The sequence below is a fragment of the uncultured Roseobacter sp. genome, assembly GCF_947495275.1.
Classification (GTDB): domain Bacteria; phylum Pseudomonadota; class Alphaproteobacteria; order Rhodobacterales; family Rhodobacteraceae; genus Roseobacter.
This window is the reverse complement of sequence record NZ_CANLYL010000003.1, coordinates 1-226,693: the sequence shown is the minus strand read 5'-3', so window position 1 is coordinate 226,693 and position 226,693 is coordinate 1. Positions and strand designations below refer to the sequence as shown.

The 226,693-nt window shown below is 57.7% G+C and carries 221 protein-coding genes, 1 tRNA gene and 1 pseudogene (1 of these 223 cut by a window edge); 114 read left to right on the top strand and 109 right to left on the bottom strand.

Going from position 1 to position 226,693, the window contains the following annotated elements; all coding sequences use genetic code 11:
* The 14 genes from Q0802_RS07615 to Q0802_RS07550 all read right to left on the bottom strand — a co-directional run.
* On the bottom strand, positions 1-1,375 hold the 5' portion of the coding sequence (locus Q0802_RS07615; protein ID WP_298915924.1) for a dihydroxyacetone kinase subunit DhaK. The gene continues 257 nt to the left of window position 1, outside the view; only the first 1,375 of its 1,632 coding nucleotides appear in the window; the start codon lies at positions 1,373-1,375; the stop codon falls past the left edge of the window.
* Positions 1,376-1,388: 13 nt separating this feature from the next.
* Positions 1,389-2,384, bottom strand: a complete 996-nt coding sequence (locus Q0802_RS07610) for an ABC transporter ATP-binding protein (RefSeq protein ID WP_298915921.1) — start codon at positions 2,382-2,384, stop codon at positions 1,389-1,391.
* The gene (locus Q0802_RS07605) at positions 2,377-3,474 is read right to left on the bottom strand and encodes an ABC transporter ATP-binding protein (protein WP_298915914.1); all 1,098 of its coding nucleotides are present in this window, start codon (positions 3,472-3,474) and stop codon (positions 2,377-2,379) included. The genes Q0802_RS07610 and Q0802_RS07605 overlap by 8 nt, the downstream gene beginning before the upstream one ends.
* A 4-nt stretch (positions 3,475-3,478) precedes the next feature.
* Positions 3,479-3,667, bottom strand: a complete 189-nt coding sequence (locus Q0802_RS07600) for a hypothetical protein (RefSeq protein WP_298915912.1) — start codon at positions 3,665-3,667, stop codon at positions 3,479-3,481.
* 94 nt (positions 3,668-3,761) lie between these two features.
* Positions 3,762-4,703 carry a carbohydrate ABC transporter permease gene (locus tag Q0802_RS07595; protein WP_298915910.1) on the bottom strand — a complete coding sequence of 314 codons (942 nt, stop codon included), beginning with the start codon at positions 4,701-4,703 and terminating at the stop codon, positions 3,762-3,764.
* 148 nt (positions 4,704-4,851) lie between these two features.
* Positions 4,852-5,799: a sugar ABC transporter permease gene (locus Q0802_RS07590; RefSeq protein ID WP_298915907.1), complete on the bottom strand. Its 948-nt coding sequence runs from the start codon at positions 5,797-5,799 to the stop codon at positions 4,852-4,854.
* Positions 5,800-5,894: 95 nt separating this feature from the next.
* Positions 5,895-7,214 carry an extracellular solute-binding protein gene (locus tag Q0802_RS07585; RefSeq protein ID WP_298915904.1) on the bottom strand — a complete coding sequence of 440 codons (1,320 nt, stop codon included), beginning with the start codon at positions 7,212-7,214 and terminating at the stop codon, positions 5,895-5,897.
* Between the two features lie 202 nt (positions 7,215-7,416).
* Positions 7,417-8,310, bottom strand: coding sequence for a DMT family transporter (locus tag Q0802_RS07580; protein WP_298915901.1), 894 nt, complete (start codon positions 8,308-8,310; stop codon positions 7,417-7,419).
* 82 nt (positions 8,311-8,392) lie between these two features.
* Complete coding sequence (arfB, locus tag Q0802_RS07575; protein WP_298915898.1) at positions 8,393-8,815, bottom strand: alternative ribosome rescue aminoacyl-tRNA hydrolase ArfB; 423 nt, start codon at positions 8,813-8,815, stop codon at positions 8,393-8,395.
* Between the two features lie 9 nt (positions 8,816-8,824).
* Entirely contained in the window at positions 8,825-9,184 is a 360-nt protein-coding gene (locus tag Q0802_RS07570) for a VOC family protein (protein WP_298915895.1), read from the bottom strand.
* 268 nt (positions 9,185-9,452) lie between these two features.
* Complete coding sequence (locus Q0802_RS07565; protein WP_298915892.1) at positions 9,453-10,073, bottom strand: queuosine precursor transporter; 621 nt, start codon at positions 10,071-10,073, stop codon at positions 9,453-9,455.
* Between the two features lie 87 nt (positions 10,074-10,160).
* Complete coding sequence (locus Q0802_RS07560) at positions 10,161-11,078, bottom strand: esterase-like activity of phytase family protein (protein WP_298915888.1); 918 nt, start codon at positions 11,076-11,078, stop codon at positions 10,161-10,163.
* Positions 11,057-11,986 carry a penicillin-insensitive murein endopeptidase gene (gene mepA, locus Q0802_RS07555; RefSeq protein ID WP_298915885.1) on the bottom strand — a complete coding sequence of 310 codons (930 nt, stop codon included), beginning with the start codon at positions 11,984-11,986 and terminating at the stop codon, positions 11,057-11,059. The genes Q0802_RS07560 and mepA overlap by 22 nt, the downstream gene beginning before the upstream one ends.
* Positions 11,983-13,350, bottom strand: coding sequence for an MFS transporter (locus Q0802_RS07550; RefSeq protein WP_298915882.1), 1,368 nt, complete (start codon positions 13,348-13,350; stop codon positions 11,983-11,985). The genes mepA and Q0802_RS07550 overlap by 4 nt, the downstream gene beginning before the upstream one ends.
* 156 nt (positions 13,351-13,506) lie before the next feature.
* Between Q0802_RS07550 and Q0802_RS07545 the strand changes: the two genes are divergently transcribed.
* From Q0802_RS07545 to yaaA, 3 genes are all read left to right on the top strand, one after another.
* On the top strand, positions 13,507-13,794 hold the full coding sequence (locus tag Q0802_RS07545; RefSeq protein WP_298915879.1) for a YggT family protein: 288 nt from the start codon (positions 13,507-13,509) through the stop codon (positions 13,792-13,794).
* A 113-nt stretch (positions 13,795-13,907) separates the two neighbouring features.
* Entirely contained in the window at positions 13,908-15,953 is a 2,046-nt protein-coding gene (gene recQ, locus Q0802_RS07540) for a DNA helicase RecQ (protein ID WP_298915876.1), read from the top strand.
* A 54-nt stretch (positions 15,954-16,007) separates the two neighbouring features.
* Positions 16,008-16,787: a peroxide stress protein YaaA gene (gene yaaA, locus Q0802_RS07535; protein ID WP_298915873.1), complete on the top strand. Its 780-nt coding sequence runs from the start codon at positions 16,008-16,010 to the stop codon at positions 16,785-16,787.
* Here the strand turns inward: yaaA and Q0802_RS07530 are convergent.
* The 5 genes from Q0802_RS07530 to Q0802_RS07510 all read right to left on the bottom strand — a co-directional run bounded on the left by Q0802_RS07530 (position 16,772) and on the right by Q0802_RS07510 (position 25,933).
* Positions 16,772-19,084 carry a response regulator gene (locus Q0802_RS07530; RefSeq protein WP_298915870.1) on the bottom strand — a complete coding sequence of 771 codons (2,313 nt, stop codon included), beginning with the start codon at positions 19,082-19,084 and terminating at the stop codon, positions 16,772-16,774. The genes yaaA and Q0802_RS07530 overlap by 16 nt on opposite strands.
* Positions 19,085-19,210: 126 nt before the next feature.
* On the bottom strand, positions 19,211-21,253 hold the full coding sequence (locus Q0802_RS07525) for a hypothetical protein (protein WP_298915867.1): 2,043 nt from the start codon (positions 21,251-21,253) through the stop codon (positions 19,211-19,213).
* A complete protein-coding gene (locus tag Q0802_RS07520; protein ID WP_298915864.1) occupies positions 21,250-24,027 on the bottom strand; it encodes a DUF4159 domain-containing protein in 2,778 nt (925 codons plus the stop codon). The genes Q0802_RS07525 and Q0802_RS07520 overlap by 4 nt, the downstream gene beginning before the upstream one ends.
* On the bottom strand, positions 24,024-24,902 hold the full coding sequence (locus tag Q0802_RS07515; protein WP_298916818.1) for a DUF58 domain-containing protein: 879 nt from the start codon (positions 24,900-24,902) through the stop codon (positions 24,024-24,026). Before Q0802_RS07515 ends, Q0802_RS07520 begins: the two co-directional genes overlap by 4 nt.
* Before the next feature lie 23 nt (positions 24,903-24,925).
* Positions 24,926-25,933, bottom strand: coding sequence for a MoxR family ATPase (locus Q0802_RS07510; protein ID WP_298915861.1), 1,008 nt, complete (start codon positions 25,931-25,933; stop codon positions 24,926-24,928).
* A 70-nt stretch (positions 25,934-26,003) separates the two neighbouring features.
* Between Q0802_RS07510 and Q0802_RS07505 the strand changes: the two genes are divergently transcribed.
* The 3 genes from Q0802_RS07505 to Q0802_RS07495 all read left to right on the top strand — a co-directional run bounded on the left by Q0802_RS07505 (position 26,004) and on the right by Q0802_RS07495 (position 27,801).
* A complete protein-coding gene (locus tag Q0802_RS07505; RefSeq protein ID WP_298915858.1) occupies positions 26,004-26,579 on the top strand; it encodes a DUF1285 domain-containing protein in 576 nt (191 codons plus the stop codon).
* 135 nt (positions 26,580-26,714) lie between these two features.
* Positions 26,715-27,479: a TIM barrel protein gene (locus Q0802_RS07500; RefSeq protein ID WP_298915855.1), complete on the top strand. Its 765-nt coding sequence runs from the start codon at positions 26,715-26,717 to the stop codon at positions 27,477-27,479.
* 91 nt (positions 27,480-27,570) lie between these two features.
* Positions 27,571-27,801 (top strand): DUF2798 domain-containing protein, encoded by a 231-nt coding sequence (locus Q0802_RS07495; protein ID WP_298915853.1) that lies wholly within the window; start codon positions 27,571-27,573, stop codon positions 27,799-27,801.
* A 30-nt stretch (positions 27,802-27,831) separates the two neighbouring features.
* On the opposite strand, the gene polA is transcribed toward Q0802_RS07495, so the two are convergent.
* A complete protein-coding gene (gene polA / locus Q0802_RS07490; RefSeq protein ID WP_298915850.1) occupies positions 27,832-30,633 on the bottom strand; it encodes a DNA polymerase I in 2,802 nt (933 codons plus the stop codon).
* Positions 30,634-30,672: 39 nt separating this feature from the next.
* Between polA and Q0802_RS07485 the strand changes: the two genes are divergently transcribed.
* Positions 30,673-31,149 (top strand): hypothetical protein, encoded by a 477-nt coding sequence (locus tag Q0802_RS07485; protein ID WP_298915847.1) that lies wholly within the window; start codon positions 30,673-30,675, stop codon positions 31,147-31,149.
* A 51-nt stretch (positions 31,150-31,200) separates the two neighbouring features.
* Here Q0802_RS07485 and Q0802_RS07480 read toward each other — a convergent pair whose 3' ends face one another.
* From Q0802_RS07480 to Q0802_RS07470, 3 genes are all read right to left on the bottom strand, one after another.
* Positions 31,201-31,674 (bottom strand): hypothetical protein, encoded by a 474-nt coding sequence (locus Q0802_RS07480; RefSeq protein WP_298915844.1) that lies wholly within the window; start codon positions 31,672-31,674, stop codon positions 31,201-31,203.
* 55 nt (positions 31,675-31,729) lie between these two features.
* Positions 31,730-31,906 (bottom strand): zinc-finger domain-containing protein, encoded by a 177-nt coding sequence (locus Q0802_RS07475; protein ID WP_298915842.1) that lies wholly within the window; start codon positions 31,904-31,906, stop codon positions 31,730-31,732.
* An 80-nt stretch (positions 31,907-31,986) separates the two neighbouring features.
* The gene (locus tag Q0802_RS07470) at positions 31,987-32,451 is read right to left on the bottom strand and encodes a DUF1203 domain-containing protein (RefSeq protein WP_298915839.1); all 465 of its coding nucleotides are present in this window, start codon (positions 32,449-32,451) and stop codon (positions 31,987-31,989) included.
* A 246-nt stretch (positions 32,452-32,697) separates the two neighbouring features.
* Here Q0802_RS07470 and gpmI point away from each other — a divergent pair, with 246 nt between their 5' ends.
* From gpmI to Q0802_RS07440, 6 genes are all read left to right on the top strand, one after another.
* Positions 32,698-34,215, top strand: a complete 1,518-nt coding sequence (gene gpmI / locus Q0802_RS07465) for a 2,3-bisphosphoglycerate-independent phosphoglycerate mutase (RefSeq protein WP_298915837.1) — start codon at positions 32,698-32,700, stop codon at positions 34,213-34,215.
* A complete protein-coding gene (locus Q0802_RS07460; protein ID WP_298915835.1) occupies positions 34,212-35,342 on the top strand; it encodes a peptidoglycan DD-metalloendopeptidase family protein in 1,131 nt (376 codons plus the stop codon). Before gpmI ends, Q0802_RS07460 begins: the two co-directional genes overlap by 4 nt.
* Positions 35,343-35,348: 6 nt before the next feature.
* Entirely contained in the window at positions 35,349-36,686 is a 1,338-nt protein-coding gene (locus Q0802_RS07455; protein ID WP_298915833.1) for a S41 family peptidase, read from the top strand.
* 311 nt (positions 36,687-36,997) lie between these two features.
* Positions 36,998-37,762, top strand: coding sequence for a prephenate dehydrogenase (locus tag Q0802_RS07450; protein WP_298915831.1), 765 nt, complete (start codon positions 36,998-37,000; stop codon positions 37,760-37,762).
* 101 nt (positions 37,763-37,863) lie between these two features.
* On the top strand, positions 37,864-38,640 hold the full coding sequence (locus tag Q0802_RS07445) for an HpcH/HpaI aldolase/citrate lyase family protein (RefSeq protein WP_298915828.1): 777 nt from the start codon (positions 37,864-37,866) through the stop codon (positions 38,638-38,640).
* A 69-nt stretch (positions 38,641-38,709) separates the two neighbouring features.
* On the top strand, positions 38,710-39,732 hold the full coding sequence (locus Q0802_RS07440) for an aspartate-semialdehyde dehydrogenase (RefSeq protein ID WP_298915825.1): 1,023 nt from the start codon (positions 38,710-38,712) through the stop codon (positions 39,730-39,732).
* 27 nt (positions 39,733-39,759) lie between these two features.
* On the opposite strand, the gene Q0802_RS07435 is transcribed toward Q0802_RS07440, so the two are convergent.
* The 5 genes from Q0802_RS07435 to Q0802_RS07415 form a co-directional block, all read right to left on the bottom strand.
* The gene (locus tag Q0802_RS07435) at positions 39,760-40,884 is read right to left on the bottom strand and encodes a hypothetical protein (protein ID WP_298915822.1); all 1,125 of its coding nucleotides are present in this window, start codon (positions 40,882-40,884) and stop codon (positions 39,760-39,762) included.
* Positions 40,885-41,232: 348 nt separating this feature from the next.
* Positions 41,233-41,643, bottom strand: coding sequence for a hypothetical protein (locus tag Q0802_RS07430; RefSeq protein ID WP_298915819.1), 411 nt, complete (start codon positions 41,641-41,643; stop codon positions 41,233-41,235).
* 36 nt (positions 41,644-41,679) lie between these two features.
* Positions 41,680-41,991: a transcriptional regulator gene (locus tag Q0802_RS07425; protein WP_298915816.1), complete on the bottom strand. Its 312-nt coding sequence runs from the start codon at positions 41,989-41,991 to the stop codon at positions 41,680-41,682.
* Positions 41,992-41,995: 4 nt separating this feature from the next.
* Positions 41,996-42,973 (bottom strand): sodium-dependent bicarbonate transport family permease, encoded by a 978-nt coding sequence (locus Q0802_RS07420; protein ID WP_298915814.1) that lies wholly within the window; start codon positions 42,971-42,973, stop codon positions 41,996-41,998.
* A 56-nt stretch (positions 42,974-43,029) separates the two neighbouring features.
* A complete protein-coding gene (locus Q0802_RS07415; RefSeq protein ID WP_298915812.1) occupies positions 43,030-43,680 on the bottom strand; it encodes a carbonic anhydrase in 651 nt (216 codons plus the stop codon).
* A 146-nt stretch (positions 43,681-43,826) separates the two neighbouring features.
* On the opposite strand from Q0802_RS07415, the gene Q0802_RS07410 reads away from it, so the two are divergent.
* A complete protein-coding gene (locus tag Q0802_RS07410) occupies positions 43,827-44,207 on the top strand; it encodes a hypothetical protein (RefSeq protein WP_298916815.1) in 381 nt (126 codons plus the stop codon).
* Positions 44,208-44,357: 150 nt separating this feature from the next.
* A complete protein-coding gene (locus Q0802_RS07405) occupies positions 44,358-45,143 on the top strand; it encodes an NlpC/P60 family protein (protein ID WP_298915809.1) in 786 nt (261 codons plus the stop codon).
* Between the two features lie 39 nt (positions 45,144-45,182).
* Here Q0802_RS07405 and Q0802_RS07400 read toward each other — a convergent pair whose 3' ends face one another.
* Positions 45,183-45,530 (bottom strand): DUF2794 domain-containing protein, encoded by a 348-nt coding sequence (locus Q0802_RS07400; RefSeq protein ID WP_298915806.1) that lies wholly within the window; start codon positions 45,528-45,530, stop codon positions 45,183-45,185.
* Between the two features lie 111 nt (positions 45,531-45,641).
* Between Q0802_RS07400 and paaI the strand changes: the two genes are divergently transcribed.
* The gene (paaI, locus tag Q0802_RS07395; RefSeq protein WP_298915803.1) at positions 45,642-46,094 is read left to right on the top strand and encodes a hydroxyphenylacetyl-CoA thioesterase PaaI; all 453 of its coding nucleotides are present in this window, start codon (positions 45,642-45,644) and stop codon (positions 46,092-46,094) included.
* Entirely contained in the window at positions 46,091-47,401 is a 1,311-nt protein-coding gene (paaK, locus tag Q0802_RS07390; protein WP_298915801.1) for a phenylacetate--CoA ligase PaaK, read from the top strand. Before paaI ends, paaK begins: the two co-directional genes overlap by 4 nt.
* A 356-nt stretch (positions 47,402-47,757) precedes the next feature.
* Here paaK and Q0802_RS07385 read toward each other — a convergent pair whose 3' ends face one another.
* Complete coding sequence (locus tag Q0802_RS07385) at positions 47,758-48,378, bottom strand: TetR/AcrR family transcriptional regulator (protein WP_298915797.1); 621 nt, start codon at positions 48,376-48,378, stop codon at positions 47,758-47,760.
* Positions 48,379-48,514: 136 nt separating this feature from the next.
* On the opposite strand from Q0802_RS07385, the gene mbfA reads away from it, so the two are divergent.
* The 7 genes from mbfA (at position 48,515) to Q0802_RS07350 (ending at position 54,272) form a co-directional block, all read left to right on the top strand.
* Positions 48,515-49,489, top strand: a complete 975-nt coding sequence (gene mbfA / locus Q0802_RS07380; protein ID WP_298915794.1) for an iron exporter MbfA — start codon at positions 48,515-48,517, stop codon at positions 49,487-49,489.
* Between the two features lie 36 nt (positions 49,490-49,525).
* On the top strand, positions 49,526-50,455 hold the full coding sequence (locus Q0802_RS07375; protein WP_298915791.1) for an AEC family transporter: 930 nt from the start codon (positions 49,526-49,528) through the stop codon (positions 50,453-50,455).
* Positions 50,456-50,522: 67 nt separating this feature from the next.
* Positions 50,523-51,353 carry an S-formylglutathione hydrolase gene (gene fghA, locus Q0802_RS07370; protein WP_298915789.1) on the top strand — a complete coding sequence of 277 codons (831 nt, stop codon included), beginning with the start codon at positions 50,523-50,525 and terminating at the stop codon, positions 51,351-51,353.
* Complete coding sequence (locus Q0802_RS07365) at positions 51,350-51,805, top strand: YaiI/YqxD family protein (protein WP_298915786.1); 456 nt, start codon at positions 51,350-51,352, stop codon at positions 51,803-51,805. Before fghA ends, Q0802_RS07365 begins: the two co-directional genes overlap by 4 nt.
* A 13-nt stretch (positions 51,806-51,818) precedes the next feature.
* Positions 51,819-52,439 carry an HAD-IA family hydrolase gene (locus Q0802_RS07360; RefSeq protein ID WP_298915783.1) on the top strand — a complete coding sequence of 207 codons (621 nt, stop codon included), beginning with the start codon at positions 51,819-51,821 and terminating at the stop codon, positions 52,437-52,439.
* Entirely contained in the window at positions 52,436-53,347 is a 912-nt protein-coding gene (locus Q0802_RS07355; protein WP_298915781.1) for an ornithine cyclodeaminase, read from the top strand. Before Q0802_RS07360 ends, Q0802_RS07355 begins: the two co-directional genes overlap by 4 nt.
* A 1-nt stretch (position 53,348) precedes the next feature.
* On the top strand, positions 53,349-54,272 hold the full coding sequence (locus Q0802_RS07350; protein ID WP_298915778.1) for an alpha/beta hydrolase: 924 nt from the start codon (positions 53,349-53,351) through the stop codon (positions 54,270-54,272).
* Here Q0802_RS07350 and Q0802_RS07345 read toward each other — a convergent pair.
* A complete protein-coding gene (locus Q0802_RS07345) occupies positions 54,269-55,510 on the bottom strand; it encodes an MFS transporter (RefSeq protein WP_298915775.1) in 1,242 nt (413 codons plus the stop codon). The genes Q0802_RS07350 and Q0802_RS07345 overlap by 4 nt on opposite strands.
* Positions 55,511-55,643: 133 nt before the next feature.
* On the opposite strand from Q0802_RS07345, the gene zapE reads away from it, so the two are divergent.
* Entirely contained in the window at positions 55,644-56,702 is a 1,059-nt protein-coding gene (gene zapE, locus Q0802_RS07340) for a cell division protein ZapE (protein ID WP_298915773.1), read from the top strand.
* On the opposite strand, the gene Q0802_RS07335 is transcribed toward zapE, so the two are convergent.
* The 5 genes from Q0802_RS07335 to Q0802_RS07315 form a co-directional block, all read right to left on the bottom strand.
* A complete protein-coding gene (locus tag Q0802_RS07335; protein WP_298915771.1) occupies positions 56,699-57,283 on the bottom strand; it encodes a hypothetical protein in 585 nt (194 codons plus the stop codon). The two genes, zapE and Q0802_RS07335, sit on opposite strands and share 4 nt — an antisense overlap.
* A 146-nt stretch (positions 57,284-57,429) precedes the next feature.
* Positions 57,430-58,704, bottom strand: coding sequence for a folylpolyglutamate synthase/dihydrofolate synthase family protein (locus tag Q0802_RS07330; RefSeq protein WP_298915768.1), 1,275 nt, complete (start codon positions 58,702-58,704; stop codon positions 57,430-57,432).
* Complete coding sequence (gene accD / locus Q0802_RS07325; RefSeq protein WP_298915763.1) at positions 58,701-59,654, bottom strand: acetyl-CoA carboxylase, carboxyltransferase subunit beta; 954 nt, start codon at positions 59,652-59,654, stop codon at positions 58,701-58,703. Before accD ends, Q0802_RS07330 begins: the two co-directional genes overlap by 4 nt.
* A 57-nt stretch (positions 59,655-59,711) precedes the next feature.
* Positions 59,712-60,611, bottom strand: coding sequence for a CPBP family intramembrane glutamic endopeptidase (locus Q0802_RS07320; RefSeq protein ID WP_366523307.1), 900 nt, complete (start codon positions 60,609-60,611; stop codon positions 59,712-59,714).
* 12 nt (positions 60,612-60,623) lie between these two features.
* Entirely contained in the window at positions 60,624-63,713 is a 3,090-nt protein-coding gene (locus tag Q0802_RS07315; RefSeq protein WP_298915756.1) for an ABC transporter transmembrane domain-containing protein, read from the bottom strand.
* Between the two features lie 205 nt (positions 63,714-63,918).
* On the opposite strand from Q0802_RS07315, the gene ilvD reads away from it, so the two are divergent.
* The 3 genes from ilvD to Q0802_RS07300 all read left to right on the top strand — a co-directional run bounded on the left by ilvD (position 63,919) and on the right by Q0802_RS07300 (position 66,954).
* Positions 63,919-65,652, top strand: coding sequence for a dihydroxy-acid dehydratase (gene ilvD, locus Q0802_RS07310; RefSeq protein ID WP_298915753.1), 1,734 nt, complete (start codon positions 63,919-63,921; stop codon positions 65,650-65,652).
* Positions 65,653-65,797: 145 nt separating this feature from the next.
* Positions 65,798-66,571: a DUF6478 family protein gene (locus Q0802_RS07305; RefSeq protein ID WP_298915750.1), complete on the top strand. Its 774-nt coding sequence runs from the start codon at positions 65,798-65,800 to the stop codon at positions 66,569-66,571.
* 11 nt (positions 66,572-66,582) lie between these two features.
* A complete protein-coding gene (locus Q0802_RS07300) occupies positions 66,583-66,954 on the top strand; it encodes a hypothetical protein (RefSeq protein WP_298915748.1) in 372 nt (123 codons plus the stop codon).
* A 64-nt stretch (positions 66,955-67,018) separates the two neighbouring features.
* On the opposite strand, the gene Q0802_RS07295 is transcribed toward Q0802_RS07300, so the two are convergent.
* Positions 67,019-67,768 (bottom strand): GntR family transcriptional regulator, encoded by a 750-nt coding sequence (locus Q0802_RS07295; RefSeq protein ID WP_298916812.1) that lies wholly within the window; start codon positions 67,766-67,768, stop codon positions 67,019-67,021.
* 203 nt (positions 67,769-67,971) lie between these two features.
* Here Q0802_RS07295 and Q0802_RS07290 point away from each other — a divergent pair, with 203 nt between their 5' ends.
* The 6 genes from Q0802_RS07290 (at position 67,972) to Q0802_RS07265 (ending at position 73,282) form a co-directional block, all read left to right on the top strand.
* Positions 67,972-69,150: an ABC transporter substrate-binding protein gene (locus Q0802_RS07290; RefSeq protein WP_298915745.1), complete on the top strand. Its 1,179-nt coding sequence runs from the start codon at positions 67,972-67,974 to the stop codon at positions 69,148-69,150.
* 82 nt (positions 69,151-69,232) lie between these two features.
* A complete protein-coding gene (locus Q0802_RS07285) occupies positions 69,233-70,102 on the top strand; it encodes a branched-chain amino acid ABC transporter permease (RefSeq protein WP_298915743.1) in 870 nt (289 codons plus the stop codon).
* A 4-nt stretch (positions 70,103-70,106) separates the two neighbouring features.
* Positions 70,107-71,087: a branched-chain amino acid ABC transporter permease gene (locus Q0802_RS07280; protein ID WP_298915741.1), complete on the top strand. Its 981-nt coding sequence runs from the start codon at positions 70,107-70,109 to the stop codon at positions 71,085-71,087.
* Positions 71,084-71,866 (top strand): ABC transporter ATP-binding protein, encoded by a 783-nt coding sequence (locus Q0802_RS07275; RefSeq protein WP_298915738.1) that lies wholly within the window; start codon positions 71,084-71,086, stop codon positions 71,864-71,866. The genes Q0802_RS07280 and Q0802_RS07275 overlap by 4 nt, the downstream gene beginning before the upstream one ends.
* A gap of 3 nt (positions 71,867-71,869) precedes the next feature.
* Positions 71,870-72,592, top strand: a complete 723-nt coding sequence (locus tag Q0802_RS07270) for an ABC transporter ATP-binding protein (RefSeq protein ID WP_298915735.1) — start codon at positions 71,870-71,872, stop codon at positions 72,590-72,592.
* Positions 72,593-72,598: 6 nt separating this feature from the next.
* Positions 72,599-73,282: an aspartate/glutamate racemase family protein gene (locus tag Q0802_RS07265; protein WP_298915732.1), complete on the top strand. Its 684-nt coding sequence runs from the start codon at positions 72,599-72,601 to the stop codon at positions 73,280-73,282.
* Positions 73,283-73,383: 101 nt separating this feature from the next.
* Here Q0802_RS07265 and Q0802_RS07260 read toward each other — a convergent pair whose 3' ends face one another.
* Together Q0802_RS07260 and Q0802_RS07255 are read right to left on the bottom strand one after the other, a co-directional pair.
* Complete coding sequence (locus Q0802_RS07260) at positions 73,384-74,088, bottom strand: hypothetical protein (RefSeq protein WP_298915729.1); 705 nt, start codon at positions 74,086-74,088, stop codon at positions 73,384-73,386.
* A complete protein-coding gene (locus tag Q0802_RS07255) occupies positions 74,060-74,338 on the bottom strand; it encodes a hypothetical protein (protein WP_298916809.1) in 279 nt (92 codons plus the stop codon). Before Q0802_RS07255 ends, Q0802_RS07260 begins: the two co-directional genes overlap by 29 nt.
* 185 nt (positions 74,339-74,523) lie before the next feature.
* On the opposite strand from Q0802_RS07255, the gene Q0802_RS07250 reads away from it, so the two are divergent.
* The 3 genes from Q0802_RS07250 (at position 74,524) to Q0802_RS07240 (ending at position 76,986) form a co-directional block, all read left to right on the top strand.
* Positions 74,524-75,003, top strand: a complete 480-nt coding sequence (locus Q0802_RS07250; protein WP_298915726.1) for a hypothetical protein — start codon at positions 74,524-74,526, stop codon at positions 75,001-75,003.
* Between the two features lie 169 nt (positions 75,004-75,172).
* The gene (locus Q0802_RS07245) at positions 75,173-75,802 is read left to right on the top strand and encodes a ribonuclease HII (protein WP_298915723.1); all 630 of its coding nucleotides are present in this window, start codon (positions 75,173-75,175) and stop codon (positions 75,800-75,802) included.
* A gap of 86 nt (positions 75,803-75,888) precedes the next feature.
* Positions 75,889-76,986, top strand: a complete 1,098-nt coding sequence (locus Q0802_RS07240) for a site-specific DNA-methyltransferase (RefSeq protein ID WP_298915720.1) — start codon at positions 75,889-75,891, stop codon at positions 76,984-76,986.
* A gap of 137 nt (positions 76,987-77,123) precedes the next feature.
* Here the strand turns inward: Q0802_RS07240 and Q0802_RS07235 are convergent, their stop codons facing one another.
* The 3 genes from Q0802_RS07235 to mutY all read right to left on the bottom strand — a co-directional run bounded on the left by Q0802_RS07235 (position 77,124) and on the right by mutY (position 79,919).
* On the bottom strand, positions 77,124-77,549 hold the full coding sequence (locus tag Q0802_RS07235) for a response regulator (protein WP_298915717.1): 426 nt from the start codon (positions 77,547-77,549) through the stop codon (positions 77,124-77,126).
* A gap of 64 nt (positions 77,550-77,613) precedes the next feature.
* Positions 77,614-78,771: an alkane 1-monooxygenase gene (locus Q0802_RS07230; RefSeq protein ID WP_298915713.1), complete on the bottom strand. Its 1,158-nt coding sequence runs from the start codon at positions 78,769-78,771 to the stop codon at positions 77,614-77,616.
* Positions 78,772-78,842: 71 nt separating this feature from the next.
* Positions 78,843-79,919, bottom strand: a complete 1,077-nt coding sequence (gene mutY, locus Q0802_RS07225; RefSeq protein ID WP_298915711.1) for an A/G-specific adenine glycosylase — start codon at positions 79,917-79,919, stop codon at positions 78,843-78,845.
* Between the two features lie 85 nt (positions 79,920-80,004).
* On the opposite strand from mutY, the gene Q0802_RS07220 reads away from it, so the two are divergent.
* Genes Q0802_RS07220 through Q0802_RS07210 form a run of 3 tightly spaced genes read left to right on the top strand, consistent with a single transcriptional unit; the run spans position 80,005 to position 82,320 of the window.
* Complete coding sequence (locus Q0802_RS07220; protein WP_298915708.1) at positions 80,005-80,514, top strand: DciA family protein; 510 nt, start codon at positions 80,005-80,007, stop codon at positions 80,512-80,514.
* A 13-nt stretch (positions 80,515-80,527) separates the two neighbouring features.
* Complete coding sequence (locus Q0802_RS07215) at positions 80,528-81,199, top strand: DsbA family protein (RefSeq protein ID WP_298915705.1); 672 nt, start codon at positions 80,528-80,530, stop codon at positions 81,197-81,199.
* Positions 81,199-82,320, top strand: a complete 1,122-nt coding sequence (locus Q0802_RS07210) for a CaiB/BaiF CoA-transferase family protein (RefSeq protein WP_298915702.1) — start codon at positions 81,199-81,201, stop codon at positions 82,318-82,320. The genes Q0802_RS07215 and Q0802_RS07210 overlap by 1 nt, the downstream gene beginning before the upstream one ends.
* A gap of 11 nt (positions 82,321-82,331) precedes the next feature.
* On the opposite strand, the gene lpxK is transcribed toward Q0802_RS07210, so the two are convergent.
* From lpxK to Q0802_RS07180, 6 genes are all read right to left on the bottom strand, one after another.
* Positions 82,332-83,327 (bottom strand): tetraacyldisaccharide 4'-kinase, encoded by a 996-nt coding sequence (lpxK, locus tag Q0802_RS07205; RefSeq protein ID WP_298915699.1) that lies wholly within the window; start codon positions 83,325-83,327, stop codon positions 82,332-82,334.
* Positions 83,314-84,561, bottom strand: a complete 1,248-nt coding sequence (locus Q0802_RS07200; RefSeq protein ID WP_298915696.1) for a glycosyltransferase N-terminal domain-containing protein — start codon at positions 84,559-84,561, stop codon at positions 83,314-83,316. Before Q0802_RS07200 ends, lpxK begins: the two co-directional genes overlap by 14 nt.
* Positions 84,562-84,567: 6 nt before the next feature.
* A complete protein-coding gene (locus Q0802_RS07195; protein WP_298915693.1) occupies positions 84,568-84,810 on the bottom strand; it encodes a DUF4170 domain-containing protein in 243 nt (80 codons plus the stop codon).
* A 57-nt stretch (positions 84,811-84,867) separates the two neighbouring features.
* Positions 84,868-85,662 (bottom strand): 3'(2'),5'-bisphosphate nucleotidase CysQ, encoded by a 795-nt coding sequence (locus Q0802_RS07190; RefSeq protein WP_298915689.1) that lies wholly within the window; start codon positions 85,660-85,662, stop codon positions 84,868-84,870.
* A complete protein-coding gene (locus tag Q0802_RS07185) occupies positions 85,649-86,995 on the bottom strand; it encodes a TldD/PmbA family protein (protein ID WP_298915686.1) in 1,347 nt (448 codons plus the stop codon). Before Q0802_RS07185 ends, Q0802_RS07190 begins: the two co-directional genes overlap by 14 nt.
* A gap of 122 nt (positions 86,996-87,117) precedes the next feature.
* Entirely contained in the window at positions 87,118-88,641 is a 1,524-nt protein-coding gene (locus Q0802_RS07180; protein WP_298915684.1) for a DUF2125 domain-containing protein, read from the bottom strand.
* Positions 88,642-88,770: 129 nt separating this feature from the next.
* Between Q0802_RS07180 and Q0802_RS07175 the strand changes: the two genes are divergently transcribed.
* The gene (locus tag Q0802_RS07175; RefSeq protein ID WP_298915681.1) at positions 88,771-89,520 is read left to right on the top strand and encodes an SDR family oxidoreductase; all 750 of its coding nucleotides are present in this window, start codon (positions 88,771-88,773) and stop codon (positions 89,518-89,520) included.
* Positions 89,517-90,125, top strand: a complete 609-nt coding sequence (locus Q0802_RS07170) for an enoyl-CoA hydratase/isomerase family protein (protein ID WP_298915678.1) — start codon at positions 89,517-89,519, stop codon at positions 90,123-90,125. Before Q0802_RS07175 ends, Q0802_RS07170 begins: the two co-directional genes overlap by 4 nt.
* Here the strand turns inward: Q0802_RS07170 and Q0802_RS07165 are convergent.
* On the bottom strand, positions 90,122-90,424 hold the full coding sequence (locus Q0802_RS07165; protein ID WP_298915675.1) for an HNH endonuclease: 303 nt from the start codon (positions 90,422-90,424) through the stop codon (positions 90,122-90,124). The two genes, Q0802_RS07170 and Q0802_RS07165, sit on opposite strands and share 4 nt — an antisense overlap.
* A gap of 73 nt (positions 90,425-90,497) precedes the next feature.
* On the opposite strand from Q0802_RS07165, the gene Q0802_RS07160 reads away from it, so the two are divergent.
* Complete coding sequence (locus Q0802_RS07160; RefSeq protein ID WP_298915671.1) at positions 90,498-91,832, top strand: mechanosensitive ion channel domain-containing protein; 1,335 nt, start codon at positions 90,498-90,500, stop codon at positions 91,830-91,832.
* The gene (locus Q0802_RS07155; protein ID WP_298915668.1) at positions 91,829-93,013 is read left to right on the top strand and encodes a TIGR03862 family flavoprotein; all 1,185 of its coding nucleotides are present in this window, start codon (positions 91,829-91,831) and stop codon (positions 93,011-93,013) included. Before Q0802_RS07160 ends, Q0802_RS07155 begins: the two co-directional genes overlap by 4 nt.
* On the opposite strand, the gene Q0802_RS07150 is transcribed toward Q0802_RS07155, so the two are convergent.
* Positions 92,992-93,576 carry a glutathione S-transferase family protein gene (locus Q0802_RS07150; protein ID WP_298915665.1) on the bottom strand — a complete coding sequence of 195 codons (585 nt, stop codon included), beginning with the start codon at positions 93,574-93,576 and terminating at the stop codon, positions 92,992-92,994. The genes Q0802_RS07155 and Q0802_RS07150 overlap by 22 nt on opposite strands.
* 128 nt (positions 93,577-93,704) lie before the next feature.
* On the opposite strand from Q0802_RS07150, the gene Q0802_RS07145 reads away from it, so the two are divergent.
* Positions 93,705-94,133 carry a GFA family protein gene (locus Q0802_RS07145; RefSeq protein WP_298915661.1) on the top strand — a complete coding sequence of 143 codons (429 nt, stop codon included), beginning with the start codon at positions 93,705-93,707 and terminating at the stop codon, positions 94,131-94,133.
* Here the strand turns inward: Q0802_RS07145 and holA are convergent.
* From holA to Q0802_RS07125, 4 genes are all read right to left on the bottom strand, one after another.
* On the bottom strand, positions 94,130-95,131 hold the full coding sequence (gene holA, locus Q0802_RS07140; protein WP_298915658.1) for a DNA polymerase III subunit delta: 1,002 nt from the start codon (positions 95,129-95,131) through the stop codon (positions 94,130-94,132). The two genes, Q0802_RS07145 and holA, sit on opposite strands and share 4 nt — an antisense overlap.
* The gene (lptE, locus tag Q0802_RS07135) at positions 95,128-95,607 is read right to left on the bottom strand and encodes an LPS assembly lipoprotein LptE (protein WP_298915655.1); all 480 of its coding nucleotides are present in this window, start codon (positions 95,605-95,607) and stop codon (positions 95,128-95,130) included. Before lptE ends, holA begins: the two co-directional genes overlap by 4 nt.
* The gene (gene leuS, locus Q0802_RS07130; protein ID WP_298915650.1) at positions 95,594-98,131 is read right to left on the bottom strand and encodes a leucine--tRNA ligase; all 2,538 of its coding nucleotides are present in this window, start codon (positions 98,129-98,131) and stop codon (positions 95,594-95,596) included. The genes lptE and leuS overlap by 14 nt, the downstream gene beginning before the upstream one ends.
* An 87-nt stretch (positions 98,132-98,218) precedes the next feature.
* On the bottom strand, positions 98,219-98,725 hold the full coding sequence (locus tag Q0802_RS07125) for a DUF3576 domain-containing protein (protein ID WP_298915647.1): 507 nt from the start codon (positions 98,723-98,725) through the stop codon (positions 98,219-98,221).
* Between the two features lie 285 nt (positions 98,726-99,010).
* Between Q0802_RS07125 and Q0802_RS07120 the strand changes: the two genes are divergently transcribed.
* Positions 99,011-99,958, top strand: coding sequence for a porin (locus tag Q0802_RS07120; protein WP_298915644.1), 948 nt, complete (start codon positions 99,011-99,013; stop codon positions 99,956-99,958).
* Positions 99,959-100,059: 101 nt separating this feature from the next.
* Positions 100,060-100,716, top strand: coding sequence for a YggS family pyridoxal phosphate-dependent enzyme (locus tag Q0802_RS07115; protein WP_298916806.1), 657 nt, complete (start codon positions 100,060-100,062; stop codon positions 100,714-100,716).
* An 11-nt stretch (positions 100,717-100,727) separates the two neighbouring features.
* Here the strand turns inward: Q0802_RS07115 and Q0802_RS07110 are convergent, their stop codons facing one another.
* A complete protein-coding gene (locus Q0802_RS07110) occupies positions 100,728-101,222 on the bottom strand; it encodes a L,D-transpeptidase family protein (RefSeq protein WP_298915641.1) in 495 nt (164 codons plus the stop codon).
* Entirely contained in the window at positions 101,219-102,307 is a 1,089-nt protein-coding gene (gene ribA / locus Q0802_RS07105; protein ID WP_298915638.1) for a GTP cyclohydrolase II, read from the bottom strand. Before ribA ends, Q0802_RS07110 begins: the two co-directional genes overlap by 4 nt.
* Before the next feature lie 161 nt (positions 102,308-102,468).
* On the opposite strand from ribA, the gene Q0802_RS07100 reads away from it, so the two are divergent.
* The 5 genes from Q0802_RS07100 (at position 102,469) to Q0802_RS07080 (ending at position 106,021) form a co-directional block, all read left to right on the top strand.
* Complete coding sequence (locus tag Q0802_RS07100; protein WP_298915635.1) at positions 102,469-103,155, top strand: response regulator transcription factor; 687 nt, start codon at positions 102,469-102,471, stop codon at positions 103,153-103,155.
* Between the two features lie 253 nt (positions 103,156-103,408).
* Positions 103,409-104,197: an exodeoxyribonuclease III gene (locus Q0802_RS07095; protein WP_298916803.1), complete on the top strand. Its 789-nt coding sequence runs from the start codon at positions 103,409-103,411 to the stop codon at positions 104,195-104,197.
* A 52-nt stretch (positions 104,198-104,249) separates the two neighbouring features.
* Positions 104,250-105,167 (top strand): thioredoxin, encoded by a 918-nt coding sequence (gene trxA / locus Q0802_RS07090; protein WP_298915632.1) that lies wholly within the window; start codon positions 104,250-104,252, stop codon positions 105,165-105,167.
* Positions 105,168-105,194: 27 nt separating this feature from the next.
* The gene (locus tag Q0802_RS07085) at positions 105,195-105,839 is read left to right on the top strand and encodes an LON peptidase substrate-binding domain-containing protein (RefSeq protein WP_298915629.1); all 645 of its coding nucleotides are present in this window, start codon (positions 105,195-105,197) and stop codon (positions 105,837-105,839) included.
* Positions 105,836-106,021, top strand: coding sequence for a Trm112 family protein (locus Q0802_RS07080; RefSeq protein ID WP_298915626.1), 186 nt, complete (start codon positions 105,836-105,838; stop codon positions 106,019-106,021). Before Q0802_RS07085 ends, Q0802_RS07080 begins: the two co-directional genes overlap by 4 nt.
* On the opposite strand, the gene Q0802_RS07075 is transcribed toward Q0802_RS07080, so the two are convergent.
* Positions 106,018-107,244, bottom strand: a complete 1,227-nt coding sequence (locus Q0802_RS07075) for an FAD-dependent monooxygenase (RefSeq protein WP_298915623.1) — start codon at positions 107,242-107,244, stop codon at positions 106,018-106,020. The genes Q0802_RS07080 and Q0802_RS07075 overlap by 4 nt on opposite strands.
* Before the next feature lie 85 nt (positions 107,245-107,329).
* Between Q0802_RS07075 and Q0802_RS07070 the strand changes: the two genes are divergently transcribed.
* From Q0802_RS07070 to Q0802_RS07055, 4 genes are all read left to right on the top strand, one after another.
* Positions 107,330-108,658 (top strand): amidase family protein, encoded by a 1,329-nt coding sequence (locus Q0802_RS07070; protein ID WP_298915620.1) that lies wholly within the window; start codon positions 107,330-107,332, stop codon positions 108,656-108,658.
* A gap of 109 nt (positions 108,659-108,767) precedes the next feature.
* The gene (locus Q0802_RS07065; protein ID WP_298916800.1) at positions 108,768-109,949 is read left to right on the top strand and encodes an aminotransferase class I/II-fold pyridoxal phosphate-dependent enzyme; all 1,182 of its coding nucleotides are present in this window, start codon (positions 108,768-108,770) and stop codon (positions 109,947-109,949) included.
* A 17-nt stretch (positions 109,950-109,966) separates the two neighbouring features.
* Complete coding sequence (locus Q0802_RS07060) at positions 109,967-112,786, top strand: DNA translocase FtsK (RefSeq protein ID WP_298915617.1); 2,820 nt, start codon at positions 109,967-109,969, stop codon at positions 112,784-112,786.
* A gap of 121 nt (positions 112,787-112,907) precedes the next feature.
* Positions 112,908-113,501: an outer membrane lipoprotein carrier protein LolA gene (locus tag Q0802_RS07055; RefSeq protein ID WP_298915614.1), complete on the top strand. Its 594-nt coding sequence runs from the start codon at positions 112,908-112,910 to the stop codon at positions 113,499-113,501.
* Positions 113,502-113,507: 6 nt separating this feature from the next.
* Here Q0802_RS07055 and Q0802_RS07050 read toward each other — a convergent pair whose 3' ends face one another.
* Positions 113,508-114,095: a lytic transglycosylase gene (locus Q0802_RS07050; RefSeq protein ID WP_298915609.1), complete on the bottom strand. Its 588-nt coding sequence runs from the start codon at positions 114,093-114,095 to the stop codon at positions 113,508-113,510.
* A gap of 247 nt (positions 114,096-114,342) precedes the next feature.
* On the opposite strand from Q0802_RS07050, the gene hspQ reads away from it, so the two are divergent.
* On the top strand, positions 114,343-114,669 hold the full coding sequence (gene hspQ / locus Q0802_RS07045) for a heat shock protein HspQ (protein ID WP_298915606.1): 327 nt from the start codon (positions 114,343-114,345) through the stop codon (positions 114,667-114,669).
* A gap of 37 nt (positions 114,670-114,706) precedes the next feature.
* On the opposite strand, the gene Q0802_RS07040 is transcribed toward hspQ, so the two are convergent.
* From Q0802_RS07040 to Q0802_RS07030, 3 genes are all read right to left on the bottom strand, one after another.
* The gene (locus Q0802_RS07040) at positions 114,707-116,284 is read right to left on the bottom strand and encodes a gamma-glutamyltransferase family protein (protein ID WP_298915604.1); all 1,578 of its coding nucleotides are present in this window, start codon (positions 116,282-116,284) and stop codon (positions 114,707-114,709) included.
* Between the two features lie 275 nt (positions 116,285-116,559).
* Positions 116,560-117,009, bottom strand: a complete 450-nt coding sequence (locus Q0802_RS07035) for an ATP-binding protein (protein WP_298915601.1) — start codon at positions 117,007-117,009, stop codon at positions 116,560-116,562.
* Positions 117,010-117,035: 26 nt separating this feature from the next.
* Entirely contained in the window at positions 117,036-117,374 is a 339-nt protein-coding gene (locus tag Q0802_RS07030) for an STAS domain-containing protein (RefSeq protein WP_298915595.1), read from the bottom strand.
* Positions 117,375-117,455: 81 nt separating this feature from the next.
* Between Q0802_RS07030 and Q0802_RS07025 the strand changes: the two genes are divergently transcribed.
* From Q0802_RS07025 to Q0802_RS06975, 11 genes are all read left to right on the top strand, one after another.
* Entirely contained in the window at positions 117,456-118,628 is a 1,173-nt protein-coding gene (locus Q0802_RS07025; RefSeq protein ID WP_298915592.1) for an acetyl-CoA C-acyltransferase, read from the top strand.
* A gap of 4 nt (positions 118,629-118,632) precedes the next feature.
* Entirely contained in the window at positions 118,633-119,091 is a 459-nt protein-coding gene (locus tag Q0802_RS07020; protein ID WP_298915589.1) for a GAF domain-containing protein, read from the top strand.
* 110 nt (positions 119,092-119,201) lie between these two features.
* Positions 119,202-119,774, top strand: a complete 573-nt coding sequence (locus Q0802_RS07015) for an XRE family transcriptional regulator (protein WP_298915586.1) — start codon at positions 119,202-119,204, stop codon at positions 119,772-119,774.
* Position 119,775: 1 nt separating this feature from the next.
* Positions 119,776-120,399 (top strand): LysE family translocator, encoded by a 624-nt coding sequence (locus Q0802_RS07010; protein WP_298915583.1) that lies wholly within the window; start codon positions 119,776-119,778, stop codon positions 120,397-120,399.
* Positions 120,396-120,770 carry a GFA family protein gene (locus Q0802_RS07005; protein WP_298915580.1) on the top strand — a complete coding sequence of 125 codons (375 nt, stop codon included), beginning with the start codon at positions 120,396-120,398 and terminating at the stop codon, positions 120,768-120,770. Before Q0802_RS07010 ends, Q0802_RS07005 begins: the two co-directional genes overlap by 4 nt.
* Positions 120,771-120,773: 3 nt before the next feature.
* Entirely contained in the window at positions 120,774-123,227 is a 2,454-nt protein-coding gene (locus tag Q0802_RS07000) for an FAD-dependent oxidoreductase (RefSeq protein WP_298915577.1), read from the top strand.
* On the top strand, positions 123,224-124,114 hold the full coding sequence (locus Q0802_RS06995; protein ID WP_298915574.1) for a homocysteine S-methyltransferase family protein: 891 nt from the start codon (positions 123,224-123,226) through the stop codon (positions 124,112-124,114). Before Q0802_RS07000 ends, Q0802_RS06995 begins: the two co-directional genes overlap by 4 nt.
* An 11-nt stretch (positions 124,115-124,125) precedes the next feature.
* The gene (locus Q0802_RS06990) at positions 124,126-126,570 is read left to right on the top strand and encodes an FAD-dependent oxidoreductase (RefSeq protein WP_298915571.1); all 2,445 of its coding nucleotides are present in this window, start codon (positions 124,126-124,128) and stop codon (positions 126,568-126,570) included.
* 92 nt (positions 126,571-126,662) lie between these two features.
* A complete protein-coding gene (locus Q0802_RS06985; RefSeq protein ID WP_298915568.1) occupies positions 126,663-127,310 on the top strand; it encodes an RluA family pseudouridine synthase in 648 nt (215 codons plus the stop codon).
* 95 nt (positions 127,311-127,405) lie between these two features.
* On the top strand, positions 127,406-127,723 hold the full coding sequence (locus Q0802_RS06980) for a metalloregulator ArsR/SmtB family transcription factor (protein WP_298915566.1): 318 nt from the start codon (positions 127,406-127,408) through the stop codon (positions 127,721-127,723).
* Positions 127,720-128,145, top strand: a complete 426-nt coding sequence (locus Q0802_RS06975; RefSeq protein ID WP_298915563.1) for an SRPBCC domain-containing protein — start codon at positions 127,720-127,722, stop codon at positions 128,143-128,145. The genes Q0802_RS06980 and Q0802_RS06975 overlap by 4 nt, the downstream gene beginning before the upstream one ends.
* Positions 128,146-128,412: 267 nt before the next feature.
* Here the strand turns inward: Q0802_RS06975 and Q0802_RS06970 are convergent, their stop codons facing one another.
* Complete coding sequence (locus Q0802_RS06970; protein WP_298915561.1) at positions 128,413-129,840, bottom strand: aldehyde dehydrogenase family protein; 1,428 nt, start codon at positions 129,838-129,840, stop codon at positions 128,413-128,415.
* 164 nt (positions 129,841-130,004) lie between these two features.
* Here Q0802_RS06970 and Q0802_RS06965 point away from each other — a divergent pair, with 164 nt between their 5' ends.
* Positions 130,005-130,658 (top strand): peroxiredoxin, encoded by a 654-nt coding sequence (locus tag Q0802_RS06965; RefSeq protein WP_298915559.1) that lies wholly within the window; start codon positions 130,005-130,007, stop codon positions 130,656-130,658.
* 32 nt (positions 130,659-130,690) lie between these two features.
* Here the strand turns inward: Q0802_RS06965 and Q0802_RS06960 are convergent, their stop codons facing one another.
* From Q0802_RS06960 to rbfA, 12 genes are all read right to left on the bottom strand, one after another.
* On the bottom strand, positions 130,691-131,149 hold the full coding sequence (locus Q0802_RS06960) for an Lrp/AsnC family transcriptional regulator (RefSeq protein WP_298915557.1): 459 nt from the start codon (positions 131,147-131,149) through the stop codon (positions 130,691-130,693).
* Between the two features lie 101 nt (positions 131,150-131,250).
* Positions 131,251-132,270 (bottom strand): SGNH/GDSL hydrolase family protein, encoded by a 1,020-nt coding sequence (locus Q0802_RS06955; RefSeq protein WP_298915554.1) that lies wholly within the window; start codon positions 132,268-132,270, stop codon positions 131,251-131,253.
* 148 nt (positions 132,271-132,418) lie between these two features.
* Complete coding sequence (gene pnp, locus Q0802_RS06950) at positions 132,419-134,557, bottom strand: polyribonucleotide nucleotidyltransferase (RefSeq protein ID WP_298915551.1); 2,139 nt, start codon at positions 134,555-134,557, stop codon at positions 132,419-132,421.
* Positions 134,558-134,855: 298 nt separating this feature from the next.
* Positions 134,856-135,284 (bottom strand): potassium channel family protein, encoded by a 429-nt coding sequence (locus Q0802_RS06945; RefSeq protein ID WP_298915549.1) that lies wholly within the window; start codon positions 135,282-135,284, stop codon positions 134,856-134,858.
* Between the two features lie 71 nt (positions 135,285-135,355).
* Positions 135,356-135,946, bottom strand: coding sequence for a LysE family transporter (locus tag Q0802_RS06940; protein WP_298915546.1), 591 nt, complete (start codon positions 135,944-135,946; stop codon positions 135,356-135,358).
* A 151-nt stretch (positions 135,947-136,097) separates the two neighbouring features.
* Entirely contained in the window at positions 136,098-136,367 is a 270-nt protein-coding gene (gene rpsO, locus Q0802_RS06935; RefSeq protein WP_298916797.1) for a 30S ribosomal protein S15, read from the bottom strand.
* 188 nt (positions 136,368-136,555) lie between these two features.
* Positions 136,556-137,320: a hypothetical protein gene (locus Q0802_RS06930; RefSeq protein WP_298915544.1), complete on the bottom strand. Its 765-nt coding sequence runs from the start codon at positions 137,318-137,320 to the stop codon at positions 136,556-136,558.
* 65 nt (positions 137,321-137,385) lie between these two features.
* The gene (locus Q0802_RS06925) at positions 137,386-137,907 is read right to left on the bottom strand and encodes a DUF1643 domain-containing protein (RefSeq protein ID WP_298915542.1); all 522 of its coding nucleotides are present in this window, start codon (positions 137,905-137,907) and stop codon (positions 137,386-137,388) included.
* A gap of 80 nt (positions 137,908-137,987) precedes the next feature.
* Positions 137,988-138,476 (bottom strand): hypothetical protein, encoded by a 489-nt coding sequence (locus Q0802_RS06920; protein ID WP_298915539.1) that lies wholly within the window; start codon positions 138,474-138,476, stop codon positions 137,988-137,990.
* A 187-nt stretch (positions 138,477-138,663) separates the two neighbouring features.
* Positions 138,664-139,575, bottom strand: a complete 912-nt coding sequence (gene truB, locus Q0802_RS06915) for a tRNA pseudouridine(55) synthase TruB (RefSeq protein ID WP_298915536.1) — start codon at positions 139,573-139,575, stop codon at positions 138,664-138,666.
* Positions 139,576-139,665: 90 nt separating this feature from the next.
* Positions 139,666-140,406, bottom strand: a complete 741-nt coding sequence (locus tag Q0802_RS06910) for a phosphodiester glycosidase family protein (protein ID WP_298915533.1) — start codon at positions 140,404-140,406, stop codon at positions 139,666-139,668.
* Positions 140,403-140,816, bottom strand: a complete 414-nt coding sequence (rbfA, locus tag Q0802_RS06905) for a 30S ribosome-binding factor RbfA (protein WP_298915530.1) — start codon at positions 140,814-140,816, stop codon at positions 140,403-140,405. The genes Q0802_RS06910 and rbfA overlap by 4 nt, the downstream gene beginning before the upstream one ends.
* A gap of 89 nt (positions 140,817-140,905) precedes the next feature.
* Here rbfA and dapB point away from each other — a divergent pair, with 89 nt between their 5' ends.
* Entirely contained in the window at positions 140,906-141,724 is an 819-nt protein-coding gene (gene dapB, locus Q0802_RS06900; RefSeq protein ID WP_298915527.1) for a 4-hydroxy-tetrahydrodipicolinate reductase, read from the top strand.
* An 83-nt stretch (positions 141,725-141,807) separates the two neighbouring features.
* Complete coding sequence (locus Q0802_RS06895; RefSeq protein ID WP_298915525.1) at positions 141,808-142,155, top strand: dihydrodipicolinate reductase; 348 nt, start codon at positions 141,808-141,810, stop codon at positions 142,153-142,155.
* A gap of 53 nt (positions 142,156-142,208) precedes the next feature.
* Here Q0802_RS06895 and Q0802_RS06890 read toward each other — a convergent pair whose 3' ends face one another.
* Positions 142,209-142,403 (bottom strand): DUF1674 domain-containing protein, encoded by a 195-nt coding sequence (locus Q0802_RS06890; RefSeq protein ID WP_298915522.1) that lies wholly within the window; start codon positions 142,401-142,403, stop codon positions 142,209-142,211.
* An 85-nt stretch (positions 142,404-142,488) separates the two neighbouring features.
* Between Q0802_RS06890 and Q0802_RS06885 the strand changes: the two genes are divergently transcribed.
* The 7 genes from Q0802_RS06885 to Q0802_RS06855 all read left to right on the top strand — a co-directional run bounded on the left by Q0802_RS06885 (position 142,489) and on the right by Q0802_RS06855 (position 151,044).
* Positions 142,489-143,760: a transcription antitermination factor NusB gene (locus tag Q0802_RS06885; protein WP_298915518.1), complete on the top strand. Its 1,272-nt coding sequence runs from the start codon at positions 142,489-142,491 to the stop codon at positions 143,758-143,760.
* 118 nt (positions 143,761-143,878) lie between these two features.
* Positions 143,879-145,624, top strand: a complete 1,746-nt coding sequence (locus Q0802_RS06880) for a heparinase II/III family protein (protein WP_298915515.1) — start codon at positions 143,879-143,881, stop codon at positions 145,622-145,624.
* A gap of 20 nt (positions 145,625-145,644) precedes the next feature.
* On the top strand, positions 145,645-147,231 hold the full coding sequence (gene purH / locus Q0802_RS06875) for a bifunctional phosphoribosylaminoimidazolecarboxamide formyltransferase/IMP cyclohydrolase (protein WP_298915512.1): 1,587 nt from the start codon (positions 145,645-145,647) through the stop codon (positions 147,229-147,231).
* A gap of 14 nt (positions 147,232-147,245) precedes the next feature.
* A complete protein-coding gene (lspA, locus tag Q0802_RS06870) occupies positions 147,246-147,731 on the top strand; it encodes a signal peptidase II (protein WP_298915510.1) in 486 nt (161 codons plus the stop codon).
* 51 nt (positions 147,732-147,782) lie between these two features.
* Positions 147,783-148,283, top strand: a complete 501-nt coding sequence (locus Q0802_RS06865) for a DUF3035 domain-containing protein (RefSeq protein ID WP_298915508.1) — start codon at positions 147,783-147,785, stop codon at positions 148,281-148,283.
* A 110-nt stretch (positions 148,284-148,393) separates the two neighbouring features.
* Positions 148,394-149,728, top strand: coding sequence for a pitrilysin family protein (locus Q0802_RS06860; protein WP_298915505.1), 1,335 nt, complete (start codon positions 148,394-148,396; stop codon positions 149,726-149,728).
* Positions 149,725-151,044 (top strand): pitrilysin family protein, encoded by a 1,320-nt coding sequence (locus Q0802_RS06855; RefSeq protein ID WP_298915502.1) that lies wholly within the window; start codon positions 149,725-149,727, stop codon positions 151,042-151,044. Before Q0802_RS06860 ends, Q0802_RS06855 begins: the two co-directional genes overlap by 4 nt.
* A gap of 82 nt (positions 151,045-151,126) precedes the next feature.
* Here the strand turns inward: Q0802_RS06855 and Q0802_RS06850 are convergent, their stop codons facing one another.
* Together Q0802_RS06850 and deoC are read right to left on the bottom strand one after the other, a co-directional pair.
* Positions 151,127-153,469, bottom strand: a complete 2,343-nt coding sequence (locus Q0802_RS06850; RefSeq protein WP_298915499.1) for an aldehyde dehydrogenase family protein — start codon at positions 153,467-153,469, stop codon at positions 151,127-151,129.
* A gap of 24 nt (positions 153,470-153,493) precedes the next feature.
* On the bottom strand, positions 153,494-154,498 hold the full coding sequence (deoC, locus tag Q0802_RS06845; RefSeq protein ID WP_298915494.1) for a deoxyribose-phosphate aldolase: 1,005 nt from the start codon (positions 154,496-154,498) through the stop codon (positions 153,494-153,496).
* Between the two features lie 249 nt (positions 154,499-154,747).
* Between deoC and Q0802_RS06840 the strand changes: the two genes are divergently transcribed.
* From Q0802_RS06840 to rmuC, 3 genes are all read left to right on the top strand, one after another.
* Complete coding sequence (locus tag Q0802_RS06840) at positions 154,748-156,175, top strand: nucleobase:cation symporter-2 family protein (protein WP_298915492.1); 1,428 nt, start codon at positions 154,748-154,750, stop codon at positions 156,173-156,175.
* Positions 156,176-156,275: 100 nt separating this feature from the next.
* A complete protein-coding gene (gene mutL, locus Q0802_RS06835; RefSeq protein WP_298915489.1) occupies positions 156,276-158,096 on the top strand; it encodes a DNA mismatch repair endonuclease MutL in 1,821 nt (606 codons plus the stop codon).
* Positions 158,093-159,331: a DNA recombination protein RmuC gene (rmuC, locus tag Q0802_RS06830; RefSeq protein ID WP_298915485.1), complete on the top strand. Its 1,239-nt coding sequence runs from the start codon at positions 158,093-158,095 to the stop codon at positions 159,329-159,331. The genes mutL and rmuC overlap by 4 nt, the downstream gene beginning before the upstream one ends.
* Here the strand turns inward: rmuC and uxuA are convergent.
* Genes uxuA through Q0802_RS06810 form a run of 4 tightly spaced genes read right to left on the bottom strand, consistent with a single transcriptional unit; the run spans position 159,328 to position 163,602 of the window.
* Positions 159,328-160,512 (bottom strand): mannonate dehydratase, encoded by a 1,185-nt coding sequence (gene uxuA / locus Q0802_RS06825; RefSeq protein ID WP_298915482.1) that lies wholly within the window; start codon positions 160,510-160,512, stop codon positions 159,328-159,330. The two genes, rmuC and uxuA, sit on opposite strands and share 4 nt — an antisense overlap.
* The gene (locus Q0802_RS06820) at positions 160,509-161,561 is read right to left on the bottom strand and encodes a Gfo/Idh/MocA family oxidoreductase (protein WP_298915479.1); all 1,053 of its coding nucleotides are present in this window, start codon (positions 161,559-161,561) and stop codon (positions 160,509-160,511) included. The genes uxuA and Q0802_RS06820 overlap by 4 nt, the downstream gene beginning before the upstream one ends.
* Positions 161,558-162,565, bottom strand: a complete 1,008-nt coding sequence (locus Q0802_RS06815) for a Gfo/Idh/MocA family oxidoreductase (RefSeq protein ID WP_298915476.1) — start codon at positions 162,563-162,565, stop codon at positions 161,558-161,560. The genes Q0802_RS06820 and Q0802_RS06815 overlap by 4 nt, the downstream gene beginning before the upstream one ends.
* Entirely contained in the window at positions 162,562-163,602 is a 1,041-nt protein-coding gene (locus tag Q0802_RS06810) for a Gfo/Idh/MocA family oxidoreductase (RefSeq protein ID WP_298915474.1), read from the bottom strand. Before Q0802_RS06810 ends, Q0802_RS06815 begins: the two co-directional genes overlap by 4 nt.
* A gap of 117 nt (positions 163,603-163,719) precedes the next feature.
* On the opposite strand from Q0802_RS06810, the gene uxaC reads away from it, so the two are divergent.
* Together uxaC and Q0802_RS06800 are read left to right on the top strand one after the other, a co-directional pair.
* Entirely contained in the window at positions 163,720-165,081 is a 1,362-nt protein-coding gene (gene uxaC / locus Q0802_RS06805) for a glucuronate isomerase (RefSeq protein WP_298915472.1), read from the top strand.
* On the top strand, positions 165,081-166,298 hold the full coding sequence (locus tag Q0802_RS06800; protein ID WP_298915469.1) for a mannitol dehydrogenase family protein: 1,218 nt from the start codon (positions 165,081-165,083) through the stop codon (positions 166,296-166,298). Before uxaC ends, Q0802_RS06800 begins: the two co-directional genes overlap by 1 nt.
* Here the strand turns inward: Q0802_RS06800 and Q0802_RS06795 are convergent.
* The 11 genes and pseudogenes from Q0802_RS06795 to Q0802_RS06745 all read right to left on the bottom strand — a co-directional run bounded on the left by Q0802_RS06795 (position 166,285) and on the right by Q0802_RS06745 (position 177,284).
* On the bottom strand, positions 166,285-167,157 hold the full coding sequence (locus Q0802_RS06795; protein WP_298915466.1) for a sugar kinase: 873 nt from the start codon (positions 167,155-167,157) through the stop codon (positions 166,285-166,287). The genes Q0802_RS06800 and Q0802_RS06795 overlap by 14 nt on opposite strands.
* Positions 167,154-168,035 carry a DMT family transporter gene (locus Q0802_RS06790; protein WP_298915463.1) on the bottom strand — a complete coding sequence of 294 codons (882 nt, stop codon included), beginning with the start codon at positions 168,033-168,035 and terminating at the stop codon, positions 167,154-167,156. The genes Q0802_RS06795 and Q0802_RS06790 overlap by 4 nt, the downstream gene beginning before the upstream one ends.
* A 1-nt stretch (position 168,036) precedes the next feature.
* Positions 168,037-168,924, bottom strand: coding sequence for an NAD(P)-dependent oxidoreductase (locus Q0802_RS06785; RefSeq protein WP_298915458.1), 888 nt, complete (start codon positions 168,922-168,924; stop codon positions 168,037-168,039).
* A gap of 26 nt (positions 168,925-168,950) precedes the next feature.
* Complete coding sequence (locus Q0802_RS06780; protein ID WP_298915455.1) at positions 168,951-169,838, bottom strand: phytanoyl-CoA dioxygenase family protein; 888 nt, start codon at positions 169,836-169,838, stop codon at positions 168,951-168,953.
* The gene (locus tag Q0802_RS06775) at positions 169,816-170,841 is read right to left on the bottom strand and encodes a Gfo/Idh/MocA family oxidoreductase (protein ID WP_298915453.1); all 1,026 of its coding nucleotides are present in this window, start codon (positions 170,839-170,841) and stop codon (positions 169,816-169,818) included. The genes Q0802_RS06780 and Q0802_RS06775 overlap by 23 nt, the downstream gene beginning before the upstream one ends.
* Complete coding sequence (locus Q0802_RS06770) at positions 170,838-171,215, bottom strand: hypothetical protein (protein WP_298915450.1); 378 nt, start codon at positions 171,213-171,215, stop codon at positions 170,838-170,840. The genes Q0802_RS06775 and Q0802_RS06770 overlap by 4 nt, the downstream gene beginning before the upstream one ends.
* A pseudogene (locus Q0802_RS06765) lies at positions 171,212-172,739 on the bottom strand (altronate dehydratase family protein). Before Q0802_RS06765 ends, Q0802_RS06770 begins: the two are co-directional and overlap by 4 nt.
* The gene (locus Q0802_RS06760) at positions 172,730-173,677 is read right to left on the bottom strand and encodes a phytanoyl-CoA dioxygenase family protein (protein WP_298915447.1); all 948 of its coding nucleotides are present in this window, start codon (positions 173,675-173,677) and stop codon (positions 172,730-172,732) included. Before Q0802_RS06760 ends, Q0802_RS06765 begins: the two are co-directional and overlap by 10 nt.
* A 16-nt stretch (positions 173,678-173,693) precedes the next feature.
* A complete protein-coding gene (locus Q0802_RS06755) occupies positions 173,694-175,319 on the bottom strand; it encodes a TRAP transporter large permease subunit (protein ID WP_298915444.1) in 1,626 nt (541 codons plus the stop codon).
* Positions 175,319-176,164 carry a TRAP transporter small permease gene (locus Q0802_RS06750; RefSeq protein ID WP_298915442.1) on the bottom strand — a complete coding sequence of 282 codons (846 nt, stop codon included), beginning with the start codon at positions 176,162-176,164 and terminating at the stop codon, positions 175,319-175,321. Before Q0802_RS06750 ends, Q0802_RS06755 begins: the two co-directional genes overlap by 1 nt.
* 94 nt (positions 176,165-176,258) lie before the next feature.
* On the bottom strand, positions 176,259-177,284 hold the full coding sequence (locus tag Q0802_RS06745; protein ID WP_298915438.1) for a TRAP transporter substrate-binding protein: 1,026 nt from the start codon (positions 177,282-177,284) through the stop codon (positions 176,259-176,261).
* Positions 177,285-177,475: 191 nt separating this feature from the next.
* Here Q0802_RS06745 and Q0802_RS06740 point away from each other — a divergent pair, with 191 nt between their 5' ends.
* Entirely contained in the window at positions 177,476-178,165 is a 690-nt protein-coding gene (locus Q0802_RS06740; protein WP_298915435.1) for a GntR family transcriptional regulator, read from the top strand.
* On the opposite strand, the gene denD is transcribed toward Q0802_RS06740, so the two are convergent.
* Entirely contained in the window at positions 178,129-179,112 is a 984-nt protein-coding gene (denD, locus tag Q0802_RS06735; protein ID WP_298915432.1) for a D-erythronate dehydrogenase, read from the bottom strand. The two genes, Q0802_RS06740 and denD, sit on opposite strands and share 37 nt — an antisense overlap.
* Positions 179,109-179,996: an NAD(P)-dependent oxidoreductase gene (locus tag Q0802_RS06730; protein WP_298915429.1), complete on the bottom strand. Its 888-nt coding sequence runs from the start codon at positions 179,994-179,996 to the stop codon at positions 179,109-179,111. Before Q0802_RS06730 ends, denD begins: the two co-directional genes overlap by 4 nt.
* A gap of 195 nt (positions 179,997-180,191) precedes the next feature.
* Between Q0802_RS06730 and Q0802_RS06725 the strand changes: the two genes are divergently transcribed.
* From Q0802_RS06725 to Q0802_RS06710, 4 genes are read left to right on the top strand one after another with little or no spacing between them, the layout of a single operon-like run.
* Positions 180,192-180,953 (top strand): SDR family oxidoreductase, encoded by a 762-nt coding sequence (locus Q0802_RS06725; protein WP_298915426.1) that lies wholly within the window; start codon positions 180,192-180,194, stop codon positions 180,951-180,953.
* The gene (locus Q0802_RS06720) at positions 180,950-182,746 is read left to right on the top strand and encodes an IlvD/Edd family dehydratase (protein WP_298915423.1); all 1,797 of its coding nucleotides are present in this window, start codon (positions 180,950-180,952) and stop codon (positions 182,744-182,746) included. Before Q0802_RS06725 ends, Q0802_RS06720 begins: the two co-directional genes overlap by 4 nt.
* 10 nt (positions 182,747-182,756) lie before the next feature.
* Positions 182,757-183,605, top strand: a complete 849-nt coding sequence (locus tag Q0802_RS06715; protein WP_298915420.1) for a fumarylacetoacetate hydrolase family protein — start codon at positions 182,757-182,759, stop codon at positions 183,603-183,605.
* A gap of 2 nt (positions 183,606-183,607) precedes the next feature.
* Positions 183,608-184,558: a 2-hydroxyacid dehydrogenase gene (locus Q0802_RS06710; protein WP_298915417.1), complete on the top strand. Its 951-nt coding sequence runs from the start codon at positions 183,608-183,610 to the stop codon at positions 184,556-184,558.
* Between the two features lie 54 nt (positions 184,559-184,612).
* Here Q0802_RS06710 and Q0802_RS06705 read toward each other — a convergent pair whose 3' ends face one another.
* Positions 184,613-185,272, bottom strand: a complete 660-nt coding sequence (locus tag Q0802_RS06705) for a ChrR family anti-sigma-E factor (RefSeq protein ID WP_298915414.1) — start codon at positions 185,270-185,272, stop codon at positions 184,613-184,615.
* 5 nt (positions 185,273-185,277) lie between these two features.
* Positions 185,278-185,829 carry a sigma-70 family RNA polymerase sigma factor gene (locus Q0802_RS06700; RefSeq protein WP_366523305.1) on the bottom strand — a complete coding sequence of 184 codons (552 nt, stop codon included), beginning with the start codon at positions 185,827-185,829 and terminating at the stop codon, positions 185,278-185,280.
* A 215-nt stretch (positions 185,830-186,044) separates the two neighbouring features.
* Between Q0802_RS06700 and Q0802_RS06695 the strand changes: the two genes are divergently transcribed.
* From Q0802_RS06695 to Q0802_RS06675, 5 genes are read left to right on the top strand one after another with little or no spacing between them, the layout of a single operon-like run.
* On the top strand, positions 186,045-187,373 hold the full coding sequence (locus Q0802_RS06695) for an FAD-dependent oxidoreductase (protein WP_298915407.1): 1,329 nt from the start codon (positions 186,045-186,047) through the stop codon (positions 187,371-187,373).
* A complete protein-coding gene (locus tag Q0802_RS06690; protein ID WP_298915404.1) occupies positions 187,370-188,128 on the top strand; it encodes a DUF1365 domain-containing protein in 759 nt (252 codons plus the stop codon). Before Q0802_RS06695 ends, Q0802_RS06690 begins: the two co-directional genes overlap by 4 nt.
* Positions 188,125-189,360 (top strand): MFS transporter, encoded by a 1,236-nt coding sequence (locus Q0802_RS06685; protein ID WP_298915401.1) that lies wholly within the window; start codon positions 188,125-188,127, stop codon positions 189,358-189,360. Before Q0802_RS06690 ends, Q0802_RS06685 begins: the two co-directional genes overlap by 4 nt.
* A gap of 3 nt (positions 189,361-189,363) precedes the next feature.
* Entirely contained in the window at positions 189,364-189,927 is a 564-nt protein-coding gene (locus tag Q0802_RS06680; RefSeq protein WP_298915398.1) for a DUF3833 domain-containing protein, read from the top strand.
* The gene (locus tag Q0802_RS06675) at positions 189,924-190,655 is read left to right on the top strand and encodes an SDR family NAD(P)-dependent oxidoreductase (protein WP_298915395.1); all 732 of its coding nucleotides are present in this window, start codon (positions 189,924-189,926) and stop codon (positions 190,653-190,655) included. Before Q0802_RS06680 ends, Q0802_RS06675 begins: the two co-directional genes overlap by 4 nt.
* Here Q0802_RS06675 and Q0802_RS06670 read toward each other — a convergent pair.
* The 3 genes from Q0802_RS06670 to Q0802_RS06660 are packed head-to-tail and all read right to left on the bottom strand — an operon-like array spanning position 190,652 to position 192,990.
* Positions 190,652-191,707 carry a saccharopine dehydrogenase gene (locus Q0802_RS06670; RefSeq protein ID WP_298915392.1) on the bottom strand — a complete coding sequence of 352 codons (1,056 nt, stop codon included), beginning with the start codon at positions 191,705-191,707 and terminating at the stop codon, positions 190,652-190,654. The genes Q0802_RS06675 and Q0802_RS06670 overlap by 4 nt on opposite strands.
* Complete coding sequence (locus Q0802_RS06665) at positions 191,708-192,325, bottom strand: glutathione S-transferase family protein (RefSeq protein ID WP_298915389.1); 618 nt, start codon at positions 192,323-192,325, stop codon at positions 191,708-191,710.
* Positions 192,326-192,336: 11 nt separating this feature from the next.
* Entirely contained in the window at positions 192,337-192,990 is a 654-nt protein-coding gene (locus Q0802_RS06660; RefSeq protein ID WP_298915386.1) for a histidine phosphatase family protein, read from the bottom strand.
* 226 nt (positions 192,991-193,216) lie between these two features.
* Here Q0802_RS06660 and fdhF point away from each other — a divergent pair, with 226 nt between their 5' ends.
* The 3 genes from fdhF to Q0802_RS06645 all read left to right on the top strand — a co-directional run bounded on the left by fdhF (position 193,217) and on the right by Q0802_RS06645 (position 197,852).
* A complete protein-coding gene (fdhF, locus tag Q0802_RS06655) occupies positions 193,217-195,982 on the top strand; it encodes a formate dehydrogenase subunit alpha (protein ID WP_298915383.1) in 2,766 nt (921 codons plus the stop codon).
* Positions 195,983-196,057: 75 nt separating this feature from the next.
* Positions 196,058-196,600, top strand: a complete 543-nt coding sequence (locus Q0802_RS06650; RefSeq protein ID WP_298915380.1) for a hypothetical protein — start codon at positions 196,058-196,060, stop codon at positions 196,598-196,600.
* A 61-nt stretch (positions 196,601-196,661) separates the two neighbouring features.
* Positions 196,662-197,852, top strand: coding sequence for a hydantoinase/carbamoylase family amidase (locus Q0802_RS06645; RefSeq protein WP_298915377.1), 1,191 nt, complete (start codon positions 196,662-196,664; stop codon positions 197,850-197,852).
* A 22-nt stretch (positions 197,853-197,874) separates the two neighbouring features.
* On the opposite strand, the gene Q0802_RS06640 is transcribed toward Q0802_RS06645, so the two are convergent.
* Positions 197,875-198,576: a response regulator transcription factor gene (locus Q0802_RS06640; protein WP_298915374.1), complete on the bottom strand. Its 702-nt coding sequence runs from the start codon at positions 198,574-198,576 to the stop codon at positions 197,875-197,877.
* The gene (locus Q0802_RS06635) at positions 198,573-200,486 is read right to left on the bottom strand and encodes a PAS-domain containing protein (protein ID WP_298915369.1); all 1,914 of its coding nucleotides are present in this window, start codon (positions 200,484-200,486) and stop codon (positions 198,573-198,575) included. The genes Q0802_RS06640 and Q0802_RS06635 overlap by 4 nt, the downstream gene beginning before the upstream one ends.
* Positions 200,487-200,728: 242 nt before the next feature.
* Between Q0802_RS06635 and Q0802_RS06630 the strand changes: the two genes are divergently transcribed.
* The gene (locus Q0802_RS06630) at positions 200,729-202,684 is read left to right on the top strand and encodes an AMP-binding protein (protein ID WP_298916769.1); all 1,956 of its coding nucleotides are present in this window, start codon (positions 200,729-200,731) and stop codon (positions 202,682-202,684) included.
* Positions 202,685-202,740: 56 nt separating this feature from the next.
* Here Q0802_RS06630 and Q0802_RS06625 read toward each other — a convergent pair whose 3' ends face one another.
* Complete coding sequence (locus Q0802_RS06625; RefSeq protein WP_298915366.1) at positions 202,741-202,920, bottom strand: hypothetical protein; 180 nt, start codon at positions 202,918-202,920, stop codon at positions 202,741-202,743.
* An 88-nt stretch (positions 202,921-203,008) separates the two neighbouring features.
* On the opposite strand from Q0802_RS06625, the gene Q0802_RS06620 reads away from it, so the two are divergent.
* The 4 genes from Q0802_RS06620 (at position 203,009) to Q0802_RS06605 (ending at position 206,371) form a co-directional block, all read left to right on the top strand.
* The gene (locus Q0802_RS06620; RefSeq protein ID WP_298915363.1) at positions 203,009-203,827 is read left to right on the top strand and encodes an ABC transporter ATP-binding protein; all 819 of its coding nucleotides are present in this window, start codon (positions 203,009-203,011) and stop codon (positions 203,825-203,827) included.
* Entirely contained in the window at positions 203,820-204,509 is a 690-nt protein-coding gene (locus Q0802_RS06615) for a hypothetical protein (protein ID WP_298915361.1), read from the top strand. Before Q0802_RS06620 ends, Q0802_RS06615 begins: the two co-directional genes overlap by 8 nt.
* 270 nt (positions 204,510-204,779) lie before the next feature.
* Entirely contained in the window at positions 204,780-205,382 is a 603-nt protein-coding gene (locus Q0802_RS06610; RefSeq protein WP_298915359.1) for a hypothetical protein, read from the top strand.
* On the top strand, positions 205,382-206,371 hold the full coding sequence (locus tag Q0802_RS06605) for a branched-chain amino acid ABC transporter permease (protein WP_298915355.1): 990 nt from the start codon (positions 205,382-205,384) through the stop codon (positions 206,369-206,371). The genes Q0802_RS06610 and Q0802_RS06605 overlap by 1 nt, the downstream gene beginning before the upstream one ends.
* Before the next feature lie 21 nt (positions 206,372-206,392).
* On the opposite strand, the gene Q0802_RS06600 is transcribed toward Q0802_RS06605, so the two are convergent.
* Complete coding sequence (locus Q0802_RS06600) at positions 206,393-206,731, bottom strand: SHOCT domain-containing protein (protein ID WP_298915352.1); 339 nt, start codon at positions 206,729-206,731, stop codon at positions 206,393-206,395.
* Between the two features lie 135 nt (positions 206,732-206,866).
* Between Q0802_RS06600 and Q0802_RS06595 the strand changes: the two genes are divergently transcribed.
* The 7 genes from Q0802_RS06595 to Q0802_RS06565 all read left to right on the top strand — a co-directional run bounded on the left by Q0802_RS06595 (position 206,867) and on the right by Q0802_RS06565 (position 213,946).
* Positions 206,867-207,250, top strand: coding sequence for a GFA family protein (locus Q0802_RS06595; protein ID WP_298915350.1), 384 nt, complete (start codon positions 206,867-206,869; stop codon positions 207,248-207,250).
* Positions 207,250-208,326 carry a branched-chain amino acid ABC transporter permease gene (locus Q0802_RS06590; protein ID WP_298915348.1) on the top strand — a complete coding sequence of 359 codons (1,077 nt, stop codon included), beginning with the start codon at positions 207,250-207,252 and terminating at the stop codon, positions 208,324-208,326. The genes Q0802_RS06595 and Q0802_RS06590 overlap by 1 nt, the downstream gene beginning before the upstream one ends.
* Before the next feature lie 88 nt (positions 208,327-208,414).
* Positions 208,415-209,698, top strand: a complete 1,284-nt coding sequence (locus Q0802_RS06585; RefSeq protein ID WP_298915346.1) for an ABC transporter substrate-binding protein — start codon at positions 208,415-208,417, stop codon at positions 209,696-209,698.
* A gap of 60 nt (positions 209,699-209,758) precedes the next feature.
* Positions 209,759-210,595 (top strand): ABC transporter ATP-binding protein, encoded by an 837-nt coding sequence (locus Q0802_RS06580; protein WP_298915344.1) that lies wholly within the window; start codon positions 209,759-209,761, stop codon positions 210,593-210,595.
* 21 nt (positions 210,596-210,616) lie between these two features.
* Positions 210,617-211,000, top strand: a complete 384-nt coding sequence (locus tag Q0802_RS06575) for a cupin domain-containing protein (protein ID WP_298915341.1) — start codon at positions 210,617-210,619, stop codon at positions 210,998-211,000.
* Positions 210,997-212,208: a phenylacetate--CoA ligase family protein gene (locus Q0802_RS06570; protein ID WP_298915338.1), complete on the top strand. Its 1,212-nt coding sequence runs from the start codon at positions 210,997-210,999 to the stop codon at positions 212,206-212,208. Before Q0802_RS06575 ends, Q0802_RS06570 begins: the two co-directional genes overlap by 4 nt.
* A 58-nt stretch (positions 212,209-212,266) precedes the next feature.
* Positions 212,267-213,946, top strand: a complete 1,680-nt coding sequence (locus Q0802_RS06565; RefSeq protein ID WP_298915335.1) for an iron ABC transporter permease — start codon at positions 212,267-212,269, stop codon at positions 213,944-213,946.
* 47 nt (positions 213,947-213,993) lie between these two features.
* Here Q0802_RS06565 and yghU read toward each other — a convergent pair whose 3' ends face one another.
* Positions 213,994-214,869: a glutathione-dependent disulfide-bond oxidoreductase gene (yghU, locus tag Q0802_RS06560; protein WP_298915333.1), complete on the bottom strand. Its 876-nt coding sequence runs from the start codon at positions 214,867-214,869 to the stop codon at positions 213,994-213,996.
* Between the two features lie 64 nt (positions 214,870-214,933).
* A complete protein-coding gene (locus Q0802_RS06555; protein WP_298915330.1) occupies positions 214,934-215,245 on the bottom strand; it encodes a hypothetical protein in 312 nt (103 codons plus the stop codon).
* Between Q0802_RS06555 and Q0802_RS06550 the strand changes: the two genes are divergently transcribed.
* Complete coding sequence (locus tag Q0802_RS06550; protein ID WP_298915327.1) at positions 215,235-216,917, top strand: Na/Pi cotransporter family protein; 1,683 nt, start codon at positions 215,235-215,237, stop codon at positions 216,915-216,917. The two genes, Q0802_RS06555 and Q0802_RS06550, sit on opposite strands and share 11 nt — an antisense overlap.
* A 90-nt stretch (positions 216,918-217,007) precedes the next feature.
* Here the strand turns inward: Q0802_RS06550 and ykgO are convergent, their stop codons facing one another.
* Together ykgO and Q0802_RS06540 are read right to left on the bottom strand one after the other, a co-directional pair.
* Positions 217,008-217,133: a type B 50S ribosomal protein L36 gene (ykgO, locus tag Q0802_RS06545; RefSeq protein ID WP_005850168.1), complete on the bottom strand. Its 126-nt coding sequence runs from the start codon at positions 217,131-217,133 to the stop codon at positions 217,008-217,010.
* A 77-nt stretch (positions 217,134-217,210) separates the two neighbouring features.
* Positions 217,211-217,285 (bottom strand) — tRNA-Val (locus Q0802_RS06540).
* A 148-nt stretch (positions 217,286-217,433) separates the two neighbouring features.
* Between Q0802_RS06540 and Q0802_RS06535 the strand changes: the two genes are divergently transcribed.
* Complete coding sequence (locus Q0802_RS06535) at positions 217,434-218,294, top strand: N-formylglutamate amidohydrolase (protein WP_298915324.1); 861 nt, start codon at positions 217,434-217,436, stop codon at positions 218,292-218,294.
* A 1-nt stretch (position 218,295) separates the two neighbouring features.
* On the opposite strand, the gene Q0802_RS06530 is transcribed toward Q0802_RS06535, so the two are convergent.
* Positions 218,296-219,549 carry a DNA polymerase IV gene (locus tag Q0802_RS06530; protein ID WP_298915319.1) on the bottom strand — a complete coding sequence of 418 codons (1,254 nt, stop codon included), beginning with the start codon at positions 219,547-219,549 and terminating at the stop codon, positions 218,296-218,298.
* Positions 219,550-220,041: 492 nt separating this feature from the next.
* On the bottom strand, positions 220,042-220,758 hold the full coding sequence (gene pyrF / locus Q0802_RS06525; protein WP_298915316.1) for an orotidine-5'-phosphate decarboxylase: 717 nt from the start codon (positions 220,756-220,758) through the stop codon (positions 220,042-220,044).
* A gap of 578 nt (positions 220,759-221,336) precedes the next feature.
* Between pyrF and clpB the strand changes: the two genes are divergently transcribed.
* From clpB to msrQ, 4 genes are all read left to right on the top strand, one after another.
* A complete protein-coding gene (gene clpB, locus Q0802_RS06520) occupies positions 221,337-223,955 on the top strand; it encodes an ATP-dependent chaperone ClpB (RefSeq protein ID WP_298915313.1) in 2,619 nt (872 codons plus the stop codon).
* Positions 223,956-224,008: 53 nt separating this feature from the next.
* The gene (locus Q0802_RS06515; RefSeq protein ID WP_298915310.1) at positions 224,009-224,659 is read left to right on the top strand and encodes an HAD family phosphatase; all 651 of its coding nucleotides are present in this window, start codon (positions 224,009-224,011) and stop codon (positions 224,657-224,659) included.
* Positions 224,660-224,770: 111 nt separating this feature from the next.
* Complete coding sequence (gene msrP / locus Q0802_RS06510) at positions 224,771-225,676, top strand: protein-methionine-sulfoxide reductase catalytic subunit MsrP (protein ID WP_298915307.1); 906 nt, start codon at positions 224,771-224,773, stop codon at positions 225,674-225,676.
* Between the two features lie 24 nt (positions 225,677-225,700).
* Positions 225,701-226,306: a protein-methionine-sulfoxide reductase heme-binding subunit MsrQ gene (gene msrQ / locus Q0802_RS06505; protein ID WP_298915304.1), complete on the top strand. Its 606-nt coding sequence runs from the start codon at positions 225,701-225,703 to the stop codon at positions 226,304-226,306.
* The last annotated feature ends 387 nt before the right edge of the window (positions 226,307-226,693 follow it).

Below are 226,693 nucleotides of genomic sequence, written 5' to 3'. Positions count from 1 at the left end.
TGATGCGTTGCAACCCGGCCAGCAGAGCCTCTGGTGTGGGCGTTCCATTGGCGCAGGCATCGCCGGTTGCGCTAAAAAAGATCGCGAGGATCACACCCGAAGATCCCCCCATGGTCTGACCGAGTTCATTCCCGATCGCGCGGAAAAGCTGCGTCAGATCAGCCAGTGGCATACGGTCCATCGACCCTTTCAACGCACGCGCAGCGGTGGCCAGCGTGCTGCCAGTGTCACCGTCACCGGATTTTGCATCCAACACATTGAGGTCACTTTCCGCCGCAATCAGCAGATCGCAACAGGTGTCGATCAGCGCGCGGGTTTTGGGATTTTCCGACGGGATCGGCTTGATTGGGCTCAACCCATCCGGCAAGGGCTTGACCGAAACCGGCGACAACAGCGTCATGCCCGGCCAGTCCGGCAAGGGAATGTCCCGCGCCAATGCGGCTTCTCTGCCCTCTGTCAAGGGCAGCAGGGACACCGAGAATCCATGCATATCCAGTGATGTCATCAGCGGTGCCGGTCCGATGATCGCTTTGATCCCTTTGGCTTTTTCCGAAGTTGCCAGAGCCTGTGCCAGCACCGCCATTTCAAGCGGTGTGGTGGAGCCCAGATTGTTCAGCAAGGCCACGCAGTCTTGACCTGTGACATGAGGCACCAACTTGTCGAGCACCATGTCCATGGCCGATACCGCCCCTTCGAGCGCTACTTGTTGCACGCCCGCTTCGCCGTGAATCCCAAGCCCCAATTCCGCCATGCCAGCCGCGATCCGGTCTTCTTTTGTCGAGCCGGGAACGGTGCAGGTGTCCAGCGACATCCCGATAGAGGCCATATCCCGCACCGCGGTTTCGGCGGCGTTGGATACGGTATCCAGATCGGCCCCGTCTTCGGCCAGAGCGCCCGCGATCTTGTGCACGAAGAGTGTCCCCGCGACACCACGCGCCTGCGGCAGATCGGGCAGGGCAATGTCATCGTCTACCACGACCATGGCGACCTTGAGCCCGAAGGCGCGCGCGCGTTCCGCAGCCAGACCAAAATTCAGCCGGTCGCCAGTGTAGTTTTTCACGATCAGCAGACAGCCCGCTTCGCCGGTGACGGCAAGGATACCCGCGAGCACTGCGTCCACCGATGGCGACGCGAAAACTTCGCCGCAGACGGCCGCCGTCAACATGCCCTCGCCCACGAAACCCGCATGGGCCGGTTCATGGCCGGACCCGCCGCCCGAGATCAGTGCGACACGTGACTTGCCCCAATCGCTGCGGCACACGACCTTGATGTGGGGGTAGCCATCAAGGCGGTAGAGCCTGCCTCCGGAGCAGGCCAGCAGCCCGTCGATTGCATCTGTGACCAGCGTGTCCTTGCCATTGATGAATTGCGCCATGTCTCTCCCCTTTTCAGTAAATTCTGTCGCCGGAGGCGTCAAAACACAGCGGATCACGCGGTGCTATGTCGACCTCATGTCCCGGCTGATAGTCCGCGTGCGGGTCTGCCAGCGTGATGATTTCGTGCCCGTCAAGTCGCAGGTGCAGTCGCGTATGATCGCCCAAATGCTCAACGCGGCCCACCTGCGCGGCACGCCCTTCGCCCTGCGTGACATGTTCCGGTCTGAGCCCGATCTGATGTGCGCCCTTGGGGGCTGTGCCAAAGAGATCACCCGGCAAGATATTGATGCGCGGCTGGCCAAGGCGCGAAGCGACATAGACGGAATTGGGGTTCTCGTAGATGTCACGCGGGGTGCCGAACTGCACCAGCTTGCCCTGATCCAACACGCCCACATGGGTGGCCATGGTCATCGCCTCGATCTGATCGTGCGTCACATAGAGGATGGTCGCGCCAAGGCTGGCCTGAATGCGTTTGAGTTCAATACGCAGATCGGTGCGAAGCTTGGCGTCCAGAGAACTCAGCGGTTCGTCCATCAGATAGACCTGCGGTTCCCGCACCAAGGCCCGCCCGATGGAAACGCGCTGCATTTCGCCCCCCGATAATTCGGTGGCCTTGTTGTCCAGTTTGTGGGTGATCTGAAGCACGCGCGCCACCTCTGCCACCTTGCGGGTGATCTCTTCGGCGGGTGTGTTGAGGATCGGGGATTTCAGCGGAAAGGCCAGATTTTCGCGCACTGACAGATGCGGATAAAGCGAATATTGCTGGAAGACCATGGCCACGTCACGCTGCGCCGGGGTTTCATCATTGACTCTGCGCCCGCCGATGAAAACCTCCCCCCGGTCGAGCTTTTCCAACCCGGAAATCAGACGCAGGGTTGTTGTCTTTCCGGCACCCGTTGGGCCCAACAGCACGACAAATGCGCCATCGGGGATGGTCATGTCGATGCCTGCGACACCAACCGTGCTGCCGAAGGATTTGGACACATCCTTGAGGACAACTTCAGCCATGGGCGAGCACCCCTTCGTTCAACTCGGACCGCAACGCGCGGCCGGAGGTTTCGTCAAAAAGCGTGATGGTGTCGGGCCGGAAATCCAGACCGATTTTCTCTCCCACAGTGGCCATCTGCCCGGCAGGGACGCGGGCCTTCAGATCGCCGTCGGGTGTCTCCAGCGTGATGATCTGGGTGGTGCCCAGATACTCGGTGGCCAGCACTTCCCCCCGGTATGCGCCCGCATCGCTCAGACGCACATGTTCTGGCCGCACGCCAAAAACCAGCTTGCCGGACGCCCCGTCGATCTGGCGCGGTACGGTCATGGGTTGGCCATTCAAATCAACGGTTTGCGCCCCTTTCGCAACGGATCCGTCAAAGCGCAGAAAGTTCATCGACGGCGAGCCGATGAAGTCGGCGACAAACATCGAGGCGGGCTTGTCATAGATCTCCTGCGGGGTGCCGAACTGTTCGACCACGGCATTGTTCATCACCACGATCTTGTCGCCCATCTGCATGGCTTCCAACTGGTCATGGGTCACGTAGACGGTGGTGGCGCCCATGCGGTCGTGCAGGGCGCGCAGCTCTTCGGACATGTGCTCGCGGAACTCTGCATCCAGCGCACCTAAGGGTTCGTCCATCATGAAGGCCTTGGGGTCACGCACGATGGCCCGGCCCAGAGCGACCCGCTGACGGTCGCCACCCGACAGACCGCCCACGGGTTTGTTCAGAATATCGGTGATCCCGAGGATGCCCGCGACCTCCTCGACCTTGGCCTTGACGGCGGCACGCGCCATGCCTTGAGAGACCAGCGGGTAGCTGAGGTTCTTGCGCACGTTCATATGCGGATAGAGCGCGAACATCTGGAAAACGAAGGCGATGTCGCGCTGGCTGGGCGGGCGCTGGCTGATCTCTTCACCGTCGAGGTAGATCTCGCCTGAGGTGGGCAGCTCAAGCCCCGCGATCATCCGCAGGGTGGTGGTCTTGCCGCAGCCAGACGGACCCAGCAACATGAAAAATTCGCCGTCCTCGATGGTGAAACTCGACTCCCTCACAGCCGTGAAATCGCCGAATTCCTTGCGCAGATTTTTGATGATGATCTGAGCCACTGGGCTACTCCGGAAAGTGACTGACGATGATGAACATCACCGTGCCGACAAGTGTGGTGATGAAGGAATAGGTGAAGGCCCACATCACGAAAGGCTGCATCAGCATGAAGACCCCAAGCGCGATGAGAATGGTGGCGACCATCTCCCAGGGGCCGCGTCTGAGGCGTAACAGACCGGAGAAGAAATTGCTCATCTCGGACCCTCCAAAGGCCGGTATGATCCGCGTGCACAACCTGTGCACCGTCTGTGCACCGCTTTGGTGCATATGGGAAAATCGCGAGGCAGGATCATTTGCGCACCGCTCCGAAGGTAATGCCGCGCAACAGGTGTTTGCGCAGGGCGACGGTGAAGATCATCACCGGCAGCAGGAAGATCGTGGCCCCTGCCGCGACGGCGGGCCAGTCGAGGCCGCCGACGCCGATGATGGTCGGGATGAAGGGCGGGGCGGTTTGCGCCGTGCCGGAGGTCAGCAGCACCGCAAAGGCATATTCGTTCCAGGCAAAGATCAGACAGAAGATCGCGGTCGACGCGATGCCGGTGGCGGCCTGGGGCAGCACGACCTTGTAGAAGGCCTGAAACCTTGTGTAGCCGTCGATCAGCGCGGCCTCTTCATACTCGCGGGGGATTTCGTCGATGAAGCCTTTGAGCAGCCAGACGGCCAGCGAAATATTGACCGCCGTATAGAGCAGGATCATGCCCAGATGTGTGTCCGAGAGGCCCAGCTGCCGGTACATCAGGAAGATCGGGATGGCCACAGCGATGGGGGGCATCATCCTTGTGCTGAGGATGAAGAACAGCAGGTCATCGGCCAGCGGGATTTTGAAGCGTGAAAACGCATAGGCCGCGAGGGTGCCGAGCACGATGCTGAGGAAGGTGGAGCCAAAGCCGATGATCACCGAATTCAGGAACCGCTCGCCGAATTTCGAGGGGCCGGCGATGACCATGTCGCGTTCGCGCACGATCTCTTCGTACCAGGTATCGGGCGGTGGCAGGGCGTCGAGCGCTTCCTGACCAATGCGCGTGCGGGTGGTGAAGAGGTTCACGTAGCCTTCGAGCGAGGGCTCAAAGAACACCTTGGGCGGGTAGGAGATGCTGTCGGGCGGGGTCTTGAACCCGGTGAGCATGATCCATGCCAGCGGCACCATGGTGATGAGCGCGTAGAGGATGACCAATGTGCCGGCAAACCACTTGCTGCGCTGGCTGGGTTCGGTGACGGAAAAGCTGCTCATGAGGCGGCACCCTGTTTCCAAGGCATCGGCCCGGTGGGAACCGCCGGGCAGCGCCCGACCCTCCCCACGGGAGGGCGCTTCACGCCCCCGCAGGCTCGGGCGCTGCCCTCAGCGCAGGCGATTTCGGTGCAAAGCCAGTCGTTCATCATCACCGCTCCTTCACCTTGTTCAGTGCTTTCACATAGATGCTGGCCAGACCGAACACCGTCACAAAGAGGATGATGGCGTAGGCCGAGGCATAGCCCGTGCGCCATTTCTCGAAAGCCTCGCGTTTGAGGTTGATCGAGGTCAGTTCCGTCGTCGACCCCGGCCCGCCGCCCGTCAGTTGAACCACCAGATCGAACATCTTGAAATTCTCGATGCCGCGAAAAAGCACCGCCAGCATCAGAAAGGGCAGCACCATAGGAATGGTGATGGTAAAGAACTGCCGCAGCTTGGAGGCGCGGTCGATCTCGGCGGCCTCATAGATATAATCGGGGATGCTTCGCAGCCCGGCGAGACAAATGAGCATAACAAAGGGCGTCCACATCCAGGTATCCACGATCACGATGGACCAGGGGGCCAGATCCACCGATCCCAGCATCTCAAAGCTGGAAGGATCCTTGCCGGTGAAAAAGGCCACGATGTAGTTGAAAAGCCCGATCTGCGGTTGATAGAGAAACTTCCAGAAGTTACCGACCACCGCAGGCGACAGCATCATCGGCAGCACGATGATGGTGGTCCAAAGGTCATTACCCCTGAATTTCTTGTTGATCAGATAGGCCAAGGCGAAGCCGATGAGCACCTGAAAGAAGATCGTCCAGAAGAGGAAATGCGCCGTGGCCTGCATGTTCAGCCAGATGTCGCTGTCCGTCAGGATGCGTTCGTAATTGCGCAGGCCCACGTTCTTGATTTCGCGCCCGGCGCGATTGGCCTTGAAGTCGGTGAAGCTGAGCCTGATCGTCCAGATCAGCGGAAAGATGTTGATCGCCAACAGCAAAAAGATCGTCGGCCCGACAAATATCCAGGCAATGGCGCGGTCACTCAGCCCGCGGATCTTGCGCGCAACGCCGGGCGGTGTGGCCTGCGCGGCTCGGGAAAGAGGGGTCTCGGTCATCAGGCGCAGCTTTCCTGACGCAAGACGGCCCGAAGGCACGCCTTGCGGTGTGAGATTTCCGTAAGGTGGGCTTCAGGCCACCTTACCGGATGGGTTCAGAGCTTGCCTTCGTCCTCGAAGACTTCGGTCCAATCCTCAATCAGCTTGTCCAGCGCTTCCTTGGCGGTGCCCTGATCGGCCACGATGTAGTCGTGCATGCGTTTCTGCATGGCGATCAGAAGTTCCGCATAGGCTGGCTCCTGCCAGAAATCCTGCACGGCCCCCATGGCTTCGAGGAAGTCACCGGCAAAGGGTGCGGATGCCGGAAAATCCGGGCTTTCCAGCACGGCCTTATGCGCGGAATAGCCGCCCAGATCCCACCATTTCTGCTGGACCGCCGGGTCCGCGAACCACTTGATGTACTCAAGCGCCGCATCCTGCTTGTCGGAATAGGCCACAACGGAAATACCCTGCCCGCCCAGTGTGGAGCCTTCCTGATTTTGCGGCGGGTTGACGAAGAAATCGATCTTTTCGCCGCCCGTGTCAGGGTCCGCGTAAAGACCTGGGAAAAAGGCGAACCAGTTCATCGCCATGGCGACCTGACCGGATTTGAACGCGTCGAGCGATTCCCCCATATAGGAGTTCGTATAGCCTGGCGGCGTCGCCGTTTGATAGAATTTCTTATAGAATTCAAGTGCTTCCACAGCCTCTGGCGAATTCACAGCGCCTTCCATGTCGTAAGACCCGGGCGTGTTTTCATATTTGAAACCCCAGGGATAAAGCGCCCCCGTCACCCCCATGGTGATGCCTTCGGAACCCCGTTCGGTGAAAATGGCCGCGCCATAAACGGTCTGTCCGTCGATCTCGCGTCCCTGGAAAAACTGCGCAATCTCCAGCAGTTCCTTTTGCGACTTGGGTTCTGCCAGATCGCGGCCCGTGGCTTCCTTGAAAGCGGCCTTGATGTCGTCACGGCCAAACCAGTCCTTGCGATAGAACCAGCCATTGGCGTCCCCCATGGCGGGCAGCGCATAGTAATTTGGCGTCCCCTTGGGCCATGTCGAATAGGCGTAGACGGTCGCATCGGCGAAATCATCCATGGAGATGCCCGCGCTGTCGAAGAAATCGTTGAGCTTTACGTAATGCCCGTTCTCCGCCCCGCCGCCGATCCACTGGCTGTCGCCGATCAGCAGGTCGCAAAGCTTGCCGCCGGAGTTCAATTCGTTGAGCATGCGGTCCGCAAAATTCGGCCATGGAATAAATTCAAAGCTCATCGTGTGCCCGGACTGGGCCTCAAATTCCTTGCTGAGCTCGACCAGCGCGTTCGCCGGGTCCCATGCGGCCCAGCAGAGCGTCAGATCATCCGCCTGCGCCGAGGCGCCAAAACCCGCGGCGACAAGGCTCAATGCGCTGACCGTTGTCAGTTTCGAATATGTCATGTGATTCCTCCTTAAGTGTCCTCCGACCGGTTGAAACGATTCGGATTTCAGACAAGTGAAGGCTAAATGAGGGGCGTACCTCATGTCGACCGATTTTTGAGGGGCGTACCTCGGAAACACACGCAATGGCTTGAATTATTATGGAAAAATTTCTTCTACGGCCTGAAAATCAAGTGGTTTTCAGTCCCCCGTAATGGCCGGTTCACACGTTGACGTGCCGCAAACGCCGCTCGCGCCAGACAATCATCAACCCACCAAATGCCACCAGAATGGCGCCGGGAAAGAGCTCCTCCCAGGGCGCTTCGTCAAAGAAAATCCAGCCCAGAACAAAGGCCATGGGGATGCCGAAATAGCTGAACGGGGCCAGGTTGCTTTGTTCGGTCATGCGGTAGGAAACCACCAGAAACAGCACCGCCGTGCCGCCAAATCCGCCCATTGCGAGGATCCATGCGATGTCGCTGATCTGTGCCAGCGGGCTGAACCCGCCGGTTACAAACACAAGACCCAACGCGCCGATTGCCGCCACGCCGGTGGAGTAGAGATTGATCAGCGCCGATGGCACGTCGTCATCCATCATCCGCGCCGTGACACCGGCCAATGCGTAAAGCAGGGCGGAGATCAGCGGCAAGAGCGCCGCGGGCGTAAAGGCATCGCTGCCGGGCTTGACGATCAGCATGACGCCCGCAAACCCGATGAGCACCGCTCCCCAGCGCAACATGCCCACCTTTTCGCCCAGCAGTGGCACGGCAAGGGCGGTCATGAACAGGGCATTGGCATAGGTGATCGAACTGGCCGTGGCAAAGCTGAGCAACCCCAGCGACATGTAAAAGGTGAACTGCGCAAAGGTCAGAATGACACCGCGCGCCATGGCAAGCGGCCATTGACGCAGGCGCATCCGCCGCCCCGCAGCACGCCAGGCCGATGACGACCAAAGGGCAATTGCCGACGGGATCAGGCCGCAGATATTACGATAAGCAGAAAGCTCTGCGGCCGAATAATCCGCAGACAAATACTTGATGACCAACCCCATCAGATCGAACAGCAACAGGGCAACCAGTGAGTAAACGATGGCCAATGTGGTGCGGTTGGGGAGCATGAAACCTCGGTTCTGATGACCGGCACCCTAGCCAAAAGCGCGGCACTCACCAGCCCTTTCGGGGAAACCGGCCTCGCGGGCTTCAGTTTTCCGGGTCTACGCGCCCGCGCATTGCCTTGACCTCTCCACGCACTTTCTTGGCTTTGAGACGCCGCTTTTTCGACCCTAACGTGGGCTTTGTCGCGATCCGTCGCTTGGGGGCAACCAATGCCTTTCGGATCAGTTCCGCCAGACGTGTCCGCACGATATCACGGTTGCGCGCCTGACTGCGGGTCTCATCGCATTGCAGAACCAGCGCGCCATCGGTAGTCCAGCGGCGCCCGGCCAGACGTTTCAGCCGGGTTTTCACCGGGCCGGGCAAGGACGGCGAGCGGGCCGCTTCGAACCGCAATTCCACCGCTGAGGACACTTTGTTCACGTTCTGACCGCCGGGGCCGGAAGCACGCATGAAGCTCTCGGTCAGTTCCCAGTCCTGGAGTGCGATATCATCGTTGATCTGCAACATGCGCCGATCCTACTCCGTTGAAAAGCGCCCCGAAACACTGACGGAATTGCCTGATGGGTCCTTTGCATTGGCAAAAACATAGCCATCGCCGCTGTGCAAGGGGCCGAATGTCAGGCCGCGTTCTTTGCTCTGCGCGCAAAAGGCTTCGACATCTGCGACGGTGAACACCAGTTTGACCGTGGTCTGACCTTGCCTTTGACCCTTCGCTGCTTTGTGCAGGAGCAAGCGCGTACCGGTGCCCGGAGGCCGCAATTCGACGATGCGGTCGCCGTCAGTGTCGTGCCGCGCATAGCCGAAATGGGTGCTATAGAACGCGACAGTTTCATCGATCTTTGATGTGTAGAGGATCAGGCTGGTGAGTTCCGGCATGGTCTTTCCCAATTGACTACGAAAAAGGGCCGCACGGTGACATGCGGCCCAATCGAATGGTTTTAGGAGGGGGATCGGTTAGACCGAAATCCACTCAGGAGTTCTGCCCGTCAAGGGCTGCCTCAGCAGGCGACCTCCAAAGCTGTTCCGACACCTCGCTCCAATACCTTTCTTGACACTGGATCACCTCCTTTACCTATCTGTTGACGTTGCAGGAATCGTCGCACAGGTTTCGAAAATCACCAAGCTTTTTTTCGTTAACGCAGGGTCAATGCGCGGGTGTGAGCCGGGCTGTAATCACGCGGAAGGGGATGAGAGCCAGAAGCGCCAGCGACAGTTTGACCATCCAGTCGGCCACAGCCAGCGAGACCCACAAGGGCGCGGCAGGGCCAAAGCCGAGGAGGGGCAGGATGTCACCGGCCCAGGACACGTCATTGCCGGGCTCGATCCACATCAGGCTCGCGGAAAAGGCGATGGTGAAGAAAAGGGCGGTGTCGAGCGTGCTGCCGATCAGCGTTGAGGCCAGCGGCGCGCGCCACCATTTGCCATCCCTGAGGGCTGCAAAGACCGATACGTCGATCAGTTGCGCGATCAGGAAGGCCAGACCAGAGCCTATCGCAATGCGCAGGGTCACAAGCGGGCCGAATTCGCCGATGATCTGTGTGCCGATAAGCGAACAAATGATGCCCACCACAAAGCCCACGAATACAACACGGCGCGCGGCGGAGGCGCCGTAGACACGGTTCATTACATCCGTGACCAGAAAGGCCAGCGGATAGGTGAAAGCCCCCCAGGTCAGCCATTGGCCGAAGAGAAACTGCACAAGAATGTTGGAGGCAACCACAATGGCAGCCATGGCAAGAATGCCGGGAAGGTAAGCGCGTGTCATAAGATAATCCGTTTTGGCAAGGGTGCGGCACTTGGTCTGACGAGGCCAGACGGGCGCTCTTTAGGCCTAAAATCGGGCCTGTGCAAGTCAATCCTTGAGGACGTACTCAACGATATCGGTGTGCAGAATGGGCAGAAAATTGTCGTCCGATATCATGGTCAGCCGCGTCCGACCTGTATCATCCTGCCAAACTGATAGCCCTTCGAGATTGCCGTGATGCCGATGAGGTGTTTCCAGCAGCGTCTCGATATTCTCAAAGCCCGCGTCGGTCACGGTCATGCGGCGGATGCGGCTGCGAAATCCTAACCAGACAAAGGACCGTTCCAGCAGATAAAACTGCCCGTCCGGCCCAAAATCGCCCCCAACGGGCAGGTAGCCCTCGTCCAGCGGCAATGTGAATGCCTGAGACCAGCGCCCTTTCTCGTGGCGGCGGTAGACGAGGGCTTCGCGGGCACCGCGCGCCACACCTTCGGGGATCGAGAACAGTGTTCCCTGAGCGTCAATGGCGACGAGTTCGAGCCCCTTGTTGCTGCCCAACGCCCGCCATGCACGGGTATAGGAGGGCCATTCCGCGGGGCTGTCCCATGTATTGTAGCGCAGGATTCTATCCGCGAATTCAAAGGATACGAACAACCTACCTTTGTGATCGAGCGCCAACCCTTCGGCGTCGTTGTAGGGTCCGTCGCGCGTTTCCCCAAAGCGATCGACAAGTGGCTTGGCGGTAGTAACCTGGGCGTCGGTAATTTGATCGTTTTTGCGGGTTAGAGTCCCCCGCGCGAGAAACCCTCTGTCGGTCACAGCAAAGAAGTCCCGGCCGTCAGCGCTCAGCTCGAAGCCCGAAAATCCTCCAAACCACGGGGCATCATGGCGCCACCTGTGCGTTGAAAGATGTTGGGCGGGCTGGGCTGAGGGCGCCACATCTGGCGGCTGAGGCAGCGGGTGGAATGCGAAGATCGGGGCGATGGCCAGAAGGCCGATTGCGGCTACTGCAAGACTGCGGCGCATTGTTGGGGCAGGTCCGCCAGCAGGATTTCGCGTTTGGGTTTGGGTTTCGGCGCGTTCGGATCGGGTGGTGGTGGGTTCAGGATATTGTTGACCCAGGCCTGCGCATCGGCACAGCCGTCACCCGCAGGGGGCGGGTTTTGGTTGACGCAGCCTTTCGCGCCGGCCGGGCAAGAGAGCCGCACGTGGAAATGATAGTGATGTCCGTACCAGGGCCTGATCTTGCGCAGCCAGCTGCGGTCCCCTTTGGCGTCCTTGCACATCTGCACTTTGGCACCGGGAAAGATGAATATCCGCGCCACGCGTGGGTCGGAAGCGGCAGCTTTGAGGATTTCATGATGCGCGGGCGTCCAGTTTTCATTCACGAAGGCCCCCTTGTTGCGCCGCATGGAGATGGACGAAATGCTTTCGCGTTGGGCGGCAGAAAGCGACAGATTGTCCGCCGGGCGCAGCCAGATATCGGCATCCAGACCGATCTGGTGACTGGCGTGCCCAGTCAGCATCGGCCCCCCGCGCGGCTGGCTCAAATCCCCTACGTAGAGACCGTTCCAGCCCGGTTGCCGGGCAGCCTTGGCGCTGAGCCTGCGGACAAAATCCACCGTTTCCGGATGTGCCCAGTTGCGATTGCGCGACAGCCGCATCGCCTGCCATGTGGGCCCGGATTCTGCCAGACGCTCTGATCCAGCAAGACACCCTTTTGCATAGCTGCCAAAGGGGGCGGGCGCGCTGGGCGAGCCCGAGGTTTCCGCCCCGAAAAGCTGTCGCGCCGGTTGCTTGCTTTTCGTGTGACCGGAGGTGCCGATGGTCGGCAGGATCACCGATGCCGTCTGCTGAGACTGTGGTGTGCCGTCCGAACAAGCGGCAAGACCCAGACCCAGGACAACGGCGGTGGCTAACTGGCGGAGTTTCATGTCACAAAATCCCCTTTCGGTTTGACCCATGCTAACAGGATGAGGCCGAGAATAAACAGCCCTGCGACGGGGGTGATGCCCATCCGCTGACTGCCGCTCAAATCGCTGGCCAGGGCGATGAGGGCCGGTGCGATGAAAGAGGTGGCTTTGCCGGAGAGCGCATAAAGCCCGAAAGCTTCGGTCATGCGTTCGGGATTGGCCTGATGGGTGAGCATGTTGCGTGAAGACGCCTGCAGCACGCCGCCTGCCGCCCCGATCAGCGCGCCCGCCACGAAGAAGGTGATGTCCGGGACCGGTGAGCCATCGGCCAGCCCGATGCCCAGCACGGAAGTGGGCGTGAGCGAGATGATCAGCCCGGACGTCAGGATCAGGAGGATGCAACAGGTCACGATCACCGGCATGGGGCCGATGCGCCGGTCGATACGGCCCCCCACCCAACAGAAAACCGCGCCACTGATCGCCGCGACAATCCCGAAAATGCCAATGTCGATGATCGACCAGTTCAGCACACCCAGCGCATAAATGCCGCCGAAAGTGTAAAGCCCGTTGAGCGCGTCGCGGTAGAACATCGACGAGCCGAGATAGGCCAGAAGCGAGGGGTGTTGCGGCAGCCCTTTGAGCGTTTGCAGCAGATCGCGCATCCCCTTGCCGAGCCTGTAGGGGCTTTTTTGCGGGCCGGGCCTGTCGCGGATGTAGAGAAAGAAGGGGATCATGAAGAGGGCGAACCACAGCGCGGTGAGCGGGCCAACGATGCGCGTATCGGCCCCTGTTGCCGGGTCGAGCCCGAAGAGCGGTGTCAGCCCGATCATGGTGCGCCCGCTGTCGCCTGCCTGAAAAAACCCGATCATCACGATCAGCGCGATCACCCCGCCCAGATAGCCAAAAGCCCAGCCAGAGCCTGATATGCGGCCACGTTCCTCTTTGCTGGCGTCCAGTTCCGGCAGGTAGGAATTGGTGAAGATGGTGGCAAATTCCATCCCGATGAGGCCCAGACCGAAGAAGAAAAGCGCCCGGAGCACGGAGAAATCCGCAGGCGTCGTCCACCACAATCCAGCCGCGCCGATCACGTAGAGGGTCGAGAAAAGCCAGATCCACGGCAGGCGTCTGCCGGAACTGTCGGCCACCGCGCCAAGCACCGGGGCCAGAAGGGCGATGGCGATGCCTGCCGCTGTCAGCCCGTAGCCCCAATAGGCCTGTGCCTGTGCTTTGGCGGCCTCCGCTGTCATACCGTCCGCGACAAGGGCTGCGGTCGCGGTCTGTGCGAAATAGGGCCCGAAGATGAAGGTCAGCAACAGGGTATTATAGGGCTGGCTGGCCCAGTCGAAAAAGTACCACCCCCAGATGCGTTTTCGCGGGCTGATCATGGATGTGCCTGTATCACTGCTTTGAAAAAGTTAGATCAGTCCGGGACGGAGGAGGCAAGTAAAGCTTTGGGAGCCATCAACCATGCAGCACCACCGGCCTTGCTTATTGGGGCGGCCTTGCTTAACTGAGCATCGATACGAAAAAGAGGTCTGCCGATGCAATCGCTGTTCCAAATCCTGATGCTGCTGCTGAACGTGGTGTGGTTTTTCATCATCGCCCATGTGATCATGAGCTGGCTGATCAATTTTCAGGTGCTCAACACCCGCCAACAACTGGTGGCGCAGATCTGGTATAGCCTGAACCGCATTCTGGAGCCGCTCTATGGCCCGGTGCGCCGCATTCTGCCTCCGATGGGTGGGATTGATCTTGCCCCATTGGCGGTTCTGATCGGGGTGGCGGTGCTGCGGATCGTTCTGGTCAACAACTACGCGCTCTTTCTCTAGCCAAATTGCCCTGAGCGGTGATTTTTTGGGCCTGGGCGAGGCCTGAAGGCTTGTTCACGAATCCTTAGTGTGGGAGTCTGCGGCAAAAGAGCAGATTTCAATAAGGGTTTCCGATGACAGGCGCTGCCACTCTGTTGCAGGATGTGTTTGGTTTTGATGATTTTCGCCCCGGTCAGGCGGAGATTGTCGAGGCGGTGAGCGCTGGTGAAAACACCCTTGCGATCATGCCCACGGGGGGCGGGAAATCTCTTTGTTTTCAACTGCCTGCGCTGCTGCGCGAGGGGGTAACGGTTGTCATATCCCCCCTGATTGCCCTGATGCGCGATCAGGTGCGCGCCTTGCAGGAAGCCGGTGTCAGTGCCGGGGCGCTGACCTCCGGCAACACGCCGGAAGAAACCGATGCGGTCTTTGAGGCGCTGGAGGTGGGCAGGCTCAAACTGCTTTATATGGCCCCGGAGCGTTTGGCGGCCGGGGCTGCCATGGGGTTGCTGCAACGTGTGGGCGTATCGCTGATCGCCGTGGATGAAGCCCACTGTGTCAGCCAGTGGGGCCATGATTTTCGCCCCGATTACCTGCGCATAGGGGCCTTGCGGCAGGCATTGAACGTTCCGCTGGCGGCGTTCACGGCAACGGCGGATCGCGAAACGCGGGTGGAGATTGTCGAAAAGCTGTTTGACGGGCAGGCCCCCCGGGAATTTTTGCAAGGGTTCGACCGGCCCAATATTCATCTTGGGTTTGCCGCCAAGGACGGGCCGCGTCGACAAATTTTGGATTTCGCCGCTGCCCGCAAGGGGCAATCCGGCATCGTCTATTGCGGCACGCGCGCCAAGACCGAAAGCCTTGCCGGGGCGCTGCGCGAGGCAGGCCATGCGGCGATGCATTACCATGGTGGCATGGAGGCTGACGACCGCCGCATCGCCGAGACCCGTTTTCAGCGCGAGGACGGGTTGATCGTGGCGGCGACTGTGGCGTTTGGCATGGGCATCGACAAGCCGGACATCCGTTGGGTGGCGCATGCGGACCTGCCGAAATCCATCGAGGCCTATTATCAGGAGATCGGACGCGCCGGTCGCGACGGGGCACCTGCCGAAACCCTGACGTTTTTTGGTCCCGAAGACATCCGGCTGCGCCGCGCCCAGATTGACGAGGGCCTCGCCCCGCCGGAAAGACGTGCGGCGGATCACGGGCGTCTGAACGCGCTTCTGGGTCTGGCCGAAGCGCTGACATGCCGCCGCAAAACCCTGCTGGAATATTTTGGCGAACGGGATGTGACCTGTGGTCATTGCGATCTTTGCGACCAGCCAGCGGAGGTCTTTGACGGAACCACCGCGGTGCGCAAGGCCCTGTCGGCCATTTTGCGCACGGAAGAGTGGTTCGGTGCGGGCCATCTGATCGACATTCTGATCGGTAACGAGACAGACAAGATCCGCCAACGGGGTCATCAGTCTTTGCCCACTTATGGCGTGGGTGCTGAATACGACCGTCGCCAGTGGCAGGCGATTTTCCGTCAGATGATGGGATATGATCTGGTGCGGCCCGATCCGGATCGCCATGGTGCACTTCGAATGACCGACGCCGCCTTGCCGATCCTGCGGGATGAAGCCCAGATCATGCTGCGGCGCGACAGCATCCGCGCGGCGGCCTCCAACCGCAGGCCGGCCGTCAAGGCGATGGTTTCTGACGAAGACGCGCCGCTTCTGTCCGCGCTGAAGGCCAAACGCCGGGCTTTTGCCGAAGCCGCCAAGGTTCCGGCCTATGTGATTTTCAATGACCGCACCCTGATCGAAATGGCGCAAACCAGGCCGCAGTCGCTGGACGCGATGGCACAGGTTTCCGGCGTGGGGGCCAAGAAGCTGGAACGCTACGGCGCTGCATTTCTGGAGGTGATCAGCGGCGAGGTGACCCATATGCATCCCACGCGGCGCAAGCTGGCGGGGCGCGAGGCGGGCTCAATCTATGACCAGTTGCTGGCCGTTCAGGCCGATCTGTCGCGTGGCGCGGAAGGGACAGACAAACCGCTGAGCTGCTCGGCCTCTCTGCTGGCGAAGGTGGCACAATTGCGTGATGCGGATTCCACCGCCCTTCAACGGCTGTTAGGGGATCGTCGGGCGCAAAGATTTGGCCCGGCCTTTCTGGACGTCCTGCGGGAGGCGAGCTAAGTCGCGCAGCGAGGGGGCGTTGCCCTCCGCGCAAATGAGAATGGGGATGACAATATGTTGGTGGTGATTTCACCGGCCAAACGGCTGGATTGGGCAGAGCGGGATGTCACGATGACAGAGCCCGCGTTTCACGAAGATGCCCGGCGGCTGGTCAAAACGGCGCGCAACCTGACGCTTGGCAAGCTCAAGGGGCTGATGGATCTCTCCGATGATCTGGCCCGGCTGAACCGCGACCGGTTCGCCGCCTTTGCCGATGACCCGGCACCCCAGATCACGCGGCCCGCAGCGCTGGCTTTTGCAGGTGACACCTATCAGGGATTGGAGGCGCAGAGCCTTGATGCGGATGAAATGGCCTGGGCGCAGGATCACCTGCGCATTCTGTCGGGGCTCTACGGGCTGTTGCGGCCATTGGACGCGATCCAGCCCTACCGTCTGGAAATGGGCAGCCGTCTGAAGACGCGGCGCGGCAACTCCCTCTATGACTATTGGCGCGACGGGCTTTCCAAAGCGCTCAACGTGCAGGCCGAGGCATTGGGGTCGGACGTTCTGATCAATTGTGCCAGTCAGGAATATTTTGGCGCAGTTGCGCGCAAAGCGCTGAAACTGCGGGTCATTACGCCGAGCTTCATGGAAGACAAGGAGGATGGCAAAGGTCCGAAAATTGTCAGTTTCTTTGCCAAGAAGGCACGCGGGTCTATGGCGCGTTTTGTCATTCAGCAGCGGCTTGACGACCCGGAAGAGGTGCTGGGTTTCACCACCGGCGGTTACCGCCATGACGCGGCACTGTCACAACCGGACCGCCCCGTCTTTGTGCGGCCCTACCCGGCTTCCTGATCGGGAACATCGGGGCGCGGGTTTAGCGCCTCTTCGGGGCAGTAATCCAGGATATGTGCGTGCATTTCCGCCTTGCGGACAGGTTTTGACATGTAGTGGTCGAGCCCGACGGCGAGGATTTCCTTGTTGTCGCCCTGCATGGCATGGGCGGTGAGCGCGATGATGGGCACATGCCGACCTGAGGTTTCCTCTTTTTTGCGGATCGTCTGGGTGGCCTCCTTGCCATCCATTCGCGGCATGGAAATATCCATGAAGATCAGATCGGGTTCAAAGCTGTCGTAGGCTTCGACCGCTTCGATGCCGTCGTTGGCAAACTTCAGGTCTATGTCGAAATCCTTGAGCATTTTACGCAGAACAAGCTGGTTGGTTTTGTTGTCTTCTGCGGCCAGAATGCGCATCTGACGCGGGGCGTCGACAGCGGGTTCTTCGATCTCGGCGGGGCTTTCCGTGTCGACCAAGGGCTCGATCACAGCATCGGGCGCGTCCGTCGGCGGGGCGCTGGCATCTGCCCTGCGACGTGAGAATGTTGGCATTGGAAGATTGGGGAGCGCGTCCTCCTCCGGCTCCGCCGCTTTGGCCTCAAAGGCGGCCAGGCGTTGCAGGATTTCATGCCGCGGATAGGGCTTTTGCGCAATCGCATCGACCGCGCCTTTTGCCGGATCGGCATGGGCATGACCGACATTTGAACTCAGCAGAAAAATGGGCATTTTATGCCCGGCATGACGCGCGGTTTCAGCAAACTGAATACCGTTCATATCGGCCATGATATGATCCACCAACACAACGTCAACTGTCCGGTCCAAAAGCGCCAACCCGCAGGCCGCGTCCTCACAAAGCGTGACCTTGAGACCAAGCTCTTCGATCTGGCGGCCCATGATCAACCGGTTGGGTTCAAAATCGTCGATGACCATCACGTGCCGCAGCGCCGGGGGCAGGGTCGGGTGTTCGGCCTCCATTGCGTCCGCCACATCAAAGGAAATTTCAAAGCCAAAGCAGGACCCGACCCCTTCTTCGGAGGTCAGCCAGATACGCCCGCCCATCATCTTGATCAAACGTTTGGTGATGGCGAGGCCCAGACCGGTGCCGTCAAACTGGCGATTTCGTTCATTTTCGACCTGATTGAATTCCCCGAACACATGGTCGATCATATTTTCCGGAATGCCGATCCCGGTATCTTCTACCGTCACGCTGAGCGCCATTTTCTTGGCCTCGGCATCCGGTTTACCGCGCACTTTTACCGTGACGTGACCTTCTTGTGTGAATTTGACTGCATTGCCCATCAGATTGGTCAGGATCTGGCGTATCCGCCCGGGATCCCCCACAAACTGCGATGGCAGGAACAAATCGTAATCCAGAAGCAGGTCCAGCCCCTTGTCCCTTGCGGTTGATTGCAACAGCATGATGATTTCAAGAATTGATCGTTCGAGATCAAAGGGTTCAGGGTGCAGATCGAGACGTTCCGCCTCGATCTTGGAGTAATCGAGCACGTCGTTGATGATCACCAGCAGCGCTTCGCCCGAATTCTTGATCGTGTCTACATAGAGACGCTGCTCTTCGGTCAGCGGTGTATCGACCAGAACATCCGCCATGCCGACAACACCATTCATGGGCGTGCGAATCTCATGGCTCATATTGGCGAGGAAGGCCGATTTCGCCCGGTTGGCAATCTCGGCACTTTCGCGGGCGGCTTTCAACTTCTCTTCGTATTTGACGGTGGCGGTGATGTTCAGACCCAACGAAATGATGTCGCCGTCCGGGCCACGCTGGTCGATGATCTTGATATACTCGCCGTTCCACAGGCGGATGACCACCGGTTCGGGCTCAGGGGATTGCACCCGTTCAATCATCATCTGACGCCAGGCGTCGGGCGTCATGTCCCCGGTGTTGACGATCCCCTCGTCTGTCAGAACCTGCAGGATGGTGACATAGCTGACACCGGGTTTGATCTCCTCAAGCTTGTCGAAAACCGCAAGATACGAGCGGTTTGCCATGATCATTTCCAGATCTGGCGTGAAGAAGGCAAAACCGTCATTGATGGTCTCAATCGAATGCCACAGCCGCCTTTCGACAAGCTCGATCTTTTCATGGGCCGCTGAAAGGTCGGATTTGACGCGCTGGTTCTCATCGCGGACGTTGGCCACTTCGGCCTGGGTTTCGACGATCTGATGCGACAAGGCCTTGGCATGGGCGCCAAGTTTGCGATTGGCAGCAAAAAGCTCTGCCTGCTTGAGTTCAAGCAGGCGTTCAGCAGCCAATCTGCCACGTCGTTCCTCAGCCAGTTTGTTGGCGAGACTCATCCGATCACCGGCAATTTCGTTCCAATTGCGGCAGTTTTTCACAAATGTCGTGAATATCTGTTTAATTCATGGCGGTGAAAGTAGAGAGCCCGTGCCAAACCAACAGTTTTGGCCTGATCATGCGGGTTATCTGCGGCCTTCGCGCAGCCAGGCCGCGGTGATGAATGCAGCGGACAACAGCAGGACAAGCCACCCCGGCAACAGGTTGGTTTGCCGCACGTCCCGGGTTTCAAAGGCATCGCGGGGCGTGAGGCCCACCCATCCACGCCCGGCAGCGGGGCGGCCTGCGCGGACGTTGCGAATCCTTGGTAACCCGTCTTCGATGCGCGTGGTGCCGCCGCGCAATCCTGCCAGTACCGGGGTTAGAATATCGGCGGTTGCAATCGTCTGTTCAAATTCGCGCGGGGCGGCAGGGCCAAGGCCGATAACTGCAAGCTGATCGCCATTCTCCAGCCGGTAGAGACCGATTTCGGGGCCTTCGAACATACCTTCAAAAACACCGGGGCTCACCTCGTCGAGGGTCATTTCGGATTGATTGCCGGAGGGATCTGTGAGGGTCAGCGGGGGGACGCTGTCCTCAAGCGTGCGCCGCCGGATGCGCATCGTCTGCCCGGTCGCCTCTGCAGTCAGTGATTCCTCTTCGAGCTCGGGTTCTTTCATCATCCAATGCGCAAGACGCCGCAGCAGTTCCAGTTGCGGTCCGCCGCCTTCGTATCCGCGGTTCCACAGCCACGCGTGATCAGAGGCCAGCAAGGCAACGCGTCCCTCGCCGACCCGGTCCAGCACGAGGAGCGGGCGTTCGCCCACACCTGACATGACAACGTTGCCTTTGGCTTCGGTCACATCGATCTGCCGCAACCAGCGCCCCCAGTCCCCGTTCATCGGAAGATCGGTTGTCACGGGATGACGCGCGCCAAGGTCGGTGATCGTCGGCAGATAAGGCTGTTCAAGAACGCGGGCAGTGGGTGCGGCTGGTAGCACCGTGCCAAGCGGCGAGCGGAATATGCTGTCGGCACCGGCGAAATCCTCGCCCGCCGCCACCAGAACCGCGCCGCCCTGCTGAATGTAATTGGCGACATTGTCCAGATAGAGCGCCGGCAGGATGCCACGGCGCTTGTAGCGGTCAAAAATGATCAGGTCGAAATCAGTGATCTTTTCCAGAAAAAGCTCGCGGGTCGGGAAAGCGATGAGCGAGAGTTCATTGACCGGCACACCGTCTTGCTTTTCGGGGGGCCTTAGAATGGTGAAGTGCACCAGATCGACGGAACTGTCTGATTTCAGCAGGTTACGCCAGGTGCGGCCGCCCGGATGCGGCTCGCCACTGACCAGAAGCACACGCAGGCGGTCACGTACCCCGTTCATTTGGATGAGGGCCGTGTTGTTGCGATCCGTCAATTCACCCTCGGCCATGGGTACTGTGAACTGGATCACGTTACGTCCGCCATGCGGTAGAGTCACAGGCAATTCGATATCCTGCCCAAGTGGGACGTCAAAACGTTGCGGCGGGTCGCCATCGACGGAGATTTCAAGGGGCGCCAGTCCGCTGCCTTGCGGGGCCGCGCCCATATCCTCGATACGCAGCGTGAGCGTCACAGGTTCGCCAATGATGGCAAAGGCGGGGGCATTGCGGATGCTCAGGCGGCGATCCCAATCGCTTTGTTTGCCTGTCATCAACAGATGCATCGGGGCAGGCAGATCGACCGGCAGATCGGCGTCATGCACGCGGCCATCGCTGAGCGCCAGAATGCCGGCGATCCGTGCGCGGGGTTCTTCGGCAAGTGCCTTTGAGAGCGCGGTCATGAGCTGGGTGCCCGCGTCACCTTCGCCATCCGGAACCGTTACGCGGCGCACCTCGGTGTTGGGACGGGCGGCGATGCGGGCGGCCAGTGTTTCAGCGGAGGTGGCGACCTGTTCGGCGCGGTCGGAGAGTTGCTGGCTGGCGCTTTCATCTTCGAGCAGGATCACGATGTCGGTGAGTGGCGCGCGATCCTCCTGCTGGTAGGAGGGGCCGGTCAGCGCGCCCAGGATCACCAGTGCCGCCAGCGCGCGCAGGGCCCAGCCGTTCAGCCGCCGGACAATGGCCAGCATCACGCCGATGGCCGCAATGACACCTACCATGACCAGCAGCGGCCAGGGGATGAGCGGATCAAAGACGATGCTGCCGGTCATTGGCCCAACCTGTCGAGCAGTGCAGGCACATGCACCTGATCGGACTTATAGTTGCCGGTCAGCACATGCATCACCAGATTGACCCCGAAGCGGAAGGCGATTTCGCGTTGCCTTTCGCCAGTAAACCCCCGCCCGATGGGCACCAGCGGCGCACCGTTCGACGCCACGGCCCAGGCGGCGGCCCAGTCATTGCCGCCGATCACCACGGGTGTGACCCCGTCGTTGAGGTTGCGGAAGGGCATGCCCTCAACCTGTTCGGCATCGGGGGGTGCTGCTTCGACCCAGACATCGCGGCTGGCGTGGCGTCCGGGAAAATCCTGAAGCAGATAGAAGGTGCGGGTCAGAACATGATCGGCTGGCAGGGGTTCCAGTGGCGGAATGTCGAGCGGTGCGGCCAAATCCTGCAGTTTGCGCCCATTGGGGCTGGATGCGCCAAAACGCGCAATATCCGCGTCACGGGTGTCGAACAGGATCAACCCGCCGGAGCGCAGGTATTCGTTGAGCTTTACGTAAGCTTCGGAAGATGGGCGCGGCTGATCCGGTGTAATTGGCCAGTAGAGGATCGGGAAGAAAGCCAACTCATCCATTTCCAGATCAACGCCGGTGGGCGCGGCAGGCTCGACAGAGGTACGGAAAAACAGCGTATCCGACAGCCCGCGCAACCCGGCTTGGGATATCTCATCCACCCGGTCATTACCGGTTTTGACGTAGGCCAGGGTCAGTTCGGCGGTGGCATCAAGGGCAAAGATATCTTCTTCGGCGCTCTGGGCGCTTGCCCGGTCCGGGAGCGCCAAAGGCACCGCCAGCATCAGCGCCATCATCGCGGCGCGGTTGACGTTGCCAAGCAGCCGTCCGGACAGGGACAGGGAGGCCACGACATCCGCCAGAAGCAGAAGTATGGCGAGGCTCAGAAGCCATCCGGCAACGGGTTGTTCCGGAGGTACCGCGAAGCCCTTGACGGGGATGCGCGCGGGCCAGGACACCGGGGTGATCGTTGTTTCTGCCTCAATGACATTGCGCGCCAATCGCCGGTCACCCGAGGCATAGATGCCGGGTTGCATGTCCGGACCGGGCGGCGCGTTCAGCAGGTCTGGTCCCGGCACGCCGGGTAAGGTTCCCGCATCACTGAGCGTGCCGAACCCATCCATCACCAGTTCCGGCGTCCAGGTGGTGCCTTCAAGCTGAACCGCGTCGGGGCGGGTGGCGGAGGTCGACACAGCGAGGCGTTCCAGCATCTGCACGAACAATCCGGAGAGCGGCAGGGTCGACCAATCCGCCGTCGCAGTGATGTGGAAAAGCACGATCTGCCCCTGTTCGCGGGTCTTGCGCGTGACCAGCGGCGTGCCGTCGGTCAGTTCGGCAATGACGCGGGCTGCCAGCGTGGGGTCGGGTTGCGCCATGACCTGACTGGTGATCTGCACATCGTCGGGAATTTGCAGACCAAAGAAGGGAGAGGTTTCGCGGAAGGGTGCCAGTTTCTTGGGCGCGCCCCAGCTCATTGCGCCGCCCACCGTGCGCCCGCCCGAACGTAGCCGCACGGGCATCATCGGGTCCTCGTCAATGCGACTGACATCGCTGGCGGCAATGCGCGGGCCGGCAAAGCGCACCAGCATGCCGCCCTCGTCGATCCACGCCCCAAGCTCCTCGGCCTCGGCCGGGGCCAGCGTGGCCACATCCGCCAGAACGATCACATCGGGGTTGGCAGGCAACACGTCGCGCAGATCGCCGCGGATAAGGTCCGCCGTCGGCAGAAGCGCCTGTTCGATATAGTGCATCGGTGACAGAAGCGGCAGGCCTTCGCGGTTCTCTGTGCCCGAGATCAGGGCGACTTCCCGGCGTCTCAGACCGTCATCCGCAAGGGTTGTTGTCCCTGCCGAGCGTTGGCCTTGCAGGTCAAAACGCGTGACCCGCGCGCGCATTTCGGAGGGTATCGACAGGGCAGTGCTGGCGGTTGTCTCACCCGCTGCAAAACTTGCCGTTGCTGTGGCCAGAATGCTGGCGTTGCCAGCGGGATCGCGTCCGTTGGCCTGAAACGTCACTTCGCGTTCCGGCCCGGCGGCTGCACGAATGGCCGTAAGCTGTACCGCGCCATCCTCAAACCCGGCGGGGCTGAGCGCCAGGACATTTGCCGCGGTCTGATAAACCTCGACCCCGCCTTTGGCCTCAAAGGCGTCCAATGCCGCCTCGCGCCCGGGGTAATCGAGCCCGTCACTGAACCAGAGCGTGTCGAAACCGCCCTCTGTCGCGGCGAAGGAAACCGCCTGAGCAGCATGTGCGGCACTGGGTTGCCACGGGGCCGGCCGGAACCCGGGCAGGCGGCTGCGCCAGGCATCAGCGGTCTGGAAAACGGGGGGCTGCGGGCGCGCCATGTCGAGGAAGGCAACGGTGCGCCCGGCGCGGCTGGCGCGGGTCAGCTGTGCTGCGATGGCTTCTTCCTGATCGGACCAGCGCGTCGCCCCGGCCCAACTGCCATCAAGCACGATCAGCAAGGGACCATCGCCCTGCGCCTGATCTTCGCTGGGGTTCAGAACCGGCCCTGCCAGACCCAGAATGATCGCCGCGATCGCCAGCATGCGCAGCAGCAACAGCCACCAGGGCGTGCGGTCGGAGACGGTTTCATCGTCCGTGAGCCCCAAAAGCAGGGCCACTCCGGGAAACCGCCTGCGGATGGGCGCAGGGGGTACGGCGCGCAGGATCAGCCAGAGGATCGGTAGCGTCAGCAGGGCCAACAGCAACCAGGGTGAGGTGAAGCCTATGCCGCCCAGAACGGTCATCGCATCCCCCCTGTATCAAGTGCTCTGTAAAGCCAGAGCAGGGCGGATTGCGCCGAGGCATCCGTGTGATGCAGCCCGTATTGCCAGCCGGTCAGCGCACAGAGTTTCTGCAGCTCGGATTTGCGTGCAGCGAGGCGGTCAAGATAGCGGTCGCGCAAGTCATTGGCCTTCAGGGTTTCATGGCTCAGAGAGCCGCCAACACTTTCGAAAATGGTGCGTCCGCGAAAAGGAAAGGCCTCCTCAGAAGGGTCCAGCACATGCATCAGCACGCCCCGTACGCCCCGGTCAGCAGCCTTGGTCAGCGCCAGTTTGGCCTCCGCCACGTCCCCCATGAAATCGGAGATGAAAAGCGCGCGGGCCGAGGGGATCATCGCGCGGTGTTCGGGGGGGGCATAGTCTTCGGCGGCATCGGTGGTGAACATTTCCGCCAGCCGCAGAATCTGGGCATTCCCGCGTCGCGGCGGCAGGGCCGTACCTGTCAGCCCGACCCGTTCGCCGCCGCGCACCAGCAGGATTGCAACGGCCAATCCCAACAATCGGGCGCGGTCGGCTTTCTGCGCCAGGTCTTTGGTGCTGGCAAAGCGCATCGAGGCCCCCTGATCGACCCAAAGCATGACCGATTGCGCGATCTGCCATTCGCGTTCACGCACGAATTCGGTGTCGCCCCGGGCGGAGCGCCGGTGGTCGATCAGCCGCTTGCTGTCGCCGGTCTGCGCCGGTCGGTACTGCCAGAAATCATCGCCCATGCCCGCGCGTCGCCGCCCGTGATCGCCCAGAAGGACAGCGCCCGCCAGATGATCGGCGCGCGCCAGAAGGGCCGGCAGGGAAGCCGCCTGCGCTTCGGCGTCCGCGCGCAGGGCCGTGGGTCTGGAAATATCCTGAGAGGCGCTGAGCGGTGTCACGCGGCTGCTTTCGCCCCGGCCAGATCGCTTGCGGTGGTGTCAATCAGATCAGAGAGGCTGTCGCCGCGCGCGCGGGCTGCAAAATTCAGCGCCATGCGGTGGCTGAGAACCGGTCGTGCCATGTCCAGCACATCTTCGGCCGAGGGTGCGAGCCGCCCTTGCAGGAGCGCGCGCGCCCTGACGGTCATCATCAGGGCCTGTGCGGCACGCGGTCCCGGACCCCAGGCAACGGTCTCGCGCACCCGCTCGGAAGCGCCGTCTTCTTCGGGGCGGAAGGCGCGCACCAGATCGAGGATCATCTCGACCACGCTGTCGCCCACGGGCATCCGTCGCAGCACCTGTTGGGCTGCCAGCAGTTCGGCGGCGGTAAAGACTTCGGTCGATTCCGCTTCCGTATCGCCGGTGGTGGCCAGCAGGATATCGCGCTCGGTATCGCGGTCGGGATAATCCACGTCGATCTGCACGAGGAACCGGTCAAGCTGCGCTTCGGGCAGCGGGTAGGTGCCTTCCTGCTCAATCGGGTTTTGCGTGGCCAGCACGTGGAAAGGCATACCCAGGGCGCGGTCCTCGCCCGCAACGGTCACGGTTTTTTCCTGCATCGCCTGCAACAGGGCAGATTGGGTCCGTGGGCTGGCGCGGTTGATTTCATCAGCCATCAGAAGCTGACAGAAGATCGGCCCCTGAATGAAACGAAAGGCGCGGCTGCCGTCCGCAGAGGTATCGAGCACTTCGGAGCCCAGAATATCCGCGGGCATCAGGTCCGGCGTGAACTGCACGCGATTGCCGTTGAGCCCCATGACGGTCGAGAGCGTTTCGACCAGTCGCGTCTTGCCCAGCCCCGGCAATCCGATGAGCAACCCATGGCCGCCACACAGCAGAGCAGTCAGCGTCAGCTCAACCACACGCTCCTGTCCGATAAAGCGCTTGGTCACCGATGTTTTGGCCTGGGTGAGTTTTTCGCCCAGCGCTTCGATCTCGGCAACCAAATCTTCTGCATTACTCATGACAAGCCACTCCAAAGAAATATATGTGTTAGATGTAACTCTATCGCGCGTGAGGGAAATGGCAAAAGCAATGAGTGGACAAAAAACCGTTACACCCTCGGCAGAAAGCCTTGCGGCTTCCTTAACAGCCGCAAAAACACGCGGTTTGCCGCCCGTCCACCTGTGGAATCCGCCGTTTTGCGGCGATCTGGACATGCGCATCGCGCGCGACGGGACGTGGTTTTATCAGGGCACACCCATTGGACGGCCCGGGTTGGTCAAGCTATTCGCGTCGATTCTCAAGCGCGAGGCGGGCAAATTCTATCTCGTGACGCCGGTGGAGAAGGTGGGGATCACGGTGGATGACGCCCCTTTTGTGGCGGTCGATTTCGAGGCGCAGGGTAGCGGGCAGGATCAGATCCTGACCTTTGAAACCAATGTGGGCGACAAGGCTGTTGCGGGCAGCGATCTGCCAATCCGCGTGGTGCGCGATGCCGAAACGGGCGAGCCTTCGCCCTATATTCTGATCCGCGCGGACCTTGAAGCGCTGATCGACCGCAAGAGTTTTTATCGCCTGGTCGATCTGGGCGTTCATTTTGACGACTGGTTTGGCGTCTGGTCCAAGGGCACGTTTTTCCGGATCATCCCGAGCCGCGAACTGCCCTGACCCTTGCCGTTTGCGCGCGGCATCGTGGCTTGAGAGCAACGCGTTGATGTGCATCAGCATCCGCAGGGTCCCGGAAAGCTTGGGCGTACCGACGAAGACCCCTAGTGTACTTTCGATGTACAGGGGTGGGGACCAATGTTCAAAATCGCAGCAAACCTGAGCCATTTATGGCCTGAACTACCCTATCTGGATCGATTTGAGGCCGCTGCCGAGGCGGGTTTCGAAGGGGTTGAGGTGCTCTTTCCCTACGATATGCCCGCCAAGGACACTCAGCGCGCGTTGTTGCGCAGCGGCTTGCCGATGGTTCTGATGAACGCGCCGCCGCCCAATTATACAGGCGGCCCCCGCGGTTTCGCGGCGGTGCCTGAGGCACAGGACCGTTTTCGTTTCGATCTGAGACGCGCGTTGCGGTACTGCGATGCGCTTCATGTGCCAATGCTGCACATCATGACGGGTGCGGCTGAGGGGCAGCATGCACGGGAGGTATTGATCGAGAACCTCAGCTGGGCGGTGCAAAACATCCCCGAGGGTCTGACCCTGACGCTGGAACCCCTGAACGCCATCGACATGCCCGGATATTTTCTGGGGGACTATGATCTGGCCGCGGACATCCTGCAGGAAATTGACGCGCCCAATCTGGGGCTGCAATTCGATACATACCACGCGCAAACCATCCATGGGGATTGCCTTGCGGTTTTTGACGCCCACAAGGATATTATCCGTCACATCCAGATCGGTGATGCCCCCGGTCGTTGCGTGCCCGGGACGGGTGAAATTGACTTTGCCAGGTTTTTCGAGGTGCTCAAAGACAGCGGATATGACCGCTGGGTCAGTGCCGAATACACGCCGACCCTCCAGACGGAGGATAGTCTGGGATGGATGCAGATGTCGCAAAAGTGACCGGCGGCAGGGCCTGTCAGGTTCAGATTAACCTGCTTGAAATGCAAATCTGTGCATCTTTCATGGTCAGGATCGTCAATGGAGGTGCGCGATGATTCCCGCCCGCTACGCACATTTTGCCTATGGGTTCATCCTGTCCGGACTGATGTCGATGATGGTGTCGGGCATTGCCACGTTCCGAACCGTCGGGATGATCGACGGCTTTGTGACGCTCTGGCTGGGCAATTGGTTGCCAAGCTGGTCGGTGGCCTATCCCACGCTGCTATGTGTATCGCCTGTTGCGCGTCGGATCGTGGCAAAATTCACCCGCGTTGACGCCTGAAGGTAAGGCCGCGCGATCCTGACAATGATCTCAGTGCGCCACAGCCCAATTTGGACCCTGGCCCGCATCGACATTCAGGGTGACGTCCAGCTTGACCACCGGGTCGGCGGCTGATTCCATGACCTTGCGGGCCGCTCCGATCAAATCGTCTTCGGCGCCATCCTCAACCTCGAAAAGCAGCTCGTCATGAACCTGCAGAAGCATCTTTGCGGGCAGGCCCGCGATGGCCCCCGGCATGCGCACCATGGCGCGCCGGATCACATCCGCTGCGGTCCCTTGGATGGGCGCGTTGATCGCGGCACGGGCGGCAAACCCGGCATGCGGGCCCTTGGCAGTGATGTTGGGCGTGTGGATGCGCCGACCAAAGAGGGTCTGCACAAACCCGTGCTCTTTGGCAAAGGCCTTGGTGTCGTCCATATAGGTGCGAATGCCGGGGAACCTCTCGAAATAGCGGTCGATGAACCCCTGCGCCTCGCTGCGCGGAATGCGCAGGTTGCGCGCCAGACCAAACCCCGAGATGCCATAGATCACACCGAAGTTGATCGCCTTGGCGCGGCGTCTGATCTCTGGTGTCATCTCCTCCATGGGTACATCGAACATCTCGGAGGCAGTCATTGCGTGGATGTCATCGCCGCGTTTGAAAGCCTCCTTGAGGGCTTCAATATCCGCGATATGGGCCAGAATGCGCAGCTCAATCTGGCTATAGTCCAGCGCCACCAGCGTCTTGCCTTCCTCGGCCACAAAAGCCTCGCGGATGCGGCGGCCTTCCTCGGTGCGGATCGGGATATTCTGCAGGTTCGGATCGGTGGAGGCAAGCCGCCCCGTGGACGCCCCGGCAATCGAATAAGAAGTGTGCACGCGGCCCGTCTCCGCATTGATATGGTCCTGCAGCGCATCCGTGTAGGTCGATTTCAGCTTGCTGAGTTGCCGCCAGTCCAGCACCCGTGCGGGCAGTTCATGTTCGGTGGCAAGGTCTTCGAGCACATCCGCCCCGGTCGCATAGGCCCCGGTCTTGCCCTTCTTGCCACCCGGCAGTGACATCTCATCAAAGAGGATTTCGCCCAACTGCTTGGGCGAGCCCACATTGAACTTGCGCCCGGCAAGCTGGTAGATTTCGTCCTCCAGACCGGCCATCTTCTGGCTGAAGGCATTGGACATGCGGCTGAGCGTATCGCGGTCTACCTTGATGCCCGTGCGTTCCATTTGCGCCAGCACCGGCACCAGGGGCCGTTCCAGCGTTTCATAGACCCGTGTGACCTGCGCCCGGTGCAGCGACGGCTTGAACTGCTGCCAGAGCCGCAGGGTGATGTCTGCATCCTCCGCCGCATAGGGCACCGCGTCGTCCATGGGCACCTTGTCAAAGGTGATGGCCGATTTACCAGAGCCTAACAGGGGTTTTATCGGGATCGGCGTGTGGTTCAGATAGCGCTCAGACAGCGTGTCCATACCGTGCCCATGCAACCCGCCGTGCATCGCGTAGGACATCAGCATGGTGTCGTCGATGGGGGCAACGGTGATGTTGGCGCGGGCAAAGATCTTGAGATCGTATTTCATGTTCTGCCCGATCTTGAGGATCGAGGGATCCTCCAGCACTGGCTTCAGCATCGCCAGCGCCTCCTCAACGGCCATTTGCCCCTCGGCCAGATCATCGGAGCCAAAGAGATCGTCCCCCTGATGCGCCTTGTGGATCAACGGGATATAGCAGGCCTGCCCGGCCTCGACACAGAGCGAAATGCCCACAAGATCAGCTGTCATTTCATTCAGGCCGGTGGTTTCGGTGTCCACCGCCACATAGCCGCGCTCGTAAATCCGGTCGATCCAGACCTGCAACTCTTCGGCGGCGCCAACCTTGTTGTAGCCCGCGCGGTCAAAGGGGATATCCTCAACCTGGGGCGCATCAGGTGCCTCTGCGGGCGTGTCCTCGATCACGGGTGGTTCCACATCAAGCTGAGTTGCGATGCGCTTGGTCAGCGTGCGGAACTCCATCTCCGCCAGAAACGGCATCAGTTGATCGGGGTCCGGTGCGCGTACTTCCAGATCGTCCAGCGTGAAGTCGAGCGGCGTGTTCTCATCCAGCAGCACCAGCCTGCGGGACAGGCGAATTTGCTCGGCGTGGTCAATCAGCGTCTGGCGGCGCTTGGGTTGCTTGATCTCTTCGGCGCGCTCCAGCAGTGCATCCAGATCACCATATTCATTGATCAGCAGAGCTGCGGTCTTGATGCCGATACCGGGGGCGCCGGGGACGTTGTCAACACTGTCACCCGCCAATGCCTGCACATCGACCACACGGTCAGGATAGACGCCGAATTTCTCGAAAACGCCGTCACGGTCAATGCGCTTGTTTTTCATCGCATCCAGCATTTCCACGCCGTCGCCGACAAGCTGCATCAGGTCCTTGTCGGAACTGATGATGGTGCAGCGGCCGCCCGCGGCACGCGCCTGTACGGCCAGCGTGGCGATGATGTCGTCCGCCTCAAACCCTTCTTTTTCCTCGCAGGCGATGTTGAAGGCGATGGTGGCCCGGCGGGTCAACGGAATCTGCGGGCGCAGGTCTTCGGGCATGGCCTCGCGGTTGGCCTTGTACTGGTCGTACATTTCATTGCGAAATGTGTGACTGCCCTTGTCGAAGATCACCGCCACATGGGTGGGTGCGTCGGGGCCGGTATTCGTCTCTACATAGCGTTGCAGCATGTTGCAAAAGCCGGAGACCGCGCCAATTGGCAGCCCGTCTGATTTGCGCGTCAGGGGCGGCAAGGCGTGATAGGCACGAAAGATAAAGGCCGATCCGTCGATCAGGTGAAGATGATGCCCCTTGCCAAATGTCGTGCTCATAATAGGGTGCCCTCATCATCGATCATTGAAAGTTCGCAGATGTTATCCCGTATCGCGGCAGGCGCTGCAATCATCCATTGTGCAACAATGGCAAATGACGCTCAGGCGGCGGGGTTCGGGTGCCAGTCGGATGTTGGCGCTTCGGAGGTTTGCGTGCCATTTGTCGGCTGTGTCGGCGAGCAGGGTGATTTTTTCACGGGCCGCGCACTGGGGCGCACGGAAGGCACGCTGGCCGTGGAAACGAGCGGCGGTGTCATATGCTCCGGTGATTGGATCCCGCGGAATTTTCTGGGCGTGGGGCAGGCCAATTTTACATGCGACGATGGCAAGACCGGCATAGCCTATTTCACCTATCAAGACCCCCGAACAGGTACCGCCACAGGAAACGGGTTGCTGTCGGATGGATCAAAACTGCTGGTCTGGTCGGGTAACAACATCCGCCAGTTTCTGGCAATTGATCCGAACAATCCTGACGGTAATCTGACTTGCGCCAATTCTGTCGTGCCCATCGGCTGATCGTTGCCTGCGCGCCCGGAGGTTCAAGGCGTGATCAGCAGAGGATTCGGATTACCCCAGTATGCTGTCGAGGTTTGTCAGAATATGGCACAGCAGGATGACGCCCGCGATCAGCAAGGCGACGAAAAGCACAACCTGCACCATCACAGCCATTGCACCAAAGGCGACGCCGAAAAGAACAAGCCTGGTCGGTTCGCGGCGCAGCATGCCAACAAAAGCCAGAACAATTGCAAAAACGCCAGCGGCAGGGGCAACAACCTGGAGAATGCGGTCGATATCCCAGGCCCGCACGGTGGGGGCCGGTTGTTCCTGTCCCAACATGGCGCGTTGTGCTGCCTCGCGAATACCGGCTGCCATTTCTCCGATGGAGACTTCAATGCTTTGTGTTGGGGCAAACGGGCCCGCGAAGGTGTGAATGAGCGCAATCGCCATGCCGAGTGCTGCCAGTATGATCGCAGTCAGCGCAAAGGGGGCATGAAGGTGTTCAGGGGCAGGTGTCGCCGTCATATCCGCGCTTTCGATCATTCCACTGTGCTTTTGGCATTGCTACAGTGGCATGAGGGCGGAAATTGGGCGGGATTTAGGCTTTGCCTTCGAAAGCCTTGTGGACATATTTGCAGTCGCAATAGCCACATTCGACCCAGCCGGTATCCTTGGGGATTTGCAGCCAGACGCGCGGATGACCCAAGGCCCCTTCGCCACCATCACAGGCGATGCGGAAACTCTCAACAATTTTTGTCTCGGGCGGTTGCTGCATGGTGGGCGTGTCCTCTGGCTCTGCGCTGTTGTTATGACCAAAGCGCAGGCCTGGAGCAAGCCCATGCAGGCCAATTGCCGTCAGTCCCGTTCGATCCGCGCTAGATAACAGTTGTTGCGGGCAGAGCGAACGTGGGCGAAGGCGACATTTGGATCGCGAAATACCTCGCTGGCCTTCTTTGGTATTGCATCCGTCGCGACCACTTCGCCCGTGCCATAGACGATGCGTTCATCTGCCGAATAGCCTTTGACCAGATAGTCCGGGGCTTCGAGGATTTCCGGGATCACATCGGAAGGGTCCTTTCGTTCGCAGGCGTCAGCACACAGGAAGATCGGCCCGGTTTCGGCATAGGCGTGCAGGGTGTCAAACGGCCTGTGTGCGAGAATCAGCATGTCGTCCCCGGCGGGCACATTCTTCAGGCAATGGCGGCAGGGTGTTCCCAGACCATCAGAACGCGCGCGCTCGGGCTTTTGGCCGTTCGCGTCGGTACCGCCATTTTGCAAGCGGCGCACGATGTCAGTTTCAAGGGCAATGAAAGTCGGCATGAGTTTTCCTTTCTTGGTGTTGATCCGCTGTCGGTCTAGCTGCTTGCAGGGGCGCTCATCGAACCGAATGTTGCGCTTTCGACCGACGGTAAAATCTGGTGAACCCTCATCGAAGCAAGGCGCTTCCGCTTCGGGGTTCAGAGGGTTGCGGGCACCATCTGCACAAGAAGTGGGGAAAGAAGAGGTTCACGCCGCGTGCTGCACCGGTTACAACGCCGCAAAACCCTTGCGAGGAGGCATAGGCAGATGAGCACAGGCAAACCGGTGGTGCTATGCATTCTGGACGGATGGGGCATCAGCGATCGGCGCGAAGGCAATGCGCCCCTGCTGGCACAGACACCGACGATGGATCACATCATGGCGACCTGTCCCAATGCAACGCTCACCACCTTCGGGCCGGACGTCGGCCTGCCAAAAGGGCAGATGGGCAATTCCGAAGTGGGTCATACCAACATCGGGGCCGGTCGCGTGGTCGCCATGGATTTGGGTCAGATTGATCTGGCCATCGAAGAGGGAACGTTCGAGAGGAACGCGCGCCTTGTCGAATTTGCTGGAAAGCTGATCGCGACGGGTGGAACCGCACATCTGTTGGGCGTGGTGTCTGACGGCGGTGTGCATGGGCATCTGAACCACATGATCGCCGCCGCCAAAGCGCTGGATGCCGCGGGCGTGCCAGTGGTCATCCATGCATTGGGGGACGGGCGCGATGTGCCGCCGTCCTCGCTGAAGGGGTATCTTGCCACGCTGAAGACCGGGCTGCCCGCTTCTGTTCGGATCGGCACGATCACGGGGCGCTATTTCGCGATGGATCGCGACAACCGCTGGGATCGTGTCGCAAAAGCCTATGGTGCAATCATCCGTGCGGATGGGGATGCCGCTGCCTCCCCCGAGGCGGCGGTCGCGGCGGCTTATACGCGGGGCGAAACGGACGAGTTTATCGCGCCAACGGTCATTGAAGGATATGCTGGCGCTCAGGATGGTGACGGCGTGTTCTGCCTCAATTTCCGGGCCGACCGCGCGCGTGAGATCATGGCGGCCATCGGCGCGCCGGACTTCGACGCTTTTGAAACCGGCAAGCGCCCCGAATGGGCCGCTTTGATGGGCATGGCGCCCTATTCCGAGCAGCACAACACCTATATGTCGGTCATGTATCCAAAGCCTGAGATCGTGAACACGCTGGGCGATTGGGTGGCGCAAAAAGGCCTGCGTCAGTTCCGGCTGGCGGAGACCGAAAAATACCCGCATGTGACGTTCTTTCTAAACGGCGGCGAAGAGGTCTCTTTCACTGGTGAAGACCGCAAAATGCCCAAATCACCCGATGTTGCGACCTATGATCTGCAACCGGAAATGTCGGCCAGTGAGGTCACCGAGGCATTGGTGGGGGCCATCGAAAGCGGATACGATCTGATTGTCGTCAACTATGCCAATCCGGATATGGTCGGCCATACCGGCGACTTGCAGGCCGCGATCAAAGCCTGCGAAGCCGTCGATCAGGGATTGGGGCAAGCATTGACGGCCCTGCAAAACGCAGGGGGTGCCATGATCGTCACGGCGGATCACGGCAATTGCGACGTCATGATCGACCCGGAAACGGGCGGGGCGCATACGGCACATACGCTGAACCCGGTACCGGTCGCCGTTGTGGGCGCACCCGATGGGGCCAGCCTCAATTCGGGCCGTCTGGCAGACCTTGCACCCACGGTTTTGCACCTGATGGGGTTGGAGACACCGCCTGAAATGACGGGGTCCTGTTTGCTGTCATGAGGTGGTTGGTTTTCGGCATATGCCTTCTGTTTCCAGGCCTGGTTTGCGCGCAGCAGGAGAGCGCGGAACGGGCGCGGGCAGCACTTGTCATGTTGGAAGAGGCCTCGACGCAGTTGGCGGAGGCGGAGTCTGCCCGGGACAGGGTGCGTGCGCTGACGGAAACCATCCAGGCTTTCGAGGCAGGGTTGAGTGCTTTGCGCGGCGGATTGCGGCAAGCCTCCATTCGCGAAGAGCAACTGAGTGCTCAATTGCTGGTCCGCGATGAGGAGATCGCGGCACTTCTGACCGTGTTGCAACGCATGGGAAACAAGCCCTCGCCGGTGGCCCTTCTGCATCCCGGTGGGCCGACAGGCACGGCGCGCGCAGGAATGCTGCTGGCCGAAATGACCCCGGCGCTCAATGCGCGGGCGACGTCCCTGCGCCGTGATCTTGAGGACCTGCAAATCCTGCGCGGGATGCAGACCGATGCTGCCGACAGGCTTGCCACAGGATTGCAGGAGGTTCAGGCGGCGCGCACGGCGTTGAATCAGGCCATCGCAGAGCGGACAGAGCTGCCGACACGTTTCGTGAATGACCCTGTGCGCGAGGCGATCCTGATTGCCTCCGCCGACACGCTGGAAGGTTTCGCGCGTGGTCTTGAACGGATCAGTGTTGAAGAAACCGGTGCTGCGCCCGAAACGCTGGGGGGCCAGAAAGGTGATCTGCCTCTGCCGGTTCAGGGCATTTTGCTACGTGGCGCCGGTGAAGCAGATGCTGCCGGCATCAAGCGCCCGGGCATCATTCTGGCGACCCGTCCTCAGGCGATTGTGACCAGTCCTGTGGCCGCGACCATTCGGTATACCGGCCCCCTGCTGGATCTTGGGCAGGTGGTCATTCTGGAGCCTCAGGCGCAGGTGCTTTTCGTTCTTGCCGGTTTAGACACCGTTTACGGTACTGCCGGACAGGTCATTGACGCAGGCGCGCCACTGGGGCTTATGGGCGACGCTGCGGCGAAAAATCGATCAGAGTTGTCAACAGATGGTGATGACACTGGCGCGGAGCGATCAGAAACGCTCTATATAGAGGTAAGACAGGATAATGCGCCCGAGGACCCGAGCCTCTGGTTCCGAACCGATAAGGATGGATAGAAAACAATGAAAAAGTTTGCCATGGCGGCGTTGGGTGGCACCCTCGCAGGCGTCATCGCCACGACGCAGATCGCCGGCCCCCTGCTGGCGCAGGAAGCGGCAAAGTCGAGCAATGTTTATGAACAGCTGGATTTATTCGGGGACATTTTTGAACGCATCCGCGCGCAATATGTCGAAGAGGTTGAGGCCGGGGAACTGATCGAAGCTGCCATTGACGGCATGCTGACGTCGCTTGACCCGCATTCCAGCTATCTGTCGCCCGATGATGCTGCGCAAATGCGTGTTCAGACCCGTGGCGAATTTGGGGGTTTGGGTATCGAGGTGACGCAGGAAGAAGGCTTCGTCAAAGTTGTGTCACCTATTGACGGTACCCCTGCCGATGAGGCCGGTGTCGAGGCGGGTGATTTCATCACCCACGTCAATGGCGATTCCGTCTTGGGACTGACCCTCGATGAAGCGGTTGAAATGATGCGCGGGCCCGTTGGCTCCGAAATTCTGATCACCATTGTGCGCGAAGGTGAAACCGAGCCGTTCGATGTCTCGATCATCCGCGATACCATCAAGCTGACGGCAGTGCGCACACGTACCGAAGGCGACACGGTTGTCCTGCGGATTACGACCTTCAACGATCAGACCTATGGCAATCTGGAGGCCGGCCTTAAGGAACAGGTCGAGGCTGCGGGCGGTATGGACAAAATCAACGGCATCGTTGTCGACCTGCGCAACAACCCCGGTGGATTGCTGACACAAGCGATCCGCGTGTCAGATGCCTTCCTTGAAGAGGGAGAGATCGTCAGCACGCGGGGCCGCGAAATTCAGGATGGCGAGCGGTTCAATGCAACCGCTGGTGATCTGGCAGAGGGTAAGCCCATTGTTGTGCTGATCAATGGCGGATCAGCGTCGGCCTCGGAGATCGTGGCCGGTGCGCTTCAGGATCACCGTCGTGCCATCGTCGTTGGCACCAAGAGTTTTGGCAAAGGTTCGGTCCAGACGGTGATGCCCCTGCGTGGCGATGGCGCAATGCGTCTGACCACGGCGCGTTACTATACGCCTTCGGGCCGGTCCATTCAGGCGCTGGGCGTCTCGCCGGATATCGTGGTTGCTCAGCCGCGCCGCCGGCCGGATGCGGAGAATGAAGAGGAAACACCCGCCCGCGGTTCACGGTCTGAAGCGGACCTGCGCGGGAGCCTGAACAACGACAGCTTGTCCGAAGATGAAATCAAGCAGATCGAAGCGGACCGTGCCAAGGCCGAAGCCGCAGCGGCCCTGCGGGAGGAAGATTATCAGCTGGCCTACGCCATTGATATTCTCAAGGGGCTGAACGCCCTGGTGCCCGTCGAATAACCCCCCTCGGGGTCGATGTGAAGGTGCCTCGCCCATCAACCGGCGGGGCATTTTTGTCTCAACGTTCCGGTCAAGAACCTGCATCGACCGATGTGCCAAACCGCTCCGGCATCCGGCAAAACACAGCGTTGACATGGTGCTGCAACCTGCCTTAGGCAGGGCATCATGATGAAGCCGCTGTTCTCAAAAGACGTCTATTATCCTCAGCTTTGATAGCTGCGGACGCTTTATCGTGAATTATCCGCTGCCCTGACAGCGGTCTGCATTCAAAATATGACCTTGCCCGGGTGGCACCTAACGAGGTCATTGAAATGAAAAACGACATACAAAAAACTTCAAAAGAAACCCTTGGGATCATTGGGTTTGGCGCCTTTGGAAAACTGATTGCCCAAAGCCTGAAGGCGTATTTCGAGATTTTTGCCTATGACCCTTTGCCGGAGCCGCAGGGTGGCGCCACGGCGCTCGGAACCACCTTCGTTTCATTGGAGAGGGTCGCGCAATGTGACGTTGTGGTCATCGCGTCACCGGTTTCGAGCTTCGAGGATGTGGTGGCGTCGGTGGCCAAAGCCTGCCGCCCCGGTGCACTGATCGTTGATGTCGGATCTGTCAAAGTGCAGCCTGCCGACATCATGGCGAGAACGCTCCCGGAGGATGTAGACGTTGTTGCCACGCATCCGCTCTTTGGCCCGCAAAGCGCGCGCGATGGTTTTAGAGGTTTGAAGATCGCCCTGTGTCCAATCCGGGGTGCCTGCCATTGGCGTCTCGGGGCCTTCCTTCGCAAATACCTTGGGCTGGATGTCATCATGACCACGCCGCACGCGCATGACCGCGAGGCGGCAACGGTCCAGGGGCTGACCCATTTGATTGCCAAGGTTTTGCTCAGCATGGGACCATTGCCCTCCCGTATGACAACTCGGAGCTTTGATCTGCTGATCACCTCAATTTCCATGGTCCAAAACGACGCGCCCGAAGTTTTTGACGCCATAGAGAATTTGAATCCCTATGCGCAGGATGTCAGGCGGCAATTTTTCCGGTTGGCGCACGAACTGAGCCTCGATCTGGAAAAGAGCCACTAGCGGGGTACCCGGAGCGCCGTTTGGCAGGTTCGCCTCGGCTCTGGTGTTTCCCGGGGTTCTTCGCCTAGTGTCGGCAAACAACTGAGCCGAGGAAACCTATTATGCCTGCCCCGATCAACCCTTTCAAAAAAGCGCTTGCGGATGGCAAGACCCTGTTTGGCTGCTGGATGGGCCTCTCCGATCGCTACCCGGCGGAAGTTATGGGAAAAGCTGGGTTCGACTGGCTTGTCATAGACAGCGAGCACTCTCCCAATGACCTGCGTACCATTCGTGACCAGCTGATGGTGCTCGAGGCGTCGGACAGCCATCCGGTGGTACGCGTGCCGATTGGCGAGACGTGGATCATCAAACAGGTGCTCGATGCCGGGGCACAGACGGTTCTGGTCCCCATGGTGGAGAGCGCGGAACAGGCCCGGCGGCTGGTGCGGGCGGTAAGGTATCCGCCGGGCGGAGATCGGGGCGTGGGCTACTCGCTCGCCCGGGCGTCTAAATTCGGTACGCTCAAGAACTATGGCCCCACGGCCGACGCGCAGATGTGCCTGCTGGTACAGGTGGAAAGCCGCAAGGGGCTGGCTGCTCTGGATGAGATATTGGAAATTGACGGGATTGACGGCGTGTTTGTTGGCCCGGCAGATCTCGCCGCCGATCTGGGGCATCTGGAGGATATTTTTCACCCCGATGTGCAAAAGACCGTCATGGACACCTTGGCGACAATCGCCGCATCTGGCAAAGCCGCAGGTATTCTCACCACCAATGAAACAATGATCAACGACAGCCTCAAAGCCGGTGCGCGATTCGTCGCGGTGGCACTGGATATCGACATGTTGTTGCAAACGGCCAAGAAAACAGCGGCCAAATGGAAGAACAACAGCGCGTGAGGCCCTTTCCCCCAAGGCAATAGGGGTATAAGAGGCGCCCACCATCACTTGAACATTGGAGTAAAACAGATGGGTTACCGCGTCGTTGTTGCGGGTGCCACAGGTAATGTGGGCCGCGAAATGCTGAACATTCTGTCCGAACGTCACTTCCCTGTGGACGAGATCACGGTGCTTGCCTCGCGCAAGTCTCTGGGTACGGAAGTCAGCTTTGGCGAGACGACGCTCAAGACGAAGGATCTCGATACGTTTGACTTCACCGGCTGGGACATCGCGCTCTTTGCCGTGGGCTCCGAGGCGACCAAGCAATACGCACCCAAGGCTGCCAAGGCGGGCTGCGTCGTGATCGATAACTCGTCGCTCTATCGCTATGACCCCGATGTGCCGCTGATCGTGCCCGAAGTGAACGCGGATGCGATTGAGGGGTACGCCAAGAAAAACATCATTGCCAATCCCAACTGCTCGACCGCGCAAATGGTTGTGGCCCTGAAGCCACTGCATGACCGTGCGACGATCAAACGTGTTGTCGTCTCGACCTACCAATCGGTATCGGGCGCGGGCAAGGAAGGGATTGATGAGCTTTGGGATCAGACCAAATCCATCTACAACCCGGTTGATGACAAACCCGCCAAGAAGTTTACCAAGCAGATCGCTTTCAACGTGATCCCGCACATTGATGTCTTCATGGAAGATGGCTCTACGAAAGAAGAGTGGAAGATGGTCGCGGAGACGAAAAAAATCGTCGATCCAAAGATCAAGGTCACAGCTACCTGCGTGCGCGTGCCGGTTTTCGTGGGCCATTCCGAGGCCGTGAACATCGAGTTCGAGGATCATCTGGACGAAGACGAGGCCCGCGAAATTCTGCGCGAAGCCCCGGGCGTCATGGTGATCGACAAGCGCGAAGACGGCGGCTACGTCACACCGGTTGAATGCGTTGGTGATTTCGCCACATTCATCAGCCGCATCCGTCAGGACAGCACGATTGATAACGGGTTGAACCTGTGGTGTGTGTCGGACAACCTGCGTAAAGGGGCCGCGCTGAACGCGGTGCAGATCGCGGAACTGCTGGGCAACCGGGTGCTGAAAAAAGGGTGATCCTGCGCCAATCGAAACATGAACCCGTCAGGTCAAACTGGCGGGTTTTTTTGTACCGCGCGCGCCCCGATCCGCAGAAATGATCCCGGCGATGATGTCTACAACGGATGGATTGGCAAAGTAGCTGTTGTGGATCAGCACATTATCCGTATCTCCAAAAGCCTTCATGGCATCATTGACCGAGCCGACGGAGAGATGACGCAAGGCGGGTCGGGCACCCGACGACGAGTTGGCAAGGGTTACATCGCAGGTTGCGCGCAATTCGGCCTGAACCGCTTCGGGCAAGGGGCTCTCCCGTTCCAAGCTTTCATGCGGCCAGGGTTCGACGGATTTCACGATGTTCAATTGACTCATTCCGAGCAAGATACCAGCAAGCCGTGCCTTCAGCAGGCGGTCCAATAGCGGTAGAAAGAACCCGATCCACAGGCGCACAGCGATCCGTGTCGGTAAGAAAAACACTCTGAAAATTAACCGGGAAGGGAGCGAAAGAACTCCCGGTTTGATCCCAAGTAGCTCGTCGGGGATATCCAACTGCACACCATTTAAGATTTGCGGCGTTTGAGACAAGCGTTGGGCAGCTCTTAATAACGCGATGGCCTCATCATCCTGAGACCACAGACCCGACCATTTTTGACCGTGCAAATCGAGAACTCTTTGCAGATGGCCATCGATTATAGCTTGCTGTCTGGGCAGTACTCTCAGATTGGAAACCGCAAACAGGATCCAGGCCAAGATCGAAATGACAAACACACCTGCGAACGTCCAAAAACCGAATACCCTATTTTGGCCAATGTCTGCCTGCAGTTTTGAGGCAAGAAATGCAATGCCAATGAAAACTGGCACCCAGAAAAGGGCTTTGAGAAGGAATTTGACGATGTCTGATCGCCTGACAAACAATTTTTGCGGATGTAGATGGATGAAAGGGGTCCCAACAGTAATCAGGTTTCGCAAGTTTGGTAGTTTTGTTTTAGCGTATCTTCTGAGTAGAAATCGGGCTAATTGTTGTGTGGGATCGATAGCATACCGTAGCTCCGCCCAACAGAGCATGTACCAGGCAACGCTGCCTCCGTGACTATGCGCCACGATGTGATAGGGGATGTTCTGATCCTCATAGGTTTGAACAAAGTCTTTTAGTTTGCGGGCGGCAGCCATGCGATGTAGCTGGTTGTTTTCGCCACCCCAGCGAAAGATTTCCCCGGGTTCCACGATGCGGATGTGATCCGGAAGCTGTCGTGCCAGGTTCTCGTAGAAATCGCTTCCCTTTTGCCACCACAGCAGACCTTCGTCCTCATCGGCCGTCGCATAGGTTCCATGGACCAGAATGACGACTTCCTGTTTCGTGTGCGCGCCAGATGTCTCGTTGTTTTTAGCCATACCTTCACCGGTTATGGTGCCCACCCATGGCCAGGCACAAGACATTTACAGCCAGCCTAGCCGATCACAGTACAATTGAAGAGCGAAACTTGGCCTTTGGGGTGCGTGGCACCGGTAGGCGCCAGTCTATTCCGACCGGGGGTCTTTCGGTTTGCCCGGGCCGAAACGACGTAGGAAAGTGACGTAGGAAAATCCCAGGTCGGCGGTGTTGCACAGTTTGTGACCGCTGGTTTCCGTGTGCAGCGCCAACCCGCCCCAGGCGATTTTGAGGTAGTACCCATGACGCCGGAGCCGCAGGTCAAGATCGTCCCAGCCTTCTGCTTCGGCCATGTCTCGGAACAGCAACTTCTGCAAAGCAAAGATTAATCGTTCATCGACGATTTCAGCTTTCTTCTTTGCGCCTTTGTGCGTGGCAAGATGGGCGACCAGCAGGTCTTCGACAATCGTCGCCACGGTGCCCTCTTGCTCCGTTGCCAGATCATGTACTGCAAGAAACAAATCGGCCGGAAGCTGGACCGTGACGGTACGTTTGTTCATGCCGCCGAGGATTCCTTAATTTTGGTTTAGAAAAGGTTAAAATCGTTCCGCGCGCAGAACTTCGCAGTCAACAATGCTCACAACGCCGATGTGTTTCTCGACAACTGCGAAGGCGGCTTTGAGAAGACTGTCCAGCCGTTCCGGGCGGATGATGCAGATGACCTGTACCATGCCGCTGGCCCGGCCAATCTCACCGGCGCGGACCCAGGTCCCTGATCGGCCGGTGCCCCCCAAAACAGGAAGCACTGTAAAACCGGTGACACCGGCCCCGATCAAAGCGTCCGTCAGGCGGGACTGCATGATGGCTTCGATGGTGATCTCGACACGTTTGGCCTTATGCGTCTTCATGATATCAGGCTCCGGTCAGGGCGCTCGCGACCGCGATGTAGAGCGGAATGCCAAGCGTCAGGTTGAAGGGAAATGTAACACCAAGAGAGAGCGTCAGATAGATGGATGGGTTCGCTTCCGGAAGAGCGACACGCATTGCTGCGGGTACCGCAATGTAGGAGGCCGAGGCTGACAGAACCATCATCAGGGCAACGCCACCGGTCGAAAGCCCCAGCAACAGGCCTGCAATGAGGCCAAAGCCGCTGCCGATGACAGGCATCACCAGGCCGAAGGCGAGCACCCCGGGACGCAAGACGCCGCCACCGCCGCGCAATCCGCGACCTGCGACAAGGCCCATGTCCAGCAGGAACAGGCACAGGACGCCTTTGAAGGGAGCAACGATAAAACTGGAAATCTCCGCCAGACCGTCTTCGCCGGTGGCCCAGCCGATAAAAAAGGATCCCACCAGCAAAACAATTGACCCGTTCAGCAAAATCTCGCGCCACAGATCACGATCCATGCGGCGACCGTCCCCGCCGCGTGAAATCAGCCAGAGGGCCGACAGGATCGCCGGAGCCTCCATCGCCGCTGCGACCGCAACCATATAGCCTTCGGACGCGATTCCGCTGCTTTCCAGAACCGAAGTGGCCGCAACGAATGTGACGATCGAGATTGACCCGTAGTGGGCCGCAACAGCGGCTGCATCAAGCCGGCTCAGCCCGGTCATGACGTTCAGCAGCGCAAATGCGATGATCGGTAAGGCCGCGGACAGGAAGATACCCGCAATCAGTGAAAATCCCAGTTTGGCGTCAATGCCATGGGCAGAGACACTGACACCCCCTTTGAAACCGATGGCAAAAAGCAGGTAGATGGAAAGCGCCTTGGCGGCGGCTTCGGGCACGCTGAGATCAGACCGCGCCAGCGCTGCCGCAACCCCAAGGGCAAACGACAGAATGATCGGCGACAAAAGGTTGTTCGCCGCAAGCGATAAGATCTGGTCCATGCAATCACTCCCTGAACATCTGTCGGGAAATAAAACACTTGTTCAATTCATCAAGGTCAGACGGGCAGAAACAGGTTTTTTTCGGTGTTATAATATTCCAGACCACCCTCACCGATGTCGGTCCAAAGGCCGTGCAGGGTCAGCTCACCGTCATCGACACGCGATTGTATGAAGGGAAAACTCATCAGGTTTTCGAGGCTGGTCAGGACCGCATGTTTTTCAAGCTGCCGCACCTGAGTTTCTAGATCAGGCTCGGCGGACACAAGCTCATACTTTGGTTTCAGAATATCCATCCAGCGGCCCACGAAGCTGTGTTTTTGCTCCAGTTCCGGCGCTTGTCCTCGGCACATGTCAAGACATCCCTGAACGCCCCCACAACTGGAGTGGCCCAATACGATCAGATGCGCCACTTTCAACACCGTCACCGCGTATTCGACCGCAGCCGAAGTGCCATGATGATCGCCGTCGGGCTCGTAAGGTGGCACAAGATTGGCGATGTTGCGGTGAATAAAGAATTCGCCCTGATCGGCACCAAAAATCGACGTGACGTGCACGCGGCTGTCACAACATGAAATCACCATCGCCCGTGGATGCTGACCGTCGCTGGCAAGCCTGCGATACCATGCTTTGTTTTCCGCATAGCCCGTGGCTTTCCAGCCATGATAGCGCTGCACCAGATATCCCGGAAGCGGTTTTGCCTGTTCCATTTTTCTGTCCCGATCGTCCTTGTGGTTGAGTGCAACTATCCTGAATTCTCATAGAATTCGAGAGAAATCGGTGGCCGGCTTCAACACTTTGGAGAGGATTTCGCGAGATAAAGGCCGCGTGTCGTGGGGACAAAAAGGTGAGTTTTATGGATCAGGTCCTGAAAATCAGGCTCAAAGAGACCGTACATGTCGATCAGGATCGTCTGGGCGCCCTTTATGCCGAGCTCGGAGAAGCTGCGGCTGAAGATGTGGTTTGTCGCGCGATGGAGGAGTTGGCGCTGCGCCTGTCCCACTGCAGCAGGCTGCATAGTGCCGCGAACTACGACGAGCTACGCAAATGTTCCCGCTCATTGATTGCCATCGCGGAGCAGATTGGCATGCATGTGCTGGCACGTGTGTCCGCTGATGTCATAAACGCCATTGATGCAACCGACGGACCGGCTATTGCGGCAACTCTGGCGCGACTGATCCGCACCGGAGAGCAATCGTTGACAGCAATCTGGGATTTGCAGGACATCACGATCTGATCGGTTGCGCTGAAGGGCCAAGGCGTTACTCTGCCAGTCAGGCATTTCAGACAAAAGGTCCTGGCACATGCTCTCGTTCTTTGCACCCGGCTCTCTCAGAAGGCGGATCGCTCAAGCGCCATCGATACAGCGCGGTTGGGTGCAAAACCCATGACCGATCCACGCAGTGTTCCTGATCCAGATCTGGCGACGCGGTCAGAGCCCATGCAAATCATGGCGCCGATTGTGGATTTATGCCGCCAACCAGATGGCGCGCGCGACCGCCAGTTGCTCTTTGGAGAGCGGGTGACAGTTTTGCACCACGACGCCGAATGGCGGCTCATCCGGGCGCAAAAGGACGGGTATTGTGGCTTTGTTCAGGCCAAGTCATTGACCGCATGCCGCGATGCAACGCACCAGGTCACAGCGCGCTCAACCCATGTATATCTTGAAGGTGATCTCAAATCCCCAGAGCAGTTGTGCTTGTCTTTTGGCAGCCAGCTTTCCGCGATTTCGGAAACGCCTACGTTCATCGAAACGCTCGAAGGGTTTGTCCCGCGCCAACATGTTCACCGGCTGTCGGACAAGGCCGGCAATCCCATTGACGTCGCCAGGCTGTTCATGGGGGTACCCTATCTTTGGGGCGGGAATTCGGCCTGGGGAATAGACTGTTCCGGATTGGTTCAGGCAGCCCTGTTGGCCTGTGGCACGCCCTGTCCCGGCGACAGCGACCAACAGCTTCAGTCCTTGGGCAGAACAGTGGCCCCTGGGGCCTCCTACGAGCCGGGGGATCTCTTATTCTGGACGGGTCATGTGGCCCTTGTGATTGATGAACACACCATCATTCATGCAAATGCCGGACATATGGCCGTGGCGATTGAAAACATCGACGCCGCGATTTCCCGGATTTCGGCACAGGGCGATGGGCCGGTTACGGGGCATAAGCGACTGGATTAGTGCCAAAAAGCTCACCGATGAGTGCTGCAATTGGAACCGCTATTCCACGACGCGTATCAGTTTGCGCTCCAATACCCGCAACACTGTTTTCAGATCATGTCCGCGCCGCATTATTTGGCCGTCCATTCCGACAACGGTGTACATGCCCTGTTTGTCACGCAGTTTTGGACGTTTTTCGATCCGATAAAGAGGGTTTTCCGCCGTGCGCCGGAATATGGAAAAAACGGCAACGTCGCGGAGACAGGAAATGCCGTAGTCGCGCCACTCACCTGCGGCAACAAATCGACCGTATAGCGAAAGGATCACTGACAATTCCGTACGATGAAATGCAATCTGATCCGGAGGAACCGAGGCAGAGTTGCCGGACGGTGGCACTTGAAAGTTCATACCTTAGACTTGCGCTCTTCGGCGTCCAAATCAAGTCCCCACGTTCGTGATGTACAGCGAGAGTTCAATTTGTTACAAAATTTCAACCCACATGGAATTTCGGAAACATAAATGACAAATCAGGATTGGGCGCAGACCCGCGCTGAAAAATGTGCAGCCATAATGATGGAGAAAGATGCGGCAAGTCAGGCGCTTGGTATGAAAATTGACAGGATTGGGCCGGGACGTGCCACGCTTTCGTTCGATGTGCTGCCGCATATGATGAACGGGCACGAGATTTGCCATGGTGGCTATATTTTCACGTTAGCTGATTCCGCCTTTGCCTTTGCCTGCAACACCTACAATCAACTGACAGTCGCTCAGCAAAATCAGATCACCTATCTGATGCCGGGGCAGTTGGGTGACAGGTTATCGGCAGAGGCTGTTGAGACGGCCCGCACAGGAAGATCAGGCACCTACGATGTTCGCGTCACTAACGACAAGGGCGATCTTGTCGCACTGTTTCGCGGATTGTCGCGTACCATCAACGGACACCACTACGCAGAAGACGGAGACAAGGCATGAAGGATTTGACGCCGGATCGTGCGAGCCTCGACGCCATCGAAATCGCAAGTCGAGACGAAATTTCGAGTGTACAACTGGGTCGCCTGAAATGGAGCCTGCGCCACGCCTATGAAAACGTACCCTTCTACCGGCAGAGTTTTGATGCCGCCGGCCTGCATCCGGATGATCTCAAGGCGCTCGCTGATCTGGCGAAATTTCCATTCACGGTCAAAACCGATCTAAGGGCTAATTATCCGTTTGGGATGTTTGCCGTACCGCGCGATCAGATCGCCCGTATTCACGCGTCATCGGGGACAACCGGGCAACCGACGGTCGTTGGCTATACACAGAATGATCTGGAAAACTGGGGGGCCGTGGTTGCGCGATCTTTGCGCGCGGCGGGCCTCAGACCCGGGGATTTGTTGCACAATGCCTATGGTTACGGATTGTTCACCGGGGGTTTGGGCATTCATCTTGGTGCCGATGCTCTGGGTTTGACCACGGTTCCGATCTCCGGTGGGATGACGCCCCGGCAGGTGCGTCTTATTGAAGATTTTCAACCAACCGGGATCACCGTCACGCCGTCCTATGCCCTGTCGATCCTGGATGAGTACGCAGCGCAGGGTCTCGATCCGCGTGCATCGTCACTGCAGGTGGGTATCTTTGGCGCGGAGCCCTGGACCAACGCCATGCGTAACGAGATTGAGCAGGCTTTCGACATGCATGCCGTTGATATCTATGGGCTTTCCGAAGTCATGGGCCCCGGTGTTGCCAATGAATGTGTGGAGACCAAAGACGGTCTGCATATCTGGGAGGACCATTTCTATCCCGAAGTCATTGATCCGGAAACAGGCGAACTGGTTGCCGAAGGAGAGCAGGGAGAGCTGGTTTTCACGTCTCTGACGAAAGAGGCTTTCCCGATCATCAGGTACCGGACCCGCGATCTGACGCGGCTTTTGCCCGGAACGGCCAGATCGATGCGCCGCATGGAAAAAGTCACGGGTCGTTCCGACGATATGATCATTCTGCGGGGTGTGAATGTTTTCCCGACGCAGATCGAAGAAGCCTTGATGGCGACGTCCGGCCTCGCGCCACATTTCCAGATCGAATTGACGCGCCCCGCTCGCATGGATCAGATGCGTATTCTTTGTGAAGCCGCCGATGCCTCCATGGGCGCCGCAGATCGTGAAAGAAGCGCAAGCGCGCTGGCGGCCGCGATCAAGCAAACGGTTGGGATCAGCGTATCAATTGAGGTCGGAGATGTTGGCGCTGTCGAACGCTCCGCCGGAAAGGCAATTAGGATACGCGATCACCGGAACAAGAGCTAGGGAACGCCTGTTTGGGATCGTGTGGACTTGATTAGCTCGCCCTGCTGCACGCCGATGGCGCCCAGATTTGACGGATACCGGTGAATTGTGATGGATGTGCTGGATTCTGCTGGCTGGCGGCGTGCTGAGCATGGCCATTTCAGACGGTCGCACATTTTTGATCAGTTCAGATGCCCCACAGATCTGGCAGAGCGGCTGGAAGCAAATCACCGGCCAACTGATATACCGTCACCAGCGCAAATATTTGCGGCGCTCAGTGTGTATTCCGAATATGCGGGGGAGATGCACGGCACCTTGTATTCGATTTCGATCAAGTAGAACCACGAATGGGCTGTCTCCCCGGTTCTGGTGTTGCCCTAGCCAGCACCATATCGGGCCATGAAAGTTTTCACGGCACCGCGAACCACGCGTTCGATCTCTGCTTCGCTCACGGATTTGGTTACCCCGAAAATCAAACGCGGCCAGACATCCGCTTTGCAGAGCTCGCCAAATTGGTCGACGGCCAGGATGCGATCATCAATGCGCAATTCACCACGCGCTTCGGCCTGTTCGAAATAGGCAGCCATTTCGGCTCGCATGACCGCGGGTCCGGAGCTATAGAATTTCTGACCAAGTTCCGGGAAACGATCTGATTCCGCGACACAAATTCTGAAAATTTGCAGCCCGAATTTCGACGTGATGAACCGGAGGAAATGGCGACCTGTTTGCAACAGAACCTCACGAGGCTCTGCCGCCATATCGATGCTGTCCAAGGCATCGCGGGCCTGCCTCTGGCACTCGGTTGTTGCGACCTCCATAAAAAGCAGCCGTTTGTCCGGGAAATAACTGTAGAGCGTCGCCTTGGAGACACTTGCTACCCGGGCAATTTCGTCGACGCTAGCGCCTTCGAAACCATCCGCCATAAAAACCCGCCGAGCCCCCTCAAGCACCTGATCGAACTTGCGACCCTTTCGGATCATTTCTGCTGTGGCTGCCATGGAGTCTCCTGGTATTCGACCCCAGAATATAAACCGATCCGTTCAGTTCCAAGCAAATTCCAATGCCGGCCTCGGTAAACGCGATTGTCTCGGAGGATATTATAGATTAGAACCATTCTAAATATGGAAGGTGATCATGCGTTTTTCCTTTAACCGCAAACGGTTCCGAGATTTGAACGAGCAGGAAATACTGGCTCTGGCGATCTCTTCCGAAGAAGATGACGCGCGCATCTATCGTGGATATGCAGAACGATTGCGTGCCGATTTCCCGGATTCCGCGCATATCTTCGAAGGAATGGCGCTGGAGGAAGATCAACATCGACAGCGTTTAATTGATCTGCACAAGGAACGTTTCGGCGATACGATCCCCCTGATCCGGCGAGAACATGTTGCAGGTTACTATAATCGCCGCCCCGTCTGGTTGATTGAAAACCTTGGCCTTGAGCGCATGCGGGCCGAGGCCGAAGCGATGGAGCGCGAGGCGGAGAGATTTTATCTCAATGCCGCTGCTCATACGTCGGATGCAACAACGCGCAGGCTTTTGGGCGATCTTGCTGCCGCAGAAGCCGGCCATCAGATTGCTGCGGAAGATCTCGAAGCCAAGCACCTTGACGCAGACACACGACAGACCGAGGAGCAGGCAGCGCATCGCCAGTTCCTGCTGACCTGGGTGCAACCCGGTCTGGCGGGGCTCATGGATGGGTCCGTCTCAACGCTCGCCCCGATCTTTGCCACGGCTTTTGCCACGCAGGATACCTGGACAACCTTCCTCGTCGGGCTTGCCGCTTCCGTGGGCGCGGGCATTTCCATGGGATTCACGGAGGCTGCGTCGGATGATGGCCAGCTATCGGGCCGCGGATCACCAATCAAACGTGGCTTTGCCTCCGGCATCATGACAACGCTGGGTGGTCTGGGTCATGCCTTGCCCTATCTCATCACTGATTTCTGGACCGCGACAGTCATCGCCATTGCCGTGGTGTTTGTCGAACTTTGGGCGATTGCATGGATTCAAAACCGCTTCATGGACACGCCATTCTGGCGCGCGACCCTGCAGGTCGTAATGGGGGGAGCCTTGGTCTTTGCGGCGGGCGTGCTCATCGGCTCGGGGTGACTTGCGGGCACGTACACTTCACACTAACAACCTTTCATGATTGAGATTTTCCTGAAGACAGTCCCGTTTTTCGCCTTGATCGGTCTGGGGTACTGGGCGGGCTACACGCGGTTCTTCAGTGAAGAAGCCACGGCTTATCTCACCAAATTCGTCTTCTACTTTGCCCTGACCGCGATGCTGTTTCGGTTCTCCGCGAACCTGTCCTTGTCGGATGTCTGGGACGCCAATCTCGTGGCCGGATACCTGCTGGGCACGCTTGCCGTCTATCTGATCGCCACCCTGGTTGCCTATTTTCGAAAACTGGATGTGGCAACCGCCGCCGTGGAGGCGCAATGTGCCGCCATTGGCAATGTGGGCTTTCTGGGCGTGCCGATGCTGACCCTATTAATGGGGGCCGCTGCGATTGGACCGATCATGATGTCACTGGCCGTTGATCTGATCGTTTTTTCGAGCCTCATCGTCATCCTCATCACCGGGTCGCGCGACGGTCGGCTGAATTTGGGCATCTTTCGGACCGTCGGGCTGGGGTTGGTCAAAAACCCGATGATCGTCTCGATTGTCCTCGGGCTCGCATGGTCTTTTTCCGAATGGCCCATCCCTGCGCCCGCCAACGAATTTCTGGCCATCCTGGGCGGGGCGGCGACCCCGGGTGCGCTGTTTGCAATTGGCGCATCGCTTGCCAGCAAATCCGCTGAACGCATCCAGGTGGCCGCCTGGCTCACGGTCTGCAAACTGGGCCTGCATCCGCTTTTCGTGGCAATCGGTGTGCTCTATGTCTTCCCGGCGGATCCCTATTTTGCCGCCGTGATCATCGCCGCCGCTGCCCTGCCGGTGGCAGGCAATGTCTATATCCTCGCACAGCATTACGGTGTCGCACCGCATCGCGTCTCCGCCGCCATCCTGTTTTCCACAATCGTCAGTGTCGTGACCGTGAGTGGCATCATCGCCTGGGTGTCGCCGGTATGACCCGTAGCCCTTGCCGCAAGCGCCCCGGCAGGGTAGCCAACAGATAGTCGTCCTACAGGAGATTGATATGGAAACCATTTCGGAGAATGCGTGCTTTGGCGGAACGCAAGGCGTGTATTCACATGCGTCCCAAAGCTGTGCCTGCGACATGACCTTTGGCCTGTTCATGCCAGAAGACGCGCGGGATGGCCCCGTACCCTTGCTGTGGTATCTCTCGGGCCTGACCTGCACGCATGAAAACGCCATGACCAAAGCGGGTGCGCAGGCCTGGGCGGCCGAACACGGCATTGCGCTGGTCTTTCCGGACACATCCCCCAGAGGCGAAGGCGTGGCGGATGACGATGCCTATGATCTTGGGCAGGGGGCGGGGTTCTACGTGAACGCGACGCAAGCGCCCTGGGCCGCGCATTTCCGCATGTGGGACTATGTGACCGAAGAATTGCCCAAGCTGCTGGGCGAAAAATTTCCGCTGGACATGACGCGGCAGGGGATCACCGGGCATTCAATGGGCGGACACGGCGCGCTGACCATGGCCATGGCGCTGCCCGGACGCTTCCGGTCGGTTTCGGCCTTTGCGCCTATTTCCAATCCGACGGCAAGTGACTGGGGCCGCAAACAGCTTGGCGCCTACCTCGGCCCGGACGAAAGCACTTGGGTGGCACATGACGCGACTTTGCTGATGCAGGAGAAGGGTTTTGATGGACCCATCCTCATTGATACCGGTACCGATGATCAGTTCGTCAACCTGCTCAAGCCCGAAGCGCTGGCCCATGCCATCGCGACGCGCAGGCAACAGGCGACATTGCGCATGCAGCCGGGATACGATCACAGCTACTTCTTTGTTTCCACCTTCATGGAAGAACATGTCGCTTTCCACGCGGATGCGCTTTACGCATGACGCAGCTTTTCATTGATGCGGATGCCTGTCCGGTCAAAGCCGAAGCAGAGAAAGTTGCAACCCGCCACCGGGTAAAAATGTATGTGGTGTCCAATGGCGGATTGCGGCCATCGCAAAACCCGCTCGTCGATACCGTGATCGTGCCGGATGGGCCGGATGTTGCCGACATGTGGATCGCCGAGCGCTGCGGTGTGGGCGATGTTGTTGTCACGGGCGACATTCCGTTGGCCGCCAAATGCGTCGAGGCGGGCGCGCAGGTCCTCAAACACAATGGCGAAGCACTGACCGCCGCCAATATCGGCAATGTGCTGGCCACGCGCGACCTGATGGCCGATCTGCGGGCGGCTGATCCTTTCAGGCAAGGTGGCGGCAAAGGCTTTACAAAAGCAGACCGCTCCCGTTTTCTGGATGCATTGGAACGTGCCTTGCGCGCGGCAAAAACAACAAAATAAATTGGGGCGGATCATGCGGCCAAAAGCAGTGGTTTTTGACATTGGCAACGTGCTGATCGAATGGCAGCCGGAACGATTTTATGATGCGGTCATCGGGCAGGAACGTCGCCATGCGATGTTTGCAGAAGTCGATTTGCATGGCATGAATGAACTGGTGGATCTTGGCCATCCTTTCACCGAAACCATCTATGCGCAGGCGGAGGCGACGCCCGGCTGGCGTGAGGAAATACGCATGTGGCATGACCGCTGGATCGAAATGGCAACCCCGGTGATCGCACATTCGGTGCGCCTGATGAAAGCCTTGCAGGCCAAGCAGGTGCCGGTCTTCTCGCTGACCAACTTCGGGGTGGAGAGCTATGCCTATGCGGCGACGCATTACCCGTTTCTGAATGATTTCGACCGGGATTTCATTTCGGGTCACATGCGCATGACCAAACCGGACCCGAATATCTATGCTCAGGTCGAGGAAACATCTGGGCTCAGCGGAACTGACCTGATTTTTGCCGACGACCGCGCCGATAATATTGCCGCCGCGCAGGCGCATCGCTGGCAGACGCATCTGTTTGAAGGCCCGCAGGGATGGGCTGACAGGTTGGTCGCCGCCGGGTTGTTGACAGCCGAAGAAGCCCGATGACTGCGCCCGTGATCTCCTTTGAGGATGGCGACGCCTGTCTTGACTGGCTCGCCCTGACAGAGGCACTGGCGGCGGGCCATCTGATGCCCAAAGCGGAAATCGCAGATACGTTTTTGTACCGTGATCCGGACACGCTTCTGAACCGCGCTGCCTGGATTGACGGGTTGGGACTCGCCGTCAAATCCGCCACGGTTTTTCCGGGCAACAGGTCGCGGGGCGACGCGGCGATCAACGGTGGTGTCATGCTGTTTTCAGATCGCGACGGCACCTTGCAGGCCATCATCGACTTTCATCTGGTGACCAAATGGAAAACGGCGGGGGACAGTCTGCTAGCGGCGCGCAGGCTGGCCCGTCCAGACAGCAAAGACATTCTGATCGTTGGCGCAGGTACGCAAGGCCATGGTCTGCATGCTGCTTATCGGGCCGCGTTCCCCGACGCGCGGTTTTCGATCTGGAACCGTACAGGCGAAAAAGCCGGAGAAATGGCCGCCAAAATCCCCGGCCTCAAAGTGGTGACCGATCTGGCCGATGCTGTTGCGCAGGCCGACATCATCACCAGTGCAACCATGTCAACGGAGCCGCTGATCAAAGGCGCGTGGCTGCGACCGGGTCAGCATATTGACCTGATCGGTGCCTATCGTCCCGATATGCGCGAGGTCGATGACGACGTCATCACCCGCGCGCGCGTCTTTGTGGACAGCCTCGACACCACGGTCGGCCATATTGGAGAGATCAAGATACCTATCGAAACGGGTGTCATCACCCCTGATGACATTGTGGCCGATTACTATGCGCCTGAGCGTTTTAAACGGCAGTCCGATGAGGAGATCACGCTTTTCAAGAATGGCGGCGGTGCGCATCTGGATCTGATGACAAGCCGTTACATTCTGGACCAATGGGAGGCATGATGTGATCTGGGTGTACATGATCATTGCGGGCCTCATCGCGTCGCCCTTGATTGTGGAAGCCACGCGCAAACCGATGAACGATGCCGCCCGCGCCAATGCGCCCGGGGAATTTGCCACGCTGTCGCAAGGTGTGACCCACTACCAATGGTCCGGCCCTGCAGAGGGGCCCATTGCCCTGTGCATCCATGGTCTGACGACGCCAAGTTTCGTCTGGGGCGGGATCACCAAGGGGCTGGTTCTGATGGGCTACCGGGTGCTGACCTATGATCTCTACGGTCGCGGATTTTCCGACAGACCCAGCGGCAAACAGGATCGCGCGTTCTTCCTGCAACAGCTGGGCGATCTGCTGGAGGATCAGAGGGTTGAAGATAATATTACCGTAATTGGCTATTCGATGGGGGGCGCAATCGCTTCGATTTTTGCAGCAAGTCAACCGCACCGGATTTCGCGACTCATACTTCTGGCACCTGCCGGGATGAGCAATATTCGCAAAGGTCTGATTGGTTTTGCGGCGCGCACGCCGATCCTGGGGACCTGGTTGATGCTGGAGTTTTATCCGACGCTGCTCCGCAAGGGTCTGAAGGCGGAAAAAGATCAGCCCAGCAGTGTCGCGGGCATCAATGCGATGCAGGATGCTGAATTGAATTGGCGCGGCTTCGTGCCTTCGGTTCATGCCAGTCTGCGCGGCATGTTGGCCGAGGATCTGCAATCGGATCATCAAATCCTGCGCAACGAAAATGTGCCTGTCCTGGCAATCTGGGGGCGCGAGGATGATGTGATCCCACTGTCCTCCGCTGAAACCCTCGCGGGTTGGAACCCGGACGTTCAAAATCAGGTGATAGACGGGGCCGGCCATGGTCTTGCCTACTCCCACACCGTTGATGTGCTGGAACACATCAATGTCTTTGCTCATCAATCGGCTTAGGCGGTCTGCAAACCCTCCAGCCTGCGTTCACGAATGGGCAGGTGAATGATGGCGCTGAAGGCACCAACCGCAAGACCGATCCACCAGACCAGCGTGTAGTCGCCGTAGACATCATACATGCGCCCACCCAGCCAGACACCCATGAAGCTGCCAAGTTGGTGGCTCAGAAAGACGATGCCGTAGAGAGTCCCCATGTATCTAAGCCCGTAGATATGTGCGACGAGACCCGAGGTCAGCGGGATTGTCGCCAGCCACAGCATCCCCATGCCAATCGAGAACAGAATGACGCTGGTTGGCGTGATGGGCAGCATGATAAAGAGCGCCCCGATGATGGTGCGCCCTGTGTAGATGCCCGCCAGCAGATATTTTTTCGAATAGTATTTACCCGCCCATCCGGCCAGCAATGTGCCCGCGATATTGGCCAGACCGATCAGTGAAATTGCGACCGCGCCAAGAGCGGACGTCGTGCTGATCCCGAGGTTGTCCAGCATTCCGCCCGGCATGATCGGCCCGCACAGCTCGGTGATGAAGGCGGGCAGATGCGCCGTCATGAAGGCCACCTGATACCCGCAGGAGAAAAACCCCAGATAGATGAACGTGAAGGACGGATCGCGAAAGGCTTTGACCAGAATCTCGCGCAGGCTTTCTTCCAGCTCGGTCTTTGACGCCATTGCTGGCGCACGCATCATCGGCAAAGTGAGAAGCACAAGCAGGATGGCGGCTGCAAAAAGCAGGAAGGTTGATTGCCAGGTCATGAAACCCAGCATCCATTCTGCGAGTGGCGGGCCGAATATCTGCCCCCCGCTTCCGGCGGCCGACACGATGGCCAGCGACATGGAGCGGTTCTCGTTGGATGCCGCACGCCCGACAACCGCCAGTATCACGCCAAATCCGGTACCCGCGATACCAAAGCCCACAAGCCAAGCATAGAGCTGTTGTTCAGCGGGGGTCGTCGACTGCGCGGTCAGCAGCAGCCCAAGGGCATAGATAATCGCCCCCAGCACGATTGATTTGCGATCGCCGATTTTCTCGGCCAGCGCGCCAAAAAGCGGCTGCCCGATCCCCCAGGCGAGATTCTGGATGGCGATGGCCAGCGAGAATTCAGCGCGCAGCCATCCGAATTCTTCCGCGATGGGGATCTGGAACACGCCGAAGGTCGAGCGAATGGCAAAACTGATAATGATGATGACGCAGCCGACAACAAGGACCGGTGTGATCAGGGGGGCGCGGGTTTGCATGAAGAAGCCTCCGGTTGGGGCGATATTATCGCCGCCACCTTGAGGGTCAAATCAGCGTTTTTTGCAGTGTCATCACAGGACGTGATGCAAGTGCTGCCTTTTCTCCGCCACAAGCGCGCGGTATTGCTGAGGGATGAAGACGTTAGGCGCAATATACCAGGAACTGATCGATGCGGGGGCGCTACAGGCCGATGACGCGCAACTGACCGTCATGCCCGAATTTGAACGGATTCGGGAGGCGCTCAACACGCCGGTCAAAAAGGGATTGTTCCGGAAAGCGCCAGAACCGCCAAAGGGTCTCTATCTCTGGGGCGGGGTCGGACGTGGCAAATCCATGCTGATGGATATGTTTGTCGAGCATCTGGGCGACATCCCGGCGCGGCGCGTGCATTTTCACGCTTTCATGCAGGAAATTCATGCGGCCATGCATGAGGTTCGCAAATCCGGTGTGGAGGATGCCATTGCGCCGGTTGCGGCAGACGTAGCTGCTTCAGTTCGATTGCTGGCCTTTGACGAGATGCAGATCACTGACATCACGGATGCGATGATTGTGGGCAGGCTGTTCGAGGCCCTCTTCGCCGATGGGGTGGTGGTGGTGACCACGTCCAATCGTGTGCCTGATGCGCTCTACACGGACGGGCTGAACAGGGATCTGTTTTTGCCATTTATCGAGTTGATTAAAGAGAAGATGCACGTCGTTGAATTGGCGAGCCCAACGGATTACCGACAGGATAGGCTGGGCGGGCAACCTGTCTATTTCACACCAGTCAATGCTGTGGCCCGCGCCGCAATGGATAGCATGTGGAATGACCTTACCGGAGGGGTGGGTGAGCGGCTGATCCTGAAGGTCAAAGGCAGAGAGGTTGAATTGCCCGCGTTCAGAAATGGTGTTGCACGCGCGGGCTTTCATGACCTTTGCGGGAAACCTCTGGGGCCAGCGGATTTTCTGGCGCTTGCCGATGCTGTGAAGGTCCTGATGCTGGATAATATTCCCGCCCTGTCACGCAACAACTTCAACGAAGCCAAACGGTTCGTGACGCTGATTGACGCCTTGTATGAGGCCAAAGTGCGCCTGATCTGCTCTGCTGCCGCGAAACCAGAGATGCTTTATCTGGAAGGCGAAGGGACATTTGAATTCGAACGCACGGCCTCGCGCCTGCGCGAGATGCAATCGGAAGGCTGGGGTTTCTAGTTTTTTGCTTCAGCAAGAATCGCGGCCAGCAAGCGTGCCGTGTCGATCTCGCCAAAGGGTGTGGTCAGACCGATCGGAGAGGCAAATGCGCCCTGGCTCAGCGCCGAATTGAGGGTTGCGTTGACGTAAGCATCACTTTGACCTTCGGCCAATGTCTGTACCAGCAGATCATGCAGTACATCCCCAGGCGCGGTCTCATGATTGAACCGGGCCAAAGCACGCGATGTCAGATATGGCAGATTATGCTTCTGGGCGGTGCGATCGGTCAATCGGAGAGGTAGGCGCAGCTGATGGCTGACAGGCTCACCGGTCGATAGGGGCAACGCTGGGGTCAGTTCCAATAAGGACGGCGCGGAGCGGGACACTTCCTGCTGAGCGGCGGCATCCCCCTGCCGTACGGCTGCGGATTGGGTTTCGCTGCGATCGCCCCCGTGGAATGCCCAGATGACTGAAGCAGTGAGCAGACTCAATAACACCATAACCACCAAGGGCCAGCGCATCACACTTGGGGACGGTTGTGGCCGCATCACCATTCGCGTCAAATCAAGTTCGGAAGCGAACTCCCGATCTCGCGTTTTCATCTTATATCCCCCCGACAGACCTGATGCGCCTCATACATGAATGGCGTCAGCCCGCATTATCCGCCACAACATATAGATGCAGCGTTATCCACACGTCAATATCGCGCGAGGATAGCTAAATCTGGAGTTGATACGGCTTCAGGGGTTTAACCGTTTTCTCGCAATATCGCGCCAGCGAGATACAATGAGCCGCAAATCAGCACACGTGCCGAAGGGGCCGTTGAGATGATTTCGCTCAGCGCATCCTGTACGCTTTGAGCGGTGTGGCTGGAGATGCCGACCTCTTTTGCTGCTTGTGCCGTGGTTTCTGCCGGTAACGTATTGGCCTCGCCCGGGATCGACACGGCGATCAGCCCATCTGCAACCTTGGCTAACGGGCGCAGGTATCCGCCAATATCCTTGGTGTTCAACATCCCGCAAATGAGGACGGTGGGCCGATCCGGCAGGCTGTTCAGATGGCTTGCCAAGGCCTCGCCAGCGGCAGGATTATGACCACCGTCAAGCCAAATCTCGGCTTGAGAAGCGCCATCGACCAGCGGTCCCTTTGACAAACGCTGCATGCGTGCGGGCCAGTGTGCATTGCTGACCGCCGTTTCACAGGCTTCCGCGCCGATACCAAGTTGCCGCAACACCGCCAGTGCCGCGCCTGCGTTCATCAGTTGATGATCGCCGGGAAGGTTCGGGCGCGGTAAATCTAGCAGGCCCGTCTCGTCTTGGAAAATCATGCCGTCGCGCTCTGCCGCCACATGCCACTGTTGACCATAGGCGCAAAGAGGCGCACCGACACGGGTCGCAACCGTTTCAATCACTTCCAAACCCTCTTCTTCCTGACGGGCGACAACACAGGGCACATTGCGCTTGAGAATTCCGGCTTTCTCGGCGGCGATCTCCGCCAATGTATCGCCAAGGAATTGCTGGTGATCGACGGAGACGGGGGTAATCACCGTCATTTTCGGATTTGCAACGACGTTCGTCGCGTCCAGACGCCCGCCAAGACCAACTTCCAGCAGCGTGTAATCAGCCTTTGAGCGAGCGAATGCGAGAAGCGCAGCACAGGTGGTAATCTCGAAATAGGTGATGTTCTCGCCATTATTGGCTGCATAACACTCGTCTAGAACGGCCGCGAGATCCGGTTCCGAAATCAACTCCCCTGCGACCCGAATGCGTTCGTGGAACCGGGCCAGATGGGGGCTGGTATAGGCATGTACCTTGTGCCCCGCCGCTTCCAAGCCAGCTCTGATCATGGCCTGGGTCGATCCTTTGCCATTTGTCCCCGCAATATGGACCACAGGGGGCAGATCATCTTGCGGATTTCCCAAGGCGTCCAACAGCCGCCAGACACGATCCAATGTAAGATCGATGATCTTGGGGTGCAGGGCCATCATCCGATCCAGGATAACGTCCGATGTTGCCTGGCTCATTTCTTGGCAGTCTCAGAGGGTGCTTGCTCTTCCTCTTCGGACAAAGCGTGGGGAAGTTCCGCGCCCGGTTCAGGTGGGGGCAGGTCGCCCCGAACTGCCGGGGGCAGACCGAGCAGCATACGCGTGATGGAAATCAGCTCGTCACGCATCTGACCGCGTGGCGTCACCCGATCCAGCATCCCGTGATCCAGCAGATATTCGGCGCGCTGAAAACCCTCGGGCAGTTTTTCGCGGATGGTCTGTTCGATCACGCGGGGACCGGCAAAACAGATCAACGCATTGGGTTCGGCGATATGCACGTCACCCAACATCGCATAACTCGCCGTAACGCCGCCTGTCGTTGGATGGGTCAGTACAACAAGATAGGGCAGGCCAGCTTCCTTGAGCATTTCGACCGCAACGGTGGTGCGAGGCATCTGCATGAGGCTCAAAATACCCTCCTGCATCCGTGCGCCACCTGCGGCGGAAAAAAGGATCAGGGGCCGCTTCAGCCGAACCGCTTCCTGAGCAGCCGCGATGATGGCATTGCCCACATACATTCCCATGGAGCCTGCCATGAAAGAAAAATCCTGTGCGGCGGCCACAATGGGTGTGCGTCCGATCTCGCCGCTGGCCACCAGCATGGCCTCAGCTTCGCTGGTTTGTTTTTGCGCGGCCTTCAAGCGATCAGGATATCGTTTCTGATCGCGGAAATTGAGCGGGTCGGGCTTGGGCGCATCGACCTTCACCTCGGTGAAAATCCCGCCGTCAAACAACGCCGTAAACCGGTCCCGCGGGGTGATGTGCATGTGGTGATCACAGTTGGTGCAGACGTTCAGATTGTCCGACACTTCGCGATGAAACAGCATCGTCCCGCATTCGGGGCATTTGGTCCACAGGTTGTCCGGTGTTTCGCGGCGCGAGAAGATCGAATTGATCCGAGGCCGGACATAGTTGGTGATCCAGTTCATGGCGGTTCCTTTGGCGTCCCTTGGCTCCTAAATAGTCAGGTCACAGGGAAAGTGCAATCAGCGCCGGATGGCCAGGCGTGCGCCCAACCAGCTGACAATCATGAAGCCGAACTCGACCGGCAACCAGGCGCGCACGGTCTCGGTATCGTCAAGCGAGAAAGGGCTGAGGTAGAGCGAAAGCCCCGAAAGTTCATCGGGCAGCGAGACAATCAAGATGGCTGTCACGTTGTTGATGAAATGTACTGCGATGGCTGGCGCCAGTGTGCCCGCGCGTGCCGTTAAATCTGCCATCATGATGCCGAATATCATGGCCCAAAGCGCAATGGGCAAGGCATTTGGGCCGGCGGTGTCTGGCAGATAGTGGCCCAATCCGAACAAGCCTGCAGGCATTAGCATCCAGATGAGCGGTGAGTCAAATCGTGCGGCAAGCTGTTGCTGGATATATCCGCGAAACAGAATTTCCTCTGCGCTGACCTGAATGAACACTGCGACAAACGAAAAAGGCAACAAAACGGCCCAGAGGCTAAGGTTCATGTTGGGCACCAGTGGCGCTCCCAGATCCCACGGCGGCAACACCCAGATGGCAATGTTGATCAGGATTAGCAGGACCAGAACGGAGACCATCTGCTGTCGAAACAGTTGCCCGTCCCCCAAGGCAGCTGGCAAGCCCCGGTTGTGCACCACACGCAACGCGATGGCCACGCCCAGTATCATGAACCCAAAGCTCAGGAGTGTGAGGTACATCGCAATGGGCGTTGTCCCCGCGGCCAGCGAGCGTGCAAAGGCTTCTACGTTCTTGCCCTGCCAGGTGAAAAGCGTCCGGTACATGGTCTGATTGCAGATCAGATAGACACCCGATGCGAGGATCAGGCCCATGATCAGTCGCCATAGCTGCGCTTTCTCGCGCGCGGGGTCCACGAGACGTCTATGCGCGCGATAGTCGGTTCGCCTGAACATACTCATCAATCCTCAGGCGTCGGTTTTCTCGGTATCATCATCGTCTTGCGGGACGTCCAGACGCGCTTCCCGCAGCAATTCCGCAGCACCGGTCAGATGGCCAGCGACAGTGTGCAACAGGCTCATCAGGACGGTGGGGTCGGTTGCAATCACCGATTTGAATTCATCGGCTCCGATGCGCAGAAACTTGGTATCCTCTCGGGCAATCAGGTCCAGTTGACGGGGCTCGTTAAGAATGATGGCCAGATCGCCGATCAACCGTCCGGGTCCCACGGCTGTGACATCGTGCCATGTCTCGTCATCGTCGCGATAGCCCATCATGGCATTACCCGACAGGCACAGATAGGCAGCATCCGCCCGTTCTCCCATGGCAAAGATGCGTTTGCCTTTTCGGGCGGTATACCACTGGGCAGAGAAGGCAAGAAGGCGCTGATTGCGCGAGTCCAGATTGGAGAATAGATCGGTACGGGAAATCTCGCGTATCTTGCGGCGCAGGTCATCCGAACCGCTGTCTTCGGTGTCCTGCACGTCCGTCTGTTCAATCCCGTCTATGCGCCCGTTCCGGATTTCGACAAATACATCATAGGCCGTTGGATTCCTGAATGTGTCCTCCAGGAAAATCATGGTGGTATCGGGCAGAAGGTCCTGCAATTTCGCGCGCGTCCGAATGCGGCTGTCTGAATCGTGGCTGGCCAGAACAGTGTCGAGAATGAGAATATCGGGGCGTTTGATACCGGCACGGCTGAAGGCTGCGCGCTCCTGAAAGGCGCTGGCCAGATTGGAGCCGCCAAGGCCGGTTTTGATGCCCAGAATGGTTTCGGAAACCTGCCGTTTCAGACCGTGCGCCTGTAACACCTCGGCGACGAGATCCTCGACCAGTTCACCTTGAACACCGGCAATGCCGGACACCCTGCCGTAAAGCGCATTTTCCATCAATGTGAGGCGAGGCAGGTAGTTTTCAGGCGCGACAGGCACAAACATGCCACTCATCCTTTCGCGCATTTCGCCGCTCTTGGATTTCCTGATTTGAAGGATTTCCTCCTTGAAACTCTCTGGAAACCCCGGCCCGATCTGTTCCGCTGTAAAGGCAAAAGGGACGGTCAGAAGCAATGCAAACTCTTCTTCTGTCAGGGCCTGATCGCCCTTTTCCTGCCGACGTGTGGCAATGTCGACCATGCGCTCGTAAAGCTCGTCCTCGATGCCGAGCGCTGTAAACAGCGGGTGGCTGGTTCCGTCCATGCCAAAGGTCTGGTGCAGTGTTTCGATCAGCGTTTGTGAAATCGCAATCCCCTGCTCGGCGAGCCCAAGTTCGCTGATCAAGGCCAGAAAATCCTGCTCCGCTGCGAGACCGCGTTGAGAGATGTCGCGTTTGGGCGATGCGAACATCAGGTTACCGCCCAGGGGGATCGAGGGGTTGAACTCATCCGGGTGAAACCGGTTCACAACTCCGTCCAGCCCGCGCTCCACAAGCTTCTCGTGAACCTCTTCGCGTAGTCCCACGATGTCGCCCGCCAGTTGCGCATGCTGCTCCGGATCCATGCGGGACTTCAGCATCAGGCGAAACATCACCTCGTCCAGGCCCATGGCTTCCACCAGGCGGAACCACCACCCCCGGATTTCTTCGGTTGTGTTTAATCCGGCAAGACCCGGATCCACCCAATCCGCCTCAATACTGTCGAGGCTGTTGCCGGACTTTCTGGCCTCAATGGCTTTCTTGTCTTTCCCGTTGGGGTCCCAAAGTATGGTTTTCGGGCTTGATTTCAAAGGCATCAGAAGGTTGTCCCCGAGGGTCCCGTCAAAGAGATAGGGCCGCGAATGGGCATAGCCGATCCGCGCGGCGATGACGGCCTGATGCATGTCTTCCAGATCACGTCCGGCGATAGTGACGCTGCCGCGGGTGGGCAGCACCTCACGGGTCAGCACTTCGGCAAGGGCCGTACGTTCGATCTGACTGCTTGCTTGAATGGCGACGCGGGCGCCCGCGGGTATTTCTAGATTTATGTTCTCCAGAACGGCATTGCCATCGGAGTTGCGCACGGTGACATTCTGAATCGAAATTGCGCCATCGAGGCGGGGGATTTCTTCCGGTTCACCCTCAAAGAGTCTCTCATCAATCATATCTTTTGGGGCGAAACGTTCGATCACGATCTCCCAGCGCAAAGACATGTCCTGTACCTGATTGTAGTAGGTCAGCAACTCTTTCCACGGCGAGCTGAGGTCTTTGTAGGCCGCAAGTGCGGCCACCAGAGCTCCGACCGTGATCTCGCCCTGAATGGCCAGATACCCCCCGGCCGAGTAAAAGAAAAACGGCGTGAGCTGTGTAATGAAGTTGTTGAGAAACTTCATGAAGAATTTCTTCTGGTAAATTTGAAAGCGGATATCGAAGAGCCGCCCCAAACGGTCAGAGAACACGGCCAAACGGTACCGCAGACCCCCATTTGTGCGTAAATCGCCAATACCCGCTGCCGTTTCGCCAATTTCCGACGAGAATTGCCGTACTTCGACGATCCGTTTCTTGTTCAGCTGGTTGATCTGACGCTGCAGGATCGGGATGACGTAAGCCTGAAGCGGTATCAGGGCGATCCCGGCAAGGCCGAACCACACACTTTGAGCAAAGAGGAAGGCCACGATGATCAACATCTGACCTGCCTGAAACACCGGTTGCGCAACCGCATCCCCCATCAGCCCCCCCATGGGTTCTGCCTCAGACGTGACCATGGAAACCAGTTCACCCTGACTGGTGTTGCGGAAATAGATGCGCGGGAACCGCATCATCCGGTTGAGAAGCTGATATCTGAAGCGGCGAAGGAGCCTTTCGGCTAGCACACCTTTCATCGTGTTGAGGCGCATCTTGAGGACGCCATGCACCAGAACGGAACCCAAATAGAGGAAACAGAGCGCCATCAGGAATTGCGTCTGCGTCATGGTGAAATCAAACACCGTAATGCTGCTATCCTGAGCCCCAATGGCATCGTTGATGATCCGCTTGGGCAGCTCCAGCGTCGCGTAGAGGAAGGGAAAGGTGAATAGCGTAAAAAACAGCAAAAACAGCTGCTCGCGTTTCGAAAACTTCCAAATGAAGGCGAAAAGAGAAGATTCCATGAAACGGCTTTCGGTAATGGATTGGCCACGAACCATTGTGTCAAACAAGCGCACAGATGCGGGTGTCTGGTCAACTTAGGATCGCGGTTTTGGCAATACAAGCGCACAAATGGTCAGGCCATGTGCAGATCTGAACGCTTGGTCCTTGCAGGCTGGAGGGGGACTGGCTATGCCGTATCGGACGATTTTTTGAGGGGGGATGCCCGTGACCAGCCAGCGTTTTGATAAATCCAGACTGCCCAGTCGCCACGTAACAGAAGGCCCGGCGCGCGCGCCGCACCGGTCTTATTATTATGCGATGGGCATGACGGATGAAGAAATTCACCAACCGCTGGTGGGCGTGGCGACCTGTTGGAACGAGGCCGCGCCGTGCAACATCGCGCTCAACCGTCAGGCCCAGGCGGTGAAGATGGGTGTGAAGCGCGAAAGCGGCACGCCGCGCGAGTTCACCACAATCACCGTGACTGATGGTATCGCCATGGGCCATGAAGGGATGCGGTCATCGCTGGCGTCGCGCGAGGCCATTGCCGATACGGTCGAATTGACCATGCGCGGCCATTGCTATGACGCCATCGTGGGGCTCGCGGGCTGCGACAAATCCCTGCCCGGCATGATGATGGCGATGATCCGTCTGAATGTGCCTTCCGTTTTCCTTTACGGCGGGTCGATCCTGCCCGGTCGGCTCAACGGCAAGGACGTGACCGTTCAGGACGTGTTTGAGGCCGTGGGTCAGCATCAGGCGGGCAATCTGAGCACCTGCGATCTGGAAAAACTCGAAGCCGTCGCCTGCCCTTCTGCCGGTGCCTGTGGTGGTCAGTTCACGGCCAACACAATGGCCTGTGTGTCCGAGGCGATTGGTCTGGCGCTGCCCAATTCCGCCGGTGCGCCTGCGCCCTACGAAAGCCGCGACGCCTATGCCGAAGCCTCCGGCGCGGCGGTCATGAACCTGATCGAGAAAAACATTCGCGCGCGCGATATCGTGACCCGCAAGTCGCTGGAAAACGCGGCTCGGATCGTCGCCTGCACAGGTGGTTCCACGAATGCGGGTCTGCACCTGCCCGCAATGGCGCATGAAGCGGGCATTGATTTCTTCCTCGAAGATGTCTGTGAGATTTTCCGCGACACGCCTTATTTCGTCGATCTCAAACCCGGCGGGGCCTATGTTGCCAAGGATCTCTATGAGGCAGGCGGCGTGCCTGTCGTGATGAAAGAGTTGCGCAAGGCGGGTCTTATCCACGAGGATTGCATGACAGCCACCGGCTATTCCATCGGCGAGGAGCTCGACAAAGTCTCTCTCGAAGCAGATGGTCGGGTGGTCTACCCGGTGGAAACACCGCTCAGCAAAACCGGCGGTGTCGTGGGGCTCAAGGGAAATCTCGCCCCGGAAGGCGCAATTGTGAAAATTGCCGGGATGGAACCGCAGCATCAGCTTTTCACCGGCCCTGCCCGTGTTTTTGAATGCGAACAGGACGCCTTCGAGGCCGTCCAGAACCGCACCTACGAAGAAGGCGACGTCTTCGTCATCCGTAACGAAGGGCCCGCCGGTGGGCCGGGCATGCGCGAAATGCTGGCGACAACGGCGGCACTTTCCGGGCAGGGCATGGGCAAGAAGGTCGCGCTGATCACGGACGGACGGTTCTCCGGGGCGACGCGCGGCTTCTGTGTGGGTCACGTCGGACCCGAGGCCGCCCATGGGGGGCCGATTGCCTTGCTCAAGGACGGCGATCTGATCACCCTCAATGCCATTGAAGGCACCATTTCTGTAGATGTCTCGGATGATGAAATGGCCGAGCGCAAGGCGGCCTGGGCCGGCCCGCGCCCAACGATCTACGGTGCAGGCGCACTTTGGAAATATGCAAAGCTTGTCGGTCCAACCTATCTTGGTGCTGTGACCCACCCTGGCGGCAAGGAAGAGGGCCACGACTATATGGAGCTGTAAGTGCCATTGCCTCTGGGCGTGTTCGACGCGCGCAGGGGCAACAATTTCACTATTTCCGGCAGATTGTCTCAAATTCATGGTTTATAAACCGGAAACTCTTTCGTTAGATAAGGAAGAGCGCAGGATTTGAGGCACACGAAAACCGATGGGTAAGGGCGGCGACACCTTCTGGGATACGGCGATATACCGGCGCGCATTGCAGCGCTGGGCGCTTTCGGCACGAGAGGCCAGTACCGCCAAAATTTCCGTCCTGCGCAAACAGCGTACACGCGCAAGATTGCTGCGGGCCCATCTGGACAGGCTTATTCACGTGGCCGACGAACGATTGGCACTTCCGATTGTCGGATCCAGCAGCTTTCCCAGGCCGCATAACGCCGATTGGGCCTGGCGCCCGGAGCTATGGCGCGGTCCCTTGGCCACCCCGGGTATTTCATCGGTACAGAACAAATCCATGCTCGGCGATGAGGTAACACTGTTTCATGATTGCGATCACTCGGAACTGACGCTCCGGCAGGTTCGCAACACGCGGCAGGAAGATCTCGCACCTTACGGCTTGCGCGTCGATGTATTTCGCTTTGACGGGTCTTTCCTGTCTGTGGTCGTCGATTTGCCGGAGGCAGCAACAGGTGGTTTGAAACGCACTCATATTCTGCGCGTGGAAAGCATTGTGGAGATGGAGAAGCCAATCGAGATATTTGTCCGGCTCAATATCCGGCACGGGCCGAACACCGAGCAAATCGTGCGGGAGTTGTCGGTGGCGGGCAAGGAGGTCGAGGTGGAATTTGATCTCGCTTATTCAAGCCTGAACGAAAAACGTATCGAAAAGGCCTGGATCGATTTCATTTTCGAAGGCCCCGAGATGAACATGGTCACATTGCGTGACCTGACTTTTTCACGCCGCGCCCGCGCGCAGATCTAGGAAGGTCGGGTATGAACCAGTTGGTCGTGACAAAATCGAAGATGCAGGGTGGCATTTGGGAGGGGCTGGTCACAGGAGCGGGTGATACCAAACCCAAACTGAGTGTGACGCACCTTGAAAATCCCTTGGAGGACGTCACGCTGACAGAGGCCCGGGAGGCAGGTGGATGGCTGCTGCAGATCCCGGTACCGTCGGAGGCGATTGCCGATGGGGTTCAGACGATCCTTATTACGGATGTGGAAACAGGCGCGCAGCTTGACAGCTTCACGTTGATAGCGGGCGAGGCATTGGGAGATGATCTGCGTGCGGAGGTGGACCTACTGCGGGCAGAGCTGGACATGCTGAAACGGGCGTTTCGCAGGCATTGCGTCGAAACCACCTAACCCATAAATTTGATCAGGTTTGACCGTTTGGCTTGGTTCTTCAGTGCGCGCCGCAAGATCAATCTCAATCCGGCCCCAGGATACTCGCCAGATCATCGGGAGGCTGCTTTCGCGCATCCATATCCAGCCCGCTCTGGATATGATTCAAATGCGCGATGAGCAGCTTCTCCGCCCGCCGTGCATCTCCTGCATGGATGGCATTCAGGATTTTGGTATGCTCGTCATCGGGGCAGCTTGCCGTATCCGACGATCCAAACAGACCAACGATCAGCGAGGTGCGGGTGACGAGTTCGCGCATCATCCGGGAAATGACGCTGTTGCCGCCAGCTTGCGCCAGCTTGACGTGAAACTCGCCAGACAAACGGATCATCTCCGTGCGTTCATGCCGCGCGCGGGCCGCATCTTCCAGCGCGATATGGTCCGAGAGTATCCTCAGGCTAGTGCCATCTGATTTCTGTGCCAGTTGTTTCACCAGTGGCGGTTCGATCAGCATGCGGGCGTCAAATACATCCCGGGCTTCGGATTTATCGGGGCAGGCGACATAGGCGCCACGGTTCGACTGAAGATCTATGATTCCCTGGCTCGACAACAGCAAAAGTGCGCGCCGAACGCGCATTCGGCCGACCCCAAAAGTCTCGCACAGCCGGGCCTCACTCAGTTTTGTGTTTGGAGCAAGGCGCTGCTCCATCACTGCCCGATAGATTCGGTCCACAATCGTCTTTTCTGTCGGGTCAGCCGAATTTTCGTTTTCACTGTAAGCTTTTACTTGAGTTTCGCCGTTCACATCCGAACCTTTCAAAACCGCCCTTTTCATAATCATATAGCGCTCGAAACTGCTCAAACTGCAAGCAATGATGCGGGTATTTCAAGATTTTTGTTATCAAGAGTTGATTAATATGTTGACATAAATTGTTAACAATCGTGAACTGATGGTGCGGCAACCAGAGGATTTCCATCGAACTGCCGGCCAAGAAAGGCGCGTTGAGCGTCAAATTGAAATTCAACGGGAGTTTAGAAATGCAAAGACGAACGCTTTTGAAAACGGCAGTGATTGTCACTGCGCTTCAGGCCACGATGGCGCTTGCGGAAAACCCAGTTCTGAAGATCGGATTTGTCGGCGTGACCAGCGGGCCTGCCGCGGCTTGGGGAATCTCCAACCAGCGCTCCATGGAAGCTCGGGCGGCATGGATCAATGAAACCGGCGGATATACCATCGGTGAGACAACCTATGACATCGAGATCGTTTCCTTCGATGATCAGAAAGACCCGAAGCGTGCGATTGCGGGTATGGAAAAAATGGCACAGGAAGGTATCCACTATGTCGTGGGGCCCAACGTGGATGACGGGGCCGCCGCCGTTCGTCCGGTCGCTGAGGCCAATGGCATCATGTATTTCCCTTACGCTTTCCCCAAATCGCTCTACCAGGCTCCCGCGTCAAACGCAGTTTTGGGCATGGTGGCCAACTATCAGTCTGGACCAGCGATCTACAAATATCTGATGGAAAACGAGGGCGTCAAAACTGTCGCCTTTATTGCGGCCAATGAATCTGATCCGCTCAGCCAGCGGGATGGCGGGGTTGCCGCAGCCAAGGAATTGGGCTTGGAAGTGGTCTCCGACAATGTCACATATCAGGTCGATACGACAGATTTCACGCCGGTACTGACCCCTGTCATGCGTTCGCGCCCTGATTTGCTGGTTCTTTCGGGGGTGTCCCCGGCAAATGCGCCACAGTTGATCCGTTCCGCACGTGAATTGGGTTTCGAAGGTTTGATCTCGACTGAAACGGCGCAGGATGCCGGTGTTTTGGCTGAAGGTGCCGGCGATCTGGCGAATGGTTTCATTTCTGTCGGCGGCGCCTCCACACCGGAATTGGCATCGCCCATGATGAACGAGTTTGTCGACCGCTATAAAAAGATGTTCGGTGAGTACAACGACGAGTCCAATACAAAAGTCTACGCACTGGAGTACATTTTGGAGACCCTTAAGGCAGAACCCTCGGCGATCAAGGATGTGGATGTCTTTCAGGCCAGCATGGACACCTTCGAGGCACCAAACCCTTACATGAATGGTGATGCGAAGCTCCGCTACGTCGGCATGTCATCCTTCGGTCAGCGCCGTCAGGTTGCCGTACCTCTGGTGGTGAATGTCTATCAGGATGGCGTGTTCGAAACACTCTTCGTCGCCGAAGTTGACTAAAACCAACGGGTTGTCCTGCATGGTCAGGGCAACTTCCCCGGGCCCCGCAGGTCTGGGATTTTCTTCCTGAAGGAATAAACCAATGGAACAGATATTGGCCAATGGCGTCTATCTGGGGTCTCAATACGCGATGATCGCGCTTGGATTGACCCTGATTTTTGCCCTGATGAATGTCCTGAATTTTGCACATGGTCAGATGTATGTGATCGGGGGCTTCGTCACCTACACGTTCTATGGTCAATTAGGGGTGCCGTTCGTTCTGGCTCTGATCATTTCATGTCTTACGCTCGCTGTTCTGGGCGCGCTGATTGAGAAGTTTCTCTTTGCGCCGGTGATCAAGGGATCTGCCCGTGAAGAGAGCACCATGCTTCTGGCTGCGGGTATCGCGTTCCTTCTGGATGCGCTTATCCTATTGATTTTCGGTGAGAAACAACGCGGTGTCCCCAAGATCGTCAATGGCGTATTCAACTATGATTTCAGGCTGATCATGCCATATGACCGTATCGTGATCTGTGTTTTGGCGATCCTGTCGATCATCGCCTTTATCTGCCTCATGCAATATTCCAAAACCGGCCGGGCCCTGCGCGCGCTGGCGCAAGACCGGACAGCAGCGCAGCTGATGGGGGTGAATGTTGATCGCTACTCCATGATCGGATTTGCGCTCGGTGCAATGCTTGCGGGTCTTGTAGGTGGGCTGCTCGTCACGATTACCGGCGTCAACCTCGGGATGGGCGGGCCAACCTCGATCAAAGCTTTCATGATGGTAATGATCGGTGGCGCTGGCGTGATTTCCGGCGCGATCTGGGGCGGAATCATCCTGGGTTTCATGGAAGCGATCGGGCTGGCGGTCCTCTCTCAATACGGCGATATCACCTACCTGCTGATCTTCGTCTCACTGATGATTTTTCTTGCGATCAGACCTCAGGGTCTGATGGGCAAGCCTTGGGGCTGATGTCATGAAAAACCTCACATCAAAACAATTGGTCGGGGTAGGATTGTTCCTCTTCGCCGTGTTCGTCGCGGTCCCAGTGCTTATTCGTATAACCGGCCGGTGGGATTTCTACTTTACCCTGACATCCGTGGCGCTTCTTGCAATCGCAAGTGCCGGCGTCTGGCTGACTTTCTATATCGGCCGCATCAACATCGGTCAGGGCGCATTCGCTCTGATCGGAGCCTATGTCTCCGCCATTTTGGTGGTAAAGGGCGGCGTCTCATTCTGGATCTCACTTCCGGCGGCTGGTCTCTTTGCCGCACTTGTGGCCATCCTGATAGGGTTACCGATCCTGCGCCTGCGGGGCGTCTATTTCGCGATGATAACACTGGTGTTGACGCAAGTGGTCACGCTTACAGCGCTTGCCTTGCCCATTACAAATGGCGCAAAGGGCATCTCTTCAATCCCGCTACCTTCTGGAATTTCGATTTTCGGCGTCCCGATCATCCCCGATTTCGCGGCGATGGAGAACACCAAGCTGGCCTTCTACTATGCCGCCTGCATTCTGATGATCCTGACTTATGCTGCTCTTTATCGGCTGGTGAATTCGCGGCTGGGTCATCTCTGCCGGTCGATGCAGCAGAACGAGGAACTGGCAAGTTCCATCGGCGTGAACATCAGCTACATTCGTATTGTCATCTTCGCGATCTCCTCCTTTTTTGGTGGGATCGGCGGGGCGATGTTCGGGTCAATCGCGCAGTCGGTTTATCCCTCCAGCTTCCAGGTCGCTGATTCCGTCAATTTCATGCTGAACTGCTTTCTGGGCGGGCTTGGCTACGTCTTCGGGCCGATGCTGGGCACTTTGGTGCTCTATTTTGGATGGGATTTGCTCTTTGAACTCGGCAAATACCAGCTGCTTGTCTACTCGCTCATTCTGATCGCGGTCATTCGTTTCCTGCCCAATGGATTGCTGAGCCTGAGATTGGGCAAGGGAGGGCCAAAATGACCCCCCTTCTCCAGATCAGGAATGTCACCAAGAAATACGGTGGTCTGACCGCGAACAATGACATCAGTTTCGACGTGTCGGAAAATGAAATACTCTCGGTGATCGGTCCCAACGGGGCTGGAAAATCGACCTTGTTCAAGATGATTTCCTCTTTTGTACCAACCACTTCGGGTGAGGTCCTCTTTGGCGGAGAGAGGATATCCAATCTCAAACCGCATGTCGTGGCGCGCAAAGGCGTTGTCCGGACATTTCAGGAAACAACGATCTTCAAAAGCATGACCGTGCGCGAAAGCGTGATTGTTGCTCAGCATTTACGTGCGAAGGCTTCGCTTGGCGGTTACTTCTGGGGGTCGAAAGCAGCAAAAGACGATGTTGTATCCTTTGGAAAATATGCCGATGAGCTGCTGGAGTTCCTCGGCATGTCGGAGATCAGTGACGAGCTGGCAAGTAATCTCCCGCAGGGCAATCTGCGGGCGCTTGGCGTTGCGATTGGCCTTGCGACCGGGCCCAAGGTTCTGCTGCTGGACGAACCTTTTGCGGGCATGAACCATGATGAAACCATGCGTATGGTTGAGCTGGTCCGCTCGGTCCGCGATGCGCGCGGTGTCACGGTTTTGCTGGTGGAGCACGACATGCCGGCGGTCATGACCATATCCGACCGGATTGTGGTGTTGAACTTTGGCGAAAAGATTGCCGAAGGAACGCCGTCGGAAATCCAGAACAATGAAAAAGTCATTGAGGCCTACCTTGGTAGTGCCGATGACGAGATCGGGATGTAGGGCATGACAAGCATGTTGGATTTCAGGGAAGTCGAGCTTTACTACGACCACGTTTATGCACTGAAGGGTGTCTCTCTGGCGCTCGATCAGGGGGAAACCGTGGCCTTGATCGGGGCCAACGGCGCGGGGAAATCATCGATCCTGCGGGCCATCACGGGTCTGGCACAGCCCTCCAAAGGAACGGTTTCCTTTGAAGGCGAACGCATTGATGGGACAAACCCTTCGGATATCGTCAAAAAAGGTATCGCGATGGTGCCCGAGGGGCGTCGCGTTTTTCCCTATATGTCGGTCAAAGACAATCTGATGATGGGGGCTTTTACCCGCAACGACAAAGCCAAGATTCAACTGACATTGGACAGTATTCTGCACCGGTTTCCCCGCTTGAAGGAACGTTATGCGCAGGCGGCTGGCACATTGTCGGGGGGCGAGCAACAAATGATGGTCATTGGCCGCGCGTTAATGGCCAAACCCAAACTGCTGTTGCTGGATGAACCCAGCCTTGGAATCGCGCCCAAGCTTGTTCAGGACATTGCGCGTTCGATCGTTGCGATCAACCGCGACGAAGGTGTCTCTGTCTTGCTGGTCGAGCAGAATTCACGCATGGCGCTCAGCATCTCCCATCGTGCCTATGCAATGGCGACGGGGAAGGTGGTGATCGAAGGTAATTCAAAAGAACTGCTGCATGATGACCGGATCAAGGCCGCCTACCTTGGCGGCGAGGTTTAAGCTGAGATGAAAATTCTGATCGTCAACCCAAATACAACGGCTTCGATGACCGCAAAAATTGCCGCTGTCGCGCGCGTGACCGCCCGTGCGGACACCGAGATTGTTGCCGCAAATTCAAAAAACGGCCCTCCCAGTATCCAGGGGTTTCTGGATGTGGCGACTTGCGTACCCGGGTTGCTGACAGAGGTGAAACAACATTCCGACATCGACGCCATTGTGATCGCATGTTTTGACGATACCGGGCTTGATGCCCTGCGGTGCATGGTACCGGTGCCGGTTCTTGGGATTGGGGAGGCAGCGTACCACGCGGCCAGCATGATCGCGACAAAGTTCAGTGTCATCACAACTCTGGCACGCTCTGTGCCGGGGTTAGAGAACAATCTGATGCGTTACGGTCTGTCGCAAAAATGCGTACGTGTACGTGCCACCGATATCCCTGTATTGAAGTTGGAAGAGGGTGATCCCGCAACGATTTCCAGAATCAGGGACGAGATTCGCGCGGCCATTGTCGAAGACCGCGCGGAAGCCATCGTTTTGGGGTGTGCGGGCATGGCCGATCTGATGGCCGAATTGAGTGACGAATTCGGTGTACCTGTTATTGACGGAGTCGCAGCCGGAATCGCCTTTGCCGAAGCTCTCGTCAACACCGGATTGAGGACCTCAAAAATTGGAGCTTATGCCGCTGGCTAGGTACTAGTTGCGTAGCCGTAAGAACCCGTCTCCCGGGGCGGCGCTAGGTGTTTCGACCGCGATTTGACGCATTCGTCGCTGCTCTTACATGCCGAAACGTTTCAGATCACCTTTATGACGTCTTTGTCGATTGCCAGCATGTAGCCGCGCCGCGCGATGTTTTTCACCAGAAGCTCGGCGACGATCTGGTTGCCCAATGTATCTCGCAGGCGTTTGATGCGCGTGGCACCGGCGGCTTCCTCGCAATCAACCGCGGATCGGCCCGAAATGACCCCCTCGATCTCTGAGCCGGAGAGAACATCATCGTCCATCCGTGCTTCCGCGAGGACGGACATCGTTTCCATCGCCGCGTCCGTCAGTTTGAATCCAAGATTGTTCAGATAGACAGTGTTTTCTTCCCGGCTGATCAGTAGCGAGTTGACCTGAATACCTGCGCGCTCGATTTGGGCCATGCGGCGGTTGAAGCCAACCAGCATGATCAGAAAGACCAGCGCGGCGATCAACATCGCAGTGGCAAAGACCAGCAGGACAAAAATGACCAATCGGTAGCTCATCAGCGTATCGGAAAAAGCTGTTCCGGATTGCGCAAGGATCTCCAGGAGTTTTATTTCCGCCAAAGCCGTAAGGTCATTGTTCTCGATGAACAACTGTTCGACGCGTGCGTTGAAGGCATTGCCATCGGGCAGTGCCCAGAACAGCATGCCCGCGGCAAGCAGCAGGATAACAACAATCGCAGCAATCCCAAGAATGACAATCCGACCGCCGGAACGACGCATTTCAGAAGCGGAGGTAGTTGGGTCCTGCACTCTGTTTCCTTTTTGCCAAACCACTTTCGTCGAACACTGAAACGATGTTCAGCAAGGTCCATCCCTGTGCTGCGAGCCGTGCTGACAGTTCAGCTTTGGCTGCACCTTTCGAGCACTCCGAGATTTGCGCCACACCATAGTGCAGCCGCAACGGGTTGTCTTGTTTGGCTTTGTAATCGGCATAGCAGTCCGCTGAAAATCCAGAATCCGGTATCAGCAATGTGACCACGACGCCCAAAATGAGAGACATGTGTTTCATGCGCCCAATCCTGCGCATGAACGAGGAGATATTCAATAACAAAGGGGCCTTAGCCGTTTTGTTATCAGATATCAGTCGAGCGATATTGCCTGTCGGAGGGGGGTGAGCCCAGTTTGATCGGGACAAGACGGTCGGTTCTCGGACGGCTGGACAATATCTACTGAAAGGGGTTCCCGATGCACCGTAAATTCATTGCCACGATCGTTGCTGCCGCTCTGGCTGTTACCGCGATTGGCAGCGCGCCTGCCCGTGCCGACAACGACCTGCTGAAGGCGCTTGCCGCCATTGCCGGGGTCGCGATTGTCGGCAAGGTCATTCATGATCGAAACAAGCGCAATAAAGAGCGCGACACGGTCACCCGGAATACTTACCAGGCGCCCATCTATGAAAGCAGCCCCCGCGTTTACGATCTCGAACCGCGCCCGCTTCCGAACCGCGCAAAACGGCGTTTGTTGCCCGGTGATTGTCTGCGCAGCGCGCAAACCCGCCAAGGGCGCGTTCGCTATTTCGGCAATCGCTGTCTTGAGCGGAACTACAAGCACGTCAACAAATTGCCGCGTGACTGCTTTATTCGCCTGCGCGGCGATGATCAGTCCCGTCGGGGATACGATGCCCGTTGCCTGCGCGACAGAGGATACCAATTAGCGCGCCGCTAATGACGCGCTGATGCAAAGCCGGGTGGGTCCCCCAAAACCGGCTTTGTTCAAGAAGGGGGCGTTCGGGCGCCTCCTTCTTTTGCTTAACCAGTGTAACGCGCGTCTTTAAAGGGCGCGCGTTTTTTCTTGGGGGGTTGCACCTTTTGCAGGATCATTGGATGCAGAAGAGATGAAACCCGATTTCGAAATGGAACAGGCGGCCTATGCATCCGGAAAGCTCCGGGTGGCCGGTGTTGACGAAGTTGGGCGCGGGCCACTGGCCGGTCCGGTGACCGCGGCGGCGGTAGTCCTAGACCCCGCATGCATTCCCGACGGGCTAAACGATTCCAAACAGCTCACCGCCAAGCGCAGGGCTCATCTGGCCGAGTTGCTGATGCAAAGTGCCGATTTCTCCATCGGGCACGCGAGCGTTGAAGAAATCGAACAGCATAACATATTGCGGGCCAGTCACCTTGCCATGCAGCGCGCTGTCGCGGGCCTTGATGTTGCACCGGATCACGTGCTGATCGACGGCTCGATGGTGCCACGCGGCATGAACATATCAGCCCAACCGGTGGTCAAGGGAGATACACGTTGTCTGTCGATTTCTGCGGCGTCAATTGTGGCGAAAATATGTCGCGACAAGATCATGGTGGATTTGGCGCAACAGCATCCGGGTTATGGTTGGGAGACGAACATGGGATATGGATCAAAAAGCCACATGTCTGCGCTTCAAAATCTTGGGCCAACCCCACACCATAGACGAACGTTTAAACCGGTACACAATATGTTGTATCAAGAAAAAATGTTAAAGCCTTGATTCAAAAAAGAAATTGACCCCGATTCGCCTTTGACTCATGTTTGTCTCAACCAACGAGTGCAAAAGCACCGGTACAGAGGCAGAACATGATGACCCAAACCAAAGGCGCCAAAGCGCTTCCTTTGAACACTATTCTTGACGGCGACTGCATCGAGATGATGAACAGCCTGCCGGCAGCTTCGATCGACCTGATTTTCGCTGACCCGCCCTACAACCTGCAACTCAAAGGAGATTTGCATCGACCTGACAACAGTCGCGTGGATGCGGTGGACGATGCCTGGGATCAATTCTCTAGCTTCAAGGCTTATGACGATTTCACCAAAGCGTGGTTGAAAGCCGCGCGACGGTTGTTGAAACCCAACGGGGCGATCTGGGTCATTGGCAGCTATCACAATATTTTTCGCGTCGGGACTGCGTTGCAGGATGCAGGATATTGGATTCTGAATGATGTGGTGTGGCGCAAATCAAACCCGATGCCGAATTTCCGCGGGAAACGTTTCACCAACGCTCATGAGACAATGATTTGGGCAGGGCGCGACGAATCCAGCAAATATACTTTCAACTATGAAGCGCTTAAGTCCCTGAATGAAGGTATTCAGATGCGCTCGGATTGGGTTCTGCCGATCTGTACTGGTCACGAGCGTCTGAAAGACGATCAAGGTGAGAAAGCGCACCCTACGCAGAAGCCTGAAAGTCTTCTACACCGCGTGTTAGTAGGATCGACCAACCCCGGTGACGTTGTTCTCGATCCTTTCTTCGGAACCGGTACCACGGGCGCGGTCGCAAAGATGCTGGGTCGCGATTTTATTGGGATCGAACGGGAAGCGGCCTACCGGAAGGTGGCGGAGAAACGCATCTCGAAAGTGCGCAAGTTTGATCGCGAAGCACTCCAGGTGTCGACTTCGAAACGTGCTGAACCCCGTGTGCCCTTCGGCCAGCTTGTGGAACGCGGTATGTTGCGCCCCGGCGAAGAACTATATTCGCCACGCGGGCAGATTGCCAAAGTACGCGCCGATGGCACCTTAATCGGCAATGATGTCAAAGGGTCGATCCATCAGGTCGGTGCCCATCTTGAAGGTGCCCCAAGCTGCAATGGCTGGACGTATTGGACCTATAAGAGGGAAGGCAAAAAAGTCCCGATTGATGTCCTGCGCCAACAGATCAGATCAGAGATGGCCAATTGAATTTTCACTGAACACCGCCGGTGCCTGTGGCCTTCTGAACGAGGCTGCCTTCTAAGGCACTCAACTTGCCCCGCCTGTCAGGCGGGGTTTTTTCTGCGATGATGAAATCCGCCAGCATCTGACGAAACTCAGGCGTGTCAGTTTATACGTTTGGGAATGACTTTATGGTTCATCGCCGCGTGGATGTAGCGCGCGCCAAAATCAGATTTATTGACAACGTGGATAACACCCGCGGATTGCGCTTTGTCGAACATGAAGGGTGTCGGCCAGTCGCTGACAATCACAATCGGGATCTTTGCGAAGTTTGGGTCCTGAGCGAGTTCGACGGCGAAATTGGCCCCGGTCCCGTCAGGCAGATTGTTGTCCAGCAGGATGAAACTGGTCTGGTACTGAGACATGTGCTGCCGCGCGTCTTCGATCGTCGCGGCGACGGCGACAAAAACACCTTTGAAACTTTTGTCCAGGATACGTTTAATCCGTTCTTGATCAAAAGTACTGTCTTCAACAATCAGACAAGTACGGGTCTGTGTACTATGCTGAGGTGCTGCAATTTGCTGCTGCATTCTGGGCTCTCACGTCGGTCCACCTGAAGAGATAGTTGCGCATAAAAGCCTTAAGATATGGTGTTCAGTTTGCACTCGGATACGGGTTGGTCGCGGAGTTGTAAGCACTCCAGTCGGTAACTTCCGGATAGTACATTCGACGCCATCGGCGCACCTTGGGGTTCATCACACGCCGCCACAACGGCGGAACCATCGCGACCATGGTCATGACTGGATAGCCATAGGGTAACTGTGGAGCGTCAGTGTCGGCATATGTTTGGAGTACCGGAAAGCGGCGATCTGGTTTGTAGTGATGATCTGAATGTCGTTGCAGATTGATCAACAGCCAGTTGGAAACGCGATGATCTGCATTCCATGAATGTTGGGGTTTGACGTGTTCATATTTTCCATCGCCCAAGTGTTTGCGCGTCAGCCCGTAGTGTTCGATGTAATTGACCAGTTCCAACTGCCAGATCGCGGTGCCCGCTTGCACCACAAAAAGGCCAAGGCCCGACCAACCGCCCAGCAAGAAGGCCAAAACCAGCATGAGCGCCTGCAACAGCCAGTATCTAAAGAAGGGATTGCCCAAATCATGCCAGGGCAGATTGCGCCGTGCCAGCATCTGCTTTTCTGCACCAAAGGCCGAACATAGGGACTGCTTCAACACACGTGGGTAGAACCGGTGAAATCCTTCATTATAACGCGCCGTCACAGCATCGCGTGGCGTGCCGACATAGCGGTGATGCACCAGCAGGTGTTCAGAACGGAAATGCGAATAGAGCACCATCGCAAGCAGCAGATCGGCCATCCATCGCTCAGTCTTGTTCTTCTGGTGCATCAGTTCGTGGCTGTAATTGATCCCGACGGTTCCGGTGATCACACCAACCCCAAAAAAGAGAATAATGCGGTCAAAACTGCTCAGGTGCTGCGCCTGAGGCACATACCAGATCAGACTGAAGAGCAGGAAAAACTGGACCGGTGCCCATATCATGGTCACCGCGCGATACCAGTAAAGGTGATCGTCCGGTGTTGACGGATCCGCATTGGTCCCGTCACGCCCGAAAAGCGCGTCGAGAGCGGAAAACAGATACCAGGTGACAACCGGCAATAACCAGATCGTCCAGCCACCATAAAGGGCACTTAGCCAAGCGACAGGGACCAACAGCATCGACATCCAGAAGGGTGCCGCGCGCGTGATCTTCACAAGCTCTGACATTGGAACGGTTTTCAGGTCATCTCGCATCAGGGTTTCCGTTCTCCTCTCGATCGCAATCTAGAACGGCTTTGCCTGTTTCACCAAGTGTGACGCAACGCTCAAAACGCACTTCGGGCCAGATCAAAGGCTTTGCGCATGACCGTGGGCAGATCAGAGGGCCTGAATGTTTCCGGGGCGGCAAAATGACCGCGCTCAGCAGTGACTTCATCCGGTAACGTTGCGACGTAAATGGCAAGGCGCAGGTGAAAATGTGTGAATGTGTGGCGCACCTCGCCCGGTACCATTTGCCAATCTCCGGCACAGGGCGCGGGGGTTTCTGGAATCGGGCTGTCCTTATCTGTCCAATCAGATCCCGGCCACCCCAACATACCCCCCAAGAGGCCTTTTTCCGGGCGTGTTTCCAGCAGCCATGCCCCGTCTTTGCGCCTGCCGATATAGAGAATGCCGTGTCGGGTCGGCTTGGCTTTTTTCGGGGTCTTTTTGGGCAGGGTCGGTGCCGTACCCTCGGCGCGGGCCTTGCAGGGTTCCGACCACGGGCAAATGCCACAGGCCGGATTGCGCGGGGTGCAGATGGTAGCACCCAGATCCATGACCGCCTGCGCATAGTCTCCGGCACGCTGGTCGGGTGTCAAAATCTCCGCCTCACGCATCAGGATTGGTTTTGCCTCGGGCAGCGGTGTGTGGATGTCGCGCAGTCGCGCCATCACCCGCTCGACATTGCCGTCCAGAACCGCGTGGGGCAGATCAAAGGCAATCGAAGAGATCGCCGCCGCGGTATAGGGTCCAATCCCCGGCAATCTCAGCAAAGCGGCATGATCTGCCGGGAAGACGCCGCCGTGATTTGCCACAACCTGACGGGCGCATTTCAGCAGGTTACGTGCCCGGGCGTAATACCCCAGCCCGGCCCATTCGCCCATCACATCAGCATCTTGCGCCGCTGCCAGATCAGATACCGTTGGCCAACGCTCCGTGAAGCGCTGAAAGTAGTCTTTGACCGTCACAACAGTGGTCTGTTGCAACATCACTTCTGACATCCACACCCGGTAAGGGTCGGGCAAGACGCCTGCCTTGCGATCCTGGGGCGATACGCGCCACGGCATGCGCCGGGCATGAATGTCGTACCAAGCCAGCAAGCGATCGCTCAGTGGGTCGGAATTGTGGGAAATGTCACGCAATGTTTATGATCTTCCGGCTGCTTGGTCTGGTTGCGCGCACGCTGAGACGCTATGTTCACGCAAGTGTGTTCTGTGAAAGATAGCGATGCCACCCCGACGTGCCAGTACAAAAGGCTTCAAGCGCACATCCAGCCTGCTTACGGGTCGGATTCGCTCGGCCTCCGAAAGCCGGGGTTTTGCGCAAAGCCGGTTGCTGACCCAATGGGCAGAGATTGTTGGCAAGGATATTGCGTCGATCTCGCGACCGGTCGAGGTCGGCTATGGGCGCGGTGGCATGGGGGCCACGCTGACGCTGCTAACCACTGGATCGAACGCCCCGATGCTGGAGATGCAGAAAGAACAGCTGCGGCAAAAGGTGAACTCGGTCTACGGATACAACGCCATTGCCCGCATTCGGGTGACGCAGACCGCTGCAACCGGATTTGCGGAAGGGCAATTTGCCTTCGATCCCGCCGCACCTGTTCAAAACAAGACCCCGGTTGACCCTGCGCTACGCCGAAAAGCAACAGAGGTCGCAAGCCCTGTCGAAGATGCGGGACTTCGTGACGCATTGGCACGGCTTGGCGAAAACATTCTAAACAAGACAAATCGTTGAAAAGGAACCTGCGATGTCGCGTATGATGATTATTTCTGCAGCCGTGGCTGCTCTTGGGCTGGGTGCCTATTTCATAACCTCGCCCGGCACTTCCGTCACGCCGGCTGATCCGCTGGGGGCTGCCAACGCTCAGGAAACGGAGGCGGATATCGACACCTCCACCATCGCTGAAATGACCCTTGGCAACCCGGACGCCCCCGTGACCGTGATCGAATATGCATCCTTCACCTGCCCGCATTGTGCGTCTTTCCACGCGGGCGCCTACAAGCAGCTCAAGGCCGACTATATCGACACCGGCAAAATCAATTTCGTCTACCGCGAGGTTTATTTTGACCGCTACGGCCTCTGGGCTTCGATGATTGCCCGTTGTGCAGGCACACCGGAAAAGTTCTTTGGGATGGCCGATCTGATTTACGCTGGCCAATCCGAATGGGCACGGGCAGGCGAGCCGACGGCCATTGTCGAGGAATTGCGCAAGATCGGGCGTCTGGCCGGGTTGGATGCAGACACGATGGAGGCTTGTTTGCAGGATGGTGACAACGCCCGGACGCTGGTGGCGTGGTATCAGGAAAATGCAACCGCTGACGGCGTGGACAGCACGCCCAGCTTTGTCATCAACGGCCAGAAATACTCCAATATGCCTTACGCGGAAATGGCCGAACTTATCGACGCCGCAGCTGAGTAATGACGGCGCCGCTGGCCGGTCTCAAGGTCGTTGAACTGGCACGCGTGTTGGCCGGCCCCTGGGCTGGCCAGACACTATCCGACCTTGGTTGTGACGTCACCAAGGTAGAAAGCCCCGCGGGCGATGACACGCGCCAATGGGGACCACCCTTTGTGACGCGGGACGATGATATCTCCGCCGCCTATTTTCATTCCGCCAATCGGGGCAAGAAATCGGTCACTGCGGATTTTCGAACCCGGGAAGGTCAGCAAAAGGTCAAATCGCTCCTGGCGGGCGCGGACATCCTGATAGAGAACTTCAAAACCGGTGGTCTGGCGAAATACGGGTTGGATTATGACAGCCTGTCCAGAGAGTTTCCGCAGCTGATCTATTGCTCGATCACGGGATTTGGTCACAGCGGACCCTATGCGTCACGGGCGGGCTATGATTTCATCATTCAGGGGATGTCCGGGCTGATGTCACTGACCGGCGAGCCAGAGGGACAACCCCAGAAATACGGCATCGCCATCACCGATATTCTGACCGGGATTTATGCAACAACTGCCATTCTCGCAGCGGTGCATCAATGCCATCAGACGGGCCGTGGGCAACACATTGACATGTCGCTGCTGGATGTCGCTGTTTCGGTGACGTCCAATCAGGCAATGAACTATCTGACCACCGGCGTGCCGCCTCAAAGGATGGGCAATGCACATGTGAATCTGGCACCTTATCAGGTTTTTGATTGCGCAGACGGACATGTGATCATTGCCACCGGAAATGACGGGCAATATCAGCGCCTGTGCAAACTGCTGGGGCTGGAGCAGATGGCATCGGCTCCGGAGTTCCTCAAAAACGTGGACAGGCTGGCCAACCGGGCTGACATGATAGAACGGTTGACCGCTGCGACCCGTTTGCGGACCCGCGACGATCTGCTGGTGGCTTGCGAGGCAGAAGGTGTTCCCGCGGGACCGATCAACGACATGGCCGATGTGATGGCGGACCCTCAGGTCAAAGCGCGTGAGATGGAACTATCGCTCGACGGCGTGCCGGGTGTACGGTCGCCGTTCACGTTTTCCGATGCCGAACTGTCGCTAAAAAGGCCTGCCCCGAAACTGGGCGAGAATGATCCAACCGACTGACGACTCCGGTTTCAGGGAGCTTTCAACCCGTCCAGCAGATCAAAGAGTGGATTTGGGTCTGCGTCCAACTTCAGGCGCACGGGCAGGGTGATGACCTTGGTTCTGAAAGAGGCCGGCAGGCGCACGGCATCTTTCTCTGTCGTGACCAATTGCGCGCCTCGGGATTTAGCGTCAGCCTCAAGGCGTCCCATGAGCGCGGGCGTCAAGGGCTGATGGTCTTCCAGCGGCTCGGCATGAACAAGATTGGCCCCAAGATCCCGCAATGTGGCAAAGAATTTTTCCGGATGTCCGATGCCCGCGAAGGCCAACACGGCCTCGTCTTTCCACATCATTCCGGTTTGCAGCGGTGCCAGTTGGCCTCGAACATGCGGCAGATCAACGGGTACCCCCTGTGTATCGAATACGCGCTGCGCGGATGGCGACCCGATAGACAAAAGCGCATGAGCACGGGTCAGACCCGCGGCAACCGGTTCGCGCAAGGGGCCCGCCGGCAAGCACAGCCCGTTGCCAAAACCGCGTTCGGCATCGACAACCACGATGCTGATGTCCTGATGCAAAGCGGGGTTTTGGAACCCGTCGTCCAGAACCACAACCGTGGCACCCGCCGCCTGCGCCGCCTTGCCGCCTTCGGCCCGGTCCTGTGCTACCCAAACTTCTGCAAAGGCGGCCAGCAGTAGCGGTTCGTCGCCCACCTCAGCCGCCGTATGACGCGCCGGGTCCACGCGTATGGGGCCCTTCAAGGTGCCGCCGTAGCCTCGAGTGACAACATGCGGGTGATGATGGCGTGAGGTCAGATGTTCCAGCACTGCGATAACAGTCGGTGTTTTCCCTGTGCCTCCTGCGTTGATGTTTCCGACACAAACGACAGGGATATCCAGTTTGAGTGGGGTGCCCTGCCGTAGCCTTCTGGCTGTGGCGCTTCCGTAAATCCAGCCCAGAGGTTTCAGGAGACGGGCAGGCCATGCGGGTTTGTCAGGCGACGTGAACCAGAATTCAGGCGTTCGCATTGGTATGCTCCGCCGGGCCGTCCAGCGTCGTGTTGACCAGATCAATCACCTTGTCGGTCAGGGCAGCCCCATGGCTGATCACATCCCACCCTGCATGTGCCATCGCGGCCGCCTGGTCCGGAGCGATCAAACGGGTCACCGCTGTGCCAAGCGTCTGTGCATCATTCACAATGCGCGCCGCGCCTGCATTTGCCAGACGCGTGTAGAACGGCAGGTATTTTCGCACGTTAGGCCCGTAAAGCACGGCAGAGCCGAGGGCCGCGGCTTCAAACGGGTTGCACCCCCCATGGCCGGACTTGAGTGAGCTTCCCAAAAAGGAAACCGGCGCAAGCCGATAAAACAATCCCAGGTCCTCCTCGTCTTCAACCAGCAGGACCTGCGTGGCTTCATTTGGATCACCATCGGATGACCAATTGCAGACACGAAACCCTTCGTCATGTGCCATCTGGGACAGCTCATCCGTCAGGGCATTATCGGCAGGATGCAGGATCAGAAGCAATCTGTGCGAAAACCTCAAGGCGTGCCGATGTGCGGACAGAACGGCGCGCTCTTCGTCTTTTTGAATGCGCGCGGCGAACCAGACAGGACGCCCGCCAAGGGCCTGCGTCATATCCGTCAGATCTTTGTCCTCGCAAGGCAGGGCCTGACCACCGGCTTGCAAGGGCGGCGTCAACTCGATCTGTTCCGGCCTCAGCCCCAGTGTTTCCAGGCGTCGCAATGCCGCCCCGGTCCGCGCCATGAGTGCCGTGAAACTGCTCAGTAAATCTCGCGACAGGTCAGGCAACCATCGGTCCCGCTTGCTGTCAAAACCACCGATATCTGCGTCGATCAACGCCATCGGCACACCTGCTTCATGGGTCTGGTGAACCAGATTGGGTCGCAAGCCACCCCATGTCCAAATACAGATGACAGGTTCCCAGTGCGCAAGAAATGCGTCCACGGCAGCGGGATGTTCAGACGGAATTTCATCGAAGATAATAGCACTCTGACTCGATGAGTTGTGGCGGGCGGCATCTAAACTTTCGCGATCAGGCAACGTGATCAACACACTCAGATCAAAGCGCGCAGCACAGAGCCGATGCGCCAGATCTTCAATGGCCAGAAGGTTGTCGGGCTCTGCTGCATGAATCCAGATCAGAGCGTTTTGGGGGCGGTCGCGGATGGGGTTGAAAGACTTGCTGGATGACCTGCGGGAAAGGGCGCGATAGGCCGCCAGACCGAATGACCGGCCCATCTTGTGTCACCCCAACTCTTCGGTTGATGATGCTGCGGCCTCCTCGTCGCGCAAACGGTGCAGATGCGCGATGAAATAGCGCATGTGAGCGTTGTCCACCGTGCGCTGTGCTTCTGATTTCCAGGCGTTAAAGGCTGTCGCGTAGTCGGGAAAAATGCCGACGATATGAATGTCGTCCACGTCTTTGAATATGTTTTTCGTGGGGTCAACGAGTTCTCCCCCGAAAACGAGATGTAGCCGCTGCGTCATCAGATTGGTCCTTTTCTCAGGAAGGTTGGCGGAAGTTTGCGTATATGTGCGCCGGGGTCAAGGCGCGCCGGGGGTGGCAGGGGCCAGCGCCTCAAGCACCTTCCGGTGCAACACCGGCCCTGATGCGATCACCCCATTTACGGTGGGTTCTTGATTGTTGAACCGAAGCGGCGCCCCGGTTTTGTCTGTGCACGTGCCGCCGGCTTCGGTGACGATGAGTACACCTGCGGCAATGTCCCATTCCCAGGTGGGACGAAAGGTCAGCATCAGATCAAACCTTGCCTCTGCAATAAGCCCCAATCGGTACGCGAGTGATGGGCGATGGGATCTGCTGAAACCGGGAAATCCGGACGGCCAATGCTCGGGGCTCACAACGGGCTTGGTGGCAAGCACTTCGGCGCTGGGCAAATCATCGGCCTGCGACACGCTTATCGAGGTGTCGTTGTGAAAAGCGCCCTGACCCAGGGCGGCGGAATAAAGTTTATCGCGCATCGGCAGATAGACAGCTGCCGCCGTGATCTGACCTTGATGGGCAATGGCAACCGAATGGGCCCATGTGCGGGAGCCTTCGACAAAACTGCGTGTACCGTCGATTGGGTCGATGATAAAAACTGTGTCGTGCGTCAACCGGTCCCCGTCATCCTCTGTCTCTTCGGAAAGCCATCCATAGGTTGGTCGCGCGGCACGCAAAACGCCTTCAAGCGCCGCATTGACCGCCAGATCAGCTTCGGTGACAGGACCGGCACCTTCGGGTTTGTCCCAGGATTGTGCGGCAGGTCCCACATAGCTGGTCGCAACCCGACCCGCCAGTTTGACCGCATCCTTGATGAGGGCGAGATCAGATGCCTGCAAGGGTCATTCCCGGTACAAGCAGCGATGGAACCACGCGGCTGAGATGCTGCCGCGCGTCGTTGGCAGGAACGATCTCGCGCAGCATGTCACGCAGGTTTCCAGCGATCGTACACTCATTCACGGCATGTGTGATCTGTCCGTTTTCGACCCACAGACCTGCCGCCCCGCGCGAATAATCCCCCGTATTGGGATTGATCGTGGAGCCGATCATGGATGTCACCAGAAGCCCGGTGCCCATCTCGCGGACAAGGTCAGCGCGATTGGCGTCCCCTTCGGTCAGCGTGACGTTCCAGCTTGACGGGCTCGGCGCGGAAGAGGTGCCCCGCACGGCGTTCCCCGTGGAGGGAAAACCAAGTTTGCGCCCGGTGGCCAGATCAAGCGTCCAGCCCGTGAGCACGCCATTTTCGACGATGTTGCGCGACCTTGTGGGAAGCCCCTCGGCATCAAACGGGCGGGATGCTGAAACCCGTGGCCGGTGTGGATTTTCCTCAAGTGTCAGCGCTTCGGGCAACACCTTTTCACCCAGGGCGTCACGCAGCCACGAGGCCCCCCGCGCAACTGATGCGCCATTGATGGCCGCCAAGAGGTGCCCGATCAATGATGCGGAAATGCGTTCATCAAACAGTACGGGGAATTGACCGGTAGGAGGCTTGCGGGCGTCCAATCTTGCAACCGCGCGTTCGGCAGCCCTTCGGCCAATGTCCTCAGCGCTGCGCAAATCGGCCTGAAATATCCGGCTGTCCCCATCGTGATCACGTTCCATCGCGGTCCCGGTTCCGGCAATGGCCACGCAGGACAGGCCGCGACTGGTCCGACGATATCCAGCGGAAAATCCGTTGGTTGCTGCCAGATGCACATTACGGGCGGAGTAACCCGCCATCGCGGATTGAACCTGTGTGATTTTGCCGTTTTCCAGGGCAGCTTCTTCGGCCGCGGTGGCATCGCGCTGCAAATCCTGAGGCGTGGGTTCAGGCGTCGGATCATGCAGCTCAAGATGTGCCGCATTCATGTTCTCCGCCAATTGATCGGGTGTCGCAATCCCTGCAAAGGCGTCTTCAGGCGCTTCGCGGGCCATGGCAACGGCGCGTAGGGCCATCTCCTGAAGCGTGGCCGCCCGGGTGTCGGACGCCGATACCGTGGCACTGCGCTGGCCAACGAAGACGCGCAGCCCCAGATCAACCGCCTCAGCGCGTTCGGCCTGCTCCAGAACACCGGCGCGCACTTCGATGCTGAGGGATGTGCCTTGCAGGGCAATCGCATCTGCGGTTTCCGCGCCTGCGTCTTTCGCCGCTTGCAACAATTGCGCGGTCAATGTTTCCGGGGTCTGGCTCATCAGGATACTCCGCGACAGCTTTTGCGTCAGGTAGCCCGTGTGCACCGGATACTGCAAGGGCGGGATGAAAATGGGGCGCTGCAAGCGCCCCAATGCGGGTCAGCCGAACAGCCGGTAACAGGCTACTGTATGCGTTGACCGTTTGCCAGAATGTGACCCTCTTCATTGATCTCAATTTTGGAGTTCAATGTATCGGGGGCATTGCCGGGAACCGCCAGCAGACCCATCATCATGCGCGCGCCCATGGCCTGTTCTTCGGGAACAAGGCCCATGGCAACAAGCGTGTCGAGGAGCTTGTTGCCGCCAACCAGCGATAAATTCACCGCACCTTCGGGCTTTGGCGGCCCGACTGGGGCGGAGTTATCAAAGGTAAACGCCCCTTCGCCGGTGAGTTCAGCACCTGCGACGGTAACTTGCAGGCGGTTGATATCCACGGAACCAATCTCTGCGGGTGTCACATTCGGATCACCAGAGACCACGGCGGCGGCGGGGTCGAGGAAGTCGAACAGCAGCCGCGCCTTGCCGGTGAGGTCAAGAACAAGCGTCGCCGGATCGCGCGGCAATTGGGCTGACGGGTCAAACATGCCCCAAAGAAGATCCGACATTGAAAAGTCAGTCAGCGAAAAGCCCGCGGCAAAATCGCTCATTTCATCAGACTTTTGCAGCGGCATGGCGAGATTGAAAGCACCTTCGGCCATGTTGAACTCTACGGGGACCGGCAAATCCTGCGCCGTCATGGAGACATTGATGCCTTGTTGCGCCGCCACATATTCCAGGCCGTCAGCGCCCATGAGGATGCCGAGGGTTCCCCCAGACGAAGACATTTCAGCATTCATCGCGTCCACTCCGTTCTCGACAACCCCAATGGTTGAGGATCCGCCGGAGTAGGAGAAGGTTCCATCAACGGCCATGCCGGCTTCCAGCAGTTCGAGCATATCTCCGGCTGCAACCACGTTCAGCGGCAAGGCATTGGTGCCCGCGTAACTCAGGCCATCAAGTTGGCCCTGAATATCGGCACTTCCCGTGCCTTCCGGGTCCACGAAGGTAATATCATAGGATACTGCACTCGACTGCATGCGCTGGTCATAGCGCCGCATATCCGTGAGGGTGGTTTGCGTAGTGCCGGAGAGCCCCTGCATGACAAGGCTCATGGCGGCGTCTTCAGGGCTCAGGGTCTCTCCGCCTACCGTGACACCCGCCAAACGCATTTCAACGGATTGCGCGCCATAGACACTGGTCATATCGGTCGGTTCGCCTGAGACGGTCGCGGTCAAACCCGATTGCAGGATTTCCAGATTGACATCTATCTTCTCGCCGTCGGGGTTCACCGCATTGATGGCAACCGGCGATACTTCGGGGAAAATGACCCCAACGCTGCCATCGCCATTTTCCCGAAAGGTAACCGTCTCGAGCGTCATCGACATTGTACCGACCTCTTCGGAACCCGGGGCGGTGAAAACCATATCTTTGACGATCAGCGTGTTGCCAGATTGATTTTCCGTTGCCGTAACTGTGTATCCGACGCCCTTAAAATACTCCTTCCAGTCGTTCCACGTATCCTGTGCTGAAATCTCCGCAAAGGATGCCGACGATGTGGACAAAAGAAACAGGACGCTGGCAGAACAGCGCAGGTTCAAAACTGACATGGGTGAATCCTTATAAAAACTGTCGCGCGCATGGTCTGCGAAGGTCTGGCGATGGTCAAGAGGAAGCAGGGGTGGACCCTTAACGCATCGCGGATTACCACGGGGCAACAGATGGATGGGAGTATTGCAATGGATATGAATGGAAAGACGGTCCTGATCACCGGAGCAAGCCGTGGGATCGGCGCAGAAGCTGCACGGGTATTCGCAGCCGCCGGCGCAAATGTTGCCTTGTTGGCACGTGGTCAGAGAGAGATTGCTGATCTGGCAGGTGAAATCGGCGATAAGGCCATTGCGATTCCCTGCAACGTCTCAAGCTTCCGCGAAGTTTCGGCTGCAGTGGAGACAACGGTCAACGCATTTGGCGGCCTGGACGTTCTGATCAACAACGCTGGCATAATCGAACCGATTTCGCATTTGAGCGAAGCCGATACCGAAGCTTGGGGCGATGTGATCGATGTCAATCTCAAGGGCGTATTTTACGGGATGCGGGCGGCCGTACCGGTCATGAAAGCGGGCGGCGGCGGTTCTGTGCTGACCATCAGTTCCGGGGCAGCCCATGGTCCTGTCGAGGCGTGGAGTCATTATTGCGCCTCCAAAGCAGCAGTAAACATGTTGACGCGCTGCCTGGATAAGGAAGAAGCGGAGAGTGGCATTCGTGCGATTGGGCTGTCGCCGGGGACAGTTGCTACGCAAATGCAGCGCGAAATTAAATCAAGCGGCATCAACCCGGTCAGCCAACTGGATTGGGACGTTCATATTCCTGCCGATTGGCCCGCGCGCGCGTTGTTGTGGATGTGCAGCCCGGCAGCCGACACGTGGTGTGGGCAGGAGATTTCGCTGCGCGACGAAGACATCCGCCGCAAAGTGGGATTGATATGATCGACGTCTCGCAGGATGCGGGCCTTTGGACAGTTACGCTGAATCGGCCCGACAAAGCCAATGCGCTGACCGAAGAAATGCTGAGGTCACTGGTGCAAGCCATCAGAGACGCACACTCAGCACGTGCTTTGATCCTGACAGGCAAGGGGCGTATTTTCAGCGCCGGTGCTGACCTTGATGCAGCCCGCGCCGGGCTTGCGACCTCCCCTTTGTGGGAAGAGCTATCTGCGGCGATTGCCAGGCTGCCGGGACTGACAATCGCCGCTTTGAACGGCACGCTTGCAGGTGGGGCAATGGGCATGGCGCTGGCCTGCGATATTCGTATCGCGGTGTCCGAGGCAAAATTCTTCTATCCGGTCATGAAGCTTGGGTTTTTGCCGCAACCCAGCGACCCCAAGAGAATGGCCGCTCTGATTGGGCCGTCCAGAACCAAGCTTATACTGATGGGTGGACAGAAGATCACGGCAGATGAAGCTCAGGTATTTGGTTTAGTTGATCGGATTGTGCCAAAGGATGATCTGATGTCCCACGCAAAAGAACTGGCAGCCGATACGCTTGCAGCATCACTGGGCATCGCCCATGGCATCAAGGAACTCTGTCACTAGGTTCGGGACGTTTTGCGCCGTCTACCAGGCACCTTGGACAGAAATCCTGGTGGTCTTTTGGACACCCAGGAAATGAATTTCTGCAATCGCGGATGAGCGCGCAAACTGGTTATTGTATGAAAGTCACGTGCCAGTTCTGCCTCCGTGAGGGTGGCGTGAATTTCACGGTGACAAATATGATGCAGCAATACGGTTGGACCGCCCTTTCCGCCTTTTAGTTTCGGGACAAGATGATGCAGGCTTTGTTTGACATTTGCAGGGATCGGCCGGTCACATAAAGGGCAGATCGGATCGGACATCTGGGCTTGCTCCTCATCGCACCGACGGGCATGACTCTAGCGAGCGCGCACAGGATGAAAAGAGGGATGCCGCATGGAGTTTGATCTGTCTAGCCAACCGGAAATTGTCCAGCAAGCTGCGGAATATGCCCTGCTGGCGTGGGATTTGGCAAAGTCCTGGGCATTGAGCCCGGCAGCTTGGTCCCAATTTGCCTTGCTGGTGATCGCCTATCTGTTGGCAATCATCGTTGCGCGTCGCCTTCGCGGATTATTTGCCAGGATTTTGACCCCCGCACCTGAGGCCGACAATATCATTGCCAGCGCGCGCCGAACAGTGCTGCTGGCATTACCACTCTTGTTGCCCTTGATGGCGTATCTTTTTACCGCGCTCGGAGAGAGCGTCGTCCGATCGATTTTCGACAGTGGTGCGGTCATCGCATTCGGCAAGCGTGTCTTTTTGTTTCTGGCAGTGCGGACCCTGGTGCGCGAGATTATCAAGGACCCGTTCCTGAACCTTCTGGGCCGCTACGTTCTGCTGCCGGTTGCGGCACTCTATACCGTCGGGTTGCTCGATCCGCTGACAATGAAGCTGAACGAGATGACCGTGTCGCTGGGCAATATCTCTTTCACGGTGATGTCGCTGGTACGCGGGGTGATTGCCGGGGGCATTCTGTTCTGGCTCGGCGGCTGGTCCAACCGTCAGACCACGCAGTTCATCGAAAACCAGAAAGACATGCGCCCCTCGCTGCGGCAACTGACCGCGAAAGTGCTGGAGTTCGCCATATTTGCCGTAGCCTTCCTGTTGTTGTTGAACATCATGGGCATCAATCTGAGCGCCCTTGCCGTGATCGGCGGGGCCATCGGCGTAGGTCTTGGTTTCGGATTGCAGAAGATCGCGTCGAATTTCATTTCCGGCGTCATACTGTTGATCGAAGGGCAGGCAACCGTCGGTGATTTTGTTGAACTGGATGGCGGCGAATCCGGTCAAATCGTCAAGATGACAGCGCGCGCCGCGATATTGGAGACTTTCGATGGGCGTTGGATCGTTGTTCCGAACGAGGATTTTATCACCACGCGCGTGGTCAACTATTCCGATTCAGGTTCAGCCAACCGGTACGAAGCCCCTTTTTCCGTCAGCTATGACACTGACATCAACCTCGTGCCGGGCATTATCGAAGAGGCGGTGACAACACACCCGGATGTTCTGGACACGCCCTATCCACCGGACTGTGAGTTGCGCGGCTTTGGGGATAGCGGCATTGATTTCGCCGTGGAATTCTGGGTGAACGGCATTGACGATGGCCCAAACAAATACACATCCGACGTGCTTTTCCTGATCTGGAATGCGTTGAAAGAACACGACATTGAAATCCCTTATCCGCAGCGGGTCGTTGAGTTGAAAGGCCCGTTGCCGCAGGGGGGGGCGTGAATCACGCCCTGGTCATTGGGGGCGGACCAGCGGGTCTTATGGCGGCTGAGGAACTTGCATCAACCGGTGTGAAAGTAACGGTGTGCGACGCCAAGCCATCTATCGGACGCAAATTCCTGATGGCCGGAAAATCCGGCCTCAACCTCACCAAGGATGAAAGCTTCGAGGCCATGTTGCCGCGGTATTTCGAAGCCGCTGAGCCTTTGCAGCCGATGCTGAGGGAGTTTGACGCCGCCGCCGTGAAGGACTGGGCGCGCGGATTGGGGCAGGAAATCTTTACGGGGTCAACGGGCAGGGTCTTTCCCAAAGTCATGAAAGCCTCCCCGCTCTTGCGCGCCTGGGTTCAGCGGCTCTCCGGTGCTGGTGTTGCTTTTCGCACCCGGATGCGTTGGCGGGGTTGGGAAGACGGGAGGGCGGTTTTTGACGGTCCGAACGGTCCTGAAACCGTCGCCGCTGACGCAACCGTTTTGGCTTTGGGAGGGGGCAGCTGGTCTCGTCTCGGATCGGATGGTGCCTGGCAGGAGGTACTTGTGGCACGGGGCGTCGAGGTTACGCCCCTTGCGCCGTCCAATGCTGGTCTCAGCGTGCTCTGGACCGATCACATGGCGCCTCATTTCGGCAAGGCGCTCAAGGCGGTACGCTGGCAAGCGGGCTCAATGTCCTCACGGGGGGAAGCGATTGTATCCGCACGAGGTCTGGAAGGCGGCGGCATTTACAGCCTCACACCTGCGATCCGCAACAATGCACCCCTAACGGTTGACCTCGTGCCGGACAGGACAGCCGCGGATCTGGAAAAGCAGCTGTCGTCAAAGGCTGAAAATTTGCGGCTGTCAAATTGGCTGAAAAAATCCTTGCGATTGCCGCCTGTAAAAACAGGTCTTTTCTTCGAAATGGTTCAGGGGGCGACGTTAGCCCGCGCCGACTGGGTGCGGACGGTCAAGGCACTGCCTCTTCGCCATGCAGGTATCCTGCCGATGGATGAAGCGATTTCGACCGCAGGCGGCGTGGCCTTTCAGGCGCTGACGCCTGCGTTGATGTTCAAAGAAATTCCGGGCGTCTTCTGCGCGGGCGAAATGCTGAATTGGGAAGCGCCGACAGGTGGCTACCTGATCACCGGATGCCTTGCCACGGGGCGATGGGCCGGGAAAGAAGCCGCGCGTTACATCGCCGAGGTTGCCTGAAATGCCGCACGGTCGCGCAGTGATTTTCCGTATGCAAAAAGCTTGTCATCCGTACGCGGGAACTTGGCACCGATTGCCCAGTTAAGACAATGGCAGGCCAGAATATCCGGTATGGTGAGGTGATCGCCCATCAGAAATGGCCCCTCCAACCGTTCTGACAATTGTGCAGCGGAGCGTTCGAACTCGAACTTCAGTGTATCCTTCACGGCAGGCACACGATGTTCTTCGGGTAAGACGAAACTGTGTTTAGCCGCAGACCAGAGAATGGCGTCCAATTCGTCAATCAGCCACAAGGTCATGGCATCCTGCTTTGCGCGCGCAACGGTTCCGGCGGATGCGGTCAGCGCGCCATGTTTGTCGCCAAGATACGTCATGATGGCCACGGAATCGGTCAGAACCGCATCGCCGTCGACAAGCGCCGGGATTTTTCCAGAGGGGTTGTACTGTCTTGCATCCTCTGAACGGGGCGCCGCCGCGATATGTTCAAAAGGGACGCCAATTTCATTCAGCATCCAGATCACACGAAAGGCGCGCGACTTTGTCGCTCCGATTACCTGATACATTTGCTACCTCGAATTTGCGACTTTCACAGCAGAGTGGCACGTGACACCAGGGCACGCAACTCCTGTCACAAACTGTCAGTAGGTACGACCATAACTCTGTCATACCCTGCAAGAAAAGGAGCATCGATATGTCTACATCCGGAGCGTGCCTCTGCGGCGCGGTAAGTTACACACTGACTGACAAACCGAAAGAAACCGGGGCCTGTCATTGCAGCATGTGCCGCAAGTGGAGCGGCGGGATATTCCTTGGGATTGAGGTGCCCTCGGAGGCTGTCAGTTTCGATGGCGCGGAGAACCTGACCAGCTACACGTCTTCTCCCTGGGCGGAGCGGGCATTTTGTAAAACCTGTGGCAGCAGCATCTACTATCGCGTCACGGCACCGGGGCCGCACCAAGGCACCTATCACTTCGGCTATGGGACTCTTGACGGGGCCACAGACGTACCGTTGACCGGCGAGTTGTTCATCGACAACAAGCCTGATGGGTATAGTTTCAGCGAAAAAACCCATCAAATGACCACCGAAGAGGTGATGGAGATGTTCGCACCGAAAGACTAGCGGCCACCCAACATTGCCAGGCGGATAAAGGCGCGTTCGACCAATGCCATGCCCGGCGCATGTTGCCCTGCCGATCTGAGTTGCAGATCTGTATCGGTCAGCAGGGTTATCGCTGTCTCCAGTTTCGCCGGGCCCCACTTGCGTGACTGGGCCAGCATCCGGTCCCGGTTGGGTCCGAAGATTGTCGGTCGCCCGGAGGTATCCGATGCTGCCCGGTGCAGCGCCCGGAAGTGACGCATGGCACCAATGCAAAGCCCAACCGGCGTTGCCCCCTGCGCTGCCAGCTTCTGCATGACCGGACCGATGTCGCGCGCGCGCGCTTCTGCAACGACCATCAGCACATCATCTACATCGGCCTCGGTCGATGTGGGCGCGCAGGCCGCAATGTCTGCTAGGGAAACGGGTTCTGCGTCGCCAATCTTGTAGAGCGCCAGCTTCTCGACAGTCTGGCGAAAGTCACCGGGGTCAATCGCCTGCGCGAGATCGTTCAAGGCCCCAATTGCATCACCGGGAATTTCGCCAAGCCCGGCGTCGCGCAACGCTGTTTCAATCTCTTCGCGCGTGGGGGGATTGTCGTAGATGGCCGCAGCATAGGCCTGGGGATGCGCCTCGAACGCCTTGCGCAGTTTTGACGTGGGCTTGAGGGCACCAGCGGTCACCACAATCTGTGCATCACCGGGTTGCCAATCCTCCAGAGCTGTCAGGATCGCCGCCGCGCAGTTTTCATTCGCTTCTTCCACAAAGACGGCGCGGGGCCCGGGAAAAAACCCGATGGCCTTCAGCGCGTCCAGCAGTGTGGCCGGGTCTTTGCGCACATCGCCACCGGTCAGTCGCGTCAGCCGCATTTCCTCTTCGGCGCCATCACCAAGCAACGCGCCCAGCACTTGCTGCCTTTTCAGGGCAACACGCATGGCATCAGTCCCAAAAATCAAAAGACCGGTTTTGGTGGCGTCCGGTTTGGCGAAGTAAGCATTTGCGTCTCTTGTCGAGAGCTTCATGGCACGTCGGTAGATAAAACGCGGGTTGTGATCTGATCCGCCAACAAGACCATAAGGCGCTTTTGCGCATCTCTCTCCGCGGCAAGGGTGGCGACAGTTGTGCCCGCCGCGGAATATCCGGTGAAGTTGTCAACCGAACCCGACGCGATAACGCCTCCGGACTTGGCATTGATCAGCGAAAAATCCGCATACCCTAAAATGTTGTAGCGCGTGATGCTGCCTTCGGTATCAACTGCGAGGTTTTCCTGCCTTGTGCGGACCGCCACGTCAAGTTTGTAACTGGGGTCGCCAGATCGCCCCAAACGTTCCTCGATCCGCCGGGTCAACAGATAGCCGTTCAATGTGTCAGGTTCGGATACTTCAACCTGGTTTTGAAGCTTGGTGCCGGTACCGCCGGTTCCATAGACGGGGGCAAACCCGCAGGCCGTCACGGCCAGAGAGGCCAAGAGAATAGATATACGTTTAAACAACGACATTAACGATCCGTCCGGGTACGACGATGATTTTCTTAGGGGTTGCACCGTCCAGGGTTCGCTGAACAGCCTGATCCGCGATGGCTGCTTTTTCAACCTCTTCTTTTGGCATGTCGGCCGGTACGGTGATTTCCGCGCGTCTTTTGCCGTTCACCTGAATGGGCAGGGTCACAGTGTCAGAGACAAGCATGGCTTCATCTGCCACCGGCCAGGTGGCGGTTGTCACAAGACCTTTGCCGCCCTGATGTGCCCAGATGTCTTCGGCCAGATGCGGGGTCATCGGTGACATCAACTGTGCCAGCGTCATGATGGCTTCGCGTTGTGCTGAATGGCCTGCTTTGGATTTTTGTAATGTCGCGGTGAAGGCGTAGAGCTTGGCAATTGCGGCATTAAATCCGAAACTCTCAATGCCCATGGTCACATCATGGATGCAGGCATGCATGGCGCGCAGCAGCGCCTCGTCACCCTGCCCGGCGGTATCCCGTTCCATTTTGCCAATGCGGTCGCAGAGATTCCAGACGCGTGTCAGATGTTTGAATGCGGCCTCGGCCCCAGAGGCGGTCCATTCCACGTCACGTTCCGGCGGGCTGTCGGACAGCACAAACCACCGCGCCGTATCCGCGCCATAGGCGGAAATGATGTTAATGGGGTCCACTACGTTCTTCTTGGATTTGGACATCTTGGCCGACGGGATGATCTCGACTTCTGTGCCGTCGCTTAGTTTCCCCTCGGTGACATCTTCGGGCAGGTGGTAAACAGGGCGGCCTTTTGCATCGCGGGTCTGGTAAATTTCATGCGTCACCATCCCTTGAGTAAAGAGCGCATCAAAGGGTTCATTGGCTGACTTCGGCAAATGCCCGGTAATCTGCATCGCCCGTGCAAAGAACCGTGAGTAAAGCAGATGCAGAATCGCATGCTCAATACCGCCGATATATTGGTCAACGTTCATCCAGTATTCGGCGTCTTCCTTGATGGTCGGTGTTTTGGCATCTGGCGCGGTGAAGCGGGCAAAATACCACGAACTGTCAACGAATGTGTCCATCGTGTCGGTTTCACGTTTCGCCGGTTTGCCACAGGATGGACAATTTGTGTCACGCCATGTCGGGTGGCGGTCAAGCGGATTGCCGGGCACATCGAAACTGACGTCATAGGGCAGTTCGATGGGCAGGTTTTCTTTCTTCTCCGGTACGACGCCGCAATCGGCGCAATGCACGACCGGGATCGGACAGCCCCAGTAACGTTGCCGCGAAAGACCCCAGTCGCGCAGGCGGTACTGGGTTTGACCTTTGCCGAGACCATGCGTCTCGAAATAGTCTATTGTGGCGTTGATCCCGTCCTGGCTGGTCGTCTCCGCGATACCTGCGAAATGATCAATGAACACGACCTTTTCGGTTTTGGCTGGCACCAGTGCAACGTCTTCAACTTCTGTCTCGTCGCCGGGCATGTAAAAGGCGTTTCGCACATCGAGACCATATTTGCGGGCGAAATCCAGGTCGCGCTGATCATGGGCGGGACAGCCAAATACTGCGCCCGTGCCGTAATCCATCAGGACGAAGTTGCCGATCCAGACCGGTAATTCGACGCCCTCATAGACAGGGTGTTTGACCCGCAGTCCGGTATCGATGCCCTTCTTTTCGGCCTTTTCCATCGCCGCTTCGGTGGTGCCCATCTTACGGCATTCCTCGATGAAGGAGGCCAGTTCGGGGTTTTCCGCTTCAAGCGCTTTCGACACCGGATGGTCAGGGGAGACAGCGATAAAGGAGGCACCGCGCATGGTGTCGGGGCGGGTGGAGTAACACAGAATGGTACCTTTGCCATCCGTGCGCTCAAAGGGGATATCGATCCCGCGCGACTCGCCAATCCAGTTTTCCTGCATCAGGCGGACCTTGGCGGGCCAGTTTTCCAGACCGTCGAGCGCGGATTTCAACTCGCCGGCCATATCGCTGATCTTGAAAAACCACTGGGTCAGTTCGCGGCGCTCGACATCCGCGCCGGAGCGCCAGCCTTTGCCGTCAATCACTTGCTCATTGGCCAGCACGGTCATATCGACCGGATCCCAATTCACCTGTGCGTTCTTGCGGTAGACCAGTCCGGCCTCCAGAAAATCCAGAAATAATGCCTGCTGCTGGCCGTAGTACCCCGGATCGCAGGTGGCGAATTCGCGCGACCAGTCGATGGAGAGGCCCAGAGGCTTCATCTGATCCCGCATGTCGGCGATATTGCCATAGGTCCAGTCTTTCGGGTGACCACCGATCGCCATGGCGGCGTTTTCGGCTGGCATTCCGAATGCATCCCAGCCCATGGGGTGCAGCACATTGTGACCTGTTGCCAATTTGTAACGCGCGATCACATCTCCCATGGTGTAATTGCGCACGTGACCCATATGGATGCGCCCGGATGGGTAGGGAAACATCTCCAGCACATAGTATTTCGGCTTGTCTGCGGACCGGACAGCCTTGAAGATTTCATCCCTGTTCCAGACCTCTTGCCAGCGGGCTTCGATCTCTGCGGGTGTGTAACGCGTCATTTATGCGTCCTTCTTAACGTAGGAGCGCCGGGAGCCGTTTCATTCACGGGGCCCGGCGCTGAGATGGGAAAGGGTCTGGGATCGGCCCTAGAGCCTGTTGTCAGCGATCCGGAGTTGGCGTGCGCGGCTTAGAATCGCATCCTCAATGGCGCGAACAGTTGCCGCATTGGCGGGGCCACCCTTGGTCTGAACCGACACATTTAAGGATCGTGCATCCAGCGCGGGATCGTTAATCAGGACTGTTGCCCGGTACGAACGCCCGCCGCCCGGAGGTGTGCCAAACCCGGTAACGATCACCCCGGTAAACGGGTCAACCGATTGAACTGGCAGGAAATTCAGCACTTCGAGCGATGCCGACCAAAGATACTTGTTCACCGCAACCGTGATTTCGGTGTTCTGGCGGCGGAAAGCATCCCAGATGGTTGTGCCTTCGCCACCGCCACCTTCAACGATCCGCGTGGTATCATCATCAATGCTGCTGCCGGGGCGCTGGCTTTCAACCGGCTGCGCGGTGCGCGATGTACCACCGCATCCAGACAATGCGACAGCGATGGCGATCACTCCGAAAACCCGGAAAATTGTTGATAGTGTCATAAGGATGCCTGTTGCCCAATTTGAGCTGCACGTTAATCCAAGTGCAGGTGCAGGGACAAGGGCGTTGTGGCGCATATATACTGTCCTGCCTACTTGTTTGCCGCCCCAGAGGAGCGGGACCCTCGGCCAGGTTGAAAAAGGTGTGGCAAAGCTGCACCATTTTTTCCGTCTCTCGCATCGTGACGCTCCAAGTTCTTGCAAAAGGGGGCGTTTAAGAGCGAAACACTGCTCAGGTTCAAAAGGGATTCACCCGTTGGACAAAGAATAGCAACCGAGGACAAGTTCATGAAAAAACTTCTCATCGCTACAACAGCTCTGGTGGGTACAGCCGGCGTCGTAGCAGCAGAAACAACATTCTCAGGTTACGGCCGTTTTGGTATTCTCTATGAAGAAGACCGTGGTGGTAACACAGAAGAAGAAACACGTATTGAGAGCCGTTACCGCCTCAACATCGACTCTTCGACAGAAACAGACGGCGGCATTCGTTTCGCTGCTCGTATCCGCGTTGAAGCAAACGAAAATGCCAACAACTCTGCAAACCAGGGTGTCTTCTCCGGCGCACGCTTCCAAGTGTCTTCCGGCGGCCTGCGCGTTCGCGTTGGTAACGTCTCCGGCGTTACAGACGCAGCAGAAGTTGTAAACTACTTCGGCTACGAGCCCGGTCTTGTTGGTCAAACCGGCCAGTACGCAAACTCCGGCGTTTCCCTGCCAGCGTTCTCCAGCACCGGTGCTGGTAACAACGGCGTAAACGTCAAGTACGAAATGGGTGACTTCGCGTTCATGGCGTCTTACACAGACGACCACACCGACAACCTCGGCGGCGCTGGTGCGGTTGCATTTGGTGACTCTTTCGAAATCGGTGCGTCCTACACGTTCAGCGCGTGGACAGTTGGTGCTGCCTACGGTCAGTTCGAAGCTGCAGGTTCCGCAGTTGAGAATGACTTCTGGGTCATCACAGCCAACGGTACACTCGGTATCGCAGACGTTTCGTTCCTGATCTCCGACTTTGATGGCGACGACGACACCGTATTCGGTGCATCGACATCCATCCCAGTTGGCGCGGCAACAAACGTTGTAGCATCCGTATCCACCGGCGGTGCAGACGCAAACGACACATCCTACGGTCTGGGCTTCACCCACTCCCTGGGTGGCGGCGTGTCCCTGTCCGGTATGGCGGGTTCCAACGCAGCCGGCAACACCATTGCTGACCTGGGTGTTCGCTTCAACTTCTAAGTTGACTGCAACAACCTGAAATTGGGGCAGGCCTTCGGGTCTGCCCTTTTTCTTTTCAGCAGGCCCATTTATGTGTCTGTCAGGAAAAGATGGAGTTTAAAGTGGGCATTCAGGATATTTCTGAGCGTATCGCCGCCGCGGCATCTGAGGTTGGGCGTTCCAGAGAGTCCGTCAAACTGATTGCCGTGTCTAAGGTGCAGCCAAATGCGCGGGTCGAGGCCGTTTTGCAGGAGGGCCACCGGTGTTTCGGAGAAAACCGTGTTCAGGAAGCAGCCGGGAAATGGCCTGAATTTCGCGAGGTCTTTGACGATATTGACCTGCATTTGATTGGTCCGCTGCAAACCAACAAGGCACGGCAGGCGTTCGATCTTTTCCAAAGCATTCATTCGCTGGACCGTCCCAAGCTGGCCAAAACTTTCGCTCGACTGGCTCAGGAAACAGGGTATTGCCCGGAACTCTTTGTTCAGGTCAACACCGGCGAAGAGGCACAGAAAGCGGGCATCCTGCCGAGTGAGGCGGACGCATTTATCAAGGATTGCCAAGCGCTGGATTTGAGCATCACGGGATTAATGTGCATCCCGCCCGTCGATGAAGAACCATCTTTGCATTTTGCGCTCTTATCGAAGATTGCAAAACGCAACGGGTTGGATGGGCTCAGCATGGGCATGAGCAGTGATTTCGAAAAGGCGATCCGGCTGGGGGCAACGCATGTCCGCGTCGGATCCGCGATCTTTGGTGCGCGCGTGGCGGCACCCTGATCGGATGCGCATTACCGGATAATCAGCCGGGTGCGGGTTGAAATCCGACCTGCAATCTTGTGCAGATGGGCACGGGACAAGGCGATACATCCTTCGGTGGGATACCCGGGGCGCCGATACTGGTGAATGAAAATCGCAGATCCGCGCCCTTTGATGGCATCAGGCCAGTTCCAGTCGGTCAGAATTACCAGGTCGTATAGGGGATCCGCACGTCTGAGCTTTTCGTGGCTTGGGGTATAGGGCGCGCGCACCATCATGTTGTAGTCGGCATCACTGACATCGTCCGACCAAAGGTCGCGCGGCCCGATGGGAAGAGCCCATGTGGTGGGTGCAGGCATTCGATCCGGGCGGTAGAGCATGCCGACGATGCGGTGCGTTCCAATTGGTGTTCCGCCGTCGCCTTCCTTCTTGTCAGCGGCCAAGCCGGATTTTCCGATGGTGCACGGGTAGGTATGCCCCGCGAACCGCAGGCCCCGGGGCGTCAAAACCAGATCGGCGGGCGTCATAGAAGATGACCGGATTTTCTGGCCTTGGTCGCAAGGTAATCCCGGTTGTGCCGGTTTTCACCCACTTGAAGGGGCACCCGTTCCACCACGTTAATGCCGCTGGCCTGCATCATCGCGACTTTATTGGGGTTGTTGGTCAACAGTTTGACTGCCCTGAACCCCAGCGACGTCAGAATGTCTGATCCAAGGCGAAAATCGCGCTCATCATCTTCAAACCCAAGCCGATGATTGGCCTCAACCGTATCGAACCCCTGATCCTGAAGCGAATAGGCTCGCATCTTGTTCGCCAGGCCGATGCCGCGACCTTCCTGGTTCATATAAAGAAGAATGCCATGTGTTTCCTGCCCCATCCTCGCCAATGCGGCACGCAATTGCGGACCGCAATCGCATTTCAGTGATCCCATCAGGTCACCCGTGAAACAGGCAGAGTGCAGGCGCGTTAAAACCGGCTTCGATCGGTCTGGTCTGCCGATTTCGATGGCGTAATGCTCCTCTCCGCCATCCTGCGGGCGAAATACGTGCAAACGGCCTGCCTCGGAGACTTCGAGCGGCAAACGCGCGCTTACGACCGGGTGCAAAGGGCTTCGTTGCGACAAATGGGCGAGCGTTTCATCTAACGGTAAGCACGTCAGCCCGTGGACTGACGCGAATTCCGACGCCTCGGTGAGGGGCGCAACCAAAGCGGCTGGCAAAAGGCGGGCGGATTTGGTCAGTTTCAATGCAGCGCGATGGGCAGACGCATCGCTGTCGCGATCACACGCCAGCGGCCCCTTCATTGGTTTGATCAAATCGTCAGATGGGTCCGCGATCCCTTGTATCCAATCCAATGAGGTCTCCGCAGGCAACAGAATGCGCGCCAGATCACCGTCATAAGCGCGCGCTTTCAGTGTCTCCGCTCGGCGCGCAGTAACTGCCAGCACGACACCCTTGGGCTCGGCAAGGACAGCCCGTAACCGCGCATCTGTCAGAGTTTCCGCCGCGAAGACCAAAGCGGAAACCGGTCCTTCCAAAACAATCGGGACCCCAATGCGCAAGTCAGCACGGGCCCGCGCAAGGCGTTCGGAGATGTTGGGACCAATCTTCATGATGTTACAATGCCTGCCATTTCATTGCATGATCTAGGCCAAATAGCCCGGAATTGAAACAATTACGGGGGGTTGTAACACGACAGCGTGAAAGAAAACCGCCCAAGCTTGCCAGAATGATAAATCGGACACATCTCTATGCCAGATTAGGGAGATAGCTCATGGCACAACTCAAAAAGATACTATTGGTCGATGACGATGATGATCTGCGTGAAGCGCTGAGCGAGCAATTGATCATGACCGAAGATTTCGACGTTTTTGAAGCTGCAAACGGTGCAGATGCGATGGTCAGGGCTAAAGAAGCGCTTTACGATCTGGTGATTCTGGACGTGGGGCTACCCGACACAGATGGTCGTGAGCTTTGCAGATTGATGCGCAAGCAGGGGGTGAAAAGTCCGATCCTCATGCTCACCGGTCATGATAGCGATGCGGACACGATCCTCGGTCTGGACGCCGGCGCGAATGACTACGTGAGCAAACCCTTCAAGTTCCCGGTCTTGCTGGCGCGCATCCGCGCACAACTGCGTCAACACGAGCAATCAGAAGATGCGGTATTCCAGTTGGGCCACTACACATTCAAGCCTTCCATGAAAATTTTGGTGACCGAGGACGACAAAAAGGTTCGTCTGACTGAAAAAGAGACGAATATTCTGAAGTTCCTCTATCGCTCTACAGATGGTGTCGTGCCAAGGGATGTGCTGTTGCACGAGGTTTGGGGATACAATGCGGGGGTCACCACGCACACGCTGGAGACACATATCTACCGCCTGCGTCAAAAAATTGAACCAGATCCGTCCAATGCGCGCCTTCTTGTGACCGAATCAGGTGGATATCGTCTTATGGCGTAAGATGTTTGGATTTTGTTAACCATATTCAAGCTATCGTTGTGCAGGGCGTGGTTCGCTGCGTCCTACGAATCCCGCGCATGTCCGGGTTATGACATGCACCTCCCTGTTGGACTTGGCCGGGCCTTGTGCCCGGCCCTTTTTTTTGGGGGTCGATTTTCCGAAACCTGAGCAATCTTCTGTCGATGAGTGGTTCGGCATGGCGCAGCCTGTCACTGCGCGCTACGGTGCCGCAACTTTATCCGGAGAGCGCCCAATGTCCTTTACCCTTGCCACATGGAACATCAATTCTGTCCGACTGCGCGAAGCACTTGTCTTGAAATTGCTCTCAGAAGAAGGCCCCGATGTGTTGTGCCTGCAGGAGTGCAAAAGCCCGGTCGACAAAATGCCATTGGAGGCGTTTGCCAATGCGGGTTACGGCCATGTCGTGGCGCGCGGGCAAAAGGGATATAACGGTGTCGCGATCCTGTCGAAAATCCCGATGGTCGAAGCGGGTTCGCAGGATTTCGCCGCCCTGGGCCACGCACGTCACATTGCCGGAACGCTGGAAAACGGCGTCACCGTGCACAATTTCTACGTGCCCGCCGGTGGTGATGTTGCTGATCGTACCGTGAATGAAAAATTTGGGCAAAAGCTCGACTATCTGACGGATATGCGTGATTGGTTCCGTGAAAACCGCCCGGAAAAATCCATCCTCGTTGGTGATCTGAACATTGCCCCGCGCGAAGATGACGTCTGGGACCACAAGAAGCTCTTGAAAGTTGTCAGCCACACCCCCATCGAGGTGGAACATCTGGCGGATGCTCAGGACGCGGGCGGATGGGTGGATGTCACCCGCCGGGATGTCCCCGAGGGCCGGTTATATAGCTGGTGGTCATATCGCGCCAAGGATTGGGACGCAGCTGACAAGGGCCGCAGGCTGGATCATATTTGGGCAAGTGCAGATATTCAGGATGCGGGACATTCCAGCCGTATCATGCGCTCGGCACGTGGATGGGAAAAGCCCAGCGACCATGCGCCGGTCTTTGCCAGTTTTGACCTTTGAAAAGCTGTGAAACCTCCCATATAAGCGCTGTCGCATATGCAAGGACAAAACGATGATGGATCTGAACCTGACCGCTGCCCCCGAAGCTGATGACCTGATCAAGGACTCTACCGAAGCCACCTTTATGGCGGATGTGATCGAGACATCGCAGACAACCCCTGTGATTGTCGATTTCTGGGCGCCATGGTGCGGCCCGTGCAAAACGCTTGGACCGCAGCTGGAAAATGCGGTGCGCGGCGCCAAAGGCGCGGTGAAAATGGTCAAGGTCAACGTTGACGAAGCGCAGATGATCGCGGGGCAATTGCAGATTCAGTCCATCCCGACCGTCTATGCTTTCCACAAGGGACAGCCCATTGACGGCTTTCAGGGTGCGGTACCGGAATCCGAGATCAAGTCCTTTGTTGACCGGGTTGCAAAAGCCGGTGGCGGCGAGGCCCCAGGCGAAGCATTGAGCGAGGCGATTACGGCTGCCGAAGAAATGCTCGCCGAGGGTGCGGTCGCGGATGCCGCCCAGACATTCTCAGCCATTTTGGGAGAAGAGCCCAACCACGCTGGCGCTTATGGCGGATTGGTGAGGGCGCATATTACGCTGGGTGAGCTTGATCAGGCGGAGGCTATTCTAAACGGGGCACCCGCTGAAATTTCCAGCTCTCCGGAACTGGAAGCTGCGCATGCGCAGTTGGAACTGGCGCGTCAGGCCGAAGGTGCAGGGCCTGTCGACGAGCTGCGCAGATCCGTTGAGGCAAACCCCGAGGATAATCAGGCGCGCTTTGATCTGGCGCAGGCCATGCACGCAAATGGTGATGTGGAAGGGGCTGTTGATCAGCTACTTGAACTTTTCCGCAGAGACCGGGAATGGAATGAAGGCGCTGCCAAAACGCAGCTTTTCACTATTTTCGAGGCGCTTAAGCCGAATGATCCGGTGATGTTGAACGGGCGTCGCAAATTGAGTTCAATGATATTTGCCTGAGGCAGCACGCGGGCTAGGTGGTCTTTTATGATAAAAGCCGCTGAGCTTCCCGAAACGATCGCAATCTTTCCGCTACCCGGTGCTTTGTTGTTGCCGCGCGCGCGGTTGCCGCTGCACATCTTCGAACCACGGTATCTCCAGATGCTGGAGGATTCTTTGAAGACCTCAACGCGTCTGATCGGTATGGTGCAGCCGAACGAAATCCCGGGCCGAAAGGAAAATGGCCTTCAGGCCATCGGCTGCGCAGGGCGTGTCACTCAGTTTTCCGAAACCGAGGATGGGCGTTATCTGATCACCCTGTGTGGCATTTCCAGGTTTCGCGTTATACAAGAAATTCAAGGGTTTACGCCCTATCGGCGGTGCGAGGTAGCGTGGGATGGTTTTGATCGCGATCTGGGACCAGACGAAAAAGACCCTTGCTTCCAGCGCCCCGGCTTTATGAATTTGCTGGAACGATTTTTTGACGCGCGTGAGCTTTCGGCGGATTGGGAGACGTTAAAGGAAGCGGATGACGAGCTGCTGATAAACTCTCTGTCGATGATGCTGGAATTTGATCCCGAGGATAAACAAGCGCTTTTGGAGGCCCCGTCTCTGCCGACCCGTCGCGAAACCCTTGTCACCCTGATCGAATATCAGCTGCGTGGCGGTAGCGAGAGTGAGATGATCCAATGAATGAAACTGCTGTCGAATTTGACCGCAGGATGCTGGAAGCGCTGATTTGTCCGCGTTCGCAGACCACGTTGAAATACGATGCGGAGAAGCAGGAGTTGATATCCATGACGGCGAACCTCGCTTACCCGATCCGCAACGGCATCCCGGTAATGCTGGTCGATGAAGCCCGGACGCTGGATTAGAGCTTTTCACCTTTCAGAAGCCGGGGCAGATCCCCCGTCAGCCCTGCCGCTTCCCGGATAAATCCACGCCTCATTCCGGGCATGTTCCCCACGATGCCCATGCCGATGTCACGAAGCCCGCGTAAGATCGAGTTATCGTTTGAAAACAATTTGTTGAATGCATCGGTGGCAAGGGCGAGGGCGGTGTTGTCGAAGCGTCTCCATTGCTGGTAACGGGATAATACCGCTGTGGTCCCGATATCTTCGCCGCGCCGCGATGCATCAGTGACAACATCCGCAAGGGCAGCCACGTCACGTAGCCCGGCATTCAGACCCTGGCCTGCAATGGGGTGGATGCCATGTGCAGCGTCTCCGACAAGTGCTACGCGCAGTGCGACCAACTCATTGGCAAGCGATAGTGACAATGGATATGTGAACCGCGCGCCGGTCAGCGAGAGATCGCCAAGAAAACTCCCGAATCTGGGGCGCAGAACGTTCAGGTAATCCGCGTCTGACATGGCGTTGATCTGATGAGCGTTTTCGGTCGTTTCGCTCCAAACAATCGAAGATCGGTTGCCCTTCAAAGGCAAGATCGCCAGGGGGCCGGCTGGCATGAAGAACTGATGGGCAACGCCATTGTGTGGCAAGGCGTGATCCAATGCACAGACCAGCGCCGTTTGGTTGTATTCCCACCCGGTCCGCTTGATCCCTGACCGCGCGGCGGTGCCGGAGCGCCGCCCGTCGCATCCGACAAGGAGCTTGGCACGTAGTGTCTTGCCGGACTGCAACACCACCGAGATACCTGTTGGATCAAGCTTCTGATCTATCACGACGTCGCCATTGATCTGCCGGATGGCCTTTTCTTTCTGAACAGCGTTCAGCAGAGCGGGGCGCAAATGGCGATCTTCGACCATGTACCCCATCGGGCCTTCCTCGATCTCGGCATGATCGAAGTGCATGAAAAACGGGGACGCACCTTCGCCCGCGCGCCCATCTGTGACCTTTATGTCGAGCATCGGTTGGGTGTAATCTTCGATATCGCCCCAAATGCCAAGAGCCTGCAGAAGCCGGGCAGAGGTCAGCGCAAGGGCATAGGAACGCCCGTCGAACCCCGCGTTCTTGCGCGTTTTCACGGGCAGGGCATCGACGACAATCACCGATTGCCCCGCACTTGCCAAAGCCAGCGCCAAGGTCGGCCCATTCAGCCCGCCGCCGACAATCAGGATATCGCAATCGAAAACCATGGTCCTCATTAGGACGGTGTGCGGGGGATTGTCCATGCGCGCAAGCGTCGCTACCCTTTTGCCAAAGACCATCGAAGGAAAAGATATGCAAGACTGGCTGCAGATGACGGCCGCGGATTTGGGCCGCGGCATAGGCGCGGGAGATATTGACCCTCGCGCTTTGACCGAAACCTATCTGGATGCCATCGAAGCACATGAATTCAAAGATAGAATCTACGCGCGGACAACGACATCCCGGGCTTTGGCAGAAGCTGCTGCAGCTGCTGAGCGCGCAAAAACCGGCCATCGTTTGTCCTTGCTGGACGGTGTTCCGATCAGCTGGAAGGATCTATTTGATACGGCGGGTGTTGCCACGGAGGCAGGCTCGAACCTGTTGAAAAACCGGATGCCGGACAGTGACGCCCTTGTCTTGCAAAATGCGACCGCGGCGGGCCTTGTTTGCCTGGGAAAGACGCATATGAGCGAGTTGGCCTTTTCGGGCCTTGGACATAATCCCAGCACCGCGACCTCGCCTTGCGTCAATGACACGACCGCCGTCTCAGGGGGGTCTTCGTCGGGCGCGGCGGCGTCTGTGGCATTCAATCTGGCAGCAGCGGGCATTGGCTCTGATACCGGCGGTTCGGTGCGTATCCCATCGGCCTGGAATGATCTTGTAGGGCTCAAAACCACCTCCGGCAAGCTGAGCCTCGAAGGGGTCGTTCCGCTTGCCTTGCGGTTTGACACGGTAGGCCCGCTTTGCCGTTCAGTAGAAGACGCAAACCTCATGTTGGCGGCTTTGGAAGGGAACAAAGCCTTCGATCTCGCTGGTGCTGCTCTCCAGGGGAGACGTATGGCGATACTCGAAACCGTCGCGATGGAGGACGTACGCGAGGCGCCTTTGGCGGCCTTTGAAAACGCCGTTGTTCGATTGCAAAATGCGGGTGCGCATATTGATCGCATCAGGGTTCTTGAAGTGGAAACGGCAATGGCTCAGAGCACCTGTGTCTATACATCAGAGGCTTACGGCCTCTGGCGCGACGCTATTGAGGCCAAACCGGACGCACTTTATGCTGAAATTCTCGAACGTTTTCGTTTGGGAAAGGGGTTTTCCGGCCCGGATTATGTCGCTGCCTGGGCCGTGCTGAAATCTGCACGTATGGCATATGACCGTGCGACCGCCGGCTATGACGCGGTTATCTTGCCATCAGCGCCGATCTTGCCACCAAATCTGGAACGGCTGAACACGGATCACGACTATTATGTGTCTGAGAACCTGCTGGCATTGCGAAATACAAGGATCGGTAATCTGATGGGTTTATGCGCACTGACATTGCCGACAGGCGTGCCAAGTTGTGGTCTGATGTTGATGGCGCCCCCAAATTGCGAAGGCGCTCTTTTACGGGTGGCGGCCGCCGCCGAAGAGGCGTTGTCCTAAAAGCCACAAATTCTCAGAAAGCTGCGCGTTTTTGTGGACGCAGGGAGCTGCCTTCGGTACTTTGGGGCAAACGGGACGTCAATGATCCCGAGCTGAGGCAGTTTTAATGGTGTATCCTGAGCGGTTTTCGAACCTTCCGGCACATGCATGGCCGCGCTTGCGCGCCCTGTTGGACGTGTCCGAAGGAGGTGGTCCGGCCATCCACATGACCATAGGCGAGCCGAAACATGCGTTTCCGGCCTGGGTTACGGATGTGATTTCTGAAAATGTTGCCGGGTTCAACAGCTACCCGCCAAATGACGGATCGCCTGAGCTGCGTCAGGCCATCGCTGATTTCGTGAAGCGGCGGTATGGTGTGCCGGTCAATGCAGACACGCAGGTTATGGCCCTAAACGGGACGCGCGAGGGGCTGTATAACGCTGTAATGGCGCTTTGCCCGGAGACGAAAGGCGGGCAAAAACCGGCAATCCTGATGCCGAACCCTTTCTACCAAGTTTACATGATCGCGGCGCTTTCCGCGACGGCGGACCCGATCATGGTGCCGGCAACGGTAGAGACCGGCCATCTGCCGGATTTTGCGGGGCTCTCCGAAGACATCCTGAACCGCGCCACGGCCGCCTACATTTGTTCGCCAGCGAATCCGCAAGGGGCGGTTGCGAGCCGGGAATATTGGCGTGGCCTGATCAATCTTGCGGAGAAATACGACTTCAAAATCTTTGCAGACGAGTGCTATTCCGAGATTTACCGTGAGACGCCGCCCGTAGGCGCGCTACAGGTGGCGCAGGAAATGGGCACCGATCTCAACCGCGTGGTCATCTTCCACTCCCTGTCAAAACGATCAAACCTGCCCGGCCTGCGGTCGGGGTTTGTCGCAAGCGGTGCGGAGAACATTGGTGAAATCAAACAACTGCGCAACTACGCAGGCGCACCCCTGCCGCTGCCGTTGCAGGCGGCCGCCGCAGCGGTCTGGAATGATGAAGCCCACGTGATCGAGAACCGCCGTCTTTATGTCGAGAAATACGAATTGGCGGACCGGATGCTCGGCAATGTGCCGGGGTACGCCAGCCCCGATGCCGGGTTTTTCCTGTGGCTGCCGGTTGAGAATGGCGAGAGGGCAGCGGTCAAGCTCTGGCGGGAAACCGGTGTGCGGGTGCTGCCGGGCGGTTATCTGGCGCAGGACTACAACGGGGTGAACCCGGGGCAAGGCTACATAAGAGCCGCGATGGTGGCTCCAAAAGCGGAAACGGCGCGTGGGATCGAACTGATCCGCGATTGCCTCTATCCGCAATAAAAATGAGGGATCGTAAAATGGCATATCAAACACGAGGACGCGATCCGCTGCTGGACAGCAATATGGCAGCAGCGGTGGAAAGGCGCGGCAAGGAACTGTTTGGTCTCGTATTGATCGTGCTCGGCTGTATGGCCTGTGCAATGATTGCGTCTTACACGCCAGATGATCCCAATTGGATGGTGTCCACCGACGCGCCCGTTCAGAACTGGCTCGGACGGACCGGTGCTTCATTGGCGGCGCCACTTTTCATGATTGTTGGCTGGGGAGCCTGGGGCATTGGTATTGTGCTGGTTGCCTGGGGTTTACGGTTCGCGCTGCATCAGGGGGCTGATCGCGCCATAGGTCGTCTGATCTTTGCCCCTATCGCGATTGTGCTTGGTGCCATCTACGCGGCAACTCTGACACCGGATGGAAACTGGCTGGACACTCACAGCTTTGGGCTGGGAGGTCTCTTTGGTGACACGGTCATGGGTGCTTTGCTGACGTTGCTGCCTATTGGTTCGACCTTTACGGTCAAGCTGATGTCGCTGCTGATGGCAATTGGCATTCTTGCGATTGGTGCCTTTGTCACGGGCTTTACCAAGCCTGAATTGACCCGGATTGGTCGTTTTCTGCTGGTAGGTCTGATCATGATCTACGCCGGGATCATGGCGGTGCTGGGGCGTGGTGCCAGTGGGGCGCTCAGTACCGCCCAAAACATGTCAGCGCGTCACGCCGAACGTCGTGCACAGGCGAAGGAGGCGCGCGCGGCGGCAGCGCAGGAAATCGCGGACACGACCATCCACACCGAAGTTGCACCGGTGCAGGCGGTTCCGAAGTTCCAGGAAGATCCGGAGGAAACAAGACAGGGATTGCTGTCCCGTTTACCGGGTTTGGTCAAACGTCCGGAAAAAATGCCTGAGCCTGAATTGATCGAATATGACGCTGAAGTCGATTATGAGGATGCGCCGGGTGAAGAGCGGATCAAGGCCCGTATCGCTGATGTGATCAAATCGCGCGCCCGGACCAGTAACGCGGTTCATGTTCCTGCAACGGCCCCGTTGACCAAAGGGCGTGGCCGGGGCCCGGATGCTTTGGTTCTTGATACTTCTGGCGCGCGGGCCGAACCACCTTTGACGGCCTCCAGATCAGCGTCTATTCCTCCGCTCCCAGATGAGCTTGACATCGTGGAGCAGGATTTCGAGGTCGCTGACGTTGAGGCACCCGTAATTCCGGCGGCAGAGCCACGTCGGGTCATCCAGCAACTGAACCGCAAACCGGTACAACCCTCGACACGTGCAAAGGCCGAAGCGCAACCGAAGCTGTCCTTTGAAGATACGCATCCGGGCTTCGAATTGCCGCCGCTCAGCCTGTTGGAAAATCCGGTCAACGTGCAACGGCTGCATCTGAGCGACGAAGCGCTGGAAGAAAATGCGCGGATGCTGGAATCCGTTCTGGATGACTATGGCGTGAAGGGGGAAATCGTTGCGGTGCGACCCGGTCCCGTGGTCACCATGTACGAACTCGAACCCGCGCCCGGTCTCAAGGCGTCGCGGGTGATCGGATTGGCAGATGATATCGCACGTTCCATGGCGGCACTTTCCGCGCGCGTGTCTACCGTTCCCGGCCGCTCAGTCATTGGTATCGAATTGCCCAACGAGAGCCGCGAGAAAGTCGTGTTGCGCGAGATTCTCGCAGGTCGCGATTTTGGCGACAGCAACATGCGTCTGCCGCTGGCTTTGGGCAAGGACATCGGCGGCGATCCGGTCGTGGCGAACCTTGCCAAGATGCCCCACCTTTTGATCGCGGGGACAACGGGTTCGGGTAAATCCGTCGCAATCAATACGATGATCCTGTCGCTGCTTTACAAACTGACGCCCGAAGAATGCAGAATGATCATGATCGACCCGAAGATGCTGGAACTCAGCGTCTATGACGGTATTCCACATTTGCTGTCGCCTGTCGTAACCGACCCTAAAAAGGCTGTTGTGGCGCTGAAATGGGTCGTCGGCGAGATGGAAGAACGGTATCGCAAGATGTCCAAGATGGGCGTACGCAATATCGAGGGCTACAACAGTCGGGTGCGTGAAGCCTTGTCCAAAGGTGAGCTTTTTACCCGCACGGTCCAAACCGGGTTTGACGAGGAGACGGGTGAACCCGTGTTCGAGACTGAAGAGAACACCCCCGAAGCACTTCCCTATATCGTCGTGATCGTTGATGAGATGGCTGACCTGATGATGGTGGCGGGCAAGGAGATCGAAGCCTGTATTCAACGCCTTGCACAGATGGCGCGGGCGTCCGGCATTCACCTGATCATGGCCACGCAGCGCCCGTCGGTAGATGTCATTACCGGCACCATCAAGGCAAATTTCCCGACGCGTATTTCGTTCCAGGTGACATCGAAAATCGACAGCCGCACGATCCTGGGTGAAATGGGGGCCGAACAACTTCTGGGCATGGGGGACATGCTCTACATGGCAGGTGGCGCAAAGATCACCCGGTGTCATGGTCCTTTTGTCTCTGACGAAGAGGTTGAGGAAATCGTCAATCACCTCAAGGCATATGGAGAGCCGGATTACATCAACGGTGTTGTCGAGGGGCCGTCCGAGGACAAGGAAAGTGATATAGATGCTGTTCTTGGCCTGGGCGGAAATACCGATGGCGAAGACGCTCTCTACGATTCAGCGGTGCAGGTTGTGATCCGGGACCGCAAGTGTTCGACCAGCTATATCCAGCGTAAACTGGCTATCGGCTACAACAAAGCCGCGCGTCTGGTGGAGCAAATGGAAGAGCAGGGGTTGGTGTCCGCTGCCAACCATGTCGGCAAACGTGAGATACTTGTTCCGGAACAGCAATAGGCTTTTGAGCGTTACCTTAGGATTCAGTGGCGGAATGACGATCATTCTGACCGCTGATATCGCATAACAAGGCCTTCGTACTTAACTGATGTCCAGAATACGATTGCTCAAGGAGCTTTGGATGAAACGTTTGATCGCCGCCGTTCTGATCGCCTGTCTGGCCTTGCCAGCAGCTGCGGATCAACTGTCACTGAATGAGATTTCCAACTATCTCAACAATTTGAAAACCGCCCAAGGCGCCTTTACGCAAATCAATGATGACGGAACGATCAGCAGCGGTCAGCTTTACATCAAACGACCGGGAAAAATGCGGTTTGAATATGATCCACCGGAACAGGCTTTGGTGCTTGCTGACGCCAATGCAGTCGTGATCATTGACAAAAAATCCAACCAGCCTCCCGAGACCTATCCGCTAAGCAAGACACCACTGTCGCTGATATTGGCCCGAAATGTGAATTTAAGCCGGGCGAGGATGGTCACTGGACACACCTACGATGGCACAGCCACGATTGTGACCGCGCAGGATCCTGATAACCCGGACTACGGAACCATTCAGATGAGCTTTACCGAAAATCCGGTGGAGCTGCGGCAATGGATCATCAACGATGCCAATGGCGGCCAGACGACGGTAATATTGGGTGCTTTCGAAGCAGGCGTTCCTTTGAAAAACAGCCTGTTCGATCCCGGCCGCGCATTGCGAAACCGGGATCGTTAAACTCGGTTATCGCCGCAGATTACATGTCGCCAATTGCGCCTGATAGGTGTCCGCGCGGGCATCGACCTTGTTGGCGACCTGCAAGAGCCAGGATTTGCGGTTGTAGCTACCACGCGCGTACCCGGTGTGACCTTCATGATAGGCAAGGTACTGGTTACGCGTATCCGTCAGGGGGATGCCGTTCTTTGACCGGCTGTTGACCATGTACCATCCCATGAAATCTGAGGCGTCTTTGATCCGGTCCCGTTTCGCAAATCGCTTGCCGGTTGCGCGTTTGTAGTCGTCCCAGGTGCCGTCCAACGCCTGCGCATAACCATAGGCGCTTGACTGACGGCCCATCGGAATGATCCCCAGCGCGTATTTATGCGGGGTGCGTGCATTGGAGATGAATTTGCTTTCCTGATGGATCGTCGCCATTTGGACATGCACCGGCACGCCCCATTTCTTTTCCGTTTTCCGGAACGCTTTGATGTATTCGGGGCGCTGTTGCACGATCTTGCACGCATCATCAAGATGACGCGGCGCGCTGCCTTGGCCGCCTCCACAGGAGGCCACCAGCAATACAAGAATCATAGCGCGAAGACTTCTGCTCATCTGCCTCTCGCTTCTTTTATTTTTCGTTAGTTTAACCGAAATTCGTCTGTGGGGAAATCACGAATTATACATGTTTTTGGCAGAAGCTTACTTTGTAGACCCTGCAAATACGCTGCAAAGTGAGTAAAGAGAGGTTTTTCATACTGTCAGTGGGGTGATCACAGTCTGTTTCCCCTCCAAAGGTGGCTGTGATTGGACAAATACCTCTTGAAGCGTGTAAAATTGAACGGTAGGGGGCTGGTTGGTAATGTTACGAACGCGTGCAAAATATCATCTCGGACAGGTCGTCCGACATAAGAAACACCCCTTTCGCGGGGTGATTTTTGACGTTGATCCGGAGTTTGCGAATACCGAAGAATGGTATGAGGCGATCCCCGAAGAGAGCCGCCCGGTCAAAGAACAACCATATTATCATTTGTTGGCAGAAAATGACCAGAGCTACTACGTCGCCTACGTGTCCGAGCAGAACCTGATAGCGGACTACTCAGGCGAGCCGGTCGATCACCCGGATATTCCGGATTTGTTTGGCCCGTTCCAAGACGGATCCTACCCTTTGCATTTCCAGCTGAACTGACAGGCTATCGACGCAGAACTTACTCAAGGTCCTGTTTTCAATAACCTAAAGCGCATCCGTCTTTCCGCGGGTCACTCGCACCCTCAAGAATTCCGTCATCACGAATGCGGATCGCCTGCGCGCCCCCAATCGGCGTATCGGGGATGCTGACGTTGTGCCCCATATCGCTGAGTTCCTGTCGAACCTGATCTGAATATCCACGTTCCACCTTCATCGAACCTGCATCTGAAAAGGCGCGCGGGAGATCAATGGCCGTCTGTGGATCCATACCAAAGTCAACGAGGTTAGAGGCAAAACGAGCGTGTCCATTTGGCTGATAAGCTCCGCCCATCACGCCAAACGGCATGATCACCTTGCCGTTTTTGCGCACCATGCCCGGGATGATGGTGTGCATGGGCCGCTTGCCGCCCTTCAATTCGTTGGGGTGGCCCTGTTCCAGCGTGAACCCAGAGCCGCGATTTTGCAGCAATATGCCAAATTTGTCTGACGCAATACCCGACCCAAAACCGTTGAATATCGAATAGATGAGAGACACCGACATGCCGTCACGATCCACCGTTGTGATATAGATGGTGTCCTTGTGCACGTTTTCCGAAATTGAGGTGGCATTCGGCATCGCTTTCCGGGGGTCAATCAGAGCCGCCAGTTTCCTGGCGGTTTCCATACTCAGCATGTGATCCAACCGGGTCATGAAATCGGCATCCGCCAGAAACCTGTTACGCGTATCGTAGGCGAGCTTGGCCGCTTCGGCTTCGACGTGGGTGCGCAATGTGCCAAGGGGTTCCATGCTCGCAATGTCGAATTGGGTAATGATATTCATCATCAGCAAGGCTGTAGCGCCATGGCCGTTTGGTGGGTGTTCAACGATGTCGATATCCCGGTATGTGCCTGAAACCGGTGTTGTGGGGGTCACCGCGACATCGGCGAAATCGTCCATTGTATGCCGCCCGCCAAGCCTGTTCAGAGTGTTCACCATATCTTCGGCGATTTCCCCAGAATAAAATGCGTCGCGACCTTCCGAGGCGATGCGCCTCAGTACTTTGGCTTGATTGGGCGCGCGGAAAATCTGACCGATTTCTGGGATTTTCCCGTCAATCAGATAGAACTGTCGGGCAGTCTCTTGCAGGACTGCCGCATCGCGCTTCCAGTCAAAAGCCACGCGAGAAGCGACAGGTACGCCGTTTTCCGCGGCCGCTATCGCAGGTGCAAGTATGTCAAAAAGGCCAATTTTTCCGTAGTTTTCGGACAGGAAACAAAATGCATCCACAGCACCGGGGATGGTCACGGAGTGGGGGCTTTGGATTGGGACCGTGCTGTCACCCTGATCTCTCAGAACTGCGGCATCAAGTGCTGCCGGTGCGCGTCCCGATCCATTGAGCGCTTTAACTTCGCTTCCGTCACCATCTTGCCAAAGGACAAAGCAGTCACCGCCGATTCCGGTCATCTGCGGTTCGCATATCCCCAGCACAATGGCACCTGCAATCGCCGCATCCATCGCATTGCCACCTTTTTCGAGGATGTCCACGGCGGTCTTTGCGCCGAGAGGATGGGATGTTGCGCACATACCGTTGAGTGCAAATACGGGCGACCGGCCCGGAAAGTGAAAATCGCGCATCTTCTGCCCCAGTTGTGAAGGTTCGGACGCAAGTTAACGGCGCAGGTGGCGATGTCCATCCTGATCGCAGAACGGTTACTGATGATGGGGAAGGTAAGTTCCTCGACGCCGCGCACTGGGTGGGGGCTATTACGCGCAGCGCCGAGGGAAGCTATATGCAGCTACAAGACAGAGAATGCCCAGTGAACAAGGCGGCAATATGATCTCAACGCGGCGCTTTGGGGGAAGATTACGGAAGAATTAAGGCTTGGTTTTTGAAACCTTAAGGACCTCTGTCAGGAAGAGAGTGCAACGGCGATCCGTATCGTCAACTGGTTCTCGTTTTCAACGCGTGCGTATTGAACATCCTTGGCGAGATCCTGAATCAGGAACCAGCCGAATCCGCCTTCGGGTAAATCCATCAGGTCGACATCCAGAGAGGCTTGCTTGCCCAATGGGGCCGCGCCATCGGGCATGGCAGCCCCTTGATCCGTGATTTTCAGATGAAGCCCGTCTGGCCGATGGTTGCAGTAAATATGGATGTCACCGGGGTTGTCCGGCTCTGGATAGGCATGTTCGACAATATTGTTGAGCACCTCTGCCAACACCAGTTCGATGGTCCCCGATTCTTCGACGCTTAGCTCCAGTGGACCCAATTCCGTCAAAATTTGAGCGAGCGCATCGCGCACAGCCATATCGCTGCTTTGTACTGAGATTTCAAACGGAGGCAGCAAGGCAACGGCCATCAGATTGGTCCTTTTCGTGCCCGTGATCAATTGCGCAGTTCTTTGAGTGCACCATCAACTGTAGAGAATACGCTGAAAACAGTATCCATTCGGGTCAGCTTGAACACCCGTTCCACCGTCGGCGTCAGACCGGCCAGTGCCATTCTGCGCTCGGCGCCCAGATTTTTCATTGCGGCGACAATCGCCCCCAACCCGCTTGAATCGATGAATTGCACTTCGCTGAGGTCAAGCACCACGATTTCCGAGCCACCATCTGTTTCAGCGCGCATGGCATCCTTGAATTCAATTGCGACGGCCGCATCGATGCGCGGTTCCTGAACAGAAACAATGCGCAACTGATCTTCTGTTTTGGTCGAGAGTTGCATTATATACCCCGAAGTTCTGGATCTTCGCTCTTTAAAGGGCAAATCTTACTATTCCATTTAGCCCAGCAGGGAGGCCACCCGATGCGCGATGTCGTGATTTCAGGAGCAGCAAGGACACCTATGGGGGGGTTCCAAGGCGAATTCGCCAGTTTGGAAGCGTCCGAATTGGGAGGTGCTGCGATCAAGGCGGCGATCGATGGGGCGGGTGCTGCGCAAGTTGAGGAAGTGCTCATGGGATGCGTCTTATCTGCGGGTCAGGGGCAGGCCCCTGCCCGGCAAGCGGGTTTCAAAGCAGGTCTCGGCGAAGATGTCCCGGCGACCACCCTGAACAAAATGTGCGGGTCGGGTATGAAAGCCGCTATGATCGCCTTCGATCAGATCGCGCTGGGCCAGACCGGTGTCATGGTCGCTGGCGGGATGGAGAGCATGACCAATGCGCCTTATCTGCTGCCCAAGATGCGTGTCGGCGCGCGCATCGGACATGGGCAGGTGATTGACCACATGTTCCTGGATGGGCTTGAGGACGCGTATGACAAGGGTCGTCTGATGGGAACATTTGCGGAAGATTGCGCCGAGACCTATCAGTTCACCCGCAGCGTTCAGGATGAATATGCGCTCAGTTCCTTGTCGCGGGCGCTCAATGCGCAGTCGAGCGGTGCCTTTGACGGCGAGATCACCCCTGTCTCCATCACGTCGCGCAAGGGAAGCGTCACCGTATCTGCGGATGAGCAACCTGCCTCCGCCCGACCAGAGAAAATTCCGTATTTGAAGCCAGCGTTCCGGGAGGGCGGCACGGTCACAGCGGCAAATGCGTCGTCAATTTCCGATGGGGCTGCGGCACTGGTGCTTGCGTCAGCAGACGCGGCGCAGGCGCAGGGCCTCAATATTCGTGCCCGCATCCTGGGGCACGCCAGCCACGCTCAGGCACCGGGGCTTTTTACGACAGCACCAGTTCCTGCGGCCCAAAAGCTCCTGGACCATATTGGATGGCCCAAGGACAGCGTAGATTTATGGGAAGTCAACGAAGCCTTTGCCGTTGTGCCTCTGGCCTTCATGCGGGAAATGGCGCTGGATCGTGAGATCGTGAATGTCAACGGTGGTGCCTGTGCTCTGGGACATCCCATCGGTGCCTCAGGGGCACGCATCATGGTTACCTTGTTGAATGCGTTGGAAAAGCGCGGGTTGAAGCGGGGTGTTGCAGCCATATGTATCGGCGGTGGCGAAGGAACTGCCATTGCTATCGAGAGAGACTGATACCTTGAAGGTCGACTATGAGGCGCTCACAAAAACCATCGCATCCCTGACGGGCGGGGAAACAGATACTGTTGCTTTGATGGCGACTGTAGCCTGTGAGGTGCATCACGCCGATGACCGATTTGATTGGACCGGTTTTTACCGTGTCACAGAACCCGACGTGCTGAAAATCGGTCCCTATCAGGGCGGGCACGGTTGTCTGGTCATCCCGTTTTCACGGGGCGTCTGTGGGGCTGCCGCACGAACGGGCGAAGTGCAGTTGGTTCGAGACGTCGATGCCTTTCCCGACCATATTGCCTGCGCCAATTCCACGCGCTCGGAACTTGTTTTACCGGTTTGGAACAGGGCTGGTGATCTGATCGGAGTGTTTGATCTTGATAGTAACCAGCCGGATGCCTTCGACGAAAAAGATGCACAAGCATTGGCCCGAATCTTGCGGATGGCTTTTACCGCTGCGGAATGAACGGGCTGGCGAATTTTTTCCGTAGACCACGGTATGCGGTGAAAATTCACTGGATTTTTTCACAAGAATCGTTAACGTGAACAAATCATCTATTTTTTCACGAAGCATCAATGCGCCACGACTTGCCCACTCCTTCAGATACGCTTGGTGCCGACCTGCGCGCGCTTCGCAAAACCCGTGGGATGACGCTCTCGGAACTCGCTGAAAGGCTGGGGCGTTCGGTTGGGTGGTTGAGCCAGGTCGAGCGCGACAAATCCGACCCCTCCATCACCGATCTGCGTGACATCGCCAAAGCACTGGATGTCTCCGTTTCCATCCTTTTTCGCCATGCAGCGTCACCCGCCGGAGAGGCGGGATACATTGTGCGCAAAACTGCCCGACGCACCATCGGCTCGAATATTGCGGGGCTGGTCGAAGAGTTGCTGTCGCCCGATCTGACCGATGATTTCGAGATGGTGCATTCGACGTTTCAGCCGGGCAGCAAGATCACCGAAACCGTCACGCGACCCACGCAGGAAGTGGGATATCTGGTATCCGGCAGGCTCGATATCGAAATTCTGGGGGTGACCCACACAATCAATCCCGGTGACAGCTTCCGCATTCGCGGAGAGGCCTTCCGCTGGGCCAACCCTTACCCTGATCCGGCCGTTGCGATCTGGGTCATTGCGCCACCGGTTTATTGACATGAGCTTTGAGGGTTGGATCATATTCGCGGTTTTCTGGGCAGTCTTCGTGACGACGCCCGGGCCCAACGCGGTCAACTGCATTACCAACGGCATGACGATCGGCTTCAAACGCTCCATGATCGGGGTTTTGGCGATTCTGACGCAGGCAACATTGTTCCTCCTGCTCTCAGCCCTGGGCGTGACAGCACTTATCGCGGCATCACCACAGGCTTTCTTCGTCGCCAAGATCATTGGTGCGGCTTTTTTGATCTTCCTTGGAATACGCGGCTGGATGAATGCGGCCAAACCCGTGAAGGTTGACACGCGCCCGGCGTCCTCGATTTATTTCCGCGCTTTGGCCATCGCCACGATCAATCCAAAGAGCATAGCGGGATATCTGGCGGCATTCTCGCAATTCGTGCAGCCGGATGTGCCCATCTGGCAGCAAATGGGTGTGATTGTCCCGACGGCGCTGACGCTGACGGCGCTGAGCTATACCGGCTTTACAGCACTGGGGGCAGGGATCGGACGTGCTGCTTTGGGGGCGGTTTTCAATGTCTGGGTGCGCCGGGTAATGGGTGCCTGTTTCGTGATCTACGGGGTGTTGCTGGGGGCTGCCTCGACCCCGGGGAGGGCGTCGTGATCAAAGGAAGCTGCCTGTGCGGTGCAGTCACCTATGTGGCGCGGGGAACGCCCGGCGCGCCTGCGGCCTGCCACTGTAATCAGTGTCGCAAACAGTCAGGTCACGTCTGGGCATCCTCCTATGTCGACGACGGAGCCCTCGAGATTGCTGGAGAGGTGCGCTGGTTCAAGTCTTCTGACAAAGCACGGCGCGGATTTTGTCCGACATGCGGCTCGGCGCTCTTCTGGGATCACGAGGACGATCCGTTCATCTGTTTTTCAACCGGCTCAATTGACGGGCCGACCGGGCTGCGCCTGCGCGGCCACATCCATACCGCCGACAAGGGCGATTACTACGCAATCTCGGCCGAAGAGCCGCAAAGGGAGACCTAGATCATGGCAGAATTTCCAACGACGGCCCGGGTGGTCATCATCGGCGGCGGGGTGGTCGGCACCTCGACCCTGTACCATCTGGCGAAAGCGGGCTGGAAAGACTGCGTTCTGCTGGAGAAAAACGAACTGACGGCGGGATCGACCTGGCATGCGGCGGGCAACGTGCCGAACTTTGCCGGGTCCTGGGCCGTGATGAACATGCAGCGCTATTCCGCATCCATGTACCGGACGCTGGGTGATGACGTCGGTTATCCGATGAACTATCATGTCACCGGCGCGATCCGTCTGGCGCATAACAAGGAACGTATGCAGGAATTCGAGAAGGTCGCCTCGATGGGGCGCTATCAGGGCCTGACAATGGACATCTGCACGCCCGATGAACTGAAGGAGCATAACCCTTTCATCGAGACACATGATCTGGCGGGCGGCCTCTGGGATCCGCTGGATGGCGACATTGACCCTGCGCAGTTGACGCAAGCTCTGGCCAAAGGCGCACGGGAAGCGGGCGGGCGGATCGAGCGGTTCTGTCCGGTCGTTGGTATTGAGCGCGATGGTGACGAGTGGATCGTTAAAACGGAAAAAGGTGACATCCGCTGTGAATATGTCGCCAACTGTGCGGGCTATTATGCGCAGCGCGTCGGTGAGATGTTCAAGCCATTCGGTGGCCGCACGGTGCCCATGGTGGTCATGTCCCACCAGTACTTCCTGACCGAACCAATTGCGGAACTGGAAGCCTGGACCAAGGAGCACGGGCGCAAGGTGCCGATGATCCGCGATGTGGACATAAGCTATTATCTGCGCCAGGAAAAAACCGGTCTGAACCTCGGGCCTTATGAGCGCAATTGCAAAGCGCATTGGGTGACCCCCGACGATCCGATGCCCGAAGATTTCTCGTTCCAGCTATATCCCGATGATCTGGAGCGGTTGGAGTTCTACATCGAAGATGCGATGGAACGGATGCCGCTTCTGGGCACGTCCGGTGTGGGGCGCAACATCAACGGGCCCATTCCATATGCGCCTGACGGTCTACCGATGATCGGCCCGATGCCCGGTGTGAAAAACGCTTTCGAAGGGCATTCCTTCACCTTCGGGATCGCGCAGGGCGGCGGTGCGGGCAAATGCCTTAGCGAATGGATCATGCATGGCGAGACCGAGTTGGACATGTGGGCCGTCGATCCGCGCCGCTATACCGATTACGCCGATCACGACTATTGCCTGTCGAAAGCGCTGGAAACCTATGGCCACGAATACGCGATGCATTTCCCGCATCACGAATGGCCTGCCGGGCGCGACAAGAAGCATTCCCCGAACCACGACGCGTTGATCGCCGCTGGTGCTCAGATGGGCGCCTATAACGGCTGGGAGCGCGCAAACTGGTTTGCCAAGGAAGGTGACGACACCTCCGAAGAGGCGACCCACACATGGGGCCGTCAGGGACCGTGGACACAGCGCGTCAAGGAAGAGGTCGAGGCGGTGCGCGACAACGCCGGCGTGCTCGATATGGTCGGATTTTCGCGCTACACGCTCAGTGGCGAGGGTGCCGCGGAATGGCTGCGCGGTCAGATTGCCGGGGCGCTGCCCAAGGCGGGCCGGATGAACCTGGGTTATTTCACCGATAGTCGCGGAAAGATCGTCACCGAGGTCACCATCATCCGTTGGGGGGAGGATGATTTCTGGCTGATGACCGCTGCCGTGGCGCAATGGCATGACTTCGAGTTCCTGCAAAAAGCGCTGCCTGCTGATGGATCACTGACCCTGACGGATATCACCAAGCAGTGGTCCACCCTCCTGCTGACCGGCCCGAAATCGCGCGAGATGCTGGCCGGCGTTACCGAAGGGGCCGATCTTTCGACAGGCTGGTTGACCCTTCAGGACGCCACCGTTGCAGGCAAAGCCGCAAAACTCATGCGGATCAGTTTTGCGGGCGAACTCGGCTGGGAGGTGCACACCGCTTTTGACGACAGCCCCGCCGCCTATGCCGCGTTGCGCGAGGCGGGTGCTGTGCCCTTTGGCATGTACACGTTGAATTCCATGCGGATCGAGAAAGGTTACCGCACCTGGAAAGGCGATCTTTCCACCGATTACTCTTTGCTCGAAGGGGGCATGGAGCGTTTCATTCGCTTCGAGAAACCACAGGATTTCCCCGGCAAGGCGGCTCTGCTCAACGAAAAGCAGCAGGGATCGAAAAAGCAATTTGTCACCCTGATCGTTGACGCGCCGGAACAGGATGCGCCCTATATGTCGCCGCTTTTCCATAACGGCGATGTCGTGGGTGAGACCACCTCCGGTGACTGGGGGTACCGGATCAACAAATCTGTGGCCCTCGGCATGTTGCGCAAAGACCTGACAGAACCGGGCACCGAGGTCGAAGTGGAAATCTACGGCAAGCGGTGCAAGGCCACCGTGCAACCGGATCAACCGCTGTGGGACCCTGAAAACGAAAGAATCCGGGCGTGACCCAAATCACGCTTCTTGATGGCGGTATGGGACAGGAGCTGATCCACCGTGCAGGGGATCGGCCAACGCCACTATGGTCGACCCAGGTGATGATGGATCATCCGGGTATGGTGCAGGGCGTACATGCGGATTTCTTTGCCGCGGGTGCAACGATTGCCACCACAAACACCTATGCCATCCACCGGGACCGTCTGGAAGACGCCGAGGTTGCCGGCCAGTTTGAGCGCCTGCATGCGGCAGCCCTTGCGGAAGCGAAAGCGGCCCAAGCCGCTCATGGGTCCGGCAGGATCGCGGGGGCCATCGGACCATTGCGCGCCAGCTACCGCCCTGATCTGCACCCCGCATCGGATGTGGCCGTTGCCTTGTTCGGAGAGGTGGTGCAAACACTGGCGCCGCGGTGTGATTTTCTTATTTTGGAAACCGTGGCCTCTGTTGCGCACGCGCGCGACGGCTTGAAAGCTGCGGGCACGACGGATCGACCGGTTTGGTTGTCCTTGACGGTCTCAGACACCGACGGCACGCGCCTGCGGTCAGGTGAACCGCTGGCGGAGGTGTTGGACATTGCACGTGGTGCCGATGCGGTGTTGATCAATTGCTCTGCCCCCGAAGCAGTCACGCAGGGCCTTCCGATCATCGCTGATTTGGGCCTGCCCTTCGGTGGCTATGCCAATGCGTTCGAACTCATCACCGAGGATTTTCTAAAAGAAAAACCAACCGTCGACGCGCTCAAAGCCCGCCGTGACATGGGGCCGCGCGCCTATGCCGGTTACGTCATGGAATGGGTGGGGCTTGGCGCAACAATTGTCGGGGGCTGTTGCGAAGTCAGCCCTGATCACATCGCCGAAATTGCCAGGCGGCTGCAAGCTGCCGGTCACACAATCATCTAGGGAAACTATTCATGGCTTTGCCTCCGTCGCACGCGCGTGTTGTCATCATTGGGGGTGGCGTTATCGGCTGCTCCGTCGCCTATCACCTCACCAAACTGGGCTGGAAAGATGTGGTCCTGCTGGAGCGCAAGCAACTGACGTCCGGTACGACATGGCATGCCGCCGGGTTGATCGCGCAGCTTCGGGCAACCGCCAATATGACCAAACTGGCGAAATATTCTCAGGAACTCTACGGCAATCTTGAAGAAGAGACCGGCGTGGCCACGGGCTTCAAACGGTGCGGATCCATCACCGTCGCGCTGACGGATGAGCGGCGCGAGGAAATTTTGCGACAAGCGGCCATGGCGCGCGCTTTTGGCGTGGATGTTGAAGAGATTTCAGCGCAAGAGGTGAAATCCCGATATGAGCATCTGAACATCGAGGGTGTCACCGGCGCGGTTTATCTGGACAAGGACGGGCAGGGCGATCCGGCAAACATCGCGCTGGCTTTGGCCAAGGGTGCGCGTCAGGGTGGCGCACAGGTGATCGAGCGCACGCGCGTGACAGCCATTCGCCGCGAGGGGCGTCGTGTAACGGGTGTCGATTGGGAACAGGGTGGTGAGAGCGGTTTCATCCAGGCAGACATGGTTGTGAACTGCGGTGGGATGTGGGGTCATGAAGTAGGCCGCATGGCGGGTGTGAACGTGCCGCTGCATGCTTGTGAGCATTTCTACATCGTGACGGAGGCTATTCCGGGCCTGACTCAATTGCCGGTTCTGCGCGTGCCGGATGAATGCGCCTACTACAAGGAAGATGCGGGTAAAATGCTGCTGGGCGCCTTTGAGCCCAATGCCAAACCCTGGGCGATGAATGGTATTCCGGCGGATTTTGAATTCGATCAACTGCCCGAGGATTTCGACCATTTCGAGCCTATCCTTGAGGCGGCGGTGGAGCGTTTGCCGATGTTGGCCGAGGCTGGCATTCATACGTTTTTCAACGGGCCGGAGAGTTTCACACCTGACGACGCCTACCATCTGGGTCTGGCGCCAGAGCTGGATAATTTCTGGGTGGCGGCCGGGTTCAATTCCATTGGTATTCAGTCAGCTGGCGGGGCAGGTATGGCCCTGGCGCAGTGGATGCAGGATGGCGAAAAACCCTTTGATCTGGGTGATGTGGATATTTCCCGCATGCAACCCTTTCAAGGCAACAAGACCTACCTCTTTGAACGTTCGAAAGAAACGCTTGGCCTGCTTTATGCCGATCACTTCCCGTTCCGGCAGAAGGAGACAGCGCGCGGCGTGCGCCGGACGCCGTTTCACCAGCACCTTCTTGATAAAGGCGCTGTCATGGGGGAGCTGGCAGGATGGGAACGGGCAAACTGGTTCGCCGATCCGGGTCAGGATGCGGCCTACAGCTACAGCTGGAAACGGCAGAACTTCTTTGACAACGTTGCCCGCGAAGTGGCGGCCATCCGGAACAATGTCGGCATGTACGATATGTCGTCCTTCGGCAAAATCCGTGTGGAAGGACGCGACGCAACCGCTTTCATGAATTACGTTGGCGGCGGTCAATACGATGTGCCGGTCGGCAAAATCGTCTATACGCAGTTTCTGAACCATCGCGGCGGTATTGAGGCGGATGTGACCGTCACCCGCCTGAGTGAGACGGCCTTTCTGGTCGTGACGCCCGCAGCAACACGTCTGGCGGATCAAACCTGGATGATGCGCCATGTCGGCGATTTCAACGTGGTGATCACGGACGTGACGGCGGGCGAAGGTGTTCTGGCCGTGATGGGACCCAATGCACGTAAGCTCTTGCAGGCGGTTTCGCCCAATGATTTTTCCAATGACGTCAATCCTTTCGGTACCGCACAGGACATCGAACTTGGCATGGGGCAAGCGCGGGTGCACCGGGTGACCTACGTCGGCGAACTTGGCTGGGAAATCTATGTCAGCAGCGATATGGCGGCTCATGCCTTCGAAACCCTGCACGCGGCAGGGCAGGAGATGGACCTGAAACTCTGTGGCATGCACATGATGGATTGTGCACGGATCGAGAAGGGTTTTCGGCACTTTGGGCATGACATCACTTGCGAAGACCACGTGCTGGAAGCGGGGCTGGGTTTCGCCGTGAAAACGGACAAGCCGGATTTCATCGGTCGCGATGCGGTGTTGCGCAAGAAAGAAGAAGGGTTGTCGAGCCGGTTGCTCCAGTTCCGTCTGACGGATCCGGAACCGCTGCTCTATCACAATGAACCGGTGATCCGGGACGGCGAGATCGTGGGTTACCTGTCGTCTGGGTCTTATGGGCATACCTTGGGCGGTGCCATGGGCCTTGGCTATGTGCCCTGCGCTGGAGAGACCGCCGCCGAAGTGCTGGCATCGCGTTATGAGATCGACGTTGCCGGCACAAGAGTTGCCGCAGAAGCCTCCCTCAGACCCATGTATGATCCTAAGTCCGAGCGGGTGAAAGCCTAGCGGTGAACCCATGCGTTTCTGGCGGGCCGCAAATAGCGTTCCCGTATCTGGCAAGGGGTTGAACATCGGCGTGGGTTCTGCGAGCAGACCCCATGTCCTCCGATTACATGCCACCGCAAGGCCCGCTTGCGATCTTGCACGAAGATGCCGAAGTCTTGCTGGTCGACAAACCGGCGGGCCTCTTGTCTGTGCCCGGCAAGGGGCCACATCTGGCCGACTGTCTGCTGTCACGTGTTCAAGCGGCTTTCCCGGATGCTTTGTTGGTGCACCGATTGGATCGCGATACGTCGGGGGTCATGATTTTCGCATTGACCCCTTATGCCCAACGTCATCTCGGTCTTCAGTTCGAAAAGCGAATGACAAAAAAGACCTATGTGGCGCGTGTGTGGGGTGTGCCGGGCGAAAAGTCCGGTACGGTCGATCTGCCCCTGATTGTCGACTGGCCCAATCGTCCAATACAGAAGGTTTGCCATGAGACAGGTAAACCCGCCCAAACAGATTGGCGCGTTTTGAAGGACGAGCGGACCACTGCGCGGGTGCGTCTGCAGCCGCATACCGGGCGCAGTCACCAGTTGCGCGTTCACATGCTCAGCCTTGGTCACCCCATTTTGGGCGATCCCTTTTACGCGACCGGTCCGGCTCGGGAGTTCGACCGCTTGATGCTGCACAGCCAGGAACTGCGATTCAATCACCCGCAGGGCGGTCGCTCCATGAAAGTCCGCGCCCCTCTTCCTTTCTGAAGCTGCGTATCATCTGGACTCTCAATCTTGCCACTTGACATGATACCATATGGTTTCATAAAAGAGATACCAATCGGTATCATAAAGGAGGATACATGGCTCCGGTACAATCCACTTTTCGGGCTCTGGCCGATCCGACGCGGCGCGATATTCTCGTCCTGCTGCGGCACCGTGATCTGACAATTGCCGAAGTTGCGGAAAATTTCGACATGACGCGTGCCGCCGTCAAAAAGCACCTCACGGTGCTATCGGACGGTGGGCTCATTTCCGTCCGTGCAAGCGGGCGCGAACGCATCAACACGCTTAACCCCAAAGGCATCGAGCCGATCGTCGATTGGCTGAAGTTCTTCGACATATTCTGGGACGACCGCCTCTCAACGCTCAAAACCATCATTGAAAAGGACAAGAAATGACCCAACCGACATTGCGCAAAACGATTTATCTCAAAGCATCACGTTCCGAGGTCTGGGCATTTCTGACCGAACCGGAAAAGCTGGCCCAATGGTTTCATGCGCCACAGAAAACGCTTGAGAAAGGTCAAAAACTGGAGATGTTTGGCACCACCTCTGGTGACCTACTTATTTGGGGTGAGGTCAAGGAAGCGCGCGCGCCCGAATATCTGGAATACACATTTACGGTAAAGCCGATGGGCGATGCGGTGAGCCTCGTCAAATGGACCTTGGCGGAAGTCGCAGGAGGTACTCAACTGTCGCTGGAGCATTCTGGCTTGCCAGCCGCCGCAGAAGCTTTCGACCTTGTGCTGGCACTCGACAACGGCTGGGACAAACACTTCATCCAGATGCGCGAAGCGATCCACGAACCCGTACCTGCATAGGTCTTTTGACGCTGTCATCATGGCGGCCTCCTTTGGTGAACGCGAAGTTCATCAGGGTTCGCCAGTCATGGGGACGCCCGAACCCGCATCTGGAACAGTGATCGGTTCTGCGTAACCACGCGCCAGACGAGATCACCAATAGTCGATCGACCGAGCCCGTAAGGGGAACGCCTGATCACATCGGTATTGGCAAATGAAACCGCCGCGGCAGAAACCGCGGCGTTTTCTTTGAGGCTCTGCGGTCGCAATTCCCGCAGAAGTGTCCTCCTATTCGGCCGCCCAGCCAGAGACCGCTTTGACTTCGAGAAATTCCTCCAATCCATAAGTCCCGCCTTCACGGCCGTTTCCTGATTGTTTGTATCCACCAAAGGGTGATCCTTGTGCAAAGCCCTTCCCGTTGGTTTCGACCATTCCAGAACGCAGACGTCTTGCGACGCGGCGGCGTTTTTCATCATCTTCGGTCTGGATGTAGTTGGTCAGGCCGTAAGGCGTATCGTTGGCAATCGCGATTGCTTCTTCTTCGCTCTCGAACGGGATGATTGATAAAACCGGGCCAAAAATCTCTTCGCGGGCGATTGTCATTTCGTTGGTGACATCCGCAAAGACTGTCGGTTTGACGTAGTAGCCGCGATTGAGTCCGTCCGGGCGACCCAGGCCGCCCGCCACGAGGCGCGCTTCACCCATACCAACCTCGATGAGCTTCTGAATCTTGTCGAATTGCGCCTTTGAGACAACCGGGCCGATGTGTTTACCTTCTTCGGATGCCGGGCCGACATGTGTGCCCATGGCCGTTTCCGCCGCCATTTCGACAGCCTCGTCATAGCGTGATTTATGCACAAGCATCCGGGTGGGTGCGTTGCAGGATTGACCGGTATTCCGGAAACAGCGCACCGCGCCGGATTTCGCCGCTTTAGGGTGCGCATCCTCAAAAATGATGTTGGCGCCCTTTCCACCCAACTCAAGGCTGACGCGTTTGAGCGTGTCTGCTGCGGCTTTTGAAATGGCGATACCAGCGCGGGTTGAGCCGGTAAAGCTCACCATATCGACCTCCGGGTGTGCGGATAGCTGGCTGCCAACACCCGCGCCGTCGCCATTGACCATATTGAAAACACCGGCAGGAAAGCCAGCTTCATGCACGAATTCGGCAAACAGCAGGCCGGACAAAGGTGCGATTTCCGAGGGTTTGAGGACCATGGTGCAGCCCGTCGCCATCGCCGGAACGGCCTTGAGGATGATCTGGTTCATGGGCCAGTTCCAGGGTGTGATCAACGCGCAAACGCCAATCGGTTCCAGCAAGGTCTTTTCCGTCGATGTGAAATCGCGCTCGAAGCTGAAGTCTTCGAAGGCCTTGAGAAATCCATCCAGATGCCAGCTGCCCGCGCCCACCTGCTGGTTGCGGCTGAGTTCCATCGGCGCGCCCATCTCCATCGACATGGCTCGGGCCATTTCATCGGAACGCGCGTTGTAGATTTCAAGCAAACGCCGCATCAAACCCGTGCGTTCTTCCTTGCTCGTCCGGGACCAGCTGTCAAAAGCCGCGCGCGCAGCAGCGACTGCGGCATCCGTGTCCGCCTGATCGCCCAGAGAAATCACAGCGCATTGTTCTTCGGTCGACGGATCGATCACAGCAAAATCATTTGCAGTTGCGGGGGCGACCCATTGACCGTTGATGTAGAAATCACGTTTTTCCAACATGGGCTCTCTCCTTTTTCCTTTGGGACCGCGGGGTGCGGTGTAGCGTGGATTCGCGGCACTCTGTCACTGGGTTTGATCCTCTGCAAGAGAGGGGATGAAAGACGCGCGCGAACGTATTAGGTTAACGAACATTAGATACTGTTAGCATTGCACCGGAGGACACCATGGGCTTGCGCATCAACGACACCGTTCCGAATTTGACGGTCGAAACAGACCAAGGCACAATTCAATTGCACGACTGGATTGGCGACAGCTGGGCGATTTTGTTTTCTCACCCCAAAGATTTCACGCCGGTATGCACAACCGAGTTTGGGGCTGTGGCGCAGCTGGCAGACGAATGGGAAAAGCGAGGCACCAAAGTCATCGGTGTTTCGGTCGACGGCGTCGAAGATCACAAGAAGTGGAAAGGTGACATTGAAACCTTCGGCGGCGCAAAAGCTGGCTTCCCGATCATCGCTGACGATGGCCTTGAGGTTTCCAAGGCTTTTGACATGCTGCCAGCCGAGGCATATTTGCCCGATGGTCGCACGCCCGCAGACAGTGCGACGGTGCGGTCGGTTTTCATCATTGGGCCCGACAAGCAATTGAAGCTGTCGATGACATACCCGATGACCGTGGGTCGGAACTTTGCCGAGGTCCTGCGGGCATTGGACGGACTGCAAATGTCCATCGGCAAAGGCGTTGCAACGCCTGCTAACTGGAATGTCGGAGATGATGTGATCATCCCTGCAACCGTGTCAGATGAGGACGCAAAAGCAAAATTTGGTGAGTTCAACAAGATCTTGCCCTACCTGCGGACCACGAAAGCACCCCAATAACCTGACCTTGGGGCGGCGTGTATTGCGCCGCCTCAAAGTGGCAATTCGGTTGTCGATTTAAGCTCTTTCAAAACAAAGCTTGAATGCACTTCGCGAACAATCGCGTTGCGCAGGAGTGTATGGGTCATGAAGCTCTCATAGGCTTCGACATCTGCCACGCGAATCTTCAATTGGTAGTCAGCCTTTCCGGAAGTCGCATAGCATTCGACGATTTCGGGGTGGCCTTCGATCAGACTGGCGAACCCGGAAACCGTCTTTTCGGAGTGGTCGGTGAGTGTGATCGCGGCCAGAACACTCAATTTGCAACCAAGCTGATTGGGGTCCAGCAAAGCCACCCGCGCACGGATGAGTTTTGCACTTTCGAATTCCTGCAATCTGCGCCAGACGGTGCTTTGCGCCATGCTGCACCGCTCGGCGAGTTGTGCCAGCGACAGCCCCGAATCGCGTTGAATTTCCCGCAATAATCGCTGATCCGAAGCTGATATTTTCATTTTTCCGCTCAGTTGGGATTTTTTGTGACAATAGCTGGCGCAGGTAAAACAAAAAAGCCCCAGCGATCGCTGAGGCTTCCCCGTTTGTGCTTACAGTCGCTTTAGATAGGGCGACGGCGACGCGCCATAACGCCGATTGTGCCAAAGGCTGTGAGGAACAATAGCGCGGAGGCTGGAACCGGTACGACAGCAGCCCGCGCTTCCGACGCCAGAATGCGATGCGTGGCGGATGTCGGATGGACCGCGTCAGCAAAGAGGAAACTGTCCACCTGTTCCAGGGTTAACCCACCGTCGGTAACGCAGTTTGGCCCAAGATCATTTGCGAAGCTGATCGTGCAGGGCAAGGTGACATTAGTAAAATCATAGATACCTTCCGGGCCAAGAGGATCATTCAGAGCATCGTTAAACAGTGCGAACGTATCGACCGTGTAGATGTTCAACCCGGCATTTTGCAGGTCAGCGATGTTGCTTTGAAGCTGATTGTTGAACGCGAATGTTGCGTCGGTGGCGTTCTGCTGATCGTCGGTGTCGAATACAGCATATGAGGGTGTAAGTCCAAGATCGGGCAAATTGGGAATGATGAAATCGTCGAACAGTCCGCGCGTGGATGTGGCAATGCCCTCGACCTGTTGGGTCAGCAGGTTTGCGGCATTCCGAGCGTCCTCCAGACGGGTATCACCCGCAAGCGTGTTGAACAGATCGTTTGCACCAAACCATACGGACACAAGGGGGTTATTTCCCGGCTCAATAGCGTCGAAAAATGGCGGCACGGGCACGTCCAGAAAAAGATTCGCGGAAAATGCCTGAATCTGACCTGCAAATGTGGAAATCGGTGTCCGAGGCGCGGCTACCGGACCGGCAGTTGCTCCGCCAATCGCGTAATTCTGAGTGTTCTTGCCAGCGGCTTCGAAATCGTCTGCCAGGAACTCTGTCCAGACTTTCCCGTTTGAAAATCGCCCGTCCAGGCTGGGTGCAGATAAAAATCCCGGACCCGCTTTCCCATCATCCGAGAGGCTGTCGCCAAACGCATAGTAGCTGGTGAAAGTGTCTGCCAATGTGCTGGCCTGCGCCGTTGTCGCCAGGCCGAGCGCGATTGTCGTTGCAATAGCTGTTGTCTTCATAACTGGCCCTCCCAAGCCTATTTGGGAGAAATTAGCACTGTTTCGGTGGCTGCACAGGATGACCCTGCGGCAATTTATCAGGACGCTACGTCAAAAAAACCCCGGCGCGATGGCCGGGGTAATTGAGTGTTCGAAGATCAAGCAGTGATTACTCGTCTGCTGTCGCTTCCTCTTTTTTGATCTCTTGGCCAGTTTCCTGATCGACAACTTTCATCGAGAGGCGCACCTTGCCGCGGTCATCAAAGCCCAGAAGTTTGACTTTAACTTCCTGACCTTCCTTGAGAACATCCGATGGGTGGTTCAGTCGGCGGTTCTCGATCTGGGAGACATGCACGAGGCCGTCGCGCTTGCCGAAGAAGTTCACGAAAGCACCAAAGTCGACGATCTTCACGACGGTGCCAGTGTAGACCATGCCTTCTTCGGGTTCGGCTACGATGGAGTGGATCATGTCGTAGGCTTTCTTGATCGAATCGCCGTTCGGAGACGCGATCTTGATGGTGCCTTCGTCGTTGATGTCCACTTTTGCGCCCGAGACTTCCACGATTTCGCGGATGACCTTGCCGCCGGAGCCGATGACTTCGCGGATTTTATCCGTTGGAATCTGCATCGTCTCGATACGGGGTGCGTGGACGGAGAAGTCCGCTGCACCGGTGATGGACTTCGCCATTTCACCCAGGATATGCATCCGGCCGTCTTTGGCTTGAGCCAGCGCTTTTTCCATGATCTCGGGCGTGATGCCCGCGACCTTGATGTCCATCTGCAATGAGGTGATGCCGTTCTCGGTGCCTGCGACTTTGAAGTCCATGTCGCCCAAGTGATCTTCATCGCCCAGAATATCGGACAGGATCGCGTAAGAACCGTCCTCTTCCAGGATCAGACCCATGGCCACACCGGCCACCGCGTTCTTCAGCGGTACACCTGCGTCCATCATCGACAGCGATCCACCGCAGACCGACGCCATCGAAGACGAGCCGTTGGATTCGGTGATCTCGGAGACCACGCGGACGGTGTAGGGGAAGTCTGTCGCGGCAGGCAGAACCGCCTGCAACGCGCGCCACGCTAGTTTGCCGTGACCGATTTCGCGACGTCCGGGAGGGCCCACGCGGCCCGCTTCACCAACCGAATAGGGTGGGAAGTTGTAGTGCAGCAGGAAGTTGGATTTGAAGTTACCGTGCAGCGCATCGATGAATTGTTCGTCGTCGCCGGTGCCCAGCGTGGTCACGACCAGACCCTGCGTTTCACCGCGGGTGAAGAGCGCCGAACCGTGTGTCCGCGGCAGCAGGCCGGTTTCACAGACGATGTCACGGATTTCGTCGGTTTTCCGTCCGTCGATCCGCTTGCCGGTTTTCACCACGTCGCCGCGCAGGATCGAGGCTTCAAGGCCTTTCATTGCAGAGCCAAGGTTCGGGTCCTCTGCCTGCTCTTCGCTCAACGCTGCCATGATCTTCTCGCGGGCGGCGGCCACGGCGGTGGTGCGTTCCTGCTTGTCGGAGATCGCGAAAGCCGCGCGCATGTCTGCCTCGCCAGCGGCGGCGATGGCCGCAGACAGCTCGGAATAATCCGCAGGCTGATAGTCGAAGGGCTCTTTGGCCGCTTCTTCTGCCAGGCTGATGATCAGGTCGATCACCGGTTGGATTTGTTCATGTGCGAATTTCACCGCACCCAGCATTTCCTCTTCGGTCAGCTCGTAAGCTTCGGATTCGACCATCATCACAGCGTCTTTGGTGCCAGCGACAACCAGATCCAGACGTTGTTCCGGGTTCAGACGCAGGTCCTGCATGTCATCGACGGTCGGGTTCAGAACGTATTCGCCATCCTCGAAACCGATGCGGGCACCGGCAATCGGGCCCATGAAGGGCGCGCCGGAAATCGTCAGCGCGGCGGAGGCCGCGATCATCGCAACCATATCGGGATCATTGACCAGATCGTGGGAAAGCACGGTGCACATTACCAGCACTTCGTTTTTGAAGCCGGGTACGAACAGCGGGCGGATCGGACGGTCGATCAGGCGTGCGGTCAGCGTTTCTTTTTCAGTTGGGCGCGCTTCACGCTTGAAAAAACCGCCAGGCACTTTGCCGGCGGCGTAGTATTTTTCCTGATAATGCACGGTCAGCGGAAAGAAATCCTGACCCGGCTTTTGTTTCTTGGCAAAGGTGACGTTTGCCATGACGCTGGTTTCGCCCAGCGTTGCAATCACCGACCCATCCGCTTGACGGGCCACTTTTCCAGTTTCCAGTGTGAGCGTCTCTTCGCCCCACTGCATCGACTTTTTCGTTTCGTTGAACATCTAGGTTCCTCAAGTTGGCCCATTGGCCATTTGCATAGGGGGCGTATTCCCCCTGACCCCGGTATCTTCTTTTGGCGGCGCTGAGGTCCGGGCGCCGGCTTTCAGATTGCGGGTACGTACACGAGAAATAGAGTATTGGAAAGGGACGCCGTGCGCTTCAGGCAAACCAATTCATGCCAGCAATCACAGCGGTACAGCGTGCAGAAATGCCGTTTACAGAAATCCGTGCAGAAGGTTTCCGTTTCCGAACTGTTGGTACAACTTTCTGAAACTGATCCTCGCGCCATGGTGCTATCGATCAGGGGGCATTTTCACCCAGGATTCGTGAAAACAGACCGACAACAAAGGCTGTTGTCATGCCGAACATCAATATACCGGTGACTGAAACCATCGCACCAGCAATCCGAAAACCGGGATCGAGAACCACGTCGCCGTAACCCACTGTCGTGTAGGTGACCAAGGCGTAGTAGATTGGCGCTTCATATCCAGGCAACGCGCCAGCGGCCCACAGAGAAAATGCGCTGATATAGATTTGAAGGGTGTGCGAGAAGAGCAGCACAAGGAAAAGAGCGCAGACCGTCAGAATCTGATGCCGCGTATTTCGATGTTCTGCAAAGTGATCATGGTTGCGCAGATACCGTACAAGACGCGCAATGATCAGGATATGCAGCAACGAGCAGACGAGAAGCACAGCACTGCCAAACATGATTTGGAATAGGACGGGCATAGGTGTTCAGGTCTGCGCTGGTTCAACGTTTCCGATGGTCTAAGGTGTCAGTGCGATGTTGTCCAATCGCGTTAGACCTGAGCGAGTGTAGCCAGCACTACGACGGCCATCATTGAGAGAGCCATCGCAACGTTGATAGCGCGCTGGCTTTTTGCAGGCAGGTCCATCTTGCGCAAGGCAATGCCAAGCCAGAGCCAACTGAAATGGATCGGAATCCAGATGGCATTTACGATCAGAAATTTCAGCGCGATCTCGAAGACAAGGTTTTGAGGCCAGAAACCGAAACCTGTAAATAGCGTGGTGTTTACCGCATAGGCTTTTGGATTGATGGCTTGCAACATGATGCCACCGATGATCCCGGGCGGGCTGGCACGTTCTATAAAGGCGATCTTGGTGCCGGCAAATGCGATGCGACAGGCCAAGTAGGAGAGGTAGGCGACTGAAGCGATAAAGAGGATTGTACGCAGTCGGTCATCTGCCAAAATGGCGGCTGTCAAACCGCTTACGATGGCAAGGCAGACCAGGTTGGTGCCAATGAAAAGACCGGTCACGTATCTGGAACCGGCGCGCGCGCCAAACGCAGCGCCCACGCCGGCCGTCGAAAGAACACCGGGCCCGGGTGTTGCCATGAGGAAAAAGACAGCAGCAGCAAAAGTCAGCATGCGCGCAACCTAATGGACCTTATGGGGAGGTAAAGGGGGGCGCCACACAAAGAAAAACCACGCCGATGCGGGCGTGGTTTTATGGGTTTTCCGGGCAGATGATGCAGTTTTCTAAAAACGGCAGGCACCCGGATGATCTGATAACAGATCGTTATCTGCGAAGACCAAGGCGTTTGATGAGGTCCTGATACCGGGCTTCATCTTTGGCTTTGGTGTAATCAAGAAGTTTGCGGCGCGTGGCCACCATCTTGAGAAGACCGCGGCGGCCGTGGTTGTCTTTCTTGTGTGTTTTGAAGTGCTCGGTCAGGGTCGCAATGCGCGACGACAGAATGGCGACTTGCACCTCAGGCGAACCGGTGTCGCCTTCTTTGGTGGCGAATTCCTTCATGACGCGTACTTTTTCTTCAGCAGTAATCGACATCGGGGTCTCCTTTTTCAAAAGAGTTACGGGAATGGCACAAGCCGGGATGTCGTCCAGCGTAGGCCCGTGGAGAAGTAGCTTTGGGGAGATTCCCTTCGGCGATGCGCGTATAGGCGCGTTTGCCGGAAATGGCAAACGGAGAATCATCCTTGCTGATGTCGGAATAGAAGAGGCCGGACCTCTTTGAATTAAGCGGGCTCCAGCCCGATCGCTTCTGCAGAGCTCAAGGGGATGAGTGTCAGGTCAGCCACACTCAATTCGGTGTCGCCGTAAATTTCAGCAACACTGACACCATTCATCGATATGTGCATGACTTCCGGGTCGTCGGGATCCGGGTCAACCGTGACATCCGGTTCGTCGGCGCTGATACTGGTATCATCCCACACCAGCATGAGGCTATCGTGCTCTGGCTCATAGTCCAGAATCTCCGCGCCGTTGCCTTGCGTGATCCAATCCCCAAGCAAGAAGTCATCATTGCCTTCGCCGCTCGCAGCAATGTCGTCTTCTCCAAGAATGAGGATATCGTCACCACTGCCCCCATTGAGGTAGTCACCTTCGTCGGTGTCCATGATTCCGACAGTATCGGGATCATCTACGATACCGTTGAGAACATCACTGCCGAGCCCGCCGAAAATCAGGTCCGAGCCTGCGCTGCCCCCCAGTTGATCATTGCCGTCACCGCCTTCAATGTAGTCCGTTTGCTCGGTGCCAGCGATCACATCCGCGGATGCGTCACCGGAGATGTGGGAAATATCCAATGTGTCGAACTGTGTCAGCAAATCGCCGGTTTCCAACGTGATTTCAGTGTCTTCAAGGGCATCGTCGTCTTGATCTTCATCGATCTCTCCCGGCTGGATTGCGACAAACGATGCCGCTCCTACCCCTGCCAGACCTACCAAACCGGCCAACCACAACATGACGAAACCCTCGTTAACGTATTTACCCGTTCGCATGTGAATTGGTCTTTTCACCCTCACAAGCGATCGCCTGTTGTTAGGCCGAAATTCTAACCAATCGGTTAACGCTGGTCCGATCTCGCCCAGATTTCAGGGAGTTTTGAATAGGCGAGATAAAGGGGGTGTCTTGGGTGCCCCTCCTTTGACAGGCCCAGATGGTAAAGCGGTTTGTCCAATCCCGATAGTAAATCGGCAACAGAATTACCCCTTTCTTGGTGCGCGCCATGAACGCCCCAGGCGACAATCACCTGATCAGCCCATAACGCGGAAGCGCGCAATACCGCGTCGTTCAAAGGGCCAATCGGTTCCTTCGCGCGGCGCATTGCTGTTGGATCCGTGTCTCGCCAGGCAAAAATATTCGTGACACGAAAAGCTCCGAAACCCAGATGCTCGGCGCGTCTCTGACAGCGTTCGACGGTTGGGTCATTGCGAATCTCGTCGGCTTTCGATGGATTCAGCATGATAAAGTTCACTTTGGGCCGTGTCTCGTCCCAGACCCGCGTCAACCGGTATCTGTAGTTGCCGCAATCCGAGTAGGCGGCTTCCGACCAAATGTTATTGTCCTGATGCGTTCTGACCTTCATGGCCGTGTCATGCCAGCACGCTTCAAATAGAACAAGGCCGCCCTAGGCAACGGCGGCCTCATTCTTACTTCGGGTGTGTTTTAGCCGATAGCAACTTCGCGTTTGCGTGGCAGATCAAGCACTTCACCGCGCAATTCAAGAACGGCTGCAGCCACCAGCGCGTAAACGATGTGACCCCAGAGAGCAACCCAGGTGATGCCGGTGAAACCAAGGAAAGGTTTCATGCCTGCCACCAGATGCGCCATGCCGTAAAGGGCAAAAGCCCAGAGAGCGACGCCATATACGGTCGCGGTGATGCTCCAGTGCAACTGGGGAAGAACAGCGCGTTGAACGGGGCGAGCGATGGCAAAATATCCGATCACGTAGAACAGCAGGCCGGTGACCGTGTGCAACAGATAGGCCGCGCCGGAAGGGGCCGCTCCAAAGACAGACTTGAGCGTGGCACCTGCAAGACCGACAGGGGCCAGCTTTGCGTAGCCAAAGAGGGGGCTGAGCGCTTGACCAAAGGTGTCGAAGGCGATTGTGGCAAATGCGCCGGCGGTCAGGAGGGTAAGGACAGTGCGTTTCATATCAGAGCTCCGCGTTGGGAAAGGGTTCATGCGTCTGACCCCGATATGGCGATAAATCCCGACCCTTTGGAGAGGCCTCACGCAGGGCTTACCCAGCTGTGATGTTTCGTAATAAATTCTGAAACAATTCAATGGTTTTGGTGACATCCGCGCGAGGAATGCGACAAATTGAAATATTTGGAACCAATCAGTTCTCTATATTGATTACGCGGCTTGGATGCAGCTCGCCGGACTTGAAGCGCCCGACCGCCACGGCACGTCCTTCATAGGACGCCCAGCACTCATCGCCATATTCGACATCCGTTGTCAGAACCATGCCGGGATTACCGTTGCGCAGGCGTGTGACGCCCTCCGGCGTGGCCTTGACCTCAGGCAAGGACGTCAAAGCTTCCTCAAGAGGGTGCAGATGTGCGTCAAGCGCTGGACTGCGTGCCATGTCGTCGACTTGCTCAAGCGATAGCCCGTCTTCGGCGTCCCAGGGGCCCGACCAGATCCGGCGCAACTCTCTTACGTGGCCAAAGCACCCCAGCGCATTACCCAGGTCGCGCGCGATCGAACGTACGTAACCCCCCTTGCCGCAAACCAGCTCTAACGTCACATGATCCGCGTCCGGTCGATCAATGAGCAACAGGCTCTCTACGTAGAGCGGGCGGGCAGCTATCTCCATCGTTTCGCCGTCGCGGGCCCGTTTGTAAGCGCGCTCGCCGTCTATCTTTACGGCGGAAAACTGCGGGGGCACCTGTTCGATATCGCCTATGAAAGCGCCAAGCGCCTCCTTGATGTCCTGATCATCCGGGCGTTGCGCGCTTTCGGCAATCACTTCCCCTTCGGCATCATCGGTATTCGTGGCCTGTCCCAGTCGGATGGTGAACTCATAAGCCTTCAAAGCATCGGTGACGTAGGGCACCGTTTTGGTGGCTTCGCCAAGGGCAACGGCCAAAACGCCTGTCGCGTCAGGATCCAAGGTCCCCGCATGACCTGCCTTTTTGGCATCCAGCGCCCAACGGACCTTGTTCACAACTGCGGTAGACGTGAGCCCCGCCGGTTTGTCCACGATCAGCCACCCGGAAATGTCTCTGCCTTTGCGTCTGCGTGCCATGGGGTCCTCAATTTTCTTGCGATTGGCGCGATAACCCGCCTTTGCCTGGACGGCCAGCGAAAACTACGCGCCGCATCTCAATTCAGCGCATCACTCGTCGGCGACAACGACACCGACGATGGGTCCCAGGCTGAAACCGAAATCGCTGCGGTCCAGCGATGGGGCATAGAGCCGGGAGATCTTGCCATCAAAATAAAGTGCATTGGGTGTTTTCAAATGGTCGCGGAACAAGCGGCCAAAACTGTGAAAATTCACCGGCTCATCGGAGATTGCAAAAACCGCGCGTTTTCCGTCTGCTGAGGTGCCCACCCCGTTTCGAATGTATTTGGACCTGCCATCTTCGAGAAACCGCGGATGCAATGCGCCGTCGATGACCAGCATTGGGCCAGATTGCGACGCATCCTCGCACCCAGGTGTTTCAGCCAGATATTCTTTGGTTTCAAAAACGTCGGCCCGGCCTGGGCGCAAACAGAAAACGCCATTTGGCAGCAACCCGAAGTTTCCCGGTCCCGCGCTCTCTATCACCCGCATGATTTCGACGCCATCTTCAACATAATGACCAACGGGTGCGCGATCCTCATGGTACATGCCCGCATTCATGGCAAAGGCCAGGCGCTTGTTCTGTGGCGCCAACATCCGATTAATGGTCGAAAACTGTCCCAGCGGGTCGCCTGCGTCATCAAAAAGGAAAAGCTCAAGATCATCCGTAGTGGCATCCACTTCGCAGACTGTGTAGCGCAAACCGTCAAAATCGACGGCTGCACACTCCAGCGCGTCAACGCTCTGTGCGTGCACCGCAAAGAGACCAGCCAGCCAGAGTGCCCGCATCATTCAGGGGGCGTCTCCTCGGCCGCTGTATCGCGCCGTACTTCGGCGCGGCTGAGCATTTCGCGTGTCTCATCCATCCGGTCAAATGTCTCATCGAGTTGAAACCGCAGGTCGGGCGCGAATTTCAGCGACAGCTTTTTGGATACGATCCGGCGTAACTCACCCTTGTTGCGCGCCAGCAATCCGATGACTTCATCGCGTCCATCACCGCCAAGTGGCAGCACATAGGCCGTGGCGATCTTCAGATCGGGGGAAGTTCGCACCTCGCCTACGGTGATCGACATGCGGTTCAAATCCGGATCGTGTACATCACCGCGCGCCAGCACATCTGCGAGTGCGCGGCGGATCGTTTCCCCAACCCGCAGTTGACGTTGTGAGGGGCCGGGGCCGTCGTGAAATTTGTTCTTTCCCATGTGTTCCATCTAAGGCTTCATCATGGCTTTGCCAAGCGGGCTGCCGCGCGATAAGCAGGAGCCATGATTGCATCGCAAGGGAGTGTCGCGTGGGCAAGTCAACGGGAATAGTCGTCACAGGTGTCTCTGGTCGCATGGGGCAGATGCTGGTCGAGACAATTGCGGCTTCGGAACAGGCGCATCTGATCGGTGCGGTGGAACGTCCGGGGCATGCGTGGGTTGGATGTGATCTAGGCACCGCCATGGGCGCTGCGGAAACGGGCGTCACCGTGACGGATGACATTGCCCAAGCGCTGCAAGGCGCCGATGTCGCCATCGACTTTACTGCGCCGATCGCCACAATCGCGGTTGCGCGCGCGGCAGCTAAAGCAGGTGTTGCACATGTGATTGGGACAACCGGTATGACGGCTGACGAGATTGAACAACTGTCTGGCCCGGCCGGGCAAACCGTGATCGTACGGGCCGGGAACATGAGCCTTGGGGTTAATCTGTTGGTTCAATTGACCAAACGCGTGGCGGCGGCGCTGGATGACGATTACGATATCGAAATCATCGAAGCGCATCATAACCAGAAAGTTGACGCGCCATCGGGCACTGCGCTGATGCTCGGTGAAGCCGCCGCCGAAGGGCGCGGCGTGGCGCTTGAGGATGTTTCCGACAGGGCCCGCGATGGCATCACCGGCGCGCGCAACCGTGGCGAGATCGGATTCGCCGCAATCCGCGGGGGCGACATCATCGGCGAGCACGATGTGCTATTTGCCGCAGCTGGTGAGCGGATCACGCTGCGCCATGTGGCATCGGACCGCTCGGTCTTTGCGCGCGGCGCTTTGAAGGCAGCACTTTGGGCCATTGATAAAGACCCCGGTCATTACGACATGTTGGATGTGCTGGGGCTTTCCAAGCAGTAAACTGCCGACATCACGATTTTTTTAAAACCAATTTCGGTCACGCTACGTATATCTCTCGAGTGAGATATATGGAGCTTTCTGATATGCGCATGCTTGTGAGCACACTGGCAATGATCGCGGGAACGGCCGCGTCAGCCGAATTCGCTAAAGTGGACAGTCAGGAAGAGTTTGTGTCGCTGGTCGCGGGCAAAGAACTTAAGCGCCCTTTCATCAATCTGGAGGTTTCTCCGGAAGGAGCCATTTCCGGAAAGGGCGCGGCATGGGAAGTGACAGGAAACTGGACTTGGCGCGATGGGTATTTCTGCCGCGATCTTTTCTGGGGTGGCGATGCGCTGGGGTATAACTGTCAGGAAGTGCAGGCCAAAGACAATCGAATCCGCTTCACATCAGATAAGGGCGCAGGCGATTCTGCCGAGTTCCGTCTGCGCTAGGCGGATGCGTTGGTCTCAAAAAGCTTTATGCCGCTCAAGGCGCTTGAGCGACTTCAAAAGTCGACCGCGATGCCCTTTTTCTCCCAATCACCGTAGCGCACGGGTTCCGGTCCCTCGCGACCGCCCAATTCCGGCGGCAAGTTCAGATCTTGCTGCTTGCGCCGACGTTCTTCGGCTTCGGCCAAAGCCCGACGAGCTGCCGGAGGCAGCTCTTTAGCCACTTCATTTGTTTCTCTGTCGTCGCCCATTTCGCATCTTTCCTGAACGTCTTGCCCTTGATATACGCCCCTCTTTGGCGCAGACAACCCGCCAGCATCTATTGGAGCCACAATCATGTCCGACACAGGCGTTCCGGCGCGGCGCAGCGCCGTCTATCTGCTTGATCAGATTTTGGGTGAGGGGCGACTGATGTCCGAACTGACCGGGTCGGGCGCATTGGACAAATTACCCGTGGAGGACCGCGCACGGGCTGCACGTCTGGCCACCGACACGCTGCGGGGGATGGAACGCGCGGACCGCCTGCTGCAAAAGCACCTGTCGAAATACCCGCCGTTGACGGTTCGTAATGTGCTGCGGGTCGGCACGGTTGAACTTTGTACTGGGGCTGCGGCGCACGGTGTTGTCAATGCCATGGTTGAACTCGTCTCCAAACATCCGCGGCTCAGCCATCTGAAGGGGCTGACAAACGCGGTTCTGCGCAAAGTTGCCGCAGATGGTCCTGACGCGTGGCAGAATCTGCGCGCCCCGCGATTGCCGAAATGGTTGCGCGGTCCTTTGGTTCAGGCCTGGGGCGCTGATGCCATGGCGGCGATGGAAATCGCGCATTTTAACGGCGCGCCACTTGACCTGACGGCACGTGATGACCCGCAGGCCGTGGCAACCGCAACGGGTGGCACGCTTCTGCCGAATGGATCAGTGCGTATCCGCGATGCGGGGCAGGTTTCCTCAATGCCCGGTTTCGCTGAAGGCGCTTGGTGGGTCCAAGATGCCGCCGCAGCGATGCCGGTTCAAATTCTGGCTCCGAAACCTGGTGAGAAGGTGCTGGACCTTTGTGCGGCCCCCGGTGGCAAAACCATGCAACTGGCGGCAGCGGGCGCTCAGGTGACGGCGCTGGACGATTCGGCGGGGCGTATGACGCGCGTAGAAGAAAACCTGTCCCGTACGGGGCTCAAGGCCGAACTTGTGGTTGCCGACGCGCTGAGCGCCAAGGGGCAATATGATGCAGTGCTGCTGGACGCACCCTGTTCAGCAACGGGTACGATCCGACGCCACCCGGATCTGCCACAGGCAAAGGACGGGTCTGAGTTTGGCGCGTTGATTGATCTGCAAGAGCAGCTGATCGACCATGCCTGGACATTGCTTAAGCCGGGCGGACGCCTGGTATTCTGCACCTGTTCCTTGCTGCCCGACGAAGGCGAGGTCCAAGTGGATGAAGCGCTGATCCGTCATACCGACATGGAGACGGATAGACACGCGCTTGATCGCCCGGGCATTGATCCCGATTGGCAAACCACGGAAGGCGGATTGCGTTTGCGTCCGGATTTCTGGTCGGACAAGGGTGGTATGGATGGTTTCTACATGGCTTGCCTGCGCAAGTCTGCGTGATCCAAATGGTTTCTCCAGTATGAAAAGCAGGCGGGTCAAGATAAGTCGGTGACTCGCGGGTTTTGCCACGCTAACATATGCTCAAACGCCGTCAGAGCGTCCCCAGGCAGAGACCCACATGTCCGAAAACAGAAGTTTTGCTGCCCGCAAGGTGCATTTCCTGAATCGCTGGCACGCCGCGCGTGCCGGACGTATGCGCGCGCGCGCTGTGGGATTCGTCTCGTCACCTGAACCGCGCACGATCGGCAGTTTTGCCAAAGGTCGCCAGTTGCTGGCGGGTAATTTCCTCTTTGCTGGCCACCTGTTGGAACACAAGGATGCGGAATTATGGGATTTGCCGGCACCCAATAGTGATTATGAGCAGGAGATTCAGGGGTTCGCTTGGCTGGATGATCTTGCGGCGGTTGGCGATCCGCCAGCCCGCAATGCCGCGCGTCTTTGGCTCTGGGGCTGGATCGAACGTTATGGCCGTGGACGCGGCCCGGGCTGGACGCCCGATCTGACGGGGCGACGCCTCATCCGGTGGATCAACCACGCGCTCTTCATGTTGCAGGGGCAGGATGCACCAGACAGCGATGTCTTTTATCGCAGCCTGCATCAGCAAACACATTTTCTTGCCCGCCGCTGGCACGGTGCGGCCAGCGGACTGCCCAGATTTGAAGCGCTGACCGGTCTGGTTTACGCGGGCCTGTCTCTGGAAGGAATGGAACCGGTGGCGATGCCCGCCGTGAAAGCACTGGCGAAGGAGTGCCGCTCACAAATCGACGATCAGGGTGGCCTGCCCACGCGGAACCCCGAGGAGTTGCTGGAGGTTTTCACCCTCCTCACATGGGCCGCCGCAGCGCTGTCTGATGCGGGCCACGCGACACCTCAGGAACACCTGGACGCCATTGAACGCATTGCACCGACCTTGCGGACATTGCGTCATTCGGACGGCGGTTTGGCGCGCTTCCACGGTGGTGGACGGGGGCCGGAAGGCTGGCTCGACCATGCTTTGGCGCAAGCGCGGGTCAAAACGCGCCAGCCGGACGGATTGTCGATGGGGTTTGCACGGCTTTCGGCGGGGCGCACGAGCGTCATTATCGATGCGGCGAAACCACCCACGGGCCGGGCATCGTTTAACGCCCACGCTTCCACTCTGGCGTTGGAACTGACGTCAGGGCGACGACCGCTGGTGGTCAATTGCGGATCGGGGCGTTCCTTTGGTCCCGATTGGCGGCGGGCTGGTCGGGCGACCCCATCGCATTCAACGCTGTCGCTGGACGGCTATTCGAGTGCGCGGCTTGGGAATACCGACCGGGCGACAGGGCGCGAAGAGCTCATCGAGGCACCCACGCGTGTCCCAATCGAGATTGGGCATGTGAGCGACGGGTTGCGGTTTCAGGGGGGGCACAACGGATTTGCGCAAACCCACGGGCTGACGCACGCACGCACACTTGAAATGACCTTTGACGGGCGGGCGATGGCCGGAGAGGACATGTTGCTGTCACTGGATGATGCGGAAAAGAAGCGCTTTGACCGCGCCCTTGATGCCACGCAACTGCAAGGCATCGCCTTTGACATCCGATTCCACCTTCACCCAGAGGTGGACGCGACACTCGATTTGGGCGGGGCTGCAATCTCCATGGCTCTGAAAAGCGGCGAAATCTGGGTCTTCAGACATGATGGCGCCCAAACTCTGAGCTTGCAGCCGTCGGTTTATCTCGAAACCGGTCGCCTCAAACCGCGCAGTGCAAATCAGATTGTTCTTTCCGGTCGGGCTATGTCATACGCCACCCGTGTCCGCTGGTCCTTGTCCAAAGCGCAGGAAACTGCGATTGGCGTGCGGGATCTCAGCCAAGATGCGCCAGACCTGACCGAATAGCCTTTCAAGGATTCCTGCCCATGACCGATCTCGCCCCGCTGCGCCGCGCACTTCTTTCCGTTTCAGACAAGACCGGGCTGGTGGATCTGGGGCAGGCTTTGGCGGCACGTGGCGTCGAGCTGCTGTCTACCGGGGGCACGGCAAAGGCGTTGCGCGATGCAGGGTTGGAGGTGCGGGATGTTGCGGATGTGACCGGTTTTCCTGAAATGATGGACGGCCGGGTCAAGACACTGCACCCGGTGGTTCATGGCGGGCTGCTGGCACTGCGGGACAAGGATGATCATGTCGCGGCGATGCAGGCGCATGATATCGGCCCCATCGATCTGGTGGTGGTGAACCTCTACCCCTTCGAGGAGACGCTGGCCAAAGGGGCGCCCTATGCCGAGATGATCGAGAACATCGATATTGGGGGCCCGGCGATGATCCGATCGGCGGCGAAAAACCACGGGTTCGTGACGGTTGTGGTGGATGTGCAGGACTATGACGCGGTTTTGGCGGAACTGGCAGCCCATGACGGGCAAACAACCTATGCGCTGCGTCAACGTCTTGCCCAAACCGCCTATGCGCGGACGGCAGCCTATGACACGGCTGTCAGCACCTGGATGGCCGGTGAGGTGGGGCAAACGCCGCGCCGCCGGACCTTTGGCGGCACTCTGGCGCAACCCCTTCGCTATGGGGAGAACCCGCATCAGTCCGCCGCTTTTTACACGGATGGCTCCAACCGTCCCGGTGTGGCGACGGCGACCCAGCATCAGGGTAAGGAGCTGAGCTACAATAACATCAATGACACGGATGCGGCCTTTGAGTTGGTGAGTGAGTTTGACCCGGGTGACGGCCCGGCTTGCGCAATCATCAAACACGCAAATCCTTGCGGCGTGGCACGAGGCGCAACGCTGAAAGAGGCCTACACACGCGCCTTTGATTGTGACCGGACCTCTGCCTTTGGCGGCATCATCGCCTTGAATCGGCCCCTGGATGCGGAGACGGCGCAGGAAATCACCGGAATTTTCACCGAAGTCGTCATCGCACCCGGTGCGGATGAGGCTGCGCTCGCCGTTTTCGCGGCAAAGAAAAACCTGCGCCTTCTGACAACGGATGGGCTGGCCGATCCGGCAACTGCCGCTCTGGCGGTCAGGCAGGTGTCGGGAGGTTATCTGGTGCAGGACAAGGATGTCGGGCGGGTTTCATTGGATGATCTGAAGGTGGTTACCCGGAAGTCCCCATCCGATCAGGAGATGGCAGACCTGTTGTTTGCATGGACCGTGGCGAAGCATGTCAAATCCAACGCGATCATCTACGTCAAGGATGGTGCGACGGTCGGCGTCGGTGCCGGGCAGATGAGCCGCGTAGACAGCACGCGGATCGCTGCGCGCAAAGCGCAAGACATGGCTGAGGCGATGGGCTTGCCAGCACCACTGACGCAGGGTTCGGTGGTGGCGTCGGATGCTTTCTTTCCCTTTGCCGACGGCCTGATCACAGCTGCCGAAGCGGGCGCAACTGCGCTGATCCAACCCGGTGGATCCATGCGGGATGACGAGGTGATTGCCGCGGCAGATGAAGCGGGCCTTGCGATGGTCTTTACCGGCATGCGCCATTTCCGACACTGAGAACAGGAACCCCAATGCGCACAATCTTTTGGGCAGCGGCGGCCGCTTTCGTCATTGATCAGGCCAGCAAGTACTGGGTCATTCACGGGCTGGAGCTTTGGCGCATCCGGGCGATTGATGTTCTGCCGCCGGTGCTGAACTTCCGCTACGGGGAAAACAGGGGCATCAATTTTGGCCTTTTTGGCGACGGATCAGAGGCCAGTCGCTGGATATTGATCGCTCTTGCGGTTGCGATCTGCCTGGCGGTTCTGGTCTGGGTCCGAAAGCACGCTCTTGGCCGAATGGCGCGCATTGGCGCCGGCCTCCTGGTCGGCGGGGCGCTGGCCAATGTGCTCGACCGGCTGATCTATGGTTACGTTCTGGATTTTCTGAACATGTCCTGTTGCGGTATCGACAATCCCTTTGTGTTCAACCTGGCGGATGTGTTCATATTTGCTGGCGCGATTGCGTTGGTGTTCTTTGCTCCAGACGTGAAGTCTGAGCCCAAAAAAGGCCAGTGACATTGCCCGCCCGCTTGGCGTATCAACGGACTGACCGCGAGGAGACCTGACATGCGCCGGATTTTGGCCCTCATTCTGATCACCGCTGCCCTCAGCGCTTGTGCAAACAAGGGCCTGAGAGATCTGCGTCCCAATTCGCGTGGACCGGATGAGTTCATCATCGAGCCCAAAGCCACGCTGGAAACGCCAGATGATCTGAGCGCGCTACCGACCCCAACGCCTGGCCAAAGCAACCGGACCGACAATGACCCGCTGTCTGATGCGGTCATCGCTCTGGGTGGCAAACCGGCGCAATCCAGCGGCATTCCCGCCTCTGATGGCGCTCTGGTTACGGCCGCCAGCCGCTTTGGCGTATCGCCGAGCATTCGTCAGGACCTCGCGAAAGCCGATGCTGATTTCCGCCGCAGACAGTCGCGCTTCACCCAGTTCCGCCTTTTCCCCGAGGATCGTTATGTGCAGGCTTATCGCCGCGAGGTTCTTGATGCGGAGACGGTTGCAGGGCAATGGCGACGTGCCGGGGCCAAAACGCCAAGCTATCCACCGCTCAATTGAGCTTACTCGGGGCGCTTTCGCTCACTTTCGTGACAGGACGCCTTGAACCCGCGCCGCGGGGAAGTACCTCTTGGGCAACGAGATGTGATTGACCACAAGAAGGACGTCCCATGATCCGACTGACTGCCATTGCAGCACTTCTTTCGCTTCTTCCCGGTTTTCTGGCCGCGAGTGACGAGGCGGTCACCACTTTCAAACTCGACAATGGCATGCAGGTCATCGTGGTCGAAGATCACCGTGCCCCCGTGGTACAGCATATGGTCTGGTACCGGGCCGGATCGGCTGATGAGCCCAAAGGCTCGTCTGGCGTCGCCCACTTCCTGGAACACCTGCTGTTCAAGGCGACCGATAAACTGGCCGCAGGAGAGCTGTCAGCGACGGTTGCGCGAAACGGCGGGCGCGACAATGCGTTCACGTCATATGACTATACCGCCTATTTCCAGAGGGTTGCAGCGGATAGGCTGGAATTGATGATGAGCATGGAATCAGACCGGATGCGCAACATTCGTCTGACCGAAGAGAATATCCGAACCGAGCGCGATGTGATCATTGAAGAACGCAACCAGCGGACCGAAAACAATCCCAGCGCCCTGTTCGGGGAACAGTTAAGCGCGGCGCAGTTCCTCAACCACCGTTATGGCGCACCGATTATCGGTTGGATGCACGAAATGCGCTCGCTGGATATGGATGACGCTTTGGGGTTTTACGAAACCTACTATGCGCCCAACAACGCCATTCTTGTTGTTTCAGGGGATGTAACGCCGGAAGACGTGCGCAGGTTGGCAGACAAATACTATGGCGTAATTCCTGCCAACCCCGATCTTCCTGAACGTATTCGCACCGAAGAACCGCCGCAAACCGCCGAAAGGCGGGTGATTTTCCGTGACGCACGTGTCGCGCAGCCTTATGTGCGCCGGTCCTATCTGGCACCTGAGCGTGATCCGGGAGATCAGCAGACGGCAGCAGCCCTGACCATTCTGGCGGAAATTCTGGGCGGTGGCACGACGTCTTATCTGACCGATGCATTGCAGTTCGATACGCAGATCGCGACCTATTCGGCGGCCTTCTACCGTGGGGTTTCGCTGGATGATACGACCTTCACTGTGTTGGTTGTGCCGCGCCCGGGCGTGAGCCTGCAAGAGGCCGAAGACGCCATGGATGCGGCGTTGGAACAATTCCTGATAGACGGTGTCGACGCTGAACAGCTTGACCGTATCAAGCTGCAAATCAGGGCGGATCAGATTTATGCGCGTGACGATGTGGACCGAATTGCCAACCGCTATGGGCAAGCCCTGTCGTCGGGTTTGACGATTGAAGATGTGCAAGCCTGGCCCGATGTTCTGGAGGCGGTGACGGCCGAAGATATCGTCGAAGCCGCACGCGATGTTTTTGATATCCGCGCCTCTGTGACCGGATGGCTGATGCGCGAGGAGGTAACGCAATGATCCGTTTTCTTTTGTCGATGTTTGTCACTTTTGTGATCGCAGCACCCACGGCGGCAGAGGTCAAAATTCAGGAAGTTACCTCTGATCGCGGATTGACGGCCTGGTTGGTGGAAGATCACTCCATTCCGTTTGTAGCATTGGAAGTCCGGTTTCGGGGTGGCGCGTCGCTGGATGCACCTGGCAAGCGCGGTGCGGTGAACCTGATGACGAGCCTTCTTGAGGAGGGCGCGGGTGACATGGACGCCAGAGCCTTTGCCCGAGCAGGGGAGGCGCTTGCCACATCTTTTGGGTTCGATGTCGGAGACGATTCCCTATCGGTTTCCGCCCGGTTCTTGACGGAGAATCAAGACGCTTCGGTCGCTTTGCTGCGCGCGGCTTTGCTTGAGCCGAGGTTCGATGCGGATGCCATTGAACGCGTCAGAAACCAGGTGCTTTCCATCATTCGCTCAGAGGCCAAGGACCCGAACGACATCGCCAGCCGGACCTTTGACCAGGTTGCCTTTGGAGATCATCCCTATGCGACGTCGATCAACGGTACCGAAGAAACCGTGGCGGCCCTGACCCGTGACGATCTGGTACAAGCACACCTCAATGTTATGGCGCGCGACCGCATCTACATCGGCGCTGTCGGAGATATCACGCCCGGAGATCTGGCGATCCTGATGGATGAATTGCTGGGTGACTTACCTGAAACCGGTGCGCCGATGCCACCAGTGGCGCAGGTTGAAATTCCCGGTGGCGTAACCGTTGTTCCTTTTACAACGCCGCAGTCTGTAGCGATATTCGGGCATGCCGGAATGGCCCAGGAAGATCCCGATTTTTTTGCCGCCAGCGTCCTCAACCAGGTTTTGGGGGGCGGGTCATTTGAGAGCCGATTGATGGATGAGGTGCGCGAAAAACGCGGACTGACCTACGGGGTCTACTCTCATCTCATACCAAAAGATCTCGCTGCGATTTACCTTGGATCCGTAAGTTCGGCCAATGATCGGATCGCAGAAGCCATTGATGTCATCCGGTCCGAATGGGCCAGGGCGGCGGCGGAAGGTGTGACACAGGCTGAGCTGGATGATGCCAAGACCTACATGACAGGGGCCTACCCCTTGAGATTTGATGGAAACGGACCGATCGCGCGGATAATGGTCGGAATGCAAATGCTCGGTTTGCCGATCGACTACATTGCGACCCGAAACGAGCGCGTTGAGGCGGTCACCTTGGAAGACGTCAAACGGGTCGCCGCGGATCTGCTTGTTCCGGAAGGGCTGCATTTCGTTGTCGTCGGGCAGCCGGTTGGGCTGGAAAGCACACCAGCCAACTGATGTTTTGTTAAAATGAGGCGCTGTCGCGCCACGCCATGTCCTCGGCCCCTGGTGGGCCGAGTGTTGTCGCGCGATTCAGGTGTTATTCGCCATAGGGGACCCAGATATTCTTGATTTCGGTCGCGGCATCGAGGAATTCCTTGCCTTGACCTGCTTTTCCCATCCAGTCACGGGCGAAACCATTGTTGACCCAGGTGCGTTTGAGATTGCTGGCGCTGGCACGTTCAATGTCAGCGCAGAGGTCTTTATCCGCGAATGACCAAACAGCATCAACATCCATATGACTTGCCATGTGCCTTGCGACATCTGCATGAGGACCGGTGAGAATATTGACAACACCAGAAGGCACATCTGACGTTTCCAGGATTTGGATGAAATCCGTAGCTGCCAGAGGAAAGGGTTCAGAAGCACTGAGAATGACCCGATTGCCCATGGCGATGGCCGGAGCCATGCAGGAGATCAGACCCAGCAAGGGCATCTCATTCGGGCAGATGGCGCCGATCACGCCAACGGGTTCCTTCATGGCAAGGGCGACGCCGCGGATGGGAACACCGTGCACCTGACCGTCGTTTTTGTCAGCCCATGCAGCATAGGTGAAGAGCCGCTGTATTGTCGCTTCGATCTCCTTTTCCCCCAGCTTGCCACCCCGCATGTCATTCAAACGCCGCGCAAATTCTGCGGCCCGAGCGGATAGGTTTTCGGCGATATAATAAAGGATTTGCGCACGCAGGTGGCCGCTGGTTCTGGCCCAGCTCTTTGCAGCCTGCGCGGCTTCAACCGCGTTGCGCAAGTCCTTGCGGTTTGCCAGGGAGACATGGCCAAGTTGACCCCCTGACTTTCCCCAGACCGGGCGCGAATAACCCCCATCCGGGCGGGATTGCTTGCCGCCGATGAAGAGTTTGGCCGTCCGGTCGATTGGATCGACAGGATCGCCACTGCCGGAAAAGGCTGAAATTTCCTTGAGCGGTTTTCGCGCGCCCTTAGGCCGTGTGTAACCTGCAAGACCTTCCCATCCTCCTTCGCGGCCAAAACCGCTTTCCCGCACACCCCCGAAACCGGCGGCAGCATCCATCAGATTGGTGCCATTGATCCAGACGATCCCGCTGGCCAATTTGGGCGCGATGTCGAGCGCGAGGTTGATGTTCTCGCTCCAGACGGTTGCGGCGAGCCCGTAGCGCGTATTATTGGCCAGCGCGACAGCATCCGCAGGCGTCCGGAACGTTGAGGACACCAGAACGGGTCCAAAGATCTCTTCCTGCATCAGCGTATCAGCAGGGTTCAGACCCGTGATCAGCGTGGGTGGGTAGAAGCTGCCAACTTCGGGCAATTGCGCCGTGGCGACGTGGGTATGACCCGCGGAATTCGAAGCGACGAGCTCAGTAATTGCTTTCAGCTGGACCGGGTCGACAATCGCGCCAACATCAATGCTCTTGTCCAACGGGTTGCCGACGCGCAGCTTGTCCATGCGCGCACGCAACTTGGCATAAAACACCTCTGCAACCGGTTCGTGCACCAAAAGACGCGATCCCGCACAGCATACCTGACCCTGATTGAACCAGATCGCATCAACCAAGCCTTCGACGGCTGAATCGAGATCCGCATCGTCAAATACGATGTAGGGAGACTTCCCCCCCAACTCCAGCGTCAGCGCCTTGCCGCTGCCCGCCGTGGCTTCGCGGATACGGCGTCCGACCGCCGTTGATCCTGTAAACGCCACTTTGTCGACATCCGCAGCCACAATCATTTCGCCAACGGTGCCATCACCAGTGATAATGTTTACAACGCCTTTCGGCAGCCCGGCCTGACGGCAGATATCCGCGAAAAGCAAGGCGGTCAGAGAGGTGTATTCAGCAGGTTTCAGAACAACTGTATTGCCCACGGCGAGGGCCGGGGCGATTTTCCAGGCCAACATCAGCAGTGGGAAATTCCACGGGATCACCTGACCGCATACGCCTAGCGCTTCGCGGTCCGGCAACGCGTCTTCCATCAACTGCGCCATGCCGGCGTGGAAATAGAAATGCCGCTGTGCAAGGGGTACATCGATATCACGGCTCTCGCGGATCGGTTTGCCATTGTCGAGCGATTCCAGAACGGCAAACATCCGTGCGTGTTTTTGCAGCAGGCGCGCAAGGGCGTAAAGATATCGCGCTCTGCCATGGCCGCCAAGGCCTTCCCATTTGGGGTGGGCGCGCCGGGCTGCTTTCACTGCGGCATCGACGTCCGCCTGTGTGCCTTGGGTCAGTGTCGCCAGGGTCTCTCCATTCGCCGGATTGCGGCTGTCAAAACCTTCCCCTGGTTCCGTGAAGGTGCCGTCGATAAAATGTCCGAACCGATTTTCCTGATCTTTCAGCCAAGCCAATGCATCTTCGGTACTTTCCGGAGCGACCCCGTATTCCATCGTTTCAAATATCTCGGAAACTGTCATGGCCTCAGGCCCTTTCAATGCGTGTCAGCTGGTCGGGTGGCGGTAGCTGGCGGAGTAATTGCCGGTGACGTGATGCTCTAGCTGGCGCTCAATGTCATTCAGCAAAGATGACGCTCCAAAACGAAACAGATCGGGCTGTAGCCACCGGTCGCCCAACTCTTCTTTCATCATCGCCAGATAGGTGATTGCATCCTTGGCCTTTGAAATGCCGCCCGCCGGTTTGTATCCGACCCTGAACCCGGTGCGCAGATGGTAATCCCTTATGGCCCGGATCATGACAAGGGTGACGGGCAGGGTCGCATTGACGCTTTCCTTGCCGGTTGAAGTCTTGATGAAATCGGCACCCGCCATCATGCAAATCAGGGACGCCCGCGCCACATTGCGCAACGATCCTAACTCGCCAGTGGCCAGAATGGCTTTGACATGGGCCTCTCCGCAGGCGGCACGAAAGGCGCACATTTCGTCATAAAGCGCTTGCCAGTTGCCGCTCAGTACATGACGGCGTGAGATCACGATATCTATTTCTGCAGCCCCGGCTTTCACGCTCTCGTCAATCTCGGCGATCCGCAGATGCAACGGTGACAATCCCGCCGGAAACCCGGTACTGACTGCCGCAACCGGAATGCCCGTGCCTTGCAATGCTCTTACAGCGGCCGGGATCATCTCGTGATAGACACATACCGCCCCGGTTGTAATGCCGGGCATGCCCAAGGTGTCGAGCACGGATTGCGCGACGGGTTGCCGGGCCTTGGCGCACAGACGCGCCACCCTGTCTTCGGTGTCATCCCCAGAAAGAGTGGTCAGGTCTATGCAGGTCACAGCACGCAACAGCCACGCAGCCTGATGTTGTTTCTTGACCGACCGCCGCGCCGGAAGACCGGCAGCCCGACGTTCAACTGCCGATGTATTGGCCTGCAAGCTGCGCACCCAATCCATATCCAATGCCATGCCAGGATTTCTGGGTTCCGTCACTTGGGGCAACTGGTGACCGGTTGTTGGCTGGGCAGTTTGGGTTTCGTGGCTGAGCATCCCGGTCATCCTTGTCGCGCATCTGCGCAAAATCGCATGACGGGTTCGCCTTGGCAAGCGCCCGTGCCATCCATTGCGGCAATGAAACGACGGTTTAACGAATTCTTCGAATGCAACTGCTCATGCGGCCATGCACGGCCCACCATCAGGTATTGCGGCCGGTCGAAATACTACTTGATCCATGGTGTCCTGTGCTCTCATAGTCCCGACACTGATGACAACGGACCAATCCGGCAGCAGGGGGACAAGATGACCGACCACTCAATAGGCACGCCAGAACAGCTGCGTGACCCGAACTACACACCCGCATTGGGCAAGGCTATCCCACTGGGCATCCAGCATGTTCTGGCCATGTTCGTTTCCAACGTGACGCCTGCGATTATCGTTGCGGGGGCCGCCGGATTCGGGTTCGGATCGAACTCTCCGGATTTCCCGGAACTACTCTATCTCATTCAAATGTCGATGCTCTTTGCGGGCGTTGCCACCTTGCTGCAAACCATCACTCTGGGGCCCGTTGGCGCGGCCCTGCCAATTGTACAAGGCACATCCTTTGCCTTTATCCCGATCATGATCCCGCTGGTTGCCGGTCGTGGGGTGGATGCGCTGGCCGCTCTGTTCGGTGGTGTATTGATCGGCGGGATTTTCCACGCGTTTTTAGGGCTTTTCATTGGCCGTATCAGGTTTGCACTGCCGCCCCTGGTGACCGGGCTGGTTGTCACCATGATCGGCCTCGCGCTGGTCAAGGTCGGCATTCAATATGCCGCCGGTGGCGTGCCTGCGATCGGTACGCCGGAATATGGCAGCTTGTTGAACTGGTCTGCCGCCCTCGTGGTCATCTTTGTCACCTTGGGGCTGAAGTTCTTCAGCAAGGGCATGCTCTCGGTATCCGCGGTGTTGATCGGGCTGATCGTCGGGTATTTCTATGCGCTTATGGTCGGGATGCTGAGCTTTGAGGCCATCGGCACCTCCTGGTCACGCTCCGCCGCCTTCGCCCTGCCGCAGCCTTTCAAATACGGGTTCGAGATCTCCTTCGCCGCCGTATTGGGTTTCTGTCTGATGGCATTCATCTCGGCCATCGAAACGGTGGGTGATGTCTCCGGCATCACCAAAGGGGGCGCTGGCCGTGAAGCTACGGACAAGGAAATCGCCGGTGCAACCTACGCGGATGGTCTGGGGTCTGCGCTTGCCGGTATCTTTGGCGGGTTCCCCAACACATCCTTCAGTCAAAACGTCGGTCTGATCGCGATGACCGGCGTGATGAGCCGCCATGTGGTGACCTGCGGCGCGATTTTCCTGATTATCTGCGGGCTGGTGCCAAAGGTTGGCGGATTGATCCGGACCATCCCCATCGAAGTCCTTGGCGGCGGTGTAATCGTCATGTTTGGCATGGTCGTTGCGGCAGGTGTCTCCATGCTGTCGGATGTGGACTGGAACCGCCGTAACATGGTGATTTTCGCGATTTCCCTGTCGGTCGGGCTTGGTTTGCAACTGGAACCGGGGGCCGTTCAGCATTTGCCCGACACCCTGCGCATTCTGATGACCAGCGGATTGCTGCCCGCCGCTTTCATAGCCATTCTGCTGAACCTTGTTTTGCCCGAGGAACTGGCAAGCGAGGCCACGGAAGAGGTCTCCGGCGGGATGTCAGGGGAGGCGAAGGGCAGCTTGCCGCATAAGTAACAACGGCGCAGCTATGGGTGGTTTCGTGGCGGTGTGTTCATCCGAACCGCCGCGCGAATCCGGTTTCAGAATCGGGTGAGGACATGCTATACCTTGCGTCATGGTATCCCTCGACCCCAATATAGGCGATGTGCGCCCTGTTATCCGGCAACTTGATGAAGGCGCAATCAACCGGATTGCGGCGGGTGAGGTGGTCGAACGGCCAGCTTCTGCCGTCAAGGAACTGGTGGAAAATGCGCTGGATGCCGGCGCGCGCCGGATCGCCATAGATTACGCAGACGGCGGCAAGACATTGATCCGCGTGCAGGACGATGGCTGCGGCATGACCGAAGCGGAACTGCCGCTGGCACTGTCCCGCCATGCCACATCCAAGATCGACGGATCCAACCTGTTGGACATCCACACCTTTGGCTTTCGGGGCGAGGCTTTGCCATCTCTGGGAGCGGTTGGACGTCTGACATTGGCAAGCCGGGTCGAAGGCGCACCGGGCGTTGAGATTTTGGTCAACGGCGGGGTGATGGGCGCGCTCAAACCAGCCGCATTGAACAATGGTACAACGGTCACGCTGCGCGATCTTTTTTTCGCGACCCCCGCACGGCTGAAATTCCTGCGCACGGACCGGGCAGAGGCGCAGGCCATTGGCGATGTGATCAAGCGTCTGGCGATGGCAGAACCCTTCGTGCAATTTGTGCTGAGGGATGTTTCTGGCGGTGGCGAGGGGCGTGAGGTATTTCGGGCAGATGCCGAGCAGGGTGACCTCTTCGGAGCCCTCCACGGTCGTTTGGCCCGCGTGCTGGGGCGCGAATTTGCCGAAAATTCCCTGCCGATTGACGCCGAACGCGAAGGTTTGCACCTGACCGGCTTTGCGGCTTTACCGACTTATTCGCGGGGCTCAGCGATCGCGCAATATCTCTTTGTCAACGGTAGGCCGGTGCGTGACAAGCTTCTTGTGGGGGCCTTGCGGGGTGCCTATTTCGACTTTCTGAGCCGCGACAGGCACCCGGCTGCTGCGCTGTTCCTGGATTGCGATCCGGCGCTTGTGGACGTGAACGTGCATCCGGCAAAATCCGAAGTGCGGTTTCGGGACCCGGGTGTCGCGCGCGGCCTCATCGTCTCGGCGCTGCGCCACGCACTGGCGGAGGCCGGGCACAGGGCATCGAGCACCGTGGCGCATGCGACCCTGGGCGCGATGACGCCGGAACCCGTTGGCGCGCGCGTCTATCAGATGGACCGGCAAAGGGCTGTTGCCCCGTCGCCCAGTTTTCAGGAAACGGCCCCTGTCTGGGGGCGCGTTGAAACGCCCGAGCCCGTCGATGAGTCGACGCCAGAGGAAGCCCCGGAATACCCTTTGGGCACAGCGCGCGGTCAGGTTCATGAAAACTACATCATCGCGCAGACCGCCACGGGTATGGTCATTGTCGATCAGCATGCTGCCCATGAACGCTTGGTCTATGAGAAGCTGAAACGTCAGATTGCCGAGAACGGCGTGGCGTCTCAGGCGCTGCTGATCCCGGAAATTGTCGAGCTTTCAGCGGGAGATCGCGCGCGGCTGATGGATATCGCCGATGATCTTCAGAAATTCGGTTTAACCATTGAACCTTTTGGCGGTGATGCCGTTGCCGTGCGAGAAACGCCGGCCATTCTGGGTGCTGTCGATGCACGTGCCATGGTGCTGGACATCCTTGATGAACTGGCCGATCAGTCGAGCAGCAACACGGTGCAGGCACGGATCGAAGCGATCCTGAGCCGCATTGCCTGTCACGGGTCCATACGCTCGGGGCGCTGGATGAAAGCGGAAGAAATGAACGCGCTCCTGCGCGAGATGGAAGCGACACCGCATTCCGGGCAGTGCAATCACGGACGCCCGACATATGTGGAACTCAAACTAAGTGACATAGAGCGGCTCTTTGGACGCACATGATTGAAATCGCTGGACATACTTATGCATTGGATGACCCGTTGGTTATCCTGGTCTGCGTCGGGGCGGCGGCCCTGTTGTTGATTTTTGTTTTGCTGATCATGGCGGTGCGGTCGGCGGGACGCAGCGTGCAGATGACAGCACCACTGGTTCAGCAAATCAGCATGCTTGGTCAGCAGGTTCAGCAATTGGGCGCCGGTCAGGAACAGTTGCGGGGCGGGCTGCAAACTGTCTCCGACACGCAGGCCAACGCGCAAACGCAGGTGATCCAGACCGTTGAGGCACGGCTCGCCACCGTCCAGCAGCAGATGCAAGACCGGCTGGCGGATAATGCGCTGCGGTCCGCGCGGTCCCTTTCGGAAATGCAGGAGCGCATGAAAGAAACGCTGCACGGATCGTCAAAACAGACCACGACGTCGCTGACACAGTTGCAGGAACGGCTGGCGGCGATCGACAAGGCACAGGACAACATCACGAAATTATCCGGGGATGTGCTGTCACTTCAGGACATCCTGAGCAACAAGCAGACCCGTGGAGCCTTTGGTGAAATCCAGTTGCGTGACATTGTGTCCAAAGCGTTGCCAAGCGACAGCTTTGCCCTGCAACACACGCTAAGCAACGGAAAACGCGCGGATTGTCTTGTCCATTTGCCCAATCCGCCGGGTCCCATCGTCATCGACAGCAAGTTTCCACTTGAGGCATATGAAGCTCTGCGTGCGGCAGAGACGGATTGGGCATTGAAAGACGCCGTGGCCAAGATGAAAACGGCTGTGACCAAACACATTACCGATATTTCCGACAAATACATTATCGAAGGTGAAACGGCGGATGGGGCGCTGATGTTCCTGCCCTCCGAGGCCGTCTACGCCGAATTGCACGCGAATTTCCCCGAGCTGGTGCGCAAGGGTTTCGACGCGCGAGTCTGGATTGTGTCGCCAACCACCTGCATGGCCACACTGAACACCATGCGCGCTATTCTGAAAGATGCCCGCATGCGCGAACAGGCCGGGGCCATTCGGTCGGAACTGTCAAAACTGGTGACGGATGTGGACCGTTTGGGAACACGTGTCGGCAATCTGGACAGGCATTTCTCGCAGGCCTCCAAGGACATCGAAGAGATCAAGATCAGCGCCGACAAGGCTGGAAAACGTGCCCACAGGCTCGACAATTTCGATTTCGAAGAGCTATCCCCTGACGATGCTGGAAATGTTGTCCCACTTGCGAAGTCGGACGTTTAACCGGCAAAGGCGGCCATGATCCCGCGCAATTCGGCCAGACCGCGCATGCGCCCGATCAGAGGATACCCGGGCATGCTGTCCATGTCACGATCTGACAAAAGCTCCTGTCCGTGGTCCGGGCGCATCGGGATTTGCCAATCGTCACGCCCTTCATCTCTGCGCCGGAGCTGTTCAGCCATCAAGGCCCGGACGGTCGCAACCATATCGGTATCACCTTCCAGATGAGCCGCTTCAAAGAAGTCAGGACGGTTGGGATCGCCATCTGAAAGCCGTTTTGTGTTGCGCAGATGGGCAAAATGGATACGGGCCCCGAGCCTCTCGACAAACCCGGGCGCGTCAAAATCCGCGTTAACCCCAAGCGACCCGGTGCACAGCGTGGCGCCATTGGCCGCCATATCCACGGCATCCAGCACATGCGCGTAGTCGTCGGTCGATGACATGACCCGCGGCAGGCCAAGCAATCCGAATGGGGGATCGTCCGGGTGGCAGCAAAGCCGCATACCAAGCGATTGTGCGAGGGGTGCGACTTCGGACAAAAAGTCGATCAGATGTGCTCTGAGTCGGTCCGGGCTGATCCCATCATAGCTGGCCAGCCGACGCCTCACATCGTCCAATGTCCAATTGTCGTTTGCCCCCGGCAGACCGGCAATAATGGTTTGTTGCAACGTCAGCCGCTCGCTGTCTGACAAGTTGTCAAATCGTGCGCTGGCAGCGTCCCGCTGAAGGGTGGAATAGTCCTCCTGCGCGCCGTGGCGTTTGAGAATGTGCAGGTCGAAAACGGCAAAATCCAGAAGCCGAAAAAGCATCGCAGTGCCGCCATGGGGTTGCGATGCCCGCAGGGCAGTTCGTGTCCAATCGAGGATCGGCATGAAGTTGTAGCACACGGTGTGGATGCCTTGTCGCGCCAGAGCTTGAAGGCTGGATTTGTAGGCCGCCAGATGTTCGCTGGCACCGGTCCCTTGGGTTTTGATCGTCTCGGAAACCGGGAGGCTTTCCACCACATCCCAGGTAAATCCCTGCGATTGCAAGAGGTCTTGCCGCATGGATATTTCATCATCAGACCATGGCGTACCCGGCGCAAGATGATGCAGGGCCGTGACAATCCCCTCGACACCTACTTGATGCAGATCAGCGAGCGGGATTTTATCGGCGGGTCCGAACCATCGCCAACACTGCTTCATGGTTGCCATCCTTCGTAAAGCGTGTGGGTTTTTGCCAAGGGAAGTGTCACCTGCGTATCGCGTCGTGATGCGTCGTAAATGGCTGTGACCAGCTCTATGGAAGCGCGCCCGTCATCGAGCCCGACGGCGGAATTTGGTTGGTTGGCAAGGGCCCTGGCGACTTCGTTCAGGAACCCGATGAAACCTTGCGGTTCCGGCGGTAAGGTTGCAAGTAAACGATCTACCTTCGGCTGGTCATCAGGCGCGCGCGCGGTAAACTCCCAGGGTTGTGCGCCGGGGGCATAGGGTTCAGTGCCAGAGGTTGCCGTCAGGTTTTCGAAAACCATCCGAATACGGGTTTCATCAATGGCCGCGCCAAGGGTGATACTGCTGGTGCATAACGCGCCATTTTGCATTCGGAATGAGATGGCCGCGCAATCCTCGGTTTCAATGGGATTTACACGCGTCGTGGTCATCGCGGAAACCGTCTCGACCGGCCCCATGAAATGGGTCAGCAGATCGTGGTTGTGGATGGCATGTCCAAGCACCGCGCCCCCCTGTTCCCCGGCCCAGGTTCCGCGCCAGGGTGTGGCGTAGTAATCGGCCCCACGCTTCCAATGGGTTTCAACGGCGGCGACTTGGGGCGCGCCGGTCAAATCTGCAGCGATGAGCGCGCGCAGCTGGGCCAGTGCGGGGCCCCAGCGGTATTGAAAGACCGGGAAGATCTGCTTTCCACTAAGCTTGGCGGCGTCAGTCAGGCGATCAACAGCCGCCAGCGACGTGGCGAGCGGTTTTTCACAGATCACATGCTTGCCAGCCGCCAAGGCCCGCAGCGTTACCGGGACGTGAAGGTGGGGTGGCAGGCATACATCCACGAGATCAATGGCAGGGTCCTCCAGCGCTTGCCCAAGATCGGTAAGAACGGCAAAGTCATCCGCCTCGCGAATGCTCTCTGCGCGTGCGGCGTCCTGATCGACTATGACGGATACCGAATACAGATCGGGCAACGCGCGATATGCGGCGAGGTGTTCCCGGCCGATCCCGGCCCCGAGGATCGCGACACGGATCACAGGCGCTCCGTTTCAGCCAACTGCTGTGCCTTCAGCGCCAGTTCCATGACCAGAAAACAGTGTTGTTGGGTCATCGCTGTCTCGGTCCGGTTCAACACATCCTGCGCAAACCGCTCGAAATAGGGTAAACCGGCATCGGAGGCGTCAATTCTTTCGCATCGATCCTGTGTAACGAGAATGAGGTGATCGGTGCCATCCGCCCCTCCGACATCCACGTATTTCCGCAGCTCAATATAGCCTTCGGTCCCCAGAATTGTAAGGCGCCCGTCCCCCCAGGTGGGCAGAGCATCCGGCGTATACCAGTCCACGCGGATATAGCCTGTTGCCGTACCGCTGCGCAAAGACAGCTCGCCAAAATCCTGCAGACCCGGGTCGCCGGGACTAGCGTTGTTTGTCGTGAAGGCATGCGTGATTTCTGCGGTATCTACGCCCGTAAAATGCAAAAACTGGTCAATCTGGTGCGAGGCGATGTCGGTCAGGATACCGCCGTACCGTTCGCGTTGGAAAAACCAGTCAGGCCGTGTCGCGCAGTTCAGCCGGTGCGGGCCAAGGCCAACGGTATTTACGACCTTCCCGATGGCACCGGCCTGCACAAGCTCTGTGGCGCGCGTCACCGCTGGGACTTCGAAGCGTTCGGAGAAGTTGATCGACCAGATGCGACCGGTTTCCGAGACGCAGGTTTTGATTTCATCCAGTTGTTCGAGCGTTGTACAGCCGGGTTTGTCGGTCATGACATCCATGCCGCGTTGCATTGCCGCTATCGCCAACGCGGCGCGATCCGCAGGCACTGCCGAGATCAGTGCAAGAGATGCACCGCCGGCGAATGCTTCTTCCAGCGTCTCAATTCTTGGAATGTCCGGAAAGCGCTTGATGAAACCCGCAAGTGTTTCTGGCGCGCCGTCGGTCCAGTAACCAAGGCATTCCGCCCCGGTTGCCAACATGTTTTCCGTCATGCCGTAGATGTGCCGGTGATCGAGGCCAAGTGCGACGAAAGCAAGTGTCATGACGCGTGAAATACCTCTGTGCGTTGGCCGGATCTGTTTGCGCGTTCCATTGCATCTATAACGCGGTGCGCAGCCAGGCTGCTGGAACCGCTTGCGATCGGCTCTGAATTGTTGGCCAGGCTAGAGGCAAAATCCTCGATGATCGTCTGGTGCCATTCATGGGTAAAAGCCATGGGGTCAGCGCCGCCACCAGTGCTGGCCTCAGTGCCCGATGTTTCAATCCGACCGTCTAGATGGGTAATGGTCAGCACGCCGGATTCCAGACGGGCCGCTGCCTTGTCGCCCTGGACACGCAGGCTTTCCGCGCCACCGGGAAAAGCGGCCGTTGTCGCCATCAGACTACCGACAGCTCCGTTGCTCATCTCGAACAAGGCACCGGCCCAATCCTCTGCCTCAAGTTGGTGCAGCGAAGTGGTGCGCATCAGGGATTGGATTTGCGTGATCGGGCCCAAGAGCCAAAGCGCAAGATCAAGAGTGTGAATGGCCTGATTGATCATGACACCGCCGCCATCGCGGGCGTATAACCCACGCCCCGGCGCATCATAGTAAGCTTGGTCGCGCCACCACGGAACCCGGATTTCAACCGTCGAAATTTGCCCCAAAACACCGCAGTCCAGCGCCTGTTTCATTGCAAACGAGGCCGCGCGTGCGCGGTGCTGAAACACGACGCCCAAAGGGACGTTAGCCTGCCGACAAATGCGAACGATTTCTTCTGCGGCTGCGAGGGTTCTCTCGACAGGTTTTTCCATCAGGATCGGTTTGCCCGCACCGGCTAAAACGGAAACCAAATCGGTACGCGCATCGGGGGGTGTTGCGATGATAACGAAATCGATGGACCGATCTTCGGCGATCTCATTTATCGTCGAAAAGGCCGGAACCCTATAGCCCAGCGCCCTTGTTGCTTTGTCAGAATATGCCTGCGTGCGTTGGGTGTCGCGTCCCATGACGCCTGCCAGTGACAAGCCTTTCCGAGAATGCTGGATCGCGGCAAGATGCGTGTCGGCCACCATGCCCAGCCCAATCAGCGCAATCCTCATATCCCCTCCATCCTGCGGCGACATTTGCAGGAAACCAGCAAAAGGCCAAGCAAAAGATGCGTTGGAAAAAAAACCTGATAATGTGGCGAAAAATGCGAAGTTTCGTTGGGGGCATATGTGCAGAATTTGACGGGCGCAGCGGGAGCACTTTACGAGGAAATTCGTGATCTGCCGATTGTTTCACCACATGGTCATTGCGATCCTGAGTGGTTCGCCGCAGATGCGGCTTTTCCCGATCCTGCCGCCCTTTTGGTGGTGCCCGATCATTACGTCTTCCGGATGCTTTATTCGCAAGGCCACGCCTTGGCCGATCTGGGTGTCGGCGTGCCGGGAAAACAGGCTGACCCTCGCGAGGTCTTTCGCCGGTTTGCAAAGAACTGGCATCTCTTTCTGGGCACGCCATCACGCTTCTGGATGTCTTATGTGTTGCACGAAACGCTTGATGTGGCAGCGCCGCTGTCAGAGACCACGGCAGATCGGATTTACGATGAGGTCTCCGAAAAACTGCAGCTACCGGACTATCGCCCCCGCGCCTTGTTTGACCGGTTTGGGATAGAGGTTCTGGCGACGACAGATGGCGCATTGGATGATCTCGTGCATCATCAACAGATCGAAGACAGTGACTGGCAGGGGCGTGTCATACCGACCTTCCGGCCGGACAATGTTCTTGATCCCAATGATCCACAGTTTCTTGCGAATGTAGAGCAGCTCGGCGTGATCTCTGGCGAGGATGTTGCGCGTTTTTCGGGATACCTGAGTGCCTTGCGCAAACGTCGTGCCTTCTTCAGGAAAATGGGTGCGACAGCGACGGATCATGCGATTGAGGTGGTGCATACCGTATGGCTCGATGATCCTGAGGCGGTTTACCAGCGTCTACGATCCAGCACGTATGCGCCTGAAGATCAACGAGCATTCTACGGCCATATGCTCATCGAAATGGCACAGATGTCTGTTGAGGACGGGCTGGTCATGCAGATACACGGGGGCAGCAGGCGCAATACGAACCCTGCGGTGCTGGCGGCTTTCGGGCGCGATAAAGGCGCTGATATTCCTGTTGCAACGGATTGGGTGCGCGGGCTTGAAGCGCTGCTGAACAGGGTGGGCAATACACCGGATTTCACTCTTATTCTCTTCACGTTGGATGAAACCACCTATGCGCGGGAGCTGGCCCCGATGGCGGGTCATTGGCCGTGTCTTCGGATCGGGCCGCCGTGGTGGTTCCATGACAGTTCGGCGGGGATCGCGCGGTATTTCGATCAGGTTGTCGAGACAGCGGGCTATTTCAATCTTGCCGGTTTCAATGACGATACGCGTGCTTTTTTGTCCATACCGGCGCGGCATGATCTCTGGCGGCGCGGTGTGGCACAGCATTTGAGCGAGCAGGTCTCCAAAGGGGTGTTTGATCTTGCGGATGCGCGGATGCTGGCCCCGTTGCTGGCGACGGATCTGGCGCGCGATAGCTACAGGCTGAGCCGGTAATGCCGCGCATTTTGCATATTGGTGTTGGCAATTTCTGCCGGGCGCATCTGGCCGATTACACGCAAGATGCAGGGGACTGGTCGATTTGCGGCGTCAGTCTCAGATCACCGGGCGTGCGCGACGGGTTGAAAGCTCAGGGGTTCGGTTACACCCTTGCCATTCAGGGTCAGGAAGCCAAGCATATTGAAGTCTTCGACGACGTTCTGGTTGCGCCGGAAAACCCTGCCGCAGTTCTTGCACAAATTGTAGCGCCGGATGTTCACGTAATCTCCATCACCGTGACCGAAAAGGGTTATCACCTGACCCCGGACAACCGGTTGAACCGGGCTGATCCGATGATTGCAGAGGATCTGGCAGGGCATGGACCGCATACGCTGATCGGCTTTCTTGCGCGCGGGCTTGCGAACCGGACAACACCCGTGACCGTGCTGAGTTGTGACAATCGAAACGGCAATGGTGAGACATTACGCGCCGCAGTTTTGGACTTTGCGGAAGCTGCGCATTTGCGGATCGATCAGGCGATTGTGTCTTTTCCCAATTCCATGGTGGATCGGATCACCCCGGCGACAACGGAGGCGCTGCGCAAGCAGACCGGTGATGCCATGGCGGTGCCGACAGAGCCCTTCCGTGAGTGGGTGATCGAAGACAGCTTTGCAGGCCCGCGCCCCGATTGGCCGGATGCGCAGTTTGTCATAGATGTTGCCCCCCATGAGATGCGCAAACTCAGGATGCTGAACGCAGCACATTCCATGCTGGCCTATGCCGGAACGCTCGCAGGGTTCGAATTTGTGCATCAGGCGGTGGGTGCTGAAGTCCTGAGAAACGAAGCGCGCGCTGTCATGTCAGAGGCTGCGCAAACGCTGCCGCCCGATGTCCGACATCAGGCTCCGGCCTATGCTGAAGCGCTGATCGAACGTTTTGACAATCCACACATCAACCACAGCCTGCGCCAGATCGCGATGGATGGATCACAAAAGCTGCCCTATCGCATTTTTGATAGTATCCGCGAACGGTCTGCGGATGGGGCTGGATCGCCCGCGTTGTGCAAGGCGGTGCGGGCATGGCTGGCCTTTTGCCGAGAAGAAACGGCTGCTGCGAGGCCTCTGCAAGATCCGTTGGGCGCGAAGATATCGCAGCTCATTTCATCAGGTGCGCCCGACAAAGCTTTGTTGGAGTTGATTGGCGCGGAGCATCTATCAGCGGTTATTCTGGAATGATCGCGCCTCGATGTCGCACAACCCGTGCTGCTAGATCATGGCCTGATCGAAGGGCTTCCGCTTGAGATTTTCCGCTTAACAGCGCCCCGAGGTATCCGCCGTTGAAACTGTCCCCGGCCGCCGTCGTGTCGATGACTTTTTTTGCGGGCGGATAGTCTTGCACAACGTCTGAGCCCAAGGAAAGCGGGCCTTGTGCGCCGCGTTTCAATGCGCCGTTGATGAATGACTTTTGGCACCGTGACTCCACATCGGATGCAGTTTCACGGAAGAGGGCCATTTCGTCATCAATGGAGGGCAAAGCGATATCTGTATGGGCCCAAATTGCGCGGGTGACGTTCTGCGCTGTTGCCTCATCCTCCCAAAGCGCCGGGCGATAATTGCTGTCATAGATGACCCGTAGATCCGTGCTTTGCAGATGGTCGATCAAGGCCAATCGCACGGCCTGTGGCAGGATCCCCAAGGTGATGCCGGAGAGATAGACAAAATCGTACCCTTCCAAAACGGAGAAATCGAATTGGCCGTCAAACTGGAACATATCCCGCGCGGCTGATGCGCTGCGCCAATAGGTGAATGCGCGTTCGCCATCGTCCGTGGTCGTGATGGCGTAAAGGCCGGGCGATTTGCCCGGGATTGTTCGGATAGCGTCGCAGCCGATGCGTTGAGTGGCGATGAATTCACGAACCTGCTCAGAAAACGGATCGTCGCCAAGGCATGTCACGTAGTCGACGGTCAGATCGGGGGCGGATCGTTTGAGATAGATCGCCGTGTTGAGCGTGTCACCCGCGACGCCAATTTTTGCGGATTGCCCGTCCATCGACAATTCGATCATGGCTTCGCCGACGCAGGCAATTTTGGTCATCGCTGTTCTCTCTTCCAAATGATCAGACCCGAAACCACGATGATCATTGCCCCCGCGATCGTCCACTGGTCCGGCACATGCGCAAACACCAGATAGCTGAGTATCGAAAGATAAATCATGAAGGAATAGGTGTAGGGCATCAATGTATTGGCCGACCCAAACCGATGCGCATTGGTCAGCAGTTGATGCCCTGCCCAGCCAAAGACGCCAAGGCTGATCAGGATGGCCCAATCGGCAAGATTGGTGGGCCATTCCCATACCCAGACGGCAAAAGGCAACAAGACCGCAGTGCCAAGCGCGCCCATGTAGAACTGCATGGTTTCGGTGGCGACAACACCGGCAAGTTTGCGCGTCATGATCGAATAAAGCGCGAGACTTACCGAATTATAGAGCGGCATCAGCATGGCAATGTGGAAGGCTTCGCCAAAGGGCCGGATGACCACCAGCACCCCACCGAACCCCAGCATGATCGCGAACCAGCGCCAGGGGCCAACGCGTTCGCCCAAGAGCGGCCAGGACAGGAAACACACGATCACGGGGCTGGAAAACATGATCGCGGAAGTCACCGTCAACGGCAGGAAATTCAGCGCGTAAAAGTTGGACAGCGTCGCCGTGATCAGAAGCATGGCACGGCTGATGACCTGCCACATATGCCCGGTCTGGAACCGGTCCCTCGTGATACCGCCTTTGGCAATGACCCCTATCGAGATGATGAAATGACCGAAATACCGCATAAAGGCGAGCTGGAACGCGGGAAATCCGGCGAGAACCAACCACTTTGCGCCGGTATCCACCAGCGCAAAAAGCAGCCAGGCGCATAGCATCAGCATGATGCCAAAATGTGGCCGGTCCTCCAGAATGCCCGCGGAAACCGCCACGCTATTTGGTCATTTTGGAAGCGTAATAATCAACCATGGTGGAGACCATATCATCCCCCCGGCCTTCATCGTTTGCGCGCCGCAGGGCTGTGAGCGCGCCTTGCGCCATGACCGTTTCGGCACCCGCCTCATCGACCATGCGGGCATAATACCCAACGTCCTTGGCCGCATTCTTGATCGCGAAGGCCAATTGTGCGGGGTCGCCGTCCAGCGCATAGCCTTTGACAAAATCCATCATGCCGGAATGCAGTGGTCCGGCGGCCATAACGTCATAGAGGTTCTGCCGATCAATTCCGGCCACGTCCGCCATGGCGAAAGCCTCGGCCATGGCATTGGCGACTGTCATGCCGAAAAAATTGTTGATCAGTTTGATGGTATGACCAGACCCAAGTGCGCCAAGGTGAAAGACGTTTTCACCCAGATCATTCAGCACCGGTGCGACCTTTTCGAAGGCGGCTTTTTCTCCCGCCGCCATGATGTTCAGCAATCCATCCTTGGCATGCGCGGGTGTGCGACCCAACGGCGCATCAAGGTAGGCACCGCCAGCGGCCTCTGTCTCTGCGCCAAGCGCACGGGTGCTGCCGGGCAGCGACGTGCCAAAATCGATCACGACCGCGCCCGGTTTCAGACCAGCAATCACGCCGTCATCGCCGCGCATCCGCGCCTCAACGCTGTCACTGGTGTCCATGCAGAGCATGACAATATCGCTTGCCGTCGCCACATCGCGGGCCGTCGCAACTTCCGTCGCCCCACGCGCCACTGCGGCATCAATGTTCGGGCGGGAGCGGTTGGCCGTGACGGTTACCGAATAACCCTTGTCCTGCAAACGGCCCACCATGGCCGCTCCCATCAGGCCGAGGCCGATAAATCCGATAGTTGCTTGTGTCATCTGGTGTCCTTCCCGGGGGTATGCGATCAGTCGATTGTATCAAAGGCCCGCTTTTTTAGGCCTTTCTGGATTTCATAGATGGAGATGGGGACGTCCGGTTGCGGCTGCGGAATGCGCACCGGGATGTCCTTGAGGCGCGGGTTCAGCGTGGATTTCCCGCACAGCATGCGCGTGTCATAGTCCTTGATCCCGTCCCATTTCGTCATCGAGCCCATGATCGGGAAAGCGTCTGCCGCCATCATCTCGTAAAACAGAATGCGGCGCGCGCGATCAGATGTATTGAGCGCGGAGCCATGCACGATCCGCCCGTGGTGGATGCTGATGGACCCGGCTGGCCCGGTCAGTTGTACCGCATCGGCCGGGTTCAGCCCGTTCTCTTCCGGCAGCATGGCACCTGCGAAAACGCCATCCACATGATGGTCATAAACCGGTCCTCTGTGGGAGCCAGGATAGACCATCAGCGGGCCATTCTCCGCAGCCATATCGTCAATCAACACACCGATGGCCAGAATGTCGTCGTTCGTGTGGGGGTAAAAGGCATAATCCTGATGCCACTCGACCGCTGCGCCGTAGCCTGCCGATTTCATGTTGAGCTTGGTGGTGTGCAGGCGCAAATCCGGCCCGATGAGGTCACGTGCGGGGGCGAGGATATGATCGGAAAACATCAGCTCTCGCATCACGTCGGAAATCAGATGCGGCAGTTTGATCCGCCGCAGGCGCGGTGTCTCGGGTGTGTGGCTGTCTTCCAGATCAAGCCGGTCGTTGCTGGCCGTCATGCCGCGCGCTTCTTCTTCGAAACGTGCAATTTCCGCATGGAGCCGGTCCAGCCAGACCTGTGGTATCTGGTTCTGCAACACCAGATAGCCGTGCTCCTGATAATGGGCGATCTGATCAGGCGTGAGCGTTTCGGGCATTTGCTGCTCCTTCCACTTGGGCCGCGAGTTGGGCTTCGATTTGCAAGGCTGCGGCCAGCGTTTTGGTTGCGTCCGCTACGTCAATAAGCGGCGGTGCGCCATTCATCACGTCAATGAAGTGGTCAAGCTGGGCATCAAGCGGGGCCTTGGCGTCCTGTTCCGGTGCAACCGGCGTGCTTTCGGCGGGTTTGGACCAATCGCGGCCCGACCAAAGCGTCAGTGACGGATAGCTCACCGCCCCCTTTGTTCCCATGATCCACATCATATCCTGCCCGGTTGTGCCGATATTCGGGTTTTCACCGGTTGCGGCCTCAAACCCCCAAGGGCTGGGCGAGGTATCGGCAAAACTGATGGTGCCGGTTGCACCGCTCTCGAAGGCTAGCGCGATGGCACCGCTTTCGATGCGGGTGCCCGCGCGCAATCCCTTGCCGCGCAACGCGGTTGTCGTGGCAATTTCACCCAGTACAAAACGCAGGATGTCGATGTCATGCACCAGATTGATCATGACGGGGCTGCCACCCGCCGTGCGCCAGTTGCCTTCAAAATAGGCGTCTGGTTTGCGCATCGCCCAGATCAGATTGGCGCAGACCGGTGTGCCGACCGCGCCGTCCGCCACAAGTTCTTTCAACTGCTGCACGCTGCGGTGATAGCGCCTGTGATGTCCGACCAGCGACCCGACACCGGCCTTGGCCACCGCATGACTGAGGGCCTCAGCACCGGGTAGATCACCGGCCACGGGCTTCTCAATCAGCATATGCCAGCCCCGTTCTGCGGCATAAACCCCGTGCTCCGCATGAAGTCCCGTTGGGGTTGCGATGATGACCCCGTCAACAGGTTCGGTGACCTCGGCCATCGACGCAAAGCGTTTGACATCAGAGGCCAGTGTCATATCCGGATCTGCCAGCCCGACCAGACTGCAATCAGGATGGGCCTCTACCGCCTGAAGATGGCGGATACCGATCAGCCCGCCGCCGACGACCAGAATGCGCTTTGGCGGGCTCATATCGTACCTATGTGAAAATCGGCGTAGAGGGATTTGTATTTTGCTGACAAATGCGCGCGCGTGTAGCTGCCATCCCTCTGCCAGGATTGCGTTTCAAGTTCCGTGCCATGCTTTTGGCAAAGATCGACCATTTGATCATGCTCAACCAGATACCAATCTTGCCGGTCGCGAAAGGCGATCCAGATGCCGCGGTCCAGATATTTGCGATGTATCGTCCAGCGCGATTTCTGCTGAACACATTTCATGTCGTTATCCGCCTCGCGGTGCACAATGAAATCAATACCCTGATCGACGACCGGCAGATAGACGTTGTAACCCTGCAAAAGCAAAAGCGAAGTCACCTCATTGCGATGGATAACCTCCGTCAGGCTCACATCACCGCCCCGATTTGCCAGGGTACGAATTCATAATCACCCAAGCCCTGAGCTTCGGATTTTGTGGCCTCGCCGCTGGCCACCTTGAGGAACAGATTGTAAATTTCACGCCCTTTTTCCTCGACACTCACGCCTTGCGTCAGAATTGTGCCTGCGTCCACGTCCATGTCGTCTGACATGCGTTTGGCCATTTCCGAGTTGGTGGCAACTTTGATCGTCGGGCTGGGTTTCGAACCAAAGGCTGACCCGCGCCCCGTGGTAAAGCACACCAGATTGCACCCGCCTGCGATCTGCCCGGTCACGCTGGCCGGATCATATCCGGGGCTGTCCATGAAGGTGAACCCTTTGGCCTGCACGGGTTCGGCGTATTTGTAGACCCCCATCAAGGGGCTGGTGCCGCCCTTGGCCGCAGCCCCCAGCGATTTTTCCAGAATGGTGGTCAGGCCGCCCTTTTTGTTGCCGGGGCTGGGGTTGTTGTCCATCGAGCCCTTGTTGCGGGCGGTGTAGTCCTCCCACCATTTGACCAATCCAACCAGGCGATCACCTGTTGCCCGGTCAACCGCGCGGCGGGTCAGCAGATGTTCTGCGCCATAAATCTCCGGTGTTTCGGCCAGAACACCGGTGCCACCCTGGGCGGCCAGCAGATCACAGGCGTATCCCAAGGCGGGATTTGCCGTGATGCCTGACCATGCATCCGATCCGCCGCATTGCAGGGCGACCATCAGCTCAGAGGCCGGGCAGGGCGTGCGTGTGGCTTGGTTCGCAAGGGGCAGCATCGCTTCGATTTTCTTGATCCCGAGATCAACGGTTTTCTGCAGGCCCGCGACAGATTGAATATTCATCACTTGAAAGGTCGGGCTCTGTTTCAGTCCGTAGGCTTCGAGCAGCCAGTCGATCTGGTTCATTTCGCATCCCAGACCGACCATCAACACGCCCGCATGATTGGGATGCCGCGCATAACCCCACATGACCCGTTGCAATGCCTCGAAACCCTCGCCGTCACCTGCCATGCCGCAACCGGTGCCATGCACAAAGGCGGCGACCCCATCGACATTGGGGTAATGCGCCAGGATGTCCGGCGTGAAATGGCTGGCGATGCGGCGCGCTGCCGTGGCCGAGCAATTCACCGAAGTGACAATGGCGATGTAATTGCGAGTGCCTACCTGACCGTTTTCACGCCGATAGCCCATGAAAGTGTCGCGGGCGTCTTCCGGAACGGTTTTGACGGGGCGCAAATCGGTGGCAAACTCATATTCCGCGTCCGTGTTGCGAAAGGCCACGTTCTGGGTATGCACATGCTCGCCCGGTGCGATATCCTGCGACGCGTATCCGATAATCTGCGCGTATTTCCGAATGGCATCGCCTTTGGCAATCGGCGTTGTTGCGATCTTGTGCCCGGAGGGGATGAGCGCACGGGTATTCACCCCTTCGACAGCGACACCTGCTTGCAGCGGACGTGTGGCAGTGACGACATTATCAGCCGGATCAAGACGGACGGTATCCATGGGGTCTCCTTAGGCGCAGAACGGCGCATCGCCTTGCCAGCGATGAATGGGGATGTGGGGGTTGCGCGCCAGAGTGTCGCGCGCGTCTTCCCACATCTGCCGCCATAGGCGCCAGTCGGTCAAGACCTGACCCGGATCATCTGCGCTGCGCGCGATAAATTCAGGGAAATGCGCCCGCCCGGTCGGCTGTCCCGTCACATTGTAGCGCAGATCGAACGACCACCTGAACGCGTGGGTGCCATTGGGCAGCGAGGCATGTGGCAAAAGCGGATGAAGCAGCACGACACCACCTGCCGGGACCGGAAGCGGCACGGCTTGTGTCTCATCAATGAACCCGTCCGCAATCGCCGTCTGGGTTTTGGGACAATGGGGCAGCATCTCGCGGTCCGCCCCGGGGATGACCTGCAAACACCCGTTTTCAACGGTTGCATCTGTCATGGCGATCCAGACAGTGATCATATCCGTCGCATCGGCCTCTTCCAGACCGACGCCGCGATCCTGATGCCAGTCGGTTTGGGTCACATGGGCGCGGATTTCTTCCGTGTTCAGTGCCGGGCGTGGCGGCTTGATCCGGATATGCTGAATAGGGTTGGACGTGATCTCGGGCCCGATCAGCGCCTCAACCACATCCAGAATCGCAGAACAGGTCACAAGGTCAAATACCGCCGGTCCAAAATGCATGGGCGTGTCCGCCCTGATGTCGCCCCCCGGCAGGCTGATGTCCATGGGCTGGAACCAGTCGCATCCGGCCCGGTAGGCCGTCAGTAACTTCCCCCAGAAATCCTGTGATGAAACACCGGCAGGCAGAAGGTTCCGTGCCTGCCAATCGGCACAGAGGTGATCCAGCAACTGGGCGTATTCGGCGGCAACCGCATCCCGGACAGATTGCGGAACAACGTCAGGCAAGACGAGGTAGCCATCCGTTTCAAACGCGCGTTTCTGGCCATAAGACAGCATCCGGGTTCTCCATCATCTATGGCAAAAGCAGAGACACAATGGGGGGCCAGATCAGCAGGACAGACAGGGCGCAGAGCTGAATGCCGATGAACGGCAGAAAGCCCTTGAAAATATCCGTCAGGCTGATGTGGGGCGGGGCCACCGATTTCAGATAGAAGGCAGCGGGCCCGAAGGGTGGGCTGAGAAAGCTTACCTGCATGTTCATACAGAAGACCACGCCAAACCAGATTGCCACATGGCGCGGGTTCAGCTCGCCGATAAGTCCGATTTCCTCGATGGGCAACCGCTGTACGATGGGTAGAAAGACGGGGATGATCAGTAGCACGATGCCGACCCAATCCATGAAGGCCCCCATAAAGAGCAGGATCAGCATCATCGCAAGGATAATGCCCATGGTTGGCAAATCGGAGCCCACGATGAAATCGGCCACATAAACCGGCCCGCCCGCGATTGTATAGGCCCCGGCGAGGGCTGCTGCACCAATCGTCACCCAGATGATCGTTCCGGTGGATTTGAGCGTGCGCATCAGGCTGTCCCACACGAGATCAAAGGAGGCCTCGCCGCGGAAAATCGCGATGACGAGCACTGCCAATGCTCCCATACCGGCGGCTTCGGTGATGCCGGTGATGCCGCCATAGATGGATCCCAGCACGACGCCGATCACAACGATGGGTGGCACAAGACCTTTACCCATGGACCATCCCAAAGCGGTCCGGGCGCGACCCAAAACACCAAACATCACCACAAAGGAAGCAACAACCGCTCCGCCAAACCAGGGCAGGTAGTCCGCGGTGCCATAGGCAATGGCGTCACCCGTTTGCGCCGCATTCTGACCACTGAGTTCAAAGAACAAGGCACGCAGGAAGAGCGCAGAGCTGAAACCTGCAACCAGAACGCAGAGGAATGCCAAGAACAGTTTGAACTTCTCCATGCCGTAGGGCTCGCCTTCGACCGGGTCGGGCAAAGGAGCATCTTGCGGGCGGAGCTGTGTGCGTACGATGATGTAAAAGATGATGAAAGATGCCAGCATGAAACCGGGCAGGAACGAGGCGGTGAACAGCGCCTTGATCGATGTCTCCGTGATCAGCCCATAGATGATCAGAACAATCGACGGCGGGATCATCGTTCCAAGGCTGCCCGAGGCGCAGATCGTGCCGATCGCAAGGTTCTGACTATACCCCAGACGAAGCATTTGCGGGAGCGCAATCAACCCCAAGAGCACAACCTCGCCGCCAATGATCCCCGACATTGCGGCCATGATAACAGCCATGATGGAAGTCACGATGGCGATGCCGCCACGGGTGCGGTTCAGCCAGACATTAAGGGAAGAATACATCTCCTTGGCGATGCCTGAGCGTTCCAGCAAGGCGGCCATGAAAATGAACAGCGGAATGGATATGAGGACATAGTCCGTTAACAGCCCGTATATTTTCTGCGCCAGAATATTGAGCGGCCCGGTACCGGGTCTGCCGGTCAGTATGCCTTCGCCAAAGGTCCAGGGCGCTGTCAGTAGTGCCGGTTCAAATTTCATAACCAGAACAAGAACCGACAGGATCGCGGAGGCGAAACCCAGTGGCATGCCGATGGCGAGCAAAAGGACCAGGCCCAGCATCAGGACCAGTGAGATTGTGCCAATATCCATTACTTCTGCTCCGGTTCGTCTGCGCCGACAGCCGCGCGCAGGCGGGCGATTTCGTCTTCGTCAATATCGTCCGCCGCTGTATGAACGGTGGGTTCGGTGTTCCAGTCGGAAATCAGATTGATGACGGCCTGCACGGCCACCATTGCAACGATGAACAGGACGGTCGGTTTCAGGGTTGCCGGGATGGGCGGATTGAAGGCCGATCCATATAGCTCCCATCTGGCGAATTTCTGAAAAGCTTCGCCGTAGCCGCCGTAGAAGAGAAAAAACGCAAATGTCACGATCAGCAGTGTCGAGATCACGTCACATACGTGCTGCAAGGTGCGTGGCATGGCGTCGTAGATGATGAAAATGCGGATGTGGCTGCGCTGCTGCATGGCGTAAAGCCCGGCGCAGAGGAAAATATATCCAGCCAGCCAGAGCGACAATTCATTGGCCCAAAGCGTGCCGGATGCCAGAACATAGCGGGTGAAAACTTCGTAGAGCATGACGCCCATCAACACCACGACCAGCATCATCGTAACGCGACCAACAAAGACGGCGGTGCGATCCAGTGTTCCCCAGGCTTCGAATTCCATGGGAGCCCGGCGCACGGTCAGAATGCCGATGACGGCCAAAACGGGTATCAGAAGTAACGCGATAAGATCGATGATATCAATATGCGTGCCCATGACGACGGGCATATTCGGGGCCACGTCGACGCGGGCAAAATGGGCCGCTAGCTGGTCGCCGTGCCCACCCCAATCCAGTATGAAAGCAGGCATATGCCAAATGACCCAGCCGCCGCAAAAGATGAAGCCAAGCGGCACGATCCATTCGATCAGGCTTCCTGATTTTTCCTGCATGATGTCCCCCACCAGATTGGCCGCTGATTATTGTTGTCTGGGCCAGAAAGATTCAGGCCCTGCCTTTGCGAGCAGGGCCTGAATTCAAGTCATATTAGTCGGATACCAAACCCAGTTGAGAGAGGTAGGCAAGGTGCGCCTCAACCAGAGCTTTGGCTTCTGGTGTATCCGCGAACTCTGGCCATGTGGCTTGAGCCGCTGCCCGGAATTTGGCCAGTTCCTCAGGTGCCCATTGGGACAATGTAACGCCTTGTTCACGCAATTGCGCCGCTGCTTCTGCGTTCTTTTTCTCAAACGTCAGCGCCGTGCGCAGTGCAAGAGCTTCCATCGTCACTTTCATGATCTTCTGATGGTGCGCGGGCATTGCGTCGAACACGGCCTTGTTGCAGGCTAGGTGATCGGACGGCATCGAGTGGAAGCCGGGGAAGTTGGCATATTTTACGATGTCGTAAAGTCCCAAGCCCACGTTATTGGCGAGGCCTGAAGCGTCAGCCCCATCAATGATCCCTGTCTCCAGAGCCGTAAAGATTTCGGTGAAATCCATCACGATCGGCTGTGCACCGAGTTTTTCAAAGATCTTGGTTTCCATGCCGGGGGGCGAGCGGAACTTCCAACCTTCAAAGTCGGCAACTTTTTCGATCGGCTTACCGGACGCAAAGGATTCCTGACCGTAGACCCACCAACCGATCAGCTCCATGCCGAATTTGTTGTAAAGTGGTGCCGCCGCCTCACGTCCACCGCCGAAATAGAGCCAGCTGAGCTGCTGATATGGGGTCTCATAGCCGCCCATGATGTCGCCAACAAACTGGAACGCGGAGTTCTTGCCTGTCTGATAGCCACCGCCCGTCATATCACAGTCGAGAATGCCGGTTGCGGCGGCATCAAATGTTTCCACCGGTTTGACCACGGAAGCGCTGTAGAACATTTCGACTTCGATTTCGCCGTTCGACATGTCCTGAATGTCTTCTACGTATTGAGCAGCCAGTTTGCCGGATACGGTTTCAGGCGCGTAGTGCGTCTGAATGCGCAGCTTTGTTACGGCGTGGCCATCTGCCAATGCAGATGTCGCAGTCAAAGCTGCAAGAGCGGCGACAGTGGCCGCCTTTTTCATCAGTTTCATTGTTGTCCTCCCAGACGTTGAGCGCACGTATAAGTTGGGGCTTTGAAATCCCGTTCGTGATTACGCTAACGGAACGTTAGGCTGAGGCGGCAGGCACACGCAAGAAAATATTTTATTTTTCAGGAATTTTGAGATTTTGTTTGAATTTCGAATTTTTGGCGGTATCAAAAATAATGCATGGGGAGATAGAGATGGGTGCTCAGGACGCTGATATTTTTGACGACATGCGTCATCGCCTCATCACAGGAGAGTTCGGCTACGGTAGCAAGTTACGCGCCGAAAAGCTACGCCAGGATTATAATTGTTCGGCCAGTACGGTGCGCGAAGTCCTGTTTCGTCTGTCCACCGTGGGCCTGGTGGAGTTTCAGGAACAGCGTGGTTTTCGTGCGCCACATCAGTCACTTGAGCGCCAGCATGATCTCACGCAGATGCGCATCATGCTGGAAAGTGAAGGGGCCTGTTTGTCGATCAGAATGGGAGGTGTGGATTGGGAATCCCGGTTGACAGCGGCCCACCACAAACTGTCACACATCGAGACACGCGTGCGGTCATCTGGAGACGTGATTCCCCTTTTGGGGCTTTGGAGCCGCGCTGAGCAGGAGTTTCATGAGACGCTGATTGATGCGTGTGATTCGAAACTTCTCAAGCGCACGCATCAGGTCATTTATGAGCAATTCCGCCAGCAACTTGTCTCCGCAGAAACCAATTACGGCTATTTCCCCGAGAACATTCGAGAGCATCAGGCGATTCTTGATGCGGCGCTTGAACGCAACGAGGACCTGATGCGCGTGCGGATAAATGATCATCTGGCGCGTAACCTGATGAAACCGATTCCGGAAAAAACTCAAGTAGAGGCGGCAGGTAAATCCTCGGCAATATAGGTTTGAACAATCTCACCGAAACTGCTCTCTGCCCGGAACCCGAGCTTGATGGCGCGGGTGGGATCAAAATTGCGGGGCCAGCCTTCCACTATTTTGATGATATCGGGGTCAGGCTGCGGTTTGATCAGATCGACGGCCTTTTGTCCGGCAGCGGCGCGTAGGGCTTCAATTTGCTCGGCAACGGTGCAACTCAATCCGGGGAGATTAAGCGCACGTCTGCCTTCCAGAAGGTCAGTATCCAACGTGGCCGCATGGGTGAGAAAGCCCGCAGCAGCCTTAGGCGATGCGTGCCAGTGACGTACCGTATCATCAACGGGTAGAATTGCTTCCTCTCCGTTCAGCGGTTCACGGATGATGCCGGAGAAGAACGACGACGCCGCGAGGTTTGGTTTTCCCGGCCGAACACAAATGGTGGGAAGCCGAAGCGACAGACCATCGACAAACCCCTTGCGGCTGAAATCTGTCAGCATCAACTCGCTAACAGCTTTCTGGGCGCCATAGCTCGTTTGCGGTGCTGACAGGAAAAGGTCGTCGATCTTCTCGGGGAAAGGACCCCCGAACACCGCAATGGAGGAGGTGAAAACGACGCGCGGCACGTAGGTGCCTCCAGATGCGTCATGTTCGGCACGGAACGCTTCCAGCAAATGCCACATGGACATCATGTTGATGTCCCAGCCCTTGGAGAAGTTGGTTTCTGCCTCGCCAGAGACAATGGCCGCCAAATGGAACACAATATCCGGTCGTGCTGCCGCAAGTTGCTGTGCGGCACCCGTCTGCGACAGGTTGCCGATTTTCTGTTTCGGACCGGCAACCGCACCTGTTGGAAAGGCCACGTCAAAAAGCGTGATATCCAGCGCACCGTGATCTTCCAATCCGTCGCGTACCAGCTGGCCTGCCAGTTTTTGGCCAACCATGCCGCCGCCCCCGATGATAAGTACTTTTGTCATGTCAGCAGTCCATTTCGGGATTTGAGTTCGAGGTAGAGGCCGGAGTGATCTTTGTCAGCGCCGTTCATCGCATCAATGAAATACTGAAATCGATCCCGAACGTTTTCCGTTGCAGGCAGGTTCAGGCCCAAATGGCGCGCCTCATCGAGCGTGTTGTTGAGGTCTTTCACCTGGAATTTGGTCAGGCCGCCGGGTTCAAAATCTCCATTTGTCATCCGCGCCCCGTGTTGCTGGAGGATCGTGCTATCCGCAAATCCGCCCTTGAGCGCCTCGCGCACCGCAGCCGGGTCTGCGCCGCCTTTTTCAACCAGTAACATGGCCTCGGCAACAGCACTAATGGTCACGGCGACAATGGTCTGATTGGCGAGTTTTGATAGCTGCCCTGCGCCGGAGGGACCCACGTGCACCGGCCGTCCCATGGCTTGCAATACCTCGCGTGCGGCGTCGAACGTATCGGCGTCGCCGCCAACCATAATCGCCAGTGCTGCGTTTTCTGCGCCTTTGGTGCCGCCGGACACCGGTGCATCCAGATGGGAGATCCCAAGGTCTTTTAGTTTGCTGGACTGCTCACGCGCGTGCTCCGGCTTGGCGCTGGACATGTCCAGCCAGATCGCATTTTTGGAGAGCGCCCTCTGCACTTCTTCGTCTTCGATCAGGGCCCCGGTTGCGAACCCGTCAGAAAGCATCGTGATGACAAACTCGGCGCTCGTGATGGCCTCGACCGGATTGGTCGCCAGCGTGGCCCCATGAGCCACCAGCGGTTCGGCGCGCGACGCACTGCGGTTCCAGACTGTCAGGTCGTGCCCGGCCTTCATCAGGTTCAGCGACATTGGGAAACCCATGAGCCCCGTTCCAATCAAGGTGATCTTGCGCGATGTCGTCATTTTGTGGCCGTCCTGTGATGTTCGTCTTTCAAAGCTGTGGCCAAATCCATGGCTGTGTCATACGCTAACGTAAACCAGCCATTGGACCAGCCCGTCTGATGGTTTTTTGACGAAGACAGCAAAAAGCATGCGCCATGGACAGGGGACCAATGCAATCCGCAGAGGGTCGCTGGCGAATTGCGACGGGGGAAAAACATGTCAGGGCAACGACTTAGTGGGAAACGCGCGCTGGTAACAGCCGCCGGTCAGGGCATTGGCCGGGCAAGCGCAATTGCAATGGCCGCTGAAGGGGCAACGGTTTTTGCGACCGACATTAACGCAAAGGCACTTTCCACGATTCGCGAGGCGAATCACGAAAATATCGAAATTTTCGAACTTGACGCCCGGAGTGATGAGAGTGTTGCCGCCGGAATTGCTGAGGCGCAACCGGATATCCTGTTCAATTGCGCGGGCTTTGTTCACCACGGGACCGTGTTGGACGCGACAGACGATGAATGGGAGTTCGCTTTTGACCTGAACGTCAAATCGATGCTCCGCACGATCCGCGCGGCGCTGCCGGGTATGTTGGGAAAAGGTGGCGGGTCGATCATCAATATGTCTTCGGCCTGTTCGTCCGTGATCGGTGCACCCAATCGGTTTATCTACGGGACCACCAAGGCCGCTGTGATCGGGCTGACGAAATCAATTGCTGTCGATTATGTTGCCAAGGGGATCAGGTGCAATTGTATCTGCCCGGGAACGGTGGAAAGCCCAAGCTGGCACGACCGCGTGGACGCTTTGGGCAAAGAGTTGGGCAGCAAGGAAGAAGCGCTCAAACAATTTGTGTCGCGCCAGCCCATGGGCCGCGTGGCCACCGCCGAAGAAATCGCAGCCCTTGTTGTCTATCTTGCAAGCGATGAAAGTGCGTTTACAACAGGGCATCCCCATATCATCGACGGAGGCTGGTCGGGCCAATGAAGAAAATCGGCATCGAAAACTTGCGGTCACGCAAATGGTTTATGAATCCGGACAATCCGGAGATGACCGCGCTCTATCTGGAGCGATATCTGAATTACGGCCTGACGCGCGAAGAGCTGCAATCGGGCAAGCCAATCATCGGGATCGCGCAGACCGGCAGTGATCTCAGCCCCTGCAATCGCCATCATCTGGAGCTGACCAAACGGGTGCGCGACGGCATCATCGCGGCGGGCGGGACATGCATCGAGGTGCCCGTGCATCCCATTCAGGAGACCGGCAAGCGCCCTACGGCCATGCTAGACCGCAACCTTGCCTATCTGTCACTGGTGGAGACGCTGTTTGGCTATCCGCTGGATGGTGTGGTGCTGAACATCGGGTGTGACAAGACAACACCTGCCTTGTTGATGGCCGCAGCCACGGTAAACATTCCGGCGGTCGCCCTGTCCGTTGGACCGATGCTGAATGGGTATTTCCGTGGCGAGCGGACGGGGTCAGGCACAATCGTGTGGAAAGCCCGCGAAATGCTGGCTGCCGGTGAAATTGACGACGATGGGTTCATGGAACTGGTGGCGTCTTCCGCGCCGTCGGTGGGGTACTGCAACACCATGGGGACCGCGACGACGATGAATTCGCTGGCCGAAGCTTTGGGCATGCAACTGCCCGGTTCTGCGGCAATCCCGGCGCCCTACCGCGAGCGTGGCCAGATCAGCTATGAAACCGGGCGGCGGATCGTCGACATGGTGTGGGAAGATCTGCGTCCCTCCGACATCATGACACGGGAAGCATTTGAAAACACGATTGTTATCAACTCCGCGATTGGTGGGTCCACAAACGCGCCCATTCATCTCAATGGCGTGGCGCGCCACCTGGGCGTGCCGCTAGATAACAACGACTGGCAGAAGATCGGTCATGATGTGCCCTTGCTGGTGAATTTGCAGCCTGCTGGCGAGTATCTGGGCGAGGATTATCAGCACGCCGGCGGTGTGCCAGCAGTCGTTGGCGAATTGATCGCCGCCGGTTTGCTGCCGCATCCGGATGCCATTACGGCAAATGGCAAGACCATGGCGGAAAATTGCGCTCACCGGCGCAGTGAAGATGCGAAGGTGATCAAACCCGCGTCTGACCCGCTGAAAGCGCAGGCCGGATTCATCAATCTGACGGGTAATCTCTTTGACAGCGCAATCATGAAAACCAGCGTAATCAGTGATAATTTCCGCGCGAAATACCTCTCCAATCCCGATGACCTGAACGCTTTTGAAGGGCGTGCGGTTGTTTTTGACGGGCCGGAAGATTTCCACCATCGCATTGATGATCCTGCCGAAAACATTGACGAGGATTGCGTCCTGTTCATGCGGGGTGCTGGCCCCAAAGGGTATCCCGGCGGGGCGGAGGTCGTGAACATGCGCCCGCCGTCCTATCTGTTGAAAAAGGGGGTCGAAGCGCTGCCTTGCGTGGGTGACGGTCGCCAATCGGGGACATCTGGCAGCCCGTCGATCCTGAACGCCTCGCCGGAGGCGGCGGACGGTGGCGGTCTGGCACTTTTGCAGAACGGCGACCGGGTGCGGATCGATCTCAACAAATGCACGGCGGATATGCTGGTGCCATTGGATGAGCTGGCCGAACGCGCCCGCCAGTTTGAGGCAAACGGCGGCTATGACGCCCCTGTCAGCCAATCGCCCTGGCAGCAGTATTTCCGCGAAAAAGTTGGCCGCTTCGATCAGGGGATGATCCTTGAGGACGCAGACAAATACCAAGACATCGCCCGCGCTTCGATGCCGCGCGATAACCACTAAGGAAGAATAGATGAAACTTGTACGCTATGGCGCAATGGGCGCTGAAAAACCCGGATTGCTGGACGCTGCGGGAACGTTACGCGATCTTTCGGCGCATGTTGGAGATATCGCGGGTGAAGTGCTGTCAGATGCTGGTCTGGAAAAGCTGCGCGCCATTGATCCGTCGACCCTGCCGGAGGTGTCGGGCAGCCCGCGCATCGGTGCCTGTGTCGGCAACATTGGCAAGTTTCTGTGTATCGGTCTGAACTACTCGGATCATGCAGCGGAAACCGGCGCGGCGATCCCGGAACACCCGATCCTGTTTTTCAAGGCGAATTCAGCCGTGGTGGGTGCTTATGACGATGTTTCCATGCCGCGCGGCTCGACCCATACCGATTGGGAAGTGGAATTGGGCGTCGTCATCGGCACCACGGCCAAATACGTCAGCAAGGAAAACGCGCTGGACCACGTTGCGGGATATTGCGTTGTCAATGATGTCTCCGAACGGCATTTCCAGACGCAGTTGACCGGGCAATGGACCAAGGGAAAATCCTGCGACACATTTGGCCCGACAGGTCCGTGGCTGGTGACCCGTGACGAGGTGGCCGATCCGCAAAACCTCGCCATGAGCCTCGATGTGAACGGTCAACGGATGCAGACGGGCAATACCTCTACCATGATTTTTACCGTGGCGGAGATCATTGAACATCTCTCGGGTCTGATGACGTTGCATCCAGGGGACGTGATCACAACGGGCACGCCGCCCGGTGTCGGCATGGGGATGAAACCTGACCCCGTTTACCTCAAGAAAGGCGATGTGATGGAACTGACCATCGAAGGCCTGGGTCGTCAGCGACAAACCGTGACCGAGGACAATTGAGCATGGCAAATCTATTCATGATTGGTGGCGCCACGGATGTGATGCTGGAACGCCTTGGAGAGAAGTTCACCATTCACCGGGCATCGGACATGGACGATCCGCAGGCCTGGCTTGATGAAAACGGTGCTGGCGTGGACTATGTCGCGACCAACGGCCATGACGGCGTGAAACCGGCGTTTATGGCGGCTTTGCCAAACCTCAAGGCAATCAGTTGTTACGGCGTCGGGTATGATGCCATCGACACGAACGCAGCCCGGGAAAAGGGCGTGGTGGTCACCCATACGCCCAACGTTCTGAACGCCGAAGTCGCGACAACCGCCGTGATGCTGATGATGGTCTGTTACCGCGAATTGTTGCGCGATGACGCCTATGTACGTGCAGGCCGGTGGGAGACAGAGGGCAATGCGCCGCTGACCCGCTCGGTGGACGGGCAAACTGTCGGTATTCTTGGTCTTGGCCGGATCGGTCAGGCGATTGCCGACAAGCTGGCGCCTTTCGACACGACGGTCGTTTACCATTCACGCAGCCCGAAGGATGTGGATTACAAATACTACGGCAATCTCGTGGATATGGCGCGGGATGTGGATGTGCTGATCTGTATCACACCCGGCGGGCCGTCGACCAACAAGATCGTCAACCGGGAAGTGCTTGATGCACTGGGTCCGCAGGGCACCCTGATCAATGTCAGCCGTGGCAGTGTTGTGGATGAGGACGCCTTGATCGCAGCCTTGCAGGACGGGCGTTTGGGCTGGGCCGGTCTCGACGTTTTTGTTGAAGAACCCAAGGTTCCGGAAGCGCTGCGGAAACTCGATAACGTCGTTTTATTGCCGCATGTCGGCAGTGCCACGGTGGAAACGCGCGCCGCCATGGGGGCGTTGACCGTGGACAACCTGCTTCAACACCTCAAAGACGGCACGGTGATCAGCCCAGTGCCGGAGTGTGCGGATATGTAGGCGCCGCCCGTCTGAGTGCAAAAACGGGCCTTTTCGGGCCCGTATTTGTCTGGGTTAGATGCGCAGGAATTTTTGTGCTATTTTCGGGATCAACCGGTCAAATTGCAAAGGCGCATCCGTGACCGCGAGGCAGATGCAATCCTCATGGATATCCGCCACGGGCGTGTGATGTAGATCGCTGTCTGCGATTTCCACATCACCGCGCGCGAAGTAGCCGTCGTCATCCTGAAACGCCCCTTGCAGCACCATCGTCATCTCGGTGCCTTGGTGGCCATGGTCGGGCATGGCCGTGCCCGCCGGAATAAGAAGCAACCGGGCGGATGCTTCCTTCGACGTTGGCAGGATCGCCTGTTTGACGCCCATGCCAACTGGTTTCCAGCGGATGGCATTCAGGTCGCCGCCCACATAGTCGCGCAGCGGTTTAGGTAGTACAGCGCACCCGGTATCTTCAGTTGCGGCCGTTTCAACAGGGCCGCCTGCGATCAAGGCTAAAGTTGCGGCGTAGCTCTCAGCGCTCACCAATGCCTCTTTGCCATCCTGGAGCTGTTCCAGAACTTCGCCGCCCAGGGCTTCAAAGCTTTCAGCCTGTGCCCTGCAGGCGTCGCATAGGGAAAGATGTGCCGCAACCATTAGGTTGAAAGCTTCGGGTAACGCGCCTGCGGCGTAGGCCATAAGCACGGAGTCATTAAGATGGTGTTTGATGTTCTCACTCATGTCATTCACTTCATTACATGGCGCAATCGTTCCAGCGCCAGACGTATTCTCGATTTGATCGTGCCCAGGGGCAGACCGGTTTCAGCGGCGATTTCGCTATGGGTCAGATCCCCGAAATACGCCTTTTCTATCAACTCCCTCTGAGCGCTTGGCAAATCCGCCAAAGCTGCACCCAGCAGTTCCGTTTCTTGTTGCAGATTCAGAATATCCGCCTGATCTGGTTCTTCTTCCGGCCCCCAAGTGAGGTCCTCCGGTTCGGGTCTGCGCTGACGGCGCAGCAAGTCAATTTTCCGGTTCCGCGCAATCGTGAAAATCCACGTTGCAACGGACGCGCGTGACGCATCAAACTGATGCGCTTTGTGCCACAAGGTCGCCATAACATCCTGCGTGCACTCTTCGGCCAAGGATGCATCCGCACCGGACTTGATCAAAAACCCCTTCACGCGTGGCGCAAAGTGATCAAACAAATCCGCAAAGGCCTGGGTATCCTTATGGTCCCGAATGCGAGATACATGTTCGACCCAAAGCAATCTGGCTGCTGCATTTTTCGGCGTCACCGGTTGTTTCTTTACCTTTTCATTGCGCACAAACCCGATCGAGTTTGCGCCAGCACTCGCTAGCTTGGGTCGAATTTCAACATTTGCCAACATGCACCGTTTACGCCGCAGGTGCATAATTGGATCAAATTTTTTTGTTTGACACGGGATGCATCCATTTTTCTACGCTCATCGTATACATTCCATCAACACAACGAGTTGCGGACCTTAAAGTGATGCCCTTCGACACCCTCACAGCAACGTCACTTCCTGAAAGCGGGCGTCATGGCAAACCTTTGAGGATTGCTGTCATCGGCGGCGGCATATCCGGTATGGCTGCGGCTTACATGATGAGCAAGGAACATCAGGTGACGCTGTTCGAGGCCGAACCGCGCCTGGGGGGTCATGCGCGGACGGTGGTTGCGGGCAAGAACAAAGATCAGCCCGTCGATACAGGGTTCATCGTGTTCAATTACGCCAACTATCCTTATATGTCGGCGCTTTTTGAACAGCTGGATGTTCCTGTCACCAAGTCGAACATGAGCTTTGGCGCGTCAATTGATGGCGGTCGGCTGGAATATGCGCTGACATCCCTTGATGCGCTCTTTGCACAACGTCGCAACGCGGTAACCCCTGCATTCTTGGCGATGGTGCGGGATATTCTGAGCTTTAACAAACATGCGTTGGATATTGCGCAAGACAGAAACCTGACCCTGGAGGAGTTCCTCCAGAAGCTTGGTTCCGGAGACTGGTTCCGTGACTACTATCTGTTGCCGCTTTCCGGTGCGATCTGGTCAACGCCAACAGAAAAGATCATGGATTTCCCTGCGCATGCGATGATCGAGTTTTTCAAGAACCATGCGCTGCTTGGGGTGACGGGACAGCATCAGTGGTACACGGTCGATGGTGGTTCCATCCAATACGTTCGCAGACTGGAGAGCGCTCTGCGAGACCGGGGCGCGCAACTGCGGCTTGGGACCGCTGTCAAATCCGTGAAACGCGATGCCGGGCGTGTGATTGTTCAGGCCTGGCAGAGTGATCCGCAGGAGTTCGACGAGGTGATCCTCGCGACCCACTCAGACGACAGTCTGCGCCTTCTTGGGGATGCGTCGGATCAGGAACGGCAGGCCCTGGGGGCAATCGCCTATCAGCCAAATGACATCATTCTTCATGCGGATGAGACGATTATGCCGAAACGACGTAAAACGTGGGCCAGTTGGGTCTATACGGAAGATCAGGCGGCGCAATCTGACCGAATTGACCTGACCTACTGGATGAATTCGCTGCAACCCATTCCGAAAGATGATCCGCATTTCGTGACCCTGAACACCAAACGCACGATCCGGGAGGAATTGATATACGATCATGTCACCCTGCGCCATCCGGTCTACGACCTGGCAGCACTGGCTGCGCAGAAAAAGGTGCAATCCTTCAATGGCACGAACAACACCTGGTTTTGTGGCGCCTGGATGAAAAACGGATTTCATGAAGATGGACTATCGAGCGCCGTTGACGTCGTCCGTGCCCTCCAGGAAAGACACAACCAGAAAATTGCAGCCGAATGACACGGCAAGTTGATCATATCGCCGGCCAAACCTTTCATGGACGCAAGGGCGCTGCGGAAAACGCGTTCCGCTACTCCGTGGACTATGTTCTGATGGACGCCGAGGCAGAGGTACACACACCTTACCTGTTTTCGCGGAACAAGCCCGGGTTGACGTCATTGCAGGATATTGACCATGGCGGTGCGCCGGGTGCGGGTCGCGGCGCCGGTTGGGTGCGCGACGTTCTTGAGCGCCATCAGATCACCGGTGTTGAAAAGATTGAGCTGCTGGCACAGCCGCGTATGTTGGGGCATGTCTTCAACCCTGTCAGTTTCTGGCTTTGTCGGCGGGCGGACGGAGCCCTGATCACCGTTATTGCTGAGGTCAGCAACACTTTCGGAGATCGTCATAGCTATCTGTGCCATCACATGGATCTCAGGCCCATTACCCCCAGCGATACGCTAACGGCGGCGAAAATATTCCATGTTTCGCCGTTCCAGCCGGTTGAGGGTGGTTACACGTTTCGCTTCGACATCACCGACGCACGCATCGGCATCTGGATAGATTATTCAAGAAAAGACGGGGGATTGATTGCAACCCTCACCGGCAAGCGTAAACCTCTGACCAATGGCGCGATATTGCGTTCGGCATTGCGACGCCCGTTCGGTGCGCGGCGTGTTCTGGCGCTGATCCACTGGCAGGCGTTTAAGCTCTGGCTGAAAGGCGCAAAGTACCGGGTGCGCCCGGTTCCGCCCGAAAATGAGGTTTCCCGGTGACGCAAGCAGCCGAACGCCTTCCGGCATATTCTCTCTTCGCGGCATTGCTTTCGGCCGCCGGGTTGCCGATCTACATCCACGCTCCGAAATTCTATGTGGATGAATATGGCGTCTCTCTCGCGGCACTCGGTGCGGTCTTGTTCGGGCTGCGACTGCTGGACGTTGTGCAGGATCCCCTGTTGGGAAAGCTGTCTGAGAAAATGCGGGACAGGCGCGCGATCTGCGTAACCATCGGCTGTGCTGTGATTGCCGTCGCCATGATTGGATTGTTCGCCATTCCTCCGCTGCTCTCCCCCCTGGTCTGGTTTGGCCTGACACTCACGCTTGTTTTTTCCGCATTCAGTTTCCTGACCATCAATTTTTATGCGCAGGGCGTCCTGAAGGCCGCGCGGCTATCGGGACAGGGCCATCTGAAACTGGCGCGGTGGCGGGAAAGTGGTGCGTTGATCGGGGTTTGTATTGCCGCTGTTGCACCAGTCGCCTTAGCCGCTTACGTGGCCTCTCCCTTTGCTTGGTTCGCAGCAGGTTTCTGCTGTCTGGCTCTACTGGCCGCATTGGTTATGGGACAGGAATGGAGTTCTGCGGGAACGCCCCCGGCCACCGGTTTTGGAACGGTGTTGAAAGATAAGCTGGCGCGCCGGTTGTTGCTGATAGCATTGGTGAATGCTGCCCCTGTTGCGGTCAGCTCAACCCTGTTCCTGTTTTTCGTTGAAAGCAGACTGGACGCACCAGGTCTCGAAGGTCCGCTGCTTTTGGTATTTTTCCTATCGGCTGCCGTGGCGGCGCCTGTCTGGGGCAGTCTGGCTGAGCGCTTCGGGGCCAGAGATGTGTTGATCCTCGCCATGATCCTTGCCATTTGCGCATTTGGCCTCACGTTAACCCTTGGTCCTGGAGATTGGGTGCTGTTTGCGATCATATGTGTGGCGTCCGGAGCGACATTGGGGGCCGATCTGACGTTGCTGCCCGCGATTTTCGCACAACGTCTGGCGCAAATTTCACCCTCCGCAGCAGAAGGTTTTGGACTTTGGTCATTCGTGTCGAAACTGACGCTTGCCTTTGCGGCAGTGACATTGCTGCCCTTGTTGGAGCGCGCAGGCTTTCAGAGTGGTGCTGCGTCCAACAATCCCGAAGATACGCTGGTATTGCTCGCATTGCTCTATGCTGCCGTTCCATGTGCCCTGAAGCTGGTCGCGGTCGCCCTGTTGGCTGTGACCAATTTGAGAGAGGTCTGAAAAATGAGTGCTTGGGTTTACGTGATCGCGGGTATCGTCCTTGGTCTCATCGCTGTTTGGCTTGCCGGTCGTATGTGGGGCTTTGCGGCGCAAAAACCCGAGGACTATGAAGACGCAGGGCCAGAATTCGATTTGCGGGAGCATCTCAACGGCCCGATACTCTGCGAAGGCGTGATCTATGGACCGTTGGGTCGCGTGAGCAGCCGGTTTGTAGCCGAATTTCATGCATCCTGGTCAGGCAATGCAGGCTCCATGAAAGAGCGTTTTACCTATGATGATGGCAGCACCCAGGATCGCGAGTGGCATCTGACGATGGAAGACAATGGTGCCATTCGCGCGACTGCTGATGATGTGGTGGGCAATGGCATTGGGTGTCAGACCGGCCCCACGGTTCAGTTGAAATACAAAATCCGGCTACCCGAGGCCTCCGGCGGGCATGTTCTCAACACTGTCGATTGGATGTATCTCACACCCAATGGCACCATCATGAACCGGTCGCAGTTCCGCAAGTTTGGTATCAAGGTTGCCGAACTCGTCGCCACAATGAGACCGAAGGAAGCCCGATGAAATCCTGGAAAGGCAAGCGCTATTGGCTTGTGGGGGCCAGTGACGGGCTGGGTGCTGCTTTGGCAAAACGCCTCAGTCTCGCGGGCGCGCATGTCATCGTCTCTGCGCGTTCCGAACAAAAGCTGCAAAACCTTGTCGATACATTGCCAAATGAAGGCTCCTTTCAGACCATTGATGTGTCGAGCGACAAAAGCGTCACCGAGGCAGCCGAAGCGGTCGGACGCGTTGACGGTGTGGTGTTTCTGGCGGGCGTCTACTGGCCTTTTGGGGCCGAAGCCTGGAATGCGGAGCAGGCCACGGCGATGGCGGACATCAATTTCACCGGGTTGGTGCGTGTCATGGGGGCGATTGTTCCGCCCATGGTGACCCGGGATGAAGGGCATATTGTCATTACCGGCAGTCTAAGCGGGTTTCGGGGTTTGCCCGGATCCATCGGTTATACCGCCTCCAAGGCCGGTACCATGTCGCTGGCCGAATGCATGTATGCTGATTTACGCGATACCGGCGTGCAGGTTCAACTCGCCAATCCCGGTTTCATCAAGACCCAGTTGACCGACAAGAACGACTTCAAGATGCCGTTTATCATGACAGCAGAACAAGCCGCAGAAGAGATGTTCAAGCAGATGAATACCGACAAGTTCAAGGTCAGTTTCCCGCGCCTGTTCTCCTTGGTGTTCCGCGCGAGCCAATTTCTTCCAGATTGGCTGTATTTCCGGATTTTTTCCTAAAGCTTCGCAATATGCTCATCGAAGGTTGCACGTGCCCGGGTCCAGACCGGCGCGTCAGGATCAGCGAGAGATTTGAGAACAGGTAATAATTGTTCTGCATAATCCTTGCTACTTTCCAGCGGCAGCAATGAGGGCAGATTATCAATGGCAGTGACATCCAATACCGGATGCTCATGGACGCGCAGGGCGGGCGTTTCCCAGCTGGTGGTCTGATCATATACTTTAATTGGTGAAAAATCGCTGTCAGGGTCACAGGCGATGTCTGCAATAACGCTCAGTTTTCTGGGCTGCTTTATGGCCTCCACCGGGACAAATACAGGTGTGCCGGGTCGCGCCAGCACACAGTTGAAAAACAGATCATGCGTCAGTACTTCCGGGAAGGGGCCACCGCTTGCGGTTTCGGCCAGATCCCATTTTGTTGTGGCAACCCCCATCTCGGCGCATAGATCAGCAACGCCAGAGCCTACGCGTCCTTGCGCACCAATGATCAGAGCATTGGGACGGTCGGTTTCGGTTGCTTCAAGATCGACCCGCAAGTCAGAGAGCAGGTGGGCGGATGTCTCATAGGCACCGAGCGCAGCGGCAAGTTGACCCGTTTGCTGCGCAGCCCAGCATTTCAGCGCCACGGCCGCCCCGGCGTACCCCGCCCAATACCCGAAGGCCGCAAGTCTGCGTCCTTGCGCATCTGTGAGATACTCCAGATCGAGCAGGGTCCCGCCGCCTTTCCGGAACCGCCGCAGCAGGCGCAGCCCGGCAGGCTGGCCTTTGAACGCATGGCCAAACATGATGTGGCGATGGATCAGCGGGCTGTCTTCCTCTTGCAGTTCTTTCAGACCAAATATGATGGTCTCTTGGGGAGCATCCGGCCATGTGTGGCTCTGTGCCATCGTACACCCGGCTTGCGCATAGGCCTCGTCGGCGATGACACGACTGGGTGATCGTTCGACGGTCACATCGATGCCCGCTACCATGAGCGCGGCGGCACCTTCTGGCGTCAGGCCAACGCGGGTTTCATTGTCACGCTGCTCGGCGCGAACCCAAAGATGTGTCATTCAGAGCATTCCCTTCGCTGTCACGGCCTGCACGGATTTTCGGGCGCGCATACGGTCCAGAAACACGCCGATTTCCGGGAACCCAGCCATATCGACGCCGTCTCCCTCAAGCCAGCTGCAAATCATGAAGGCGTGCGGATCGGCTAATGAGAACTGAGACCCCATTACATAATCGCCCTGCAGACAGTGATCTGTAAAATACTGTGCGCTTTCGGTCATTGTCTGCGGCACTTTCGATTTCATATCATCGAAACTGGATTGTTCTGTGGCCCAGCGATGACCGCGTTGCTTGTGGGCATGGTTCACATGCATCGTCGCTGCCAGGTAGTACATAATGCTGCGCATTTCAGCGGCGCGGGCGGGGTCAGAGGGCACCAGATCAGCCTGTGGCGCCATCGCTGCGATGTAATCAAGCAGCGCGCCGGTTTCCGTCAGGATCGTCCCGTCGGCTGTCTCCAGCGCCGGGACGCGACCCTTTGGATTGACCCGCAGATAGGGTTCTTTGGTTTGTTCTGCGGCTTGGAAGTCCACGCGGATCGGTTCATAGGCCAGCCCGGCTTCTTCAAGGGTGATCGCAACGGCAATCGATATCGTCCGCGGAGCATAATAGAGGCGCATGATCTGTCCTTTCAAACATGGGTCTGAGCGTAGTGTCTGTCTGGGTTTTCCAGATGCGGGATGGCGTTGAACATGGTCGGTGACAGGTTGCCGCCGATGGGAAAGAGCCTGTGTTGCGAGGTGTTGTAAATGGCCAGTGCCATATGCGCCATGGCCTGAATATCAAGCCTGAGAACCTGGCGCATGACCATTGAAATCAGGCCACCCGAGGTGACGACAAGCGCAGGGCCATCCCCTTGTGCGATTTCCGTGATGGCCGACATGACCCGACTTTCGAAATCGACGAACCGTTCTGGCGCGCCTTCGATTTCGCCCTTTTGCCACGCTGCAAAAACCTGTGGCAAATGCGCGGTGAACGCTGCCTGATCCTGGGGAAAGGGAATGCCCTTTTCCGTTTCCAGCGCCCGGGCAAGTGTCAGATACTCCAGCTCATTCAGACGCGCATCCGCAATTGGCGTCAGGCCGGTATTCATCGACGCGGCCGTTTCCTTATGCCGTTTCAACGTGCCGGTATAAAGCCGTGTATGGTGTTGATTTTGTACGCGCATGTGCTCGCCAAGCCACTGAGATTGCTGGTGTCCCAAACTGCTCAGCTTGTCGTAGCTGGCTTCATCCTGCGCGCCTGAATTTGCCTGACCGTGGCGAATGAGGGTAATGTGCGACATGTCTGCTTTCTTGGCTCCTACCGTTCTTCTAGGCGACTGGTCTCCGGGTTGAAAGAGCAGGCATGGGCAGCGACCGGAAATCCACGCAGGCGGGGTGGATCGGGGCATTGATTTTCCCATGGGAAACGCATCTGGCGGAAATCTGGTGCGATGTGTCGGGAATAGGGTGCTGAACCAACTCGGCGAACTCTATAGTTCCCGGAGGATTCTGAGGAGACGGGTGCAGATGTCGGGCAAAATTACTTTCACGCTGGATGGTCAGGAAGTTCAGGCGGATGCCGGTTTGACGATCTGGGAAGTGGCCAATGGCCGCGGTCTGGTGATCCCGCATTTGTGTCACAAACCGGCCCCCAGCTATCGTCCGGACGGAAATTGCCGTGCTTGCATGGTCGAGATTGAAGGCGAACGTACACTGGCCGCCTCCTGCATTCGCGAACCCTTGGACGGGATGGTCGTGACCACGAATTCAGCCCGTGCGGAAAATGCGCGCAAAATGGTTGTGGAAATGCTTGTCGCGGATCAGCCGGACAAAGAGGTTTCGCACGACAAATCCAGCCATCTTTGGGATATGGCCGCCCTGAACGGTGTCAGCGAAAGCCGCTTTCCCAAGCTGGAAGAGGGGCGCATTCCGCTGCTTGATGACAGCCATGTGGCAATGAGCGTGAATCTGGATGCCTGTATTCAATGCGGGCTTTGCGTGCGGGCCTGTCGTGAAGTGCAGGTCAACGATGTGATTGGCATGTCCGGGCGCGGGCATGATGCCTATCCGACCTTCGATATGGCGGACCCCATGGGGGCCAGCACCTGCGTGGCTTGCGGCGAATGTGTGCAGGCCTGTCCGACCGGTGCATTGATGCCGTCGACCGTGGTGGATGAAAATCAGGTCGGTGACAGTGCGGATTACGACAGCAAGGTCGAAAGCATCTGCCCGTTCTGCGGTGTCGGCTGTCAGGTGTCGCTCAAGGTCAAGGACGGCAAGGTCAAATATGTGGACGGCATCAACGGTCCGGCAAATGAAGGGCGTCTGTGCGTCAAGGGCCGTTTCGGGTTCGACTACATTCACCACAAGCATCGCGTGACCAAGCCGCTCATCCGCCGGGAAGATGCGCCTGCAAAGGGTCTCAATGTCGATCCTGACAACTGGCAAACCCATTTCCGCGAAGCCAGCTGGGACGAAGCGCTGGATTTTGCCGCCGCCGGTATGAAAGGCCGGGGTCGCGAGATCGCCGGTTTCGGGTCGGCAAAATGCACCAATGAGGAAGCCTATCTTTTCCAGAAAATGATCCGACAGGGCTTTGGCCACAACAACGTCGATCACTGCACGCGGCTGTGTCATGCGTCCTCAGTTGCGGCGCTGATGGAGAACGTGGGCTCGGGTGCTGTGACCGCGACATTCAACGAGATCGAGAACGCCGATGTGGCGATTGCCATCGGTTGCAATCCGGTCGAAAATCACCCCGTTGCAGCAACCTTCTTCAAACAGTTCACCAAACGTGGCGGCAAGCTCATTGTGATGGATCCGCGCGGCGTCGGGCTCAGACGTTTTGCCAGTCATATGCTGCAGTTCCGCCCTGGCACGGACGTGTCGATGCTGAACGCGATCATGCACACGATTGTCGAAGAAGGCCTTTACGACCAGCAGTACATCGACGCCTACACGGAGAATTGGGAGGCGGAGAAAGCGCATCTGGCCGATTTCTCGCCCGAAGCCATGGCGCCGATCTGCGGAATCGACGCGGATGTGCTGCGCGATGTGGCCCGTACATTTGCCGGTGCCAAGGCTGCGATGATTTTCTGGGGCATGGGTGTCAGCCAGCATATCCACGGAACGGACAATTCCCGCTGCCTGATTTCTCTGGCGCTGATGACCGGTCAGGTCGGGCGTCCGGGCTCGGGCCTGCACCCGCTGCGGGGCCAGAATAATGTGCAAGGGGCGTCCGATGCGGGGCTGATCCCGATGTTCCTGCCAGACTATCAACCTGTGACGGATGATGGTGTGCGCGCGGCCTTTACCTCTGTTTGGGGGTCGGAGGACTTTTCCAATGAGAAAGGTCTGACCGTGACCGAAATCATGGACGCCGTGCACGAAGGCGCGATCAAAGGCATGTATGTGCTGGGCGAAAACCCGGCCATGTCGGACCCGGATGTCGAGCATGCGCGCAGTGCGTTGGCCAAGCTCGATCATCTGGTGGTGCAGGATATTTTCATAACCGAAACCGCGAACTATGCGGATGTGATCCTGCCCGCGAGTGCCTTTGCGGAAAAGACCGGCACCGTGACCAATACCAACCGTCAGGTGCAGATGGGCCGCCCTGCCGTGCCGCCTCCGGGGGACGCGCGCGAGGACTGGTGGATCGAGGTGGAGCTGGCCAAGCGACTGGGGCTGCCCTGGACCTACACATCCCCGGCAGATGTTTTTGCCGAGATGAAGCAGAATATGCGCAGTCTTGAGAACATCACCTGGGACCGTCTGGCCGAGCAGAACGCTGTGACGTACCCGTCGCTGAGCCCGGAAGATCCCGGGCAGGCGATTGTCTTTGGCGAAGGGTTTCCACGGCCCGACGGGCGCGCAAGGTTTACCCCGGCCAGCGTGATTGCCCCGGACGATGTGCCGGATGCGGATTATCCGATGATCCTTACAACGGGCCGTCAGTTGGAACATTGGCACACAGGCTCCATGACGCGGCGGTCCTCGGTGCTGGACGGGCTGGAGCCGGAGGCAAATTGCTCATTGCATCCCAGCACATTGCGAAAGCTCGGGGTCACGCCGGGAGAGCATGTCGTGCTGACAACAAAACGCGGCAGCATCTCGATCATGGCGCGCGAGGACCGTGCGGTGGCGCCCGATATGGTCTTTGTGCCTTTCGCCTATGTGGAAGCTGCGGCAAATGTGTTGACCAATCCGGCGGTGGATCCCTATGGCAAAATCCCGGAGTTCAAATTCTCCGCCGTTCGCGTGGAAAAAGCCACTGACAGCGTGGCCGCCGAATAAACGCGGGCGCGTAAAGCATTTCTTCAAGGCCGATGTCTATCCTTAAGGGTATCGGGTTAAAGGAGGCTGCTGTCGATGCGGAAACTATTGGGAATTTTCGCGCTTTTTTGGGCAACAGATGCGGTCGCTGACTACCAGTATTGGGACTACAAGGACTGGACCGTCACTGTCGAACGGGTGGACACGGGTGAAGACCTGCGGATCACCTGCACGGCATCAACCGGTGGCGATGGTGATCCCAGCCTGGCGATAACACTATCGAACGGTGACGCAGCGCCACCCTATTTCTATCCGGGTCCTGAGTTGCTTGAACGTGCGCCGCGTGGGTACACCACGATGATGACAGATGGCGCGCGGGTGATGTTCGAGTTCGATGTTGACTGGCGCACCGAAGGCTTCGTGAATGCCGGATATGATGCCGAAGGCTTCGCACAGGCAATCGCACGGGCGCATCAAAACGACAGCCTGGGGTTGCTGCAAACAATGCGACGCGCAGGCATGTTGTGGATCACGCTGGACGGCGAGGTCGTCTATGCGGCATCGCTGTCAGGTTTCACCGCAGCTTACGGCAAAATGGCGGAGCAATGCGGACTTCCGACAGTTGGCGTGATCGACTGACCTTCATTTCAGGCGCTTGTAAGGGTATGAAAAACTATCCCGACCCAGCCGGATATGCCAGATGATCAACCCAGACCGATTTTTGTCCGATCTTCATCAATTACGCAGCTTTGGTGCGTCAGGCACCGGCAAAGGGGTTGTGCGCTCGGCCTATTCGGATTCGGACATTGCAGCGCGCCGCTGGTTGGCGGAACAGTTCGTCGACGCGGGTTTGCAGGTTGAAATCGACGCGATGGGCAATGTCTTTGGTCTGGGGGAGGCCCCGTCCATGTTGCTTGGGTCACATTCGGACAGCCAGCCGGAGGGCGGTTGGCTGGACGGCGCTCTGGGCGTGATCAGCGCATTGGAAATCGCTCGAAATTGCAAGGAAGACGGCGGACCAGCGGTATCTGTGGTGTCTTTTCAGGATGAGGAGGGGCGTTTCGGTGTCACGACCGGCAGTGCGGTTTGGTCCGGCCATCTGGATCAGGAACGTGCGGATGACTTGACGGATCATTCCGGGATAACCCTGCACGAGGCGCGCGCAACCATGTCTGATATGGTGACAGGCCCAGTCAACCCGTCGCAATTCAGCGGTTTTATCGAAATGCATATCGAGCAGGGACCAACACTCGACACCAGCGGCGACATCATTGGTGTGGTGACTGGTATCGTCGGCATCCGCGATATGAAAATCACCTTTGAAGGGCAACAGAACCACGCCGGCACAACCCCCATGGCCCTGCGCCGCGACGCTTTTCAGGCGGTCTCGCATTTCAATATGCTGCTGAATGACCGTCTACGAAATGTGGTGACGCCGCAGACGGTCTGGACAATCGGCCATATTACGCTGCATCCGAATGCGTCATCCATCGTGCCGGGCCGGGCGACATTCTCGATGCAGTGGCGCGACGCTGATGCGGACCGTCTGGCGCGTATGGAAGACATCATCCGGAGCACGGCGGATGACGTGGCGCAAATGACGGGCATGGCGCAGTCCTTTGGTCCGATGTTGGGTCTGGAGCCCGTCGCAATGGCCCAAGGGCTGGTCGATGCCCTGAGCGATGCAGCCCGGAACATCGTGCCGGATGCCTGGCGCAAGATGCCCTCGGGCGCTTTGCATGACGCAACAAATCTGTCGCGCCTGATGCCCGTCGCCATGCTTTTTGTCCCGTCTATTGATGGGATCAGCCATGCCTTTCAGGAAGACACCAAAGAAGAGCATCTGGTTGCGGGGTTGCGGGTGCTTGATCACGCCGTCAGAAACCTCTGATCAGGTTGAGCGCGGCCCTAACCTAGGTCCAGTCTACGTCGCCCAGAAAGATATACCCCGCCCCGTAGATGGTTTTGATCAATTGCGGATTTTTGGGATCTTCGCGCAGTTTGGTGCGCAATCGCGAGATCCGCACGTCCATGGCCCGGTCAAAGCTCTCGCTGGCGGCACCTCCCAGATTGTCCTGCATCTGCGCCCGGCTGATCAGGCGTTTCGGGTTCTCAAGAAACAGGCGCAGAACTTCACCTTCGGCATGGGAAAATCCGGTCTGCCCGCCATCTGCGTCTTCCATCACATATTGGTCGAAAAAAACGGCCCAGCCCGCAAATTGCGCCGTTTTGCCGACAATCTGCTCCGCCTTGGTGGTGCGAAGCCGGGCCCGAATGCGCGCAACAACTTCCGCCGGATCGAAGGGCTTGATGATGTAGTCATCAGCACCAAGCTCAAGGCCCGTCACCTTATCCTGCACCAGCGCCCGCCCCGAAATTATTATCACAATGGCGCCTTGTTCAAGGGCAAGTTTGTGCACCAGCGTCAGCCCATCGGTGTCTGGCAGCGACAGATCGACAAGGCATACATCCGGGGTGAATTTTGTGAGTGCCGCGCTAAATTCCTTGGCGCGCGCGAAGCTCAAGGTGCGATACCCGGCTTCCTCAAGTGCGTCCGTCAGCATGTTTCGGATGGCGGGTTCATCATCAAGGATGGTGATAAGTGGCGCGGTCATGCGACGATTTCTTTCTCGGATTTTGGTGTCAGCAAAGCTTGCAAAGCGTCCGATGAAAATGGCTTTTGCAACAGCGGCGCTGCTCTTTGCGCGGCCTTAAACAGTGGATCCTCTGCCGGCAATGAAGTCATCAGCAAGATCGGAATACCGGCTGCCAGACGATTTGTCAGATCAATACCCGTCGCTTCGCCAGCCAACTGAACATCCGACAGGACGAAGGCAATTTCAGGCAAATCCGCTAACAGCGCCGTGGCTTCATCCGCGCTTGTAGCCTCAATGACGGAATGGCCCAGATCAGTCAGCATGTCGCGGTAAACCGACCGCAAGTCGTCGCGATCTTCCACCAGCAGTACAAGGCCCATCGCCGCGCTCAACGCGGGTCGATAGGGCAGGCGAAGGGTGACCCGCGCGCCTGTCTGGGTGTTTTCGAGCCGCAGATCACCTCCGGCAAGCTTGGTCATGTCATAGACCATCGGCAATCCGAGCCCGGAGCCTTCGGCACCCTTGGTGGTAAAGAATGGATCAAACCCTCGGCTGAGCGCCTGTTCTGAAAACCCCGGCCCGGTGTCCTCGACCTGCCACTCGATCCAAGTGTCATGCACGACTTTCACGGAAACGCCAATATTGCCTTTGGTACCGCAGGCGTCTCTTGCGTTGAGGATCAGGTTAAGCAAGCTATCCGTGGCCATCCCCGCATCCAGCATGACCGGACGATCAGGCGTTGTGTCGGTTACCACGAGTGTGATCGCATCGGGCAAAGTGGGCTCCGCCAGCGTGCGCAGGTTGGCCATCATCTGCCTGACTTCGGTTGCTTCTGGCCGAAGGGAGCGCTGCGCCGTCATTCCGGCGATGCTGCCCAGCAGGCTCCCTCCGCGCTGTGCTGCTGCCAGGGTTCCATCAATCAGTTCGGCGGTTTCCTGTGGCAAACCCTCAGCGCGCTTCAGCTTTGACTGCAACCCAAGGATGATCGTCAAAAGGTTGGAGAAATCATGCGCAAGACCAGAGGTCATCTGAGCCGCCAGCGCGCGCCTTTGGGTCTGCTGCATGGCTACCCGTACCTGCATTTCGGCAGTGACATCCATCGACAAGATATACGCGCCGCCCCGGCTGTCCGGCGTGAATGCCGCCCGAATGCGCCGCGCGCTGGCGTCATCGGTGAACTCAAATACTGACGGATTGCCGTCGAATGCTTTCTCGAGGTGTGGCGCGATCCGATCATAGGCGGAGGTCCCCAAAGCGGCGCTGATATGCATGCCGCGAATGTCTGAAGGCCGTCCCGGGATCACGGCGTTCAACTGGCGGTTGGAATAGGTGTAGGTTCCCGACGCGTCCACATGGGCGATATGGGCCGGCATCATTTCGGTTGTCAGACGGGTGCGCGCCTCGATTTCCGTCAACTCGCGTTTGGCCTCCTGAAGGGCTGCGTTCATGGCAGCGAGTTCACGGTTGGTAGAAGAGAGTTCTTCGGCGTAATCAATCAGTTGACCCGATAGCTCCTCGGATCTGGCTTGCAGCAACGCTTCCTGTTGTCGTGTCCGCGTGATATCGGTGTAAACCGTGACCCATCCGCCCTGCTGCAATGGCGCACCTTCCACGCTGATGATCCGTCCGTTCGCGCGTTTGCGCTCCATGTAATGCGGCTCAAAGGCGAGGGCTTGATCGACACGTTCGGCCACGAACCCGTCCATATCTGCAACGTCGCCATATTCACCGCGCTGAACCAGATGACGGATGGTGTCTTCGAATGTCGCACCGGGTGTGACCAACTCATCGGGCAGCTCAAACATGCGCTGGAACGGAACGTTACATACGGCCAGTTTCAGATCAGAATCGTAGATCGTCAGGGCCTGACCAATCAGGTTGAGACCCGCCGCCGTCAACTCTTGTGTCCTGTCCGGGGAGATGGCCAACGGATGCTCCTGAGGGTGATGGTTTGCAGCCCGAGCCTAGCACGTAATTTTTTGCCGAAAATCCGGTTTCTGCCGAACCGTACAATAAAGCTGATTTGTAACAATTCGTAAGGATTGAGAAATCATGACGAAAAAGTTGACCTTATGCTCAAAAGCAACATTGTTATTCACACGAGAGCTGAAAAAGCTGCGCTTGTCATGATTGGCAAGGTCTGGGAGGACAACAGTTGAATAATCGCACACTGGGCGCTGACGGATCTCAATCCGTCCCGGCGCTGCTGCATCGTAACGCGACCGAATTTGCGAACGCGCCTGCGTATCGTGAAAAAGAATACGGGATCTGGCAGACCTGGACATGGTCGCAGACCCGCGAAGAGATCGAAGCACTGGCGCTGGGACTTCTTGATCTGGGCGTGGCAGAAGGCGACTTTATTGCAATCATCGGGCGGAACCGACCCTACCTCTACTGGTCCATGGTCGCAGCGGAAATGTGTGGCGCGATCCCTGTGCCGCTTTATCAGGACGCGGTTGCCGAAGAGATGGCCTATGTGCTCGGGCATTGCGGTGCGCGCTTCGTGATCGTCGGCGATCAGGAACAGGTCGACAAAGTCATCGAAGTACAGGCGCAACTGCCCGATTTCGAACAGATGATTTATCTCGATCCGAGAGGTCTGCGCAAATACGATCATGCCAAGCTGCATCAATACGCGCATGTGCAGGAGGCCGGCCGTGCCAAACGCGACGAGTTGAGCAAAGAGCTTGATGCGCGGCAGAGGAAACTGACCTACGACAGCACCTGCGTGATGCTTTACACGTCGGGTACAACCGGCAAACCCAAAGGGGTTGTGCTGAGCAATCGCAACGTGATCGAGACGGCGAAATCATCCTCGGAATTTGATGGTTTACGCCAGACAGACGACATTCTTGCCTATTTGCCCATGGCCTGGGTCGGTGATTTCATTTTCTCCGTTGGTCAGGCGATGTGGACAGGTTTCTGCACCAATTGTCCCGAAAGTGCGGAGACGATGCACACCGATCTGCGTGAGATCGGCCCGACCTACTACTTTGCGCCGCCGAGGGTGTTCGAGACGCAATTGACCAACGTCATGATCCGCATGGAAGATGCAAGCCCTTTGAAAAAAAGGCTTTTTGACAAGTTCATGGCGCATGCCCGCAAAGTGGGGCCAGCCATTCTGGACGGTGAACCCGTCAGCCAATGGGACCGGTTCCTCTACAATATCGGTGAGTTGGTGATCTATGGGCCGCTCAAGAACACGCTGGGGTTTAGCCGCATTCGCGTGGGCTATACGGCCGGCGAGGCGATTGGGCCGGAAATCTTTGATTTTTACCGATCGCTGGGGATCAACCTCAAACAGCTTTATGGCCAGACCGAAGCCACAGTCTTCATCACCGCCCAGCCTGATGGCGAGGTGCGCAGTGATACGGTGGGTGTTTGCTGCCCGGGCGTGGAGCTGAAAATCGCGGAGAACGGAGAGGTCTTTTACCGCTCTCCGGGGGTTTTTGTCGAATACTACAAGAATGCCGAAAGCACCGCCGACACCAAAGATTCCGAAGGCTGGGTCGCCACCGGTGATGCCGGGTTTATCGAGGAGGACACGGGGCATCTGCGTATCATCGACCGTGCCAAGGATGTGGGGCAGATGGCGGACGGGTCGCTCTTTGCACCCAAGTATGTTGAAAACAAAATGAAATTTTTCCCCAACATTCTGGAAGCCGTGGTTTTCGGCAACGGGCGGGATGAGTGTACAGCCTTCATCAACATCGACCTGACGGCGGTTGGCAACTGGGCGGAACGCAACAACATCGGTTATGCCTCCTATCAGGAGCTTGCCCGCCACCCTCAGGTCATGGACACGATTCAGTCTCATGTGGAAGAGGTGAACGCTTCTGTTGCGCAGGACGAAATGCTGTCGGGCTGTCAGGTACACCGTTTTGTGGTTCTGCATAAAGAACTCGATGCGGATGACGGTGAATTGACCCGCACCCGCAAGGTTCGCCGCAGGATTATTGAGGAGAAATATGCCGATATTATCGCGGCGCTCTACGATGGATCAAGCTCGGTCAGCACTGAAACGGAAGTGACTTACGAAGATGGCCGCAAGGGCTCTATTTCCGCGACATTGGAAGTGCGCAACGCTGCAGTGCAGGCCGTGGCACAGAAGATGGCTGCCGAATGATAACGTCTGTTCCTGATGCGATGCCCGCTATGACACCACCTGTTTGTCGCCCAAAGCTACAGGAAGGTCGACGATCCATCGTAAGTGGCGCTGACGGCGCGACTGATGTGAAAGCGTGTCGAAAATCCGCGCAGGATGGATTCGATGTCCCGGATCGCCTCTGCTCGGCTGAGACCCTTGTTCCTGCGCTTGGCAGCCATGGACATGAGGCAGTTCCGTTCCCAGTCTTTACGCATTGTAATGCTCCCTCGTGCTGCTCCTTCCATCACTCTAAATCGAAAATGGTTAATATTTCGCGGACCCTTAGAACGTTGGGGGCAGAACATGCTTGATCAATCACAAGGATATACCACCGAGGACGGTCGCAAGATTGGCGGCGTGGTCATGGAGATGCGCAATATTACCCTTAGATTCGGCGGGGTTGAGGCGATCAAGGATATTTCCTTTGATATCCGTGAGGGTGAAATCCGCGCCATAATCGGCCCGAACGGCGCGGGTAAATCCTCAATGCTTAATGTGATCTCCGGGTTCTATATCCCGCAGGAGGGCGAGGTTCTTTACAAAGGCAGTCCGCGCCCGCCGATGAAACCTTACCAGGTTGCCCAGCAGGGCATCGCGCGTACCTTCCAGAATATTGCGCTCTTTGAAGGCATGTCGGTGCTCGACAATGTGATGACTGGTCGACTGACCCATATGAAAACCGGGCTTTGGCAACAGGCTTTGTGGAAAGGTGCGGCGGAAACAGAGGAAACTGCCAACCGCGAAGTCGCGGAGAAGATTATTGATTTTCTTGAAATTCAAGCCATTCGGAAGACCCCCGTTGCGCGTCTTCCATATGGGCTGAAAAAACGGGTTGAGCTGGCGCGGGCGCTGGCGGCGGAGCCGTCGCTCTTGCTGCTCGACGAGCCGATGGCGGGTATGAATGTCGAGGAGAAAGAGGACATGAGCCGCTTTATCCTCGATGTGAATGACGAGTTCGGGACAACGATTGCGCTCATTGAGCATGACATGGGCGTGGTCATGGATCTGAGTGACCGGGTCGTGGTGATGGACTACGGCAAGAAGATCGGTGACGGGACCCCGGCAGAGGTGCGTGGCAATCAGGCGGTGATCGACGCCTATCTGGGGGTCGCGCATGACTGATTTGGGTCCGTCGGTGGCGCGTCGGTTTTGCGTCGGTATCACGTCGGTATTACGTCGGTGCGTGGCGGGCGCGTTCGTAACGCTTTATTTGTTTTTGGTCATGATGCCCGCACATGCCGGAGCGTCGTACCGCGCATACGATACAGTTCTCGGAAGCATCTGGGGCGTTTGCCAATCTGTTATTGAGGAAGGCGCGCTCAATACGGATGGCTTGGATCAGTTGAGTGAGGACCAAACCGCCGTTCTCAAAGAAGCTATGAACAGAACCCCACGGTACGTTGAGGACTTTGCCGCAGCGGAGGCGTTCTACGCGTTTTGGGCGGGAAGTCATCCGATGGCTGTGGTGGTGGGAAGTAGCGGAACGGTTTGTCACGTGATTCATTTGTCGTCCGGCAATGTGGCCGACTTTACGGATCAGCTTTTGACAGACTGGAAGTCCTTAACGCGGCCGGACACTGCGAACTACCGTCCGTCCCGCCTGCCCGAACCGCGCACAGTCTACGACCCGCCGTTTGGGTCCGAATTCGAAGGCGTTCTGATCGCGCCGCTGCCATCAGACTTTGTCGAAATCACAATCACTTATCGATACGGCAAGGAAGTGATCTTTTTGCATGCGAAAGCGGTACGGCAGCCTGCTTCGGACAAACTTTGCAGTTTGTGGCCGGAAGAGTGCGGTTCATGATCCGCGCAAGTCATTTCTTGGCCAATAGGCGTGCAAACTGGTCTTCCGTGCCCACCCTTGTGCAGCTCAACCATACCCTCACGAACCTACCACTCCTGTTATATTTTTTGAACAAATGGTTAACCATCGGCGGATTGTTTCCGTGGTACCACCAAAGCATGGGCAAGATCATGCTTAGTCTGCCGGCGATCCTGTCCTTCATGCAATGCCGACCCGCGTGGGCCGGTGTCACAGAGCAGACGGACAATGGATACCGTTTGGAGGGTACACATGAGTAATTGGTGGTTAATGGGCGCGTTCGCCTTTGGAAGTATAGTGTTCACAGGCGCGCAAGCTGAAGCAGGGCCGAGATTCTGCGAAGAACCAACACCTGCAATGCAAGAGACCTGCGCGGTCTATCAATCCTACTGCGCAGCATATCTGGATGACCCGTCCTCTTTGGATCGGTCAAACCTGCGCGAAATCCCCAGCGGCGCGCGGGCGCGCTTCGCGGCCAGCGAACTGACGCAGGTCACGCTGGGTTACATGACGACGCCGAACCCACAGGTGGCGGTGGTCTACGGTGACGAATACCCGTCGTGCGAACTCTTGATGACGGGAATGCAGTATTCGGACCTGCTTTTGGCCTATCGCGACTGGCGCGAGGGGGAAGGGGCGCAGTTTGCGGCCACCGCCCCGTTTGAGCCTGTATCGAAACGCGAGATGCCACGCGCTTATGCCGCTGTCTTTCTGGCCGCACCGCGCGATGATGGGCGGGTCACCGAGATCACCCTGAACTGGAACCTGAGCGAGGCGGGTCTGACCCGGCTCAAAGTATCATATCAGCCAGAGCGCGAGCACACCCGCGCTCTGCTGGGGCAAGGAGCAAACTGATGCCGGAACAGCTGGCCTTTACCATCGAGGTTTTCTTGAACGGTCTGATGGCGGGGGTGCTTTATGCGCTTGTCGCCTTGGGGTTCGTCTTGATCTATAAGGCCAGCGGCATTTTCAACTTTGCACAAGGGGTCATGGCGCTGTTTGCTGCCATGACCCTTTACGGGATCATGAATGGGCAGGTGCCTTTTGCGCATTTGATCAATGCGATTTTTGGCACGGACATTCATTATTTCGGGTGGAGCATCCCTGCGTTCCTGTCGATCATTCTGACCATCGGCGTGATGATTTTGCTCGCTTGGATGGTGCAACGCTACATCTTTCGCTATCTCGTCGGGCAGGAACCGATCATTCTGTTCATGGCGACCATCGGGCTCGCCTATTTCCTCGAAGGGGTCGGAGACCTCATGTGGGGCTCCGATATCAAAACGCTCGATGTGGGGCTGCCGCAGGGCATCAACGTCGCCATTGACGAGGCCACTTTCGGCTGGTTCGGTTACGGCTTTTTCATCGACAATCTGGATATTGTGGCCTCCGTGGTGGCGGCATTGCTGGTGATCGGTCTGGTCATGTTCGCGCAATATACCAAGCAGGGTCGGGCCATGCGCGCGGTGGCAGATGACCATCAGGCGGCGCTTTCGGTAGGCGTGTCGCTGAATTTCATCTGGATACTGGTCTGGTCGCTGGCCGGGTTCGTGGCACTGGTTGCTGGCATCATGTGGGGGGCCAAATCGGGAGTTCAATTCTCGTTGTCACTGATCGCGCTCAAGGCGCTGCCGGTGCTGATGCTAGGCGGGTTCACCTCGATCCCGGGTGCCATTGTCGGCGGGCTGATCATCGGCGTGGGCGAGAAGCTTTTCGAGTTCCTGATCGGCGCACCCTACCTTGGGGGGGCTACGGAAAACTGGTTCGCCTATATGCTGGCGCTGGTCTTTCTGGTGTTTCGCCCGCAGGGTCTGTTCGGGGAGAAGATCATTGAACGCGTGTGAGACAGGCGCGGCCGCAGTGCGCTATTCTTCCAGGCTGCGAAAGAGCGCCACACTCAGGGCCGCAAGAACCGTGACACCCAGCGTCAACGCCAGATTGAAATCCGCAAATGTCAGCATCGCCAGGGCCAGACAGACGCCCACAACAAGCAAACATATTATGATCCCAAGCCCCCAGATCATTGAGCCGGATTTTCCCTTGCGGGTCTTTTGGAGTGCTGGGTCCGCATCAACGAACTCGGTCTCTACAACGTCGACACTTTCGATCAGTTGCGCCCGTTGCGCCAGATACGCGACATCTGAAATCTCGCCACGTGCCAGACGCTCTTCCAATTGGCGCATTTCCTTGAGGATGGCCGTCATGTCTTCCACTCCTTCCCCCACGAGCGGTTTTGCCGGGGGAAATGGGGCAGAATTGGGAAAATCTGTGAAAGATTGTGATCTGGTTAATGCCGTTATCAGGGCGAAAACGCGCCGGTGCAGATCGGGAGGCTGTCGATGACAAAAGGTGTTCCAATGCGCCTGACGTGCCATTGTGGCGCCAGCGAGCTGAAGGTCATCCTGGCCGAAGACTTGGAGACCGCGCGTCGGTGCGATTGTTCTTTCTGTCGTCGCAGAGGAGCCATGAATGTCTCCGTGCGCGATGGCGACCTGAAGGTGATACGTGGTGCGGCCCTTGCGCTCTACCAGTTCGGCCCCCGGCGGGCAGAGCATTACTTTTGCAGCATTTGCGGATGTTACACGCATCACCGGCGCAGTTCGAACACGTCGGATTTCGGCGTGAACGTGGGCGGCATTGAAGGCGTCAATCCCCGCGATGTCGATCCGGTGCCTTGGCTTGATGGCGTCAACTACAACCCAGAAATTCAGGGAGCCGACTAATGCTCTATCGTGAAGCCGGTGACTTCAGCACCACCTATTCTGAAGACAGCCAAACCTTTCCGATCAAGTTCGACCGCTGGCGATACTATGCAGTGCTCTTTGTCGCGATTTTTGTCATTCCGTTCATGATCAATGACTACTGGGTCAATTCGATTTTCATGCCGTTTCTGATCTATGCGATCGCGGCGATCGGGCTGAATATTCTGGTGGGCTACTGCGGGCAGGTGAGTCTGGGCACAGGTGGTTTTATGGCTGTGGGGGCCTATGCCTGTTACAAGCTGATGACGGCCTTTCCCGAAGTCAGCATGTTCATCCATGTGCTGCTGGCGGGTGGGATTACGGCGGCGGTGGGCGTGCTCTTCGGCCTGCCGAGCCTGCGCATCAAAGGGTTCTATCTGGCGGTGGCGACACTGGCGGCGCAGTTCTTTCTGGTCTGGCTGTTTAACCGTGTGTCGTGGTTCTACAATTATTCGGCCTCCGGTCAGATCAACGCCCCTGAACGCGACACCTTCGGCATCCTGATCACCGGGCCCAACACCGAAGCCTGGGCCACCTACATGTTCTGCCTGATCTTCACGATCTTCTCCGCGGTAGTGGCGCGCAACCTGACACGCGGATCGGTGGGACGGCAGTGGATGGCCATTCGCGATATGGATATCGCGGCGGAAATCATCGGGGTGAACCCGCTCAAGGCCAAGCTGACGGCCTTTGCTGTGTCGTCCTTCTTTGTCGGGATCAGCGGCGCGCTGTTCTTTGCGGTTTATCTGGGTGCGGTGGAAGTGGGCGAGGCCTTTGGCATCACTAAATCCTTCCTGGTACTTTTCATGATCATCATTGGGGGCCTGGGTTCGATCTTTGGTTCCTTTGCGGGGGCGGCATTTCTGGTGCTGCTGCCGGTGCTGCTGAAGGTCATTGGCGTGGATTGGTTGGGCTGGCCCACGGACATCGTGGCGCACCTGAATCTGGTGATTGTGGGCGGTCTGATCGTGGTCTTCCTGATCGCGGAACCGCATGGGCTGGCGCAGCTTTGGCGCGTTGCCAAGGAGAAACTGAGATTGTGGCCCTTCCCGCACTAGGTCGGGCTGCAGAATAACGGCGGGCAAACCCGCCTCGAAGACCCCGGGCACCCGGGATATCGGACAAACACCAAGGGAGGTAACACCGATGAAGTATAAACTGGGAACAATGGCCGTGGCCGGCCTGATGGCGGCAAGCCCCGTGATGGCGGATCTTGTCTTTCCATCGCTGAGCTACCGGACAGGACCATATGCGGCGGGCGGCATTCCGTTTGCCGATGGGTATGCGGATTACTTCACGCTGCTGAACGAGCGTGACGGCGGCATCGGCGGCGTGGCAGCACGCGTGCTGGAATGCGAGACCGGCTATAACACCGAAAAAGGCGTGGAGTGCTATGAGAGCACCAAAGGTGAAGGCGCATTGGTGTACCAACCGCTTTCCACCGGCATCACCTACCAGTTGATCCCCAAGGCCACGGCGGATGACATTCCGATTCACTCCATGGGGTATGGCAGGACATCTGCGGCTAACGGCGATGTCTTCAGCCATGTTTTCAACTACCCGGCCAACTACTGGAACGGGGCATCCGCCGCGATCAACCACATTCTGGAACAGAATGGTGGCGATATATCTGGCAAGAAGATCGCACTGGTTTACCACAACTCCGCCTATGGCAAGGAGCCCATCCGGACGCTGGAGAAGCTCAGTGAAAAGCACGGGTTCGAGCTGAGCCTGCTGGCGGTTGATCACCCCGGACAGGAACAGAAATCCCAATGGCTGCAAATCCGCCGTGAAAAGCCGGACAATGTGATCATGTACGGCTGGGGTGTGATGAACCAGGTGGCCGTGCAGGAAGCCGCCAACATCCGTTTCCCGATGGAAAACTTCATCGGCATCTGGTGGTCGGGGGCTGAGATCGATGTGACCCCGGCCGGTGACAAGGCCAATGGGTTCAAGGCGTTGGCGCTGACAGCGGTGGGCGATGATTTCCCGCTCTACGAAGACCTGCAAAAATACGTGGTCGACACAGGCAAGGCTGCGGGTGCGGGCGATCAGCTTGGTACCGTGCCCTACAATCGGGGTATCTATGCCGCCATGCTGGCCGCCGAGGCGGTAAAAGTGGCGCAGAAGATGCATGGGGTGGATGACATCACCTCCGGTCAGATGCGAGACGGTATGGAAGCACTGGTGATCACGGAGGACGTAATGGCCGCCAATGGACTGCCAGGCTTTGGTCCGTCGTTCTCCGTCTCATGTGAAAACCACGGCGGCGAAGGCATGGTGGCCGTCACGCAATGGGACGCAAGTGCGGGCGAGTTCGTGACGATTTCGGATTTTGCACCGACGGACATGAGCGTCATCCAGCCGTTGATTGATGAGGATTCTGCTGCGTTCAAGGCAGAGAACAACATCGCATCCAACTGCAACTAAGCAACATGGCCCCGGCGGTTTCGCTGCCGGGGCATCCCCTAAACGGAAGGTCAATGCACGATGCTGGACGCCGCCAAGCAACAGGACACGAAGCCCGATACGGTGCTGGAGGTCAACAATATCGAGGTGATCTACAACCATGTGATCCTCGTGTTGAAGGGCGTCAGCCTGAATGTGCCCAAAGGTGGGATCACCGCCCTGCTGGGCGGAAACGGGGCCGGCAAGACCACGACGCTCAAGGCTATCTCGGGGCTTCTGGCCTCCGAGCGCGGCGAGGTGACCAAAGGGTCGATCCGCTATCGCGGTGAGGTTATTCAGCATCAGGACCCGGCAGAGACCGTGAAACGAGGTGTGGTTCAGGTGATGGAGGGGCGTCATTGTTTTGAGCATCTGACAGTTGAAGAGAACCTGCTGACCGGGGCCTATACCCGTAAAGACGGCAATGCTGCGATCCAGGCCGATCTGGAGCTTGTGTACACCTATTTCCCGCGCCTCAAAGAACGGCGCAAAAGCCAGGCGGGCTATACTTCGGGGGGTGAACAGCAGATGTGCGCCATCGGGCGCGCGCTGATGTCGCGACCCGAGACGATCCTGCTGGATGAGCCATCGATGGGGTTGGCTCCGCAACTGGTCGAACAGATTTTCGAAATCGTGAAATCAGTCAATGAAAACGAAGGCGTGACCTTCCTGCTGGCCGAGCAGAATACCAATGTCGCGCTGCGGTTCGCCCACTACGGCTATATTCTGGAATCCGGTCGCGTGGTCATGGATGGCCCCGCAGGTGAGCTGCGCGAGAACCCGGATGTGAAAGAATTCTACCTGGGCATGTCGGAAGAGGGACGCAAATCCTTTCGCGATGTGCGCAGCTATCGCCGCCGCAAACGCTGGCTATCATAACCCCAATAACGGAGACATGCGATGAGACAGATTGCCTTTGCCATTTTCGTGGCGCTGATGGCCGCGCCCGTTGCCGCCGAAGAACTGGTTGTGCGGGAGATATTGAATGAAAAACCTCTCAGCAATGCGGAAGGCACTGTTGTCATTGTCTCGAAGCTGACGGTCAAACCGGGTGGGCGCATTCCCTTGCACATCCACCCCGGCGATGAACATGCCGTTATGATCGTGGGTGGGCAGGCCTTGATGCCCAATGGTAAGGAGGTGACGCTGCCGGCCGGTACGCCTATGTTCTTTCCTGCGGGTCAGGTTCATGGGGGTGTGACCAATCAGGGGCAGACAGACATCGAGATTGTCACAACCCATATTCTGCGCGCCGACCAACCCTTTCAGACAGTGGCTGAATGAGAATGAATACCCATTATGACGCGTTGGAAACCCGCAGCACGGATGCGCGTACCGCGGCGCAGCTGCAGGCACTTCAGGCCAATATTGCACGCGTCTCGGCGACGCCCGGGGCCTGCCGGATTGAAGATGGAAGTATTCAGGATTTGGCCGATTTAAGAAATCTGCCGGTCTTGCGCAAATCCGATCTGGCCGCTTGGCAGGCTGAAAACCCGCCTTTCGGCGGAATACCCGTGCGTAACGCGGCGCATGTTTTCCAATCCCCGGGGCCGATCTATGAGCCGGGTGGCGTAACCCACGACTGGTGGCGCATGGGCCGGTTTCTGCATGCGGTCGGTATTGGTGCAGACGATGTCGTTCAGAATTGTTTTGGATACCATCTGACACCGGCAGGCATGATTTTCGAGTCTGGGGCGCGTGCGGTTGGGGCCACCGTCCTGCCAGCGGGCACCGGCCAGACTGAACTACAGGTGCAGGCCGCCAAGGCGGTCGGGTCCACCGCCTATGCCGGCACGCCGGACTACCTGAAGGTGCTTTTGGACAAGTCCGATGCGTTGAATGTTGCCTTGAGTTTCACCAAGGCGGCGGTAGGCGGCGGTGCTCTGTTCCCGGCGATGCGGCAGGCCTATGCAGATCGCGGCATCACCTGTCTGCAATGCTATGCCACCGCCGATTTGGGCAATATCGCCTATGAAAGTCTGGCGATGGAGGGGATGATCGTCGATGAGGGGGTTATCGTCGAAATCGTGACACCCGGTTCTGGCGAGCCCGTCGCACCGGGAGAGGTGGGGGAGGTGGTCGTGACCACGCTTAACCCCGATTACCCGCTGATCCGCTTTGCGACAGGTGATCTGAGCGCGGCTTTACCGGGCCAAAGCCCCTGCGGTCGGACCAACATGCGCATCAAGGGGTGGATGGGGCGCGCGGACCAGACAACCAAGATCAAGGGAATGTTTGTGCGCCCCGAGCAGGTTGCAAATCTCGTGGCCCGCCATGATGAAATCGTCAAAGCGCGGGTGATCGCGCGCCGTGACGGAATGCAGGATGCGATGACAGTACAGCTGGAGACGACGGGTGGTGCGGCGGAGGATTACGCGGCCAGTGTGGCGGCGACGCTGAAACTCAAAGGCATTATCGAGGTCGTGAGCCCTGGCAGCCTGCCGAAAGACGGTTTGGTGATCGAGGATCAGCGCGACTACGAAACCACCTGAGGCGGCGGCCCCACGAACGGGGCTGGTAATTCTGACAAAAAGCGTCGAAAAAGACCTTATGTCAGACCTATCTTCCGTGACGCCCGCCCGAACAACGGGCCGAAAGCGCAGGCCCGGCGACGGATTGCGCGGGCTATCGTCCTGGGCTTCGTTGATCGCGGCGATCTGTCTCTTGCCGATGCTGGCTGTAGCCATCGCTGCTTTGAGCGGCGGCACGGACACCATATCGCACCTGATGGACACGGTGCTGCCACGCTATGCAGGCACCACCGCCACGCTGGTCATTCTGGTGGCTGCGGGCACGTTTGCCCTGGGGGTTGGGGCGGCGTGGTTGGTGACCATGACCCGCTTCCCGGGAGTTCGGTTTTTCGAGATCACATTGGTGCTGCCACTGGCTTTCCCGGCTTATGTGCTGGCCTATGCCTATACCCATGTGCTGGATCATCCCGGCATCGTACAAAGCACTTTGCGCGATCTGACCGGGTGGGGGCCGCGGGATTATTGGTTCCCGGAGGTGCGCTCTTTGGGTGGGGCCGCTGCAATGCTGGTTCTGGTGCTCTATCCTTACGTCTATCTTCTGGCGCGAGCTGCTTTTCTGCAGCAAAGTGCAACGACATTTCTGGCCGCCCGAGCCCTTGGCGCATCCGCCTGGGCCGCTTTTTTCAGGATCAGTCTGCCCCTTGCCCGCCCGGCCATCGCAGGAGGTGTTCTGTTGGCCGTCATGGAAACCATCGCTGATTTCGGAACAGTGGCCTATTTCGGGGTTCAGACGTTTGCGACCGGCATTTACACAAGCTGGTTCACGCTGGCAGATCGCGCCGGGGCGGCACAGCTCGCCCTTTGCCTTCTGAGTTTTGCGCTGCTGCTCGCGATGTTGGAGCGCGCGCAGCGGGGGCGGGCGAAATACCATGATACGGCGCGTCGCCAGCAGCCGATGGACGCTGCCCTCTTGCACGGGCCCAGGGCGATCCTGGCGATCGTCCTGTGCGGGATTCCGGTGCTTTTCGGCGCTGTCCTGCCGATAATCGTCTTGCTGAGCATGGGACTTGGATCAGAACAAAACCTGCTCAGTCCACGCTATCTGGGCTTCATTCAGAACTCGGTGACTTTGGCGGCAACAGCGGCTGTTGTTACAGTGGGTGCGGCGATCCTGGTCGGTTTTTATCAACGCGCGCGACCGGGTCGCAGATCACGGGCCGCTGCCTATGTGGCGCGTCTGGGATATGCCGTTCCCGGCGGGGTGATTGCCGTTGGGCTGATGGTGCCATTTGCCCTTTTTGACAATACGCTGGACGCATGGATGCGCAGCGCCTTCGATATCTCGACCGGGCTCCTGATCACCGGGTCCATCTGGTTGTTGGTCATGGCGTATATGGTGCGTTTTCTGGCCGCTGCCATGGGTGCTTATGAGGGCGGTCAGGCAATGGTGCCGGTCAACATGGATGCTGCCGCACGGTCTTTGGGACAGAGCGCCATGGGTACGTTGCGCCGGGTGCACCTGCCCATTTTGGCCCCTAGCTTGTTGACGGCGTTGTTGATCGTCTTCGTGGATGTGATGAAGGAGTTGCCCGCAACCCTGATCATGCGGCCTTTCAATTATGACACACTGGCTGTGCAGGCCTACCGGCTGGCCTCTGACGAGCGTCTGGAAGGTGCTGCCGTGCCCAGCCTGGTAATCGTCGCCATCGGTCTGCTGCCGGTGATCCTGATTTGCCGTCAGGTCGGGCGGCAGCGGTAACCCCGTGCCAGTCAGCACCTTTGGTGCTGACCGATCCGGCAAGCGGGTCAGGCGTTTTCGCCAATCTTGTCCTGGGTTCTGGTCTCAAAATCACTCGCGTCGTGACGCTCGTGCAATTGCATTTCGGGCTCGCCAAAGCTGCGGTTGACCATGCGGCCCCGCTGCACGGCCGGGCGCGCATCAATCGCCTTGGCCCATCTCAGGACGTGTCTGTAGCTCTCGACATCCAGAAATTCGGCAGCATCATAGAGCCTGCCGAGTACCAGTTGCCCATACCATGACCAGATCGCCATATCGGCTATGGTGTATTCCGATCCGGCAATGAAGTCGCGGGTCGCCAGTTGCCGGTCCAGCACGTCGAGTTGGCGCTTGGTCTCCATCGCGAAACGATTGATCGGGTACTCGAATTTCTCCGGCGCATATGCGTAGAAGTGGCCAAATCCGCCCCCGAGATAGGGCGCTGAGCCCATTTGCCAGAACAGCCAGGACAGGGTTTCCGCGCGCGTGGCAGGATCGGTTGGTATGAACTTCCCGAATTTCTCCGCCAGATGCAGCAGGATCGCACCGGATTCGAAGATGCGTTGGGGTGTGCTGCCCGACCGGTCCATCAGGGCAGGGATTTTGGAGTTTGGATTCACCTCGACAAATCCGCTGCCGAACTGATCTCCGTCGCCAATCTTGATCAGCCAGGCGTCATACTCGGCGTCCTTGATGCCTAGGGCGAGCAGCTCTTCAAGCAGGACCGTGACCTTGACGCCGTTGGGAGTGGCAAGGGAGTAGAGCTGAAATGGATGTTTGCCGACGGGAAGCTCCTTGTCATGTGTCGCACCTGCAATGGGGCGGTTGATGCTGGCAAACTGGCCGCCGTTCTCGGCGTCCCATGTCCAGATTTTCGGCGGGGTGTATTCAAGTGCTTTGGTCATGGAAGGCCTTTGTCAGCTAGGATTGAGAACTGCACTTATGCCGTTTGTCAGACAGTACAAGGTTTCACAAAACAAAGGCATGGCTGATCAAAACGTCAATGCCTTGCTTGAATTTTACCTTGAACGCAGGTGATTGAGAAATGCAGGCCGTGGCTTGTTTCATGGTGTCAGTGGCCATTTTACGACCTAAAGAATGGCGTGTTGCGGAAGTCCTTAGGCGTGCATGACGTTGATTGACCCTGCCTGCAAAGCCTGTCACCAAAAGGTCCTTAATGCCATCGCGCCGTAACCCGGCCATGCGTTTTTGTCTGTGGCTGGTTGGCCAGCCTTTCTGATCCGGACGCAAGAATGAACGAAAGTGCCCTATGCTGATCATCTCCTTTCTTGTCCAGTTGATGGGCGCAACCATGCTCTTGCTGTTTGCGGTCCGGATGGTCAGGACGGGCATAGAGCGCGCCTTTGGGGCCTCTTTCCAACGCGTCGTGACGCAAAACCGCAACCGGGCGAGCGCGGCGCTAGCCGGTCTGACGCTGGCCGTGATCCTGCAAAGTTCCGCAGCGGTTGCCTTGCTGGTTGCTGGGTTTTCATCCGCCGGGGCAATCTCCTTTGGTTCGGGGCTCGCCGTGGTTCTGGGCGCGGATTTGGGGTCCGCATTGCTTATTCAGGTCTTCTCGTTCGATCTGCAGTGGTTGGTGCCCGTCCTTCTTGCGGTTGGGGGCGGTTTGTTCATCAAATCCCAACAGCGCAAGCTCAAACAAGCCGGTCGTATCGTGCTGGGCATTGCCTTCATCCTGATTTCCCTGCGGTTTTTGCGAGAAACCATGGATCCGATCCGGGACAGTGCGTTTTTACCGGTTATCGCTGATTACTTGGCAACCGATTTCATCAGCGCTTTCGTGGTCGGCGCCTCGTTGGCCTTCCTGATGCACTCCAGCGTTGCCGTCATCTTGATGTGCGTCACGCTGGTATCGGTGGGGGCAATCCCGGTTGTCGCAGGGGTTTCATTGGTGCTGGGGGCAAATCTGGGCAGCGCGCTGATCCCGGTCTGGCTGACGCGCGGCATGGTCAATGCGGCACGTCGTGTTCCGGTTGCAAATCTTGCGCTGCGTGGGGCCGGGGCCTTCATCGTTCTATGCGCGGTCAACAAATTGGATCTGCTGCCCTACATCGGATCAATGACTTCGGCGCAGACGTTGATCAATGCCCATATCCTGTTCAACATGTTGCTTCTGACCTTGCTGATCTTTGCGAACCGTTTGGAAGCACCGATTGCGCGCCTCTTGCCCGATCCTGCCCCTTCGCTTGAAGAGCAATCGCCTTTCCACAGGTCGACGCTTGATGAAACGGTGCTGGACAAGCCACATCTGGCGATCGCAAATCTCAAGCGCGAAGTACTGCGCATGCTCCAACTGGTCGAGACCATGTTTGCGTCGATCATGGATGCCTATACAAAGTACGATCCCACTCAGGCCCGCGCGGTATTGTCAGAAGATGCCTATGTGAACGCAGCACTCGATGACGTTCGCCGTTATTCTGCTGCATTGCAGGGCAGTGCCTTGAGCAAGGCCGAGAACAAGCGCGTCCGTGAGTTGGCGGAATACGCAATCGCGATTGAAACCGCCGGCGATATCGTGGCCAAGAGGCTCATCCCGCTGGCAAAAGAGAAAGCTCAAAAGGGGATCAGATTTTCTGAGAGCGGTGCTGCGGAAATCCAGAGCATGCACGAGCAGGTCAAAGCCAATCTGCAACTGGCATCGAACCTTCTGGTCTCAGACGATCTGGAAAGTGCACGGCTGTTGCTAGAAGAAAAGCAGGAGATGGCCCGGATGGAGCGAAAAAGCCGTAAAAGACACCTCAAGCGGTTGAGCGAAGGTGTCCAGATCAGTTTTGATTCCAGCGACATACATCTCGAAACCGTCAGTTCTCTGCGGGATTTCAACAGCCATGTCGCCTCCGCAGCCTATCCACTCTTATATCGTGGTGGACAGCTTCTAGAGACACGGCTGATTGAGCAGGAATTCGAAGATATCGACGTGCGCCAAAGGTAATTAAATCCCCGATACGTGGGCATGTCCTAGCTACAAAGCAAAAAAACCGCCCCAAAAGGAGCGGCTTTTTCGAGTTGATCGCGCGGGTCTTCAGCCCTGGCGGGCTTTGAACCGGCGTTGCGTTTTGTTGATTACGTAAACGCGGCCTTTGCGACGCACAACACGGCAGTCGCGGTGCCGATTCTTGAGCGAGCGGAGCGAATTGCGAACCTTCATGGTCGGTCTCCTCATGTCGTGGCGCGGGCCAGCGCCGGGTTGCGGGCGATCCGGAAAATCCGGACCAGTTCATCAGGTGGTGGGCGATACTGGGATCGAACCAGTGACCCCTTCGATGTCAACGAAGTGCTCTACCGCTGAGCTAATCACCCCCTATATCACACGATTTCCGTTGCCCCGAATAAAAATGGGGCGCGAAAAACGCGCCGGTAGCGGGGTCTTTAAAAGGAGTCGCGGCCAAGATCAAGGGCTTTCGGCCATTGTATTTTATGGGTTATGGTCTGACCAAGAGGAACCCCTATGCTGAAGCCGGCTTTTGAAGTTTTTTATCCCCAAAGCAACCAGTCTTGCGTGGTGTTTGCGTCACCTCACAGCGGGCGTCATTATCCTGCATCGCTTTTACGGGCCACGGTGCTGGATGATAAGGCGATCCGGTCGTCTGAAGACGCATTTGTAGATCAACTATTCGAATCCGCGCCGCAGTTCGGTGCAAGCTTTCTCAAGGCGCGCGCCCCGCGTGCGTTTGTTGACCTGAACCGCAGCAGTGATGAGCTTGATCCGGCGCTCATCGTTGGCGTGCGTCGACGCGGTCACAATCCCCGTGTTGCCTCGGGTCTGGGTGTGATCCCGCGCGTGGTCGCGAATGGTCGGGCGATCTACCGGGGCAAGCTGAGCATTCTCGAAGCGAATCAACGGCTCGCTGACTACTGGCATCCCTATCATGAGATGTTGCAAAGCTTGCTGGACCGCGCTGTCACTCATCATGGTCAGGCTGTCTTGATAGATTGCCACTCCATGCCGCACGAGGCGTTGCAGGGCATTGCCCGGACGGGTGCCAAATGCCCCGAAGTTGTGCTGGGAGACCGGTTCGGCGCAGCGGCCGCTGGCGATGTGGTCGACCGTGTGGAGATGGCCTTTCGCGATGCGGGTTTCGCCGTGACCCGCAATGCCCCCTTTGCCGGGGCCTATGTGACCCAGGCTTACGGTCGTCCCTCGCGCGGCCAGCATGCCGTGCAGGTTGAAATTGATCGCGCCATTTACATGGACGAAAAGCAGATCAAGCCCTCCGAGCATTTTGCCGATGTGCAGCGTGCTTTGCGGTCTGTCATTGCCGAGATTGCGCAAATTGGTCAGGAGCGCAGGCCGCTGGCGGCTGAATAACCTACCTGAGCGCGCGGCCTTTCAGGATAGCCTCAGGGCCAAAGCGGGCGCGAATTTCGTCTGTTGCCCGCTCAGCTTGAACCCTTTGCGTGGCATCCTGATCCAGCAGATCACCGGATCTGTCGGCACCAGCCGCATCAACGAGGTCGGAAAGGCCACAACCCAACAACCGGTATGGCCCTTGATCTCCAAGCTGGTCAAACAACGCACGCGCTGTTCTGTAAATGGTGTCGGCCAGTTGCGTTGCATCCCGTAAGCTGAGCCGCCTTGAAATCAACGAGTGGTCAGCGCGTTTCAGCTTGAGGGTGACCACCCGCCCGGCAATATCCTTTGCCTTGGCGCGATCCGATACTTTTTCGGCCATGCGCCACAGGTGTCCATCAAGCAACTCCGGATCGCTGGTATCTTCAAAAAATGTGGTCTCGTTGGAGATGGATTTTACAGGTGTGTGGGCAGATATGCGACGGCGGTCCTGTCCACGTGCAAGATGCCACAAGCGGTCGCCCATGGATCCGAAACGCGCGATGAGGTCAGTGCGCTCCCACCGCAAGAGGTCCGAGAAAGTCCGAATACCTGCCTTTTCAAAACCGGCCTGTGCTGCCGGGCCGACACCCCAGATCAAACGTACCGGTTTATGACGCAGAAAACTCTCCGTCTCCGCCTTGCCGATCACTGAAAAGCCGTGCGGTTTGTCGAGATCTGATGCCACCTTCGCCAGAAACTTGTTGTGTGACAGGCCAATGGAACCGGTCAGACCCAATTCGGTGCGCATCCGCCGGATCAGACGGGCCAGCATCACAGCGGGCGGGGCACCATGCAGCCGCTCGGTGCCCGAAAGGTCCATGAAAGCCTCATCCAGAGACAGCGGCTCAATGTCCGGGGTCAGTTCTTCCATCATTGCGCGAATGGCGCGCGACGCTTCCACATAGGCGCTCATTCGGGGTTTGATGATAACGGCTTCGGGGCAAAGCTTAAGGGCCTGAAACATCGGCATAGCTGACTTTACACCGCGGATACGGGCGACATAGCAGGCCGTAGACACGACACCGCGGCGTCCGCCACCGATGATGACCGGCTTGCCTTCGAGGCTTGGGTCATCCCGCTTTTCAACCGATGCGTAAAAGGCATCGCAATCCATATGGGCGATCGACAAGGCGAAAAGCTCAGGGTGCGTGATGATGCGGGGACTGGCACAGGACGGGCACCGGCGCGCAGCATCGAATTCGGTCAGGCAATCGCGGCAAAGAGCAGGCATCTGCGAGGGCTTTTGAGTTGGTTGAGATATCTTGCGATCCTACGCCGTCCTGCTGCAAATGAACATGGGCTTCGGGGCTCCATTCCGTTTGGGCATGCGCCAAAGTCGTGGCTTCGGCACCATGTTCGACCTGCCATTTCAGGGAAAATGGAACGCAGATAGAGGCGTCTGTAAGTATCTATCTGTTCGTGGGAAGACGAGCGATGTATCCGCATCGAACCTGGGCCCTGTTTTGTGGCTGCGGACATGATGGGTACAGAAAAACCCCCCGCTGCATTAAGCGGGGGGAGGTAACGAACCTCAGGAAGACGCGGTTCGTTGGGGAGTATCACCTTACGTCAACTTACCACTTAAAGGCGAATGCGCCTAACCGCGAATGCCGAGGGCAAACAACATCCTGTATTCTGTTGTTTCCGGGACACAGTTTGTAGATTTCTCGACTTGTGTGCTGGTTATGTGATGTTGTGGATAACCTGGCTTTATTCTTCGAGTTCAGTGGTTTGGACTTAAGGCTTGCGGACTGTTGAGCTCTGCCAGAATGCGCATTGCCGCCGTGCGCGGATCGGAGGATTTCCATACCGGACGACCGACAACGATGTGATCTGCGCCATCAGCAATGGCGTTTGCCGGGGTTGCGACTCGTTTCTGGTCTCCCAGATCGGCACCTGCCGGACGCACGCCTGGCGTTACGATCAGACGGTTTCCAGCATCTGGCAGGGTGCGAATCATCGCCGCCTCACGAGGCGATGCAATGACACCATCCGCACCAGCCTCAAACGCCGCCTGGGCGCGGGCGGCGACCAATTCGGAGAGATCACCGGGACGCATCTGGCAAGCATCGAGATCGGTACGGTCAAGAGAGGTCAGAATGGTTACGGCCAGAATTTTTGTTTCCGACCCTGCTGCCCCTTCCTTGGCTGCGCGAACCACATGCGGGTCGCCGTGGACCGTCAGGAAATCGAGGTCGAACTGCGCTAAACCCCGCACCGCTGCCTCGACCGTTGCACCTATGTCGAAGAGCTTCATATCCAGAAAGATGCGCTTGCCATGCTCCTGTTTAAGTTCGTTGGCCAAAGCTAGGCCGCCGCCCGTCAGCATGCCCAGACCGATCTTGTAAAAACTGACGGCGTCGCCAAGTCTTTCCGCCAGTTGATGGCCCGCCAGCGCGTTTGGTACATCCAGCGCCACGATCAATCTGTCATCTGCCATGCTTTTCGCTCCCCTTGGCCTGACGCTTCCTTAGGGGCTGGATTGTCCCATGTCCATGTGCCCTGCAGTTGGATGTAAAAAGACCCGGAAGACATGCCGAGGCCATGTTCCGGGTCAGGTGGGTACTCGCGGTCGTTGGCGGTTCTGATCTTACCGTCCCGTTAACGTTCTTACGGCAAACAGAACCTTATTGATTTCGACCGCTCATGCGCCCGGTCAGCAGAAAATCGACCGGAACGCATGACTGGAACTGGCAGAACAAGCCAAATGGTTAAGCACTATTCGTAATCAGGCGCGTTGGAAGTGGAGTAATTTGCGCGTTTTGATGACGTATAGATAGGCATTGGAAAGGCTGGGGTAACGGGGAAAGGGCTGGTGAGGTTCCCATGAGAAACGGTTTTGATCTGGATCAGCGAAAGGGTCAATTTTTGCGCCTAATCTGGTTGCGGGTGATCGAAGGCCGCGCCCCTCTTGAAGCGCGGTCTTGCGTCCCCCAAATAACATCCAAGGCCCTTTCCGCTGACGTGCCGCCAAGTCGGGCGCAGCATTACGGGGCGCTTTAGAAAAGGAGAAAACCCATGGACTTGACCAAGTTCACGGAACGGTCGCGCGGCTTCATTCAGGCTGCCCAGACGATCGCGACACGGGAAAGCCACCAGCGGCTGGCCCCCGAGCACATGTTGAAAGCGTTGTTGGATGATGATCAGGGATTGGCGAGCAACCTGATCTCTGCAGCTGGCGGCAAACCTGCCCAGGTGATGCAGTCGCTTGAATTGGCGCTCACCAAGATGCCGAAGGTCAGTGGTGACGCCGCTCAGGTATATCTCGACAACGCAACACAGAAAGTTCTTGTCGAAGCGGAAGCCTTGGCCAAAAAGGCGGGTGACAGTTTTGTGCCGGTAGAACGGCTGCTTATGGCGCTCTGTATGGTGAAATCGGGTGCGAAATCTGCGCTTGATGCGGGGGGTGTGACCGCTCAGGCCCTGAATTCCGCAATCAATGATGTTCGCAAGGGACGCAAGGCTGATACGGCAACCGCAGAGGAGGGGTATGATGCGTTGAAGAAATATGCGTTGGATCTGACCGAGCGGGCAAAAGAGGGCAAGATTGACCCGATCATTGGCCGTGACGAGGAAATCCGCCGCGCCATGCAGGTGTTGTCGCGGCGCACCAAGAACAACCCGGTGCTGATTGGTGAGCCGGGTGTGGGTAAAACCGCGATTGCCGAAGGGTTGGCCCTGCGTATCATCAATGGTGATGTGCCCGAAAGCCTACGCAACAAGAAGCTTCTGGCGCTTGATATGGGCGCGCTGATCGCCGGCGCGAAATATCGCGGTGAGTTCGAGGAGCGCCTCAAAGCTGTGCTGACTGAAGTGACGGAAGCTGCCGGCGAGATCATCCTTTTCATCGACGAGATGCACACTCTGGTGGGTGCCGGCAAAGCCGATGGTGCGATGGATGCGGCGAACCTGATCAAACCCGCCCTTGCGCGCGGTGAGCTGCATTGCGTGGGCGCTACAACGCTGGATGAATACCGCAAATATGTGGAGAAGGACGCGGCCCTTGCGCGCCGTTTCCAGCCGGTGATGATCCTGGAGCCGACGGTGGAGGATACGGTCAGCATTCTGCGGGGTATTAAAGAGAAATACGAGTTGCACCACGGGGTGCGGATATCGGATTCTGCGCTGGTGGCGGCCTCGACGCTGAGCCATCGCTATATCACCGACCGGTTCCTGCCGGACAAGGCCATTGACCTTGTGGATGAGGCGGCGAGCCGGTTGCGCATGGAAGTGGACAGCAAGCCCGAAGAACTGGACGCGCTGGACCGCCAGATATTGCAGATGCAGATCGAGGCCGAAGCCCTGCGGCTGGAAGATGACAGTGCCAGCAAGGACCGTCTGGAAACGCTGGAGAAGGACCTTGCCGATTTGCAGGAACGCAGTGACGGCATGACTGCGCAGTGGCAAGCAGAACGCGACAAGCTGTCCAGCGCGCGGGATCTGAAGGAAAAGCTGGATCATGCCCGGGCCGAGCTGGAGATCGCCAAGCGCGAGGGCAATCTGGCCAAGGCCGGGGAGCTGTCCTACGGGGTGATCCCGCAGATCGAAAAGCAGTTGCAGGATGCCGAAGGGCGCGACGAGGGCGACATGATGGTCGAAGAAGCCGTGCGGCCCGAACAGATCGCCAGTGTGGTAGAACGCTGGACGGGTATTCCGGCGGGCAAAATGCTGGAAGGCGAACGCGACAAGCTGTTGCGCATGGAAGATCAACTGCACAAGCGGGTGATCGGGCAGGCTACAGCCGTGCGTGCCGTTGCCAATGCGGTGCGCCGCGCGCGGGCTGGTCTGAATGACGAAAACCGCCCGCTGGGCTCGTTCCTCTTTCTGGGGCCAACCGGTGTGGGCAAGACCGAGCTGACCAAGGCTGTGGCGGAATTCCTTTTCGACGATGACAACGCGATGGTGCGCATTGATATGTCGGAGTATATGGAGAAACACAGCGTTGCCCGTCTGATCGGTGCCCCTCCGGGTTATGTTGGATATGATGAGGGCGGCGCGCTGACGGAAAGCGTGCGCCGGCGTCCCTATCAGGTCGTGCTGTTTGATGAGGTCGAAAAGGCGCACCCGGATGTTTTCAACGTGCTCTTGCAGGTGCTTGACGATGGGGTGCTGACCGATGGTCAGGGCCGGACGGTGGATTTCAAGCAGACGCTGATCATCCTGACATCGAACCTCGGGGCGCAAAGCCTCAGCCGCTTGCCCGATGGTGCGGATGCCTCTGACGCCAAGCGGGACGTGATGGATGCGGTGCGCGCGCATTTCCGGCCGGAATTTCTGAACCGGCTGGATGAAACCATCATCTTCGACCGGTTGGGCCGCGAGGACATGGACGGCATTGTCGATATCCAGCTGGCGCGGCTTCTCAAGAGGCTCGCGGCGCGGAAAATCACGCTCGATCTGGATGACGGTGCGCGCAAATGGCTGGCTGATGAGGGCTATGATCCGGTGTTTGGCGCGCGGCCGCTCAAACGGGTGATCCAGCGAGCCTTGCAGGATCCCCTGGCCGAAATGCTTTTGGCGAGCGATGTGAAGGACGGCGACACGCTGGTCATATCAGCAGGCAGTGAAGGGCTGATCATCGGAGACCGTGTTACCGCGACCAACAGACCCAAACCGGATGATGCCGTCATCCATTGACGCCGCTTTGGAAATAACGTCAGAAAGGCCGGGCATATGACCCGGCCTTTTTCATGATCCTCCCCCCCGACATGGTGATATTCGACTGCGACGGCGTTCTCGTTGACAGTGAACCGCTGACCAATGTGGTCATGCGTAATAATTTGGCACGTCATGGGCTGGATATTTCCCTCGACCGGATAACCGAACTATTTGTTGGCGGCACCATGATGGGCGTGATGCAAAAAAGCCGGGAACTGGGTGCAGACCTGCCGGAGGACTGGCTGGACGCGATTTACGCGGAAATGTTTGATGTGCTTGCCCAAGAGGTTGAACTGATACCGGATATCAAAGCGGTGTTGGATGCGTTGGATGCAGCAGGTATCCTGTATTCGGTGGGCTCAAACGGACCGCACCGCAAGATGGAGATCACACTGACCCGCACGGGCTTGATGGACCGTTTCAGGGGCAGGATCGTATCGCGCGAAGATGTAGCAACGCCCAAACCGGCCCCGGACGTGTACCTGAAAGCGGCGCGCGATGCCGGTATCGCCGTGGATCGTTGCGTGGTTGTGGATGACAGCCCCAGCGGCGCACGCGCCGGACAGGCTGCCGGGATGATCACGTTTGGCTATGTCGCCCAGAGTGATAGGGGGCGCATGACACCCGTTTGCGACCGGCTTTTTACCTCCATGAAAGACTTGCCCGGTATGCTTGGCCTGTGAGCGGGCGCGGCAAACGTTACAGTTTCCTGTCTCATTCGTGACTCGAATTGGTTTGGTGCTGCGCGTACTACTCTCTACATGAAGCGCAACGCGATCACGCAGGAGTAACAAATGGCACACCGTTGGACCAATACGCTGACCCGCGATGACGTCACCCCTGAACGCCTGTTTCTGAACCGTCGTCAGGTGATGGCGGGGGCTGCGGCAGGCGTCGGGATGGCTGGTCTGGGTACACAGGCCGCGGCTGAGGAAGCGTTGGAGCCCAACTCCTGGGAAGACATCACGGAATATAACAACTTCTACGAATTCGGCACCGGCAAAGGCGACCCGGCGGCCTATGCCGAGGCGCTGACGACCGATCCCTGGACAGTGACCATCGACGGGCTGGTGGATAGACCCGGCGATTACGATTTCAAGGACATCATGGCGCGGATGACGGTCGAAGAGCGCATCTACCGGTTCCGCTGTGTTGAAGCCTGGTCCATGGTGATCCCCTGGAATGGTTTTGAACTGGCGGATTTGCTGGAGATGGCAGGGGTGAAGGCCGAGGCGAAGTTCGTCCGCTTCGAGACACTCTACCGGCCCGAAGAAATGCGGGGCCAGAAATACCGCACCATCGACTGGCCCTATGTGGAGGGTCTGCGTCTGGATGAGGCTCTGCACCCGTTGACGATCATGGCCACGGGGATTTACGGCAAGACCATTCCCAACCAGAATGGTGCACCCATGCGGCTTGTGGTGCCGTGGAAATATGGTTTCAAGTCGATCAAGTCGATTGTGAAGATCACCCTGACCGATGAAGAGCCGATCAATACCTGGAAAGCCCTTCAGGCCAGCGAATACGGGTTTTATGCCAATGTGAACCCGGAGGTCGATCACCCACGCTGGTCCCAGGCGTCCGAGCGCAAGATCGGCGGTGGGCTGTTTTCGCCGCGCGTGCCGACCCTGAAGTTCAACGGGTACGAAGAAGAAGTTGCCAGCCTCTACGAAGGCATGGATCTGCGAGCCAACTTTTAACTTCTCTTGTGTTAGAGTGCCCCTATGACTGTCGTTGACTGGATAAATACATTCGCGCGCCGGATACCCGTCTGGGCGGTCTATGTGCTATATCTGTTGCCGGTGCCATATCTGTTGTATCTTGCGCAAACCGGCGGTCTGGGACGTGAGCCGATCAAGGCGCTTGAGCACGAGCTTGGCGAGATTGCCCTGCAACTGCTGATCATCGGGCTGACGATCACGCCATTGCGCCGTTGGCTCGGCCTGAACCTGTTGAAATTTCGACGAGCGTTTGGGCTTCTTGCCTTTAGTTATGTCGCGTTGCACTTGCTGGTTTGGTTGGTGCTCGATGTCGGGATCATCAGTCAAATCTGGACCGATATTGTCAAACGGCCCTACATCACCATCGGCATGGCGGCCTTTCTGTTGCTTCTGCCTTTGGCGGCGACCTCGAACAACCTTTCCGTACGCAAGCTTGGGACCAGATGGCGCAAGCTTCACCGTCTCTCATATGTGGCGGTATTTCTGGGTGGATCGCATTACCTGATGCTGACCAAAACCTGGTCGGTAGAGCCGATGGTTTACATGGCGGTCATCGTTGGTCTCTTGGTACTGCGACTTCCCGCGGCGCGCCGCAAACAAGCTGTCTGACAAGACTTTGCTTCTCGGTCAGCGTGCCAAGAGGTGCTTCTTGGGCCTGATGGGACGCAGAGGGACCGGGCGTTGCTTTGGAAGTCCTGGGGCCTGCATATCGAAGGGTTGAGTCGGCCTTTTAAGGGGCGGAGACTCAAGGTGACTTGGGGTCGTGTATTTGCCTAACGCTATATATAGCGATTGATCGTCTAGCCTTTATACAAGATCAACGAAATAGAGTTGCGAATGACGCATGTTTTGAGGAACTTTTGCCAAGCAACCCGCTGAATTCAGGGCACAATAAAGAAACATGAAAAAAAAATGACGTTTTCCGAAAAAAGGGGTTGCGGGTGGGTTGGAGTAACCTTAGAACCCCCCTCACCGGCGACGCAGCGATGCATTGTT

Excerpts from the sequence above, each read along its gene's own strand:
- Q0802_RS07610 (WP_298915921.1), bottom strand. The coding sequence starts at position 2,384 with ATGGCTGAAGTTGTCCTCAAGGATGTGTCCAAATCCTTCGGCAGCACG.
- Q0802_RS07600 (WP_298915912.1), bottom strand. The coding sequence starts at position 3,667 with ATGAGCAATTTCTTCTCCGGTCTGTTACGCCTCAGACGCGGCCCCTGG.
- Q0802_RS07595 (WP_298915910.1), bottom strand. The coding sequence starts at position 4,703 with ATGAGCAGCTTTTCCGTCACCGAACCCAGCCAGCGCAGCAAGTGGTTT.
- Q0802_RS07590 (WP_298915907.1), bottom strand. The coding sequence starts at position 5,799 with ATGACCGAGACCCCTCTTTCCCGAGCCGCGCAGGCCACACCGCCCGGC.
- Q0802_RS07585 (WP_298915904.1), bottom strand. The coding sequence starts at position 7,214 with ATGACATATTCGAAACTGACAACGGTCAGCGCATTGAGCCTTGTCGCC.
- Q0802_RS07580 (WP_298915901.1), bottom strand. The coding sequence starts at position 8,310 with ATGCTCCCCAACCGCACCACATTGGCCATCGTTTACTCACTGGTTGCC.
- arfB (WP_298915898.1), bottom strand. The coding sequence starts at position 8,815 with ATGTTGCAGATCAACGATGATATCGCACTCCAGGACTGGGAACTGACC.
- Q0802_RS07570 (WP_298915895.1), bottom strand. The coding sequence starts at position 9,184 with ATGCCGGAACTCACCAGCCTGATCCTCTACACATCAAAGATCGATGAA.
- Q0802_RS07565 (WP_298915892.1), bottom strand. The coding sequence starts at position 10,073 with ATGACACGCGCTTACCTTCCCGGCATTCTTGCCATGGCTGCCATTGTG.
- Q0802_RS07560 (WP_298915888.1), bottom strand. The coding sequence starts at position 11,078 with ATGCGCCGCAGTCTTGCAGTAGCCGCAATCGGCCTTCTGGCCATCGCC.
- mepA (WP_298915885.1), bottom strand. The coding sequence starts at position 11,986 with ATGAAACTCCGCCAGTTAGCCACCGCCGTTGTCCTGGGTCTGGGTCTT.
- Q0802_RS07550 (WP_298915882.1), bottom strand. The coding sequence starts at position 13,350 with ATGATCAGCCCGCGAAAACGCATCTGGGGGTGGTACTTTTTCGACTGG.
- Q0802_RS07545 (WP_298915879.1), top strand. The coding sequence starts at position 13,507 with ATGCAATCGCTGTTCCAAATCCTGATGCTGCTGCTGAACGTGGTGTGG.
- recQ (WP_298915876.1), top strand. The coding sequence starts at position 13,908 with ATGACAGGCGCTGCCACTCTGTTGCAGGATGTGTTTGGTTTTGATGAT.
- yaaA (WP_298915873.1), top strand. The coding sequence starts at position 16,008 with ATGTTGGTGGTGATTTCACCGGCCAAACGGCTGGATTGGGCAGAGCGG.
- Q0802_RS07530 (WP_298915870.1), bottom strand. The coding sequence starts at position 19,084 with ATGAGTCTCGCCAACAAACTGGCTGAGGAACGACGTGGCAGATTGGCT.
- Q0802_RS07525 (WP_298915867.1), bottom strand. The coding sequence starts at position 21,253 with ATGACCGGCAGCATCGTCTTTGATCCGCTCATCCCCTGGCCGCTGCTG.
- Q0802_RS07520 (WP_298915864.1), bottom strand. The coding sequence starts at position 24,027 with ATGACCGTTCTGGGCGGCATAGGCTTCACCTCACCCTGGTTGCTGTTG.
- Q0802_RS07510 (WP_298915861.1), bottom strand. The coding sequence starts at position 25,933 with ATGAGTAATGCAGAAGATTTGGTTGCCGAGATCGAAGCGCTGGGCGAA.
- Q0802_RS07505 (WP_298915858.1), top strand. The coding sequence starts at position 26,004 with ATGAGTGGACAAAAAACCGTTACACCCTCGGCAGAAAGCCTTGCGGCT.
- Q0802_RS07500 (WP_298915855.1), top strand. The coding sequence starts at position 26,715 with ATGTTCAAAATCGCAGCAAACCTGAGCCATTTATGGCCTGAACTACCC.
- Q0802_RS07495 (WP_298915853.1), top strand. The coding sequence starts at position 27,571 with ATGATTCCCGCCCGCTACGCACATTTTGCCTATGGGTTCATCCTGTCC.
- polA (WP_298915850.1), bottom strand. The coding sequence starts at position 30,633 with ATGAGCACGACATTTGGCAAGGGGCATCATCTTCACCTGATCGACGGA.
- Q0802_RS07485 (WP_298915847.1), top strand. The coding sequence starts at position 30,673 with ATGTTATCCCGTATCGCGGCAGGCGCTGCAATCATCCATTGTGCAACA.
- Q0802_RS07480 (WP_298915844.1), bottom strand. The coding sequence starts at position 31,674 with ATGATCGAAAGCGCGGATATGACGGCGACACCTGCCCCTGAACACCTT.
- Q0802_RS07475 (WP_298915842.1), bottom strand. The coding sequence starts at position 31,906 with ATGCAGCAACCGCCCGAGACAAAAATTGTTGAGAGTTTCCGCATCGCC.
- Q0802_RS07470 (WP_298915839.1), bottom strand. The coding sequence starts at position 32,451 with ATGCCGACTTTCATTGCCCTTGAAACTGACATCGTGCGCCGCTTGCAA.
- gpmI (WP_298915837.1), top strand. The coding sequence starts at position 32,698 with ATGAGCACAGGCAAACCGGTGGTGCTATGCATTCTGGACGGATGGGGC.
- Q0802_RS07460 (WP_298915835.1), top strand. The coding sequence starts at position 34,212 with ATGAGGTGGTTGGTTTTCGGCATATGCCTTCTGTTTCCAGGCCTGGTT.
- Q0802_RS07455 (WP_298915833.1), top strand. The coding sequence starts at position 35,349 with ATGAAAAAGTTTGCCATGGCGGCGTTGGGTGGCACCCTCGCAGGCGTC.
- Q0802_RS07450 (WP_298915831.1), top strand. The coding sequence starts at position 36,998 with ATGAAAAACGACATACAAAAAACTTCAAAAGAAACCCTTGGGATCATT.
- Q0802_RS07445 (WP_298915828.1), top strand. The coding sequence starts at position 37,864 with ATGCCTGCCCCGATCAACCCTTTCAAAAAAGCGCTTGCGGATGGCAAG.
- Q0802_RS07440 (WP_298915825.1), top strand. The coding sequence starts at position 38,710 with ATGGGTTACCGCGTCGTTGTTGCGGGTGCCACAGGTAATGTGGGCCGC.
- Q0802_RS07435 (WP_298915822.1), bottom strand. The coding sequence starts at position 40,884 with ATGGCTGCCGCCCGCAAACTAAAAGACTTTGTTCAAACCTATGAGGAT.
- Q0802_RS07430 (WP_298915819.1), bottom strand. The coding sequence starts at position 41,643 with ATGAACAAACGTACCGTCACGGTCCAGCTTCCGGCCGATTTGTTTCTT.
- Q0802_RS07425 (WP_298915816.1), bottom strand. The coding sequence starts at position 41,991 with ATGAAGACGCATAAGGCCAAACGTGTCGAGATCACCATCGAAGCCATC.
- Q0802_RS07420 (WP_298915814.1), bottom strand. The coding sequence starts at position 42,973 with ATGGACCAGATCTTATCGCTTGCGGCGAACAACCTTTTGTCGCCGATC.
- Q0802_RS07415 (WP_298915812.1), bottom strand. The coding sequence starts at position 43,680 with ATGGAACAGGCAAAACCGCTTCCGGGATATCTGGTGCAGCGCTATCAT.
- Q0802_RS07410 (WP_298916815.1), top strand. The coding sequence starts at position 43,827 with ATGGATCAGGTCCTGAAAATCAGGCTCAAAGAGACCGTACATGTCGAT.
- Q0802_RS07405 (WP_298915809.1), top strand. The coding sequence starts at position 44,358 with ATGACCGATCCACGCAGTGTTCCTGATCCAGATCTGGCGACGCGGTCA.
- Q0802_RS07400 (WP_298915806.1), bottom strand. The coding sequence starts at position 45,530 with ATGAACTTTCAAGTGCCACCGTCCGGCAACTCTGCCTCGGTTCCTCCG.
- paaI (WP_298915803.1), top strand. The coding sequence starts at position 45,642 with ATGACAAATCAGGATTGGGCGCAGACCCGCGCTGAAAAATGTGCAGCC.
- paaK (WP_298915801.1), top strand. The coding sequence starts at position 46,091 with ATGAAGGATTTGACGCCGGATCGTGCGAGCCTCGACGCCATCGAAATC.
- Q0802_RS07385 (WP_298915797.1), bottom strand. The coding sequence starts at position 48,378 with ATGGCAGCCACAGCAGAAATGATCCGAAAGGGTCGCAAGTTCGATCAG.
- mbfA (WP_298915794.1), top strand. The coding sequence starts at position 48,515 with ATGCGTTTTTCCTTTAACCGCAAACGGTTCCGAGATTTGAACGAGCAG.
- Q0802_RS07375 (WP_298915791.1), top strand. The coding sequence starts at position 49,526 with ATGATTGAGATTTTCCTGAAGACAGTCCCGTTTTTCGCCTTGATCGGT.
- fghA (WP_298915789.1), top strand. The coding sequence starts at position 50,523 with ATGGAAACCATTTCGGAGAATGCGTGCTTTGGCGGAACGCAAGGCGTG.
- Q0802_RS07365 (WP_298915786.1), top strand. The coding sequence starts at position 51,350 with ATGACGCAGCTTTTCATTGATGCGGATGCCTGTCCGGTCAAAGCCGAA.
- Q0802_RS07360 (WP_298915783.1), top strand. The coding sequence starts at position 51,819 with ATGCGGCCAAAAGCAGTGGTTTTTGACATTGGCAACGTGCTGATCGAA.
- Q0802_RS07355 (WP_298915781.1), top strand. The coding sequence starts at position 52,436 with ATGACTGCGCCCGTGATCTCCTTTGAGGATGGCGACGCCTGTCTTGAC.
- Q0802_RS07345 (WP_298915775.1), bottom strand. The coding sequence starts at position 55,510 with ATGCAAACCCGCGCCCCCCTGATCACACCGGTCCTTGTTGTCGGCTGC.
- zapE (WP_298915773.1), top strand. The coding sequence starts at position 55,644 with ATGAAGACGTTAGGCGCAATATACCAGGAACTGATCGATGCGGGGGCG.
- Q0802_RS07335 (WP_298915771.1), bottom strand. The coding sequence starts at position 57,283 with ATGAAAACGCGAGATCGGGAGTTCGCTTCCGAACTTGATTTGACGCGA.
- Q0802_RS07330 (WP_298915768.1), bottom strand. The coding sequence starts at position 58,704 with ATGAGCCAGGCAACATCGGACGTTATCCTGGATCGGATGATGGCCCTG.
- accD (WP_298915763.1), bottom strand. The coding sequence starts at position 59,654 with ATGAACTGGATCACCAACTATGTCCGGCCTCGGATCAATTCGATCTTC.
- Q0802_RS07320 (WP_366523307.1), bottom strand. The coding sequence starts at position 60,611 with ATGTTCAGGCGAACCGACTATCGCGCGCATAGACGTCTCGTGGACCCC.
- Q0802_RS07315 (WP_298915756.1), bottom strand. The coding sequence starts at position 63,713 with ATGGAATCTTCTCTTTTCGCCTTCATTTGGAAGTTTTCGAAACGCGAG.
- Q0802_RS07305 (WP_298915750.1), top strand. The coding sequence starts at position 65,798 with ATGGGTAAGGGCGGCGACACCTTCTGGGATACGGCGATATACCGGCGC.
- Q0802_RS07300 (WP_298915748.1), top strand. The coding sequence starts at position 66,583 with ATGAACCAGTTGGTCGTGACAAAATCGAAGATGCAGGGTGGCATTTGG.
- Q0802_RS07295 (WP_298916812.1), bottom strand. The coding sequence starts at position 67,768 with ATGAAAAGGGCGGTTTTGAAAGGTTCGGATGTGAACGGCGAAACTCAA.
- Q0802_RS07290 (WP_298915745.1), top strand. The coding sequence starts at position 67,972 with ATGCAAAGACGAACGCTTTTGAAAACGGCAGTGATTGTCACTGCGCTT.
- Q0802_RS07285 (WP_298915743.1), top strand. The coding sequence starts at position 69,233 with ATGGAACAGATATTGGCCAATGGCGTCTATCTGGGGTCTCAATACGCG.
- Q0802_RS07280 (WP_298915741.1), top strand. The coding sequence starts at position 70,107 with ATGAAAAACCTCACATCAAAACAATTGGTCGGGGTAGGATTGTTCCTC.
- Q0802_RS07275 (WP_298915738.1), top strand. The coding sequence starts at position 71,084 with ATGACCCCCCTTCTCCAGATCAGGAATGTCACCAAGAAATACGGTGGT.
- Q0802_RS07270 (WP_298915735.1), top strand. The coding sequence starts at position 71,870 with ATGACAAGCATGTTGGATTTCAGGGAAGTCGAGCTTTACTACGACCAC.
- Q0802_RS07265 (WP_298915732.1), top strand. The coding sequence starts at position 72,599 with ATGAAAATTCTGATCGTCAACCCAAATACAACGGCTTCGATGACCGCA.
- Q0802_RS07255 (WP_298916809.1), bottom strand. The coding sequence starts at position 74,338 with ATGTCTCTCATTTTGGGCGTCGTGGTCACATTGCTGATACCGGATTCT.
- Q0802_RS07250 (WP_298915726.1), top strand. The coding sequence starts at position 74,524 with ATGCACCGTAAATTCATTGCCACGATCGTTGCTGCCGCTCTGGCTGTT.
- Q0802_RS07245 (WP_298915723.1), top strand. The coding sequence starts at position 75,173 with ATGAAACCCGATTTCGAAATGGAACAGGCGGCCTATGCATCCGGAAAG.
- Q0802_RS07240 (WP_298915720.1), top strand. The coding sequence starts at position 75,889 with ATGATGACCCAAACCAAAGGCGCCAAAGCGCTTCCTTTGAACACTATT.
- Q0802_RS07235 (WP_298915717.1), bottom strand. The coding sequence starts at position 77,549 with ATGCAGCAGCAAATTGCAGCACCTCAGCATAGTACACAGACCCGTACT.
- Q0802_RS07230 (WP_298915713.1), bottom strand. The coding sequence starts at position 78,771 with ATGCGAGATGACCTGAAAACCGTTCCAATGTCAGAGCTTGTGAAGATC.
- Q0802_RS07220 (WP_298915708.1), top strand. The coding sequence starts at position 80,005 with ATGCCACCCCGACGTGCCAGTACAAAAGGCTTCAAGCGCACATCCAGC.
- Q0802_RS07215 (WP_298915705.1), top strand. The coding sequence starts at position 80,528 with ATGTCGCGTATGATGATTATTTCTGCAGCCGTGGCTGCTCTTGGGCTG.
- Q0802_RS07210 (WP_298915702.1), top strand. The coding sequence starts at position 81,199 with ATGACGGCGCCGCTGGCCGGTCTCAAGGTCGTTGAACTGGCACGCGTG.
- lpxK (WP_298915699.1), bottom strand. The coding sequence starts at position 83,327 with ATGCGAACGCCTGAATTCTGGTTCACGTCGCCTGACAAACCCGCATGG.
- Q0802_RS07200 (WP_298915696.1), bottom strand. The coding sequence starts at position 84,561 with ATGGGCCGGTCATTCGGTCTGGCGGCCTATCGCGCCCTTTCCCGCAGG.
- Q0802_RS07195 (WP_298915693.1), bottom strand. The coding sequence starts at position 84,810 with ATGACGCAGCGGCTACATCTCGTTTTCGGGGGAGAACTCGTTGACCCC.
- Q0802_RS07185 (WP_298915686.1), bottom strand. The coding sequence starts at position 86,995 with ATGAGCCAGACCCCGGAAACATTGACCGCGCAATTGTTGCAAGCGGCG.
- Q0802_RS07180 (WP_298915684.1), bottom strand. The coding sequence starts at position 88,641 with ATGTCAGTTTTGAACCTGCGCTGTTCTGCCAGCGTCCTGTTTCTTTTG.
- Q0802_RS07175 (WP_298915681.1), top strand. The coding sequence starts at position 88,771 with ATGGATATGAATGGAAAGACGGTCCTGATCACCGGAGCAAGCCGTGGG.
- Q0802_RS07170 (WP_298915678.1), top strand. The coding sequence starts at position 89,517 with ATGATCGACGTCTCGCAGGATGCGGGCCTTTGGACAGTTACGCTGAAT.
- Q0802_RS07165 (WP_298915675.1), bottom strand. The coding sequence starts at position 90,424 with ATGTCCGATCCGATCTGCCCTTTATGTGACCGGCCGATCCCTGCAAAT.
- Q0802_RS07160 (WP_298915671.1), top strand. The coding sequence starts at position 90,498 with ATGGAGTTTGATCTGTCTAGCCAACCGGAAATTGTCCAGCAAGCTGCG.
- Q0802_RS07150 (WP_298915665.1), bottom strand. The coding sequence starts at position 93,576 with ATGTATCAGGTAATCGGAGCGACAAAGTCGCGCGCCTTTCGTGTGATC.
- Q0802_RS07145 (WP_298915661.1), top strand. The coding sequence starts at position 93,705 with ATGTCTACATCCGGAGCGTGCCTCTGCGGCGCGGTAAGTTACACACTG.
- holA (WP_298915658.1), bottom strand. The coding sequence starts at position 95,131 with ATGAAGCTCTCGACAAGAGACGCAAATGCTTACTTCGCCAAACCGGAC.
- lptE (WP_298915655.1), bottom strand. The coding sequence starts at position 95,607 with ATGTCGTTGTTTAAACGTATATCTATTCTCTTGGCCTCTCTGGCCGTG.
- leuS (WP_298915650.1), bottom strand. The coding sequence starts at position 98,131 with ATGACGCGTTACACACCCGCAGAGATCGAAGCCCGCTGGCAAGAGGTC.
- Q0802_RS07125 (WP_298915647.1), bottom strand. The coding sequence starts at position 98,725 with ATGACACTATCAACAATTTTCCGGGTTTTCGGAGTGATCGCCATCGCT.
- Q0802_RS07120 (WP_298915644.1), top strand. The coding sequence starts at position 99,011 with ATGAAAAAACTTCTCATCGCTACAACAGCTCTGGTGGGTACAGCCGGC.
- Q0802_RS07110 (WP_298915641.1), bottom strand. The coding sequence starts at position 101,222 with ATGACGCCCGCCGATCTGGTTTTGACGCCCCGGGGCCTGCGGTTCGCG.
- ribA (WP_298915638.1), bottom strand. The coding sequence starts at position 102,307 with ATGAAGATTGGTCCCAACATCTCCGAACGCCTTGCGCGGGCCCGTGCT.
- Q0802_RS07100 (WP_298915635.1), top strand. The coding sequence starts at position 102,469 with ATGGCACAACTCAAAAAGATACTATTGGTCGATGACGATGATGATCTG.
- Q0802_RS07095 (WP_298916803.1), top strand. The coding sequence starts at position 103,409 with ATGTCCTTTACCCTTGCCACATGGAACATCAATTCTGTCCGACTGCGC.
- trxA (WP_298915632.1), top strand. The coding sequence starts at position 104,250 with ATGATGGATCTGAACCTGACCGCTGCCCCCGAAGCTGATGACCTGATC.
- Q0802_RS07085 (WP_298915629.1), top strand. The coding sequence starts at position 105,195 with ATGATAAAAGCCGCTGAGCTTCCCGAAACGATCGCAATCTTTCCGCTA.
- Q0802_RS07080 (WP_298915626.1), top strand. The coding sequence starts at position 105,836 with ATGAATGAAACTGCTGTCGAATTTGACCGCAGGATGCTGGAAGCGCTG.
- Q0802_RS07075 (WP_298915623.1), bottom strand. The coding sequence starts at position 107,244 with ATGGTTTTCGATTGCGATATCCTGATTGTCGGCGGCGGGCTGAATGGG.
- Q0802_RS07070 (WP_298915620.1), top strand. The coding sequence starts at position 107,330 with ATGCAAGACTGGCTGCAGATGACGGCCGCGGATTTGGGCCGCGGCATA.
- Q0802_RS07060 (WP_298915617.1), top strand. The coding sequence starts at position 109,967 with ATGGCATATCAAACACGAGGACGCGATCCGCTGCTGGACAGCAATATG.
- Q0802_RS07055 (WP_298915614.1), top strand. The coding sequence starts at position 112,908 with ATGAAACGTTTGATCGCCGCCGTTCTGATCGCCTGTCTGGCCTTGCCA.
- Q0802_RS07050 (WP_298915609.1), bottom strand. The coding sequence starts at position 114,095 with ATGAGCAGAAGTCTTCGCGCTATGATTCTTGTATTGCTGGTGGCCTCC.
- hspQ (WP_298915606.1), top strand. The coding sequence starts at position 114,343 with ATGTTACGAACGCGTGCAAAATATCATCTCGGACAGGTCGTCCGACAT.
- Q0802_RS07040 (WP_298915604.1), bottom strand. The coding sequence starts at position 116,284 with ATGCGCGATTTTCACTTTCCGGGCCGGTCGCCCGTATTTGCACTCAAC.
- Q0802_RS07035 (WP_298915601.1), bottom strand. The coding sequence starts at position 117,009 with ATGGCCGTTGCCTTGCTGCCTCCGTTTGAAATCTCAGTACAAAGCAGC.
- Q0802_RS07030 (WP_298915595.1), bottom strand. The coding sequence starts at position 117,374 with ATGCAACTCTCGACCAAAACAGAAGATCAGTTGCGCATTGTTTCTGTT.
- Q0802_RS07025 (WP_298915592.1), top strand. The coding sequence starts at position 117,456 with ATGCGCGATGTCGTGATTTCAGGAGCAGCAAGGACACCTATGGGGGGG.
- Q0802_RS07015 (WP_298915586.1), top strand. The coding sequence starts at position 119,202 with ATGCGCCACGACTTGCCCACTCCTTCAGATACGCTTGGTGCCGACCTG.
- Q0802_RS07010 (WP_298915583.1), top strand. The coding sequence starts at position 119,776 with ATGAGCTTTGAGGGTTGGATCATATTCGCGGTTTTCTGGGCAGTCTTC.
- Q0802_RS07000 (WP_298915577.1), top strand. The coding sequence starts at position 120,774 with ATGGCAGAATTTCCAACGACGGCCCGGGTGGTCATCATCGGCGGCGGG.
- Q0802_RS06990 (WP_298915571.1), top strand. The coding sequence starts at position 124,126 with ATGGCTTTGCCTCCGTCGCACGCGCGTGTTGTCATCATTGGGGGTGGC.
- Q0802_RS06985 (WP_298915568.1), top strand. The coding sequence starts at position 126,663 with ATGTCCTCCGATTACATGCCACCGCAAGGCCCGCTTGCGATCTTGCAC.
- Q0802_RS06980 (WP_298915566.1), top strand. The coding sequence starts at position 127,406 with ATGGCTCCGGTACAATCCACTTTTCGGGCTCTGGCCGATCCGACGCGG.
- Q0802_RS06975 (WP_298915563.1), top strand. The coding sequence starts at position 127,720 with ATGACCCAACCGACATTGCGCAAAACGATTTATCTCAAAGCATCACGT.
- Q0802_RS06970 (WP_298915561.1), bottom strand. The coding sequence starts at position 129,840 with ATGTTGGAAAAACGTGATTTCTACATCAACGGTCAATGGGTCGCCCCC.
- Q0802_RS06965 (WP_298915559.1), top strand. The coding sequence starts at position 130,005 with ATGGGCTTGCGCATCAACGACACCGTTCCGAATTTGACGGTCGAAACA.
- Q0802_RS06960 (WP_298915557.1), bottom strand. The coding sequence starts at position 131,149 with ATGAAAATATCAGCTTCGGATCAGCGATTATTGCGGGAAATTCAACGC.
- Q0802_RS06955 (WP_298915554.1), bottom strand. The coding sequence starts at position 132,270 with ATGAAGACAACAGCTATTGCAACGACAATCGCGCTCGGCCTGGCGACA.
- pnp (WP_298915551.1), bottom strand. The coding sequence starts at position 134,557 with ATGTTCAACGAAACGAAAAAGTCGATGCAGTGGGGCGAAGAGACGCTC.
- Q0802_RS06945 (WP_298915549.1), bottom strand. The coding sequence starts at position 135,284 with ATGCCCGTCCTATTCCAAATCATGTTTGGCAGTGCTGTGCTTCTCGTC.
- Q0802_RS06940 (WP_298915546.1), bottom strand. The coding sequence starts at position 135,946 with ATGCTGACTTTTGCTGCTGCTGTCTTTTTCCTCATGGCAACACCCGGG.
- rpsO (WP_298916797.1), bottom strand. The coding sequence starts at position 136,367 with ATGTCGATTACTGCTGAAGAAAAAGTACGCGTCATGAAGGAATTCGCC.
- Q0802_RS06930 (WP_298915544.1), bottom strand. The coding sequence starts at position 137,320 with ATGCGAACGGGTAAATACGTTAACGAGGGTTTCGTCATGTTGTGGTTG.
- Q0802_RS06925 (WP_298915542.1), bottom strand. The coding sequence starts at position 137,907 with ATGAAGGTCAGAACGCATCAGGACAATAACATTTGGTCGGAAGCCGCC.
- Q0802_RS06920 (WP_298915539.1), bottom strand. The coding sequence starts at position 138,476 with ATGAAACGCACTGTCCTTACCCTCCTGACCGCCGGCGCATTTGCCACA.
- truB (WP_298915536.1), bottom strand. The coding sequence starts at position 139,575 with ATGGCACGCAGACGCAAAGGCAGAGACATTTCCGGGTGGCTGATCGTG.
- Q0802_RS06910 (WP_298915533.1), bottom strand. The coding sequence starts at position 140,406 with ATGATGCGGGCACTCTGGCTGGCTGGTCTCTTTGCGGTGCACGCACAG.
- rbfA (WP_298915530.1), bottom strand. The coding sequence starts at position 140,816 with ATGGGAAAGAACAAATTTCACGACGGCCCCGGCCCCTCACAACGTCAA.
- Q0802_RS06895 (WP_298915525.1), top strand. The coding sequence starts at position 141,808 with ATGCGCATGCTTGTGAGCACACTGGCAATGATCGCGGGAACGGCCGCG.
- Q0802_RS06890 (WP_298915522.1), bottom strand. The coding sequence starts at position 142,403 with ATGGGCGACGACAGAGAAACAAATGAAGTGGCTAAAGAGCTGCCTCCG.
- Q0802_RS06885 (WP_298915518.1), top strand. The coding sequence starts at position 142,489 with ATGTCCGACACAGGCGTTCCGGCGCGGCGCAGCGCCGTCTATCTGCTT.
- Q0802_RS06880 (WP_298915515.1), top strand. The coding sequence starts at position 143,879 with ATGTCCGAAAACAGAAGTTTTGCTGCCCGCAAGGTGCATTTCCTGAAT.
- purH (WP_298915512.1), top strand. The coding sequence starts at position 145,645 with ATGACCGATCTCGCCCCGCTGCGCCGCGCACTTCTTTCCGTTTCAGAC.
- lspA (WP_298915510.1), top strand. The coding sequence starts at position 147,246 with ATGCGCACAATCTTTTGGGCAGCGGCGGCCGCTTTCGTCATTGATCAG.
- Q0802_RS06865 (WP_298915508.1), top strand. The coding sequence starts at position 147,783 with ATGCGCCGGATTTTGGCCCTCATTCTGATCACCGCTGCCCTCAGCGCT.
- Q0802_RS06860 (WP_298915505.1), top strand. The coding sequence starts at position 148,394 with ATGATCCGACTGACTGCCATTGCAGCACTTCTTTCGCTTCTTCCCGGT.
- Q0802_RS06855 (WP_298915502.1), top strand. The coding sequence starts at position 149,725 with ATGATCCGTTTTCTTTTGTCGATGTTTGTCACTTTTGTGATCGCAGCA.
- Q0802_RS06850 (WP_298915499.1), bottom strand. The coding sequence starts at position 153,469 with ATGACAGTTTCCGAGATATTTGAAACGATGGAATACGGGGTCGCTCCG.
- deoC (WP_298915494.1), bottom strand. The coding sequence starts at position 154,498 with ATGCTCAGCCACGAAACCCAAACTGCCCAGCCAACAACCGGTCACCAG.
- Q0802_RS06840 (WP_298915492.1), top strand. The coding sequence starts at position 154,748 with ATGACCGACCACTCAATAGGCACGCCAGAACAGCTGCGTGACCCGAAC.
- mutL (WP_298915489.1), top strand. The coding sequence starts at position 156,276 with ATGGTATCCCTCGACCCCAATATAGGCGATGTGCGCCCTGTTATCCGG.
- rmuC (WP_298915485.1), top strand. The coding sequence starts at position 158,093 with ATGATTGAAATCGCTGGACATACTTATGCATTGGATGACCCGTTGGTT.
- uxuA (WP_298915482.1), bottom strand. The coding sequence starts at position 160,512 with ATGAAGCAGTGTTGGCGATGGTTCGGACCCGCCGATAAAATCCCGCTC.
- Q0802_RS06815 (WP_298915476.1), bottom strand. The coding sequence starts at position 162,565 with ATGACACTTGCTTTCGTCGCACTTGGCCTCGATCACCGGCACATCTAC.
- Q0802_RS06810 (WP_298915474.1), bottom strand. The coding sequence starts at position 163,602 with ATGAGGATTGCGCTGATTGGGCTGGGCATGGTGGCCGACACGCATCTT.
- Q0802_RS06800 (WP_298915469.1), top strand. The coding sequence starts at position 165,081 with ATGCCGCGCATTTTGCATATTGGTGTTGGCAATTTCTGCCGGGCGCAT.
- Q0802_RS06795 (WP_298915466.1), bottom strand. The coding sequence starts at position 167,157 with ATGACCAAAATTGCCTGCGTCGGCGAAGCCATGATCGAATTGTCGATG.
- Q0802_RS06785 (WP_298915458.1), bottom strand. The coding sequence starts at position 168,924 with ATGACACAAGCAACTATCGGATTTATCGGCCTCGGCCTGATGGGAGCG.
- Q0802_RS06780 (WP_298915455.1), bottom strand. The coding sequence starts at position 169,838 with ATGCCCGAAACGCTCACGCCTGATCAGATCGCCCATTATCAGGAGCAC.
- Q0802_RS06775 (WP_298915453.1), bottom strand. The coding sequence starts at position 170,841 with ATGAGCCCGCCAAAGCGCATTCTGGTCGTCGGCGGCGGGCTGATCGGT.
- Q0802_RS06760 (WP_298915447.1), bottom strand. The coding sequence starts at position 173,677 with ATGCTGTCTTATGGCCAGAAACGCGCGTTTGAAACGGATGGCTACCTC.
- Q0802_RS06755 (WP_298915444.1), bottom strand. The coding sequence starts at position 175,319 with ATGGATATTGGCACAATCTCACTGGTCCTGATGCTGGGCCTGGTCCTT.
- Q0802_RS06750 (WP_298915442.1), bottom strand. The coding sequence starts at position 176,164 with ATGCAGGAAAAATCAGGAAGCCTGATCGAATGGATCGTGCCGCTTGGC.
- Q0802_RS06745 (WP_298915438.1), bottom strand. The coding sequence starts at position 177,284 with ATGAAACTGATGAAAAAGGCGGCCACTGTCGCCGCTCTTGCAGCTTTG.
- Q0802_RS06740 (WP_298915435.1), top strand. The coding sequence starts at position 177,476 with ATGGGTGCTCAGGACGCTGATATTTTTGACGACATGCGTCATCGCCTC.
- denD (WP_298915432.1), bottom strand. The coding sequence starts at position 179,112 with ATGACAAAAGTACTTATCATCGGGGGCGGCGGCATGGTTGGCCAAAAA.
- Q0802_RS06730 (WP_298915429.1), bottom strand. The coding sequence starts at position 179,996 with ATGACGACATCGCGCAAGATCACCTTGATTGGAACGGGGCTCATGGGT.
- Q0802_RS06725 (WP_298915426.1), top strand. The coding sequence starts at position 180,192 with ATGTCAGGGCAACGACTTAGTGGGAAACGCGCGCTGGTAACAGCCGCC.
- Q0802_RS06720 (WP_298915423.1), top strand. The coding sequence starts at position 180,950 with ATGAAGAAAATCGGCATCGAAAACTTGCGGTCACGCAAATGGTTTATG.
- Q0802_RS06715 (WP_298915420.1), top strand. The coding sequence starts at position 182,757 with ATGAAACTTGTACGCTATGGCGCAATGGGCGCTGAAAAACCCGGATTG.
- Q0802_RS06710 (WP_298915417.1), top strand. The coding sequence starts at position 183,608 with ATGGCAAATCTATTCATGATTGGTGGCGCCACGGATGTGATGCTGGAA.
- Q0802_RS06705 (WP_298915414.1), bottom strand. The coding sequence starts at position 185,272 with ATGAGTGAGAACATCAAACACCATCTTAATGACTCCGTGCTTATGGCC.
- Q0802_RS06695 (WP_298915407.1), top strand. The coding sequence starts at position 186,045 with ATGCCCTTCGACACCCTCACAGCAACGTCACTTCCTGAAAGCGGGCGT.
- Q0802_RS06690 (WP_298915404.1), top strand. The coding sequence starts at position 187,370 with ATGACACGGCAAGTTGATCATATCGCCGGCCAAACCTTTCATGGACGC.
- Q0802_RS06680 (WP_298915398.1), top strand. The coding sequence starts at position 189,364 with ATGAGTGCTTGGGTTTACGTGATCGCGGGTATCGTCCTTGGTCTCATC.
- Q0802_RS06675 (WP_298915395.1), top strand. The coding sequence starts at position 189,924 with ATGAAATCCTGGAAAGGCAAGCGCTATTGGCTTGTGGGGGCCAGTGAC.
- Q0802_RS06670 (WP_298915392.1), bottom strand. The coding sequence starts at position 191,707 with ATGACACATCTTTGGGTTCGCGCCGAGCAGCGTGACAATGAAACCCGC.
- Q0802_RS06665 (WP_298915389.1), bottom strand. The coding sequence starts at position 192,325 with ATGCGCCTCTATTATGCTCCGCGGACGATATCGATTGCCGTTGCGATC.
- Q0802_RS06660 (WP_298915386.1), bottom strand. The coding sequence starts at position 192,990 with ATGTCGCACATTACCCTCATTCGCCACGGTCAGGCAAATTCAGGCGCG.
- fdhF (WP_298915383.1), top strand. The coding sequence starts at position 193,217 with ATGTCGGGCAAAATTACTTTCACGCTGGATGGTCAGGAAGTTCAGGCG.
- Q0802_RS06650 (WP_298915380.1), top strand. The coding sequence starts at position 196,058 with ATGCGGAAACTATTGGGAATTTTCGCGCTTTTTTGGGCAACAGATGCG.
- Q0802_RS06645 (WP_298915377.1), top strand. The coding sequence starts at position 196,662 with ATGATCAACCCAGACCGATTTTTGTCCGATCTTCATCAATTACGCAGC.
- Q0802_RS06640 (WP_298915374.1), bottom strand. The coding sequence starts at position 198,576 with ATGACCGCGCCACTTATCACCATCCTTGATGATGAACCCGCCATCCGA.
- Q0802_RS06625 (WP_298915366.1), bottom strand. The coding sequence starts at position 202,920 with ATGCGTAAAGACTGGGAACGGAACTGCCTCATGTCCATGGCTGCCAAG.
- Q0802_RS06620 (WP_298915363.1), top strand. The coding sequence starts at position 203,009 with ATGCTTGATCAATCACAAGGATATACCACCGAGGACGGTCGCAAGATT.
- Q0802_RS06615 (WP_298915361.1), top strand. The coding sequence starts at position 203,820 with ATGACTGATTTGGGTCCGTCGGTGGCGCGTCGGTTTTGCGTCGGTATC.
- Q0802_RS06610 (WP_298915359.1), top strand. The coding sequence starts at position 204,780 with ATGAGTAATTGGTGGTTAATGGGCGCGTTCGCCTTTGGAAGTATAGTG.
- Q0802_RS06605 (WP_298915355.1), top strand. The coding sequence starts at position 205,382 with ATGCCGGAACAGCTGGCCTTTACCATCGAGGTTTTCTTGAACGGTCTG.
- Q0802_RS06600 (WP_298915352.1), bottom strand. The coding sequence starts at position 206,731 with ATGACGGCCATCCTCAAGGAAATGCGCCAATTGGAAGAGCGTCTGGCA.
- Q0802_RS06595 (WP_298915350.1), top strand. The coding sequence starts at position 206,867 with ATGACAAAAGGTGTTCCAATGCGCCTGACGTGCCATTGTGGCGCCAGC.
- Q0802_RS06590 (WP_298915348.1), top strand. The coding sequence starts at position 207,250 with ATGCTCTATCGTGAAGCCGGTGACTTCAGCACCACCTATTCTGAAGAC.
- Q0802_RS06585 (WP_298915346.1), top strand. The coding sequence starts at position 208,415 with ATGAAGTATAAACTGGGAACAATGGCCGTGGCCGGCCTGATGGCGGCA.
- Q0802_RS06580 (WP_298915344.1), top strand. The coding sequence starts at position 209,759 with ATGCTGGACGCCGCCAAGCAACAGGACACGAAGCCCGATACGGTGCTG.
- Q0802_RS06575 (WP_298915341.1), top strand. The coding sequence starts at position 210,617 with ATGAGACAGATTGCCTTTGCCATTTTCGTGGCGCTGATGGCCGCGCCC.
- Q0802_RS06570 (WP_298915338.1), top strand. The coding sequence starts at position 210,997 with ATGAGAATGAATACCCATTATGACGCGTTGGAAACCCGCAGCACGGAT.
- Q0802_RS06565 (WP_298915335.1), top strand. The coding sequence starts at position 212,267 with ATGTCAGACCTATCTTCCGTGACGCCCGCCCGAACAACGGGCCGAAAG.
- yghU (WP_298915333.1), bottom strand. The coding sequence starts at position 214,869 with ATGACCAAAGCACTTGAATACACCCCGCCGAAAATCTGGACATGGGAC.
- Q0802_RS06550 (WP_298915327.1), top strand. The coding sequence starts at position 215,235 with ATGCTGATCATCTCCTTTCTTGTCCAGTTGATGGGCGCAACCATGCTC.
- Q0802_RS06555 (WP_298915330.1), bottom strand. The coding sequence starts at position 215,245 with ATGATCAGCATAGGGCACTTTCGTTCATTCTTGCGTCCGGATCAGAAA.
- ykgO (WP_005850168.1), bottom strand. The coding sequence starts at position 217,133 with ATGAAGGTTCGCAATTCGCTCCGCTCGCTCAAGAATCGGCACCGCGAC.
- Q0802_RS06535 (WP_298915324.1), top strand. The coding sequence starts at position 217,434 with ATGCTGAAGCCGGCTTTTGAAGTTTTTTATCCCCAAAGCAACCAGTCT.
- Q0802_RS06530 (WP_298915319.1), bottom strand. The coding sequence starts at position 219,549 with ATGCCTGCTCTTTGCCGCGATTGCCTGACCGAATTCGATGCTGCGCGC.
- pyrF (WP_298915316.1), bottom strand. The coding sequence starts at position 220,758 with ATGGCAGATGACAGATTGATCGTGGCGCTGGATGTACCAAACGCGCTG.
- clpB (WP_298915313.1), top strand. The coding sequence starts at position 221,337 with ATGGACTTGACCAAGTTCACGGAACGGTCGCGCGGCTTCATTCAGGCT.
- Q0802_RS06515 (WP_298915310.1), top strand. The coding sequence starts at position 224,009 with ATGATCCTCCCCCCCGACATGGTGATATTCGACTGCGACGGCGTTCTC.
- msrP (WP_298915307.1), top strand. The coding sequence starts at position 224,771 with ATGGCACACCGTTGGACCAATACGCTGACCCGCGATGACGTCACCCCT.
- msrQ (WP_298915304.1), top strand. The coding sequence starts at position 225,701 with ATGACTGTCGTTGACTGGATAAATACATTCGCGCGCCGGATACCCGTC.